The sequence below is a fragment of the Geobacillus sp. JS12 genome (genome assembly GCF_001592395.1).
Classification (GTDB): Bacteria; Bacillota; Bacilli; order Bacillales; family Anoxybacillaceae; genus Geobacillus; species Geobacillus zalihae.
On sequence record NZ_CP014749.1, the window covers coordinates 574,696 to 805,381 of the forward strand.

The window sequence follows — 230,686 nt, forward strand, 5'->3', positions numbered from 1 at the left end:
GGCTGCGGCGTCGGGGCGTGTTTCGCCTGCGTCTGCCATGTGCCAGGGAGCGAGACGGCGTATAAAAAAGTATGCAGCGACGGTCCGGTGTTTCGGGCCGGGGAGGTGGTGCTATGAACCGGCTTGCCGTTGAACTGCCGGGTCTTTCGCTCAAAAACCCGATCATGCCGGCGTCCGGCTGTTTCGGATTTGGCCGCGAGTACGCCCAATTTTACGATTTAAGCGTGTTAGGCGCCATTATGATCAAGGCGACGACAAAAGAGCCGCGCTTTGGCAACCCGACGCCAAGGGTGGCAGAAACGCCGGGCGGGATGTTAAACGCCATCGGCCTGCAAAACCCAGGCCTTGACAAAGTGCTGGCGGAAGAACTGCCGTGGCTTGAACAGTTTGACGTCCCGATCATCGCCAACATCGCCGGCTCGACGGTGGAAGAGTACGTCGAGGTGGCCGCGGCGATCTCACAGGCGCCGAACGTCCATGCGCTAGAGCTCAACATTTCCTGCCCGAACGTGAAAAAAGGCGGGATTGCGTTCGGCACCGTGCCGGACGTGGCCGCCGAGCTGACGCGGCTTGTCAAAGAAGTGTCCGCCGTGCCGGTGTACGTGAAGCTGTCGCCGAACGTCACCGACATCGTGGCGATGGCAAAAGCGATTGAACAGGCGGGCGCCGATGGCTTGACGATGATCAATACGCTCGTTGGCATGCGCATCGACGTGAAAACAGGCCGCCCCGTTTTGGCCAACGGCACCGGCGGCTTATCCGGCCCAGCGGTCAAGCCGATCGCCATCCGCATGATTTACGAAGTGAGCCAGGCGGTGTCGATTCCGATCATCGGCATGGGCGGCATTCAAACGGCGGAAGACGTGCTCGAATTTTTCTATGCCGGCGCGAGCGCGGTTGCCATCGGCACGGCCAACTTCGTCGACCCGTTCGTCTGCCCGACGATCATCGCCGACCTGCCGGCGCTGCTCGATGAACTCGGGATCGGCCACATTTCCGAATGCATAGGAAGGAGCTGGAAGACTGGTGCACACGCCGTTCATTGTCGCGCTTGATTTTCCATCAAAACAAGAGGTGGAGGGGTTTTTGCGCCCGTTTGCCGGAACGCCGCTGTTTGTCAAAGTCGGGATGGAGCTGTACTATCAGGAAGGGCCGTCCATCGTCGCGTTTCTCAAAGAACAAGGGCATGCCGTCTTTTTAGACTTAAAACTGCACGACATCCCGAATACGGTGAAACAGGCGATGAAAGGGCTCGCCCGTGTCGGCGCCGATTTGGTGAACGTCCACGCCGCCGGCGGCCGGCGCATGATGGAAGCGGCGATCGAGGGGCTTGACGCCGGCACGCCAAGCGGCATGAGGAGGCCGCGCTGCATCGCTGTCACCCAGCTGACAAGCACGGACGAGCGAATGCTTCACGAGGAGCTGTGGATTTCCCGCCCGCTTGCGGAAACAGTCGCCCATTACGCCGCCTTGGCGAAAGAGAGCGGGCTTGACGGCGTCGTCTGCTCGGCGAACGAAGCGGCGTTCATCAAAGAACGGTGTGGCGCCTCGTTTCTCGCCGTCACCCCGGGCATCCGCTTTGCCGATGAGGCGGCGCACGATCAAGTGCGCGTCGTCACGCCAAAGCGCGCCCGCGAGCTCGGCGCCGACTACATTGTCGTCGGCCGCAGCCTCACCCGCGCCGCCGATCCGCTTGAAGCGTACAATCGCTTGCAGCACGAATGGAACGGAGGAGAGAGAGAATGAAACACGACATCGCCGCCAAATTGCTTGAAATCGGGGCGGTCGCCCTGCAGCCGAACGAACCGTTCACCTGGTCCTCGGGTTTGAAATCGCCAATTTATTGCGACAACCGCCTGACGCTCGCTTACCCCGACGTGCGCCGCACGATCGCCGACGGCCTCGCGGAGCTGATCCGCACCCATTTCCCGGAAGCGGATCTCATCGCCGGCACTGCAACCGCCGGCATCCCGCACGCCGCCTGGGTAAGCGAACGGCTCGGGCTGCCGATGTGCTACGTCCGCAGCCAAGCAAAAGCGCACGGCAAAGGAAAACAAATCGAAGGCAAAGCCGAACCGGGCCAGCGCGTCGTCGTCATCGAAGACTTAATCTCGACGGGCGGCAGCTCGCTTGCGGCCGTCCGCGCCTTGAAAGAAGCGGGCTGCGAGGTGCTGGGCGTCGCCGCCATTTTCACATACGGGCTCGAAAAAGCGAAACAGGCGTTTGCGGCAGAGAATTTGCCTGCCTACACGCTTACGGACTACAACACCCTCATCGAAACGGCCGTCCGCCTTGGCGCCGTCAGCGAGCACGACTTGGCGACATTGCGAAAATGGCGGGAGAATCCGGAGGAGTGGGGGAAATAAAATCAACGCAAGCGAAAAGGGGCTGACGCAAAAGCCCCTTTTTGATGAAATTTCACCGAAGTACTAGAAGACCGGTGAAAAACCGCTGTTTTCCTTGATCGATGGGTGAACGTGTGAAAATAGGGGCTGATGCTACAAGGATTTTCTACTTGAGAAGCGATTCCGGGAAGCTGTTGCCCTAGTAAATCACCGGCCTTCTAGGATTCTTTCTCCATTTTGACGACAAATATTTTACTCACGCAAGCTTCTGCAAGAAAATGAAAAACCATGTCGAACTTTGTCTGTTCCGAATGGCCGTAAAATTCAGTGTATCTTTAATGAAGCAGCCAATCACAGGTTTCTTCCACCTACACCCCAGTTGTAAATAGCAGCTTTGAAGGAACCACAGCGAATTGGAGTGGAACAATGATTTATCGGATCGCTTCAAACAGCTGTTGTTAGCAAACGGCACTTCCGTCAACTATGAATATGACGCGAATGACAATATGACTTCGAAAGTCATTCGTACAAGCGATGGCCAGTCACAAGAGTTTACCTACTCTTATGATGCGACCGGCAAACTCATCAAAACCGTCGGTCCGCTCCATGATGTGACCACGAATGACTATGATGCCAACGGAAATAAAATCAAAACTTCACGACAGGAAACGGAGCCGGCGCTACTTTTACGTATGATGACCGCGGCCTCGTGGAAAGCGTTTCGGTCGGTACGGCGGCCGGAAACGGCCCCGACCAACCGGACAAGCGATTTTTCAATGGTTTTGGTATGTGAGAATCGTTCTGTTGGAACTGCCGGATGGGCAAATCCAACGCAGGCTAGGGAGACCACCCCTGATCAGCGAAGGATTCTGCAGGGATTGGGCATGGATGAGAGCATTGACGTGTAAGTCATACGGATATTTTTATTGAAAAAATAATCGCCTCGCCTCGAGAGAAAAATCGGTAAATAGAAAAGAGATGATGGTTTCATTTTCCCCAAACGCTTCTCTTTTTTTAAAAAATCCATCTTCTAACCCAAATACTTCAATCGTTTTATACAAAGGGTCAACAATCCAATATTCTTTTACACCAAATTGTTCGTATAGTTTAAATTTTTCATTTCGATCTTTTAATGCTGTAGACGGAGAAAGAACCTCGACAATGAGTGTTGGCGCGCCTAAACAGCCGTTTGGTGTTAAGTTGTTTCGATTGCAAATGACAGAAATATCGGGTTGAACGACATGTTTTGCATATGTGTAGTCATCGTTTTCGGAGAGACGAACATCAAACGGAGCAATGGCAACGTAGCAATCTTTATTTTGAAAGTACGAACGAAATGCGAACGATAGTTCCATAACGGTAAACTGATGCTCCCACGTTGGTGAAGGGCTCATGTTGTAAGCTTTTCCATCAATAAGCTCCCAACGCCCATCCCATTGAATATAATCGGCATACGTATACAGTTTGGATGGTTCTGGATTCATCGGATCTCCCTCGCTTTTTTCATTATTATACCATATCCAAAACGGCAACGATGATTGAAGATAACAAATTGCATTCGCGATGGCGGCTTGTGGTTGACTCGACAAGTTTGCCAAGCGGGCTGTCCGTAAGGCCAATGCAGCTGGTCTTACAGACAGCCCGCTGTCTTTGATGCGGCGCTGGACCGTTTCGGTTTGCGGGAGTTCGCGCGAATCGCCCGATGCCGTGTTGGGCGGCCATTGGAGCGCGTTTACGATGGTTTTGCCGCTTGTTGTTTTTGCCGTTGTTTCATGGCGCGGACGAGTTCTTCATCCGGCGTGACGTAGAGCGTTTGCTCGTGTTCGTAAATGACAAATCCCGGCTTGGCGCCGCTCGGTTTTTTTACATAGCGGATGCGCGTGTAGTCGACAGGCACCGATCCGGAGTGGCGGGCTTTGCTGAAGTAGGCGGCGAGATTCGCCGCTTCCAAGAGCGTCTCGTCAGACGGCTGCTTGTTCCGGATGACGACGTGCGAGCCGGGGATGTTTTTGACATGGAGCCAAATGTCGTCTTTGTGAGCGAGCTTTGTCGTCAAGTAGTCGTTTTGTTTGTTGTTTTTGCCAACGAGTATTTCCGTGCCGTCGCTTGCGACGTAGCGGTCGAGCTCAGGGACGGCGGTTTTCCGCTTTTTTGCTCCTTTCGCGGCGCGCGGGCGCAAATAGCCTTGTTCGATGAGCTCGTCGCGGATTTCCTCGACATCTTTCGGCGAGGCGGTTTCCAGCTGGCTTAAAATCGTGTCGCAATAGGCGATGTCTTCTTTCGTCCGCTCGATTTGTTGTTGCACGACGACGAGCGAGTTTTTCGCTTTTTGGTATTTTTGAAAGTACTGCTGCGCGTTCTCGGACGGCGATTTTTGCGGGTCGAGCGGAATGGTGACCGTGCCTCCGTTTTCGTCGTAGTAGTTTGCGACCTCGATTTCCGTCATGCCGCGCTTTATGGCGTACAAATGGGCGGTGAGCAGCTCGCCGTACAGTCGATACATGTCGGCTTGTTTCGCTTCCTCCAGCGTCTGTTCGAGCTTGAGGAGCTTTTTTTCGTTTTTCGCTTTTTCGTTTGCCATGAGCCGCTCGATGTCATGGGCTTGCTGCTTGACGCGGTCGCGCTCGGCCTTGCCGAAATAAAAGCGGTCGAGTAGCTCGCTTGCACTCGCAAACGGCTGGCCTTCGATTTGCAAGTGCCGAAGCGGCAACACGTAAAACCATTCTTTTTCCCCGTTCGTGTACATCATCGGGGCAAAGCGGCGGCCGCGCACGTCATCGATGAGCGAAAGAAAGCTTTTTGGCAGCGTCGCTCGGTTGGCGAGCCCGGCGCGGAAGACGGCTTCGTTGGCAAATAGCGGCGAAAGGCCGCTGAAGGCGGAGACAAGCTGTTGGGCGAGCTTGCCGGCGTGAAAGTCGAGTTTTTTCAGCACCGTTTCTTCCGTCGCTTCAAGCGGATTCAGCTTGCCGTGCGTCGGCGGAGCGACGTACGGATGCCCGGGAAGCACCGTCCGGTAGCGGTTGACCGATGGCGGCAAATGTTTCAAGCTGTCGATGATCGTGTTGGTCGATGCATCAACGAGGATAATGTTGCTATGGCGGCCCATCACTTCGATGATGAGCCGCTTCGTCTGCAGATCGCCGAGTTCATCGCGGCCTTTTGCATCGATGATGATGATGCGGTCGAAATCGGCTTGGCGGACCGACTCGATGATGCTTCCTTCCAACTGTTTGCGCAGCCGCATGCAAAACATCGGCGGCTCGGGCGGATTGTCGTACGTTTCGTTTGTCAAATGGACGCGGGCGTACGTCGGATGCGCCGACAGCATCACTTTATGATTCTGGCCGCGGGCGCGCACGAGCATGACGATCTCATACGCCGACGGCTGGTGGATTTTCGTGATCCGCCCCCTGTGAGCGCTTCTTCGAGTTCGTTGACAATAGCATAAGTAAACACTCCGTCGAACGACATAGAAAAACACCTTTCTGTTTCGGTTGTTTGCTATTTCGATCTTACCATACGACCCGCCGTTTTGAACATTTCTTTGAACATTGCTTGAGCACGGGCGATGATGGAGGGCGAAAAGGTTGCATCATTAATTGGTGCACAGCTTTTCGCTTATAAGGACAGGACCGTGGTCAGCCGATAACATCGGGCTGTTTATGCTGCCAGACATCATGGCGGAGAGTTGATCATTTTTTCGGACAGGGGTGAATAAGCATAAAAAAGCGGGAACAGTGCGCTGAAAAGATGGAAGGACGGAGGGAGACAGATGCAATGGCATACGCTCGCGGCAAGCGATGTCGCGCACGAGACGAAGACGAATGTCAAGACCGGACTTACGGCGGCGGAGGCGGAAAAACGGCTGCGGCAGTTCGGTTACAACGAGCTGGCGGAAGGGAAGAAGGAGTCGGCCATCGTCGCCTTTTTCCGCCAGTTTCAAGATTTTATGGTGTTGGTGCTGCTTGCGGCGACGGTGATTTCCGCGTTTTTAGGCGAGTATGTCGATGCGGCGGCGATTGTTGTCATCGTGATCATGAACGCCATTCTCGGGTTTATCCAAGAGCGGCGGGCGGAAAAGTCGCTTGCCGCCTTAAAACGGTTGTCCGCTCCGCAAGCGGTTGTGTTGCGCGGCGGGGAGTGGGTGAAAGTCCCCACGCGCGAGCTTGTTGTCGGCGATGTGGTGAGGCTTGCAAGCGGCGACCGGGTCGGGGCCGACGTCCGCTTGATTGAGGCGGCCGGCCTGGAAATCGAGGAGTCGGCGCTGACGGGCGAATCAGTGCCGGTGGCCAAATCCGCCGCCCCGCTTCATACGAAACAGGCGTCGCTTGGCGATTTGCACAATATGGCGTTTATGGGGACGCTCGTGACAAGAGGGAATGGGGTCGGGATTGTCATCGCCACTGGGATGAAAACAGCGATGGGACAAATCGCGACGATGCTCGAAGAGGCGGATGCGGGGGCAACCCCGCTCCAGCGCCGACTCGAGCAGCTTGGGAAAATTTTGCTTGTCGTCGCATTGGCGCTGACGGCAGCGGTCGTGGTCGTAGGTGTCATTCAAGGGCACGACCTGTATGAAATGTTTTTGGCTGGTGTGTCGCTCGCGGTCGCCGCCATTCCGGAGGGGTTGCCGGCCATTGTGACGGTCGTCTTGGCGCTTGGCGTGCAGCGGATGATCAAACGAAACGCCATCGTCCGCAAACTTCCAGCAGTGGAAACGCTCGGCTGCGCCTCGGTCATTTGTTCCGACAAAACGGGGACGATGACGGAAAACATGATGACCGTCACACAAGTATGGGCAGGCGGGCGGACATTTGCGGTAAGCGGCGTTGGTCTTGAAACGGATGGCGAGTTTTCTGAACGCGGCCGGACGGTTGATCCGAACCGCGTTCCCGAGCTCGCTCGCCTATTGACAATGGGGGTGCTTTGCAATAGTTCGGAGTTGAAAGAGGAAAACGGCCGGCGTTACGTCGACGGCGATCCGACGGAAGGAGCGCTGCTGGTCGCGGCAGCGAAGGCGGGGATTACAAAACGAAGTCTGCTAGGTGAGTATGCGATCGAGCGGGAGTTTCCGTTTGATTCCGAGCGGAAAATGATGACGGTCATCATTCGCGACCGAAACGGCCGTCGGTTTGTCGTGACGAAAGGGGCGCCCGATGTGCTGCTTGAGCGGGCGGACCGCCTGGAATGGAACGGCCGCGAGCAGATGCTGACCCCGGCGTGGAAAGAAACGATCGAGAAGGCGATTCGCCAGATGGCGTCTTCCGCCTTGCGCACGATCGCCATTGCGTATCGGCCGCTTGCGGAAACGGAACGGATCGAGTCGGAGAAGGATGCGGAGACAAAGCTTCGGTTTCTCGGCGTCGCCGGCATGATCGATCCGCCGCGCCCTGAGGTGAAGCAAGCAGTGGCGCGATGCAAAGAGGCAGGCATGAAAACGGTGATGATCACCGGCGACCATGTGTTGACAGCCACCGCCATCGCCAAACAGCTTGGCGTGCTCCCGCCCGGCGGAAAAGTGATGGATGGGGCGACGTTATCGCGCCTGTCGGTCGACGAGCTCGAACGCGAGGTCGATAATATTTACGTGTTTGCCCGCGTCTCCCCGGAGCATAAGCTGAAAATTGTCAACGCCTTTAAGCGCCGCGGTCATATTGTCGCCATGACCGGCGACGGGGTGAACGACGCGCCGGCGTTGAAAGCGGCGGATATCGGCGTCGCGATGGGCCGGTCGGGGACGGAAGTGGCGAAAGAGGCGGCGTCGCTCGTGCTGCTTGATGACAACTTTGCGACGATTGAGGCCGCGATCGAAGAGGGGCGCAACATTTACGAAAACATCCGCAAGTTTATCCGCTACTTGCTCGCCTCGAACGTCGGGGAAATTCTCGTCATGTTGTTTGCGATGCTGCTTGCCTTGCCGCTGCCGCTCGTGCCGATTCAAATTTTATGGGTGAATCTCGTGACCGATGGGTTGCCAGCCATGGCGCTTGGGCTCGACCGTCCGGAGGAAAATGTCATGAAGCGGCCGCCGCGCCGTCCGGATGAAGGGGTGTTCGCCCGCGGGCTCGGCTGGAAAATCGTAAGCCGCGGCTTTTTGATCGGCGTTGTTACGCTGGCTGCGTTTCTGACCGCCTATGAACGGAGCGGCGCGGATCTCGTTTACGCTCAGACGGCGGCGTTTGCGACGCTTGTGTTGGCCCAATTGATCCATGTGTTCGACTGCCGCTGCGATCGTTCGGTTTTTGACCGCAGTCCGTTCGGCAACATGTATCTCGTTGCAGCGGTGATCGTGTCGCTGCTGTTGCTGCTGGTCGTGATCTACTACCCGCCGCTGGCTGCCGTGTTCCATACGAAGCCGCTTGCGGCCGTCGATTGGCTGCTCATCATCGGTTTGTCCGCCTTGCCGACCTTTTTGTTTGCCGGCTCGCTTTTTACGAGAAAATAAAAGGATGGATATGTTATAATAAAAAAGGTGATAGAGGAGCGCTCTATGACCTTTTCTTTTTCATCAACGACGCAACGGATGTGATGGCATGGTTTACAGCATGACTGGTTTTGGCGCGAGCACGAAAAAAACGGACCGCTTGACGGTGGCGGTGGAAATGAAATCGGTCAACCACCGGTTTTGTGAAATTTCCATTCGCCTCCCTAGACAATGGCTCGTGTTTGAGGATAAAATAAAAAAAGCAATTTCACCGTACGTGCGACGCGGAAAAGTGGAAGTGTTCGTCACGATCGCCGGCGAAGGACTTGTAAAGCGGAACGTACATATTGATTGGGATTTGCTCGGCCAATATTGGGCCGGGTTGCAGGAGGCAGCAAAGCGATTTGCCATTGACGGCAGCGTGACGGCGGCCGAGCTGCTTCGGCTTGATGGGGCCGTCGAAGTGGTGGAAGAGGAAGGAGCGAACGAGCAGGTCGAGCCGCTGCTTTTGGCCGCTGTCGATGAAGCGGCAAAGGAACTTGTGGCCATGCGCCGGCGCGAAGGGGAGGCGCTGGCCGCGGATTTGCGCGCCCGCCTTCATGAAGTCGAAGCCGGGGTGGAAGTCATTGAGCAGCGGGCGCCGCTTGTAGTCGAGCAATACCGCCAGCGGCTTGCGCGCCGCCTGCGCGAATGGGCGCCTTCTCCGGTTGATGAAGCGCGGCTGCTCACAGAAGTGGCGGTGTTTGCGGAAAAGGCGGACATTCACGAGGAATTGAAACGCATCCGCAGCCATTTGGCGCAAATGACGGACGTCCTTGAGGCGGACGAACCGATCGGGAGGAAGCTGGACTTTTTGGTGCAAGAGCTGAACCGCGAAGTGAACACGATCGGCGCCAAGGCGAACGACAGCTTGATCGCCGCGCAAGTCGTTGAGATGAAAAGCGTGCTTGAGAAAATGCGCGAGCAGGTGCAAAACGTGGAATAAACCGTTTAAGGCGGCTTGCCGGCGGCAAAACTATGACATATGGCAGGTGGGCGCGTCATGATGAGATTTATTAACATTGGGTATGGAAATATGGTGTCGGCCACCCGCATCATTACGATTGTCAACCCTGATTCGGCGCCGATTAAACGGATCATCCAAGATGCGCGCGAAAGCGGCAAGCTCGTTGACGCGACGCACGGCCGAAGAACGCGCGCGGTCATCATCACCGACAGCGATCACGTCATTTTATCGTCCGTACAGCCGGAAACGGTGGCGAACCGCTTGTACGGAAGCGATGATTTCTCCGAGGAAGGGTAGGGTTTTCAACGTTGAAAAGCGAACGTGGATTGTTAATCGTCATGTCAGGGCCGTCCGGCGTTGGCAAAGGGACGGTGCGCAAAGCGCTGTTTTCGCGTCCTGACATCAAGCTTCATTATTCAGTGTCCGTCACAACACGCAAGCCGCGCGAAGGCGAAGTGGAAGGCGTCGACTATTTCTTTCGGACGCGCGAGCAGTTTGAACAAATGATTCGGGAAAACAAGCTGCTCGAATGGGCCGAGTATGTCGGCAACTATTATGGGACGCCGATTGATTATGTGGAAAAAACGCTCGCCGAAGGGAAAGACGTGTTTTTGGAAATCGAAGTGCAAGGAGCGATGAAAGTGCGGCGGGCGTTTCCAGAGGCGCTCTTCATTTTCTTGGCCCCACCAAGTCTCACGGAGCTTGAAAAGCGGATCATCGGACGCGGCACCGAGTCGAAAGAGCTGATTGAAAATCGGCTGCGGGCGGCGAAAGAGGAGCTTGAAATGATGGATGCGTACGACTATGTCGTGGAAAATGATGAAGTCGAGCTCGCCTGCGAGCGGATCAAGGCGATTGTCACGGCTGAGCATTGCCGGCGCGAACGCGTCGCCGAGCGATATAAACGGATGTTGGGGGTGGAATGACGATGCTGTATCCTTCCATCGATTTGCTGATGCAAAAAGTGGACTCCAAGTATAAGCTTGTCACGGTGGTGGCCAAACGGGCGCGCGAGCTGCAGGACGGTGCGGAGCTGATGGTGAAAAAGCCGGTGTCGAAAAAATTTGTCGGCCAGGCGCTCGAGGAAATTGCCGGTGACAAGGTCGAATTAGTGGAGGAGGAAAAATAACAACCTAGCTTTAGGTTGTTATTTTTTTCAATGTCGGGGGGTGGCCAACATGATCAAGGGAAAACATATTTTGCTTTGTGTGACTGGGGGGGTGGCGGCGTACAAGGCGGCGGCGCTCACCAGCCAGCTCGTCCAGCGCGGCGCTGAAGTAAAAGTGATCATGACAGAAGGGGCGTGCCAGTTCATTACACCGCTCACGTTTCAAGCATTGTCGCGCCAGGAAGTGTATGTCGATACGTTTGCCGAAAACAACCCGGCCGTCATCGCCCATATCGATTTGGCGGACTGGGCGGATCTCGTTTTGGTCGCACCGGCGACGGCCAATACGATGGCGAAGCTGGCCGCCGGCATCGCCGACAACATGGTGACGACGACGATTTTGGCGACGAAAGCGCCCGTCTGGATTGCTCCGGCGATGAACGTTCATATGTACGAGCATCCGGCCGTTCGGGCGAACATTGAGCGGCTCTGTAAGTTCGGCTACCGGTTCATCGAGCCGTCGGAAGGCTATTTGGCGTGCGGCTACATCGGCAAAGGGCGGCTCGAGGAGCCGGAGAACATCATCGCCCATATCGAGCGCTTTTTTGCCGGTGATCCGCCGCTGTTTCGCGGGAAGCGTGTGCTTGTCACCGCTGGGCCGACGCGGGAGAGGCTTGATCCAGTCCGCTATTTCTCCAACTATTCGAGCGGAAAAATGGGCTACGCCATCGCCGAAGCGGCGGCCCGCTTCGGCGCTTCGGTGACGCTTGTCTCCGGACCGACGGCGCTTTCTTCACCCGATGGCGTCGAGACGGTGGCGGTTGAATCGGCGGAAGAGATGTATGAAGCGGTTTTGTCTCGGTTTGCGGAAACGGACATCGTGATCAAGGCGGCGGCGGTCGCCGATTATCGGCCGAAATATGTCGCGGCTTCCAAAATTAAAAAGCAGCCGGGCGGTTATGTCGTCGAGATGGAGCGGACGGTGGACATCTTGAAAGCGCTTGGCGAGCGGAAAACGGGACAGATTTTGGTTGGATTTGCCGCTGAGACGGACAACCTCGAGCAGTATGCGTTAAAAAAACTTGAAGAAAAGCGGCTCGATATGGTCGTTGCCAACAATGTCACCGAAGAAGGGCAGGGTTTGCCGGCGATACGAACATCATCACCATCTTCCGCCGCGACGGCGTCGTTCGGCCGCTGCCGCTCATGACGAAACGCGAGGCGGCCGAGGAAATTTTAAAAGAAATTCACGCGTATATCGAGGCGATTCGATGAAAGTAGCATCCGTGATTGTCGATGTCCCGTCCCGGCAGACGGACCGCCCGTTCGATTATTGGATTCCGGAGCGCTGGCAAGGCGTCATCCAGCCGGGCATGCGGGTGACGGTGCCGTTTGGGGCGCGGCGCTTGCAAGGGTTTGTCGTTGATGTGAAAGACCATTCCGACATCAAGCAACTGAAACCGATTGAGCATGTGATTGATGTCGTGCCGGTGTTAAACGAAGAGTTGCTTGATCTTGGCCGCTATTTAACAGAAACGACGCTTTGTTTTGCCATTTCGGCGTACCAGGCGATGCTGCCGGCGGCGATGCGGGCGAAATATGAAAAAACGCTCCGCTTGACGGATGAACGAAATCGGGAAGCATTGCCGGACGACCTAAAGCCGCTGTTTGTCCATCAAATGGAAGTGGCTTGGAAAGACATTGAAGCCGCCAGCTTATGGCGGGCGGCGCAAAAAGCGGTGCAACAAGGTGTGCTTGAAGCCGTTTACGAAGTGAAAGAAAAAGCAGGCAAGAAAACGGTGAAGCATGCGCGTTTGGCCGTTCCGGACAAACAGGCAAACGACGCGCTGGCGGCGCTGCCTTCAAGGCAAAAGGACGTGCTTTCGTTTTTGCTTGAAAAAGGGGAAGCGGTACCGGTTGCCGAGCTGCAAGCGGTGCTTGGCGTTTCCTCAGCGCCGCTGAAAGCGCTCGTCGACAAAGGATTGGTGGTGCTGAACGATGTCGAGGTGTACCGCGACCCATACGAACATCGCACGTTTCAGCCGAGTGAGCCGCCGGCGCTCACCCGGGCGCAAGAGGCGGCGTTGGCGAAAATCACCGCTTCGGTGCGCGCCGGAGAGCACCGCACGTTTTTGCTGTATGGCGTCACCGGCAGCGGGAAGACGGAAGTGTATATGCAGGCGATTGATGAAGCGTTGCGCCAAGGAAAGGAAGCGATCGTTCTCGTGCCGGAAATTTCGCTGACGCCGCAAATGGTCGAGCGCTTCAAAAGCCGGTTCGGCTCGAAAGTAGCGGTGCTTCACAGCGGGCTGTCGGTCGGCGAAAAATATGACGAATGGCGGAAAATTCACCGGAAAGAAGTGCAGCTTGTCGTCGGGGCGCGATCGGCGGTGTTTGCCCCGTTTGAAAACTTGGGAATGATCATCATCGATGAGGAGCATGAGACGAGCTATAAGCAAGAAGAAATGCCGCGCTATCATGCGCGCGATGTCGCCATTTACCGCGCTCGCCGCCACAGCTGCCCGGTCGTGCTTGGCAGCGCCACCCCCTCGCTTGAGACGTTCGCCCGCGCCGCCAAAGGGGTGTACGAGCTGCTCGAGCTGCCGGAGCGCATCAGCGACCGCGGCCTGCCGGACGTTCATGTCGTCGATATGCGCGAGGAGCTGCGAAGCGGCAACCGTTCGATGTTTTCACGCCGATTGCTTGACGAATTGCGCCGCCGGCTTGAGCGCGGCGAGCAGGCAGTGTTGCTGTTGAATCGACGCGGTTATTCGACGTTTGTCATGTGCCGCAGCTGCGGCTATGTCATCCGCTGTCCGCACTGCGACATTTCGCTGACGTACCATCGTGCCGGGGAACGGATGAAATGCCACTATTGCGGGCATGAAGAGCCGCTTGCCCCTCGCTGTCCGTCATGCGGCAGCGAACATATCCGCTTTTTCGGGACCGGCACGCAAAAAGTGGAAGAAGAACTGACGAGGTTGCTGCCGAAAGCGCGCGTCATCCGCATGGATGTTGATACGACCGGCCGCAAAGGGGCGCATGAAGAGCTGCTTTCCCGTTTTGCCGCCAAGGAAGCCGATATTTTGCTCGGTACGCAAATGATCGCCAAAGGGCTTGATTTTCCGGATGTCACGCTTGTTGGTGTGCTCGCGGCCGACACGATGCTTCATTTGCCCGATTTTCGCGCCGCGGAAAAAACGTTCCAGCTGTTGACGCAAGTGAGCGGGCGCGCCGGACGGCACGAGCTGCCCGGCGAAGTGATCATTCAGACGTATACGCCTGAGCACTACAGCATTGAACTGGCCGCCCGCCACGACTACCGGGCCTTTTACCAGCGGGAGATGGTGCTGCGCAAAGCGCACGGCTATCCGCCGTACTACTACTTGACGCTCATCACGGTCGCCCACCAGGAAGCGCCGGCTGCGGCCAAAGCGGCGGAGAAAATCGCCGCCTATTTGCGCAAGCATTTGTCGCACGAAGCGGTCGTTCTCGGCCCCGTTGCCTCGCCAATCGCCCGTCTTCACGATAGATATCGTTACCAATGCATGATAAAATACAAACGGGAGCCGAATTTGACCGCGGCGCTCAAGGCGGTCATCGACCGCTACCAAGCCGATGCCGCCCATGGCGGAGTGATGGTCACCATTGATACAAACCCATACATGATGATGTGAACTTGGGGGAATGACGTTGTCTGTTTTGTCGATTGTCACGTATCCTGACCCGATTTTGGAACAGCCGTGCGCGCCGGTGACGGCGTTTGACCGTCGGCTCGGGCGGCTGCTTGACGATATGTATGAAACGATGCTTGCCGCTGACGGGGTGGGCCTAGCTGCCCCGCAAATCGGCGTCGCCAAGCAGATCGCCATCATCGATGTCGGTGATGAACACGGTCGGATCGAGCTCATCAACCCGGTCGTGATCGAGGCGCGCGGCGAACAAGTGGATGTGGAAGGCTGTTTGAGCTTTCCCGGCTTGTTTGGCGAAGTGCCGCGCGCGAAATTTGTGAAAGTGCGGGCGCAAAACCGGCGCGGCCGCCCGTTTACGCTTTCCGCGACCGGTTTTTTGGCGCGCGCCCTGCAGCATGAAATCGACCATTTGCACGGTGTGCTGTTTACGTCGAAAGTGATTCGGTATTGCGATCTTGAAGAATTGGAAGGATAGATGCCGATGACGAACATTGTCTTTATGGGAACGCCTGACTTTGCCGTGCCGATTTTGCGGAAGCTGCTTGACGACGGCTATCATGTTTCGGCCGTTGTCACCCAGCCGGATAAGCCAAAAGGGCGGAAGCGCGAGCCCGTTCCGCCCCCGGTGAAAGTGGAAGCGGAGCGCCGCGGCATCCCGGTGCTGCAGCCGACAAAAATTCGCGAGCCGGAGCAATACGAACAAGTGTTGGCGTTTGCGCCCGATTTGATTGTCACGGCGGCGTTTGGGCAAATTTTGCCGAAAGCGCTGCTTGATGCACCAAAATACGGCTGCATCAATGTCCATGCCTCGCTTCTGCCCGAGCTGCGCGGCGGGGCGCCGATCCATTACGCCATTTGGCAAGGGAAAACGAAAACGGGTGTCACGATCATGTATATGGTGGAGCGGTTGGATGCCGGCGACATGTTAGCGCAAGTCGAAGTGCCGATTGCCGAAACGGATACGGTCGGCACGCTCCATGATAAATTGAGCGCCGCCGGGGCTAAACTACTATCAGAAACGCTTCCACTTTTATTGGAAGGGAACATTACGCCCGTTCCGCAAGATGAGGAGAAAGCGACGTATGCGCCGAACATTCGCCGCGAGCAGGAGCGGATCGATTGGACGCAGCCCGGCGAAGCCATTTACAACCATATTCGCGCCTTCCATCCGTGGCCGGTCACGTATACAACGCAGGATGGGCACATTTGGAAGGTTTGGTGGGGTGAAAAAGTGCCGGCGCCCCGTTCGGCGCCGCCGGGCACGATTTTGGCGCTTGAGGAAAACGGCATTGTCGTGGCCACCGGCAATGAGACAGCCATTCGCATCACCGAATTGCAGCCGGCCGGAAAAAAACGGATGGCGGCGGGCGAATTTTTGCGCGGCGCCGGCAGCCGTCTTTCGGTCGGCATGAAGCTAGGAGAGGATCATGAACGTACGTGAACTTGCTTTAGATACGCTGTTAGCCATTGAACAAAAAGGAGCGTACAGTCATTTGCAATTAAACGAAGCCATTCAAAAAGGACGCCTTGACGGGCGCGATGCGGCGCTGTTGACCGAGATTGTCTACGGCACGGTGCAACGGCGCGACACGCTCGATTATTATTTGGCGCCGTTTTTGCGCAAGGCGCGCCGGCTTGAGCCGTGGGTGCGCGTGCTTCTTCGGTTGACGCTGTATCAAATGGTGTATTTGGATCGTGTTCCCGACCGCGCCGCCGTCTTTGAAGCGGTTGAAATCGCCAAACGGCGCGGCCATCGCGGCATTGCTTCACTTGTCAACGGCGTATTGCGGGCCATCGGCCGCGAGGGGCTGCCGTCGATCGAGGCGGTTGATGACGCGGGAAAGCGGCTCGCCCTTGCCACCAGCCATCCCGAGTGGCTCGTTCGGCGCTGGATCCAGCAATATGGTTATGAAGAAGCGGCGCGCATGTGCGAGACGAATTTGCGCCCGCCGCAATCAACGGCCCGCGTCAACCGGCTGCGTGCGACTGTCGAAGAAGCGCTTGAGCGGCTGCGCGCTGAAGGGATGCAGGCAATCCCTGGCCATGTCGCTCCGGAGGCCATCCGGGCGGAAAAAGGGAATTTGGCTCATACGGAGACGTTTCGCGCCGGTTGGCTGACGATTCAAGATGAAAGCTCCATGCTTGTCGCTCGAGCGCTTGACCCAGCCCCCGGCGAGCGGGTGCTTGACTGCTGCGCGGCGCCGGGCGGGAAAACGACCCATATCGCCGAGCGGATGGACGGGCGCGGCGAAGTTGTCGCCGTCGATGTTCATGAGCATAAAGTGAAGCTCATTGAGCAGCAGGCGCAAAGGCTCGGTCTTGGCTGCATCACCGCCCTCACCCTTGACAGCCGCCGGCTCGGCGAGCGGTTTGCCCCGGAATCGTTTGACCGCATTTTGGTCGATGCGCCGTGCACCGGATTCGGCGTCATCCGCCGCAAACCGGAGATCAAATATACGAAAGGGAAAGACGCCATCGCCGCGCTTGTCGAGATTCAGCAAGCCATTTTGCGGGCGGCCGCGCCGCTGTTGAAAAAAGGGGGCGTGCTTGTTTACAGCACGTGCACCATCGAGCGTGAAGAGAATGAAGACGCGATCGCCCGTTTTTTGGCCGACCACCCGGATTTTTCCCTCGACGACCGCCTTGCCGAGCGGATGCCGAAACCGGTGCGGCCGCATGTGAAAGGCGGCATGTTGCAGCTTTTGCCACATCATTTTGACTCTGACGGGTTTTTTATCGCCCGACTGCGAAAGAGGGTGTAAAAGCATGGAAATGGTTCGTCCGGCTGCCCGCCGCTCTGTCGGCGAAACGCAGCCTCCGTTGCCATCGATTTATTCGCTCACGCTAGACGAATTGAAGGAATGGCTTGTCGCTCAAGGCGAAAAGCCGTTTCGGGCCACACAAATTTACGAGTGGCTGTATCAAAACCGTGTCACCGATTTTGCCGACATGACGAATTTGCCGAAGCGGCTGCGCGAACAGCTAGCGTCATCGTTTTCGATCACGACGTTGAAAACCGTGGTCAAACAAACGTCTAAAGACGGAACGATCAAATTTTTGTTTGAGCTCCATGACGGCTATTCGATTGAGACGGTGCTCATGCGTCATAACTACGGCAATTCGGTGTGCGTCACGACGCAAGTCGGCTGCCGCATCGGCTGCACGTTTTGCGCTTCGACGCTCGGCGGACTGAAGCGTCATTTAGAGGCGGGCGAGATCGTCGCCCAAGTCGTGCAAGTGCAAAAGGCGCTCGATGACACGAATGAACGCGTCAGCAGCATCGTCGTCATGGGCATCGGCGAGCCGTTCGACAATTACGATGCGCTCATCAAGTTTTTACGCATCGTCAATCACCCAAAAGGGTTGAACATTGGCGCCCGCCATATCACCGTTTCCACCAGCGGCATCATCCCAAAAATTTACCAGTTTGCCGATGAAGGAATGCAAATCAACTTCGCCATTTCGTTGCATGCACCGACGAATGAGCTGCGGACGAAACTCATGCCGATCAATAAAGCGTACCCGCTGCCGAAGCTCATGGAGGCGGTTCGGTATTACATTGAAAAAACCGGCCGGCGCGTGACGTTCGAGTACGGATTGTTCGGCGGGGTGAACGACCAGCTTGAGCACGCCGAGCAGTTGGCCGAGCTGATTAAAGGGCTGAAATGCCATGTGAATTTGATTCCGGTTAACTACGTGCCGGAGCGCAACTATGTGCGCACGCCGCGCAGCCAAATTTTCGCCTTTGAACGGGCGTTGAAAAAACATGGGATCAATGTCACCATTCGCCGCGAACATGGACACGACATCGATGCCGCCTGCGGACAGCTTCGTGCGAAGGAGCGAAAAGAGGAGACGAGGTGAATCGGATGCGAGCCGTTTTCCGAACTGACATCGGCCAAATTCGCGAACATAACGAAGACAATGGCGGCGTATTTGTCAATCAAAGCGGCCAATATTTAGCGGTTGTCGCTGACGGGATGGGCGGTCATCGCGCCGGTGATGTAGCCAGTTCCATGGCGGTGGCGTATTTGCAGGAGCGATGGGAGAAAGAGAGTGGCCTTGCTTCACCGGCTGAGGCGGAGCAATGGCTCAAGACGCAAATTGCGTCGGCGAACGAACAACTGTTTCGCCATGCCCTTTCCCACCCGGAATGTCAAGGAATGGGGACGACGGTCGTCGCCGCCGTTTGCGCTAATTCGTTTGCGACGGTTGCCCATATCGGCGACAGCCGCTGCTACGTGCTCAACAAAAGCGGAATTCAGCAGCTGACCGACGACCATTCGTTGGTCAATGAGCTCGTCAAAAGCGGGCAGCTTTCGAAAGAAGCGGCTGAGCATCATCCGCGCAAAAACGTGCTGTTGCGGGCGCTCGGCACGGAACCGGCGGTGAAAATCGACGTGAAAACAGTGGCGCTCGACGAGGGCGACATGTTGTTGTTATGTTCGGACGGGTTGTCCAATAAAGTGCCGGAAGCGGACATGATACATATTTTGACGGGTGCCGGCACGCTGGAAGAGAAGGCGGAGGCGCTTATTGAGCTCGCCAACGGGCGGGGCGGAGAAGACAACATTTCGCTGGCGGTCATCGATGTTTCAGCGGAACGTGAAGGTGGGGGATCGGCGTGCTCATTGGAAAGCGATTGAATGACCGCTATAAAATCATCAGCCTTATCGGCGGCGGCGGCATGGCGAATGTCTATTTGGCCCGCGACATCATTTTGGAGCGCGATGTCGCCGTGAAAGTGCTCCGCCTTGATTTTGCCAATGATGATCAGTTCATCAAACGGTTCCGCCGCGAGGCGCAAGCGGCGACGAGCTTAAACCATGAACATATCGTCTCCATTTATGACGTCGGCGAAGAGGAAGGCGTCTATTACATCGTCATGGAATATGTGCGCGGCGCGACGCTGAAGCAATACATCCAGCAGCACGCTCCGCTTCCGGTCGAACGGGCGCTTGGCATTATGGACCAGCTGACATCAGCGATCGCCCATGCCCATGAGAACGGCATCATCCATCGCGACATTAAACCGCAAAACATTTTGCTTGATGAGCACGGCAATGTGAAAGTGACCGACTTCGGCATCGCTGTGGCGATGAGCGGCACGACGATCACGCAGACCAACTCGGTGCTCGGTTCGGTTCATTATTTGTCGCCGGAGCAGGCGCGCGGCGGCATTGCCACCGAAAAGTCGGACATTTATTCGCTTGGCATCGTCATGTTTGAACTTGTCACCGGTCGGCTGCCGTTTTCCGGCGAATCGGCCGTTTCGATCGTGCTGAAGCATTTGCAGGCGGAAACGCCGTCGCCCAAGGCGTGGAACCCCGACATTCCGCAAAGCGTCGAAAATATTATTTTAAAAGCGACGGCGAAAGACCCGTTTTACCGCTACCAATCCGCGCGCGAAATGAACGAGGACATTCGGACAGCGCTGGATCCAAGGCGGCGCAACGAGCCGAAATTTACCATACCCGATGACGATGAGGAAGCGACGAAAGCCATTCCGATGATCAAACATGCGGAAAGCGCGGCGTTGGAGCAAGAGACGCTTGTGTACGAGGAAAAAACGAGCGAACCGGTTCATACGACGGGCGAACCGAAACCAAAGCGGAAACGGGTATGGATTGCCTGGCTTGTGGCTGCCTTGCTGTTCATTGGAGCTGCCGGCGTCAGCGCGGTCACATGGATTCCGGACCTCATTTTTCCAAAAGAAGTGACGATGCCGAACGTGGTCAACAAAAACTATGATGACGCTGTTGAACAGCTGTCGTCGCTCGGTTTGGAAATCAAAGATACGATTGATGTGGAAGATGATCAAATCGAAGAAGGAAAAGTCGTGCGCACCGATCCGGAAGCCGGCATGACGGTGAAGAAAGGGGCCGGCGTCATCATTTATAAAAGCATTGGAAAAAAGAAAATCGAATTTCCAAGCTTCATTGGCGATGATATTGCTGCGGCGGAGGAGGAGCTGCGCGCTGAAGGATTCACTCGCATTACGCGCAATGGCCGCCACAGCGACAAGCCGGAAGGGACGATTTTGGATCAATACCCGTACGCCGGCGATCGAGTGGCGCCTGATGAAACGGAAGTTATCTTTACCGTCAGCCTCGGGCCGGAGAAGGTCACCGTTAAAGATTTGACTGGCTATACGGAAAAAAGCGTGCGCGACTACGGCGCGGATCAAGGGCTGCGCATTGACGTGAAGTACGAGTATTCGGACGAGGTGCCAGAAGGGCTTGTCATTTCGCAAACTCCAGCGGCGAACGAGCAGGTAAAAAAAGGGGAAACCATCACGGTCGTCATTTCCCGCGGGCCCGAGCCGAAGCCGTCCAAAACGGTAGTGAAAGAGATTATGATCCCGTATGAACCGGCGATGCCGGGGCAAATGGTTGAAGCCCAGCTTTACATCCAAGATGCCAACCACAATATGTCAACGCCATACAAAACATACCGGCTGACGGCGCCAGCGACCGAGATGGTCGAGTTTGAAATTCCATATGGGGAGACCGCTTATTACCGCGTCATTGTCAACAATGTCGTCAAAGAGGAAGGATCGATCCCGTACCCAGAACATAACGAAAAAAAGGGGTGAGGCTATGGCGGAAGGACAAATCATTAAAGCATTAAGCGGATTTTATTACGTCTTGTCCGAAGGCCGCGTGTTCCAATGCCGCGGGCGCGGTGTGTTCCGCAAGAAAAACGTGACGCCGCTCGTCGGCGACCGCGTCGTTTTTCAGGCGACGAGCGAAACGGAAGGCTATATTTTGGAGATTGGCGAGCGGCAAAATGAGCTTGTGCGGCCGCCGATTGCCAACGTCGAACAGGCGATTTTAGTCTTTTCGGCTGTAAGCCCGGACTTCAGCGCCAAGCTGCTCGACCGCTTTCTTGTCTTGGTTGAATCGAAACGCATCGCGCCGATCATTGTCATCAGCAAAATCGATTTGTTGGATGGCGAATCGAAAGAAGAGATCGCCCGCTACGTGCATGATTACCGGCGCATCGGCTACGACGTGATTGAAACGTCAGCCGTGACCAAGCGCGGCCTCGATGAACTGGCGTTGCGCCTTCGCGGCCGCGTCTCCGTCGTCGCCGGGCAGTCCGGCGTCGGCAAATCGTCCTTATTAAACGCGCTCCGTCCGGATTTGCGGTTGAAAACGGGCGACATTTCCACCCATTTAGGGCGCGGCAAGCATACGACCCGCCATGTCGAACTGCTTGAGGTCGCTGGTGGACTTGTCGCCGACACCCCAGGGTTTGGCGCGCTTGAGTTCGACCAGATCGAGCTTGATGAATTGCCGCATTATTTTCCGGAATTCCGGATGTACGGGGAAGGGTGCAAGTTCCGCGGCTGCCTTCATATCGCCGAGCCGAAATGCGCTGTGCGTGAGGCGGTCGAGGCCGGGAGATTCCATCGTACCGCTATGACCACTACGTTAGTTTTGTTGCCGAAATGAAAGAACGAAAGCCGAGGTATTGAACATGATTCGAATTGCGCCATCGATTTTATCAGCCGATTTCGCCCGCCTGGCTGAGGAAATTCGTTCGGTCGAGGAAGGCGGGGCGGATTGGATTCATGTCGATATCATGGACGGGCATTTCGTGCCGAATTTGACGTTCGGTCCGCCGGTCGTGGCCGCCATTCGACCGGTGACGAAGCTGCCGCTTGACGTCCATTTGATGATCGCCGACCCGGACCGATACATTCCGGCGTTTGCGAAAGCAGGCGCGGATGTGATTTCCGTCCATGTTGAGGCGTGCGTGCATTTGCATCGGACGATTCATTTTATCAAAGAACAAGGCGTCAAAGCCGGGGTGGTGCTCAATCCGCATACACCGGTCGAGATGATCCGCCATGTGATCGGTGATGTCGATCTCGTCTTGTTGATGACGGTCAATCCAGGGTTTGGCGGACAGGCGTTCATTCCGGCGGTCGTGCCAAAAATCCGTGAGGTCGCCCGGATGGCCAGTGAACAAAACAAAGAGGTCGATATTGAGGTCGACGGCGGCATCAATGCGGGAACGGCGCGGCTTTGCGTGGAAGCCGGAGCGAACGTGCTTGTCGCCGGCTCGGCCATCTACAATGAACGGGATCGAGCCGCCGCTATTCGCACGCTTCGCAAAGCGTGCGCCAACTAGCCAAAAGGCAGCGCCGCTTTTGCCATCTTATTGAGCCGCAGGGTGATGAGAGCAAAGAAAAGAACGGAAGAGGGCTGCCTCGGCCCTTGCCGAAAGGGGGAAACGCATGTGTTGATTCATATTGTCGGCGGCGGTCCGCCCCACCTTCTTCCCGATTTGCGCTCGTATGATGGGAGCGATGTGCAGTGGGTCGGCGTCGACCGCGGCACGAAAGCGCTCTTGGATTTCGGACTCCGCCCGGTGCGGGCGTTTGGCGATTTTGATTCCTTGTCGGCTGAGGAGGTCAAGCGGCTAAGGGAGATGCTGCCGGAGCTTGACATTTGGCCGGCGGAAAAAGACAAAACGGATATGGAGATCGCCCTTGACTGGGCGGTTAGGCAGACAGATGGGGCCATCCGTCTATTTGGGGCGACCGGCGGGCGGCTTGACCATTTGTTTGGCAACGTTGAGCTGCTGTTAAAGTACGCCGGGCGGCCCATTGAACTCATCGACCGGCAAAACGTGCTCACCGTCCATCTGCCCGGCGTGCATACGGTCGCGCGCGACGATCGATACCGCTATGTGTCATACATCCCGATTTCCGAAACGGTGGCGGAGCTTACGCTTATCGGATTTAAATATCCGCTAACAAACTGTCATATTTCCCGCGGTTCGACATTATGTATTAGTAATGAACTTATCCAATCTTCCGGTACTTTTTCGTTTTCAGAAGGCATATTAATGATGATAAGGAGCAGCGATTTTGCCGGCTGCCCGTAGTCGCGCTTGGCTTATGACGGAATATAATGGATAAGGAAATGGCGGGAAGCTCGTGATGATCGGTGTGAGGAGGGAATCGGGATGAAGTTTTATACGATCAAGCTGCCGAGATTTTTAGGCGGAATCGTGCGGGCGGTGTTGAACGCATTTAAAAAAGGATAAGAAAAAAGCACCATTTTTGGTGCTTTTTTGTTGCCGCCGAACAAAAGGAGGGTTGCAACCTTTTGGGGCGGCTTCTTTTCGTTAGGCCGTTAGACGCGTTTCACTTTTCCAGATTTCAGCGCGCGCGCCGAAACCCAGACGCGTTTCGGTTTGCCGTCAACTAAAATGCGCACTTTTTGCAAGTTGGCTTTCCATGTGCGGCGGCTGGCGTTCATGGCATGCGAACGCGAGTTGCCGAACGATTTCTTCTTGCCGGTAATGAAGCACTTCGCCATCGTTTTTCCCTCCTTGCTTTCACATCCCTCTAAAAACACTATTATAATTTACCATACAACCGTAGGGATTGCAATAGACGTGCGGTTTTCTTTCAAGAAACTGTCCTTGACATCTATTTCAGTTTTCGGCTAAATAATACTAGTGGGCGGACGGGAAGCGCTTTGAAAACAGAAAGCGTTATAGTACAATAGGGGTAGCTGTGCGAGATACGCAAAGGGGAACGAGCATGTCGATTGAATGGCAAACGAAATACGGGCGCATCGAAGTCGCCAATGAAGTCATTGCGATGATCGCGGGGGAGCAGCCGTCGATTGTTACGGCATTGTCGGAATGGCGTCGAAAAACCAAATTCGCGATGGGCTGTCGGAAATTTTGCGCCGGGAGAATTTTTCCAAAGGGGTTATTGTCCGCGAAGAAAACGGCGAGATACATATCGATATGTACATCATCGTCAGCTACGGAACGAAAATTTCCGAAGTCGCCCATAACGTGCAGTCGAAAGTGAAGTACACGCTCGATCAGACGCTCGGGCTGGCGGTTCAGTCGATCAATATTTACGTTCAAGGGGTTCGGGTGTCAAACCCGTAGTAAGGAGGAGTTAGCCGGTGACAATGAGGACGCTTGACGGAAGACGATTTGCCGATATGGTGCAGCAAGGGGCCGCACATTTGGCGAACAACGCCAAGACGGTCGATGCGCTGAACGTCTTTCCGGTTCCAGATGGCGATACAGGAACGAACATGAACTTGTCGATGACGTCCGGGGCGAAAGAAGTGAAGGCGAATGCCTCCGACCATATCGGCAACGTCGCCGCGGCGCTGGCGAAAGGGCTGTTGATGGGGGCGCGCGGCAATTCCGGCGTCATTTTGTCGCAGCTGTTCCGCGGATTTGCCAAGGCAGTCGAAGGCAAACAAGCGGTGAACAGCTTCGAATTCGCCGCCGCTTTGCAGGCGGGGGTGGACACAGCCTATAAGGCGGTGATGAAGCCGGTTGAGGGGACGATCCTCACCGTTGCCAAAGAAGCGGCGCGCAAGGCGGTGGAGGCGGCAAAAAAAGAACGCGACGTGATCGCCGTGATGGAAGCGGCGCTCGCCGAGGCGAAAGCGGCGCTTAAGCGCACACCCGAATTGCTCCCGATCTTAAAGGAAGTCGGTGTCGTCGACAGCGGCGGTCAAGGGCTCGTATACATCTATGAAGGGTTTCTTGCTGCTCTGAAAGGAGAAATCGTGAGCGCCGCACGCGCTGAGGCGCGGATGGACGATTTAGTGAAAATGGTGCACCATCAAAGCGCGCAAAGTCATATTCATACCGATGAGATCGAGTTTGGCTACTGCACGGAGTTCATGGTCCGTTTTGAGCCGGAAAAGCTGGCCGAGCACCCGTTTTCCGAAGAAACGTTCCGCCGCGAGTTAAGCCAGTTCGGCGACTCGTTGCTTGTTGTCGCGGATGACGAGCTTGTTAAGGTGCACATCCATTCGGAAACGCCGGGTGAGGTGCTGACATACGGTCAACGCTACGGCAGCTTGATCAATATTAAAATTGAAAACATGCGCGAACAACATGCCAACATCGTCGGCAAGGAGGCCAAAACGCTGACTGGTGTTGCCAAAGAGGAAGCAAAGCCGTACGGCATCGTCGCCGTCGCCATGGGCGCTGGCGTGGCTGAACTGTTTCGGAGCATCGGTGCCCACGCCATCATTGAAGGTGGGCAAACGATGAACCCGAGCACGGAAGAAATCGCTGACGCCATCCGCCTCGCCAATGCGGAAACGGTGTTTGTGCTGCCAAACAACAAAAACATTGTAATGGCGGCAAAACAAGCGGCGGAGCTTTCCGAACAGCGGGTTGTCGTCATCCCGTCGAAAACGGTTCCGCAAGGTCTGGCGGCGCTCTTGGCGTTCAATCCGGCGCAATCGGCCGAGCAAAATGAGCGGGCGATGACGGCGGCGCTGTCGCGAGTGAAAACGGGGCAAGTGACATTTTCCGTGCGCGATACGACGATTGACGGCATCGAGATTCAAAAGGGCGATTACATGGGGTTATGGGATGACCGCATTATTGCCGCTGACAAAGACAAACTCACCGTAACGAAGCGGCTGCTTGATGCGCTCATTGATGAAGAAAGCGAAATCGTGACCATTTTGTACGGCGAAGACGCAACGGAGATCGATGTGGAAACAGTCGTTGCCTATTTGGAAACGAAACATGACGGGGTCGAAGTGGAAGTGCATAACGGAAAGCAGCCGCTGTATCCATTTATCATTTCCGTCGAATAATATGTTAGAATAATAGAAGGGAGCATTCCCTTCTATTTTTCTTATTTTTCTGTTTTGTGGAGGAATAGCGGAGATGAAATACAAAAGCGTCTTTGATATCATTGGCCCGGTGATGGTAGGGCCGTCAAGTTCACATACGGCCGGGGCGGTGCGCATCGGTTTAGTCGCGCGCAAGTTGTTTGGCCGAAAGCCGACGTGGGCGCGCATTTCGTTTTACGGTTCATTTGCCGAAACGTATCGGGGCATGGCACCGATGTTGCCATTGTCGCCGGGTTGCTTGGGTTTGACACGTTCGATGAACGTCTTCCGAGTGCGCTTGAGATCGCCCAAGCGGAAGGTGTGGATGTGTCGTTTTCCGCTGAGGAGGCGGTTCCGCATCATCCGAATACGGCACGCCTGCGGATTGGCGATGATGAAGGCGAGCTTGAGCTCGTCGGCATTTCGATCGGCGGCGGCAAAATCGAAATCGTCGAATTGAATGGGTTTGCCTTGAAGCTATCCAGCGCTGCTCATTATGCATAACGACCGGTACGGGACAATTGGAGCGGTGGCTTCCGTGTTGGCGAAGTGGAAGATCAACATCGGCCACATGGAAGTGTCGCGCAAGGAGAAAGGGAAAGAGGCGCTCATGGCGATCGAAGTCGACCAGCCGTTGACCGATGATCTGATTCAAGAATTAGAGCAGCTGCCGAACATCATTCAAGTGGCGAAGCTTGTGGATTAAAAAGAAATCGGTTTCAGATGCACCATGATAGAGAGAGGATAGGTGGGAAATGATATGTTTCGCAATGTAGCTGAACTCGTGGAGATGGCAGAAAAGGACAACATCAAAATCGCTGAAGTGATGATTCGCCAAGAAGTGGAGGTAAGCGGAAGAAGTCGAGAAGAGGTGATCGCGCAAATGGATCACCATTTGTCGGTCATGGAGCGCGCCGTCGAGAGGGGACTCGAAGGGGTTGTGTCCCGCTCCGGGCTGACGGGCGGCGATGCGGTGCGGATGCAGTGTTATATTGAGGGCGGCCGTTTTTTGTCTGGGGAGACGATTTTGGACGCCGTCAGCAAAGCCATGGCGACGAACGAAGTGAACGCGGCGATGGGCGTTATTTGCGCCACCCCGACGGCAGGGGCGGCCGGCGTCGTTCCAGGGACGTTGTTTGCCGTGAAAGAGAAGCTGCGGCCGACAAGGATGGAAATGATCGAGTTTTTGTTTACAGCCGGGGCGTTTGGCTACGTCGTCGCGAACAACGCCTCGATTTCCGGCGCCGCCGGCGGCTGTCAGGCCGAGGTCGGGTCGGCGGCCGGCATGGCGGCCGCGGCGTTGGTGGAGCTGGCCGGTGGGACGCCGAGCCAAGCGGCCGAAGCGATGGCCATCGCCCTAAAAAATATGTTGGGATTAGTATGCGACCCGGTTGCTGGCCTGGTCGAAGTGCCGTGCGTCAAGCGGAACGCGATGGGGGCGGCGAACGCCATGATCGCTGCGGATATGGCGCTAGCCGGCATTAAAAGCCGCATCCCGTGCGATGAAGTGATTGAAGCGATGTATCGCATCGGTGCAGCCATGCCGGTGGCGCTCAAAGAAACGGCGCAAGGGGGGTGGCCGCGACGCCGACTGGCCGCGCCATTGCGGCTCGCATTTTCGGCGCTTCTGCGGCATCGAAGTGAACGAAGCGATGCAGCAGCCGGTGACGGCGGTCAAAGGCATCGGTGAAGAGACGGCGGCCGCGCTTGCCGACATCGGCATCGCGACGGTCGGTGAGCTGCTTGCGTACGCCCCGTACCGCTATGATGATTACGAACAAAAAGATTTGGCCGTCGTCCGCCATGAAGAAAAAGTGACAGTGGAAGGAAAAGTATACAGCGCCCCGCTGTTGACGTATTACGGAAAGAAAAAATCGCGCCTTTCCTTCCGCATGCTGGCCGATCGCTACTTGATCACCGTTGTTTGTTTCAACCGTCCCTATTTGAAGGAAAAAATCGCCCTGAACGAGACGGTGACGGTGATCGGCAAATGGGACCGGCATCGGCAAACGATCAACGCCTACGAACTTCGGTTCGGACCAGCTCCGGAGACCACCGGCATCGAGCCGGTTTACTCCGTTCGCAGCCCGCTGACGGTGAAAACGATGCGCCGGTTGATGAAAGCGGCGTTCGAACAGTTTGGCGAGCACATCCCCGACCCGCTGCCGCCCGCTTTGCGCCGTGCTTATCGCCTTGTCGACAAACAAGAAGCGCTCCGCGCCCTTCATTTTCCGCGCACGCGCGAAGAGTTGCATCAGGCGCGGCGCCGGCTCATCTATGAGGAGTTTTTGTTGTACCAGCTGAAAATGCAGGCGCTCCGTCGATTGATGCGCGATGAGCGGCGCGGCGTCGTTCATTCGTTTTCTGAAGAGCGGCTTTCGTCCTTTCTTTCCGGATTGCCGTTTGTCTTGACGAACGCCCAGCGCCGCGTCATCGGCGAAATTTTGGCGGACATGCGCTCGCCGCGGCAAATGAACCGGCTTTTGCAAGGCGACGTCGGTTCTGGCAAGACGGTCGTTGCCGCTGTCGCTCTTTACGCCGCCGCTTTGTCCGGATTTCAAGGAGCGCTGATGGTGCCGACCGAAATTCTGGCTGAACAGCACACCCGCTCGCTCGCCGAGCTGTTTGCCGATACGGATGTGACGATTGCGCTCTTGACAAGCTCAGTGAAGGGAAAGCAGCGCAAAGCGGTGCTTGCCGAACTGGAAGAAGGAACAATTGATATCGTCGTAGGCACGCACGCCTTGATTCAAGAAGGAGTGCAGTTTCACAGGCTCGGCCTCGTGATTACGGACGAGCAGCACCGGTTTGGCGTCGAACAGCGCCGCGTTTTGCGTGAGAAAGGGCATGCACCGGATGTATTGATGATGACGGCGACGCCGATTCCGCGCACACTCGCCATTACAGCGTTCGGCGACATGGACGTATCGGTGCTCGATGAAATGCCGGCCGGACGAAAAAAAGTCGAGACGTATTGGGTGAAGCATCATCAGTTCTCCCGCGTGCTCGATTTTATCGAAAAGGAATTGCGCCGTGGTCATCAGGCGTATGTCATCTGTCCGCTCATTGAGGAGTCGGACAAATTGGATGTGCAAAACGCCATCGATGTCCATAGCCAGCTTGTCCATTATTATCGCGGGAAATATGAGATCGGCTTGATGCACGGCCGGCTGTCGGCCGACGAAAAAGAACGCGTCATGCGGGCGTTCAGCGAAAACCGCATCCATGTGCTCGTCTCGACGACGGTCGTTGAAGTCGGCGTGAATGTACCGAATGCGACGGTGATGGTCATTTACGACGCCGAACGGTTTGGCCTCGCCCAGCTCCATCAGCTGCGCGGGCGGGTCGGGCGCGGCGACGCCCAGTCGTACTGCATTTTGATCGCCGACCCGAAATCGGAAGTCGGCAAAGAACGAATGCGCATCATGACGGAAACGGCCGATGGGTTTGTGTTGGCCGAAAAAGATTTGGAGCTGCGCGGTCCGGGCGATTTTTTCGGTACAAAACAAAGCGGGCTCCCGGAATTCCGCTACGGCGATCCAGTGCATGATTACCGCATTTTAGAAGTCGCCCGCCGCGATGCCGCCAAGCTCGTTTCCTCGGCCGCGTTTTGGCGCGATGAGGCGTACGCCGGGCTGCGCGCCGAGCTGGAAGCGTCCGGCCTACTCGACGGGGAAAAGCTAGATTAATAGACAGGGAGGAGGCGGCCGGCGCATTCGCGCCCCGCTGTTTTTTATGGTAATTGATTTTTTGGCCAGTGGAAGCCTATATTTTCATTGCTCGGACGGAGGAGGCAGGAGATGCCTGTCCCACTATTTCGTTTGTGGGCCTCGAGGATGGAGCAGAAAGCCGTTTGGCGAGGGGGCGTCGGATCCACAGCGGCCGACAGCCTGTGGCGCTGTTCATTTTTTGTGCTTGCATTTCGTTTTTTGATATTATATATTACTTTTAGTACCTAGTCATAAAATCGGACGGTGTCACGAATCGATGAGAAAAAGCAAACGCGAACGGCAACGGTTGTTGCAGGAGACGATCCGGGAAAACCCGTTTATCACCGATGAAGAGCTCGCCGAAAAATTTTCGGTCAGCGTGCAGACGATCCGCCTTGATCGGCTTGAGCTGTCGATTCCCGAACTGCGTGAGCGCATCAAGAATGTCGCCCGCCAGTCGTTCGCTGATAAAGTGCGGGCGTTGCCGCTTGAAGAAGTAATCGGCGACATTATTGACATCGAGCCGGATGCGAGCGCCATTTCGATTTTCGATGTGAAAGAGGAGCACGTCTTTCGGCGCACCCGCATCGCCCGCGGCCATCATTTGTTCGCTCAGGCCAACTCGCTTGCCGTCGCTGTCATCCATGATGAACTGGCGCTGACAGCGAAAGCGACCATTCGTTTTGTGCGTCAAGTGAAAGAAGGGGAGCGGGTCGTAGCCAAAGCGAAAGTGACCGGAAAAAACGGCGCACGGGCGCACAATCGTCGAGGTGAACAGCTACGTCGGTCAGGAGCTCGTCTTTTCTGGTACGTTTGAAATGTATCGTTCAAACATAGAGAAAAAGGATGGGACAGCAATGAATATCGCGGTTGATGCCATGGGCGGAGACCATGCCCCGGGCGAAATCGTGCGCGGGGCGCTTATGGCCGCCGCCCATTTTCCTGACATCGAGATTACGCTGATTGGCGATGAAGCGAAAATTCGTCCGCATGTGGCGGGTGAAGAGCGCATTTCGATCATCCACACCGACGAAGTGATCGAAGCAGATGATGAGCCGGTGCGGGCGGTGCGGCGCAAAAAGAACTCGTCGATGGTGCGCATGGCGGAAGAAGTGAAAGAAGGGCGCGCCGAGGCGTGCATTTCCGCCGGCAATACCGGGGCGCTCATGGCAGCCGGACTGTTTGTCGTCGGGCGGGCAGCCGGCATCGACCGCCCGGCGCTCGCCCCGACGCTGCCGACGTTGGATGGGCGCGGCTTTGTCTTTCTGGATGTCGGCGCCAACGTCGATGCAAAGCCGGAACATTTGCAGCAATACGCTTTGATGGGACATGCGTACGCAAAGAACGTGCGCGGCGTCGAAAAACCGCGCATCGGCTTGCTGAACGTCGGAACGGAAGACCAAAAAGGAAACGAAACAACGAAACGGGCGTTTGCCTTGCTCAAGGAAACGAACCTTCATTTCATCGGCAATGTCGAAGCGCGCGATCTGCTGCAAGGAGTGGCTGATGTTGTCGTCGCCGACGGCTTTGCCGGCAATGTTGCGTTAAAAACGATTGAAGGGACGGCGCTGGCGCTCTTTTCCTTGCTCAAGCAGACGCTGACAAGCGGCGTCGCGGCGAAGCTGGCCGCCGCCGTCCTCAAGCCAAAGCTCGCCGGGCTGAAAAAAATGATGGACTACTCGGAGTATGGCGGCGCGGCGCTGTTTGGCTTAAATGCTCCGGTCATTAAAGCGCACGGGTCGTCCGATGCGAACGCCATCTTCCACGCCATCCGCCAGGCACGAGAGATGGTGGTTCATGATGTCATCGGCACGATCAGAGCGGAGCTGGAACGGGCATAATCGGTAAAGGAGGAATCAAAAATGGGGAAAATCGCCTTTTTATTTCCTGGCCAAGGATCGCAGACGGTCGGCATGGCGAAAGACGCTGCCGAGCATGACGCCCGCGCCCGCGCCGTCATCGCGGAGGCTGACGAGCGGCTTGGATTCGCGCTTTCCAAGCTCATGTTCAACGGACCGCAAGAAGAGCTGACGTTGACATATAACGCCCAGCCGGCGCTCTTGACCGCCAGCATCGCCTTGCTCCAGCTTGTCGACGGCGCTGGGCTGAAAGCGGACTATGTCGCTGGCCATAGTTTGGGCGAATATACGGCGCTTGTCGCCGCCGGCGCCATGTCGTTTGCCGATGCCGTCTACGCGGTGCGCCGCCGCGGTGAGCTGATGGATGAAGCGGTGCCGGCCGGTGAAGGGACGATGGCGGCGGTGCTTGGGATGGACGCTGATGCGCTTGAAGCAGTGACAAATGAAATCGCCGCCCAAGGCGATCCGGTCGAGCCGGCCAACTTCAACTGCCCGGGGCAAATTGTCATCTCCGGCTCGAAAGCCGGAGTGGAAAAAGCGGCGCAGCTTTTGAAAGAACGCGGCGCCAAACGCGTCATTCCGCTTGAGGTGAGCGGTCCGTTCCACTCCGCTCTCATGAAGCCGGCGGCAGAAAAACTGAAAGCGGTTCTTGACAGTTTGGTGATTCGTGACGCCGTCATTCCGGTCGTCGCCAATGTGACGGCTGAGCCGGTGACGAAAAAAGAGGACATCGCCCGCCTTCTCATTGAACAACTGTACTCGCCGGTGCGTTGGGAGCAGTCGGTGCGCACGCTTCTTTCGCTTGGCGTCGACACGTTTGTCGAAATCGGTCCGGGAAAAGTGTTGTCCGGCCTTGTGAAAAAAATCGACCGCAACGCCCGCGTTTATGCGGTGAACGATCTTGCTTCCTTCGAAGCGACCGTTGCGGCGCTGAAAGGAGAATAACAAAACAATGCTTGAAGGAAAAATCGCCCTCGTTACCGGGGCGTCGCGCGGCATCGGCCGGGCGGTTGCCTTGGAGCTCGCCCGTCAAGGGGCGAACGTCGTTGTCAACTATGCCGGCAGCGAGGCAAAAGCGAATGAAGTCGTTGAGATGATCCGCTCGCTCGGCCGCGAAGCGATCGCCGTTCAGGCGGACGTCGCCCGGGCGGAGGAGGTGGAGCGCTTGGTGAAAACAGCGCTCGACCAGTTCGGCCGCCTCGACATTTTGGTGAACAACGCCGGCATTACGCGCGACAATTTGCTCATGCGGATGAAAGAAGAAGAATGGGATGCGGTGATTAATACGAACTTAAAAGGGGTATTTCTTTGTACGAAGGCTGTGACACGGCCGATGATGAAGCAGCGCGGCGGCCGGATCATCAACATCGCCTCCGTCGTCGGGGTCATCGGCAACCCTGGGCAGGCGAACTACGTGGCGGCCAAAGCCGGCGTCATCGGATTGACGAAGACGGCCGCGCGCGAACTCGCCAGCCGGAACATCACCGTCAACGCCGTCGCACCGGGATTCATTACAACCGATATGACCGAAGCGCTCAGCGAGGAATTGAAGGGGAAATGTTAAAACAAATTCCGCTCGCCCGTTTCGGCGAGCCGGATGACGTCGCCCGCGTTGTGGCGTTTCTCGCGTCCGACGCCGCCGGCTACATGACCGGCCAGACGCTTCACGTTGATGGCGGCATGGTCATGCCGTAACAAAAGGCGGCTAGTATTTTCCCTGAGAATCGACTATAATCATGAAGGGAGGTGAACGCAATGGCCGATGTATTGGAACGTGTAACGAAAATCATCGTTGACCGGCTGGGGGTTGACGAATCGCAAGTGACGCTCGAGGCGTCGTTTAAGGACGACCTGGGCGCTGACTCGCTCGACATCGTCGAACTCGTCATGGAACTTGAAGACGAATTCAACATGGAAATTTCCGATGAAGAGGCGGAAAAAATCGTCACAGTCGGAGACGCTGTGAACTACATAAAAAGTCGCCTGTAATGCCGCTTTTTTGCAAAGTCCCGTTGCTTCGAACGGGGCTTTCTCTGCTTTTTCAGGGATGCTCGGCGGGTCTTGCGGAAAAAAGCGCACGATTCCCGCTCGCGTAGCGGACCGGAGAACGGATATAATAGAAGAAGACACGGCCATTTTGTTCTGGAACGAAGTCGGAGGGCATTTTTATGTCAAAACAAAAAGATAAAGAGCGCATCCATGAAAAGAGGCGGGCGAAGTTTCAAGAGTTGCAAAAAAAAATCGGCATCACCTTTCGAAACGAAAAGCTGTTGATTCAAGCGTTCACCCATTCATCGTATGTGAATGAGCATCGGCGGCGGCTTCACGAAGACAATGAACGGCTTGAGTTTTTAGGCGATGCCGTGCTGGAGCTGACCGTTTCTCAATATTTATTTCAAAAGTTCCCGCATATGAGCGAGGGGCAATTGACGAAGCTGAGGGCGGCCATCGTCTGCGAGCCGTCGCTTGTGAAATTTGCCAACGCCCTGTCGTTCGGCGAGCTCGTCTTGCTCGGCAAAGGCGAGGAGCTGACCGGCGGGCGGACGCGTCCGGCGCTTTTGGCTGACGTGTTTGAAGCGTTTATCGGCGCCCTTTATTTGGATCAAGGAATGGAGGCGGTCCTCCATTTTTTAGGGCAAACGATCTTTCCCAAAATAGATGAAGGTGCTTTTTCTCATGTGATGGATTTTAAAAGCCAGCTGCAGGAACTCGTGCAGCGCGACGGCAGCGGGACGCTTGAATACACCATTTTGGAAGAAAAAGGACCGGCCCACAACAAAGAGTTCGTCGCCCGCGTGGCGTTAAACGGCCAAGAGCTCGGCATCGGTGTCGGCCGCTCCAAAAAGGAAGCCGAGCAGCATGCGGCACAAATGGCGCTTGAGACGCTGCGGGCTGCCGAGCGGCCATAGAAGGCTGGCGCTTTTACGTCAGTCTTTTTGTATGAACATTTTTTCTCGACGCACTGTGGTGGTATATTGAAAACAGCAGCCTGTCCCGGTCCGCTCCGGCGGGCCGAGATCAAAGCGGAAAGATGGTGAAGCATCGTATCATGTTCCTGAAACGGTTAGATGTGATCGGCTTCAAATCATTCGCCGACCGCGTATCGATTGATTTTGTCCCCGGTGTCACGGCGGTTGTCGGCCCGAACGGAAGCGGCAAAAGCAACATTACCGACGCGATCCGCTGGGTGCTCGGCGAGCAGTCGGCGAAATCGCTGCGCGGGGCAAAAATGGAAGACGTCATTTTCGCCGGCAGCGACTCGCGCAAGCCGCTGAATGTCGCCGAAGTGACGATCACGCTCGACAACGAAGATGGCTTTTTGCCGCTTGAGTATCAAGAGGTGAGCATCACCCGGCGCGTTTACCGCTCCGGGGAAAGCGAGTTTTTCATCAACCGCCAGCCGTGCCGCTTAAAAGATATTGTCGATTTGTTTCTGGACTCCGGGCTTGGCAAGGAGGCGTTTTCGATCATCGGCCAAGGCCGGGTCGAAGAAATTTTAAGCAGCAAGCCGGAAGAGCGGCGTACGATTTTTGAAGAAGCGGCCGGTGTCTTGAAATACAAGCTGCGCAAAAAAAAGGCGGAAACAAAACTTGCGGAAACACAAGACAACTTGCATCGCGTCAACGACATTTTGCATGAGCTCGAACAGCAGCTTGAACCGCTTCGGATGCAGGCGTCAATCGCCAAAGAGTATTTGGAAAAACGCGAGGAGCTCGAGCGGTTTGAAGTGGCGCTTATGGTGCACGACATCGAGGAGCTGCACCGGCAATGGAGCGGACTGAAGGAAGCGCTTGATCGGCACCAGCAAGAGGAAGGAGCGCTGGCGGCGGCGTTGCACAAAATGGAAGCCCATATCGAACAGCTGCGCGACCAAATGGCGGCCATTGACGAGTCGATCGACGGCCTGCAGCAAGTGCTGCTGTTGGCAAGCGAGGAGCTTGAAAAACTCGAAGGCCGGAAGGAAGTGTTAAAAGAGAGGAAAAAAAATGCAGAAAAGCGGAAAGAGCAGCTTGAGGAGACTGCCGCCGCTTTAACGGCGAAACAGCGCCGCCTGGCCGAACGGCTCCGTGCAGAGCGGGCTGAGCTCGCCCGGCTTGAGGGCGCTGCCGCGGCGCTGGAGAAAGAGCTGAAAGAGAAACAAATGTCGCTTTCCGAGTATGAGGTTGATCTTGAGGAGGAGATCGAGCGGCGAAAGGGCGATTATATCGACCTTGTCCACGAACAAGCGGCGTTGAAAAACGAGCGCACGCATGTGGAGCAGGCGATCGGCAAGCTGCAGGCCAAGCGGGCGGCGCTCGACGAAGCGAACCGCCACCATCTTGCTGAACGCGAGCAGATAGAACGAAAACTGGCGGCTTCGCGCGCTGAGCAGTCCCGCCTTGAACAAGCCATCGCTGAGACGAGCGGGAAGCTGGCTCATATGACGGCCGCACTTGCGGCACAAAAGGCGGAGCTCGAACGGAATGAGTCGCTTTTGCAGCAGGCGCGTCAATACCGGCAGCAAACAAAAGCGCGCAAGCAATGGCTGGAAGAGATGCAACACGATTATGCCGGCTTTTTCCAAGGGGTGAAGGAAGTATTAAAAGCGCGCGACCGGCTTCCCGGCATTCATGGCGCAATCGTCGAGCTGATCCGCGTGCCGGACCGCTACGAAACGGCGCTCGAAACGGCGCTCGGCGGCGCGATGCAGCACATCGTCGTCGACAGCGAAGCGGCGGCGCGGCAAGCCATCCACTATTTGAAAACGAACGGCCATGGGCGGGCGACGTTTTTGCCGCTTGACGTCATTCAAACGCGTGCCCTGTCGGAGCGGGAGCGGGCGATGATCAGCGGCCATCCGGCGTTTGTCGGCATCGCAAGCGAGCTGGTCGAGTACGATCGCGCCCACCAGGCGGCGATCGCCCATTTGCTTGGCCACGTCATCGTCACGGCGGACTTAAAAGGAGCCAATGAACTCGCCAAACTCCTTCAGTACCGCTATCGGCTCGTCACCCTTGACGGCGATGTCGTCAGTCCGGGCGGCGCGATGACCGGCGGCGGGGCGGCGAAAAAGACGGCTTCGCTGTTGGGCCGAGCCCGCGAGCTCGAGGCGATGGCTGCCAAATTGCGTGAAATGGATGAAACGATCGCCCGGCTCGAGCGCGATATCGCAGGGAAAGAGCGAGAGCGGGCGGAGCGGGAACGGGAGGCGGCTGCGCTGCAAGAGAAGATGGCGGCGCTGCAGCAGTCGTTGCAGGCGCAAAAAGACGAACAACGCGAACTCGACTGGCAAAAAAAGCGGATCGACGAGCGGCTCGCGCTGTACGATGAAGAAAAAGCGAACGATGAGCGTGAAGCGGCGGAACTCAACCGCCGTCTCGTCGCCGTTGACAGACAGCTTGAGCAGCTTGCCGGAAAGCTGCAAGCGATTGACGACGACATCAGCCGGCTGCAGGCGCAAAAACAGACGGAGCAAACGACAAAAGAAGCGCTGCAAGCCGCGATCACAGAACAAAAAGTCGCTTTGGCCGAGACGAAAGAACGGGTGAAACACGCGCGGCGGACAGTGGAGGAGCTTGAAACGGAATTGGCTGAAACGGCCCGCGAGCTCGAAGCAGCCGAACGGGAGCGCGCCGCCCTTGCCGCCGAAATGAACGCGCCGTCCTGGAACGAGGACGAACTGGAGCAACAGCGGCAGCAAAAGCTAGAAGACAAGCAAAAAACGATTGAACTCATCGCCAGCCGCCGCGAACAGCGGCTTGACTGCCAAGGGCGGCTTGAGCATTTGGAGCGGGAATGGAAAGAAGCGAAGCGCCAGCATAAACAGCTTGTCGATGTGGTCAAAGACGAAGAAGTGAAGTTGAACCGGCTGGACGTTGAGCTTGATAACTTGCTCACCCGGCTTGGCGAAGAGTATGGAATGTCGTTTGAGGCGGCCCGTTTGGCCTATCCGCTTGAAATCGGGGCCGAAGAGGCGCGCAAGCGAGTGAAGCTGATCAAGCGCGCCATCGATGAGCTCGGCACCGTCAATTTAGGAGCGATCGATGAATATGAGCGCGTTTCCGAACGGCACCGTTTTTTGAGCGAGCAAAAAGCCGATTTGGAAGAGGCGAAAGCGACGCTCCATCAAGTGATCGACGAAATGGACGAGGAAATGAAAAAACGGTTTTTTTCAACGTTCGAACAAATCCGCGCTCATTTTGGCGAGGTGTTCCGCGAGCTGTTCGGCGGCGGGCGCGCCGATTTGCGGCTGACCGACCCGAACGACTTGCTTGAGACTGGGATCGACATCGTCGCTCAGCCTCCGGGGAAAAAGCTGCAACATTTAAGCTTGCTTTCCGGCGGCGAACGGGCGCTGACGGCGATCGCCCTCTTGTTTTCGATTTTAAAGGTGCGTCCGGTGCCGTTTTGCGTCCTTGATGAAGTCGAAGCGGCGCTTGATGAAGCGAACGTGCAGCGGTATGCCCAATATTTAAAACGGTTCAGCCGCGATACGCAATTTATCGTCATCACCCACCGGAAAGGGACGATGGAAGAGGCGGACGTGCTGTATGGCGTCACGATGCAAGAATCGGGCGTCTCGAAGCTCGTTTCCGTCCGTTTGGAAGACTCCAAGCAACTCGTGTCGTCATAGAAAGGAGGAGCCTCGATGGGCTTTTTTCAAAAGTTGAAAGAAAAGTGGACAAAACAGGCGGATGCCGTCACGGAAAAGTTTAAGGAAGGGCTGTCGAAAACGCGCGATTCACTCGCCGGGAAAGTGAACGACTTGATCGCCCGCTACCGGAAAGTCGATGAGGAATTTTTCGAAGAGCTGGAGGAAATTTTAATCGCCGCTGACGTCGGCGTCACGACCGTCATGGAACTTGTCGATGAGCTGAAAATGGAAGTGAAGCGCCGCAACATTCAAGACCCGGCGCAAATGCGCGACGTCATCGCCGAAAAGCTCGTTGACATTTACCGCGCCGGCGCCGATGACACAGAACTTTCCGCTTTGAATATACAAGAAGGCGGGCTGACGGTCATTTTGTTCGTCGGTGTCAACGGCGTCGGCAAAACGACAACGATCGGCAAGCTCGCCCATAAGCTGAAATCGGAAGGGAAATCCGTCTTGTTGGCAGCTGGCGACACGTTCCGCGCCGGGGCGATCGAGCAGCTCGAAGCGTGGGGCGAGCGCGTTGGGGTCGACGTCATTAAGCAGGCGGCCGGCTCCGATCCAGCGGCGGTCATGTATGATGCGATTCAAGCGGCGAAAGCGCGCGGCGTTGACGTATTGTTATGCGACACGGCCGGGCGGCTGCAAAATAAAGTGAATTTAATGAAAGAGCTCGAAAAAGTGAAACGCGTCATCAGCCGCGAAATTCCGGGCGCTCCGCATGAAGTATTGCTTGTGTTGGATGCGACGACCGGGCAAAACGCGATGAGCCAAGCCAAGCTGTTTAAAGAAGCGACCGATGTGACCGGCATCGTGTTGACGAAGCTTGACGGCACGGCGAAAGGCGGCATCGTGCTTGCCATTCGCAACGAGATGGCCATCCCGGTGAAACTCGTCGGCCTCGGCGAGAAGATGGACGATTTGCAAGTGTTCGATCCAGAACAGTACGTCTACGGATTGTTTGCTGATTTGCTGGAATCATAAAAAAGTCAACAGAGGGTGCTCCAAAACCAATGGAGCGCCCTTTGTTGTTACGTCCACGGGGTGTAACCGATAAGCCCTTTGTCCGTTCCATCCCTTGACACCTTGCCGAAAAGACGGTACACTACATTTTTGTAAAGGTATTTTACTTAACAATGAGGGGGAGAGTCCGGTGCTGGAAAAAACGATGCGCATGAACTATTTATACGATTTTTACCAAGCGCTGTTGACGCCGAAACAGCGCAACTATATGGCGCTTTACTACTTGGACGACTACTCCCTCGGGGAAATTGCCGAACAATATGAGGTGAGCCGCCAGGCGGTGTACGATAACATCCGGCGTACAGAAGCGATGCTGGAGCAGTATGAAGAGAAGCTCGGGCTGCTGCGAAAATATGAACGGCGGCGGCAGATCATCGAGCGGCTGAAAGACTACATCAGCCGGCGCTACGGCGCTGACGCCGAATTGGCGGCGCTAGTCCGCGAGCTTGACGAACTTGATTAAAAAAGGGGTGGCCGCCATGGCGTTTGAAGGACTGTCTGAACGTTTGCAGCAGGTGATGAACCGCATTCGCGGCAAAGGGAAAGTCACCGAAGCGGATGTCAAAGAGATGATGCGCGAAGTGCGCCTTGCGCTTTTGGAAGCTGACGTCAACTTTAAAGTCGTCAAAGATTTCATCAGACAGGTGAGCGAGCGGGCTGTCGGGCAGGAAGTGATGAAAAGCTTAACGCCGGGCCAGCAAGTGATCAAAATCGTCAAGGAAGAGCTGACGGCGTTAATGGGCGGTGAGCAAAGCCAAATCGCTGTCGCGAAGAAACCGCCGACCGTTGTGATGATGGTCGGGTTGCAAGGGGCCGGGAAAACGACGACCACCGGGAAGCTGGCCAACTTGCTGCGCAAACGGCATAACCGGAAGCCGCTTCTGGTGGCTGCCGACGTTTACCGCCCGGCGGCGATCAAACAGCTTGAGACGCTTGGCAAGCAGCTCGACATGCCTGTCTTTTCGTTAGGCGAGCACGCCAATCCGGTTGAAATTGCGAAACAGGCGCTCGAGCGGGCGAAAGAAGAGCATTATGATTACGTGCTCATCGACACAGCCGGCCGCCTCCACATTGATGAAGCGCTCATGGATGAACTGAAGCAAATGAAAGAAGCGGTCAAGCCGGACGAAATTTTCCTCGTCGTTGACGCCATGACCGGGCAAGATGCCGTCAATGTCGCACAAAGCTTCCATGAGCAGCTCGGCATCACCGGGGTGATTTTGACGAAGCTGGACGGCGACACGCGCGGCGGGGCGGCGCTGTCGATTCGCGCCGTCACCGGAGCGCCGATCAAGTTTGCTGGGATGGGCGAAAAACTTGACGCTTTGGAGCCGTTTCATCCGGAGCGGATGGCGTCCCGCATTTTAGGGATGGGCGATGTCTTGACGCTCATTGAAAAAGCGCAGGCCGCCGTTGATGAGGAGAAGGCGAAAGAGCTCGAACAAAAAATGCGCACGGCCACCTTCACGCTTGACGACTTTTTGGAGCAGCTCGGCCAAGTGCGCAAGCTCGGACCGCTTGACGAACTGATTAAAATGCTGCCGGGCGCCAACAAAATCAAAGGGCTCGCCAACATCCAAGTCGATGAAAAGCAAATCGCCCGCGTTGAGGCGATCATCCGCTCGATGACGAAAGAAGAGAAAACGCATCCGGAAATCATCAACGCTAGCCGCAAAAAGCGGATCGCCAAAGGAAGCGGCACGACGGTGCAGGAAGTGAACCGGCTTTTGAAGCAATTTGACGAGATGAAAAAAATGATGAAAATGATGACGAATATGCCAAAAGGGAAAAAGAAAGGATTCCGTTTTCCATTTATGTAAATGAAGATCTGTTAAGCGAAAAACCTTTACAAACGGAAAAAGAATTGTTAATATACTATCTTGTGTGAACTCTATACGGAGGTGCGTACTGACTATGGCAGTAAAAATTCGTTTAAAACGCATGGGGACAAAGAAAAAACCATTCTATCGCATCGTGGTTGCTGATTCGCGCTCACCGCGCGACGGTCGTTTTATCGAAACGATCGGCACGTACGATCCGGTCGCTGAGCCGGCGCAAGTGAAAATCGATGAGGAATTGGCGCTCAAATGGCTGCAAAACGGCGCCAAACCGTCGGATACGGTGCGCAGCTTGCTGTCGAAGCAAGGCATTTTAGAGAAGTTCCATAACTTGAAATACGGCAAATAAGCGGAATGGCACATGAAGCCGCTCATTGAAACGATCGTCAAGGCGCTTGTCGATCATCCGGAGGCGGTGGCGGTTGAGCGCCGCGAAGAAGAGACGGCCGTCATCTATGAGCTGTCCGTGCATGAAGACGACACTGGCAAAGTGATCGGCAAACAAGGGCGGACGATCCAGGCGATTCGCACGGTCGTTGCCGCCGCCGCGGCCGGATCGCCAAAGCGGGTTGTTGTGCAAGTGAAAGACAAAGGGTGAGGATGTTCCTCTCCCTTTTTTGATATGAGGCCAAAGGGCGCAAAAATGACCCGGGTGCCGTTCATTCCGTGTCAAAAGGGGGAAGAGGATGAAGCTCATTCAAACGGTTGAGGTGCGGCAAATCGTCACCGAACGGAGCAAACAAGAGCTTGCCGCCGCGTTTTTGGCGCGCAAGCAGCAGCTCGAGCGCGAGTGCGACCAGCTTCGTTTTGAACAGAAACGAATGGAGAAAAGCGGAAACTATCCGCCCGCTTTAGTGAAACAATATTTTGCCAAAGAGATCGACGAGCGGATGGAGAAAATGAAACTGCTTGAGTTTCAGCTCGAACAATTACATATGCTACCGTTAGGGAGCGAATTGAAAGAGCGGGAAGTCGAGGCGCTCGTTGAGGTGAACGTCGGCGACCGTTGGGAAGAGGTGACAAAAACGCGCGCCATCATCATTGAAGACGGCGTCGTCAAAGAGATTCGCTAAGAAGGGATGAACGCGATGGAACGATGGTTTAATGTCGGAAAAATTGTCAATACGCACGGCATTCGCGGCGAAGTGCGCGTCATTTCGCGCACCGACTTTCCTGAAGAACGGTATAAAAAAGGAAACAAGCTGTACATTTTCCGCGAACGGGACACGGAACCGATTGAAGTCACGGTGAAAAGCCACCGCGTCCATAAATCGTTTGACTTGTTGTCGTTTGAAGGCTATGACAGCATCAACGATGTGGAACGGTTTAAGGGAGCGATGCTGAAGGTGCCGGAAAGCCAGCTCGGCGAACTCGCGGAAGGGGAATATTATTTCCATGAGATCATCGGCTGCACTGTCGTGACAGAAGGCGGGGAGACCATCGGCGCGGTAAAGGAAATTTTGACTCCAGGGGCGAACGACGTCTGGGTCGTCCGGCGCGAAGACGGATCGGAAGCGCTCATTCCGTACATTGACGAGGTCGTTTTGCACGTCGATCCGGAGCGGAAAACGATCATCATCCGGCCGATGGAAGGGCTGCTCGAGTGATGCGGATCGATATTTTAACGTTGTTTCCCGGCATGTTTTCCGGGGTGTTGAGCGAGTCGATTTTAAAGAAGGCGCAAGAAAAAGGGGCCGTCGACATCCGCCTTATTGATTTTCGCGAGTTTGCCGACAACAAGCATAAAACGGTCGACGATTATCCGTATGGCGGCGGCGCCGGCATGGTGCTCAAGCCGCAGCCGATTTTTGACGCGGTGGAACACGTGACGGCTGGATCGCCTGGCGCCCGCATCATTTTGCTTTGCCCGCAGGGCGAGCGCTACACGCAAAAAAAGGCGGAAGAGCTGGCGAAAGAAACGCATTTGGTGCTCATTTGCGGCCATTACGAAGGGTATGACGAACGCATCCGCCAATATTTAGCAACCGATGAAATTTCGATCGGCGACTATATTTTAACAGGCGGGGAACTCGGCGCCATGGTCATTGTCGACAGCGTCGTCCGTCTTCTCCCCGGGGTGCTCGGCAATGAGGCGTCGCCGGTCGATGACTCGTTCAGCTCCGGGCTGCTTGAGTATCCGCAATACACAAGACCGGCCGATTTCCGCGGCATGAAAGTGCCGGATATTCTGCTTTCTGGCAACCATCAGCTCATCGCCGAGTGGCGCGAGAAGGAATCGCTCCGGCGCACGTTTTTGCGCCGTCCGGACTTGCTCGATGAATATCCGCTTACAGACAAGCAAAAGCAATGGCTGAAAGAGTGGGAAAAGGAGCGCGAATAGCTATTGCCTGAGTCAACCGTTTATGCTATCATGTCTTTTGTGTGACCTTAAGCGATTGGCTTGAGGACGGAAAACGATGTTCCGCTGCAATGAAGAGATCATTGGCATGAACATCTGTGGAAGGGGTGGATCATGATGCATCATTTAATCCAAGAGATTACGAAAGAACAACTGCGGACGGATTTGCCGGATTTCCGCCCGGGCGACACGGTGCGCGTTCATGTGAAAGTCGTCGAAGGCAACCGCGAACGCATCCAAGTGTTTGAAGGGGTCGTCATTAAACGGCGCGGAGCGGGCATCAGCGAAACGTTCACGGTCCGCAAAGTGTCCTATGGCGTCGGCGTTGAGCGCACATTCCCGGTGCATACGCCGAAAATCGCCAAGCTGGAAGTCATCCGCCGCGGGAAAGTCCGCCGCGCGAAATTGTACTACTTGCGTGAACTTCGCGGCAAAGCGGCGCGCATCAAGGAAAATACGAACGCAGCGCAATAATGGACAACGGTGGATCACAGCGGAAAAGGAGCTTGCTTTCAAGCTCCTTTTTTCACTACCGCCAATGATGATTACGGTCGTGATCCACGACTGCAAACTTTGATTTAGGTGGGTGGACAATGGAACAGAAAAAAAGCGAATGGCGCGAATGGATGAAAGCGATCGTCGTTGCCGTCTTGCTCGCCGGGGGCATCCGCTACTTTATTTTCGCTCCGATCATCGTCGACGGTTATTCGATGATGCCGACATTACATAACCATGAGCGGATGATCGTCAATAAACTGGCGTATAAAATCGGCATGCCGCACCGTTTCGATATCATTGTTTTTCACGCTGAAGAAGGGAGAGACTATATTAAGCGAGTCATCGGCCTGCCGGGCGACCGAATTGAATACAAAAATGATACGCTCTATATCAATGGCAAGCCGTATGAAGAGCCGTATTTGGACGAGTATAAAAAGCAGTTGTCCGACGGCGGTCCACTGACGGAATCGTTCACTTTGGAGGAACTGACCGGGCGAAGCACGGTGCCGCCGGGGCATTTGTTTGTCATGGGCGACAATCGCCGTTTCAGCAAAGACAGCCGCCATATCGGCTTCATTCCGATGTCAAAAGTCGTTGGCAAGGCGAATCTTGTGTATTGGCCGCTTTCTGACGCCCGGATTGTGAAATAAACGAGGCAGGTGATGCCAATGACAGTGATTCAATGGTTCCCCGGCCATATGGCGAAGGCCAAGCGGGAAGTGCAAGAAAAATTAAAGTTGATCGACGTAGCGTTTGAGCTGCTTGACGCCCGTGTGCCGATGTCCTCGCGCAACCCGATGATCGACGAGATTCTCGGACAAAAGCCGCGCCTCATTTTGCTCAATAAGGCTGATATGGCCGATGAGGCGGTGACCGAACAGTGGATCCGCTATTTCCACGATCAAGGGCGGCTGGCTTTGCCCATCGATGCTCAAAGCGGAATAGGAGTCCGGCAAATCGCGGCGGCAGCGAAAGAGATGGTGAAAGACAAATTCGAGAAAATGCGGGCGAAAGGGATTAAAAACCCGCGCCCGGTTCGGGCGCTCATCGTCGGCATCCCGAACGTCGGCAAGTCGACGCTGATCAACCGGCTCGCCGGCCGCCATATCGCGAAAACCGGCGACAAGCCGGGGGTGACGAAAGCCCAGCAATGGATTAAAGTCGGCAAAGAAATGGAGCTGCTTGATACCCCAGGCATCCTATGGCCGAAATTTGAGGATGAGGACGTGGGCTACAAGTTGGCGGTAACCGGGGCCATTAAGGACGAAATTTTAAACTTGCAGGATGTCGCCATCTATGCGCTCCGCTTTTTGTCGACCCACTATCCCAACCGGCTTGCGGAGCGCTACGGCCTTGATGACATTCCGGATGACATTGTCGCCTTGTTTGACGCCATCGGAAGGCGGCGCGGCTGCTTGACGTCAGGCGGCGCTGTTGACTACGATAAAGTGGCTGACATCGTTTTGTATGACATCCGCACGGAAAAATTAGGCCGCTTAAGCTTTGAAACGCCCGCTTCACGGACGTAGCGCGTCCGGCGGGCGTTTTTTGCCGGCGGCGCTTTACGGTCGGCCAAACAGAGCCGATAGTATAAGTAGAAGAGGGAGAGGAGCATGAAGCGGTATACGGTGAAAGACATTGAAGCGCTGCTTCCGAAGCTTGGCGCGGACGACCCGCGCTGGGAGATGCTGCGGCAGGATGAGCGAAAAAGCGTGCAGGCGCTTCTTGCCCGTTTTGAAAGGCAGAAAGCGCGCCGGCACGCCATCGAGCAGCGGTGGGAAGAACTGATGCGTTATGAGCGGGAACTATACGCCGCTGGCGTTAGACGGATCGCCGGCATTGATGAGGCCGGGCGCGGCCCGCTGGCCGGCCCGGTCGTCGCCGCCGCGGTCATCTTGCCGAAAGACGCCTATTTGCCGGGGCTTGACGACTCGAAGCGGCTGACGCCGGAAAAGCGCGAGGCATTGTTTGCGCAAATTGAAGCGTGCGCCGTCGCCATCGGCATCGGCATCGTCAGCGCGGCGGAGATCGATGAAAGGAATATTTACGAAGCGACAAGGCAAGCGATGGCGAAAGCGGTGAACGCCCTTTTCCCGCCGCCTGAACATTTGCTTGTTGATGCGATGGCGGTGCCGTGCCCACTGCCGCAACAGCGCCTCATAAAAGGAGACGCCAACAGCGCTTCGATCGCTGCTGCGTCGGTCATCGCCAAAGTGACGCGCGACCGGTGGATGAAAGAACTGGATCGCCGCTATCCACAATACGGGTTCGCCCGCCATATGGGCTACGGGACGCCGGAGCATCTCGAGGCGATCCGCCGTTACGGCGTTACGCCTGAGCACCGTCGTTCGTTCGCACCGGTGAGGGAGGTGCTCGAGGCGAGCGAGCAGCTCTAGAAGAAGGGATGGGACGAAATGGTCGAGCGCATGGAGCGGACGATGCCAACGACCGCTGTCCGCGACGCGACATCCAGCCGGCGGTTTCAGCCGGGGCAGGCCGTCGTCGGCCGAGTGGAGCGGGTCGAGGAGATGGAAACCGAGGAGCGGGCGGCGCTCGTCCGCGCTGGCGGACAGCTTGTGCGCGCCCGTTTGGAGGCGCCGCTTGCCGTCGGACGTTTGTATTTGTTTGAAATTCACGAACGACAAGGAACAATTTATTGGAAAGCCATTCCCCTTTCCGAACCGGCGTCTGCTCCGTCAGGTGAAGAGGCGGTGCGCCGGTGGCAAAAAGCGTGGAAACTGCCGGATGCGGCGCTGCCGGTGCTCCGCCAAGCGCTGAAAGCTGGCGCGGCTGCAACGAAAGAGGAAATTGCCGCACTGACTGAAGCGGTGAAAGAGACCGGCCAGCCGGACGCGGCCGAAGACGTGCTCGCCCATTTGTTTCGCCGCCGGCTGCCGTTCTCTTCAGCCGTGTTTCGCGCGCTATGGGCAGCCAAAACCGGGGTGTCGCTCGCTGAGGGTTTGGGGAAACTGAAAGCGGCCATTGCCGCCCTTTCCGCCCATCCGGCGGCGCTTGAGCTCATCCGGGCGATGGAGAAGTTTCTTTCACCGCCGCTGTCCGCTTACGAGGCGGCCGTGCGTTTGTTGCTGTCAGGGGAGGAAGAGGCCGAAACGGCCCGCGCGCTTCTTGCCCGCCTTGGGCTCGCCCCGTTGCCGGAGAACCGCCGCTTGGCGCTTCGGGAGGCGATGCAATGCCGCCGGTTTGCCGATATCATTCGGCAGCTCGGCTTGACGGACGAGGAGGCGTTTTTGGAACGGTGGGCCGCTCTCGATGCTGCCTATCAAAGCGGAGCGCTGCCCGCCGCGGAAGCGAAGTTGTGGGCGGCCGCTCGAGCGACGAGAGATCCGGCGCTGTCGCTGTTTTGCTGGCTGAGGCGAGCGGCCGTGCGGCTTGGGCTTGAGGATGAGGCGGAGCTCGTCCGTGTCGGGAAAATCGAGGATTTGCCTTCCGCCCCGTCGTTGAAACGGCTGCTTCTTCGCTTTCTTCATGAATCGGGGAGCGAAGGGGCCAAGAGGGCGGCCGAAGCGATTCTCGACCAGCTCGATGGCATGGCCATCGCTGCTGGCGGCGATGGGCTCATTGAGCACGTATGGATTTCGTTTCCATTGCCGCTTGGCGGCCGTAGCAGCGATTTTGCTGTGTGCTGGCAAGGAAGGAGGAAACAAGGCGGGACGCTTGATGCCGATTACAGCCGCATTGTTTGTTGCCTGACGCTTGAAGAGCTGGGAGAGGTGATCGTTGATATGCGCGTGCAACGACGGATCGTCCACATCTCCATTTTTCACGATGATCCGCGGTTGGCGGTTGCTGCCGCGCGGCTGGCTCCGCTTGTCAAAGAGCGGTTTCAGGCGCACGGCTATGCGCTTTCAGGCATTGATGTAAAGGCAACGCGTTCCGCCCCTCCTCCACCTTCCGTTTTTCTGTTTGCCGACAGTTGCAGCGAGGTGGATTGCCAAGCATGAACGAGGAGCGGAAAAAAGCAGTCGCCTTGTCTTACGATGCGGCACTTGACGCAGCTCCGATCGTCAAGGCGAAAGGGGTTGGCAAGGTCGCCGAAGCGATCATCGCCGCCGCCCGCGAGCACGGCGTGCCGATTCGCCAAGATCCGACGCTTGTTGAGCTGCTGGGGAAAGTGGAGATCAACGAAACGATCCCGGAGGAGCTGTACGCCTTAGTGGCTGAATTGTTCGCGTTTTTGTATCAGCTTGATCAGGAAGCGAAAGGAGAAAGAGCGGGGAAGGAGTGATGTTTCCGTTTCCCGCTTTCGTAATTTTGCGGCGAAACGGTGGACAAGCGCAAAATGTTAGGTATAAAATGAAAGCGCTAAGACTTTTTTGATTTTATACATAGGAGGTTGGCGCATGAACATTCATGAATACCAAGCAAAAGAAATTTTGCGAAGCTACGGTGTGAGCGTGCCGAACGGCCGCGTCGCGTTCACGGTGGATGAAGCGGTCGAAGCGGCGAAAGAGCTCGGCGCGCCGGTGTGTGTCGTCAAAGCGCAAATCCATGCCGGCGGGCGCGGCAAAGCGGGCGGGGTGAAAGTGGCAAAAAGCCTCGAGGAAGTCCGTACGTACGCCAGCGAATTGCTCGGCAAAGTGCTCGTCACCCATCAAACCGGCCCGGAAGGAAAAGAAGTGAAACGGCTGTTGATTGAAGAAGGGTGCGACATCCAAAAAGAATACTACATCGGCCTTGTCGTCGACCGCGCCACCTCGCGCGTCGTGTTAATGGGGTCGGAAGAAGGCGGAACGGAAATCGAAGAAGTGGCGGCGAAAACGCCGGAGAAAATTTTTAAAGAATACATCGATCCAGCCGTCGGGCTTCAAGCGTTCCAAGCGCGCCGATTGGCTTTCAACATCAACATTCCGAAGCATCTCGTCAACCAAGCGGTCAAATTTATGATGGGCTTGTACCAAGTGTTTGTCGATAAAGACTGCTCGATCGCCGAAATCAACCCGCTTGTCGTCACCGGCGACGGCAAAGTGATGGCGCTTGATGCGAAGCTGAATTTCGATTCAAACGCCTTATACCGCCATCCGGACATCCTTGAATACCGCGACTTGGATGAAGAAGACCCGAAAGAAGTCGAAGCGTCGAAATACGACTTGAACTACATCGCTCTTGACGGCAACATCGGCTGCATGGTCAACGGCGCCGGCTTGGCGATGGCGACAATGGACATCATCAAATATTACGGAGGCGAGCCGGCCAACTTCCTCGATGTCGGCGGCGGCGCCAGCGAGGAAAAAGTAAGGGAAGCGTTCAAAATCATTTTGTCCGACCCGAACGTCAAAGGCATTTTCGTCAACATTTTCGGCGGCATTATGAAATGCGATGTCATCGCGAGCGGCATCGTCGCGGCGACGAAGCAAGTCGGTTTGACGCTTCCGCTTGTCGTCCGACTTGAAGGAACGAACGTTGAGCTTGGGAAAAAGATTTTGCAAGAGTCGGGCTTAAACATTATTGCGGCCGAATCGATGGCGGACGGAGCACAAAAAATCGTCGAGCTAGTACGTTAAGAAAGCGAGGGAGACACGTGAGCGTTTTTGTCAATAAAGATACGAAAGTGATCGTACAAGGGATTACCGGTTCGCAAGGGCTGTTCCATACAAAGCAGATGATCGAGTACGGGACGAACATCGTCGGCGGCGTCACGCCGGGCAAAGGCGGCACGGAAGTCGAAGGCGTGCCGGTGTTTGACACCGTTTCCGAAGCGGTCGAAAAAACAGGCGCGAACGCCTCGGTCATTTACGTTCCGCCGGCCTTCGCTGCGGATGCCATCATGGAAGCGGTCGACGCGGGACTCGACCTTGTTGTTTGCATCACCGAAGGCATTCCGGTGCTTGATATGGTGAAAGTGAAACGGTACATGGAGGGCAAAAAGACGCGCCTCATCGGCCCGAACTGCCCGGGCGTCATTACGCCGGAAGAGTGCAAAATCGGCATTATGCCGGGCTACATCCATAAAAAAGGACATGTCGGCATTGTTTCCCGTTCCGGCACGCTGACGTACGAAGCCGTTCACCAACTGACGCAAGCCGGCATCGGCCAGTCGACGGCGGTCGGCATCGGCGGCGACCCGGTCAACGGCACAAACTTCATCGATGTGTTGAAGGCGTTTAATGAAGACGAAGAAACGTACGCGGTCATTATGATCGGCGAAATCGGCGGCACGGCGGAAGAAGAAGCGGCCGAATGGGTGAAAGCGAACATGACGAAACCGGTCGTCGGCTTTATCGGCGGGCAAACGGCGCCTCCGGGCAAACGGATGGGCCATGCGGGCGCGATCATTTCCGGCGGCAAAGGCACGGCCGCAGAGAAAATCAAAAAAATGACCGAATGCGGCATTAAAGTGGCGGAAACGCCGGCCGTGATCGGCGAAACGCTCATTTCTGTGCTGAAAGAACGCGGCTTGTACGAAAAATGCAAAACGCACTAATGGTTTGGCCCCGCACGTTGCCGTGCGGGGTGTTGCATATCATGTCTATAGATGCAATTTGAAGCTTTCCCATTTGCCGCTTTTACAGAGCAATTGGATCGGCTGTCGGGCGACCGAACAACGCCGCTTAAAGACCCATGTATGGGTCTGTGAAGCGGGTGGCTGTTCGGTCTTCCGTCACGCCAAGGCGTGACGGGGAAGCCTGCGGCTTGCCTCCGACAGTCGAAAAAATAGACAGGCGACTTTTCCGTCAAGGATATGTTAAACGTTTTCGTTGCACCGATCGATCCATGCTGAAGGTGAAAAAAGAAAGGGGATCAGTATGTACGATACGGTCCGCGACCGACTTATCCATCTCCATCATTGCCGCGGGGCAGGATGGAAGACGATTTATTCCTTGCTGAAGGTTGATCCGACGCTCACCGCTCCATTTTCTCTGCCTCCTCATGATCTCCGCCCGCTCGTTCCGCTTTCCGACGCTCAATGGACCGCTTTTTTCCATGATTTGCATTCCATCGATGTGCAACGTGTGATAAAAACATATATGGACCGGTGCATTCATGTGGTCACCGTGTTTGATCATGACTATCCGCCGTTGCTTCGGCATATTTATGCCCCGCCGTGGGTGCTGTATGCAAAGGGGGCCCCCGCTTTGCTTCAGGAGCGGAAACTGATCAGCATCGTCGGCACGAGGCGGCCGACGAAAGAAGGAATCGAAGCGTTGAACAAATTGGTGCCGCCGCTTGTTGCCGCCGGCTTTACGATCGTCAGCGGGCTCGCGTTTGGGATTGACGTGTGCGCCCACCAACTCGCCGTCCAGCATGGCGGGTCGACGATCGCCGTCATCGCTGGGGGACTTGACCACATTTATCCGAAAGAACATCGACCGTTCGCCGCCCTGCTGATGAACGAACAGTTGGTCATCGCTGAGCATCCGCCGGCAACGCGCCCACAGGCATGGCAGTTTCCCGCGCGCAATCGCATCATCAGCGGGCTGTCGCTCGGCACGCTTGTCGTGCAGGCGAAGCGAAAAAGCGGTTCGCTCATTACCGCCGCGTATGCGCTTGAGCAAGGGCGGGAAGTGTTCGCCGTCCCCGGCCCGATCGGTTTGGCGGAATCCGCTGGGCCGAATACGCTCATTCAGCACGGGGCAAAACTAGTGCAAGAAGCGGCGGACATTTTGGATGAATTCCCGTACGTGTAATGCACATGTTTGACAAATGCGGCAATAATCATTAATAATAATGAAGATTTCAATTTACCTCCTAGGGGTGGAAGATGGATGTCAGACTACTTAGTTATCGTCGAATCGCCAACGAAAGCGAAGACGATCGAACGATACTTGGGAAAAAAATATACAGTCAAAGCGTCGATGGGCCACGTCCGCGATTTGCCAAAAAGCCAAATGGGCGTTGATATAGACCACGGCTACGAGCCGAAATACATTACGATCCGCGGCAAAGGCCAGGTGATCAAAGAGTTGAAAACGGCGGCGAAAAAAGCGAAAAAAGTGTTTCTTGCCGCCGACCCCGATCGCGAAGGAGAGGCGATTGCCTGGCATTTGGCCCACATGCTCGATCTGGACATTCACTCTGATTGCCGCGTTGTCTTTCATGAGATCACGAAGGATGCGATTCAGCAATCGTTTCAAAAGCCGCGCGCGATCAATATGAATCTTGTTGACGCCCAGCAGGCGCGGCGCGTGCTCGACCGCCTCGTCGGCTATAACATCAGCCCGCTCTTATGGAAAAAGGTGAAAAAAGGATTAAGCGCCGGCCGCGTCCAATCGGTGGCGCTGCGCCTCATCATCGATCGGGAACGAGAAATTCGCGAATTTCAGCCGGAAGAATATTGGACGATTCAAGCGAAGTTTCAAAAAGAAGGAGAGACGTTTGCCGCCTCGTTTTACAGTATTGACGGACAAAAGCGCGATTTAAAGACGGAGGCGGATGTGAAAGCCGTGCTGGATCGCTTAAACGGAACGGCATTTGCGGTGAAAACGGTGACAAAACGAGAGCGCAAGCGCAGCCCCGTGCCGCCGTTTACGACGTCGTCGCTTCAGCAGGAAGCGGCGCGCAAACTGAATTTCCGGACGAAAAAGACGATGATGATCGCCCAGCAGCTGTACGAAGGAATCGATCTTGGCAGCGAAGGGACGGTCGGTTTGATCACGTATATGCGCACCGATTCAACGCGCGTCGCCGAGACGGCGCAGCAAGAGGCGGCGGCATATATCGAGGCGACGTTCGGCGCTATGTATGTCAACCAGGAAAAGCGGAAAGAGAAGAAAAGCACGAACGCCCAAGACGCCCATGAAGCGATCCGCCCGACATCGGCATTTCGCGATCCGGACAAAGTGAAACCGTATTTGACGCGCGACCAGTTTCGGTTGTATAAACTCATTTGGGAACGGTTTATCGCCAGCCAGATGGCGGCCGCCGTGCTTGACACCATGAGCGTCGAGTTGGAAAACAACGGTGTCGTGTTCCGCGCCAGCGGCTCGAAGGTGAAATTTCCAGGGTTTATGAAAGTGTATATTGAAGGAACGGACGATCAAACGGAAGAGCAGGACCGTATCCTCCCGGATTTGGAAGAAGAGGAAACAGTTGAGAGCGAAACGATCGAATCGAAGCAGCACTTTACGCAGCCGCCGCCGCGCTACACGGAAGCCCGCCTCGTCAAAACGTTGGAGGAACTCGGCATCGGCCGCCCGTCGACGTATGCCCCGACGCTTGATACGATCCAAAAACGCAACTATGTCGTCCTTGAGAACAAGCGGTTTGTCCCGACCGAGCTCGGCGAAATCGTTGTCGAGCTGATGCTCGAATTTTTCCCGGAAATTATCGATGTCGAGTTTACGGCGAAAATGGAAAAAGAATTGGACGAAATTGAAGAAGGGAAAGTGGAATGGATCAAAGTCGTCGACGAGTTTTACCGCGAATTTGAAAAACGGTTGAAAGTGGCGGAAAAAGAAATGCGCGCAGTTGAGATTAAGGATGAGCCGGCCGGCATTGACTGCGAGGTGTGCGGCAGTCCGATGGTGTACAAAATGGGCCGTTTCGGCAAGTTTATCGCCTGCTCGAATTTTCCGGAATGCCGCCATACGAAGCCGATTGTCAAAGAAATCGGCGTCAAGTGCCCGAAATGCCGCGAGGGCAACATCGTCGAGCGCAGCACGAAAAGAAAGCGGGTGTTTTACGGCTGCGACCGTTTCCCGGATTGCGACTTCGTCTCGTGGGATAAACCGCTCGCCCGCCCGTGTCCGAAATGCGCGGGGCTGCTTGTGGAGAAAGAGCTGAAAAAAGGTGTGCAAGTGCAATGCACGGCGTGCGACTATGAAGAGCGGCTAGAAGCTTGAAAAGGCATCGGATACAATTCAGAATTTTATAAAAAAACAGTTGCGTTCATGCGGATGAATATGGTACGATGTAGTAGCCGTTGCGGGGTGAGGCGATGGAGAATTCGAAACTTGCGTTACAATTATTCATGGAATATTTACAAATCGAGAAAAATTATTCACAATATACTATTGTGTGTTACCGGCGTGACATTGAGCAGTTTTTCCGGTTTATGGATGAGGAAGGAATCGGCGCGCTCAATGAAGTGTCCTACAGCGACGTTCGTTTATATTTGACGAAACTATACGAGCAACAGTTGGCCAGCCGTTCGGTCGCCCGCAAAATTTCGAGTCTGCGCAGCTTTTACAAGTTTTTGTTGCGCGAAGGGCGGGCGGCCGAAAATCCGTTTGCGCTCGCGACACTGCCGAAAAAAGAGCAAAAAATTCCTAATTTTTTATACCCAAAAGAATTAGAAGCATTGTTTCTTGTCAATGATGAAAATACGGCCCTAGGCCAGCGCAATGCGGCGCTGCTTGAGTTGTTGTACGCGACTGGCGCTCGGGTTAGTGAATGTTGTCACATACAGCTGTCTGATGTCGATTTTGTTGCGGAAACCGTGCTCATTCACGGCAAAGGAAACAAGCAGCGCTACGTTCCGTTCGGCCGTCCGGCCCGCGAAGCGCTTGAACGGTATATCCATAGGGGCCGACGCGAACTGACAAGAAAGCTGCCGGCGGACCACCGCTATTTATTTGTCAACGCCCGAGGCAATCCGCTCACGCCTCGGGGAGTGCGCCATATTTTGGATCGGATTGTCGAAGCCGCTGCGCTGACGCAAAACATCAGCCCGCACGTGCTTCGGCATACGTTTGCGACTCATTTGCTCAACGAAGGGGCCGATCTCCGTTCGATGCAGGAACTGCTCGGTCATGCGCATTTGTCATCGACGCAAGTGTATACACATGTAACGAAAGACCGGCTGCGGCATATTTATTTGCAGGCGCATCCGCGGGCGTAACCCGCAGGCAAGGAGGGGAAATGATGGGAGCCTTTCATGCGACGACAATTTTTGCCATCCGCCATAACGGCGCAGCGGCGATGGCTGGCGACGGCCAAGTGACGTTCGGCAACGCCGTCGTGATGAAGCATACGGCGAAAAAAGTGCGGCGCCTGTTTCAAGGCAAAGTGCTCGCCGGCTTTGCCGGCTCCGTCGCTGACGCGTTTACGCTGTTTGAAATGTTTGAAGGCAAGCTCGAACAATGGAATGGCAACTTGCCGCGCGCGGCGGTTGAGCTGGCGAAAGAGTGGCGGAGCGATAAAGTGTTGCGCCGCCTCGAGGCGATGCTCATTGTTATGGACAAACAGCATTTGTTGCTTGTCTCCGGCACGGGCGAAGTGATTGAGCCGGATGATGGCATGCTTGCCATCGGCTCGGGCGGTCAGTATGCGTTGGCTGCTGGGCGTGCGTTGAAGAAGTACGCCGGCGGCTCGATGACCGCGAAAGAGATTGCCAAGGCGGCGCTCGAGATCGCCGCTGACATTTGCGTTTATACGAACGGCCATATTATTGTTGAAGAGCTGTAAAAAGGAGGAGGCCGATGATGGCGGAAACGTTGACTCCACGGCAGATTGTCGAAAAGCTCGATCAGTTCATCGTCGGGCAAAAAGAGGCAAAAAAGGCGGTGGCGATCGCGCTTCGCAACCGGTACCGCCGCAGTTTGCTCGATGAAAAATTGCGCGATGAAGTGATGCCGAAAAACATTTTAATGATCGGCCCGACCGGGGTCGGGAAGACGGAGATCGCCCGCCGGCTCGCCAAACTCGTCGGCGCCCCGTTCATCAAAGTCGAAGCGACGAAATTCACCGAAGTCGGTTATGTCGGGCGCGACGTCGAATCGATGGTGCGCGATTTGGTGGAAACGTCAGTTCGGATTGTGAAAGAACGAAAAATGAACGAAGTGAAAGACAGGGCTGAACAGCAGGCGAACAAGCGGCTTGTTGAACTGCTCGTTCCGGGCAAGCCAAAGCAGACAATCAAAAATCCGCTTGAGCTGCTGTTTGGCGGCCAAGGAGCCCAAGCGGACAACAGCTACAGCCATGAGGATGAACAGGTGGAACAAAAGCGGCGCCAAGTTGCTTGGCAGCTGGCAAACGGGCAGTTGGAAAACGAGATGGTGACGATTGAAATCGAGGAACAGACGCCGTTATGGTTTGACTTTTTGCAAGGGGCAGGCATTGAGCAGATGGGGATGAACATGCAGGACGCCTTGAGCAGCCTCATGCCGAAGCGGCGCAAAAAGCGGCGTCTCAAAGTGAGTGAAGCGCGCAAAGTGCTCATCAACGAGGAAGCGCAAAAGCTGATCGACATGGATGAAGTGACGCAAGAGGCCGTCCGCCTGGCTGAGCAGTCCGGCATCATTTTTATCGATGAAATCGACAAAATCGCCCGCAGCGGAGCGGTGTCCGGCTCGGCCGACGTCTCGCGCGAAGGGGTGCAGCGCGACATTTTGCCAATTGTCGAAGGGTCGACCGTCATGACGAAGTACGGACCGGTGAAAACAGACCATATTTTATTCATCGCCGCCGGCGCGTTCCATATGGCGAAGCCGTCGGATTTGATCCCTGAGCTGCAAGGCCGTTTCCCGATCCGCGTCGAGCTTGCGAAACTTTCGGTCGACGATTTCGTAAGAATATTAGTCGAGCCGAATAACGCGCTCATTAAACAATATCAAGCTCTTTTGGCGACAGAAGGTATAAGTCTTGAATTTTCTGACGATGCTATTCGTAAGATTGCCGAGGTGGCGTTTGAAGTAAACCAGACGACCGACAACATCGGTGCGCGCCGGTTGCACACGATTTTGGAAAAACTGCTGGAAGACTTGCTGTTTGAGGCGCCGGACATCGGAATCGACAAGGTCGTCATCACACCGCAATATGTCGAGCAAAAACTCGGCAGCATCGTCAAAAACAAAGATTTAAGCGAGTTTATTTTATGAGGAGGAGATGAAATCCATGAACTTGCTAGAGAAAACGCGGAAAATCAACGCCATGTTGCAAAAGGCGGCCGGGCGGCCGGTCAATTTTAAAGAAATGGCAGAAACGCTTTGCGAAGTGATTGAAGCCAATGTGTTTGTCGTCAGCCGCCGCGGCAAACTGCTTGGATTCGCCATTAAACAATCGATTGAAAACGAACGGATGAAGCGGATGCTGGAGGAGCGCCAGTTTCCGGAAGAATACACGAAAAACTTGTTCAACATTACGGAAACGTCTCCTAATATTGATATTAATAGCGAATATACGGCGTTTCCAGTGGAAAATCGTGACTTGTTCAAAACCGGTTTGACGACGATCGTTCCGATCAACGGCGGAGGCGAGCGGCTCGGCACGCTCATTTTATCGCGCCTTGACCGCGAGTTTGACAATGACGATCTCATTTTGGCTGAATACGGTGCGACGGTCGTCGGCATGGAAATTCTGCGTGAAAAGGCGGAAGAAATTGAAGAGGAAGCGCGCAGCAAGGCGGTCGTGCAAATGGCGATCAGCTCGCTTTCTTACAGCGAACTTGAGGCGATTGAACATATTTTTGAAGAGCTTGACGGAACGGAAGGGCTGCTTGTCGCCAGCAAAATCGCCGACCGCGTCGGCATCACCCGCTCGGTCATTGTCAATGCTCTGCGCAAACTAGAAAGCGCCGGCGTGATCGAATCGCGCTCGCTCGGCATGAAAGGAACGTACATTAAAGTATTGAATGACAAGTTTTTAAGCGAACTGGAAAAATTGAAATCGAGCTGAACGGCGTAGCCGCCTAAGCCCGCTGGGTATTTTGGCCTGGCGGGTTTTTTGTTGTTGGCAAACATCTTTGGCATCGTTTTTCTGTCATGGCATCTTCGAAAAATAGTACCAAGTTCCGTCTATACATTAGGTTTTCTTTCCCGTAAAATGAAAATTAGCAGAAATTGTCGAAAAATAGGAGAAAAGAGGGGATTCCATTGGCGCTCTTTTCAGCGACGATCGGTTGGCTTGAACAAGGGCTTCGCTACGCTGCGCTTCGCCAACAGGCGATCGCCGACAACATCGCCAACGCCGATACGCCGGGCTATAAGGCGAAAGATGTGCGCTTTCAGGCTGAATTGGAACGGGCGTTTCGGCTTGAGGCCAAACGGACGAATCCGAAGCATTTTTCGTTTCCAAACGAACAAAATGGAAAAATCATCGTGACGACGGACACAACGGTGAGTTACAATCATAATGGAAACAGTGTCGATATCGATCAAGAAATGTCAAAACTAGCAGAAAACCAAATTTATTACAATGCCTTAATCGAGCGGCTCAACGGCAAATTTACCACGTTGAAAACCGTGATTAAAGGAGGGAAATAACGGGTGTCTTTGTTTCAAAGTCTAAACATTTCGGCTTCGGCGTTGACCGCCCAACGGTTGCGCATGGACGTGATTGCCTCCAACATCGCTAACGTCGATACGACGCGCGCCCGCCTTGTCAACGGCGAATGGGAGCCGTACCGCCGCAAAATGGTCATCATCGAACCGCAGAGCGGGTCGTTTTCGGGCTATTTGCAGGCTGCGCTCGGCCGTGCCGACGCGGTGGACGGCGGAGTGCGGGTGCGCGAAATTGTCGATGATCCGGCGCCGTTTAAACTCGTCTATGACCCGAATCACCCGGATGCGGGCGCCGACGGCTATGTGCGTCTGCCAAACGTCGACCCGCTGAAAGAAATGGTGGACTTGATCGGGGCGACGCGTTCGTATGAGGCGAACGTTACGGTGTTGAATGCTTCGAAAGGAATGCTCATGAAGGCGCTCGAGATCGGGAAATAGCATGCGAGGGGATAAACGATGATTGATGGAGCAACCCGCATTGGGCTGACGATGTCTTCCGCCGTTTCGCTCCCAGCGAAGCCGGCTGAGGCGCAAAAGCAATTCGCCACATTTTTCAAAGAGGCGCTCAACCGCGTGAACGAAGCGCAAATTCAAGCCGATGCGCTGACGGAAAAGCTCGTTCGCGGGGAGAACGTTCAGTTGCATGATGTGATGATCGCCGCGCAAAAAGCGAGCATCACGTTGCAGCTGACGCTGGAGATCCGCAACAAAGCGATCGAAGCGTATCAGGAAATGATGCGCATGCCATTGTAGCAGCAATGAATCGCAATACATACGGAAGCCGCCGCCATTGTTGCGCTATGGCGGCAGGTATTGGATCATCGGGGGAATTGTATGAGAAGGAAATGGAAAGAGTGGTGGAGCCGCGCTCGCGCGTTTTGGCAGGAACGGACAAAAAAACAGAAATGGCTCGTGCTCACTGCGGCAGCGGCCGTGCTTTTGGCCGTTGGCGTCGGCGTCTTTTTCGCCACAAGGACGGAAATGGTGCCCCTCTACAGCAATTTGTCGCCGCAAGAAGCGGGGCAAATTAAAGCAACGCTTGACCAGCGCGGCGTTCCGGCCGAAGTGGCGGACGGCGGGACGACGATTAAAGTGCCGAAAGAGCAAGTGGACGCGCTGAAAGTCGAGCTCGCTGCTGAAGGCATCCCGAACAGTGGAGTCATTGACTATTCATTTTTCGGCCAAAACGCGAGCTTCGGCATGACGGACAATGAGTTCAATATGGTGAAGCTGAAGGCGATGCAAACGGAACTCGCCAACTTGATCAAGACGATCGACGGCGTCGAGGACGCCAAAGTCATGATCAACCTTCCGCAGCCAAGCGTATTTGTTTCCGATGGAAAAGGTGAAGCCTCGGCTTCGATCGTGCTGAAGACGAAGCCGGGCTATCAATTCAGCGACGAGCAAATTCGGGCCTTGTATCATCTCGTCGCCAAAAGTGTTCCGAATCTCTCTACAGATAATATCGTCATTATGAATCAGTTTTTTGAGTATTATGACCTAAAAAATGATGGGGAAAATTCGACAGGGGCGACATTCGCCTCGCAGCAGCAAATCAAAAAGCAGATCGAGCGCGACATTCAACGCCAAGTGCAGCAACTGCTCGGCACGATGATGGGGCAGGATAAAGTCGTCGTTTCCGTGACGGCGGATGTCGACTTTACGCAGGAGAAACGAGAAGAAAATTTGGTTTCTCCAGTGGACGAGAAAACGAAGCAAGGTATTGCCGTCAGCGTTCAGCGCATTAAAGAGACGTACTCCGGGAGCGGTGCGCCGCCCGGAGGCGCCGCTGGAACGGGCGCGAACGAAGTGCCGGGCTACCAAAACGCAAACGGCGCAACAAACGGCAACTATGAACGAACCGAAGAGACGATCAACAACGAGGTAAACAAAATCAAAAAGCAAATCGTCGAAAGTCCATATAAAATCCGCGACCTAGGCATCCAAGTGATGGTCGAGCCGCCTGACCCTAATGATCCGAACTCGCTGCCGCCCGAGACGGTCAATGATATTCAAAAACTGCTAGGCACAATCGTTCGGACGTCAATTGACAAGAGCGAGGCGCAAACGCTCACGGATCAAGACATCAACAACCGCATCGTCGTTTCGGTGCAAAAATTCAACGGCAAGCCGACATTCACCGAATCAACGCCGGACCGGCCGGTGTGGTGGTGGTATGCGGCCGGTGCAGGAGCGCTGTTGCTCGTCGCCTTGCTGTTGTTCCTCTGGCTGCGACGCCGCCGTGAATATGAAGAAGAAGAGGAGGAGCTCGCATTCGCCCCGCCGCTTCCGGTCGAGCCGGATTTGCCGGAGCCGCCGGAGACGGAGGCAGCGTTGCGCCGTCGACAGCTTGAGCGTCTGGCGAAAGAAAAGCCGGATGAGTTTGCCAAACTATTAAAAACGTGGCTATCGGAAGAGTAGGGGGAACGGCGTATGGCAAAGCGCGAACGAAAAGGCGGGCTGTCGGGCAGGCAAAAAGCAGCCATCCTGCTTATTTCCCTCGGCCCGGATGTGTCGGCCTCTGTCTATAAACATTTATCCGAGGAAGAGATCGAGAAGCTGACGCTGGAAATTTCCAACGTCCGTCAAGTGACGACGGAACAAAAAGAGGAAGTGCTTGAAGAGTTTCGACAGCTCGCCCTGGCGCAAGATTACATCGCCCAAGGCGGCATCGCCTATGCGAAAGAAGTGCTTGAAAAAGCGCTCGGCCCGGATAAGGCAATGCAGATCATCAACCGCCTGACATCAGCGCTGATGGTGCGGCCGTTTGATTTCGCCCGCAAAGCCGACCCGATGCAGCTGTTAAACTTCATCCAAAATGAACATCCACAAACGATCGCTCTGATTCTTTCGTATTTGGAGCCGGCGCAGGCAGGGCAAATTTTATCGGCGCTGCCGCAGGAAATGCAGGCGGATGTCGCCCGGCGCATCGCGCTGATGGACAGCACATCGCCGGAGATTATCAACGAAGTCGAGCAAATTTTGGAGCGGCGGCTGTCTGCGACCGTCGTGCAAGATTACACGCAAGCCGGCGGCATTGAGGCGGTCGTGGAAGTGCTGAACCAAGTCGATCGGAGCACGGAGCGGACGATTTTGGATGCCTTGGAAATCCAAGATCCGGAACTGGCCGAGGAAATCAAAAAACGGATGTTTGTCTTTGAAGATATCGTGACGCTCGATCACCGCGCCATTCAGCGCGTCATCCGCGAAGTGGATAACAATGACTTGATGCTGGCGCTTAAGGTGGCGAGCGATGAAGTGAAAGACATCGTCTTCCGCAACATGTCGACAAGAATGGCGGAGACGTTCAAAGAAGAAATGGAATATATGGGGCCAGTCCGGCTGCGTGATGTCGAGGAGGCGCAATCGCGCATCGTCGCCGTGATCCGACGTCTCGAAGAGGCTGGAGAAATCGTCATCGCGCGCGGGGGAGGAGATGATATTATTGTCTAACGTCATTAAAGCGCCGAAATTGGCGGTGCGCGCTGGGAAAAAGACGATCGTCGTGCAGCGCCATGTTTCCGATCTTCCATCGTCCGGCGACGATCGGCAACGGGAGATGGAAGCGGTCGCCGCCGCCAAGGAAGAAGCAGCCGAGCTTCGCCGCCAGGCAGAGCAATATTACGAATCGGTGCGCGAGCAGTTGGCCCGCGACAAAGAGGAATGGCAGCGTGAGAAAGAGCGCCTCATCGAGGAAGCGCGCGCCCGCGGGTATGAAGACGGCTATGCGGCTGGGCGCGAGGAGGCTTTGAGCGAGCACCGCGCGTTGATTGAGCAAGCCCGCCGCTTGGCGGAGCGAGCGAACACCGAATTTTACGCTCGCATCGAATCGACGGCTGAGGCGATGCTGGAGGTGGCGTTAAAAGCGGCCGAACGCATTCTCGGCGCCGCGCTTGAGGGCGATCGAAACGCTTTTTTGCCGCTCGTGCACCAAGCGTTGCAGGAAGTGCGCCAGCAAACGGAAGTGGCCGTTTATGTGCATCCGCACGGCTACGAAATCGTGGCAGAACAAAAAGAGCTGCTGAAATCTCTGTTTCCGCATCGCGTTGATCTATTCATCTACCCGGACGATGCGCTTCCTGAATATGGATGTGTCGTGGAGACGCCGTTTGGACGCATCGAGGCGGGCGTCGATGTACAGCTTGAGCGGCTGCGCGAGGCGCTCTACCGGCGATTGAAGGAGGGAGCGTTTTCTGAACTGGCAGGCGCTTCTTGATGAAATCAACGCTGTCGACTTGTATAAACGGTTTGGCAAAGTGTCGCGCGTCATCGGCTTGATGATGGAATCGAAAGGACCGAAAAGCTCGATTGGGGATCTTTGTTACATCCATGAACAGAGCGGATGCCGGAAAATTCCCGCCGAAGTCGTCGGCTTTCATGAACAGCACGTCTTGCTTATGCCGTTTTCCGCCACGACCCATATCGCTCCCGGCTGTTTTGTCGAAGCGACCGGCCGGCCGCTTGAAGTGCACGTCGGCGATGCGCTCATTGGCATGGTTCTGGATCCGCTCGGCCAACCGCTTGACGGGAGCCCGTTGCCGCCCGGGCTGAAGCCGGTTTCGGTCGAACGCGATCCGCCCAATCCGCTCGTTCGGCCGCCGATTGTCGAACCGCTTGAAGTCGGCATCCGCGTCATCGACAGCCTGCTTGCCGTCGGCAAGGGGCAGCGCGTCGGCATTTTTGCCGGCTCGGGCGTCGGCAAAAGCACGCTCATGGGAATGATTGCCCGCCATACGTCGGCTGATGTGAACGTCATCGCCTTAATCGGCGAGCGTGGCCGCGAAGTGCGCGAGTTTTTAGAGCGCGACCTTGGCCCAGACGGCTTGGCCCGCTCGGTCGTCGTCGTCGCCACGTCCGACCAGCCGGCGCTGATGCGCGTCAAAGGCGCCTATACGGCAACGGCGATCGCCGAATATTTTCGCGACCAAGGGGCGGATGTCATGCTCATGATGGACTCGGTCACCCGCGTCGCGATGGCGCAGCGGGAGATTGGCCTTGCCGTCGGTGAGCCGCCGACGACGAAAGGCTATACGCCATCGGTCTTCGCCCTCCTGCCAAAGCTGCTTGAACGGGCTGGAACGAACGCTTCCGGCACGATCACCGCGTTTTATACGGTGCTTGTTGACGGCGATGACATGAATGAGCCGATCGCTGATGCGGTGCGCGGCATTTTGGATGGCCATTTTGTGTTGGAACGCCAGCTGGCGAACAAAGGGCATTACCCGGCGATCAACGTGCTCAAAAGCGTCAGCCGCGTCATGCCCCATATTATCAGCGCAGAGCACCGCGAAGCGGCAAACCGGTTCCGCCGCCTTCTGTCCACTTATATCGATTCGGAGGATTTGATTCAAATCGGGGCGTACAAACGGGGGTCGTCCCAAGAAATTGATGAGGCGATCGAATTTTATCCGCAAATGATGGCGTTTTGCCGCCAAAACATCGATGAAAAAACGACGCGCGCCGAAAGCATTGATAGGTTGTTGCGCTTGCTGTCGGTTCGGTGAGAAATCGCGCGCCATGTTCAGACGATGAAAGGGTGAACAAATGTGACGCCGACGTTTCGGCTGCAAAAAGTGCTGGCGATGAAAGAAAAAGAAAAAGAAAAGGCGCTTGGCGAATACGAGGAGGCGGTCCGCCGGTTTGAGCAGGCAGCCGAAACGCTTTACCGCCTGCTCAAGGAAAAAGAAGAATGCGCGGCGGCTCGGGATGAACAGCTTCAAGCCGGCCTGTCCGTTGGAGACATTCGCCTTAGGCTGCAATATATGGCGAATTTAGAGCGGATGATCGACCATTATCAGCTCGTCGTCATGCAGGCGCGCGAGCAGATGCAGCGCCGGCAGCAGCGTTTGATGGAATTGAATATCGAAGTGAAAAAATACGAAAAAATGCGCGAGCGCATGAAGCGGTGGGCCGAGCAGCTTGAGAGGGAAGCGGAACGCCGCCTGCTCGATGAAATGGCGGTTCAACGTTTTGCAAGGCAAGGAGAGGTATAGATGGCGGAGAGCAAAGTTGAACAGGAAATGCAGGCGAGTTGGTGGCAATGGCTGTTGTTTGTCATTGTCATTCCGAGTGCGTTTGCCGCCTCCTTTCTGTTGTTGATTTTAAACATTGCCGGCGTTGATGTGGCCAAGGCGGCAAAGCAGTGGACCATAAAGGCGCCGTTTGTCTCCGAGTGGATCAACTGGAGCAAAAAGGAGAAAGCTTTGCAAAAAACGATTGAAGCTCAGCAGCAGACGATCAACCAGCAAAAACGAACGATCGCCGACCAACAAAAGCAAATCAAGCAGTTGAAAAACGAATTGGCGGCAAAGGAAAAGGAAATCGCCCAGCTGTCTGCGCCAAGCGGGAAAACGGACGCTCAGGCTGAGCCTGTTGACGAGCCGGCCTTGACGGAAGAAGATGTCGTCGGCATGTATGACGCCATGTCGGAAAAACAGGCGGCGGCGATTTTAGCGGAACTGCCTGAGAGCGAAGCGCTCCGTGTACTGAGCCAGATTGACGGCGACAAAGCGGCAGCCATTTTGGAACAAATGCCGGCTGGGCAGGCGGCGAAACTGTTGGCATCGTTAAGTAAAAGGGCGATGGGGAAGGAGGCGGCCGAATGAAAGTAACGATCACAGCAAACGCGCCGCTATCGGCAGGCGCTATGGCGGTGAAAAAAGAGGCGGAAAACGCAAACATGTTTGCGGCGTTGCTTGCTGATAAGCAACAAGAGTTATTGCCCGCTGGGGCAGAGACTAGCTTGCTTCAAGAGGAGTCGAGCAAAAACAAAGAGCCAGATTGGCAAAATGGTGGAATGGAAACGGGCGCAGCCGGACAACCATCTTCAGCGGAAAAGAAGCCGGCGCCAATCGAATCATTGTGGCTTGCCTCTTCCCTCGTGGCTGCTTGGGCTGTCGCTCCAATTTCGGCAGCTGCAGGCGCGCCGCTTTTAGCGGCGGATCAGCAGGCGGAAGGGAAAACGAGTGATCATGGGACATTTCCGTTTGTCGGTGCGATGAATGGTGAAGAAACGATTGCCGCTCAGCCGGCGGCCGATGAAGCGGGATTGGAACGTGCGTTCATAACCGACGGACAAAAACGTGGTCATATCGATGCTGAATCGGGTTCGCCTTCCAGCGGAAAAACCGGGATGTTTCCACTGCTCCTGAGCGACGGCGACCAGCGCCCGTTCCGTGAGCAGGGAGGCAACAGGGCGGTTGTCGCGCTGCCGAACGGAGTTTCTTCTGTGCGATCGGCTGGCGAAAAAGACGTTTCGCTGCCAAAAAGGGGGACAAGGGGCAGGGCGGCGAGGCTGCTCCTTCGTTCACCACTCCTCCTGCGCTTTTATCACCCTCCTTTTCATCTGTCGGGTTGGTCGGCGAGATGCCGGCGTCAGCTGGCGGAAGCGTCGCTGATCAAGTCGCCCACGCGCTAAGGTCGGCGCGGTGGATGAAGCTTCCAAACGGTGTCATGCAGCTTGTCATCCGTCTGCATCCGGAACATCTCGGGACGGTGACGGTGAAAATGACAGAGGAAGGTGGAAAGCTCGCCGCCAAGCTGCTCGTGGCCAACGACGCGGTGAAAGAGTTGCTCTACGCTCATTTGCCGCAGCTTGCTCAGCAGCTTGATGCGAGTTCCATCACGGTCGAAAAATGGACCGTTTGGTCGGATTATGACAGCCCCGCGATGCCGCCATATTCCGGGAACCGCCAAGGAGGGCAGCAGCAGGGCGAATCGCGGCAAAAACAAAAGCGGGAGCCATCATCTTCCTTCCCGTTTGCGCTAGACGGGATCGAAGCTGACGCATAAGGGGGAAAAGAACGAGGATGACAACGAATCCGATTGATGGAAGCTTATGGCTGACAAACGCGGTTCAGCCGGAACGGAAAACGGGCAATCAAATTTTAGGAAAAGACGACTTTCTCAAAATTTTGCTCGCTCAGCTCGAAAACCAAGACCCACTCAATCCGATGGAAGATAAAGACTTTATCGCGCAAATGGCGAGCTTCTCTTCGCTTGAGCAAATGATGAACATCGCCAATTTGATGCAGCAATGGATGCAAGCGTCAAGCCGCGATGCGCTTTTGCGCTACAGCGAATGGATCGGCAAAACGGTGCACTGGCAAGACGGCGAGACGACGATGAGCGCCGTCGTTCAATCGGTCATGCAAAAAGACGGCCAAGTGACTCTTGGGCTTGATAACGGGACAACGATTGCCGCGGATGCGGTTGTGAAAGTCGAACAAAAAGGATAAAAAGGGGAGAGGAAACCGATGCTTCGTTCCATGTATTCCGGAATCGGCGCCATGCGCAACTTTCAAACGAAGTTGGATGTCATCGGCAACAACATTGCCAATGTCAATACGTACGGGTTTAAAAAAGGACGAACGATTTTCAAAGATTTGATGAGCCAGACGATTTCCGGCGCCAGCGCTCCTGGCACTGCCGGCCGCGGCGGGACGAATCCAAAGCAGGTCGGGCTCGGTTCGCAGCTCGCGGCGATCGACACCGTCCATACGCAAGGCAGCTTGCAAACGACCGGCCGCGTGCTCGATTTGGCCATTTCCGGCGACGGGTTTTTCGTCGTCGGCGATGCGTCCGGCAACAATCGCATGTATACGAGAGCCGGGAATTTTTATCTCGATTCGCAAGGCTATATTGTCAATGCCGATGGCCAATATTTGCTCGGTGTTGGAAATAGCCGCCTTCAAGTTCCGACCGATGCGAAAAGCTTGAGCATCGGAGCGGACGGCCAAGTGACCATTGTGAACGCATCCGGCAACTTGCCAATCGGCACGATTCAGCTCGCGAAATTTGCCAACAATGACGGATTAGAAAAAGCCGGCAACAACTTGTTCCGCGAAACGACCAACTCTGGAGCGCCATCGATAGGGGCTCCGGGAGCGAACGGAACCGGAACGATCGTCTCCGGCGCGCTTGAGATGTCCAACGTCGACCTTGCTGAGGAATTCACGGAGATGATCGTCGCCCAGCGCGGCTTCCAGGCGAATACGCGCATCATTACGACATCGGATGAAATTTTGCAAGAGCTTGTCAACTTGAAAAAATAGAATAGGAGGTAGGGCGTGAGCGGCGTCTTGCGCCTGCTGCCCGATGATTTCGTTAACGAAGCTCAACGGCAAACGGTTTGTGCTCAATGCGTTGTACATCGAACAAATTGAAGCGTTTCCTGATACGACCGTGACGCTGACGAACGGAAAAAAATTCGTCGTTCGCGAAACGGTCGAGCAAGTGGCGGCGCGAGCGAGCGAATTTTACCAGCAGCTTGGTGTGTTTCGCTTACCGAAAGCAGGAGGATTGGACCGTGAAAGGGAATAAAGCAATCAAAACGATGATCATTGTGCTGGCGGTCATCGCTTTGGCTGGAACGGCGGCGCTTGTCGCGGTGATGAAGATGGGGCATGCGGAAAAACAAGGGGCGCCAAGCGCCGATGAACTGGCGGAACGATCGATCGACATTCCGGAAATGACCACCAATTTAGCGGACGGGCGTTATATTAAAATCTCATTTAAAATTGAAACAGACAGCGATCAAGGAAAAGAAGAGGCGGAGAAACGCGATTTTCAGATGAAAGACGTGATCATCGAGCAACTTTCGCAGATGAAAGCGGCCGACTTTAAAGGAAAAGAAGGACTGACGGCGCTGAAAGAGCGGCTGAAGCGCGAGATCAACGGATTGATGCAAGAAGGGAGAGTGGAGAACGTCTACATTACCTCTTTTATCCTCCAGTAGCCCTGTCATTGGAAGGGGGAAGATGAAATGACGGCCGGGGAAGTATTGTCGCAAAGCGAAATTGACGCGTTGCTCGCTGCGCTTTCTGCAGGGGAGATGAGCGCGGAGGAGCTGAAAAAAGAGGAGGAAGGCCGACGCGTCAAAACGTATGATTTTCGGCGGGCGCTCCGGTTTTCCAAAGATCAAATCCGCAGCCTGACGCGCATTCATGAAAATTTCGCCCGTCTGCTGACAACGTTTTTTTCCGCCCAGTTGCGCACATATGTGCAAATTTCGGTCGCATCGGCCGACCAAATTCCATACGAAGAATTTGTCCGCTCTATCCCAAAAATGACGATCATCAATGTCTTTGAGGTGCCGCCGCTCGGCGGGCATGTCCTTTTGGAAGTCAACCCGAACATCGCTTACGCCATGCTTGACCGGGTGATGGGCGGGCGCGGCGTCGGGATGGATAAAGTGGAGCATTTGACGGAGATTGAAACACGCATCATGTCCAATTTGTTTGACAAGGCGTTTGTCCATTGGCGCGACGCTTGGGAATCGGTGGCGGAAGTCGACCCGCTCTTTGTCGATTTTGAAGTCAATCCGCAGTTTTTGCGCATGATTGCGCCGAACGACACCGTTGTCGTCATTTCGCTCAACACGCAAATCGGCGAAGCGCGCGGCATGATGAATGTGTGCATTCCGCATGTCGTCTTGGAACCGATTATGCCGCGGCTGTCGGTGCATTACTGGATGCAGGCGCAAAAAAAGGAGCGTTCCCCCGAGGAAGCGAAACGGATCGAACAGCGCATCCGCGCGGCAAAATTGCCGATTATCGCTGAACTGGGAACGGCGGTCATCACGGTCAATGAATTTCTTCAACTCGAGGCCGGCGATGTCATTCAGCTCGAGCAGTCGATTCATGAGCCGCTCGTGGTCAAAATCGGCCATATTCCAAAGTTTATCGGCCAGCCGGGGAAGCGGAACAAAAAGCTGGCGGTGCAAATTTTAGCGATGATCGAGGGGACGAAGACGACCATGATGAATGATGGAATGTTGTCGCAGGATGAAATTGATGCTTTGTTGCGCGGAATGGACAGCGACGGACCTATTCCGGCGCTTCATGATCTTCTCTCTCCGCTTGAGCAGGACGCCCTTGGGGAAATCGGCAATATTTCTTTCGGCAGTTCGGCCACTGCCCTGTCGATGTTATTGAACCAAAAGGTGGAAATTACGACGCCAAGCGTGTCCATTATCGAGCGCACAAGCGTCGCGGATGAATTTCCGCAGCCATATGTCGCCATCCAAGTCAACTATACGGAAGGGCTGCTCGGGACAAACTTGTTGGTCATTAAACAGCAAGACGCGGCGATTATCGCTGATTTAATGCTTGGCGGCGACGGAACGGCGGCCGATGGTCCGCTCGGAGAGATTCAGCTGAGCGCTGTTCAAGAAGCGATGAACCAAATGATGGGTTCAGCGGCGACGTCGATGTCGACTGTCTTTGGCAAGCGGGTTGATATTTCCCCGCCGACGCTCCACCTGCTTGATTTGGCGGAAGGAAAAGGGATGGAATATTTGCCGGACGAAGACTTTTTCATTAAAGTGTCATTTCGGCTGAAAATCGGCGAGTTGATCGACTCAAGCATTATGCAGTTGTTGCCGATCGATTTCGCGAAAGAATTGGTTGCCCAATTGCTCGGCTCGCCGCTTGAGGAGCCGGGGGCAGCGGAAGTGAGCCTTAAGTCGTCGGCGGACGACCGGCCGTTTCACGAGCCGCAGCCTGTTCCAATTGACGTTCAGGCAAACGGCGGTGCGGCCGCTTCAGAAGCGGCGAGCCGCTCGACGGATGGACCGCCGGCTGGGCGGGCGGACAAGGAGAGGGATGGTGCAGCCGCTCGGCATATTCAAACCGCCGATTTCGTCGAGTTCGATGCCCCGCCGCTTGCGGCAACGGAGGCGCGCAATTTGGAGCTGCTGTTTGATGTGCCGCTGCAGGTGACGGTTGAACTCGGGCGGACGAAGCGGTCGGTGCAGGAAATTTTGCAGCTGTCGACTGGATCGATCATTGAGCTCGATAAACTGGCCGGCGAACCGGTCGATGTGTTTGTCAACAACAAGCTGATCGCGAAAGGCGAGGTTGTCGTCATCGATGAAAATTTCGGCGTCCGCATCACGGACATCATCAGCCAAAGCGATCGGCTGACAAAGTTAAAATAAACAGGCGTTTGGGAGGTTAGGGGACATGGCAAGAGTGCTTGTCGTTGATGATGCGGCATTTATGCGCATGATGATTAAAGACATTTTGACGAAAAACGGACATGAAGTCGTCGCCGAAGCGGCCGATGGACGGCAGGCGATCGAGAAATACAAGGAAACGCGGCCCGATGTCGTGACAATGGATATTACGATGCCGGAGATGGATGGGATTGCGGCGCTCAAGGAAATTAAAAAAATCGACAGCAATGCCAAAGTCATTATGTGCTCCGCGATGGGCAGCAGGCAATGGTGATTGATGCCATTCAAGCCGGAGCGAAAGATTTTGTGGTCAAGCCGTTCCAAGCGGACCGCGTCATCGAAGCGATCAACAAAACGATCGGGTGAGCGATCAGAGGTGGAAACGATGGCAATTTGGCGCTGGGCGGCCGTTTTGCTGGCAGCAGCCATCGCTTTGGGGCCGACGCCGGCATTGGCCGCCCAAAGCCCCACGGTCGCCGACTGTCTGCAGCATCCCGATTCATGCGGGCCGTCAGCTCCTTCTGGGCAACAGACAAACCAAACAGCGAATCAAGCCGCTGATGCGGTTTCCGCTTCCGATGTGCTTCGGCTCATCGGCGCGACCGCCTTTGTCCTCATTCTCCTTTATGCGGTGTTAAGGTGGATGTCCCGCCGTCAGTCGTTTGTTTCAAGCCAAAAGGGCGTCATCGAGCATCTCGGTGGGACGAGCGTCGGGACGAACCGCTCTGTACAGCTCATTAAAGTCGGCCGTCGGCTGCTCGTCATCGGTGTCGGTGATTCGATTCAGCTTCTGAAAGAAATTGAAGACGAACAAGAAATGAATGAACTGTTGGAGCAACATCGCGCACGGTTGGAGCGAATGGCGGAGTTCGGCCGGCTTGGCTCCTTCCTTCGAGGCGAGTGGACGGGGAAATCAAAGCGGAAAAGCGATTCGCTGTCATCGTTTTCGGCGCTGTTGGCGGAGGAGATGAAGCAAATGACTGAAAAACGGAACGAGTGGCTGAAGCGGCTGAAAGGGAAAGGAACGGCGGGCGATGAGTGAATTTGTCCATATGTTTGATTCGATGGCTCCCGAGCACGTGTCGACAGCGGTGAAGCTTCTTCTGTTGCTCACCGTGTTGTCGATCGCACCCGGCATTCTCATTATGATGACATGTTTTACGCGCATCGTCATCGTTTTGTCGTTTGTGCGCACGGCGCTCGGCACGCAGCAGATGCCGCCGAACCAAGTGCTCGTCGGGCTCGCCTTGTTTTTAACATTTTTCATTATGGCGCCGACTTGGAAAGACATCAACGATCAGGCATTGCAGCCGCTGTTTGCCGACAAAATTGACTTGGAGGAGGCGTATGAACGGGCGGCTGTTCCGCTGAAGCAGTTTATGAGCCAATACACCAGGCAGGAAGATTTGGCGCTGTTTTTATCATACAGCGGCGCCAAACAGCCGAAAACGGTCAACGACATCCCAATGACCGCGCTCGTGCCGGCATTTGCCATCAGTGAGTTGAAAACGGCGTTTCAAATGGGCTTTATGATTTTTATTCCGTTTCTAGTCATCGACATGATCGTCGCCAGCGTCTTAATGTCGATGGGGATGATGATGCTGCCGCCCGTGATGATTTCGCTGCCGTTTAAAATTTTATTGTTTGTCCTTGTTGATGGCTGGCATTTGGTCGTCAAATCATTGTTGCAAAGTTTTCAATAAAGATAGGTGGCGTTTATGAGTGCCGATTTCATCATCCGCCTTGCTGAACAAGGCGTATATATCGTGCTTGTCGTCTGCGGGCCGCTCTTGTTGTTGTCCCTTGCCGTCGGGCTTGTCGTCAGCATTTTCCAGGCGGCGACGCAAATTCAAGAGCAGACGCTCGCGTTTGTGCCGAAAATCGTCGCCGTCTTGCTTGGACTTGTGTTTTTTGGGCCGTGGATGCTCTCGAAAATGGTGTCGTACGCGCACGATATTTTCAACAATCTTGCTTCGTTTATAGGCTGATCGGCGATGGAACAAGCATGGACTTATTTTCCGGCGTTTTTGCTCTTCTTTGTCCGCGCCGCTTCGTTTTTCGCGGCGATGCCGTTGTTTTCCTATCGGACCGTGCCGGCTTCGTATAAAGCCGGATTGGCGTTTTTGTTCAGCTGGCTGTTGTTTTTGGCGATGCCCAAACCGGTGTTGGCGCTTGACGGTGTGTATGTATTGCTTGTCGTAAAAGAAGCGCTCGTCGGATTGGCGCTCGGGCTGCTGGCAGCGATCCTCATGGCGGCGATGCAAATCGCCGGCGGCTTGATCGATTTTCAAATCGGGTTTGCCATCGCCAACGTCATCGACCCGCAAACTGGAGCGCAAAGCCCGCTGCTTGGCGAATATCTTCATTTGCTCGCCCTGCTGCTTTTGCTCGCTCTCGATGGCCACCATTTGCTGCTTGACGGCATGTTTTACAGCTATCATTGGTTGCCGCTTGACCGCCTGCCGCACGTTGCTGACGGTCGGGCGGTGGAATACGCGGTGCGGGCGTTTGCTGCGATGTTCGCCGCCGCTTTCCAAATGGCGGCCCCGCTTGTCGGATCGCTCTTTTTAGTCGACGTGGCGCTTGGCATCATCGCCCGCGCGGTGCCGCAAATGAACATTTTTGCGGTCGGCTTTTCCGCCAAAACGGCAGCGGCGTTTTTGCTCCTGTTGGCGGGGATTGGGACGATATTGCTTGCGGCGCGCAGTGTATTTCACTTCATGTTTGCCTCGTTGCGCGAGTTGATGCGGCTGTTGGGGGGCGGATAAGATGGGCGAGTGGCGGCTCGATTTGCAATTTTTCGCTGGGGAAAAAACGGAAAAGGCGACGCCTCGCAAACGGCAAGAAGTGCGGGAAAAAGGACAGGTGGCCAAAAGCGGTGATGTCGTCTCCGCTTCCGTGTTGCTTGCTTCATTTCTTGCTTTGTCCTTGGTGGGGGCGTACGAGCGGGACGATCTGCTGCGGTTGTTCGCCCGCGCCTTGTCCGATTCTGCCTCCCCTTCGTTGACGGTTGACTCGCTTCACCGGCTGTTTCTTGACTGGCTTTCCCATGCATCCTTGCTTTTGGCGCCGCTGTTCGCCGCCGCAGTGCTGGCGGCTGGGTTGGCCAACTTTTTGCAAATCGGCGCTTTGTTCACCGTTGAACCGTTAAAAATGGATGGGAACCGCCTCAATCCCGTGCAAGGAATGAAACGGCTGTTTTCGTTGCGCGCCTTGGTCGAGCTGTTGAAATCCGTGTTAAAAGCTGGAATCATCGGTGCGGTCGTGTTTGCGGCGCTGTTGGCCGAACGAAGCGAGCTTGCGGCGCTCGTTTCCAAGACGCCGGGTGAGGTTTTGACTGTCGTCGGCGGCTTGACGGTGAAAATGGGGCTGTACGCCGCAGGGGCGCTCTTGTTTTTAGCGCTGTTTGATTACTTGTATCAGCGGTTTGAATTTGAAAAAAGCATCCGCATGTCCAAACAGGACATTAAAGATGAATACAAAAAGACGGAAGGCGATCCACTCATCAAATCGCGCATCAAGCAAAAACAGCGTGAGATGGCGATGAGGCGGATGATGCAGGAAGTGCCGAACGCGGATGTCGTCATTACCAACCCGACGCATTACGCCGTTGCCCTCAAGTATGAAGACGGCAAGATGGAAGCGCCAGTCGTCGTCGCGAAAGGGGCGGATTATATGGCGTTGAAAATCAAGGAAGTGGCGAAAACCCATGGCGTCGTGACGGTCGAAAATCGCCCGCTTGCGCAGGCGCTCTACCGCCAGACGGAAGTCGGCGACATGATTCCAGAGGCGTTTTTTAAGGCAGTGGCGGAAATTTTGGCGTACGTCTATCGGCTCAAAGGAAACGTGTAGCAACAAGGAGAGAAAACCATGCAAGCGCAAATTAAAGATTTATCCGTATTGTTTCTTGTCGTGCTCATCGTCGCCATGCTCGTCATCCCGCTGCAGACATGGCTGTTGAGCGTCTTGATCATCATCAATATTTCCCTTGCCTTGCTTGTATTGCTGACGGCGATGAACACGAAAGAGCCGCTTGAGTTTTCCATTTTTCCGTCATTGCTTTTAGTGCTGACGCTGTTTCGGCTCGGGCTGAATGTGTCAACCACCCGCTCGATTTTAAGCAAAGGGGAGGCGGGCGGCGTCGTTGAAACGTTCGGAACGTTCGTCGTTGGCGGCGATGTTGTCGTTGGGTTTGTCGTGTTTTTGATTTTGGTCATCATCCAGTTTGTTGTCATCACCAAAGGGGCGGAGCGCGTCTCGGAAGTGGCGGCCCGCTTTACGCTCGATGCGATGCCCGGCAAACAGATGAGCATTGACGCCGATTTGAACGCCGGCATGATTTCGGAGCAAGAAGCCCGAAGGCGGCGGGAAAAAGTGGCGCAAGAAGCCGACTTTTACGGAGCGATGGACGGGGCAAGCAAATTTGTGAAAGGCGACGCCATCGCCGGCATCATTATCGTCGTCATCAACATGTTGTTTGGCATGGTGATCGGCGTTGTGGAGAAAGGAATGGATATAGGGGAGGCGGCAAAGCGCTACACGCTTTTGACGGTCGGCGACGGCATCGTCAGCCAAATTCCGGCGCTGTTGATTTCCACGGCGACCGGCATCATCGTCACCCGGGCGGCGTCGGACAGCAACTTGAGCGGCGATATTATGCGCCAGCTGTTCGCGTTTCCGAAAATGTTGTACGTCACGGCAGGAACGATTTTCCTGCTCGGCTTGTTTACGCCGATCAACGACTTGTTGACGATGCCGATTGCCGGGCTGCTGGCGCTTGGCGGCTACCGATTTATCGAGCGGCAAAAGCAAGAAGAAGCGGCATTGGCCGCTCCGGAAGAGGAGGCGGCGGCCGCCGACGAATTGAAAAGCCCGGAAAGCGTCATCCAACTGCTGCATATTGATCCGATTGAATTTGAGTTCGGCTATGCGCTCATTCCGCTCGCTGATGCCAATCAAGGCGGGGATTTGCTTGACCGGATCGTCATGATTCGCCGTCAGCTCGCGCTCGAGCTTGGCATTGTCATCCCGGTTGTGCGCATTCGCGACAACATCCAGTTGCAGCCGAATGAATACCGGATCAAAGTGAAAGGAGAGGAAGTGGCGCGCGGCGAGCTGCTGCTTGACCATTATTTGGCGATGAGCCCCGGAGTTGACGATGATTCGATTGATGGCATTGACACCATCGAGCCGGCGTTTGGTCTGCCGGCGAAATGGATTTCCGAGACCGTCAAAGACCGGGCGGAAATGCTTGGCTATACAGTCGTCGACCCGCCATCGGTCGTCTCGACACACTTAACGGAGGTGCTGAAAGCCCATGCCCACGAACTGCTGGGGCGTCAGGAAACAAAACAGCTGATCGATCATTTAAAAGAATCGTATCCGGTGCTTGTCGACGATGTGACGCCGAATCCGTTGTCTGTCGGCGACGTGCAAAAAGTGCTCGCCAAGCTGCTGAAAGAGAAAGTGTCGATCCGCAACTTGCCGCTCATTTTTGAGGCGCTTGCCGATTTTGCCCGCCTGACCAGCGACACCGATTTGTTGACGGAATACGTCCGCCAAGCGTTGGCGCGGCAAATCACCTCGCAGTACGCCGTGCCGGGCGAGCCGCTGCGCGTCATTACGCTGTCGGGCAGGGCGGAAAAAACGATCGCCGACGCCGTGCAGCAAACCGAACACGGCCGCTATTTGGCGCTCGAGCCGGCGCGGGCGCAGGCATTTGTGGAAGCGGTCGCCGCGGCGCTTGAACGCTATCCGTTCGCCGGCCAGACGCCGATTTTGCTCTGCTCCCCGGCGGTGCGCATGTACGTCCGACAGCTGACCGAGCGCCATTTTCCGACTGTTCCGGTGCTGTCGTACAACGAGCTTGAAGCGGATGTCGAAGTTCAAAGCGTGGGGATGGTGGAAATCGAATGAAAGTGAAAAAATTTGTCGCCCCGTCCATGAACGAAGCGATGAAAATGGTTCGCGCCGAACTTGGCCGCGACGCCGTCATTTTGCACTCGAAAGTCGTGCAGACCGGCGGATTTTTCGGTCTGTTTGCGAAAAAAAAGATCGAAGTGTTGGCCGGCGTTGATCCGGATCCACTGCCGCTGCGTCAGCCGGATGCCGCCGCGTCTTTGACGCGTCAGCCGGATGCCGCCGCGTCTTTGACGCGTCAGCTGAGTGCTGCTGCGTCCTTTGCCCCTTTGCCGGCGGCCGAGCGGGAGGAAGACGGCTCGCTTGCCCGTGAGATCGAGGAAGTCAAGGCGCTCATCCGTCAGTTCAACGCCCGCTCGTCTTCGCTTTTGTATCCTCCACCGCTTGCGGAAGCGGAACGGCGCCTCGTTCGGCAAGGGATGGCGGATGTGTACGTCCGCCAAGTGATGGATCGCCTGCTTGAACGGTGGTATGCCGACAAAGACGGCCGGTCGCCCGCTGCGGTCTCCGCCTGGACGAAAGAAGCGGTGCGCGATCTATTGTCGACGCTTCCGTTTGTCAAAACGGCGGAGCAAAAAAAGTATATGATTTTGCTTGGTCCGACCGGGGTTGGAAAAACGACGACGCTCGCCAAAATGGCAGGGCGCGCCGTCCTCGAGCAAGGGAAAAAAGTCGGGTTCATCACGGCCGACACGTACCGGATCGCCGCCATCGACCAACTGAAGACGTATGCCGACATTTTGCACGCTCCGTTGGAAGTATGCTACAATGCCGACGATTTTCGGACGGCGAAGCGGAAATTGGCCGGCTGCGATCTCGTGTTCGTCGATACGGCTGGCCGCAACTTCCGCAATCCGCAATACGTGGATGAACTGCAGCAAACGCTCGAGTTTGACAGCGAAACGGAAACGTTTCTTGTATTCGCCGCCACGGGAAAGTATGACGATATGAAAACGATTTACAACCACTTTTCCCGCCTGCCGATCGATCGGCTGATCGTGACGAAGCTCGATGAGACGGACTCGTTTGGAACGATCGTCAATGTGTTGCTTGACAGCCGGCTTGCCGCCGCCTATTTCACGAACGGGCAAAATGTGCCGGACGACATGGTGGAAGCGTCCGCAGACCGGCTCGTTCATCTGCTGTTTGGGGCGGAGCGATGGTGAGCGATCAAGCAGAACGGCTGCGCTATGAGCTGGGCCGCCGGCTGACGCCGGCGGCGGGGCCGCGGACCATCGCGGTGACGAGCGGGAAAGGCGGAGTCGGCAAGTCAAACCTTTCGCTCAATTTTTCGCTGTCGCTCTCGAAGCTCGGGTTTCGCGTCTTGCTGCTTGATATGGACATCGGCATGGGCAACATCGACATTTTGCTCGGCCAGTCGTCGCCATTGACGCTTTCGGATTGGTTTTCCGCGCGGTTGCCGCTTTCCGAGCTGGTAAAAAGCGGACCGGAGCATCTATCGTATATTGCTGGGGGACGGGCGCCGCGCAATGGTTGAGTGTCGATCGATCCGCTATCGACTATTTGTTGGCCGAGCTGCAGACGGTGGCGTCGCGATATGATTATCTCATTTTCGATATGGGGGCGGGTGCCTCAGAAGAACGATTGTATTTTTTAAAGTCCGTCGACGATGTGTTTATTGTCACGACGCCGGAGCCGACCGCGATGACGGATGCGTACGCCATGATGAAATATATGCACACCGCCGGCAGCGAGGCTCCGTTTTCCGTCATCGTCAACCGCGCCGGCAGCGAGCGGGAAGGATACGGCGTCTTTTCGCGCCTGCAGCATGCCGCCAGTCGGTTTTTCCATAAAGACATCGCCTTGCTTGGCGTCGTTCCTGAAGACCGGACTGTGGCGCGCTGTGTCGTCCGGCAAACGCCGTTTGTTCTCTTTGATCCGGCGGCGAAGGCGAGCCGGGCAGTGCGTCAAATGGCGTGCCGCTATGCGGCGGGAGGAGAAAAAGAGCCGGAGCGGGCTCCCCGCTTTTTTGCGAAGCTGCGTCAACTTTTGCTAGAAAGGTAGAGACGGAACATGAAGACGATCAAGGTGCTTGTCGTCGATGACTCGGCGTTTATGCGCAAATGGATCAGTGATTTTTTGTCCGAGCATCCGCGCCTCGAAGTCATCGGAACAGCTCGCAACGGCCGGGAGGCGCTCGAGAAAATCGCTGCCCTAAGGCCGGATGTCGTGACGCTTGATGTGGAAATGCCGATCATGAACGGGCTCGAAACGTTGCAGCGCATCATGCGGGATCATCCCGTGCCGGTCGTCATGGTGTCAAGCACGACGACCGAAGGGGCGGAAAACACGATCGCCGCCATGCAGTACGGAGCGGTCGACTTTGTCGCCAAGCCGTCCGGACCGATTTCGCTCGATTTGTACAAAGTGAAAGACGAGCTGATTGGCAAAGTGCTGCACGCGAGCGAAGCGAACGTGGCTGCCTTGACTGCTCCGCGCCGCCAACGTCCGTCTTGGCGCCCATCGTTCAAAGCGGCGGCGCGCCCGCAACAGGCCATCGTTGCGATCGGCACTTCCACCGGCGGCCCGCGCGCGCTCGAGACGGTGCTGACGCAGCTTCCGCCCGATCTAGCCGCTCCGATCGTCGCTGTCCAGCATATGCCCAAAGGGTTTACGGCGTCGCTCGCCAATCGGCTTGATGCGCTTGCCGCGATCACGGTCAAGGAGGCGGAAGACGGGGAAGTGCTGCAAAATGGCACCGCCTATATCGCGCCAGGCGGCGTCCATCTCATCGTTCGCGAAGAAGGCGGCGCGCTTAAAGCCCGTTTCGACGAATCGCCGCCGCGCGCCGGCCATCGTCCGGCTGTTGACGTATTATTTGAGTCGCTTGCTGCCATTCGCCGCTGTCGGAAAATCGCGGTGATTATGACCGGCATGGGAAGCGACGGAACAGTAGGGTTGAAAATCCTGAAGGAAAGCGGGAACACAAAAGCGATCGCGGAAGCACGCGAGACAGCCGTTGTCTTTGGGATGCCAAGAGCGGCGATCGAGGCTGGCGTCGTTGATGTCATCGCACCGCTTGACAGCATCGCCGCTGCCATCGTCCAATCGATCGGGGAGTGAGGGGGAAACGGCATGGACATGAGCCAATATTTGGATTTATTTATTGATGAAAGCAAAGAGCATTTGCAGGCGATCAACGAGCGGCTGTTGGAACTTGAAAAAACGCCGGAGGACATGTCTGTGGTGAATGATATTTTCCGTTCGGCCCATACGTTGAAAGGCATGTCCGCCACAATGGGTTTTGAAGATTTGGCCAATTTGACGCACCAAATGGAAAACGTGCTCGATGGCATCCGCAATCGGCGGCTTTCCGTTACCCCGGAATTGCTTGACGTCATTTTTGAGGCCGTCGACCATTTGGAGGCGATGATCAGTTCCATCGCTGCAGGCGGCGACGGAACGCGCGATGTAAGGAGAACAGTCGAACAGCTGAAACGAATCGAGCAAGGGGAGATGCCCAACAAGCAGGCAGCAAGGGAAGAACCGCCCCTTGAACATGCGTATGGGGAATTTGAATACCATGTGCTCGAGCAGGCGAAGGAGCAGGGATTTTCCGTCTACGAAATCCGCGTTCGGCTTCGCGATGACTGCTTGTTGAAAGCAGCGCGCGTCTATATGGTGTTTGAACAGCTGAATGAAGTCGGAGAAATCGTGAAAGCAACGCCGCCGGTCGAGATGCTGGAGGAAGAACAGTTTGACCGGGAGTTTCTCGTTACGGTCGTATCCAAAGCGCCAGCCGATGAGTTGCAAAAGCGGCTGATGGGCATTTCGGAAATTGATGACGTCAAGGTGTCTAGGCTATCGAGCGATGAACCGTCGGCAGAAAGTGAGAAAGCGGCTGCGCCCCAACAACCGGCCGCTATGGAGCAGGCCGCGGCCGTTCAAGCCGAAGCAGAGGCGCCGGAAAAACAAACAGTAAAACAGGCGACGAAAACGATCCGCGTCAACATTGAACGGCTCGATCGGTTGATGAACTTATTTGAAGAATTGGTTGTTGACCGCGGTCGGCTTGAGCAAATTTCCCGCGAGCTGAACCATGCCGAATTGACGGAAACGGTCGAGCGGATGTCTCGCATCTCGAGCGATTTGCAGACGATCATTTTAAATATGCGCATGGTGCCGGTCGAAACGGTGTTCAACCGCTTTCCGCGCATGGTGCGCCAACTCGCCCGCGAGCTCGGCAAAAAGGTGCGTCTTGACATCATCGGCGCGGATACCGAGCTTGACCGGACGGTGATCGATGAAATCGGCGACCCGCTTGTCCATTTGATCCGCAATGCGCTCGACCACGGCATCGAAGCGCCGGACGTCCGGGCGGCGCGCGGAAAGCCAGATGAAGGGATCATTCAATTGCGAGCGTACCATAGCGGCAACCATGTCTTTATTGAAATCGAAGATGACGGCGCCGGCATTTCCCGGGAGAAGGTGCTGCAAAAGGCGAAAAGCCGCGGCATTGTCTCGCCGCAGGCGGCGGAGCATTTGAACGATCAGCAAATTTACGAGCTTATTTTCGCTCCCGGCTTTTCGACCGCTGAAAAAGTTTCGGACATTTCCGGCCGCGGCGTCGGTTTGGATGTCGTCAAAAGCACGATTGAATCGCTCGGCGGCACCGTTTCGGTCGATTCGCAGCCTGGAAAAGGGTCGCTCTTTTCCATTCAGCTGCCGCTCACATTGTCGATCATTTCGGTGTTGCTCGTTCAAATCGCTGAGGAAACGTACGCGATTCCGCTGTCATCGATCATTGAGACGGCGCTGGTGAAAAAAGAAGAGATTTTTTCCGCCCACAACCAGCCGGTCATCGATTTTCGCGGCAAAATTGTGCCGCTCGTCCGCCTGAAAGACGTCTTTGCTGTTCCCGGAGCGGCCGATGACGGAGATGCGGTGGCGGTCGTGATCGTCCGGAAAGGAGAAAAACTGGCGGCGCTGGCGGTTGACTCGTTTATCGGGCAGCAAGAAGTCGTGTTGAAATCGCTTGGAAACTATTTATCTTCCGTTTTTGCCATCTCGGGGGCGACGATTTTAGGAGACGGCCGAGTGGCGCTGATTATCGACTGCAACGCGCTCGTGAAGTAGGGACGGCCGTGTCGGTGCGAGGGAGACTATAGTGTTGATCTGCCGTTTTCAGTGGCATGTCGAAAAAAAGGGGAGGATTGGATGACGGCCAGTGTGCAAGCAGACTGGAAAGTGATTGCGTTTCGCCTGAAAGATGAAGAATATGCTCTGCCGGTGCAGCATGTCCGTTCCATCGAGAAAATGCAGCCGATCACGCGCGTGCCGGGGACAGCCCATTATGTAAAAGGGGTCATCAACTTGCGCGGTGTTGTGACGCCGATCATCGATTTGTGCGAGCGGTTTGGATTTGCCCCCAAACCATATGGGGAGCAGACGCGGATCATTATCGCCGCTCTTGAAGATATGGAAGTCGGGCTTATCGTCGATGCTGCGAATGATGTCCTTGATCTGCCGACGGAAAGCATCGAACCGCCGCCAGAGGCCATTGGCTCCGTTGAGGCAAGTTACATCGACGGCGTGGCGAAAGTGGAGAATCGGCTCCTCATTTTGCTCGATTTGGCGAAAGTGCTCGACCGATAACCTGTAGAGAGGAGCATTGACCTTGGACGATATTCGCAACTTGACGGGGATGCATATTGACATTTTGCGCGAAATCGGCAACATTGGCGCCGGCAACGCGGCGACGGCTTTGTCGACGTTGCTGAACAAGAAAATTGAAATGGCGGTGCCGCGCGTTCAAATTGCGACGTTTGCCGAAATGATGGAATCAATCGGTGGACCGGAACAAGTAGTGGCGTGCGTCTATTTGCGCATCGAAGGAGAAGCGCCGGGAAACATGTTTTTCGTGCTGCCGCCGGAACAGGCTGAGCGGTTTGTCCGCCGGATGATTGGCGATGACTCATTTTCGTTTCAAGGAGAAGCCCATGAGCTTGGCTGCTCGGCGCTTCAGGAGCTCGGCAATATTTTAGCCGGCTCGTATTTGTCGGCATTGGCTGACTTTACGCGGCTCAACTTGCACCCGTCTGTGCCGGCATTGGCCATTGACATGATCGGAGCTGTGCTGTCGTTTGGGTTGCTTGAGCTGTCGCGCGTTGGCGATTACGCCATTTTGATTGACACAGCCATTTACGATGAACGGCGCCCGGACGAAAGCATCAACGGCCATTTCTTTCTTCTGCCTGACCCCGAGTCGTTTTCCACTATCTTTCGAGCACTAGGTGTGGATGGTCTATGAGCACAGCGCAGGCTGTCAAAATCGGCATTGCGGAAATGGAGGTCGTCATAGCGCCGAATGTCATCCGCACATGCGGGCTTGGGTCGTGCGTCGGCGTCGTCATTTACGATGCAGGCAAGGCGGTTGCTGGCATGGCGCATGTCATGCTTCCGCATTCCTCGATGGCGCGCGGCGGAGTCATCAATGCGGCTAAATACGCTGATACGGCGGTCGAGGCGCTCGTTCAGCTTGTCATTGCCGCTGGCGGGCGGAAAGGGATGCTGAAAGCGAAGCTGGCCGGCGGGGCGCAAATGTTTTCGTTTTCGACAGTTGGCGGCGATATGATGCGCATTGGCGCGCGCAATGTGGAGGAAGTGAAAAAGCAGCTCGAGCGGCTTCACATTCCGGTCGTCGCCGAAGATGTCGGGGGCCATAGCGGCCGCACGATCGAATTTAATCCGCAGACGGGCGTGCTCTCCATCCGCACCGCCGCTCAAGAAATCAAGGAAATATGACCGGGATGCGCCGTTTCCGCAAGGCAAGGGGGAGAATAATGGGAAGCGCGCTAAAAGGAGAAGAACGGAAATATTGGGATGAATGGATCCATGGCCGCGACCGTCGCGCGGCCGAGGAGCTGGTGCAGCGCTATATGCCGCTTGTTTTCTACCACGTGCAGCGGCTTTCGGCGACGCTGCCGAGCTCCGTGCCGAAGGATGAGCTCGTCAGCCTTGGACTCGTCGGCTTATACGATGCGTTGGAGAAATTTGATCCATCGCGTGATTTGAAGTTCGACACGTACGCCTCGTTCCGCATCCGCGGCGCCATCTTAGACGGTTTGCGCAAAGAAGACTGGCTGCCGCGCAGCATGCGCGATAAGGCCAAAAAAATTGAGGAAGCGATCGAGCGGCTTGAACAGCGGCACATGCGATCGGTGACGGCGAAAGAGATCGCCGCTGAGCTCGGGATGACGGAAGAGGAAGTGCAGGCGGCGGCGAGTGAAACGTTTTTTTCCCATTGGCTGCCGCTCGGGCAGACGACCGTCGACGAAGATGAAGGACTGCTTTCGGTTCGCGACGACCGCGCTCCGCTTCCCGAGGAGCAAATCGTTAAGCAGGAAATGATCGAAAAGCTGGCTGAAGCCATCGGACAGCTGAATGAAAAAGAGCAGCTCGTCATCAGTTTGTTTTACAAAGAGGAGCTGACGTTTACAGAAATCGGGAGCCTTTTGCATTTGTCGACATCAAGAATTTCGCAAATTCATGCGAAAGCGCTTTGGAAACTGCGCCGCTTCTTTGAAAAAGAGCCATGAGGGGAGAGAAAACGCGATGGACATCCAGCTTCCAGCGTTGCAAAGCGTCATGCCGAAAGCGCCCGACGCGGAAAGGCTTCAAACCTCAACGCAACAACATTCCTATGCCGTGCAGGCGCAAATGGCAGCTGCCGGCCAAAAGCGGGCGGAGCGTGCGCGCCGTCGGGTGACGGATAAACGAACGAGCGCCCGTCTTGAGCAGGAGGCGTCCCGTTTTGGAGGACACCCTTATAAAGGAAAAACGATCGACATTCAAGGATAGTGAACATCATGATGGCATTTTGGCTAACGATCAGTTTGCTGTTGCACGCCTTGTCGTTTTGGTTGATCATTGTGCTTTTCCTTCGCCTGTCGCGGCTTGGCGAGGCGGAGAGGCGGGCCGAGGAGCTCGAGGAAGCCATGACCGCTTATCTCGCTGCCTGGAAGGAAGAAAACGAGCGCTTTTTGGCTGAACTTGACTCGTTGCTTAATAGCGGCGCGGCTCCATTCGTTTCTGCACCGGAAACGAACGATGCGCCCAGTGGGCAACGGGGCGCGAACGGGAAAGAGACGGCGTCCATGCCGGGGGCAGGAGGCGGTGAAATCGGAGCGGGGTTCGAAAAGCGAACAGCGGAAGCAAAAAAGGGGGAAAACGAGCCGGCGGAGCGGGGAGAAACCGAAAAACGCGCCAAAACAAGCCGTCCAAGCGCCGCTCCGGGCTATTTCCCAGACATCGAAGCGGTCAAGGATGTGCTCGAACTTTCACACGCCCGACCGGCCGACGCGAGTGAGCTTGCTCGCCGCCTATATGCGGAAGGAGAGACAGTCGAGGAAATTGCCAAACAGCTCGGCAAAGGGAAAACGGAAGTCGAGCTATGGCTCAAATTTGCGCAAAAAACGAATCAATAGGCGAATAACAGCTTGATTTGCCGCTTGCAGTTGTGATATATTTTTTCATGGTGTGAATACACACGCCTGGTGATTTCAGCAACGGTGCTGGCAACGCCAGTCTTGCTGAAAGATGAGGCAGGCGGAGGACCAAAAACCACTAAGGAAACAGGAGGAGCATACATGTCGGTTATTTCGATGAAACAACTGCTTGAAGCTGGCGTCCACTTTGGACATCAGACGCGCCGTTGGAACCCGAAAATGAAAAAATACATTTTCACGGAGCGCAACGGCATCTATATCATCGACTTGCAAAAAACGGTGAAAAAAGTCGAGGAAGCCTACAACTTCGTTCGCGAATTGGCGGCGAACGGCGGCAAAATTTTGTTCGTCGGCACGAAAAAACAAGCGCAAGAGTCGGTGAAGGAAGAAGCGGAACGCTGCGGCATGTTTTATGTCAACCAACGCTGGCTCGGCGGCACGCTGACGAACTTCGCTACGATCCAAAAGCGGATCAAACGGCTGCGTGAAATTGAAAAAATGGAAGAAGATGGCGTATTTGACGTTCTGCCGAAAAAAGAAGTCATTCGCTTGAAAAAAGAAAAAGAGCGTCTTGAGAAGTTTTTGGGCGGCATCAAAGACATGAAAGAGCTGCCGGATGCGTTGTTTGTCATTGACCCGCGCAAAGAGCGGATCGCGGTGGCGGAAGCGCGCAAGCTGAACATCCCGATCATCGGCATCGTCGACACGAACTGCGATCCGGATGAAATTGACTATGTCATTCCGGCCAACGACGACGCCATCCGCGCTGTTAAGCTGTTGACTTCGAAAATCGCCGACGCCGTGCTTGAGGCGAAACAAGGCGAAGAAGTGGCCGTCGCAGCAGAGTAACGATGCACAAGAAAGGTGATAAGAGGGGAAAGCCTTTTATCACCTTTTTTTGAGACAGAAATGAGCAACTTTTGGCTATACTAACGAATAAGGGCAAAACGGGAAGCCGCTGCCGGCACCGATACATATACGGGACAATGAGAAGGAGGATTTTTTTATGGCGATTACAGCACAAATGGTGAAAGAACTGCGCGAAAAAACAGGCGCAGGCATGATGGACTGCAAAAAGGCGCTCACCGAAACAAACGGTGACATGGAGAAAGCGATCGACTGGCTGCGCGAAAAAGGAATTGCCAAAGCGGCGAAAAAAGCGGACCGCATCGCGGCCGAAGGGATGGCGTACATTGCGGTGGAAGGCAATACCGCCGTCATTTTGGAAGTGAACTCGGAAACGGACTTCGTTGCGAAAAACGAAGCATTCCAAACGCTTGTCAAAGAGCTGGCCGCCCACTTGCTGAAACAAAAGCCGGCTTCGCTTGATGAAGCGCTCGGTCAAACGATGGACAACGGCTCGACCGTCCAAGACTACATCAACGAAGCGATCGCCAAAATTGGTGAAAAAATTACGCTTCGCCGCTTTGCCGTCGTCAATAAAGCGGACGGCGAAACGTTCGGTGCGTACTTGCACATGGGCGGGCGCATCGGCGTATTAACGTTATTAGCCGGCAATGCGAGCGAAGACGTCGCCAAAGATGTCGCCATGCACATTGCCGCACTTCATCCGAAATACGTCTCGCGCGACGACGTGCCGCAGGAAGAGATTGCGCATGAGCGTGAAGTGTTGAAGCAGCAAGCCTTAAACGAAGGCAAGCCGGAGAAAATCGTTGAAAAAATGGTCGAAGGCCGGCTGAACAAGTTTTACGAAGACGTCTGCCTGCTCGAGCAAGCGTTCGTGAAAAACCCGGATGTGACGGTGCGCCAATACGTCGAATCGAACGGAGCAACAGTCAAGCAGTTCATCCGTTACGAAGTCGGCGAAGGGCTCGAAAAACGCCAAGACAATTTTGCAGAAGAAGTCATGAGCCAAGTCAGAAAACAATGACGGACCGCAACAGGGAACACGCGCGTGTTCCCTGTTTTTCAAAGTGATTCGCATCATGGAGGTTGGACATGGAACAGCCAAAATACAAACGCGTCGTGTTAAAGTTGAGCGGGGAAGCGCTCGCTGGAAAGCAAGGGTTTGGCATTCAACCGGCGGTCATTCAGTCGATCGCCAAACAAGTGAAAGAAGTTGTTGAACTGGGCGTCGAGGTCGCCATCGTCGTCGGCGGCGGCAACATTTGGCGTGGAAAAACGGGAAGCGAAATGGGCATGGACCGGGCGACGGCTGATTACATGGGCATGTTGGCGACGGTGATGAACGCCCTCGCTTTGCAGGACAGCCTTGAGCAGCTCGGTGTGGAAACGCGGGTGCAAACATCGATTGAAATGCGGCAAGTGGCCGAACCGTACATTCGCCGCCGGGCGATTCGCCATCTTGAGAAAAAACGAGTTGTCATTTTCGCCGCCGGCACAGGCAACCCGTACTTTTCGACCGATACGACCGCGGCCTTAAGGGCGGCGGAAATCGAGGCGGACGTCATTTTAATGGCGAAAAACAACGTCGATGGCGTCTACAGCGCCGACCCGAACGTCGACGCCAATGCGGTCAAATACGATGAGCTGTCGTACTTGGACGTCATTAAGCAAGGGCTCGGCGTCATGGATTCGACTGCTTCCTCGCTTTGCATGGACAACAACATTCCGCTCATCGTCTTCTCGATTATGGAAGAAGGCAATATTAAACGCGCTGTGTTAGGTGAAAACATCGGAACGATCGTAAGGGGAAATAATGATGGCAAAGCAAGTGATCCAACAGGCGAAAGAAAAGATGGATAAAGCGGTGCAAGCGTTCACCCGCGAGCTGGCAAGCATTCGCGCCGGACGGGCGAACGCAGGGCTGCTTGAGAAAGTAACCGTTGACTATTACGGTGTGCCGACGCCAATCAACCAACTGGCCTCCATCAGCGTGCCGGAAGCGCGGCTGCTTGTCATTCAGCCGTACGACAAATCGGCCATTAAAGAAATGGAAAAAGCGATTTTAGCATCGGATTTAGGGCTGACGCCATCGAATGATGGATCCGTCATTCGTCTTGTCATTCCGCCGCTCACCGAGGAACGGCGCCGCGAGCTCGCGAAGCTTGTCAAAAAGTATTCAGAAGACGCGAAAGTCGCGGTGCGCAACATCCGCCGCGATGCGAACGATGAATTGAAAAAGCTCGAGAAAAACGGCGAGATTACGGAAGATGAGCTCCGCAGCTACACGGACGAAGTGCAAAAGCTGACCGATGACCATATCGCCAAAATTGACGCCATCACAAAAGAAAAAGAAAAAGAAGTGATGGAAGTATAGGCAAAACGATGCAAACCCTCTATGTTGATGGAGGGTTTTTTTGCTATAATGGAAAGGCAAAACACGATCCCGGAGGACTCGTATGTTCAATAAAATGCGAAAAACAAAAGAGAAAGACGTCCCGGTGACGAAAGAAGAGGTGCTCAGGCATCCGATGCCGAACCACGTCGCCATCATTATGGACGGAAACGGGAGATGGGCGAAAAAGCGGGCGCTGCCGAGGGCGGCCGGCCATTACGAAGGCATGCAAGTTGTGCGCAAAATCACTCGTTTTGCGAATGAGCTGGGGATTCAGATTTTGTCGCTTTACGCGTTTTCGACAGAAAACTGGAAACGTCCGAAAAGTGAAGTCGATTATTTGATGAAGCTGCCGGAACAGTTTTTGACGACGTTTCTTCCCGAGCTCGTCGCCGAAAATGTCAAAGTCCAAGTGATCGGTCATACGGAGGCGCTGCCCGATCATACGCGCCGGGCGGTCGAGAAAGCCGTGAAGGAAACAAGCGGCAACACCGGCCTTGTGTTAAACTTTGCCCTTAATTATGGAAGCCGGGCGGAAATCGCTGCCGCCGTAAAGCAGATCGCCAAAGACGTCGAACGCGGGATGCTCGCGCCGGAAGACATCACCGAGCCGCTCATTTCCTCGTACTTGATGACGAGCGGGCTCGCTGACCCTGATTTGCTCATCCGTACGAGCGGGGAGATTCGCTTGAGCAATTTCATGCTTTGGCAGTTGGCGTATACGGAACTTTGGTTTACGGATGTCTTATGGCCGGATTTTACGGAGCAACATTTCTTAGAGGCGATTGCCGCTTACCAGCGGCGCGACCGCCGATTTGGAGGAGTGTCAGCGCGATGAAGCAGCGAATCATCACCGGAGTCATAGCGGCGGCGCTCTTTTTGCCGATTGTTATTTTTGGCGGATTTCCGTTTATAATAGTAACATATATATTGGCCACGATTGGGCTGTTTGAATTGTTGCGGATGAAAGGGATGCACCCGTTGTCGTTTGTCGGGGCGGCTGGATTGATCGCCCTTTGGCTGTTGCTCGTTCCCGCCTGTTACGGCGGCGAGTGGTTGGCGTCTGGGACCGCCAAATTTGGCGTGCTCGCCGCTTTGGCTTTTTTGTTGCTTGTCGGTACGGTCGTGACGAAAAATGCGCTCTCGTTCGATGAGGCGGCGTTTGTCGTTTTGGCGGTCGTCTATGTCGGCGTAGGGTTTTTCTGTTTCGGCGCTGTTCGTTTGGTTGGGTTCGTGTACTTCGTTTATGCCTTGTTTGTCATTTGGGCGACTGACATTGGGGCGTATTTCTTTGGCCGCGCGTTTGGCCGGCGCAAGCTATGGCCGGAGATCAGCCCAAAAAAAACGGTGGAAGGCGCCATCGGCGGCATCGCTTCCGCGGCTGTTGTCGCCGCGATTTACGAGTGGGCGGCGGCGCCGTTTGGCAGTTTGGCGGCCGCGCTTGGCGTCGCGCTGCTGCTGTCGGTGTTCGGTCAGCTCGGCGATTTGATCGAATCGGCATTTAAGCGCCATTACGGCGTCAAAGATTCCGGGGCGATTTTGCCGGGACATGGCGGCATTTTAGACCGGTTTGACAGCTTGCTGTTCGTGCTGCCGATATTGTACATATTGCTTGAAATCGCACGATAAGCGGGTGAGGAGTGAAACGATTGAAATATATTAGTATATTAGGGGCGAGCGGATCGATCGGCACACAGACGCTCGATGTCATCCGCGCCCATCCGGACGAATTCCGCTTGGCCGCCGCATCGGTCGGGAAAAATATCGAGGCGGCGAGGCGGCTGATCGCTGAATTTTCCCCAAGTCTTGTCGCCGTCGCTGACCGTGATGCGTATAAAGTTCTTTATCGCGAGTACCGCGGGCGGACGACGATCGTGTACGGAGAGGAAGGATTGATTGAAGCAGCCGTTTGCCCACAAGCCGATGTTGTCGTCACCGCTGTCGTCGGCAGCGTCGGCCTTGTGCCGACGCTGAAGGCGATTGAAGCGGGAAAAGCGATCGCCCTCGCCAACAAAGAGACGCTCGTTGTCGCCGGACATCTCGTCATGGCTGCAGCCAAGCGGCGCGGTGTGCCGCTGTTGCCAGTTGACAGTGAACATTCCGCCATTTTTCAATGTCTGCAAGGGGAAAGGATGGAACACGTTGACAAACTCATTCTGACCGCATCCGGCGGCAGCTTCCGCGACAAGACGCGCCGAGAGCTCGCTCATGTGACGGTTGAGGAGGCGCTTTGCCATCCGAACTGGTCGATGGGGGCAAAAATTACGATTGATTCGGCGACCATGATGAATAAAGGATTTGAGGTCATTGAGGCTCATTGGCTGTTCGGGCTGCCGTATGAGCGGATTGAGGTTGTTTTGCATCGAGAAAGCATCATCCATTCGCTCGTTCAGTTCCGTGACACAAGTGTATTGGCGCAGCTTGGAACGCCGGATATGCGCGTTCCGATCCAATATGCGCTTGCGTATCCAAAGCGGTTGCCGCTCCCATCCGCCAAGCCGCTTGATTTCATCTCGCTTGGGGCGCTCCATTTCGCCCCGGTTGATTTCGACCGCTATCGCTGTTTGCGTCTCGCCTATGAGGCTGGCAAGCGCGGCGGCTCGCTGCCGACGGTGTTGAATGCGGCCAATGAGGAGGCGGTGGCGGCGTTTTTAGCCGGGCGCATACCGTTTTTGGCCATCGAGGAGTGGATTGAACGCGCGCTCGAGCGCCATCGGCCAGTGAGCAATCCGCAGCTTGAGGACATTCGTGAAATCGATGCGGACGCGCGCGCCTACGTCCGCTCACTACTATCATAAAGGTGGTTGAAACGTTGGAATCGATCATTTCATTTATCGTCGTCTTTGGTGCCCTCGTCTTTTTTCACGAGCTCGGCCACTTGCTGCTAGCAAAACGGGCCGGCATTTTGTGCCGCGAATTTGCCATCGGCTTCGGGCCGAAAGTGTTTTCGTTCAAGAAAAACGAAACGGTGTACACGATCCGCCTGCTCCCGCTTGGCGGCTTCGTCCGCATGGCCGGTGAAGACCCGGAGACGATTGAATTGAAGCGTGGGCAAGTCGTCGGTCTTTTGCTTGATGAGAGCGGCCAAGTGGAAAAAATCGTCCTCAACCATAAGGACGATTATCCGAATATCCGCGTAGTGGAAGTGGAAGAGGCCGATTTAGAGCATGGCATGTATGTGACCGGCTATACGGACGGCGAGCGGTTCGAGCGGTTTACGGTCAAGGAGCCGGCGTTTTTCGTCGTCGACCGCCAAGAGATTCAAATTGCTCCGTACCATCGCCAATTTGCGGCAAAAACGCTCGGGCAGCGAACGATGACGATTTTGGCCGGACCGCTCGCCAACTTTCTCTTGTCGCTCGTTGTCTTTATCATCATCGGTCTTTTGCAAGGCTATCCGGTCGACAAGCCGGTGATCGGCGAGCTGACGCCGGAAGGAGCGGCGCGCGCCGCCGGCTTGAAGCAAGGGGATAAAGTGATCGCCATTAACGGTGAACGGATGGAAACATGGACGGAAATCGTCAACACGATTCGCGCCCATCCGGGAGAACCGCTTCAGTTTCAAATTGAGCGGAATGGGAAAGAACGGAGTGTGACGGTCACTCCGGAGGCGAAAACGGTGCAAGGGGAGACGATCGGCTTGATCGGCGTCTATCAGCCGATGGAAAAATCGGTGTTGGGCTCGATCAAGCAGGGGCTGGTTGAGACGTATTACTGGACGCGGGAAATTGTAACGGGGCTCGGCCAATTGATCACCGGCCAGTTTCAGCTTGACATGCTGTCCGGACCGGTCGGCATCGCCGTATCGACCGGCAAAGTGGCGGAGTCTGGGATCTACTACTTGATGAAATGGGGCGCGATTTTAAGCATCAACCTGGGGATTGTCAACTTGTTGCCATTGCCGGCGCTAGACGGCGGGCGGCTCCTCTTTTTCGCCATTGAAGCGGTGCGCGGCAAGCCGGTCGACCGGCAAAAAGAAGGAATGGTTCATTTTATCGGCTTTGCCTTGCTGATGTTGCTGATGCTTGTGGTGACATGGAATGACATTCAAAAATTTTTCCTATAGAGAGAAAACGAGGTGGCTAATGGATGAGACAAAGTCAAGCATTTATTCCGACGTTGCGTGAAGTGCCGGCGGATGCGGAAGTGAAAAGTCATCAGCTCCTGCTGCGGGCCGGCTTCATTCGTCAAAGCGCAAGCGGCGTCTATACGTTTTTGCCGCTTGGGCATCGTGTTTTGCAAAAAGTGGAAGCCATCATTCGCGAGGAAATGAACCGAATTGGAGCGATGGAGCTCTTCATGCCGGCCTTGCAGCCAGCTGAGCTTTGGCAGCAGTCCGGCCGTTGGTACTCGTACGGGCCGGAACTGATGCGCTTAAAAGACCGGCACGAGCGCGATTTCGCCCTCGGGCCGACGCATGAGGAAATGATCACGGCGATCGTCCGCGACGAAGTGAAAACGTACAAGCGGCTGCCGCTTGTGTTGTACCAAATCCAAACGAAATTCCGCGATGAAAAGCGCCCGCGCTTCGGACTGCTGCGCGGCCGTGAATTCATGATGAAAGACGCCTATTCGTTCCATACGTCAAAAGAAAGTTTGGATGAAACGTACAACGACATGTATAACGCCTATTCGAACATTTTCCGCCGCTGCGGATTGAACTTCCGCGCCGTCATTGCCGACTCGGGGGCGATTGGCGGCAAAGATACGCATGAGTTTATGGTGTTATCTGACATCGGAGAAGATACGATCGCCTACTCCGATGCGTCTGACTATGCCGCCAACATCGAGATGGCGCCGGTCGTGGCGACGTACGAAAAAAGCGATGAGCCGCCAGCCGAATTGAAAAAAGTGGCGACGCCGGGGCAAAAAACGATCAATGAAGTCACGTCCTATTTGCAAGTCTCGCCGGAGCGTTGCATTAAATCGCTCTTGTTCAATGTGGACGGCCGCTATGTGCTCGTTCTCGTCCGCGGCGATCATGAAGCGAACGAGGTGAAGGTGAAAAACGCACTCGACGCGACGGTCGTCGAATTGGCGACGCCGGAAGAAACGGAGCGGGTGATGAACGCTCCAATCGGTTCGCTCGGCCCGATCGGCGTCAGCGAAGACGTCACGGTGATCGCGGACCATGCTGTCGCCGCCATCACGAACGGCGTCTGCGGCGCGAACGAGGAAGGATACCATTACATCGGAGTCAACCCGGGCCGCGATTTTGCCGTCAGTCAATACGCCGATTTGCGCTTCGTAAAAGAAGGCGACCCGTCGCCGGATGGCAAAGGGACGATCCGCTTTGCCCGCGGCATTGAAGTCGGGCATGTGTTTAAGCTGGGGACAAAATACAGCGAAGCGATGAACGCCGTCTATTTGGATGAAAACGGCCAAACGCAGACGATGATCATGGGTTGCTACGGCATCGGCGTATCAAGATTGGTGGCCGCAATCGCGGAACAGTTTGCTGACGAACACGGGCTTGTGTGGCCGGCTTCGGTCGCACCGTTTCACATCCATTTGCTTACAGCGAACGCAAAAAGCGATGAACAGCGCGCGTTGGCGGAAGAGTGGTATGAAAAGCTCGGACAGGCTGGGTTTGAAGTGTTGTATGACGACCGCCCCGAACGGGCCGGAGTGAAGTTTGCCGACAGCGATTTGATCGGCATTCCGCTCCGCGTCACCGTCGGCAAGCGAGCGGGCGAAGGCGTTGTGGAAGTAAAAGTGCGGAAAACGGGCGAGACGTTCGATGTGCCGGTCAGCGAGCTTGTCGACACTGCGCGCCGTCTCCTTCAATCATGAGTGCCGGCGCTGGCGAAAAAGAATTCTGTCTTTTTCGCCGGCGCTTTTGTTATGGTATGATATAGAAAGAGAATGATGTTGAGAGGGGAACAAACGGACGTCATGGTGACAAAAGAGCAAAAAGAGCGGTTTCTCATCCTGCTTGAGCAGCTGAAGATGACGTCGGACGAATGGATGCCGCATTTTCGTGAGGCAGCCATTCGCAAAGTCGTGATCGATAAAGAGGAGAAAAGCTGGCATTTTTATTTTCAGTTCGACAACGTGCTGCCGGTTCATGTATACAAAACGTTTGCCGATCGGCTGCAGACGGCGTTCCGCCATATCGCCGCCGTCCGCCATACGATGGAGGTCGAAGCGCCGCGCGTAACTGAGGCGGATGTGCAGGCGTATTGGCCGCTTTGCCTTGCCGAGCTGCAAGAAGGCATGTCGCCGCTTGTCGATTGGCTCAGCCGGCAGACGCCTGAGCTGAAAGGAAACAAGCTGCTTGTCGTTGCCCGCCATGAAGCGGAAGCGCTGGCGATCAAACGGCGGTTCGCCAAAAAAATCGCTGATGTGTACGCTTCGTTTGGGTTTCCCCCCCTTCAGCTTGACGTCAGCGTCGAGCCGTCCAAGCAAGAAATGGAACAGTTTTTGGCGCAAAAACAGCAAGAGGACGAAGAGCGAGCGCTTGCTGTACTGACCGATTTAGCGAGGGAAGAAGAAAAGGCCGCGTCTGCGCCGCCGTCCGGTCCGCTTGTCATCGGCTATCCGATCCGCGACGAGGAGCCGGTGCGGCGGCTTGAAACGATCGTCGAAGAAGAGCGGCGCGTCGTGGTGCAAGGCTATGTATTTGACGCCGAAGTGAGCGAATTAAAAAGCGGCCGCACGCTGTTGACCATGAAAATCACCGATTACACGAACTCGATTTTAGTCAAAATGTTTTCGCGCGACAAAGAGGACGCCGAGCTCATGAGCGGCGTCAAAAAAGGCATGTGGGTGAAAGTGCGCGGCAGCGTGCAAAACGATACGTTCGTCCGTGATTTGGTCATCATCGCCAACGATTTGAACGAAATCGCCGCAAACGAACGGCAAGATACGGCGCCGGAAGGGGAAAAAAGGGTCGAGCTCCATTTGCATACCCCGATGAGCCAAATGGACGCGGTCACCTCGGTGACAAAACTCATTGAGCAAGCGAAAAAATGGGGGCATCCGGCGATCGCCGTCACCGACCATGCCGTTGTTCAGTCGTTTCCGGAGGCCTACAGCGCGGCGAAAAAACACGGCATGAAGGTCATTTACGGCCTTGAAGCGAACATCGTCGACGATGGCGTGCCGATCGCCTACAATGAAACGCACCGCCGTCTTTCGGGGGAAACGTACGTCGTCTTTGACGTCGAAACGACGGGCCTGTCGGCTGTGTACAATACGATCATTGAGCTGGCGGCGGTGAAAGTGAAAGACGGCGAGATCATCGACCGGTTCATGTCGTTTGCCAACCCTGGACATCCGTTGTCGGTGACAACGATGGAGCTGACTGGGATCACCGATGAGATGGTGAAAGACGCCCCGAAGCCGGACGAGGTGCTAGCCCGTTTTGTTGACTGGGCCGGCGATGCGACGCTTGTTGCCCACAACGCCAGCTTTGACATCGGTTTTTTAAACGCGGGCCTCGCTCGCATGGGGCGCGGCAAAATCGCGAATCCAGTCATCGATACGCTCGAGCTGGCCCGTTTTTTATACCCGGATTTGAAAAACCATCGGCTCAATACATTGTGCAAAAAATTTGACATTGAATTGACGCAGCATCACCGCGCCATCTACGACGCGGAGGCGACCGGGCATTTGCTGATGCGGCTGTTGAAGGAAGCGGAAGAGCGCGGCATACTGTTTCATGACGAATTAAACAGCCGCACGCACAGCGAAGCGTCCTATCGGCTTGCGCGCCCGTTCCATGTGACGCTGTTGGCGCAAAACGAGACTGGATTGAAAAATTTGTTCAAGCTTGTGTCATTGTCGCACATTCAATATTTTCACCGTGTGCCGCGCATCCCGCGCTCCGTGCTCGTCAAGCACCGCGACGGCCTGCTTGTCGGCTCGGGCTGCGACAAAGGAGAGCTGTTTGACAACCTGATCCAAAAGGCGCCGGAAGAAGTCGAAGACATCGCCCGTTTTTACGATTTTCTTGAAGTGCATCCGCCGGACGTGTACAAGCCGCTCATCGAGATGGATTATGTGAAAGACGAAGAGATGATCAAAAACATCATCCGTAGCATCGTCGCCCTTGGCGAAAAGCTCAACATTCCGGTCGTCGCCACTGGCAACGTCCATTACTTGAACCCAGAAGATAAAATTTACCGGAAAATCTTAATCCATTCGCAAGGCGGGGCGAATCCGCTCAACCGCCATGAACTGCCGGATGTATATTTCCGTACGACGAATGAAATGCTTGACTGCTTCTCGTTTTTAGGGCCGGAAAAAGCGAAGGAAATCGTCGTTGACAACACGCAAAAAATCGCTTCGTTAATCGGCGATGTCAAGCCGATCAAAGATGAGCTGTATACGCCGCGCATTGAAGGGGCGGACGAGGAAATCAGGGAAATGAGCTACCGGCGGGCGAAGGAAATTTACGGCGACCCGTTGCCGAAACTTGTTGAAGAGCGGCTTGAGAAGGAGCTAAAAAGCATCATCGGCCATGGCTTTGCGGTCATTTATCTGATCTCGCACAAGCTTGTGAAAAAATCGCTCGATGACGGCTACCTTGTCGGGTCGCGCGGATCGGTCGGCTCGTCGTTTGTCGCGACGATGACGGAAATCACCGAGGTCAATCCGCTGCCGCCGCATTACGTCTGCCCGAACTGCAAACATTCCGAGTTTTTTAATGACGGTTCGGTCGGGTCGGGCTTTGACTTGCCGGATAAAAACTGCCCGCGATGTGGGACGAAATACAAGAAAGACGGGCACGACATCCCGTTTGAGACGTTTCTCGGCTTTAAAGGCGACAAAGTGCCGGATATCGACTTGAACTTTTCCGGCGAATACCAACCGCGCGCCCACAACTATACGAAAGTGCTGTTTGGCGAAGACAACGTCTACCGCGCCGGGACGATTGGCACGGTCGCTGACAAAACGGCGTACGGATTTGTCAAAGCGTATGCGAGCGACCATAACTTAGAGCTGCGCGGCGCGGAAATCGACCGGCTCGCGGCTGGCTGCACCGGGGTGAAGCGGACGACCGGGCAGCATCCGGGCGGCATCATCGTCGTCCCGGATTATATGGAAATTTACGATTTTACGCCGATTCAATATCCGGCCGATGACACGTCCTCTGAATGGCGGACGACTCATTTCGACTTCCATTCGATCCACGACAATTTGTTGAAGCTCGATATTCTCGGGCACGACGATCCGACGGTCATTCGCATGCTGCAAGATTTAAGCGGCATCGATCCGAAAACGATCCCGACCGACGACCCGGATGTGATGGGCATTTTCAGCAGCACCGAGCCGCTTGGCGTTACGCCGGAGCAAATCATGTGCAATGTCGGCACGATCGGCATTCCGGAGTTTGGCACGCGCTTCGTTCGGCAAATGTTGGAAGAGACAAGGCCAAAAACGTTTTCCGAACTCGTGCAAATTTCCGGCTTGTCGCACGGCACCGATGTGTGGCTCGGCAACGCGCAAGAGCTCATTCAAAACGGCACGTGTACGTTATCGGAAGTCATCGGCTGCCGCGACGACATTATGGTCTATTTGATTTACCGCGGGCTCGAGCCGTCGCTCGCTTTTAAAATCATGGAATCCGTGCGCAAAGGAAAAGGCTTAACGCCGGAGTTTGAAGCAGAAATGCGCAAACATGACGTGCCGGAGTGGTACATCGATTCATGCAAAAAAATCAAGTACATGTTCCCGAAAGCGCACGCCGCCGCCTACGTGTTAATGGCGGTGCGCATCGCCTACTTTAAGGTGCACCATCCGCTTTTGTATTACGCGTCGTACTTTACGGTGCGGGCGGAGGACTTTGACCTTGACGCCATGATCAAAGGATCAGCCGCCATTCGCAAGCGGATTGAGGAAATCAACGCCAAAGGCATTCAGGCGACGGCGAAAGAAAAAAGCTTGCTCACGGTTCTTGAGGTGGCCTTAGAGATGTGCGAGCGCGGCTTTTCCTTTAAAAATATCGATTTGTACCGCTCGCAGGCGACGGAATTCGTCATTGACGGCAATTCTCTCATTCCGCCGTTCAACGCCATTCCGGGGCTTGGGACGAACGTGGCGCAGGCGATCGTGCGCGCCCGCGAGGAAGGCGAGTTTTTGTCGAAGGAGGATTTGCAACAGCGCGGCAAATTGTCGAAAACGCTGCTCGAGTATCTAGAAAGCCGCGGCTGCCTTGACTCGCTTCCAGACCATAACCAGCTGTCGCTGTTTTAGTGGAAACGCCGCCGCTGAAGGAAGCGGACAGCGCTCTTTCGCCCGAGCGGCAGTTTCCCGTTGCAATATATTTCCCAATGTGTTATAGTTTTAGTGGAATTGGCAAAGATAATGGCAAGCAGAGAGTGGGGAAACCCACTCTTTCGTCTTGAATGGGCACCCATCTCTCGTTCATTCCCCGCCTTGTGCAGGGGATTTTCTCATTATGCCACGCATGCACGTTTGCTCGGTAAGGAGGAACACAATGAGCAAAAAGGTGACAGAAACGGTCGAACAACTCGTCACACCGATCTTAGACGAAATGGGGCTTGAACTCGTCGATATTGAATATGTGAAGGAAGGGAAAAATTGGTTTTTGCGCGTCTTCATTGACTCTGACGATGGCGTCGATATTGAACAATGCGGTGCTGTCAGCGAAAAATTGAGCGAAAAGCTGGATGAAGTCGATCCGATTCCGCATAACTATTTTTTGGAAGTATCATCGCCCGGAGCGGAGCGGCCGCTGAAAAAGGCAAAAGATTTTGCCAAGGCCATTGGGAAACATGTATATATCAAAACGTATGAGCCCATTGAAGGAGAAAAGCAGTTTGAAGGCGAACTAACCGCTTTTGACGGAACGACCGTGACGCTGTTGGTCAAAGACCGCGGACGGCAAAAAACGGTCGCCATTCCGTATGAAAAAGTGGCAAGCGCCCGATTAGCCGTCATTTTCTTCTAATCGCAAAAGGGGGATTTTTGTTGCATGAACACGCAATTGCTTGAGGCGTTAGCCGATCTGATGCGGGAAAAAGGCATCAGCAAAGAAGTCGTGATGGAAGCGATCGAAGCGGCGATCGTTTCGGCGTATAAACGCAATTTCGGGCAGGCGCAAAACGTGCGCGTCGATCTCAATATGGACACCGGCACGATCCGCGTGTTCGCGCGCAAAGATGTCGTCGAAGAGGTGGCCGATCCGCGCCTTGAAATTTCGCTTGAGGAGGCGCAGCGGATCAATCCGAATTATCAAATCGGCGACGTCGTCGAGCTCGAAGTGACGCCGCGCGATTTCGGGCGCATCGCCGCACAGACGGCGAAGCAAGTCGTCACCCAGCGCGTGCGCGAGGCAGAGCGGAGCATCATCTACGCCGAATTTGTCGACCGTGAAGAGGACATTATGACCGGCATCGTTCAGCGCGTCGACCCGCGCTTTGTTTACGTCAGCCTCGGCAAGGCGGAGGCGCTCCTGCCGGCAAACGAACAAATGCCGAATGAAACATATAAGCCGCACGACCGGTTGAAAGTATACATTACGAAAGTGGAAAAAACGACAAAAGGGCCGCAAATTTTCGTCTCCCGCACCCACCCGGGACTGTTGAAACGGCTGTTTGAGCTCGAAGTGCCGGAAATTTACGACGGAACGGTCGAGATTAAATCGATCGCCCGCGAAGCCGGCGACCGTTCGAAAATTTCCGTCCACTCCGACAACCCGGAAGTCGATCCGGTCGGCGCATGCGTCGGACCGAGAGGGCAACGCGTGCAGGCCATTGTTGATGAGCTGAACGGAGAAAAAATCGATATCGTCCGCTGGTCGGCCGATCCGGTGGAGTTTGTCGCCAACGCGTTAAGCCCGGCGAAAGTGTTGCGCGTCATTGTCAACGAGGAGCAAAAGGCGACGACGGTCATCGTTCCGGACTATCAGCTGTCGCTCGCCATCGGCAAACGCGGGCAAAACGCGCGGCTGGCGGCGAAATTGACCGGCTGGAAAATTGATATTAAAAGCGAATCGGAAGCGCGGGAGATGGGCATTGATCCGCATGCGCCATCCACTTCGCTTGATTTCAGCGATGCGGCGGCCGATAATGAAAATAGCGAAGAAAACGGCCCATCGTTTGATCAATCAGCGGAAATCGAGTGAGGGGGAATGAAAAATGGCAGCGCAAAAGAAAATTCCGTTGCGCAAATGCGTCGTCACTGGAGAGATGAAGCCGAAACGGGAGATGGTGCGCATCGTCCGCTCGAAAGAGGGGGAAGTGTCGATCGACCCAACCGGTAAAAAGGCGGGGCGCGGCGCGTATATTACCCTTGATCCGGAATGCATTTTGCAGGCGAAAAAGAAAAACATTTTGGCCCGCCATTTAAAAGCAGACATCGATGATGCGATTTATGACGAATTGCTCGCCTTGGCGGAAAAGGAGAAACAGGCCGGACATGAAGCATAACCGTTGGGCATCGCTGCTTGGATTGGCGCAGCGGGCGGGCAAAGTCGTCTCCGGCGAGGAGCTTGTCGTCAAAGAAGTGCAGCGGGGTCGGGCGCGGCTCGTCTTGCTTTCGCAAGACGCATCGGTCAACACCGAAAAAAAAGTGACGGACAAATGCACGTTTTATGGCGTCCCGCTTTGCAAAGTGCCGGACCGGTATGTGCTTGGCGGCGCGATCGGCAAGGACGCCCGCGTCGTTGTCGCTGTCATCGACGAAGGGTTTGCGCGCCAATTGCAAACGATGCTCGACCGATCTTAATGGGGGTGACTGTATGTCGAAAATGCGTGTGTATGAATACGCGAAAAAACAGAACGTTCCAAGCAAGGACGTCATTCATAAATTGAAAGAAATGAACATTGAAGTGAACAACCATATGGCGATGCTGGAGGCTGATGTCGTCGAAAAACTCGACCATCAATATCGCCCGAACACCGGGAAAAAAGAAGAGAAAAAAGCGGAAAAGAAAACGGAGAAGCCGAAACGGCCGACGCCGGCGAAAGCGGCCGATTTTGCTGATGAGGAAATTTTTGACGACAGCAAAGAAGCGGCGAAAATGAAACCGGCGAAGAAAAAGGGAGCGCCAAAAGGGAAGGAAACGAAAAAAACCGAGGCGCAACAGCAAGAAAAGAAACTGCTCCAAGCGGCGAAAAAGAAAGGAAAAGGGCCGGCGAAAGGGAAAAAGCAGGCAGCACCAGCCGCCAAACAAGCGCCGCAGCCGGCGAAAAAAGAAAAAGAGCTGCCGAAAAAAATTACGTTTGAAGGCTCGCTTACCGTGGCCGAACTGGCGAAAAAGCTTGGCCGCGAACCGTCGGAAATTATTAAGAAGCTGTTTATGCTCGGCGTGATGGCGACAATCAACCAAGATTTAGACAAAGACGCCATCGAGCTCATCTGCTCGGATTACGGCGTTGAAGTCGAAGAAAAAGTGACGATCGATGAGACGAACTTTGAAGCGATCGAAATTGTCGATGCGCCGGAAGATTTGGTTGAACGGCCGCCGGTCGTGACGATCATGGGGCACGTCGACCACGGGAAAACGACGTTGCTTGATGCGATCCGCCATTCCAAAGTGACGGAGCAAGAAGCCGGCGGTATTACGCAACACATCGGTGCGTATCAAGTGACGGTCAATGACAAAAAAATTACGTTCCTCGATACACCGGGGCATGAAGCGTTTACAACGATGCGGGCGCGCGGCGCGCAAGTGACCGATATCGTCATTCTTGTCGTTGCCGCGGATGACGGGGTGATGCCGCAGACGGTGGAAGCGATCAACCACGCCAAGGCGGCAAACGTGCCGATTATTGTCGCCATCAACAAAATCGATAAGCCGGAAGCGAACCCGGACCGCGTCATGCAAGAATTGATGGAATACAACCTCGTTCCGGAAGAATGGGGCGGCGATACGATTTTCTGCAAGTTGTCGGCGAAAACGAAAGAGGGCCTTGATCATCTTTTGGAAATGATTTTGCTTGTCAGTGAGATGGAAGAATTAAAAGCCAACCCGAACCGGCGTGCGGTCGGTACGGTGATCGAAGCGAAGCTTGATAAAGGGCGTGGCCCGGTGGCAACGCTTTTGATTCAAGCGGGAACGTTGCGTGTCGGCGATCCGATCGTCGTCGGTACAACATACGGGCGCGTGCGCGCGATGGTGAACGACAGCGGCCGGCGCGTCAAAGAGGCGACTCCGTCGATGCCAGTCGAAATTACGGGGCTGCATGAAGTGCCGCAAGCCGGCGACCGCTTCATGGTGTTTGAGGATGAGAAAAAGGCGCGGCAAATCGCGGAGGCGCGGGCGCAGCGGCAGCTGCAGGAGCAGCGAAGCGCCAAAACGCGCGTCAGCTTGGATGATTTGTTTGAACAAATTAAGCAAGGCGAAATGAAAGAGCTGAATTTGATCGTCAAAGCCGATGTTCAAGGATCGGTTGAGGCGCTTGTCGCCGCCTTGCAAAAAATCGATGTGGAAGGCGTGCGGGTGAAAATCATCCACGCGGCTGTCGGCGCCATCACCGAATCGGATATTTCGCTGGCGACGGCATCGAACGCCATCGTCATTGGATTTAACGTCCGTCCGGATGCAAACGCAAAGCGCGCCGCTGAATCGGAAAAAGTCGACATCCGCCTCCATCGCATCATTTACAATGTCATCGAGGAAATTGAAGCGGCGATGAAAGGGATGCTCGATCCGGAGTACGAAGAGAAAGTGATCGGTCAGGCGGAAGTGCGGCAAACGTTCAAAGTATCGAAAGTCGGCACGATCGCCGGTTGCTATGTCACGGACGGCAAAATTACCCGCGACAGCAAGGTGCGCCTCATTCGCCAAGGCATCGTCGTCTACGAAGGGGAAATCGATTCGCTCAAGCGGTATAAAGACGATGTGCGCGAAGTGGCGCAAGGGTATGAATGCGGGTTGACGATCAAAAACTTCAATGATATCAAAGAAGGAGATGTCATCGAAGCATACATCATGCAGGAAGTGGCCCGGGCATGATCGGCTTCGCCGCGTGCGAATGCATCATCTACAACGCCCGCTCGCTCAAGGATAAACGGGCCGTCCTGCAGCGGGTCATGACAAGAATCCGGCAAAAATATAACGTCTCTGTGGCCGAAATTGATCATCAAGACGCATGGCAGCGGGCCAAAATCGGCCTTGTTGCCATTACGTCCAGCCGCCGGGCGACCGAACGGGAGCTCGAGCGGGCGCTTGCTTTGATCGACTCGTTCCCTGAGCTGGAGCGGGCGGCCACATCATTCGAGTGGTTGTAACCGAGGTGATGGGTGATGAATATACGGGCAACTCGCGTTGGCGAGCAAATGAAAAAAGAGTTGAGCGACATCATCAGCCGCAGGCTGAAAGACCCGCGCATCGGCTTTGTCACGGTGACCGATGTGCGGGTCACCGGTGATTTGCAGCAGGCGAAAGTGTACATCAGCATCCTTGGCGATGACAAGCAGCGGGAAGAGACGTTGAAGGCGCTCGAGAAAGCGAAAGGGTTTATCCGTTCGGAAATCGGGCAGCGCATCCGCCTTCGCAAGACGCCGGAAATTTTCTTTGAAATCGATGAAACGATGGAATACGGCAGCCGCATCGAACAGCTGATCCGGCAAATTTCAAGCGATGACCACCCGGCGAAAGAGGCGAATGGGGAGCCGAACAATGGATAGACGAACCGTCTATCCATTTCCATTCATCCTATTTCGCGCAGGAGACTCCCACTTCAACGACCAAAGGGAGTAAGTGGGAGAGGAATGCGCGTTCCCCTTTCTTTTGTGTATGATCGAATAAAGGCGTGGAGAAAACCGTTCAATAAAGGCACTCCCATAACGGCTGCTCGATGGATGGAGTTGGTTGCAGGAAACGCTGCAACCGTCAAACATCGAGCGTAGGTCCGTCTGTTGTGTGTGGAAGCCAAGTACTGCCAACAGACACACCGAGAGAATCGGCAACGATGCAGGCATGACCTGCGTCGTTGGGCAGTCGTCAACCTGCCCCCTGATGCAACCCCAAGTCAAGGAAGGAGGACGACGTCCGTTTGCACTTCTGGGGAGTTGCAAGCCCCCACTTCAAGCGTTCGCGAAGTGGGGGTAGTTGACGATCATGGAAACGGAAAGGGTGCGTCGATGGACGGGGTATTGCTGCTGAATAAACCGAAAGGGATGACGTCTCACGACTGCGTAGCCAAAGTGCGCCGTCTGCTTGGCGTAAAAAAAGCGGGACACACCGGCACGCTTGACCCAAACGTGTCCGGTGTGCTGCCCATTTGCCTTGGCAAGGCGACGCGCATCGCCGAGTTTTTGACCGGGACGACGAAAACGTATGAAGGAAAAGTGACGCTTGGCGCCGCGACGACAACCGAAGATGCGGACGGCGACATCATCGCCGCCCGTCCGGTTGACCGGCCGATTGCGCGCGCGGAAATCGAAGCGGTGTTTGACAGCTTGACCGGAGAAATTGAGCAAACGCCGCCGATGTACTCCGCGGTGAAAGTGGGCGGCAAAAAACTGTATGAATACGCGCGCGCCGGCATCGAAGTCGAACGTCCGACGCGACGCGTGACCATTTATGAGCTCGAACTGCTTGATGAACGTGAACAATTCTTTGGGGAAACGGTGTCATTTCGCTTTCGCGTCACGTGCAGCAAAGGCACGTACGTGCGTACGCTGGCGGTGATGATCGGCGAGCGGCTCGGCTATCCGGCGCATATGTCCGACCTCATCCGTACGGCGTCCGGGCCGTTTCGGCTTGAAGATTGCGTAACGTTTGAAGACGTTGAGCGCCGGGCGGCCGACGGGACGGCTGATGCCTTGCTCATCCCGATCGAGCGGGCGCTTTTTCATTTGCCGAAATATGAAATCAATGATAAAGTAGCAGAGAAGGTAAAAAACGGGGTGCTGCTCCGGCTTCCCGCTTTTTTAGAGAAGCTTGACGGGCCGGTCGTGCTTGTTTCGCCCGAGCGGGAAGCGCTGGCCCTGTACGTGAAGCATCCGGCGCGCCCCGGCTTGATGAAACCGCTCAAAGTGTTTCATTAACGCCGCGGGTGCAGCGTGGAAATAAAGAAGGTAGGTCATGGACATGGAAACGCTGTTTCTTTCGCATCCGCACCGTCTCGAACGCCAGGCGCTCCCTCCGACGGTGATGGCGCTGGGCTATTTCGACGGCATCCACCTCGGCCATCAAAAAGTGATCCGCACCGCGGTCGAGATCGCCAACGAGCGTGGGTACGAAAGCGCGGTGATGACGTTTCATCCTCATCCGTCCGTTGTGCTTGGCAAACAGTCCGAGCTCTACTCGATCACGCCGCTTGGCAAAAAGGAGCAGCTGATTGCATCACTTGGCGTCAACCGGCTGTACATCGTTGAATTTACGCCGACGTTTGCTGCGCTGTCGCCAGAAGCGTTCGTTGACCAATATTTGGACGGGTTGCATGTGAAACATGTCGTCGCCGGTTTCGATTTCACGTATGGGCGGTTCGGAAAAGGAACGATGGAGACGATGCCGATTCATGCGCGCGGCCGCTTTGGACAGACGGTCATTCCGAAGCTCGCGATCGACGGGGAAAAAGTGAGCTCGTCCCGGGTGCGGAAACTGCTCGAAGACGGGGCGGTCGAACAGCTTCCCCGCCTGCTCGGCCGCTTTTATGAGCTTGAAGGAACGGTCGTTGCCGGGGAACGGCGCGGGCGGATGATCGGCTTTCCAACGGCGAACATCGCTTTAAACAGCGATTATGTCTTGCCGGCAGTCGGCGTCTATGCAGTCAAGGCGGTGATCGGCGGGCAAGTATATGAAGGAGTGGCGAACGTCGGCTACAAACCGACGTTCCATAAAACGCGCGAAGGATTGCCGAATATTGAGGTGCACTTATTCGAGTTTTCCGGCGATCTTTATGGACAAACGATGACCATTGAGTGGCACCGCCGTCTGCGGAGCGAGCAGAAGTTCGCCAGCGTCGACGAACTGACGGCGCAAATCGCCCGCGACAAGAAAGAGGCGGAGCAGTATTTCCGCTGTTTCAGCGAAAAGACTTGCATTTTGCCGGAAAAAGAGGTATTCTAATCAATGTATGCGAACCATTGCTTGGCTAGGCGAGTCACCGACGCCCGCTCGGCAATCGGGGATCTAGGACTAGGGAGGTGAACAAGGATGGCATTGACGCAGGAGCGCAAACGCGAAATCATCGAGCAATTTAAAATCCATGAGAACGACACCGGTTCTCCGGAAGTGCAAGTTGCGATCCTGACGGAGCAAATCAACAACTTGAACGAGCATTTGCGCATTCATAAAAAAGACCATCATTCACGGCGCGGCTTGCTGAAAATGGTCGGGAAGCGCCGCAACTTATTGGCCTACTTGCGCAAGAAAGATGTGGCGCGCTACCGTGAATTGATTGAGAAACTTGGATTACGTCGATAAAAAAGCGGGAGCATTCCCGCTTTTTTGCTAGTTTATAGGCGTGATTGACACGGCGATGATAACAATGGTGCCAATTCGTCTATACTAATCATCAGCGGATCTATAATTTCATCTGTACATAGAGAGGAGTACTCGTCTGTATGGAACAAGAGAAACGCGTGTTTTCCATCGATGTGGCCGGGCGGCCGCTCATCATTGAGACCGGCGAGCTGGCGAAACAGGCGAATGGCGCGGCGCTCGTCCGCTACGGCGATACGGTCGTGTTGAGCACAGCCACCGCGTCGCGAGAGGCGAAAAACGTTGACTTTTTCCCGCTCACCGTCAACTACGAGGAACGGTTGTATGCGGTTGGAAAAATTCCTGGCGGGTTTATTAAGCGCGAAGGTCGCCCGAGCGAGAAAGCCATTTTGGTGAGCCGTCTCATCGACCGACCGATTCGCCCGCTGTTTGCCGAAGGATTCCGCAACGAAGTGCAAGTCGTCTCGATGGTCATGAGCGTTGATCAAGACTGCGCGCCGGAAGTAGCGGCCTTAATCGGTTCGTCGGTGGCGCTGACGATTTCCGACATTCCGTTTGAAGGGCCGATCGCCGGTGTCATCGTCGGTCGCGTCGACGGCCAGTTTGTCATCAATCCGACGGTCGAGCAAATGGAAAAAAGCGATCTGCATCTTGTCGTCGCCGGCACAAAAGATGCGATCAACATGGTGGAAGCCGGGGCAGATGAGGTGCCGGAAGAAGTGATTTTGGAAGCGATCATGTTCGGCCATGAGGAAGTGAAGCGGCTCATCGCCTTCCAAGAGGAAATCGCCGCCCAAGTCGGCAAAGAAAAAATGGAAGTCGTCCTTTACGAGCCGGATCCAGCGCTGGAGGCGGAAATCCGCCAGCTTGCCGAAGCGGACATTAAGCGAGCGGTGCAAGTGCCGGAGAAACTGGCGCGCGATGCTGCCATTGAAGATGTGAAAGCTGGCGTCATCGCCAAATATGAGGCGGAAGAAGCGGATGAGGAGAAGCTCAAGCAAGTACAGGAAATTTTGCATAAACTCGTAAAAGAGGAAGTGCGCCGTTTGATCACGGTCGAGAAAATCCGTCCGGACGGGCGCAAAGTCGATGAAATCCGTCCGCTTTCATCGGCGGTCGGCGTCCTGCCGCGCACGCACGGCTCCGGTTTGTTTACGCGCGGGCAGACGCAAGTGTTGAGCGTTTGTACGCTTGGGGCGCTTGGCGACGTGCAAATTTTGGACGGGCTTGACCTTGAAGAATCGAAGCGGTTTATGCACCATTACAACTTCCCGCCGTTTTCCGTCGGGGAAACCGGGCCGATGCGCGGGCCGGGGCGTCGTGAAATCGGACACGGGGCGCTTGGCGAACGGGCGCTCGAGCCGGTCGTGCCGTCGGAGCGCGAATTCCCGTATACGATCCGCCTCGTTTCAGAAGTGCTTGAGTCAAACGGCTCGACATCGCAGGCCAGCATTTGCGCCAGCACGCTGGCGATGATGGATGCTGGGGTGCCGATTAAAGCACCGGTCGCCGGCATTGCCATGGGGCTTGTGAAAAACGACGACCATTACACGATTTTGACGGACATTCAAGGCATCGAAGACCATCTTGGCGATATGGACTTTAAAGTCGCCGGCACGAGAAAAGGCGTGACGGCATTGCAAATGGACATTAAAATCAAAGGATTGACGCGCGAGATTTTGGAAGAGGCGCTCATGCAAGCGCGCAAAGGGCGGCTCGAGATTTTGGATCATATGATGCAAACGCTCAGCGAACCGCGCAAAGAGCTGTCCAAATATGCACCGAAAATTTTGATCATGCACATCAACCCGGACAAAATCCGGGAGGTGATCGGACCAAGCGGCAAGCAGATCAACAAAATCATCGACGAAACCGGCGTCAAAATCGACATCGAACAAGACGGCACGATTTTCATCTCGTCTGTGGATGAAGCGGCCAACCAAAAAGCGAAGCAAATCATCGAAGACATCGTCCGCGAAGTCGAAGTCGGCCAAGTGTACTTAGGCAAAGTGAAACGGATTGAAAAATTCGGCGCCTTCGTTGAGTTGTTCAACGGCAAAGACGGGCTTGTCCATATTTCCGAGCTCGCTGAAGGGCGGGTCGGCAAAGTCGAAGACGTCGTTTCGATTGGCGATGAAATTTTAGTGAAAGTAACGGAAATCGATAAGCAAGGGCGCGTCAACCTGTCGCGCAAAGCGGTGTTGCGCGATGCCCGCAACATTGGAGGGGAACTGCCGCGGGAATCTAGGGAAAAACGAGGAAGACGGCCGGAGCGCCATCGCATGAAGCCTTAGGAATTTGTTTCTTAAGGCTCTTTTGTTATGTTCTATCCTGTCCCCTAAGACATATGTTGTAGTAGTAAAAAAGGAGGGGGACAAGGGTGAACAACGGAATTGCCCGCTATATGGCGCTAGCGGTCATGTTTCTTGCCGCCTGGGCGGCGGTTCATTGGCCTCCGATTGGCGATTACATCGCGAGCTGGCGTCCGATGGAAACAACCGCGATGAAAGAGCGCGACAAGCTGTACGACACGATCGTCAAACAAGCGAAGCAATATGAAATTCCCGCCCAAGATGCGGTCATCGATAAAGTATGGAAGGCGACGCCCGGCTACAACGGGCTCGCCGTCGACATTGACGCCTCCTATCAAAACATGAAGAAAACGGGGATGTTTGATGAGCGAAAACTCGTGTTCCGTCAAGTGCCCCCGCGCGTCCATTTGGACGATTTGCCGCCGGCGCCGATTTACCGCGGCCATCCTGACAAGCCGATGGTGGCGTTTGCGGTCAATGTCGCTTGGGGGAAGAATACCTCCCCGACATGCTTGAGACGATGAAAAAATACAATGTCAAGGCGACGTTCTTCTTGGAAGGACGATGGGTAAAAAAACACCCGGAGATGGCAAAAATGATAGCAGACGCCGGCCATGAAATCGGCAACCATTCCTACAGCCATCCCGATATGAAAACGCTCGCTGTCGATGACATCCGCCGCGAGCTCGAGAAAACAAACGAAGTGATTAAGGCGGCGACATCGGTGAAATGCAAATGGTTTGCCCCGCCAAGCGGCAGCTACCGCGACGAGGTCGTCGAGGTCGCCGCGGAACTCGGCATGAAAACGATTCTATGGAGCGTCGATACAATTGATTGGCAAAAACCGTCGCCATCTGTTATAGTGAAACGGGTGACATCGAAAGTTCATCCTGGCGCCATCATTTTGATGCACCCAACGATGCCGACGGCGGCTGCACTTGACGAGCTGATCACCTCGATTAAGCAAAAAGGCTACGCCCTAGGCAGCTTGACGGCCTTATTCGATGAGAAAAGACTGGCAAACAAACAGGAGGAACATGGAGTTGATTAACAAATATACGTGCAAAAACGGTGTGCGAATCGTGCTCGAGCAAATTCCGACTGTAAGGTCGGTGGCCATCGGCATATGGATCGGGACCGGCTCGCGCAATGAAACGGAGCAAACCAATGGCATTTCCCATTTTTTAGAGCATATGTTTTTCAAGGGGACCACGACGCGCACGGCCCGGGACATTGCGGAAGCATTCGACAGCATCGGCGGGCAAGTAAACGCCTTTACATCGAAGGAGTATACGTGTTACTACGCCAAAGTATTGGATGAACACGCGCCGTTGGCGCTTGAAATGCTCGCCGATATGTTTTTCCACTCGACATTTGTGGAGGATGAGCTGCAAAAGGAGCGCAACGTCGTGCTCGAGGAAATCAAAATGTATGAAGATACACCGGATGACATCGTCCACGATTTGCTCGGCAAAGCGTGCTATGCGGGTCATCCGCTCGGCTATCCGATTTTGGGCACGGAAGAGACGCTGCGCACGTTTACTGGCGACACGCTGCGCCAATATATGGCGGACTACTATACACCGGATCGCGTCGTCATTTCGGTCGCCGGCAACGTCGACGAACGGTTTATTGATGAGGTCGAGCGCTATTTCGGCTCGTTCGCCGCAGAGAGCAAGCCGCCTTCTTCAGGGACGCCGGCGTTTGTGCCGCAAAAGATCGCGCGCAAAAAGGACACAGAGCAGGCGCACGTATGCATCGGATTCAACGGGTTGCCGATCGGCCATCCGGACGCGTACCCGCTCCTCATCTTGAACAATATTTTAGGCGGCAGCATGAGCAGCCGGCTGTTTCAGGAAGTGCGCGAACAGCGCGGATTGGCGTATTCGGTGTTCTCGTACCATTCCGCCTACCAAGACAGCGGCCTGCTCGCCATTTACGCCGGCACAGGAAGCAGCCAGCTTGATGTGCTGTTCGAAACGATCCAGCAGACCATTCGCCAGCTGAAGGAGGACGGAGTGACCGAAAAAGAGTTGCATAACAGCAAAGAGCAGATGAAAGGAAGCCTGATGCTTGGGCTCGAGAGCACGAACAGCCGGATGAGCCGCAACGGCAAAAATGAACTCCTTCTCGGCCGCCACCGCTCGCTTGATGAGATCATTGAAGAGATTGAAAGTGTCACGGTGGAAAAAGTAAACGAACTGGCGCGCACGGTTTTCACGGACGATTACGCGCTCGCCTTAATCAGCCCGGACGGCGTGCTGCCGCGCCCGCTCCCATAGACCGAGCTCAAAAAAGCTAACGACCTGTCGCTAGGTTGTTAGCTTTTTCGTTTCCGCCTCTTTCACCCTTCCTCGGGGACGTCGATCATCACCATATCGGCGCCGATTTTGCGAATATATTTCCACGGCACGCGAATTTCCTGTCCGTCTTTGCGAAACCCGAACCATTTTCCCGTTGGGATGAGCAGCGCCTCGATCTGCCCCGTTTGCTCGTTGATTTCCAAATCGGTCTGCCCGAGCACCCCGAGCCGCTCGGCTCGGCTTACATCGACAATTTCTTTTCCGCTTAATTCGCTCAGCCTCATGCTGGTTTCCTCCTTTTTCGCTTCTTTACTTTATATGTAAGGAACAAAAACAGAAAAAATGACTGCCTCTTGTCAGCTTTGGGCGCATATCGCCCATTTTTTCCTGCAAGGATATTCACCTATATTTTCCCTCCAACATAAGATGGGAAAGGAAACGGAGCAGTTTGCCATATAGATGCAATTTGAAGATTTACCATTTGCAACTCTTACTGAGTATTTGATCGACTGTCGGGCGACCGAACAACGCCGCTTCCAGACCCATTATATGGGTCTGTGAAGCAGGCGGTTGTTCGGTCCTCCGTCACGCCTTGGCGTGACGGAGAAGCCTGTGGCTTTCCTCCGACAGTCGAAAAGGGGAAAACCGCTTTTCCGTTAAGGATATGTTAAACTTCTTCGTTGCATCTATACAGAAAAGAAGGTGAGCGTACAACATGATGCTGACAGGAATGCATATCGCCATCATCGGCGGCGATGCTAGGCAGCTTGAAGTCATCCGCAAACTCGTTGAACTCGACGCGAAGTTGTCGCTTGTCGGCTTCGACCAGCTCGCCCATCATTTCACCGGGGCGATGAAGCTGCCGATTGGCGAAGTCGATTTTGCCGATTTGGATGCGATCATTTTGCCGGTTCACGGCACGACGCTGGACGGAAACGTCAACAGCGTGTTTGCCCACGAACCGATTCCGTTTACAGAAGAGATGGTGCAAAAAACGGCGCGGCAATGCACGATTTATTCCGGCATCAGCAACGCGTATTTGGACGAATTGGTGAAAAAAACAGGGCGCAAGCACGTGCAGTTGTTTGAGCGCGACGATGTCGCCATTTACAACTCCATTCCGACCGCGGAAGGCACGGTGATGATGGTCATTCAGCATACGGATTTTACGATCCACGGCTCATGCGTTGCCGTCTTGGGGCTTGGACGCGTTGGCATGACCGTCGCCCGGACGTTCGCCGCGTTGGGGCGAAAGTGAAAGTCGGGGCGCGCCGGTCGGAGCATCTCGCCCGCATTACAGAAATGGGGCTCGTGCCGTTTCACTTAAACGATTTGGAAAAAGAAGTGCGTGACATTGACGTCTGCATCAACACCGTGCCTCATCTCATCGTGACGGCGAGCGTCATCGCCAAAATGCCTCCCCATACGCTGATTATCGATTTGGCGTCAAAACCGGGCGGCACTGACTTCCGCTATGCCGAAAAACGCGGAGTGAAAGCCATTTTGGCGCCCGGGCTGCCGGGGATCGTCGCGCCGAAGACAGCTGGGCAAATCATCGCCAACGTCTTGGCGCAGCTGTTATATGCAGATTTACAAAAACGGGAGGAGAATCATGCATGAGCGGAAACAGCTTGAAAGGAAAACGGATCGGCTTTGGCCTCACCGGGTCGCATTGCACATATGATGCGGTGTTCCCGGAGATCGAGAAGCTTGTCAACGAAGGAGCGGAGGTGCTGCCGATCGTCACCTATACGGTGAAAACGACGAACACCCGCTTCGGGGAAGGGGAAGAATGGGTGAAAAAACTGGAGCAACTGACCGGAAACGAGGTGATCGATACGATCGTCAAAGCAGAACCTCTCGGACCGAAAATCCCGCTCGACTGCATGGTGATCGCCCCGCTCACCGGCAACTCGATGAGCAAGCTGGCCAATGCCATGACGGATTCCCCCGTGCTGATGGCAGCGAAAGCGACGATGCGCAACCACCGCCCGGTCGTGCTTGGCATCTCCACGAACGATGCGCTCGGCTTAAACGGCGTCAATCTAATGCGGCTTATGGCAGCAAAAAACATTTATTTCATCCCGTTCGGCCAAGACGCCCCGCAGGCGAAGCCGAACTCCATGGTCGCCTACATGCCGCTTTTGCGCGATACGATTCTCGCCGCGCTTGAAGGGAAGCAGCTGCAGCCGGTCATGATCGAGCGGTTCCGCTACAACTGAATCAAAAATCAATGTTCCGCATAAAAATGTTCTCTCGTCCACAGCGGAATGTGATAAAATAAAGACTATGAATTCACTTCTTAGAGTGACGATGTGGAAGGAGAATGGTTGATGGCTCAAAAACAATATCATGTCGCTGTCGTCGGAGCAACGGGGGCAGTTGGGCAGCAAATGGTGCGGACGCTTGAAGACCGGAACTTCCCGGTTGGAAAATTGACTTTGTTGTCATCGGAGCGGTCAGCCGGCAAAAAAATGCGCTTTCGCAGCGAGGAGATCGAAGTGCAGGCGGCATCGCCCGAGCGCTTTAACGGAGTCGACATCGCCTTGTTCAGCGCCGGCGGCGCCGTATCGAAAGCGCTGGCGCCGGAAGCGGTGCGGCGCGGGGCGATCGTGATCGACAATACGAGCGCGTTTCGGATGGAGGAAAACGTGCCGCTTGTCGTTCCGGAAGTGAACGAAAGCGATTTGACGTGGCATAACGGCATTATCGCCAATCCGAACTGCTCGACGATTCAAATGGTCGTGGCGTTGGAGCCGATTCGAAAAGCGTTTGGCTTAGAGCGCGTCATCGTCTCGACATACCAGGCCGTCTCCGGGGCGGGAGCGCAGGCCATTGAAGAGCTCAACGAGCAGACGAAAGCCGTGCTCGAAGGCAAGCCGGTTGAGGCGAACATTTTGCCAGTGAAATCGGACCGGAAGCATTACCCAATTGCGTTCAACGCCATTCCGCAAATCGATAAGTTTCAAGACAATGGATTCACGTTTGAAGAGATGAAAATGATCAATGAAACAAAAAAAATCATGCATATGCCTGAGCTGAAAGTGGCGGCGACGTGCGTGCGCATTCCGGTGGCGAGCGGCCATTCGGAATCGGTGTACATCGAAATTGAACAAGACGGCGTCACCGCCTCTGACTTGCAGGCGGTGCTCCGCGAAGCGCCGGGCGTCGTGCTTCAAGATGATCCGAGCGAACAGTTGTATCCGATGCCGGCCCATTGCGTCGGTAAGTACGACGTGTTTGTCGGCCGCATCCGCCGCGATTTGGACAACCGCCGCGGCTTCCATCTATGGGTTGTCGCTGACAACTTGCTAAAAGGTGCAGCCTCGAACTCGGTGCAAATCGCGGAAAGTTTGTTGAGGCTCGGGCTCATTTGAAAAAGCATCGAGGTGTTAGCATGAAACTCATTGTTCAAAAGTTCGGCGGCACGTCCGTCCGCGACGAGCGCGGGCGGAACTTGGCGCGCCGCCATATTGAACGGGCGTTGGAAGATGGCTATAAAGTCGTGGCCGTCGTATCGGCTATGGGACGTTCCGGCGATCCATATGCGACCGATACGCTGCTTAGTTTGATCGGCGGCGTTCATCACCATGTCACAAAACGAGAGCAAGATATGCTTATGGCGTGCGGAGAAATCATCTCAAGCGTTGTGTTCAGCAACTTGTTGAACGAACACGGCATCAAAGCGACGGCGTTCACCGGCGCCCAGGCAGGATTTTGCACGAACAGCGATCATACGAACGCGAAAATTCTCGAAATGCGCTGCGACCGCCTCCTTGAGGCGCTCGAGCAGTACGACGTTGTCGTGGTCGCCGGCTTTCAAGGCATGGCGGAAAACGGCGACATAACAACGCTCGGCCGCGGCGGGAGCGACACGTCGGCGGCAGCGCTCGGCGCGGCGTTAAACGCGGAGTGGGTCGATATTTTCACCGATGTCGACGGCGTCATGACCGCCGACCCGCGCATCGTGGAGAGCGCCCGGCCGCTTGACGTCGTGACGTATACGGAAATTTGCAACATGGCGTACCAAGGGGCGAAAGTGATCCATCCGCGCGCGGTGGAGATCGCCATGCAGGCGAAAGTGCCGCTGCGCATTCGCTCGACGTACTCCGATGCCCCCGGGACGCTCGTCACTTCATCGGTGCGCGGCCGAAAAGGAAGCGATGTGAAAGAGCGGCTTGTCACCGGCATTACGTACGTCGCCGACGTTACACAAATCAAAGTGCTGGCGAAAGAAGGCCACTATGAGCTGCAGTCTGACGTGTTTCAAGCGATGGCCCATGAAGGGATCAGCGTGGACTTTATCAACATTTCCCCGTACGGTGTTGTGTACACCGTGAGCGGCGACATGACGGAAAAAGCGGTGGCCGCCCTGCGCCGCATCGGCTACGAACCGGCCGTGACGCCCCGATGCGCCAAAGTGTCGGTCGTCGGCGCCGGCATTGCCGGCGTACCAGGGGTGACGGCGAAAATCGTCACTGCCTTGTCGGAGCAAGGCATTCAAATTTTGCAGTCCGCCGACAGCCATACGACGATTTGGGTGTTAGTGAAGCAAGACGATATGGAAAAGGCGGTCAACGCTCTGCATGACGCCTTCTGTTTATCCGAGGCGGATGCGGGCGAAGATGAAGCGATTGGGAGCGAGGAGTGAAAACCGTGGTTCAGTTCGGGAACATCATAACGGCGATGGTTACGCCATTTGACCGAAAAGGGAATCTCGACTTGGCAAAAACAACGGAGCTTGTCAACTATTTGCTTGACAATGGCACAGATGCGCTCGTTGTCGCCGGCACGACCGGCGAGTCGCCGACGTTGACGACCGAGGAAAAAATCGCGCTTTTTCGCCATGTCGTCTCCGTCGTCAACGGCCGAGCGCCGGTCATTGCTGGAACGGGCACGAACGATACGCGCGCGTCGATCGAGCTGACGAAAAAGGCGGAAGAGGCGGGCGTCGATGCGGTCATGCTTGTGGCGCCGTATTACAACAAGCCGAACCAAGAAGGGCTGTATCAACATTTCAAAGCGATTGCCGAAAGCACATCGCTGCCGGTGATGCTGTATAACGTTCCAGGGCGCACGTCGGTGAGTCTTGCTCCGGAGACGGTCATCCGGCTGTCCGAAGTTCCGAACATTGTCGCTGTCAAGGAAGCGGGCGGCAATTTGGACGCCATGGCGGAAATCATTGAGCGTACGCCGGACGACTTTTTGCTCTACAGCGGCGACGACAGCTTGACGCTTCCAGTGCTAGCGATCGGCGGCAATGGCGTCGTCTCGGTCGCTTCGCACATCATTGGCAATGAAATGCAGGAAATGATTCGTTCCTTTTTAGCGGGCGATCATCAGAAGGCGGCGGCGCTGCATCGAAAATGGCTGCCGCTCATGAAAGGCTTGTTTGCCGCCCCAAGCCCGGTGCCGGTGAAAACGGCGCTGCAGCTGCGCGGGCTGGACGTTGGTTCGGTGCGCCTTCCGCTTGTGCCGCTTGCCGAACAAGAGCGGAAGGAGCTAAGCCGCCTGCTCGATGCGCTGTCGTAACGAAACGATTCCCCAACGCTTTGCTTGCGCGTTGGGGCCTTTTTTTGCCTTGGCTGTGAAATCCATTGGCTGGTGAATGAACCATCTTGTGTTTTTCAGCATCGATTCGTTATAATAAAAGCAAGTGACTTTGAGCGGGTTAGCATCACAATTGGGAGGACGCAGCCTTGAAATCGAAAATAAAGCCGGTAGAGAAAATACGCATTTTTGCCCTTGGGGGAGTCGGAGAAATCGGAAAAAACATGTATGTTGTCGAATTGGACGAGGACATTTTTGTCATCGACGCCGGGGTGATGTTTCCGGAAGACGAAATGCTCGGCATCGACAAAGTGATCCCGGACATCACCTATTTGATTGAACGGCAGCATCGCATTCAGGCCATTTTTCTCACCCACGGGCACGAGGAGCATATGGGGGCGATCGCCTACGTGCTCAAGCAGCTGTCTGTGCCGGTATACGGAACGAAGCTGACGCTCGGGTTGGCGGAGGCGCTGTTAAAAGAACAAGGGGTGTCGGGCGCAAAGCTCAATGAAGTTCATCCGGATGCGGAGCTCGTGTTTGACAAGGCGAAAGTGACGTTTTTCCGCACGATCCACAGCATCCCCGATTCGATCGGCATCAGTCTGCATACATCGCAAGGTGCGATCGTGTACACGAGCGATTTTAAATTTGACCAAACCCCGTACGGCAACAACCGCACCGACTTAGGGAAAATGGCGCAAATCGGCGAAGAAGGGGTGCTGTGTCTTTTGTCGGACAGCACAAACGCCGAACGCCCCGGCTACAGCGGCTCCGATACGGTAGTCGCCTATGAGATCGCTGACGTGATCGGCCATGCGAAAGGACGCGTGTTTGTTGCCTGCTACGCTTCCAACATCACCCGCATCCAGCAAGTGCTGTACGCCGCCCGCCAATCCGGGCGTAAAGTGGCAGTCATCGGCAAAACGCTGCATAAAGTAATGGACATCGCCGTGCGCCTTGGCTATTTGCACGTTCCAGACAAGGTGACGATTTCTGCGCACGATATCGATCGCTACCATGACCGCGAGCTCGTCATTTTGACAACCGGCGGGCATGGCGAGCCGATGAGCGCGCTTTGGCGCATGGCGCGTCAAGCGAACAAACAAGTGAACATCAAAGAAGGGGATACCGTCATCGTCGCCGCATCCGTCATGCCGGGCTATGAGCTTGGGTTCGCGAAAACGATCGACGCCTTGTATCGGGCCGGCGCCAACGTGATTTACCGCGACCGGCAAGTGCACGTATCTGGGCACGGTTGCCAAGAAGAATTAAAGTTGATGCTCAATTTAATGAAGCCAAAATACTTTATTCCGGTGCATGGGGAATATCGGATGCAAAAAGCGCACGCCCGGTTGGCGAAGGCGGTCGGCATCTCGGAGGAGCGGACGTTTTTAATCGACAAAGGCGAAGTGATCGAGTTCCGCGGCGGTGCCGCCCGCCCCGGCGGCAAAGTGCCGTACGGCAACATTTTAATTGATGGCCTCGGCATTGGCGATGTCGGCAACATTGTGTTGCGTGACCGCCGCTTATTGTCCCAGGACGGCATTTTGATCGCCGTCGTCACGCTGAATAAAGAAGCGAAAACGATCGCGGCCGGCCCGGAAATCATTTCGCGGGGGTTCGTCTACATGCGCGAGTCTGAGACACTGCTTGAGGAAGCAGAGAAAATGGTGGCGGCAATCATCGAGCGCTGCCTTGAATCGTACATGCTTGAATGGTCGTCGTTGAAAGCGAACATCCGTGAAGCGTTAAGCCAGTTTTTATTTGAAAAAACGAAGCGCAGACCCATGATTTTGCCTATTATTATGGAAGTATAATGCAATCATGCTCAAAGTCAACTGAAAAATGCCGGAAACGGTCAGCCGTTGCCGGCATTTTTCTTTTTTCTTTCGGCCATACTAAGCGTATGATCGACAAGAAAGGAGACGAAATGGATGGAGAAGGAACGTTATTTTCAAGCGGAAACCGAGGGCGAACAGCCGGAAACAAAGGCCGAGGAAGCGACTGCGGCCATCACCCAGCTTGGGCAGACGAACGTCCCGCAAATGGATCCCGATACGAACATTCATTGTTTGACGATCGTCGGACAGATTGAAGGGCATATTCAGCTGCCTCCGCAAAATAAGGCGACGAAATACGAGCACGTCATTCCACAGATTGTGGCCATCGAGCAAAACCCGAAAATTGAAGGGCTGCTCGTCATTTTAAATACGGTCGGCGGCGATGTGGAAGCAGGGCTCGCCATTGCCGAAATGCTCGCCTCGCTCTCGAAACCGACTGTTTCCGTTGTGCTTGGCGGCGGCCATTCGATCGGCGTGCCGATCGCTGTGTCGTGCAACTATTCGTTCATCACCGAGACGGCGACGATGACGATTCATCCGGTCCGTTTGACGGGGCTTGTCATCGGCGTGCCGCAGACGTTTGAGTACTTGGATAAAATGCAGGAGCGCGTCGTCCGCTTCGTGACGAAACATTCGAAGATCAGCGAGGAAAAGTTTAAAGAGCTCATGTTTTCCAAAGGCAATTTGACGCGCGACATCGGCACGAACGTCGTTGGGCCTGACGCCGTTCGGTACGGGCTCATCGATGAAGTCGGGGGCGTGTCCCAAGCGATGGCGAAGCTGCGCGAGCTGATCGCGATGAGGAAAAACGGGGAAGGGAAGATGATCCAATGATTTTGTATACGATCATGCCCGAACATTTGATTTTTCCGGTCGATGCCGCTGTTTATGAGAAGCGGAAAATGGTGTATTACGATGGCATTCCGTTTCTCGTCCAATCTGTCGAAACGGGAGAATATGAAATCGTGCAAAACTTAAGCACGAATCCGTTCCATTTTTTAAACGCCAAATATGCGCCTGGGGCGCGATTTCCGGCTTCTCTGGCAACATCGTAATGAATTGTTCAGCCGTTCATGATATAATAGTAAACAAACGGAAAAAAGCAGCCATTGTTGGCTGCTTTTTTCCGGCTTGCCAATTCATTCATGCTGGAGTGAACGATCATGGCGAAACGAAAGCGAAGAAGAAAAGGGAAACCGTCAAAAACACAGCCATGGACGGAAACCATCCGCTTTGAATTGATCGGACTTGGCTTGCTCGCGGTCGCTGTCGTTGCGATGGCCCGCCTCGGGCTTGTCGGGGAGACGCTCGTGCTTGTGGGCCGCTTTTTTTTCGGCGAATGGTACATGCTATTAGTAGGCGGACTTTTCCTATTATCGCTCATCGTCATGTGGCGGCGGGAGTGGCCGTCATGGACGGGCCGCCCGTTTGTCGGCGCTTCGTCCATCGCCGCGGCGCTTCTGCTTTTGAGCCATGACAAGCTGTTTGAACTCATGTCGCGGCGCGGCGAGCTTGATCCGAGCATCATTCGGACGACGTGGGGGCTGTTTTGGAACGAAGCAAGCGGCAAGGCGGCCGATGTGGATTTAGGGGGCGGAATGGTCGGCGCCCTGTTATTTGCCGCCAGCTACCAGCTGTTCGATTCGCCCGGGACGAAATGGATTTGTTTCCTTCTGTTCATCGTCGGCTTTGTCGTGCTGACCGGGAAATCGCTGCGCGAGACGGCCGGCAAATGGGTTGCTTTTGCCGCAGCGTTTGTGCGAAAAGAATGGTTGGCGTTTGTCGAAGATATCAAGCAATGGCGGGCGGGGAGGAAGCGCAAGGAAAGCGGCGGCCGAAGCCGACGCTCGCGGCGGGCGGCCGCAAAGCGGGAAGACGAGCCGGCTGAAGCAAGCAGCGTCGAGCCGGATGAGGAATTGCTTTCCCCGCCGCCGATCATTTCCGATTTTGCCGCAGTCCGGTCGGCCGCTGAGCCGGAAGAAGAGAAGAATCCACTGGTGGAAGGCGACAGTGGGGGGGAGGAGGACAAACCGGCGCCGCCGCTTGCGTTTTCCGAGCATGAAAACACCAATTACGACCTGCCGCCGCTTGATTTGCTTCGCCTGCCGAAGCCGGCCGGGCAATCGGCCGATCATGCGAACATTTACGCCAACGCGCGAAAACTGGAGAAAACGTTCCAAAGCTTCGGCGTCAAGGCGAAAGTGACGCAAGTGCACCTCGGTCCGGCGGTGACGAAATATGAAGTGTATCCGGACGTCGGGGTGAAAGTGAGCAAAATTGTCAGCTTAAGCGACGATTTGGCGCTCGCTTTGGCGGCGAAAGACATCCGCATTGAAGCACCGATCCCCGGCAAGTCCGCGATCGGCATCGAAGTGCCAAATGAAGAGATCGCCACTGTTTCGCTGCGCGAAGTGCTGGAAGCCATTGAGCATACACGGGACAAGGCGAAGCTTTTGATTCCGCTTGGGCGCGACATCTCCGGTGAAGTCGTCGCTGCAGAACTAAACAAAATGCCGCATTTGTTGATCGCCGGCGCGACCGGCAGCGGCAAAAGCGTCTGCATCAACGGCATTATCGTCAGCCTGCTCATGCGCACGAAGCCGCATGAGGTGAAGCTGATGATGATCGATCCGAAAATGGTGGAGTTAAGTGTGTACAACGGTGTTCCTCATTTGTTGACACCGGTCGTCACCGACGCGAAAAAAGCGGCCCAGGCGCTGAAAAAAGTCGTCCAAGAAATGGAGCGGCGCTACGAGCTGTTCTCGCATACCGGCACGCGCAACATTGAAGGATATAACGAGCATATCCGCCACCATAACGAAACGGCGTCGGAACAGCAGCCGCTTTTGCCATACATCGTCGTGATCATCGACGAATTGGCCGACTTGATGATGGTGGCTTCCTCGGATGTGGAAGAGGCGATCACCCGTTTGGCGCAAATGGCGCGCGCCGCTGGCATCCATTTGATCATCGCCACCCAGCGCCCGTCGGTGGACGTCATCACCGGCGTCATCAAAGCGAACATTCCGTCGCGCATCGCCTTCAGTGTATCATCGCAAATCGACTCGCGCACCATTTTGGATATGGGCGGGGCGGAAAAACTGCTCGGCCGCGGCGATATGCTGTTTTTGCCGATGGGGGCCTCAAAACCAGTGCGCGTCCAAGGGGCGTTTGTCTCCGACCAAGAGGTGGAAGACGTCGTTCGGTTTGTCATCGGACAGCAGCAGGCGCAATATTATGAGGAGATGTTCGTCGAAGACAGCGAACTCTCTTCCTCAGCCCTTGAAGACGAGTTGTACGATGAGGCGGTCCGCCTTGTCGTTGAAATGCAAAGCGCCTCCGTCTCGATGCTGCAACGCCGCTTCCGCATCGGTTACAATCGCGCCGCTCGGCTCATTGATGCCATGGAGGAGCGCGGCGTCGTCGGCCCGTATGAAGGAAGCAAGCCGCGCGCTGTTCTTTGGTCGAAGGAAGATTTAAAAAAGACATCATAAATGAAAAAAAGGGCGGGCGAAAAAAGCCTGCCCGCTCAATCATACATCTTATTGGAAGCGTTACCAATCCTATTTCTTTTTCTTCGACAAAATTTGATATCACCTATTTATTTGCCCAGTAAAAAATGATATAGTAATCTCAAAAAGGTTATATGTCTAATGTCAGAGGTCTGATCTTAACGCAAATGCGTAACACGGAGGACGTTGTCATGTCAATCAAATCAGACAGCCGCCACCTTTACTTGCAAGTGATTGATCGCATCAAGCGCGATATTGAAACGGGAGTGTACAAAGAAAAGCAAAAACTGCCGTCCGAGTTTGAACTCGCCAAACAGCTTGGCGTCAGCCGGGCGACATTGAGGGAAGCGCTCAGGGTGCTTGAAGAAGAAAACATTATCATCCGCCGCCACGGCGTCGGAACGTTTGTCAACGCCCGTCCGCTGTTTACGTCCGGCATCGAGCAGCTCTCAAGCGTCACGGATATGATTCGTCAAGCGGGGCGCAAGCCAGGAACGATTTTTTTGTCTTCCTCCATCCAACAGCCGACGGAAGACGATATGCGCCGTTTCCAATGCCGGCCGGACGAGAATTTGCTGCTCATCGAGCGGGTGCGCACCGCTGATGGAGAGCCGGTCGTTTATTGCTTGGATAAAATTTTATGCAAATATTTGCCCAAAGGGATCTCTTATGAGCAAGAGTCGTTGTTTGAAAACTTGCACAACCAAACGCATCGCGACATCGCCTATGCGGTCGCGCGCATCGTGCCGCTCGGCTATCATGAAAAAGTGTCGCCGATTTTGCAATGCGACCCGGAAACGGCGCTGCTTGTGCTCAAGCAAATGCATTTCGATAAAAACGATGAGCCGATTTTTTATTCCGTCAACTACTTCCGCTCCGACAAGTTCAGCTTCCATGTCATGCGGAAGCGGTTCAGCTTTTAAGGGGGTGAAAAGGGTACATAGAAAGAAGCCGGAAGTTTCATACTAAATAAAGGAACCAATTTTCAAAGCAGGGGGTAGTGATGGATGAAAAAGCGAATGGGATTGCTTTTGTCCACTTTGTTCGCCGCCAGCACGCTGCTTGCCGCTTGTGGCGGTCAAGGGGGAAATAATGCCGGGGGCGGAAAAGACACGTTCAGCGTCGCCATGGTCACCGACGTTGGCGGCATTGACGACAAATCGTTCAACCAGTCGGCTTGGGAAGGGCTGCAAAAGTTCGGCAAAGACAACGGGCTTGAAAAAGGCCGCGGCGGCTACGACTACTTGCAGTCATCGAGCGACGCTGACTATGCCACGAACTTAAACAAGCTTGTGCGCAGCGACTTTGACTTGATTTTCGGCATCGGGTATTTGATGGGCGACGCGGTGAAAGAAGTCGCGAAGCAAAACCCGAAAAAACATTTCGCCATCGTCGACACGGTTGTTGACGAGCCAAATGTCGCCAGCATCACGTTCAAGGAGCATGAAGGCTCGTTCCTTGTCGGTGTTGTCGCCGGGCTAATGACGAAAACGAATAAAATCGGCTTTGTCGGTGGGATGGAGATTCCGTTGATCGAAAAATTCGAAAGCGGATTCCGCGCCGGCGTGAAAGCGGTCAATCCGAAGGCGACTGTGGAAGTGCAATACGCCGGGGCGTTCGACCAAGCGGATAAAGGGAAAGCGATCGCCTCGAGCATGTACGCGTCTGGCATCGACATCATCTACCATGCAGCTGGAGCGACTGGGAACGGCGTCTTCTCGGAAGCGAAAGATTTGAAGAAGAAAGATCCGAACCGCGAAATTTGGGTCATCGGTGTTGACAAAGACCAAGCGCCGGAGGGAGAAGTGAAAGTCGGCGGCAAAACGTACAACGTAACGCTCACTTCGATGGTGAAGCGCGTCGACGTCGCTGTCTATGACACGGCGAAACGGGCGAAAGAGGGCGACTTCCCGGGCGGCAAAACGATTGAGTACGGGTTGCCGGAAAATGGGGTTGGCATTGCCCCGACGCAAGACAACATTCCGGAGAACGTGTTAAAAACCGTTGACGAATGGAAGCAAAAAATCATCAAAGGCGAAGTGAAAGTTCCGACAAACCGGAAAGAGTACGAGCAATTCGCTGCGACGATCAAGTGACGAACAACGGCGAAGAAGGCTAGCGCGAGCCGCTAGCCTTCTTCAAAATCGTCAACTACCCCCACTTCGCTAACGCTTGAAGTGGGGGCTTGCAACTCCCCAGAAGTGCAAACGGACTTCGTCCTCCTTCCTTGACTTGGGGTTGCATCAGGGGGCAGGTTGACGACTACCCAACGACGCAGGTCATGCCTGCATCGTTGCCGATTCTCTCGGTGTGTCTGTTGGCAGTACTTGGCTTCCACACACAACAGACGGACCTACGCTCGATGTTTGACGGTTGCAGCGTTTCCTGCCAACCAACTCCATACATCGAGCAGCCGTTATGGGAGTGCCTTTATTTAACAGTTTTCTCCACGCCTTTATTCGATCATACACAAAAGAAAGGGGGAACGAGCATTCCTCTCCCGCTTACTCCCTTTGGTCGTTGAAGTGGGAGTCTCCTGCGCGAAATAGGAGAAGGGCGGCTGTTTCGCTGTCGCCTTTCATTTTGTGATTTTGACCTTGCTTGAGTAAGGAGTGAATGGCTTGGAATACGTGATTGAAATGCTCAATATCCGCAAGGTGTTTGGCACGTTTGTCGCCAATGACAACATTACGCTGCAAGTGAAAAAGGGGGAGATACACGCTCTGCTTGGCGAAAACGGGGCCGGCAAATCGACGCTCATGAACGTGCTGTTCGGTTTATACCAGCCGGACGGCGGCGAAATCCGCGTGAAAGGAAAGCCGGTGCGCATCACCGACCCGAACGTCGCCAATGATCTTGGCATCGGCATGGTGCATCAGCACTTTATGCTCGTCGATACGTTCACCGTGACGGAAAACATCATCTTAGGCAGCGAACCGACGCGGGCCGGAACGATCGATATGAAGCGGGCGGAGCGGGAAGTGCGCGAATTGTCGGAACGATATGGACTCGCGGTCGATCCGACAGCGAAGATCGCCGACATTTCCGTCGGCATGCAGCAGCGCGTGGAAATTTTAAAGACGCTTTACCGCGGCGCCGATATTTTGATTTTTGACGAACCGACAGCGGTGTTGACGCCGCAGGAAATTCGCGAGCTCATGCAAATTATGCGCACGCTCGTCCGCGAAGGAAAATCCATCATTTTAATTACACACAAACTTAAAGAAATTATGGAAGTGTGCGACCGCGTCACCGTCATCCGCCGCGGCAAAGGAATTGCGACGCTCAATGTGGCGGAGACGAATCCGAACGAACTGGCGGCGCTCATGGTCGGCCGCGAGGTGCAGTTTACGACCGCTAAGAAACCGGCTGAGCCGGGAAAACCGGTGTTGGAAATTAAAGACTTAGTCGTCAAGGACGCGCGCGGGATCAAAGCGGTCAACGGTTTGAACTTGACGGTGCACGCCGGCGAGATCGTCGGCATTGCTGGAGTCGACGGCAACGGCCAGACCGAGCTCATTGAAGCCATAACCGGGTTGATCAAAGCTGAATCAGGGACAATCCGCCTCAACGGCCGAGACATTACGAATTTGCCGCCGCGCAAAATCATCGAAGCCGGCGTCGGCCATATTCCGCAAGATCGGCATAAGCACGGGCTTGTCCTTGACTTTCCGATCGGCGAAAACATGGTGCTGCAAACGTACTATCAGCCGCCGTACTCGAAACGGGGTCTGTTGAATTTTCAAGCCATTTACGAAAAAGCGCGCCAGCTCATCCGCGAATTTGACGTGCGCACGCCGGATGAATATACGAAGGCGCGGGCGCTGTCGGGCGGAAACCAGCAAAAAGCGATCATCGGCCGTGAAGTCGACCGCGACCCGGACTTGTTGATCGCCGCCCAGCCGACGAGGGGGCTTGATGTTGGAGCGATCGAATTTATTCATAAGCGGCTCATTGAACAGCGAGACCGCGGGAAAGCGGTGCTGCTCGTCTCGTTTGAGCTTGACGAAGTGATGAACGTCAGCGACCGGATCGCTGTCATTTATGAAGGAAACATCGTCGCCATCGTTGATCCGAAAGAAACAACCGAACAGGAGCTCGGGCTGTTGATGGCTGGAAGCAAACGGAAGGAAGCAGGTGTGTCGTGATGAAGTCGAATCGTCTCCAGCAATTTTTGATACCATTGTTGGCCGTTCTTCTTGGCATGATCGCCGGTTCGATCGTGATGCTTGCAAGTGGCTACAACCCGATCGCCGGGTTTTACGCTCTCGTGTACGGGGCGTTTGGCGATACGTACTATATCGGCGAAACGATCCGCCAGACGACGCCATACATTTTAACGGGCTTGGCGGTGGCGTTTGCCTTTCGCACCGGCTTGTTTAACATCGGGGTTGAAGGGCAGCTGATCGTCGGCTGGCTCGCTGCCGTCTGGGTCGGGGTGTCCTTTGATTTGCCCAAAATCATCCATTTGCCGCTTGCCTTGTTGGCCGCCGCGTTGGCCGGGGCGCTATGGGGCTTGATTCCGGGTGTGCTGAAGGCGTATTTAAAAGTGCACGAAGTCATTATTACGATCATGATGAACTATATTGCTTTGCATGTAACGAACGCCATCATCCGTTCCGTTTTGTCTGATGAGGGATTTAAATCAAAGCCGGTGAAAGAAAGCGCATCGCTTCACTCCGACTTTTTTGATGCCATTACGCATCATTCCACCATGCATTACGGCATTTTCATCGCTGTCGCCGCCGCATTTGTCATGTGGTTTTTGCTTGAGCGGACGACGAAAGGGTTTGAGCTGCGGGCGGTCGGTTTCAATCAGCATGCGTCACAGTACGCGGGCATGAATGTGCGCGCCAACATCATTTTAGCGATGGTCATCTCCGGCGCTTTTGCCGGCGTCGCCGGGGCGATGGAGGGGCTTGGCACATTTGGAAACATCTCGACGAAAGCCGGCTTTACCGGCCTTGGATTTGATGGCATCGCGGTTGCCTTGATCGGAGGAAACAACGCGTTTGGCATTTTGCTCTCCGCCTTGTTGTTTGGCGCCTTAAAAGTCGGGGCGTTGGAAATGCCGTCAAGCGCCGGCGTGCCGACCGAACTCGTCGATATTATTATCGCGCTCATCATTTTCTTTGTTGCATCCAGCTACATGATCCGCTGGCTGTTATCTCGTTGGCAAAAGGGGGCGGAGTAAGTGAGCGTGTATGACGTCTTGCAAACGATTGTCCCGACAACGATTTTCTTTGCGGCTCCTCTCATTTTCACCGCCCTTGGCGGCGTGTTTAGCGAACGGTCCGGCGTCGTCAACATCGGGCTTGAAGGATTGATGACCATCGGCGCGTTTGTCGGCATCGTCTTTAATTTGACGTTTGCCGATCGGTTTGGCGAATGGACGCCGTGGCTTGCCTTATTGGCTGCCATGGTGGTCGGCGCTGTATTTTCCCTGCTGCATGCTGTCGCGTCGGTCACATTTCGCGCCGACCAAGTCGTAAGCGGGGTGGCGATCAACTTTTTGGCGCTTGGTCTGTCGCTGTTTTTAGTGAAGAAAATGTACGGCAAGGGGCAGACGGACCAAATTCAAGTTGGGTTTGACAAAATTGACGTGCCAGTGTTAAGCGACATTCCCGTCATCGGGCCGCTGTTGTTTTCCAACGCGTACGCGCCGTCGTATATCGCCATTGCGCTGGCGTTTGTATCATGGTATGTCATTTACAAAACGCCGTTTGGCCTGCGGCTGCGTGCGGTCGGCGAACATCCGATGGCGGCGGATACGATGGGGATTCATGTCGCCAAAATGCGCTACATCGCTGTCATGATCAGCGGCGCGCTCGGCGGCTTGGGCGGTGCGGTATACGCGACGATCATTTCCCGCGATTTCAGCCATGCGACGATTTCCGGGCACGGATTTATGGCGCTTGCGGCGATGATTTTCGGCAAGTGGCATCCGATCGGCGCGATGGGGGCGGCGCTCTTTTTCGGGTTGGCGCAAAGCTTAAGCATCGTCGGGCAAACGATTCCGTTCTTGAAAAACGTCCCGACCGTTTACTTGCTCATCGCCCCGTATGCACTCACGATTTTGGCGCTGGCGGGCTTCATCGGCCGCGCTGAGGCGCCGAAAGCGGCTGGCACGCCATACATCAAAGGAAAACGGTGATGAAAGCGGCTGTCCGAAAAACGGACGGCCGTTTTTTGCTGAATGGAATGATTTGCATTTTTCCATTGGCAAAAGGTATATTGTTGATAAGACGCTTTACAATAAATGAAAGATAGTGCATATCTGCAAAGAGAAAAAGTAAGGAGGAGTTGGATTGGTCGACGAAAAAGTCACAGCGGTCGGACCGGTTCGCGTCCATACGATTTCGACCGATAAGTACAAAACGAACACGATCGTTTGGAAAATGAAGGCCCCTCTTGCTAAAGAGACGGTCACGCTGCGCGCGCTTTTGCCATACGTCTTGCAAAGCGGCACGGCCGACTATCCGAGCGTTAAGGCGCTGCGCACCTATTTGGATGAACTGTATGGGGCGACGCTGAACGTCGATTTAACGAAAAAAGGCGAACATCATATCATGACGATTCGCATCGATGTCGCCAATGAACGATTTTTGCCGGAGCAAACGCCGCTTCTTGCGAAAGCGTTTCAGTTCTTGGCCGATCTTCTGTTCCGCCCGGCGCTTGATGGCGGCCGGTTTGTCACTGACATTGTTGAGCAGGAAAAGCGGGCGCTCCGTCAACGCATTCAGGCGGTGTATGATGACAAAATGCGCTATGCGAACATGCGCCTTGTAGAAGAAATGTGCAAAGGCGAACCGTACGCCCTCTCTCCAAACGGCGAGCTTGAAGACGTGGACGGCATCACGGCGGAAGGGCTGTATCGCTATTATGAACGAGCGCTGGCCGAGGATGAGCTGGATCTATATGTCATTGGCGACGTGGCTGAAGAGGCGGTGCTCAATGCGGTGAAGCAGCGTTTTTCTCTGCCGGATCGTCCAAAGCGGGAGCGCGCATCGTCGGTTTCTGTCAAGCCGCAAGGGGAAGTTCGCGAAGTCATCGAGCGGCAAGACGTGAAGCAAGGAAAGCTCAACATCGGCTATCGGACAAATGTGACGTATGAAGATGACGATTATTACGCCTTGCAAATGTTTAACGGCATTTTTGGCGGTTTTTCCCATTCGAAGCTGTTCATCAACGTCCGCGAGAAGGCAAGCCTTGCCTATTATGCCGCCTCAAGGCTTGAGAGCCATAAAGGGCTTTTGATGGTCATGTCCGGCATTGAACCGGCCAACTATGAGAAGGCGCGCCGCATCATCGATGAGCAAATGCAGGCGATGAAAAACGGCGATTTCACAGATGAAGAAATGGCGCAGACGAAAGCGGTCATCCGCAACCAGCTGCTTGAGACGCTCGATACGCCGCGCGGGCTTGTGGAGGTGTTGTACCATAACGTCGTCTCAACGCGAAAGCGCCCGATCGATGAATGGATGGCCGGCACCGATCAAGTGACGCGCGAGGATGTGGTGCGCGTCGCTGACAAGGTGAAGCTTGATACGGTGTACTTTTTGACCGGAATGGAGGCGACGGAAGATGGAAAAACGGGTGTATGAGACGCTGCACGAAGAGCTGTTTTATGAAAAAATGGACAACGGCCTTGACGTGTACATTTTGCCGAAAAAAGGATTCAACAAAACGTATGCGACATTCACCACGAACTACGGTTCGGTCGACAATCAGTTCGTCCCGCTCGGTAAAACGGAGATGAAGCGCGTTCCGGACGGCATCGCCCATTTTTTGGAGCATAAGCTGTTTGAAAAAGAAGACGGCGACGTGTTTCAGCAGTTCAGCAAACAAGGCGCCTCGGCGAACGCCTTTACGACGTTCACCCGCACCGCCTATTTGTTCTCAAGCACCGACAACGTCGAGAAAAACTTGGAAACGTTGATCGATTTTGTGCAAAGCCCGTACTTTTCCGACAAGACAGTGGAAAAAGAAAAAGGGATCATCGGCCAAGAAATCCGGATGTACGACGACAACCCAGACTGGCGCGTCTATTTCGGCGCCATCGAAAGCATGTATCACAACCATCCGGTCAAAATCGACATCGCCGGCACAGTTGAATCGATCGCCCAAATTACGAAAGAGTTGCTGTATGAGTGCTACGAAACGTTTTACCACCCGAGCAACATGCTTTTGTTTGTCGTCGGCCCGGTCGATGAACAAAAAATCATGCAGCAAATCCGCGACAACCAGGCGAAAAAGTCGTTCCCGCAAGCTCCGGAAGTGAAGCGGTTTGCGTATGAAGAACCGAGCGCAGTAGCGGAAAAGAAAAAAGTGATTCCGATGCATGTGCAGACGAACAAGTGCTTTGTCGGCATCAAAGCGCCGTCCGTTCCTGAAGCCGGCGAACAAAAACTTCGTCATGAGCTTGCCTTCCACGTCGCATTGGACTATTTGTTTGGAAAAAGCTCGCCGCATTATGAACGGCTGTACCGCGAAGGATTGATCGATGATACATTTATGTACGATTATACAGAAGAGCGCGGGTTCGGCTTCGCGTTGATCGGCGGCGATACAAGGGACGCTGAACGGCTCGCTTCGGAAATTCAAACGGTGCTGCTGTCGTTTTCGTCGGAAGCAGTCAAAAAGGAAGAGTTTGAACGGGTGAAAAAGAAAAAAATCGGCGCCTTTTTGCGCGCGCTCAACTCGCCGGAATACATCGCCAACCAGTTTACGCGCTACGCGTTTTACGGATCCAACTTGTTTGACATTTTGCCGGCGCTTTCATCCCTTGCCATGGACGATATCTCGGCGGTTGCCTCTTCTTGCTTCCGCGATTCGCAAATCGCGGTTTGCGAAGTCGTTCCAAAAGGGCAATAAGGCATCCTTCCTGAGAAGGATGCTTTTTTGCGGCAAAAAGGAGAGGATGGTTTCATGCGCTACGCCTTGATTACAGGAGCCTCTGGAGGCATCGGACAAAGCATCGCCCGTGTGCTCGCTCGGGAGGGGTACGGACTTTTTCTCCATTACTATCGGCGACGGGCGCCTGTTGAAGCGCTGAAAGAAGAGCTTAACGATGTGCATATTGTGCCGATTGAGGCCGATTTGTCGGCACGGGATGGGGTGGAAAAGCTCGTTTCGCAAATCGATCGCCCGGTTGATGCCATCGTTTACAACAGCGGTGCAAGCTATTACGGATTGTTGACCGACATGAACGATGAATTAATCGAGCGGATGGTGCGGCTTCACATGACAAGCCCGGCGTTGCTCATCAAAAGGCTGATCCCATCAATGGTGGCGAGAAAGCGCGGTCATATTGTGTTCATTTCCTCGATTTGGGGATTGTGCGGCGCTTCATGCGAGGCGGTGTACTCGATGACAAAGGGAGGGCAGAACACGTTTGCCAAGGCGCTGGCCAAGGAGCTTGCCCCAAGCGGCATTCGCGTCAACGCTGTTGCACCGGGGGCGATTGATACCGATATGCTGCGGGTGTTTCGTCCTGAGGAGCTGGAAGGGCTCACTGACGAAATTCCAGCCGGCCGGCTCGGCACCCCGGATGAGGTGGCGGAAACGGTGGCGTTTTTGCTGTCTGATGCCGCTTCGTATATCACCGGCCAAGTCATTTCCGTCAACGGCGGCTGGTATTGTTGAACGTATATTTTCCGGTTCGGCAGGCAAACTATCCTTGAAACATTCAACAAGGAGGGATTGACATGTCGGTACTGGATAACTTTGAACAATGGAAAGACTTTTTGGCGGAACGTTTAGAACAAGCGCAACAGCAAGGATTGACCCAGCAAGTGATCACAGATGTCGCTTACCAAATCGGGGATTATTTGGCGAAACACGTCGACCCGAAAAACCCGGAAGAACGGGTGCTCGCTGATCTTTGGAGCGTTGCGGATGAAAAAGAGCAGCACGCCCTTGCCAACATGATGGTCAAGCTGGTCCAACAAAAATAATCACCCGGTAAAAGAGAGGGGCCTCCCTCTCTTTTTTCTTCCTCCTTTTCGGTTGCTTTTCCATTTATAATTATAGTAGTATGAACTTAGCATAAGGCGTTCGTGCGGACACCGGCAAGGGAGGAGACGGGATGGGCAAGCAGGAATGGTATTTGGAATATGAAATTCATGTCAACCGCCCGGGGTTGCTCGGCGACGTTGCTTCGCTGCTCGGTATGTTGTCCATTAACATCGTGACGATCAACGGTGTCCGGGATTCGCGCCGCGGCATGTTGCTTTTGTGCGACAATAACGAGCAAATTGAACGGTTGGCGACGATCTTGCGGACGATGGACAACATTACGGTGACGAAGTTGCGCCAGCCGAAGCTGCTCGACCGCCTCGCCGTCCGCCACGGCCGTTATATCCAGCGCGATGCCGATGACAAAAAAACGTTCCGCTTCGTCCGTGATGAACTTGGACTGCTTGTCGATTTTATGGCGGAACTTTTTAAAGAAAAAGGGCATAAGCTCATCGGCATCCGCGGGATGCCGCGCGTCGGCAAGACAGAATCGATCGTCGCCGCCAGCGTGTGCGCCAACAAACGATGGCTGTTTGTTTCATCGACGCTGATTAAACAGACGGTTCGCACGCAGTTGATGGAAGATGAGTATAGCGAGGACAACATTTTCATTATCGACGGCATCGTCTCAACGCGCCGCGGGAACGAGCAGCACTGGCAGCTCATCCGCGAGCTCATGCGCCTTGAGGCGACGAAAGTCGTCGAGCATCCGGACATGTTTGTTCGCCATACGGAATACACGCTCGATGATTTTGATTATATGATTGAGCTGCGCCATGAGCCGGACGAAGATATTTCCTACGAAGCGATTGACCGCCCGTCATTGTTGGGCGATGACGGGTTTTCCGAATTTGGGTTTTAATTTAAAAAAAGTGGAAGGTGTTGGCCGTTGACGGAACTAGGAAAACGTTTGCGGGAAGCACGGGAAGAAAAAAAGATGAGTTTGGACGAGCTGCAGGAGATGACGAAAATTCAAAAGCGGTATTTGATCGGCATCGAAGAAGGCAACTATGCCATCATGCCTGGAAATTTTTATGTGCGTGCCTTCATCCGGCAATATGCTGAAGCGGTCGGGCTTGATCCGGATGAGCTGTTTGAACAGTATAAACAGGACATTCCCCAGTCTTATCAAGATGACATTCCGCAGACGCTGTCGCGCGTGAAGACGCACCAGCAACTGTCTGCCGAGGGGGCGAAATGGCTCGATTGGCTGCCGAAAGTGGTTGTCGCGGCGGTCGTCATCGGGGCGGCAGTCCTCGTTTGGGTGCTGCTCCAGCACGGCGCCGCAAATGAGCCGCCGACAAAGACAAGCCCAAAAACAGCGGAGGTCGAAAAGCCGAAACATTCGCCGCTTGAGCAAGCGAAACAAAAGCAGCCGGCGAAGGAAACGGACGAGAAGGCAACGAATGAAAACGGACAGCAAAATGAACAGCCAGCGCCGACTGGCGAAGAAGAACAGCCGGCTGCGGCGATGAATGTGACGGAAAAGCGCGGCAACACGGCGACGATTGAAGTCGAAAGCTCCGGCGCGTTTTCCATCGAGCTTTCATCCAAAGGAACGTCATGGGTCGAAGTATACAATACGAAAGGCCATACGTTTTACCGCGGAAACTTGACAAGCGGGCAGACGAAAACGTTCGATCTGTCGGCCGAAAGCGAAGTATGGGTGAAAATCGGGCGTACGCTGGACGTCGACATGAAGGTAAACGGCCAGCCGTTTGCCTATCCGTTTGCCCCGAAAGAGGAAGTATACCAAAAGCTGCATTTCGTGTTGAAGAAATGATGGAACAGGGCGCTTTTCCGCAGGAAGGCGCCTGCTTTTCGCACGGACTGAACGATGTTGAATGAGCGGAGGTATTTGTGGTGAACTTGCCGAATAAAATTACGGTAGCGCGCATAATGCTCATCCCGTTTTTCTTGATTGTGATGCTCGTCCCGTTCGGGTGGGGAAGCATCCAAATCGGCGGGGCCGAGCTTCCGGTGGCCCATCTTGCCGGCGCGCTCATTTTCATCATCGCCTCAGCGACGGACTGGATCGATGGCTACTATGCCCGCAAATACGGGTTGGTGACGAATTTAGGAAAATTTTTAGATCCGCTTGCCGATAAATTGCTTGTGTCGGCGGCGCTGATCGTGCTTGTCGAGCTCGGGGCCGTTCCGGCGTGGATGGTGATTGTCATCATCAGCCGCGAGTTTGCCGTCACCGGCTTGCGGCTCGTGCTTGCCGGCGAGGGGGAAGTCGTCGCTGCCAACATGCTTGGCAAAATCAAGACATGGACGCAAATTGTCGCCATTTCCGCTTTATTGTTACATAACTTCCCTTTCTCGCTCATTTCGTTTCCGTTCGCTGAATTGGCGCTGTGGGTGGCGGTCATTTTCACGATTTGGTCTGGCTGGGATTATTTTGCGAAAAACAGACATGCGTTTTCCCATTCGAAATAGCCGGCCGCAAAGGGGGAGAAAGTCTGTTGAACGCGGAGATCATTGCCGTTGGCTCCGAGCTGTTGCTTGGGCAAATCGCCAATACGAACGCCCAGTTTTTGTCGCAGCAGCTGGCGATGCTTGGCATTAACGTCTATTTCCATACCGTCGTCGGCGACAACGCCGGCCGCCTCGAACAGGCGGTGAAAACCGCGCAAACGAGAGCGAACCTCATCATTTTCACCGGCGGCCTCGGCCCGACGAAAGACGATTTAACGAAGGAGACGATCGCCCGTTTGCTTGGCCGCCGACTCGTGATCGACGAGGAAGCGCTCCGAGCGATTGAGGCGTATTTTGCCCGCACAAACCGGCCGATGACAGAAAACAATAAAAAGCAGGCGCTCGTCTTGGAAGGATCGACGGTGCTGAAAAACGAGCACGGCATGGCGCCAGGGATGGCGCTTGTGGCAGACGGCATTACGTACATGTTGCTGCCCGGGCCGCCGAAAGAAATGCGGCCGATGTTCAAAAAATACGGAAACGCCTTTTTGCGCCGTACGTTTTCGCTTTCCGAGCGCATCGAGTCGCGCGTGCTCCGCTTTTTTGGCATCGGTGAATCAGCGCTCGAGACGGCGATTGCGGATTTGATCGACGCCCAGTCGAATCCGACGATCGCGCCGCTGGCCGGCGACGGTGAAGTGACGCTTCGTCTGACAGCGAAGCATCAGGATGAGGCGGAGGCGAAGCGGCTTCTTGACGAAGTGGAAGCGGCCATTTTGGCGCGCGTCGGCCGCCACTGCTACGGATATAACGATGAAACGTTGTTTACAAAGACGCTCGAGCGGTTAAAAGAAAGAGGATGGACGATCGCGTCGGCCGAAAGTTTGACCGGCGGCCTTTTCCTCGAACAGCTCACCGCCGTCCCCGGCGCGTCTCAAGTCGTGCAGGGCGGTGTCGTCTGCTACACAAACGGCGTCAAAGAACAGGTGCTTGGCATACCGCGCCCGCTGCTTGAGGCAGAAGGGGCGGTGAGCGAGCCGTGCGCCCGTTTGCTTGCTGAAAACGTCCGCGCGATGTGCGATGCGGATATCGGCATCAGCTTCACCGGCGTCGCCGGACCCGATCCGCTTGAGGGCCACCCGCCCGGCACCGTGTATATCGGCATCGCCGTCCGCGGGCGCGATGCGACTGTCCACCGTCTGACGCTGTCCGGCACGCGTGATGCCATTCGCATCCGCACCGCCAAATACGGCTGTTTTTTTCTGCTTGAGATGCTCGCGGCCGACTGCTGATCGGCCGCCCCCTTCCTTCTCCATTCTCCACCGCACATCGTTTTTTCCACCGCATGAGTATGGCGATTGTTGCTAGTTTCTCCACTGAAAAAACGAATGGACGTTCGTTTTTTGCTTGGCAATGGCCGCAAAACGCGGTATAGTATAAGTAGTCCTAGAATAAGGAGGAGTAGGTTAGTGAACCAAGATCGTCAAGCTGCATTGGAGCAGGCATTAAAACAAATTGAACGACAGTTTGGCAAGGGGCCATCATGAAGCTCGGCGAGCAAGTCGACCGCAAAGTGTCGGTCGTGCCGAGCGGTTCGCTGGCGCTCGACATCGCGTTAGGCGTCGGCGGCTATCCGCGCGGGCGGATTGTGGAAATTTACGGCCCGGAATCGTCCGGGAAAACGACCGTTGCCCTTCACGCGATCGCGGAAGTGCAAAAGCGGGGCGGGCAAGCAGCTTTCATCGACGCAGAGCATGGTGCGACCTGTTGCTGACTGAAGTATGGCGGAAACGCCGTGCGAAAAGTCAGCGGGACTGAGCATGAGTAGGTCCTAACTGCATCACCGAGAGCTCGGTGAAAATCCGAGACGGGAATGAAGGTTGGCATTCCCGCCCTAATACCCCGACGTGCGGTCATGGTGCGCAACATGGCTGTACGAAGCTCGGAGAGGACGGCGAAAAGCAGACCTGAGAAGCGGTTAGCGAAGTAGCCGGGGGTCCATAAAGCTCCTATGGCTAGAGAACGCATAGCGTTGGAACGAACCACCGGAAGTACGGCTCGTAAGGCGTGGGGCGCCGAAAAAAGAAGGCGCTCACCTCCTAAGTGAGGTTCAGCCCTGGATGAGGTATTCGTGTTTGCCGAGTCTGGATTGATCCCGTAGAGGATCTTTGCCTTGAGCCCTCCAACCATGGGCAGAAAGGCGGCTGACGGGTCAGAGGTGGAGCCTAAGGGAGCATGCAAGGATAGGTGATGCGGTACAGGTGAACCACCCCAGCGGATGCCAAGGGATGCGCATCCCGATGCCGCTAAGCAGGAGGAAATGACTGCTGAAGGGGTGGGGCAGCAGCCCGTAGTAGTGATGAAGCAGGGTAACTCCTGCGGAGCGAAGGGGCATAGTCGAGTACCCTAGGTTACTAACCCAGACAATGATTAGGAAGCCGTGAGGAAATCCGTAAGGGTTTCGGTGAGCAAAACTGACTAAAAACGTGTATGGTACAAATCCGCTAGAAAGGATTTGATACTATCAACCAAACGTTTCAAGAACTAATCATTCCTAGGTCGGAGCAGGAATTCCGCGACCTACAAGACAAGATGTACGCCATTACAAAGGAATGTCTGGAAAAAGGTGATGTTCCAAGATTTAAGGGATTGGTCGAAATAGCAAGCAGCGATGTCGTGATCGTATCCGCCATTCACAAAATCAAATCAAACCAAGGAAATAGTACAGCGGGTACAGATGGGAAAACCATCAGCGACATACTAACGCTGAACTATGACGAAGCGATAAACTTCGTTAAAAGATGCTTTAAGAAATATACACCTAACCCGATCAGAAGGGTCCATATCCCAAAACCCGGGAAAAAGGAAAAGAGACCTTTAGGCATTCTGACGATCGCAGACCGAATAATCCAAGAATGTGTGAGGATGGTCATTGAACCAATTCTTGAAGCACAATTTTTTCAACACTCATATGGGTTCAGACCCTACCGAGACGCAAAACAAGCCATCGAAAGATGTGTATTTATATGTAACCGAATAGGGTACAATTGGGTGATAGAGGGAGATATAAAAGGTTTCTTCGATAACGTGAACCACACTATCCTGATCAAGCAGCTTTGGCACATGGGTATACGTGATAGACGAATGCTCATGATTATCAAAGCCATGCTGAAAGCAGGAGTTATAAAAGAAACCAAGATAAATGAAATGGGCACGCCACAAGGTGGAATTATCTCCCCACTATTAGCCAATGTGTATCTTCATAAACTCGACCAATGGATAACAAGAGAATGGGAAGAGAAGAAAATGCGAAATGGTACAACCATTCGCACGGCAAAATACAAGTCCCTCCGAGATCACTCAACAATAACCAAACCAGAGTTCTACGTAAGATACGCAGACGACTGGGTACTGTTCACCAATAGCAGGGGGAATGCCGAAAAATGGAAATATCGAATCAAGAAATATCTAAAAGAAAACCTTAAACTTGAACTATCCGATGACAAAACACTCATAACCAACATTAAGAAGAAACCAATGAAATTCCTAGGTTTCAAAATTAAAATGATACCACACGGTAAAGGTGGAAAATACATCGGATACGCGAGTGCAGACACGGAAAAAATTAAAGGGAAAGTTGAACAGATCAGGAAAGATCTGCGTAAACTAAAATTCGCCACGAATCAAGAATGGCTTATAACGGACATCAACCGAATTAACAGTAAAATTAGAGGTATCATTAATTATTACTCAAGTGCTCCTAGCGTCAACAGAGATGTAAGGCCATTTAAGGAAAAACTTAAATATGCGTCCTACAAAGCACTAAAGAGATATGGAGCGAAATGGATACCTGCTAATCAATGCTACAACTTAGCACCCCTGTACCCAGATAGAACAGAACAAGTGCCTGCAATCAAAATAAATGGAAGATGGCTTGGTATAATGAGTATTGGGTTCGCAACTTGGATTAAAACAAACCAGAAAAATCAGAAGGAAACACCATACACAGCGGAAGGAAGAAGAATTAGGCTTCAAAACACGGGTAAGAAGCCGCTGACCGTAAGAGCACAATGGTTATTAGACAGTGGTTACCTAAACCTAATTCAAGGAGTTAAGTCTAGTAAAATTTACAACTTCGAATTCTTCATGAATCGGTGTTATGCGTTTAACAGAGATAAAGGAAAATGTAAAATATGTGGTGACATTCTGCAGCCATTTAACACTAGAACCCACCATATCAATACGAAACTTCCGCTGAACGAAATTAATAAGGTAAGCAATCTCGTAACGGTCTGCGACAAATGTCATACATTGATCCATTTAAAGGATCTAAGTGATGTCAACCTCAGTCGCTTAAAAACAAACGCAATAAGGAAACTCGAGGAATACAGAAAGTGCGTACACTAGTAAAGTCTAGAGCGGATTAGTAACCGGGGTACTCGATGGAACGCCGTGTGCGGGGAAACTCGCACGCACGGTGTGAAGCGGGGGAAAATAGCCCCTCCGGGTAATGCCGAGGGTGACTATTACCTATCGCTATCGCTCGACCCCATCTATGCACAAAAATTAGGGGTCAATATCGATGAATTGCTGCTTTCCCAGCCTGACACGGGCGAGCAGGCGCTCGAAATCGCGGAAGCGCTCGTGCGAAGCGGCGCGGTCGATATTATCGTCATCGACTCGGTGGCGGCGCTTGTGCCGAAAGCGGAAATTGAAGGGGAGATGGGCGACGCCCATGTCGGCTTGCAAGCGCGGCTTATGTCCCAGGCGCTTCGCAAGCTGTCTGGCGCCATTAACAAATCGAAAACGATCGCCATCTTCATCAACCAAATTCGCGAAAAAGTCGGCGTCATGTTCGGCAATCCCGAGACAACGCCGGGCGGGCGGGCGCTCAAGTTTTACGCTTCTGTCCGCCTAGAGGTGCGCCGCGCCGAGCAAATTAAGCAAGGCAATGATATGGTCGGCAACAAGACGAAAATCAAAGTCGTCAAAAACAAAGTGGCGCCGCCATTTAAAACGGCTGACGTCGACATTATGTACGGCGAAGGCATTTCCCGCGAAGGGGAAATTCTCGACATGGCGTCCGAATTGGACATCGTGCAAAAAAGCGGTTCGTGGTATTCGTACAAAGACGAACGGCTTGGCCAAGGGCGGGAAAACGCGAAGCAATTTTTGAAGGAAAACCCGCACATCGCCGATGAGATCGCCCGCGCCATCCGCCAGCATTACGGCATCGACGTTGAAGAGGGAACGAGCGAACCGCAGCAAGACGGGTTCGGATTGCTTGAAGAATAACGGCATAAGGCGTCCTGGCAAGCGGCTGGGGCGCCTTTTTCCATCCGTTCGGCCTGCAAGGAGAGCGGTAAGCCTAAAAAGGACGGCGTGCGGAACGGTCTTGTTCCGTTGTCATCCTCTAGACGCGTCCGCCCGCCCGCCGTCAAAGCCGAGGGCTGGAGCGCGTCGGTGTAATATCTTGACAATTCCTATTGCCGCCTTTACAATGAACATGTATATTTGTCCATACGCCCGCCCGTTGCGGTGGACCGCCTTCGTGCGGAGGGCTGCGCGGGTCGATTGTGATGCCAAGCGATTGAGCTAATGGATTGGAAACGGGAATAATGTCCATCTGCGCCGGTCATGGCGGCGAGAAGAGAGAACGAAAGGAAACCGAACAGCAAGAGGAGGTGAAACGATGGGTTCGATCATCATCTCCGCTTTGCTTGCCTTAGTCATTGGTGCCGTTGTTGGCTTTTTTGTTCGCAAATCGATTGCCGAAGCGAAAATCGGCGGGGCGAAAGCCGCTGCCGAACAGCTGATTGAGGAGGCGAAACGCGAGGCGGACGCCTTGAAAAAAGAGGCGCTTCTCGAAGCGAAAGACGAGATTCATAAACTGCGTACGGAGGCGGAGCGTGATATCCGCGACCGGAGAAGCGAACTCCAAAAACAAGAAAACCGCCTGATGCAAAAGGAGGAAAATCTCGACCGCAAAGATGAAGCGCTCAACAAACGTGAGGCGTTGCTTGAGGCAAAGGAAGAAGCGTTGAACGAAAGACAACAGCATATTGAACAAATGGAAAGCAAAGTGGAAGCGCTCGTCAAACAACAACAAGCCGAACTTGAACGCATTTCCGGCCTGACGCGCGACGATGCCCGCCAGCTCATTTTAGAGCGCGTTGAGAAAGAGCTGTCGCATGAGATTGCGATGATGATCAAAGAGGCGGAAACGCGGGCGAAAGAGGAGGCAGACAAACGGGCAAAGGCGATTTTGTCGCTTGCCATCCAACGTTGCGCCGCCGACCATGTCGCCGAAACGACGGTTTCCGTCGTCAATTTGCCAAACGACGAAATGAAAGGGCGGATCATCGGGCGCGAAGGGCGGAACATCCGCACGCTCGAGACGTTGACCGGCATCGATTTGATCATCGACGATACGCCGGAAGCGGTCATTTTGTCCGGATTTGACCCGATTCGCCGCGAGACGGCGCGCATCGCGCTCGATAAGCTTGTGCAAGATGGCCGCATCCATCCAGCGCGCATTGAGGAAATGGTCGAAAAGGCGCGCCGCGAAGTGGATGAGCATATCCGCGAAGTCGGCGAACAGACGACGTTTGAAGTCGGTGTTCACGGCTTGCATCCGGATTTGATCAAAATTTTAGGGCGGCTCAAGTTCCGAACGAGCTACGGACAAAACGTGCTGAAACATTCGGTGGAAGTGGCGTTTTTAGCCGGACTGATGGCGGCCGAGCTTGGGGAGGACGAAATGCTGGCGCGCCGGGCCGGCTTGCTTCATGACATTGGCAAAGCGATCGACCACGAAGTGGAAGGAAGCCATGTGGAAATCGGCGTTGAGCTGGCGACGAAGTATAAAGAACATCCGGTCGTCATCAACAGCATCGCTTCCCACCATGGCGATACGGAACCGACGTCGGTCATCGCTGTGCTCGTCGCGGCGGCCGATGCGCTGTCGGCGGCGCGGCCGGGAGCGCGCAGCGAAACGCTGGAAAACTATATCCGTCGTCTAGAGAAGCTTGAAGAAATCGCCGAATCGTACGAAGGCGTGGAAAAATCGTACGCCATTCAAGCTGGACGTGAAGTGCGCATTATGGTCAAACCAGATATGATCGACGATTTGGAAGCGCACCGGCTGGCGCGTGACATCCGCAAACGAATCGAAGAAGAGCTCGATTACCCGGGCCATATTAAAGTGACGGTCATCCGCGAAACGCGGGCGGTCGAATACGCGAAATAAAGTGGCTATTGCCACTTTCTTTTTTTGTGCGTAAAATAGGAGGGTATAGCGATGCGGAGATAGATGCAAGGCGATATGTTTCGTTTAGAAAGGGATCAAGGATGAGAATTTTATTTATCGGCGACGTCGTCGGTTTGCCGGGGCAAAAAATGGTGGAGCACTATTTGCCAAGGCTGAAGGAAAAACATCGGCCGGACGTTGTTGTGATCAACGGCGAAAACGCCGCCGGCGGGAAAGGAATCACCGAACCGATTTACCGGGCGCTTCTCGCTTGGGGGCTCATGTGATCACGTTGGGCAATCACGCATGGGACAAACGCGATATTTTTGAGTTTATCGATCAGGCGAAGGCGCTGATCCGCCCGGCGAATTACCCGCCCGGCACGCCGGGAAAAGGCATCGTCTTTGTGCCGACCGAGCATGGCGAAGCGGCGGTCATCAATTTGCAAGGGCGGGCGTTTTTGCCGGCGATTGACTGCCCATTTCAAAAGGCGGACGAGCTGATCGCCGCCGCCTCCGCGCGCACGCCGGTCATCATCGTCGATTTCCATGCCGAGGCGACGAGTGAAAAACAGGCGATGGGCTGGTACTTAGACGGCCGCGTATCCGCGGTCATCGGCACGCATACACACGTCCAGACGGCCGATAACCGCATTTTGCCAAGAGGGACGGCGTACATTACCGACGTTGGCATGACCGGTCCATACGACGGCATTTTAGGCGTCGATCGAGAGGCGGTGCTGCGCAAATTTTTAACCGGGCTGCCAGTTCGTTTCGACGTCAAGGAAGGACGAAGCCAATTGAATGCCGTCTTTGTTGATGTCGACGAAAAAAGCGGACGGGCGTTTCGCATTGAACGGTTGATCATTAACGATGACCACCCTTATTTTGAATAGTCCATCTTTTAAAAATTTTTTAAAATGTCCTCCTCCCATGCAGGAATAGTTGTCGAAACAGTGAATATAGTTACAATGAAGACCTTTTACCGAAATCATTTTCCAAGGAAACGAGGGAGGAGCTAGGAATGGAAATATTAAAAGTTTCAGCAAAATCGAATCCGAACTCTGTAGCTGGTGCACTTGCCGGGGTGCTGCGCGAGCGCGGCGCAGCGGAAATTCAAGCGATCGGCGCAGGTGCATTGAACCAAGCCGTTAAAGCAGTAGCGATCGCACGAGGGTTCGTGGCACCGAGCGGCATGGACTTGATTTGCATTCCGGCGTTTACGGATATTATCATCGACGGAGAAGAGCGGACAGCGATCAAATTGATTGTCGAACCTCGTTAACTGGATGATCCGACAATGGCGGCTATAACCTGTTGGCGCCTTCGGCTGCGAAGGCAGGCAGGTTATTTTTGCTTTTTTCAAGGGGGAACGGAGTGATCTTCGATGCCCATTGCGACGTGTTGATGAAGTTATGGCAAGATCGGTCTCTGTCGTTTTACGACGGAGCTTCGCTTCACGTCACTCTTTCCGGGATGGCGGAAGCAGGGGTGAAAGTGCAATGCTTTGCCATCTACATACCGGAAACGGTGCCGGAGGAATCCCGGTTCACGGTGGCGCTGGAGATGGTGGACATCTTCTTTGCCCGTATTATCGATGCGTTTCCGTCTGTGAAGTTCGTGCGGACGAGACGGGATATCGCCGCCCTTAAAAAAGAGGAAGTCGGCGCCATGTTGACGCTGGAAGGGTGCGACGCCATCGGCGCCAACCTTGTCAAGCTAAAGACGCTCCTCCGCCTCGGCGTCGCTTCCGTAGGGTTGACATGGAACTTCCCGAACGCTGTCGCTGACGGAGCGTGGGAGAAGCGCGGCGCCGGGCTGACGGCGTTTGGCCGGCAAGTCGTTGCACTTCTTAATGAAGCAAAACGATGGGTCGATGTGTCCCACTTATCGGAGAAAGCGTTTTGGGATGTCATCGAGATGGCTCGGTTCCCCATCGCTTCCCATTCCAACGTGCATCGTCTATGCCCGCATCCACGCAACTTAACCGACGAGCAGATTAAAGCGTTGATCGAAAAAGACGGCATGATCGGCATTAATTTCGTTCCGTATTTTTTGACGGCGAAGAAAAACGAGGCGATGATCGCTGATGTGCTTCGCCATCTCGACCATATATGCGCGCTCGGGGGGAAAACAACGTCGGGTTTGGTTCCGACTTCGATGGCATCACGGAGACGGTCGCCGGCCTTGGAACGGTAAGGGAATATGCGCGGCTTGTCAACGAGTTGTACAAGCATTACTCCACCGAGCAAGTATCCCGCTTTTTATTCGGCAACTTCTACGCCCATTTGCCGGAGTGACGAATATCACTGAGTATCGGCTCTGCGTATCCTAGAATAGAAGACAGGGCATCGGCGGCGCCGGCTGAAAAAGGCGTCCAAAATGGTAGTTTCCTTGTCAGAAAAGTGGTACAATAGTAGCGAAAGGCTGGAGTGAATATAAAGGGGTGTAATGCATGATCGAACAGCTGTCATGGAAGGTGGGCGGCCAGCAAGGGGAAGGAATTGAAAGTACAGGGGAAATTTTCTCCACAGCGCTGAACCGCCTCGGATATTACTTATATGGATACCGCCATTTTTCTTCACGCATCAAAGGGGTCATACGAACAACAAAATTCGCGTCAGCACAAAACCGGTACGGTCGCTTCGCGTCAGCACAAAACCGGTGCGGGCGGTCGCTGATGATTTGGACATCTTGGTGGCGTTCGACCAAGAGACGATCGACTTCAACTTCCACGAGCTGCGTGACGGCGGCATCGTCATGGCGGACGCCAAATTCAATCCGGTGATTCCGGAAGGAAAAGGAGTGGCGCTTTACGCCGTTCCGTTCACCGATATCGCCACACAGCTTGGCAATCCGCTGATGAAAAACATGGTTGCCATCGGCGCGACAAGTGCGGTGCTCGATTTGGACGCCGCCGTGTTCGAAAGTGTTGTCGTTGATACATTTGGGCGCAAAGGGGCGCAAGTCGTTGAGAAAAACATGGAAGCGATTCGCGCTGGAGCGCAATATATGAAAGAGCAGCTCGATGGTTCGACGAAAACGATGAAACTAGCCAAAGCCGACGGCAAACGGCGAATGTTCATGATTGGCAACGATGCCATCGCCTTGGGCGCCATTGCCGGCGGGGCGCGCTTTATGGCCGCCTATCCGATCACCCCAGCTTCGGAGATTATGGAGTATTTGATTAAAAAGCTGCCGGATTTTGGGGCGCGGTCATCCAGACAGAAGATGAAATCGCCGCCTGTACGATGGCGATCGGCGCCAACTATGCGGGCGTGCGGGCGTTCACCGCTTCGGCCGGACCCGGGTTGTCGCTTATGGCCGAAGCGATTGGGCTGGCCGGGATGACGGAAACACCGCTTGTTGTCGTCGATACGCAGCGGGGCGGTCCAAGCACCGGCTTGCCGACAAAGCAAGAGCAGTCGGATTTGCTCGCGATGATCTATGGCACGCACGGGGAAATTCCCAAAATTGTCATGGCGCCAAGCACGGTCGAAGAAGCGTTTTACGATATGGCGGAAGCGTTCAACTTAGCCGAGGAATACCAATGCCCGGTCATTTTCCTGTCGGATTTGCAGCTGTCGCTCGGCAAGCAGACGGTTGAGCCGCTTGATTACGATCGGATCGAGATCCGCCGCGGCAAGCTGATGAATGGTGAACTGCCGCCGCTTCCGGACAAAGACAACTTCAAACGGTATGAAATCACGCCGGACGGTGTTTCGCCGCGGGTGCTGCCGGGAACAAAATACGGCATCCACCATGTCACCGGGGTCGAACACGCCGAAACAGGCCGCCCGTCAGAGACGGCGGCAAACCGCCGGGCGCAAATGGAAAAACGGATGCGCAAACTTGAGCACATCCACTTCCCGACGCCGGTGCACAAACAACTCCGCCACGAAGAACCGGATTTGCTCCTTGTTGGCTTTTTATCGACGCGCGGAGCCATTGAAGAAGCGATGGAGCGGCTCGAGCAAGATGGCGTCAAAGTCAACCATGCGCACATCCGTCTGCTTCATCCGTTCCCGGTTGACGACGTGCGGCCGCTTGTCGAGAAAGCGAAACGAGTCGTCGTCGTCGAGCAAAACGCCACCGGGCAGCTGGCGAATTTGTTGAAAATGAACGTCGGGCACGCTGATAAAATCGCCAGCGTCTTAAAATTCGACGGCAATCCGTTCTTGCCGGGCGACGTCTATACTAAATGCAAGGAGTTGTTAGCGCAATGGCCACCTTTAAAGATTTCCGCAATGATGTGAAACCGAACTGGTGTCCGGGGTGCGGCGACTTTTCCGTGCAGGCCGCCATCCAGCGCGCGGCCGCCAATCTCGGGTTGGAGCCGCACGAACTCGCGGTCATTTCCGGGATCGGCTGCTCGGGCCGCATTTCCGGCTACATTCACTCTTACGGCTTTCACGGCACGCACGGCCGCGTTTTGCCGCTGGCGCAAGGAGTGAAAATGGCGAACCGCGATTTGACGGTCATCGCCGCCGGCGGGGATGGCGACGGATTCGCGATCGGCATGGGGCACACGGTTCATGCCATTCGCCGCAACATCGACATCACATACATCGTCATGGACAACCAAATTTACGGGTTGACGAAAGGACAAACATCGCCGCGCAGCGCTGCCGGCTTCCAAACAAAAAGCACGCCGCACGGGTCGATCGAGCCGGCTTTGTCGCCGCTCGAGATCGCGTTAAGCGCCGGAGCGACGTTTGTCGCGCAAGGTTTCTCAAGCGATTTAAAAGAATTGACGAGCTTGATTGAGGAAGGCGTCAAGCATAAAGGCTTTGCGCTCATCAACGTCTTCAGCCCGTGCGTGACGTACAACAAAGTGAATACGTACGAGTGGTTCAAAGAGCGGCTCATCAAGGTGAGCGACATCGAAGGATACGACCCGTCCGACCGGGAGATGGCGATGCAGACGGTCATGAAATACGATGGTCTCGTCACCGGGATCATTTATCAAAACAAAGAACAAAAGTCGTACCAAGAGCTTGTGCCAGGCTACAGCGAGGCGCCGCTTGCCGAGGCGGAGCTGAAAATGAGCAAAGAAAAGTTCGCCGAACTCGTAGCAGAGTTTATGTAAAAATGGAAACCATTTGCACCCGATGGAGGCTTGCCTCATTGGGTGTTTTTTGTTATCATGACATGTTCCGATCCTCCGGAACAAACCCCATTGTGTTTCCTTGCCGCTCGCGATATACTATGGTAGTGTGTGGTTGGAAGAAATTTGCCGAGGCGAGGCTGGCTGCATAGGAAAAGGCGGCCGCTCGTCCCGGATGATCGAATGATTTTGTGAAGAAAGGAGATTGCTATGAACGAAAAACAACGTTTGGAGCAAACGGGACAAATCAAAACCGAAAGCCATCCAGCGGACAGAAAATCCGCCTTGGACCGGCTGAAAGAAAAAACGACGAAAGACTATGAGAAATATTTCACGAGCGTGTTTCTCCCGCCGAATTTAAAAGAGGCGAAGAAACGCGGCAAAGAGGAAGTCAAGTACGTCAAAGACTTTGCGATTCCTGAAGAGTTTCGCGGCATGGGGCGCGGACGGAAGTTTTACATCCGCACGTATGGCTGTCAAATGAACGAGCACGATACGGAAGTGATGGCCGGCATTTTCATGGCGCTCGGCTATGAGCCGACCGACCGTCCGGAAGAGGCAAACGTCATTTTGCTCAACACGTGCGCGATCCGTGAAAACGCGGAAAACAAAGTGTTTGGCGAGCTCGGCTACTTAAAGCCGCTCAAAACGACGAACCCGGACTTATTGCTCGGCGTGTGTGGCTGTATGTCGCAAGAAGAATCGGTTGTCAAGAAAATTTTAAAACAATACCAATACGTCGACCTCATTTTCGGCACGCACAACATCCATCGCCTGCCGTACATTTTGCATGAGGCGTACATGTCGAAAGAAATGGTCGTCGAAGTATGGTCGAAAGAGGGCGACGTTGTTGAAAACTTGCCGAAAGTGCGCAAAGGGAAGATTAAAGCATGGGTCAACATTATGTACGGCTGTGACAAGTTTTGCACGTACTGCATCGTCCCGTACACGCGCGGCAAAGAGCGAAGCCGCCGTCCGGAAGACATCATCCAAGAAGTGCGCCAGCTCGCCGCCCAAGGCTATAAAGAAATTACGCTCCTTGGGCAAAACGTCAACGCTTACGGAAAAGATTTCACCGACATCCAGTACGGCCTTGGCGATTTAATGGATGAGCTGCGCAAAATTGACATTGCGCGCATCCGCTTCACAACGAGCCATCCGCGCGACTTTGACGACCGGCTCATCGAAGTGCTCGCCAAACGCGGCAACTTGGTTGAGCATATCCATTTGCCGGTGCAATCGGGCAGCACGGAAATTTTAAAAATGATGGGCCGCAAATATACGCGCGAGGAGTACTTGGAGCTCGTTCGCAAAATCAAAGCCGCCATTCCGGATGTCGCGTTGACGACGGATATTATCGTCGGCTTCCCGAACGAGACGGACGAGCAGTTTGAAGAAACGCTGTCGCTTTACCGTGAAGTCGAATTTGACTCGGCCTACACGTTCATCTATTCACCGCGCGAAGGCACGCCGGCGGCGAACATGAAGGACAACGTGCCGATGGAAGTGAAAAAAGAGCGGCTCAAGCGTCTCAACGACCTTGTTCAAGAAATCGCGGCCAAGAAAATGAAGCAATACGAAGGGCAAGTCGTCGAAGTGCTTGTGGAAGGTGAAAGCAAAACGAATCCGGATGTATTGGCGGGTTATACGCGCAAAAACAAGCTCGTCCACTTCGTCGGCCCCAAATCGCTCATTGGCCAATTGGTCAACGTGCGCATTACGCAGGCAAAGACGTGGACGCTGACGGGCGAGCTAGTCAATGAAGCGATCGAGGTGAACGAACATGGCAAAATATACGCGGGATGATATCTTGGCCCAGGCGAAGCAGCTGGCGAAAATGATCGCTGAAACGGAAGAAGTCGACTTTTTCAAACGAGCGGAAGAAAAAATCCACCAAAACGAAAAAGTGCGCACGTTGATCAACGAGCTGAAATCGCTGCAAAAGCAAGCGGTCAACCTTCAGCATTACGGAAAACATGAAGCGCTGAAACAGGTTGAGGCCAAAATTGACGCCATTTACGAAGAGTTGTCGCAAATCCCGATCGTCAGCGAATTCCAGCAGTCCCAATCCGATGTGAACGACCTGCTTCAGCTCGTCGCCTCGACGATTTCGAATACGGTGACCGATGAAATTCTCGCTTCGACGGGCGGCGACGTGCTGCGCGGCGAAACCGGCGCCGCGCTTCGCTACAACAAACACGGCGGCTGCCATTAATGGCATGCGGCTCAAAAGCGTCCTTTGGGGCGCTTTTTTTCTTATGGGCGCGCTCTCCCTTTCCCCGAACCGCGGGCGGCTATCTGGCGGCAAAAAAGAAGGCACATCGAACGGAGCAGGCGCATACAATGAACTATACGGAATAATGATTCATTTGCTGTGCACATTAGCGGAGATGGCGCATAGGATGAAATGAAGATTCATTTGAGGAGGGTTCCGTTCGATGTCTGAATACAGAGAAATTATTACGAAAGCCGTTGTCGGCAAAGGCCGCAAGTTTACCCAATCGACCCATACGGTGACGGCGCCGAACCGCCCGTCAAGCATTCTCGGCTGCTGGATCATCAACCACCGTTATGAAGCGAAAAAATGCGATAAAACGGTCGAAATTCACGGCCATTATGACATCAACGTCTGGTATTCGTACAACCACAATACAAAAACCGAAGTCGTCACCGAAACGGTGTCGTATACGGACGTCGTCAAATTAAAATATCGCGACAAAGATCATTTAATCAGCGATGACACCGATGTCATCGTCCGCGTCATCCAGCAGCCGAACTGCCTCGAGTGCACGATTTCGCCAAACGGCAATAAAATCGTCGTCGATGTTGAGCGGGAGTTTGTCGCCGAAGTGATCGGCGAAACGAAGGTGTGCGTTGCCATCAATCCGGAAGGCTGCGGCAAGGACGACGATTTTTGCGACGAGGATGACCTTGATGAAGAATTAGAAGATTTAAGCCCAGATTTGCTGCTTGGCGAAGAAGAATAAAACTAGGAAATTTCTTTCCTAGTTTTTTCTTTTGCCGCTTGTTATAATAGTAGCGCAATCAACGAGCCTTCGGGCCGAAAAGGTTGGGGAGAAGCGATGCCATCGTACACACCGATGATTCAGCAATATTTGCACATTAAAGCGCAATACCCAGATGCGTTTTTATTTTTCCGGCTTGGCGATTTTTACGAACTGTTTTTTGACGACGCCATCAAGGCGGCGCAAGAGCTGGAAATTACGCTCACAAGCCGCGATGGCGGCGGCGATGAACGGGTGCCGATGTGCGGGGTGCCGTACCATTCGGCGCAAGGATATATTGAACAGTTAATCGAAAAGGGATATAAAGTCGCCATTTGCGAACAAGTCGAAGACCCGAAAACGGCCAAAGGCGTCGTTCGCCGCGAAGTGGTGCAGCTCATCACCCCAGGGACGCTCATGGAAGGCAAAGGGCTCACCGAGAAGGAAAACCACTACTTGGCGGCGCTCACGCCGTTTGCTGATGGTACATACGGATTGGCTTACGCCGATTTGTCGACCGGCGAGGTCCGATTGACGCTTCTTTCTTCGTGGGAGGAAGCAGCAAACGAATTGCACGCCGTTGGAGCGCGGGAGATCATCGTTGCCACAGACAGCGGCGAAGAGTGGGTGCGCGAGCTGAAAGAGCGGTACGGGGCGGCGGTCTCTTATGAGGACGACACATCTCTATGCGACGAATGGAACGGCGTCATCGGCCATGTGGCGCAAGAAAAGCTGCGGCAGGCCGCAGCCCGCTTGCTTCATTACCTCGTCCGCACGCAAAAGCGGCGGCTCGATCATTTGCAGCCGGCTGAGTTGTATCAAGTTGACCACTATATGAAAATGGACCGACATTCCAAGCTGCATTTGGAATTGGTCGAAACGGTGCGGTCAAAAGGAAGGAAAGGCTCGTTGTTATGGCTTTTGGATGAAACGGTGACCGCGATGGGCGGGCGGCTCTTAAAACAATGGCTGGACCGGCCGCTCATTGATCGGCGCGAAATCGAACGGCGCCTCGATTTTGTGGAAACGTTGAAAACGAGCTATTTTGAACGGCAGGAGCTGCGCGACAGGCTGCGCGGCGTTTACGACATTGAGCGCCTTGTCGGCCGTGTCTCCTACGGCAACGCCAATGCCCGCGATCTCGTGCAGCTGAAAAAGTCGCTTCTTCAAGTGCCGGCGCTCCGCCAGACGGTCGGCGCGCTGCCGCTCGCTGAAGCGGACAAGCTGTGCGAGCGCCTTGACCCGTGCGAAGAGCTCGTCGATTTGCTCGAGCGCTCGATTCAAGAACAGCCGCCGCTTTCCGTCAAAGAAGGGAACCTCATCAAAGACGGGTATGACAAGCAGCTCGACCGCTACCGCGATGCGAGCCGCAACGGCAAAGCGTGGATCGCTGAACTTGAGGCGAAGGAGCGGGAAGCGACCGGCATCAAATCGCTCAAAGTCGGCTACAACCGAGTGTTTGGCTACTATATTGAAGTGACAAAGCCCAATCTCCCCCTTGTTCCGGAAGGACGTTACGAACGGAAGCAGACGCTCGCCAACGCCGAGCGCTTTATCACCCCGGAGTTGAAGGAAAAAGAGGCGCTCATTTTGGAGGCGGAAGAAAAAAGCATCGAACTCGAATATGAACTGTTTGTCGCCATTCGCGAGCAGGTGAAGCAATACATCCCGCGCCTGCAGACGTTGGCGAAAGCCATTGCCGAGCTTGATGTGCTTCAATCATTCGCAACGATCAGCGACGAGTATCGCTACGTGCGTCCGCAGTTTTCCACGGAGCGCGTCTTGGTGATTCAAGGCGGCCGCCACCCGGTTGTCGAAAAAGTGCTCGGCGCGCAAATGTACGTGCCGAATGACTGCTACATGAACCGCGAGCGGGAAATGCTGCTCATCACTGGACCGAACATGGCTGGAAAAAGCACGTACATGCGGCAAGTGGCGCTCACCGCCGTCATGGCGCAAATCGGCTGTTTCGTTCCCGCCGAGCGGGCGGTGCTGCCCATTTTTGACCAAGTGTTCACCCGCATCGGCGCTGCTGACGACCTGTCGGCAGGACAAAGCACGTTTATGGTCGAAATGTTGGAGGCGCGCCACGCCATCGCTCATGCGACGCAAAACAGCCTCATTTTGTTTGATGAAATCGGGCGCGGCACATCGACGTACGACGGCATGGCGCTCGCCCAGGCGATCATTGAGTACATTCACGACCATATCGGCGCGAAAACACTATTTAGCACCCACTACCATGAACTCACCGCCTTGGAGCGTTCGCTCCCGCGGCTTTCGAACGTCCATGCCCGCGCCATCGAGGAAAACGGCAAAGTCGTCTTTTTGCATCAAATCGCCGACGGGCCGGCCGATAAGAGCTACGGCATTCACGTCGCCGAGCTGGCCGGGCTGCCGGCTTCGCTCATTGAACGCGCGCGGGCCATTTTAGCGGAACTGGAGAAAGCGGCGGGAAAACAGGAAGCCGCCGCAGGCAGGATGGACGATGGCGCTTTGGCGGAAGCGGGTTTGGCTGTTCAGGGGAACGAAGCGTTAGACGTCGGCAGCAAGGTTGAGCGCGAGAAGGCCTCCCGTCCGTCAGCCGGCGCGGCGCGGGAGGGTGTTTTGACGGAAGCGGCGTTTGAGCAGCTGAGCATGTTTCCTGACCTTGCTCCGGCGCCTGTGGAGCCGCCTCTTTCAAGCAAAGAGAAAAAGGCGCTCGCGGCGCTGAAAGAGATCAATTTGCTCGAGATGACGCCGCTTGAGGCGTTAAACAAACTGTACGAGCTGCAAAAGCTCCTCAAGTAAAGGAGGGAGGCCCGATGGGACGCATCCGCAAGCTCGATGACCTGCTGGCAAACAAAATCGCCGCCGGCGAGGTCGTCGAGCGGCCGGCTTCGGTCGTCAAGGAGTTGGTGGAAAACGCCATTGATGCCCATAGTACGGTCATCAACATCGAGCTTGAAGAGGCGGGAATGGCGAAAATCCGCGTCATTGACAACGGCGACGGCATGGAGGAAGACGACTGCTTGCTCGCTTTTGAACGCCATGCGACAAGCAAAATTCACAACGAGCACGATTTGTTCCGCATCCGCACGCTCGGGTTCCGCGGTGAGGCGCTGCCGAGCATCGCTTCTGTATCCGAAGTGGAGCTGACGACCGGCACGGGCAGCGGACCGGGAACGAAGCTTGTGCTTCAAGGCGGCGCACTCGTCTCCCGCGAGCGGGCGGCGGGGCGCAAAGGAACGGATATTACCGTATCGAACTTGTTTTTCAACACCCCAGCGCGCTTGAAATATATGAAAACGATCCACACCGAGCTCGGCCATGCGGCCGACGTCGTCAACCGGCTAGCGCTCGCCCATCCGGACGTATCATTTCGCCTCCGCCACCAGGGCAAAACATTGCTTGCCACCAATGGCAGCGGCGATGTCCGGCACGTGCTCGCCGCTATTTACGGCGCCGAGACGGCGAGACAAATGATCCCCATCGAAGCGGAATCGCTCGATTTTACCGTTCGCGGCTACATTTCGCCGCCGGACGTGACGCGCGCCTCGCGCAACTACATCTCGCTTGTTGTCAATGGCCGCTATGTGCGCAGCGTGCCGCTCATGAAAGCGATTGAAGCCGGCTACCATACGCTCTTGCCGATTGGCCGCTATCCGATTGTGTTTTTATCCATTGAAATGGATCCGGTGCTTGTCGACGTCAACGTCCATCCGGCAAAGCTCGAAGTCCGCTTTAGCAAGGAAGCAGAGCTGAATGAGCTCGTCACAGACGCCATCCGCCAGGCATTTCGCGAGCGGACGCTCATTCCGTCCGTATCTGCCGACAGCAAGATGGCAAAACCAAAGGCGGAGCAGGCGGCTTGGACGTTCACTCATCGCGTCCGCGAGCCGTCTGTCTTATCGAGCGACATCGGCGGCGGGGAAGATGCGACCGCCCCTTTTGCGCCGCTAACCGGTGACGCACCGGCTGAGCGGCCATCCGCGGCTGTGCAGACGGATGAATGGGGAATACCGGACGAACATGGGCCCGCTTTCGAGCGAAAGCAGGAGGAAGAGGTGGGAGAAGAGCGGCGCGCCCTCCGCTTGCCGACAGATGGGCAAGCGGAGGATAAAGCGGCGGCCGATCGCCTGCCGCCGCTTTATCCGATCGGACAATTGCATGGGACGTACATTTTGGCGGAGAACGAACATGGGCTGTATATGATCGATCAGCATGCGGCGCAAGAGCGGATCAACTATGAATATTTCCGGGAAAAACTTGGCGAAGCCACGAAGGAAGTGCAGGAGCTGCTCGTTCCGTTGATGTTTGAATATCCAGCCGACGAGTACGAGCGGATCGCCGCCTGCCGCAATGAGTTGGCGCGCTGCGGCGTGTTTCTTGAGCCGTTTGGGCCGCGGGCGTTTCTCGTTCGCTCCCATCCGACGTGGTTTCCGAAAGGGAGAGAAAAGGAAATCATCGAGGAAATAATCGAACAAGTGTTGGCGGCCAAAACGGTCGACATCAAGCAATTGCGCGAACAAGCGGCGATCTTAATGAGCTGCAAGCGCGCCATTAAAGCAAACCAACATTTGCGCCAGGATGAACTGTTCGCTTTGCTTGAGGCGCTGCGGCAGACGACGGACCCATTTACTTGTCCGCACGGCCGGCCGATCATCGTTCATTTTTCGACATATGAAATTGAAAAACTATTTAAACGGGTGATGTAGCCTGCGCCCCCTTTGCGCGACAAAGGGGGCGCTTTTTGTAATCGTTTTGTAATCTACTTTTATTCTTTCTGTTACAGACGGATTGCTTTGATTTTACTATAATGGCACATGTGCAGGAATACTGTGGTGAATTTTGTAGAGTGATAGCGAATTTTGTATAAACATGGATACATAAAGATGGATACATCGACGTCATAGGGGGATGCAGCATGAAAAAAACGGTTGTATTGACAAGCACGTTGATCGGCTCGTTGTTGGCCGGCCACGCGGCATCGGCGGCGAGCTATACGGTGCAAAAAGGCGATACGCTTTGGAAGATTGCCCGGCAATCCGGCACGACGGTCGCAGCGTTAAAGCAAGAAAACGATTTGTCTTCGGATTTGATTTTTCCCGGACAAGTATTGCGCGTCAATGAGCCAAATGAATCGAACGAATCTTCTTCGAATACATATACGGTCGAGCCTGGTGATACGTTAAGCGGAATCGCCCGCAAGTTTGGCACGACTGTGGATGCGCTGCTCAAGCTCAATCCAAGCATTGCGAACCCAGACTTCATTCGCGCCGGGCAGAAGTTGCAAGTAGCAGGGGACAGGAACGTTCCAATACATACAATGTGCAGCCGGCAGCCGTGCCGACAAGCGGCCGGTATATCGTGCAGGCGGGGGATACGCTGCTTGAGATTGCGAACAAGTTTCAAACGACGGTCGACCGTCTATTGGCACTGAATCCGCAAATTACAAACCCGAACACCATCCGCATTGGCCAAGCCATTAAAGTGGCGGGCGGAACGGCTGATGTCCGGGAGGCCAAGCAGCAAGTATCGGCCGCCAACTCGGCTGTTGCTGAGTCGTCCGCATCGCTTGCCGACCGAATCATCGATATAGCGGAAAAATATTTAGGGGCGCGTTATTTGTACGGAGCAAGCCCGTCGCGCACCGATGTGTTTGACTGCTCATCGTTTACGATGCGCGTCTTTGGCGAAGCCGGCATTTCGTTGCCGCGCACATCCACCGCTCAGGCGCAAGCGGGAAGAACGGTGTCGTTTGGCCAGTTGCAAAAAGGCGATCTCGTCTTTTTTGACACCGATTCAAACGGCTCGATCAACCATGTCGGCATTTACGCTGGCAACGGGCAAATGATCAACGCGACCGTTTCGTTGGGTGTTGCGTATTCGTCGCTGACGTCATCCTATTGGAAAACGCGGTATGTAAAAGCGGTTCGGGTCATCAACTAAATGAAAGACGATTAACGCAGCTGTTCGTGCGAAGCCTTAGGCGCTTCGGTGAACAGCTTTTTTGTTGCTCGTGCGAGTGAAAGCCGAATCCAAAAAAGATGCAGGATGATGCCGCGGAAAACGGGTTAGCGGTTTTGAGGCTTTCTGCTTTTAAGGCAACAAAAAACAGCAACAAGTACAAATAGTCCGGCTTTCTGGCGCGTATCATTTGGTGCCATGATGATTCATCATGTAAAATAAGATATTCATAGGTGATTAAAAAGGAGGGCATTGGTATGGACAGCCGTCTGTCCGTGATGGTGAGCATTGTGCTGGCGATGCTCGTCGCCTCGATGGATACGACGATCATGAACACGACGATGCCGATCATCGCCAAAGAACTTGGAGGGTTTTCTTTGTACGCCTGGGCGTTTGCGTCATACATGATTACAACGACCGTCCTGTCGCCGATTGCCGGCCGTCTGTCCGACCTGTTTGGCCGCAAAAACGTATTCAGCTTTGGCATCATTTTATTTTTGGTTGGCTCGCTTCTTTGCGGTTTGTCGCAAAATATGGTGCAACTCGTCCTGTTCCGCGCCGTACAAGGGTCGGCGCCGGATTTATGATGCCGTTTCCGGCCATTATCGCCGGTGATTTGTTTCCGGTGGAAAAGCGCGGAAAGATCCAGGCGTTTTTTACCGCCATGTGGGGCATTTCCGCCGTGTTGGCGCCGCTTTTAGGCTCGCTGTTTGTCGAATATGCGACATGGCGCTGGATTTTTTATGTCAACATTCCCATCTGCTTGCTCTCGCTTGTGACGCTGCTTCCATATAAAGAGGTATATGAACCGAAGCGGGCGGCGGTTGATTATATGGGGCTTTGTTGTTTGCGGCGGCGGTCAGTTTGCTTTTGCTCGTCACGGTCGTTGAACAAGGGCAATGGTGGTACGGGGCGGCCGGCGCGGTCTTACTTGTTGCGTTTTACTTTTTCGAAAAACGGCAGCTGTCTCCGCTCGTGCCGTTGTCGCTTGTCCAGCACCAGACGCTCAAATGGATGAACATTAACGGCTTTGTCAGTTGCGTTGCGTTGTTTGGAACGTCAAGCTACATCCCGCTCTTTTTGCAAAACGTCGCCCATTTGTCCGTATTTATAAGCGGCGTTGCCTTGCTTGGCTCGTCCATTGGCTGGATGATCGCCGCCGTGCCGGCCGGGAAATGGATTTTGCGTTATGGCTACCGACCGCTTCTTATCATCGGCAACGTGCTGCTCGTTGCGTCCGGCTTGCTTCTGGCGCTGCTGAACGAAAGTCACGGATTTTGGTATGTGTTTTTCGTCATGTTTGTCCAAGGGCTGTCATTCGGGTTGACGTCGACCGTTGGGGTCATTGGCTCGCAGCAGCTTGCCGACGCTCATGAAAAAGGAATCGCGACGTCCTTTTTTATGTTTTGCCGCAATATCGGCACGGCGATCGGCGTGACCGTCATGGGAGCGTTTTTGACGAAGGCGCCGACGTTTATGACCGGCATCCATCATTTGTTTTTATTCGGCCTCATTGGCAGTATTGCGGCGCTTGTCACCTCGCTTTTCATTCATGATGAAGCCGAAGCCGGCCGAAACACGTGGCAGCCGGAAGGAACGGCGTAAGGCTGGAAAGCGGTATGGGTGCGGCCTGTTTGCTCTTTGCGAGTTTACGGTGAAAGAGGAGGCACATTGAGAAAAATCCAATTGATTTTTTCAATGAAGCAGACCTTTTCATCAAGATGGCGAAAGAGAAAAAAAAAATACTAAACATTGTCTGTGGTCATCCGATAATGTAGATGGAACAACATACTGAGTCACAGACGGAGGATTTGCCAATGAACATGAAAATGACCGTGCGCAAAAAACTGCTGGCTGGGTTTGGCCTTGTCTACGTATTGATTGTATGGCTAGTCGGCTTTTCTTATTACGAAATTTCCAAACTGAACGGTACATACACCGATGTCATTGACAAACGGGTGCCGAAGCTCGTCAACGTCAAGGAGCTGGAGGTGCTCATCCGCCGCCAAGTCGGCAGCATGCGCGGCTATTTGTTGACTGGCGATGAGACGTCAAGGAAAAACTTTGAAAAAGCGCATGAGGAGTACAAGAAAATAAGCGAAAAACTTGCGGCGGAGTTGACGCAAGCCCAAACAAAACAATGGCTGGCTCAGCTTGATTTATTGGAGCAGCAGTTTTACGAACTGGGGCAAAAAACGTTTGATTTAAAGGATCAAAACAAAACGGCGGAATACAATGCACTCATTGTGACGACGGGTCGAGACATTACAAATCAGTTCGATGACGTCGTTTCCCGGCTCATTTCCAGCCAGCAGTCGGAGATGAACAAAGCAAGCAAAAAAGCGGACGATGAAGCTTCGGATGTGCAGAAGTTCATTATCGTTGTGGGCATATTGACCGTGGTGGTCGGCGCGATGGCCAACTATTGGATCAGCCGCTCGCTTTCCCGCCCGTTGCTTGCGCTGTCGGAAGCGGCTGGTCGGATCGCCGCCGGCGATTTGACCAAGACGAAAACTGGCGTCCGCAACCGCGACGAAATCGGCGAGCTGGCTGCTTCGTTTGAACAAATGGCGCAAAACTTGCGCGAAGTGCTTCAGGAAGTGGCGCAAAGCGCCGAGCAAGTCGCCGCTTCGTCAGAGGAGCTGGCCGCGAGCGCTGAGCAGACGAGCAAGGCGACCGAGCAAATCGCCATGACGATTCAGAGCGTTGCTTCCAGCATGGACAAGCAAATGCAAAGCGTGGAAGAAGCGTCTGCCGCCGTCAATGCGGCGTCTGAACAGATCGAGCAAATTTCCGGACGGGCGCAAAGCGTGTCCGCCATCGCTAGTGAGGCGTCAAGACAAGCGGCTGAGGGCGGGCAAACGATCGAGGCGGGCGTCGCGCAAATGAACAAAGTGAACGATACGGTCGAGAGGCTGGCTGACCTCATCAAAGGGCTTGGCCACCGTTCCGAGCAAATCGGTTCGATCATCGAAGCGATCCGCAGCATCGCGGCGCAGACGAACTTGCTCGCCCTAAACGCCGCCATTGAGGCGGCGCGCGCTGGCGAGCATGGACGCGGCTTTGCCGTCGTCGCCGATGAGGTGCGGAAGCTCGCTGAGCAATCGGCGCAATCGGCCCAGCAAATCGCGGAATTGATCGCCGCCATTCAAGAAGAAACGGTTCATGCTGTCCAATCGATGGAATCGGTTGTCAACGAAGTGATGGCCGGAACGAACGTCATTCGCGCCTCGGGAGAAACGTTCGCCCGCATTCGCGCCGCTGTGGACGAAGTGGCGGCGCAAATCCGCGACGTGTCGGCTGCTGTTAGCGAGATGGCCTCTTCTTCGGAACAAATTGTGCGCACTGTCCGGCTTGTCGCCGATGTGGCTGAGTCGACATCAGCTGGTGCGCAGGAGGTGTCGGCGGCGACCGAGGAACAGCTGGCCTCGATGGAGGAAATTTCAGCTTCAGCCGCGTCGCTCTCGAAAATGGCAGACGATTTGCAGGCGATTGTCAACAAGTTTTCATTATGATGAGCGCCTTTTATGGCGTTCATTTTTTTCCATATGGTTATGGCGAAAGGGAAGAAAGGCGATTTTTCACGTTGCCATGTATAAAACGATTGGTGGATGGCGAAAACGTATGAAAGAAATGGTTCCATGCACAGCTGTTTTTATGTATAATGATGGTTGACACAAGTCCCACAACAGAAAGCAGTGACGTGCTATGGCTGAAAAAGTCGCCGTCATCGTCGGGCCGACGGCGGTCGGCAAAACGAAGCTCGGCATTGCGTTGGCGAAAAAGCTGGGCGGGGAGGTCATCAGCGGCGATTCGATGCAAATTTATAAAGGGATGGACATTGGCACGGCGAAAGTGAAGCCTGATGAGATGGAAGGAATCCCGCATCATTTGCTGGACATCAAAGAGCCGTGCGAACCGTTTTCCGTCGCCGAATTTCAGCGGCTTTGCCGTGCGCTCATCACCGAGATTTCGGCGCGCGGCCGGCTGCCGATCATCGTCGGCGGCACCGGGCTGTACATTCAGGCAGCCCTTTACGATTACCAATTTTCCGCCGCCCCTTCCGATGAAGCGTACCGCCGGGCGCTCAAACAGCTGGCGGCCGAGCAAGGAGCCGAAGCGCTTCACCGCCGGCTTGAGGCCGTTGACCCAACCAGTGCAGCCCGCATTCATCCGCACAACATTCGCCGCGTCATCCGCGCCTTAGAGGTGTACCATTGCACCGGAAAGCCGTTCAGCGAGTGGCAGCAAACAGAAAAGAGGCTTTTGTATGAGGCGGCCATCGTTGGCTTGACGGCGGAGCGGAAGGTACTTTATCGCCGCATCAACGAGCGGGTCGATGAGATGATCGCCGCAGGGTTGATTGAAGAGGCGAGGGCGCTTTATGACCGCGGCTTGCGCGACTGCCAGGCGGTGCAAGCCATCGGCTACAAGGAGCTGTACGACTATTTTGACGGCCGCGTTTCCCTTGATGAAGCGATCGAGCAGCTGAAACAACATTCGCGCCGCTATGCGAAACGGCAGCTCACTTGGTTTCGCAACCAAATGCAGGTGAAATGGTTTGACATGACCGACGCCGGGCAGTTCGCCGCCAAGGTGGAGGAAATTTCTCACTATGTGGCAGGAAAGCTTCAACTTGAAGCGAATATATAAGTATATCCTTAGAGAGAAAAGAGGAGGACGTTTGATGAAAAATACGATCAATATTCAAGACCAGTTTTTAAACCAGCTGCGCAAAGAGGGCATTCAAGTGACCGTCTTCTTATTGAACGGCTTCCAACTGCGCGGGTACATTAAAGGGTTTGACAACTTCACCGTACTTTTGGAAGTGCAAGGAAAACAACAGCTCATTTACAAGCACGCCATTTCGACGTTTGCGCCGGAGCGGAACATCCATTTTGAAACCGAACAGTAAGACCGACGGTACATATGCCGCCGAAAAAAGGCGCCTTCCTTCGCGGAGGGCGCTTTTTGCCATTTTCCGTTTTCCTTCCGCGCCCGCTATTTGATCGACAAGCTCCTGCGTCACCCGAAGGGAAGTGAGGGACGAGGTGAATTCAGGCGTAAACCGCCGCTTTTGTGAATAAACATATACAAACTTTTTCCGCTATAGCCGACCCGCTGTTCGTTTGGGCGATTGTCACGGATCGGCGGTGGCGTACGTATACTAGTAACGAAAAGGCAAGGCGTCAAAAGCCAAGTCGGAACGGGTGCGGATGGCAGAAAACGGGAAGCGAGGTGACGCCCCTTGTCAGAATTGACGATGAACAAGGCGAAAGGGCAAATCAACATCGTGTTGAACTCCAAAACGGTAAACCATTTAGTGAAAGAAGAGAGAAACGACTGGCTCGATGGCGAAGAGCATCAGGCGCTCCGCAATATTCAAAAGGAGCTTGATCAACTGATCGGCCTTGATCATGTCAAAAAAATCATCAAGGAAATTTACGCCTGGCTGTACATCAACCGGCTGCGCAAGGAGAACGGCTTAAAGGCCAACCGCCAGGCGCTCCATATGATTTTCAAAGGCAATCCCGGCACCGGCAAAACGACGGTGGCGCGCTTGCTCGGCAAGCTGTTTTTTGAGATGAACGTGCTGTCCAAAGGGCATTTCATCGAGGCGGAGCGGGCCGATTTGGTCGGAGAGTACATCGGGCATACGGCGAGCAAAACGCGCGATTTGATCAAAAAAGCGCGCGGCGGAATTTTGTTCATCGATGAAGCGTATTCGCTCGCCCGCGGGGCGAAAAAGATTTCGGCAAAGAAGCGATTGACACGCTTGTCAAAGGGATGGAAGACTATTGCGACGACTTGGTTGTGATTTTGGCCGGCTATCCGAAAGAAATGGACTACTTTTTGTCGCTAAATCCCGGCTTGCCGTCGCGCTTTCCTCTCACGATCGAGTTTCCCGATTATACGGTCGAGGAGCTTGTGCAAATCGCCAAGCAAATGCTGCGCGAACGCGAGTATGAAATGACGCCGGAAGCGGAGCGGAAACTGTACATTCATCTCGAAGGGACGCTGGAAGCGACCGGCCGCCTCAAGTTCAGCAATGGCCGCTATGTGCGCAACTTAATCGAAAAAGCGATCCGCAAGCAGGCGGTCCGCCTTCTTCATGAAGGGCGCTACGACAAAAAAGAGCTGATGACGATCCGTGACCGCGATTTAGTGATTCATGCTTGAACGCTCTCCCACCTACGCTCACACGTGGAAGTGGGGGTCTTCTCGGCGCGAGATGAAAAAAGCAAAGGAGGCTCCTCTTTCTTTTTCTTGTCGAAAGAAAGAGGTCTTCCTTTCTTTTTTGTGCCGCAAAAAAGAGGAATGCGATCAAAAAGAGCGAATACATAAACAGCGGGGGCATCATACAGATATTTATCTGAATTATCTGTCTAGTAGATCTGCACGCCCTGCGTCCATTCGGAGAAAAGGGGAAAGGCGCTTGTACATGACGATTGGGGAGATGTTTTCCCAGACAGTGCGAAAGTTTCCAAACCGGGAGGCGGTCGTCGACGCGGCGACCGGACGCCGCTATACGTACGCCGAATGGGAGAGGGAAGTGAATCGGTGGGCGAACGCGTTTTTGGAAGCGGGCGTCCGCAAAGGAGACCGTGTTTCGACGGTGCTGTACAATACGCTTGAGCTCGCGACCGCTTTGTTTGCCTGCGCCAAAATCGGCGCGGTGTTCAATCCGATCAACTTTCGGCTGAGGGCGGAAGAAATCGCCTATATTTTGATGGACGCCGAGCCGAAAATTGTGCTGTTTGAACGGGCGGTGGAACCGGAACTTGCCGCGATTCACAGTCGTTTCCCGCACGTGTCATTTTGGTCGATCGACCGCGATCCGCCGCCGTTTGCCAAAAACGCTCACGAGCAGGCCGCGCGGGCTGGAGAGGAAGCGCCGCCTGTTCATGTGGATGAGAGCGATCTTTATGCCATTATGTATACAAGCGGCACAACTGGGCGTCCAAAAGGAGTGATGCACCGTCACCGCGACATGATCGAGCAAAGCGTCATTTGCCATGGCGTCATGCGCATCCGCGAGACGGATCGCGGGCTGGCGGCAGCGCCGCTGTTCCATTGCGCCGAGCTGCATTGCTGCTTGCTGCCGCGCGTGCATGCCGGAGCGGCGAGCGTCATTTTGCACCATTTTGACGCCAAGCTCGTGCTTGAAACGATCGAACGGGAGCGGATTACGATCCTATTCGGAGCCCCGACGATGTGGAACATGATCTTGCAGGAGAATGTAAGCGGTTACGATTTATCTTCGCTTCGCCTCGGCCTATACGGCGCCGCTCCGATGGCTCCAGCGCTTGTCAGGCAATGCCAAGAGCGGCTCGGCATCGAGCTGATTCAAGCGTACGGCATGACGGAAATGGGGCCGGCGGTGACGTTTTTGTTGGAAGACGAGCAGCTGAAAAAAGTCGGTTCCGCTGGACGCGCCTGCCTGAACCATGAGATCCGCGTCGTCCGCGCGCGTGAAGACGGGCCGTCCGACCCAGACGATGTGCTGCCGCCATATGAAGTCGGTGAAATTGTGATGCGCGGGCCGTGCATGATGGCTGGCTACTACAAGCGCGAGGAAGCGACGGAAAAAGCGTTGTACAAAGGTTGGTATCATTCCGGCGACCTTGGCTACCTTGATGAAGACGGCTACTTGTATGTCGCCGACCGGGTCGATGACATGGTGATCAGCGGCGGGGAAAACGTCTATCCGCGCGAAGTCGAGGACGTGTTGTACGAGCATCCGAAAGTGCTTGATGTCGCTGTGCTCGGCGAGCCGGATGAGCTGTGGGGCGAAAAAGTCGTCGCCTTCGTCGTCAAAAAAGATGACCTCCTGACCGCCGATGAGCTCGAGCAGTTTTGCAAAACGAGCGACCGCCTTGCTCCGTACAAACGTCCGCGCGCCTACTATTTCATCGATGCTCTGCCCCGCAACGCGAGCGGGAAAATCCAAAAGTTTTTGCTGCGCGAACAGCTGAAAAAACAGGCGGCGGGCGGAACAGAGAAAAAGTGACCGAACAGAAGAGAGGGATGAACGGGTGACGGCTCGCTATTTGCGTGAGGAGCACCATATGTTCCGCGCGGCGTTTCGCAAGTTTTTGGAAAAAGAAGCGTACCCGCATTATAACGATTGGGAGAAGCGCGGCATCATTCCGCGTTCGTTTTGGGCGAAGATGGGCGAGAACGGCTTTCTTTGCCCCTGGGTCGATGAGAAGTATGGGGGTCTCAACGCCGATTTTGCCTATTCGGTTGTCATTAACGAAGAACTAGAAAAAGTTGGATCGAGCCTCGTCGGCATCGGCTTGCACAACGACATTGTCACGCCGTATATCGCATCGTACGGAACGGAGGAGCAAAAACAAAAATGGCTGCCAAAATGCGTCACCGGCGAGCTCATCACGGCGATCGCCATGACCGAGCCAGGCGCCGGTTCGGATTTGGCGAACATTTCAACGACGGCCATCAAAGACGGCGATTATTACATCGTCAACGGACAAAAAACGTTTATCACGAACGGCATTCATGCCGACTTGATCGTCGTCGCCTGCAAAACCGATCCGCAGGCAAAGCCGCCGCACCGCGGCATCAGCCTGCTTGTCGTGGAGCGGGATACGCCGGGGTTTACGCGCGGCCGGAAGCTTGAAAAAGTCGGGCTGCACGCCCAAGATACCGCTGAGCTGTTTTTCCAAGATGCGAAAGTGCCGGCGCATAACTTGCTCGGCGAAGAAGGAAAAGGTTTTTACTATTTGATGGAAAAGCTCCAGCAGGAGCGGCTCGTTGTCGCCATTGCCGCCCAAACGGCGGCGGAAGTGATGTTTTCCTTGACGAAGCAATATGTCAAACAGCGCACGGCGTTCGGCAAACGGGTGAGCGAGTTTCAGACCGTCCAGTTCCGCCTTGCCGAGATGGCGACGGAAATCACCCTTGGCCGCGCGTTTGTCGACCGTGTCATCGAGGAGCATATGGCAGGAAAACAGATCGTCACCGAAGTGTCGATGGCGAAATGGTGGATCACCGAGATGGCCAAACGCGTCGCCGCCGAGGCGATGCAGCTGCACGGCGGCTACGGCTATATGGAAGAATACGAGATTGCCCGGCGCTATCGCGACATTCCCGTAAGCGCCATCTACGCCGGGACGAACGAGATGATGAAAACGATCATCGCCCGGCAGCTAGATTTGTAGAGAGAGGGAAAGACATGCTTCATGGCATTGTAGTCGTTGATTTTTCCCATTACTTGCCCGGCCCGTTTGCCAGCTGGCGCCTCGCGCAGCTCGGAGCGGACGTCATCAAAATCGAGCCGCCGTCCGGCGACCGGCTGCGCCCGTTCGCCGAGGGCCGGTTGTTTGCCGCCTATAACGCCGGTAAACAAAGCGTCGCTCTTGATTTAAAGACGGAGGCGGGGCGCGAGCAAGCCCGGCGGCTCGCCGCCCGCGCCGATGTGGTGATCGAAAGCTTCCGCCCCGGGGTGATGGCGCGGCTTGGGCTCGGTTATGACGATATGTGCCGCATGAACGAACAAATCATCTATTGCTCGATCAGCGGCTTCGGTCAACAGAGCGGCCGCTCATTGCTTGGCAGCCATGATTTAAACTATATGGCGCTCTCCGGCTTATTGGCGCAGCTGGCCGATGAACGCGGCCGACCGGTTCATCCGAAGATCACGCTTGCCGATTTTATCGGCGGCATGGCGGCGGCCGAGCGCATTTTGGCTGCCCTCTTTGCACGCGAGCGAACCGGCAAAGGCGCCCATCTTGATGTTTCGCTTGTCGATGGCTTGGCAGCGATGATGGCTGGCCATTTTGCCATTGAACACGGCGGTGGGCCGAAGACCGGTCTTTCCGAGTTGTCTGGGGAGGTGGTGTGCTATCAGCTGTACGAGACAAAAGACGGCCGTTATATGAGTTTAGCGGCGCTCGAGCCGCACTTTTGGCGGCGGTTTTGCGAGGCGGTCGGCCATCCGGAATGGACGGAGGCGCAATGGGCGCCGGCGCGATCGGGGGAAGCCGTATATGATGAGCTCGCCGCCTTGTTCCGTGAAAAGACATTGGATGAGTGGAGCGCGTTCGCCGAAGCGGTCGACGTCTGCCTTGCCCCGGTGCTGGAGACGGGTGAGGCGAAGGCGCTGTTTGCTGACGGCCGGCTCCGCCATCTCGTTCGGCTGCAGCCGGGCGGCGTGTGGACGGCCGCACATGGGCCGGACGGCCAATGGGGCGGCGGGGAGCCGCCTAAAGTCAATGAACATGCGCATTTGGTAAAGGGGGAGGAATGACCGATGATGAAAACACCGTTAAACATTTCCATGATGCTCGAGCGGGCGGAGTTGTTTTTCCCGAAAAAACAAGTCGTTTCGCGCATGAAAGGAGGCGTCGTCCGCCATACATACAAGGAGATCGGCGAGCGGACGCGCAGGCTGTCAAGCGTGTTGAAGCGGCTCGGGGTGGAAGTCGGCGACCGCGTCGGCACGTTCGCTTGGAATCATCACCGCCATTTGGAAGCGTATTTTGCCATTCCCGGCATCGGGGCGGTGCTCCATACGATCAACATCCGCCTTTCGCCGCAGCATATCTCTTACATCATCAACCATGCCGATGACCGTGTGCTGCTGATCGATGATGATTTGCTGCCGGCAATTGAAGCGATCAAGGACGAGATCCCGAATGTACGCGCTTTCATCGTCATGACCGATGCCGACGAGCTGCCGGAAACGAAGCTCTCGCCGGTGTACCATTACGAGAAACTGCTTGCCGAGGGCGATCCAACATTTCCGTTCTTAAAAGACCTCGATGAATACCAACCGGCTGGTATGTGTTATACGTCGGCGACAACGGGAAATCCGAAAGGGGTTGTGTATACGCACCGCAGCACCGTCTTGCACGCGATGGCGTTAGGGCTGGCTGATACGCAAGGGTTATGCGAGCGCGATGTCGTCATGCCGGTCGTACCGATGTTCCATGTCAACGCGTGGGGGCTGCCGTTTGCCGCTACTTGGTTCGGTTCGACGATCGTCATGCCGGGTCCGGCGTTTACGCCGAAAGTGCTTGCCGAGCTGATTGACGCCGAACGAGTGACGATCACCGCTGGCGTGCCGACGATTTGGCTCGGGCTGTTGCAAGAATTGGAGAAAGGGAACTACGATGTCAGCAGCCTAACGCGCGTCATTTGCGGCGGTTCAGCCGCGCCGAAAGGGATCATCCGTGCGTTTGAAGAAAAATACGGCATTCCGTTCATTCACGCGTACGGCATGACCGAAACGAGCCCGCTTGTGCTTGTCTCACGCCCGAAAAGCTATCAAGACGGGCTGTCGTACGAGGAGAAACTGGACATTCGCGCCAAGCAAGGGCTGCTTGCGCCGGGGCTTGAGATGAAAGTGATCGGCCAAAACGGGCCGGTTCGTTGGGACGGGCAGGAAATGGGCGAGCTTTGCTTGCGCGGTCCGTGGATTGCCGCCGAGTATTACAACGATGAGAGAACGAACGAAGCATTTCGCGATGGCTGGCTCCATACGGGCGATGTCGTCACCGTGGACGAAGAAGGGTTTGTGAAAATTGTCGACCGGACGAAGGATGTCATTAAAAGCGGCGGCGAATGGATTTCATCGGTTGATTTGGAGAATGCGCTTATGGCCCATGAGGCGGTGTTCGAAGCGGCGGTCGTCGCTGTGCCGCATCCGAAATGGCAAGAGCGCCCGATTGCCTGCGTCGTGCTGAAAGAAGGCAAAAGCGTGACAAAAGAAGAGCTGTACGACTTTTTGCGCCCGCAATTTACAAAATGGTGGCTGCCGGATGACATTGTGTTTCTCGATGAAATTCCGAAAACGAGCGTCGGCAAGTTTTTGAAGCGGAAACTGCGCGATGAGATGGCAGCGCGCTATGCCGATGCGGCGAAGGAGTAAAGGAGGCGGACACCGTGGCAGACACAATTGCGGTCATCGGCGCCGGGGTGATGGGAAGCGGCATCGCGCAAACGGCGGCGATGGCGGGAAAAACAACAAGGGGGAGAAAATGGTGCGTGAAGCGGTGATTGTGGAAGCCGTCAGGACGCCGGTCGGCAAGCGAAACGGCGTCTTCCGGGATGTTCATCCGGTGCATCTTGCCGCGGTGGTGCTCGATGAAGTCGTGCGCCGGGCGGGCATTGAGAAACGGATGGTCGAAGACATCGTCATGGGCTGCGTGACGCCGATCGCCGAACAAGGGTACAACATCGGCCGGCTGGCGGCGCTCGAGGCCGGATTCCCGATCGAAGTGCCGGCCGTGCAAATCAACCGAATGTGCGGCTCGGGGCAGCAGGCGATTCATTTTGCCGCCCAGGAAATCCGCTCTGGCGATATGGATGTCACGATCGCCGCCGGAGTCGAAAGCATGACGAAAGTGCCGATTTTAAGCGATGGCAACGAGCAGACGATTCCGCCGTCGCTTCATGAAAAATACGAATTCATCCACCAGGGCGTCTCGGCTGAGCGGATCGCCAAAAAATACGGCCTGACGCGCGCGGAGCTGGATGCCTATGCCTACGAAAGCCATCGGCGCGCCTTGGCCGCCTTGCGCGAGGGGAAGTTTCGCGCCGAAATTGTCCCAGTCAAAGGGCTTGACCGCGACGGCCGCGAAATCTTTGTCACCGATGATGAAGGGCCGCGGGCCGATACATCACCGGAAGCGCTCGCCGCGCTCAAGCCGGTGTTTCAAGAAGACGGCGTCATCACCGCCGGCAATGCGAGCCAAATGAGCGACGGGGCGGCCGCTGTTTTGCTGATGGAGCGGGAGGCGGCGAGGCGGCTTGGGCTCACGCCGAAAGCGCGCATCGTCGCGCAAACGGTCGTCGGCTCCGACCCGACGTATATGCTCGATGGCGTCATCCCGGCGACGAGGCAAGTGCTGAAAAAAGCCGGCCTCTCGATCGATGACATCGACCTCATTGAAATCAACGAAGCGTTCGCCCCGGTCGTGCTCGCCTGGCAAAAAGAAATCGGCGCTCCGCTTGAGAAGGTGAATGTCAACGGCGGCGCCATTGCGCTTGGCCATCCGCTCGGCGCCACCGGTGTGAAGCTCATGACATCGCTCGTTCACGAACTGGAACGGTGCGGCGGCCGCTATGGGCTATTGACGATTTGCATCGGCCACGGGATGGCGACGGCGACGATCATCGAGCGGGAGTAAGAGCAACGCGTGGAAAAAACATTTGTTTGACACACACTCAACAGCGGTGGCGGCCGCTGTTTTCTCTTTGAAAATAAAAATATGCCATGGAGCTGGAACATTGTGATAAGATGAAAGAAAAGCAAGTGAAAGGAGGAGCGCAAGCACAGTGCAGAAGGAGAAGCCGTTTTACACGTATGGCGACATTCAACATTGGGAAGGGAATTGGGAACTGATCGATGGCGTTCCCTATTTATTGGCGTCTCCGTCGTTTGAGCACCAGTATGTGGTCGGACAACTGCACCTTGCATTGGCTTCGCATTTTCAGGCGCGTGGCTGTCATGTCATTCTGGCCCCGTTTGATGTTCAGCTTGATCCTGAGGAGCCGGAACGGATGGCGAAAACGGTTGTTCAGCCGGATTTATCAGTCGTTTGTCGGGTGGAGCGAATCGGGAATCGGCGAATGAAGGGGGCTCCCGATCTCGTTGTGGAAGTGCTGTCACCAAGCACCGCTCTGCGCGATCGAAACCAGAAATACTATTTATACGAAAAATATGGTGTGCATGAATATTGGATGGTAGACCCCAGCAATCGAACGATCGAAGTGCTCAGCTGGCAAGATGGACGATTCGAGCAGCGAGCGGTTTTTGGGCCAAGCGATGAGCTGGTTTCGTTTTGGCAACCGGATTTGACGGTTTCGCTCGCCCCCGTGTTTCCTCCGGAAGAAAGCGATGTGTAGCTGATGGAGAACAGCCTTGTTTGACTGCCATCTCTGGAAATAACGGCTTCGCCTTTGATGTCAGCAGCAGAAAGAAGAACGCATAGGGGGATCGATGCCATGAAACAACCTGTTCTCGCTTCCTTGTGTTTATCGCTTGCTGCCAGCATTTGGGGCGGGATGTACGTCGTGAGCAAATACGTGTTGGACTACATTCCGCCGTTTACGCTCGTCTGGCTGCGCTACGCCGTTGCCTTGATTGTGCTCGGTGCCATCGCCGCGATGAAAGGTGAGCGCCCCCCAAAGAATGGGCGTGACTGGGGAATGATTATCACGGTCGGAATCATCGGCTACGTCGTTTCCATTTCGTTGCAGTTTGTCGGCACGAAATGGTCGAACGCCCATACCGCTTCGCTCATCACCGCCTCGACGCCGGCGTTTGTCGTCTTGTTTGCCCGCTGGCTGCTTGGTGAGGTGCTCACATGGCGGAAAATGGCTGCGCTGCTACTGGCGACAGCGGGTGTCATCGTCATCGTCGGACTTGGAGGCGGCGGGGAATCGACGCTTGCCGGAAATATGGCTTTAGTTGGTGCAGCGATCACTTGGGCGCTGTTGTCGGTGCTTGTGAAAATCGCTTCGGGCCGCCTGCCCGTGCTTTCGATCACCACGTACGCTATTTTCACTGCGTTTATCGGCATGACCCCGATGATGCTCACCGAAGGGCCGGGGCTTGCCGCGAGCCATTGGAGCGTTCCCGTCGCCCTTGGGGTGTTGTATCTTGGCGTTGTATCGACAGCGGGGGCATTTTTTCTTTGGAACAAAGGGATGGAAATGATCGACGCCGGCGTCGGCTCGCTCTTTTTCTTTTTCCAGCCGCTCGTCGGCTCGCTCTTTGGCTGGCTGCTGTTGCATGAGGAGCTCGCCGCCTCGTTTTGGCTCGGCGGGGCGCTCATTGTTGCCGGCGTGGTCGTGGCGGTGCGAAGCGAGCAAAGCGCGTAAAGGAAAGCGTCAGCAAACTATATAGATGCAACGAAGAAGTTTAACATATCCTTGACGGAAAAGCGGTTTTCCCCTTTTCGACTGTCGGAGGAAAGCCACAGGCTTCTCCGTCACGCCTTGGCGTGACGGAGGACCGAACAACCGCCTGCTTCACAGACCCATATATGGGTCTTTAAGCGGCGTTGTTCGTTCACTCGACAGTCGGATGAAATGACCGGTAAAAAAGAAAAATGGCAAAGCTTTAAATTGCATCTATATAAAAGCGAGGAGCCGTCTATCTTTTCGTACGAATCAATGAGTAGATGTTGTTTTTGCCGTTTGATCATTGCTCGCCCGCTTTTTCTCCAACCGCCCGCCGCGGCAGCTTCCAACCGTATGTGTACGACAAAATGCGGAGGGCGGCGACGACAATCAACAGCACATACAGCTCCATGGGCGATTCGGCCCATTTCAGCCCAACGGCGAGACCGGCGAGAATGGCCCAGGCGGCATAAATTTCTGCGCGCAACACGAGCGGCTTTCTTCCCGCCAACACGTCACGGATCATGCCGCCGCCGCTTCCGGTCAACACCGCGGCGACGATGACCGCGCTTAACGGATGCCCCATGTTGACGGCATGCAGCGCTCCTTGAATGGCGAACGCCGACAGTCCGAGGGCGTCAAAAAAGTTGCCCCACCGCTTCCACGGCGGCAGCATTTGTTTCGGAAATAAATAGACGATCGTCATCGAGACTAAGGCGACAAGAAAGAGCGGCCCTTGCTCCCATAGCGCCGACACGGGGACCCCGATCAACAAATTGCGCACCGCTCCGCCGCCAAAGGCGGTGACGATTCCCAAAATGTACACCCCAAGCAAATCGTACTCCTCTTCCATCGCGACGATCGCCCCGCTAATGGCAAAGGCGATCGTGCCGATGATGCTCAATACTTCCCACGTCATTCTTGCTGTTCCTTTCCGTGCGTTGTTCTTGTATCATTGTAGAGGCAAAAGCGGCGGAAAATCAATCGTTTTTTTGGAACGAACTAGCAGACCGATGATGGGATTTGGTATCATGAACGTAGAGAACATGTTCGCTGCGAGGGAAAGGAAGGGGGATGCCATGAGCCGTGAACAAGCGATCCTTGTCGGCTGCCAGCTCGCTGGTGTCGATGATGAACGGTTTCGCTATTCGATGGAGGAGCTCGCTTCGCTCGTTGCGACGGCGAACGGCGAGGTTGTGGCAGAGGTGACGCAAAAACGTGAAGCGCCGCACCCGGCGACGTATATCGGAAAAGGGAAAACGGAAGAGCTCGCCGCCATAGTCAAGCAGCTGGAACCGGACGTGGTTATTTTCAACAGCGAGCTCTCTCCAAGCCAAGCGCGCAATTTGACGAACCTGCTTGGCGAGGTGAAAGTCCTTGACCGGACGCAGCTCATTTTAGACATTTTTGCTCAGCGCGCCCGATCGAAAGAAGGAAAGCTGCAAGTCGAGCTCGCCCAGCTGGAGTATATGTTGCCGCGCCTTAGCGGCCAAGGGGAGGCGCTGTCTCGCTTGGGCGGCGGCATCGGCACGCGCGGTCCGGGGGAGACGAAGCTGGAGACCGACCGCCGTCACATTCGCCGCCGCATTGACGATATTAAAGGCGAACTTCGCCGGGTGGCTGAGCATCGCGAACGCTACCGCGAGCGCCGGCAAAAAAACCGCGCCTTTCAAGTGGCGCTTGTCGGCTATACGAACGCCGGCAAGTCGACGATTTTCAACCGGCTGACCGCCGCCGATTCGTTCGAGGAAAACTTGCTGTTTGCCACGCTCGACCCGTTGACGCGCAAATGCGTCTTGCCATGCGGCTATACGGTGCTTCTCACCGATACGGTCGGGTTCATCCAAGACTTGCCGACGACGCTTGTCGCTGCGTTTCGCTCGACGCTTGAAGAAGTGAAGGAAGCGGATTTATTGCTTCACGTCGTCGATTCGTCGCATCCGGACTACGCCGAGCATGAGCGGACGGTATCGCGGCTCTTGGAGGAACTAGGGGCTTCTTCCATTCCGGCCGTCACCGTTTACAATAAAAGCGACCGGCAAACGCTGGAATTTCTCCCGACGACAACCGATGCGATCGTGATGAGCGCGCTCTCGGCTGCCGATGTCGACCGGCTCCGCCGCTTTATTGAAGAAGCGGTGAAACGGCAAATGGTTCATTATGACGTATCGATCCCGAGCGGGGAAGGAAAACTGCTCGCCCAGCTAAAATCGGACACCATTTTGCACGAATGGCATTATAATGAACAAAGGGGCACGTACGACTGCCAAGGGTACGTGCTGCCAGCGCATCCCTTGTATGGGGAATTGCAATCATTCCAACGGTAGAAAGGGTTCATCGATGTTTTGGACACAATGGAAACATGGAGAAACGATCGCTGCACTTGTTGAGGAAGTTGAACAGCAAATTGCGCCGATCCACCGGCGCATCGACCGGATGGTCGATGCGAACCAATATCGCGTGCTCGACAGTTTCCGCCGCCATCAAGTGAGCGACGGGCATTTCATCCCATCGACCGGGTATGGCTATGACGATATCGGCCGCGATACGCTTGACCGCATTTACGCCGATGTATTCGGGGCGGAAGCAGGGCTTGTGCGCCCGCAAATCATTTCCGGCACGCACGCGATTGCCATCGCGCTGTTTGGCGTGTTGCGCCCGGGCGATGAACTGCTTTACATCACCGGCGCTCCGTACGATACGCTTGAGGAAATCGTCGGCGTCCGCGGCCGCGGCGTCGGCTCGCTGAAAGAGTTTGGCATTCGTTATCGCAGCGTGCCGCTCACAGCAGAAGGGATGGTCGATTTTTCGGCCGTTCGTGAAGCGATCCATGAGCGGACGAAAATGATCGGCATTCAACGTTCGCGCGGCTATGCGACACGCCCGTCGTTTACGGTCGACGAAATCGCGGAGATGATCGCTTTTGTCAAAGCGATTAAGCCCGACGTCGTCGTGTTTGTCGACAACTGCTACGGCGAGTTTGTGGAGGAGAAAGAGCCGTGTCATGTCGGCGCCGATTTGATGGCCGGCTCCCTCATTAAAAACCCGGGCGGGGGCTTGGCGAAAACAGGCGGCTATATCGTTGGGAGGCAAAAATACGTCGAAGCGTGCGCTTACCGGATGACCTCTCCGGGCATTGGAGCGGAAGTCGGTCCGTCGCTTTACAACTTGCCGGATATGTATCAAGGCTTTTTCCTTGCGCCGCACACCGTGGGCCAGGCGCTCAAGGGGGCGGTGTTTACGGCGGCGATGCTCGAGCGCATCGGGCTTTCGACATCGCCGTCGTGGAAGGAGAAGCGCACAGACCTCGTGCAATCGGTCCGCTTTGACGATCCAGAACAAATGGTCGCTTTTTGCCAAGCCATCCAAGCCGCTTCTCCCGTCAACGCCCATTTCACCCCGTATCCAAGCGAGATGCCCGGCTATGAGGACAAAGTCATCATGGCGGCAGGCACGTTCGTGCAGGGCGCGAGCATCGAGCTAACGGCAGACGGGCCGCTGCGGCCGCCATATGTCGCCTACGTGCAAGGCGGGCTGACGTATTCACACGTCAAAATCGCCATTTGTTCAGCCGTCCACCGTTTGCTTGAACAGCAGTTGATTTGTTTGTGAGAAAATGTAACGCTTCATTGACTCGTTTCTTGACATTATGGTAAAATGAAGGTATCAAAAGCGAGGAGGAATTGGCATGAGCAGCCATATTCGTCGTTCCATGCCATTGTTTCCGATTGGGATCGTGATGCAGCTGACGGATCTATCGGCCCGCCAAATCCGCTATTACGAAGAGCACGGCCTCGTCACGCCAGCGCGCACGGAAGGCAACCGGCGGCTGTTTTCGCTCAATGACATTGACCGCTTGCTGGAAATTAAAGATTTGATCGACCAAGGCGTCAACTTGGCGGGCATTAAGCAAATTTTTGCCGCGCGGGAGGAAGGACGCCACCAGCAGGCGGAGAAAGTCGAAAAAGTAGGAAAACCGAAGCTGTCGGACGAAGAACTGCGCGAAATTTTGCGGAATGAATTGCTGCAGGCCGGGCGGTTCCAGCGCGCATCGCTTCGCCAAGGAGATCTCGCTCGCTTCTTTCATTAATGACGGAACATGATTTCCGAGCCGGGGAGGAGTTTGGACATGGCAAAATATACGCGTGACGACATTCTACACATCGTCAAAGAGGAAAATGTCAAGTACATCCGCCTGCAATTCACCGATATTTTGGGCACGATCAAAAACGTCGAAATTCCGATCAGCCAGCTGGAGAAAGCGCTTAACAACAAAATTATGTTTGACGGGTCGTCGATCGAAGGATTTGTCCGCATTGAAGAGTCGGATATGTATTTGTATCCGGACTTGGATACGTTCGTCATTTTCCCGTGGACCGCAGAAAAAGGGAAAGTCGCCCGCTTTATCTGCGACATTTACAACCCGGACGGCACGCCGTTTGAAGGCTGTCCGCGCTATAACTTGAAGCGGATGCTGAAAGAGATGGAGGCGCTTGGCTTCAACGCCTTTAACTTAGGAGCTGAGCCTGAATTCTTCCTTTTCAAGCTTGACGAAAAAGGACACCCGACGATGGAGCTGAACGATCGCGGCGGCTATTTCGATTTGGCGCCGACGGATCTCGGGGAAAACTGCCGGCGCGACATTGTGCTCGAGCTTGAGGAAATGGGGTTTGAAATCGAAGCGTCCCATCATGAAGTCGCCCCGGGCCAGCATGAGATCGATTTTAAATACGCCCATGCGATTAAAGCGTGCGACGACATTCAAACGTTTAAGCTCGTCGTCAAAACGATCGCCCGCAAACATGGATTGCATGCGACCTTTATGCCGAAGCCGATTTTTGGGATTAACGGTTCAGGAATGCATTGCAACCTGTCGCTGTTCCGCAACGGTGAAAACGCCTTTTTCGATCCGAACGGCGACTTGCAGTTGAGCGATACGGCGCGGCAGTTTATCGCCGGTGTGCTGAAGCATGCGCCGAACTTTACGGCGGTGACGAACCCGACCGTCAACTCGTACAAGCGGCTTGTTCCAGGCTATGAAGCGCCGTGCTACGTCGCTTGGTCGGCGCGCAACCGCAGCCCGCTCATCCGCATTCCCGCTTCGCGCGGCATGAGCACGCGCATTGAGGTGCGCAGCGTTGACCCGTCGGCCAACCCATACTTGGCCATGGCGGTGCTTTTAGCCGCTGGGCTTGACGGCATTCGGAACAAGCTCACTCCTCCGGCGCCAGTGGATCGAAACATTTACGTCATGACGAAAGAAGAACGGCTCGAAGAAGGCATTGTCGATTTGCCGGCAACGCTCTATGAAGCGTTGGAAAACTTGAAGTCCGATGAAGTGATGATTCACGCGCTCGGCAAACATTTATTCGAACATTTCGTCGAGGCGAAAGAAATTGAGTGGGATATGTATCGGACAACGGTTCATCAATGGGAATTGGACCAATATATGGAACTCTACTGATTCATAAAAAAGCTGCCCCGTTTTTTTCAGGGCAGCTTTTTTATGGGCGCAGGCCGGCACGAGTCAGTCGAACAGGCGATAGACGCCGATCACTTTGCCGAGAATCGTGCAGTCGCGGACGATGATCGGCTCAAGATGGGCGTTTTCCGGCTGCAGGCGGATGTGGTCTTTTTCCTTGAAAAACCGCTTCACCGTCGCCTCGTTGTCTTCCGTCATGGCGACGACGATGTCGCCGTTGTTGGCCGATGACTGCTGGCGGACGATGACGTAGTCGCCGTCGAGAATGCCGGCTTCGATCATGCTGTCGCCCATCACTTCAAGCATAAACAGCTGCTCCTCGCCGGCGGCGAGCCGCTTCGGCAGCGGAAAGTAGCCTTCGATGTTTTCCACCGCTGTAATCGGTTGGCCGGCCGTCACCTTGCCGATGATCGGCACCGAGATGATCTCCTCTTTTTCTCTCTCCTTCGCCATATCGTTGTCCAAAATTTCAATGGCGCGCGGCTTTGTCGGGTCGCGGCGGATGTACCCTTTGCTTTCTAGGCGCGCGAGATGCCCGTGGACCGTCGAACTTGACGCCAATCCAACCGCTTCCCCAATTTCCCGCACCGACGGAGGATAGCCTTTTGTTTTTACTTCCTGTTTAATAAACTCTAAAATTTGCTGTTGTCGTTTTGACAGTTTCGTCATGGTTTCACACCTCTCGCCACATCATTTGCCTTCATTATACCATGCGGAAGACGAAAAAACAAACATAAGTTCGAGTTTTTTATTGACACAAACAAATGTTCTTGACTATAATGAAGGAAAGCGAACAAACATTCTAGAAAGGGTGGGGAGAATGGGGAAAACGTTGCTGCACTATGTTTTGTTTTCATTTTTGTTTGCGCTCGTGTTGGCAGGGTTCGTTTACGCCAGCAGCCCGGTCGATAAAAAAGAATACGTGACGATCACGGTCGCTCCCGGCGATACGCTTTGGGGGCTGGCAAAACAGTACGAACAGGAACACCATATGCCGCCTGATGAGTTCATCCGCTGGGTCGTCGATGTCAACCATTTGCCGAGCCCGCGTCTTGCCGCCGGTGAACAAATTGTCATTCCTGTGTTAAAATCAAAGCAGGGCGGCTCGGTGGCCGTCAATCAGTGATGGAAAGAAGGGATTGGCCATGAGGGCGGTCATTTACTGCCGAGTCAGCACGGACAAAGCTGAACAGGAAACGTCGCTCGCGAGGCAACGAGATGAGCTCGAGCGACTGGCGGCCGAGTGTGGATTTGAAGTCGTTAAAGTGATCGCCGAGCAGGCGAGCGGTTATGAAGCCGACCGCGACGGCGTGTTGGAGCTGCTTTCGCTGTGCGAGGAAGGCGAGGTCGATGTGCTGCTCATTCAAGATGAAACGCGGCTTGGGCGCGGCCATGCGCGCATGGCGGTGCTGCATTGCTTGAAAAAGCAAGGGGTGAAAATATACAGCGCCAGCCACCGCGGGGAGATGCCGCTGTCGGAGGCCGATGAGATGGTGTTATCCATCATCGCGATTGTCGAGGAGTACCAAAGAAAAATACATAACGCCAAAATTAAGCGTGGCATGCAGCGAGCCATCGCCAGCGGCTACCGACCGGAGCGGAACCTAAGGCGCCGGGGCGAAAACGCCGGGCGCGATCGAATTGATCTGCCGGTTGAGGAGATCGTCCGCTTGCGCGAGCGCGGACTGACGTTTGCCGATATCGCCGCGACGATGCGAAGCTTCGGTTACGAGGCGTCCAAGGCGACCGTCCATCGGCGTTACCAGGAATATATGGACGAGCAACAAAGGCGGCGTTGATCGTGTACTGCGCCTGACCCTAAAGCGGCGAGCGGGCAAAGGAAGCCAAGCTGCCATCGTTGCCATCTTCCCGGTTGATCAGATAAGATAAAACAGGGTGAGAATATGGCAGATAGGAGAAGATAATCAATGCTTGCCAAACATAAATTAGCCCGCATCAATGAACTGGCGAAAAAAGCGAAAACGGCCGGCTTGTCGGCCGAAGAGGCCTTCGAGCAAGCGAAGCTGCGCCGTGAGTACATTCAAGCGTTCCGCAAGGCGATGACCGATATGCTCCATACAGTGACCGTCATTGACCCGAACGGCAACGACGTGACGCCGAAAAAATTAAAGGAAAGCCAGTGGCGGCGCTTCCATTAAACGGTCGAAAGAGGGGTGGCTCGGAAAATAACGTTGTACAAGCCGATCGATTTTCTATATGATAGTAAATGACACCATGTTGATGAAAGGGAGGAAGACGATGGCGCATTCAATCGAGGAGTTGGCGATTACGACGATTCGAACGCTGTCGATTGACGCGATCGAAAAAGCGAAATCCGGGCACCCGGGCATGCCGATGGGCGCGGCGCCGATGGCGTACACGCTTTGGACGAAATTTATGAATCATAACCCGGCGAATCCAAACTGGTTCAACCGCGACCGGTTTGTCTTGTCAGCCGGGCACGGGTCGATGTTATTGTACAGCTTGCTTCATTTAAGCGGCTACGACGTATCGATGGATGATTTGAAACAATTCCGTCAATGGGGAAGCAAAACGCCGGGCCATCCGGAATACGGCCATACGCCGGGCGTGGAAGCGACGACGGGACCGCTTGGCCAAGGGATCGCGATGGCGGTCGGCATGGCGATGGCGGAGCGGCATTTGGCCGCTACATACAACCGCGACGGGTTTGAGATTATCAATCATTATACGTACGCCATTTGCGGCGATGGCGATTTGATGGAAGGAGTGGCGAGCGAAGCGGCGTCACTCGCCGGCCACTTGAAGCTCGGCCGTCTGATCGTCCTGTATGACTCGAACGACATTTCGCTGGACGGGGAGCTCAACCTGTCGTTCTCGGAAAACGTCGCCCAACGTTTCCAAGCGTACGGTTGGCAATATTTGCGCGTTGAGGACGGCAACAATATTGAAGAAATCGCCAAAGCGCTCGAGGAGGCGCGGGCAGACCTCAGCCGGCCGACGCTCATTGAAGTCAAAACGACGATTGGCTACGGCGCGCCAAATAAAGCGGGCACGTCCGGCGTCCACGGCGCTCCGCTCGGCGCCCAAGAGGCGAAGCTGACGAAAGAGGCGTATCGTTGGACATTTGCGGAAGATTTTTACGTGCCAGAAGAAGTGTACGCCCACTTCCGTGCGACGGTGCAAGAGCCGGGAGCGAAAAAAGAGGCGGAATGGAATGAGCAGCTCGCCGCCTATGAACAGGCCCATCCGGAACTGGCCGCCCAATTGAAGCGAGCGATCGAAGGCAAACTGCCAGATGGATGGGAAGCTTCTTTGCCGGTATACGAAGCAGGCAAAAGCTTGGCGACCCGCTCATCGTCCGGGGACGTGATCAACGCCATCGCCAAAGCGGTGCCGCAATTGTTTGGCGGTTCGGCGGACTTGGCAAGCTCGAATAAAACGCTCATCAAAGGCGGCGGCAACTTCTTGCCGGACAGCTACGAAGGGCGCAACATTTGGTTTGGAGTGCGCGAGTTTGCCATGGGGGCGGCGCTCAATGGCATGGCGCTCCATGGCGGGTTGAAAGTGTTCGGCGGCACGTTCTTCGTGTTCTCTGACTATTTGCGTCCAGCGATCCGCTTGGCGGCGCTGATGGGCTTGCCGGTCATCTACGTCTTGACGCACGACAGCATCGCCGTCGGCGAAGACGGGCCGACGCACGAGCCGATCGAACATCTCGCTTCGCTTCGGGCGATGCCGAACTTGTCGGTCATCCGACCGGCTGACGCAAACGAAACGGCGGCCGCATGGCGGTTGGCGCTCGAATCGACGGACAAGCCGACTGCGCTCGTCTTGACGCGTCAAGATGTGCCGACGTTGGCGGCAACAGCTGAGTTGGCGTATGAAGGCGTGAAAAAAGGTGCGTACGTCGTTTCACCGGCGAAAAACGGCGCTCCGGAGGCGCTGTTGTTGGCGACTGGTTCGGAGGTGAGCTTGGCGGTGAAAGCGCAGGAAGCGCTCGCCGCCGATGGCATCGACGTCGCTGTCGTCAGCATGCCATCGTGGGACCGCTTCGAAGCGCAGCCAAAATCGTACCGCGATGAAGTGCTTCCGCCGGCCGTGACGAAGCGGCTCGCCATTGAAATGGGCGCGTCGCTCGGTTGGGAGCGCTACGTCGGCGCCGAGGGCGACATTTTGGCCATCGACCGATTCGGTGCTTCCGCTCCGGGAGAGAAAATCATGGCCGAGTATGGCTTTACGGTTGACAACGTCGTCCGCCGCACAAAAGCGCTGCTCGGCAAGTAACCGGAAAAGCTGCCCTTGCGTTGTTGCAGGGGCAGCTTGTTTTTGCGAAAGATGGCTGCGCTTTGGTCAAGTATTTTCGGGGTTGAATCGAGGGCAAAGGCTTGTTTGTTGGCCTGTTTGCGGCCGCATGGCCATCGCAAACAAAAATCGACAATGTTAGTGAAAAAACTTGCCGTTAATAGACATATTTTTCCCCTTTCATTTTCTATAATAGAAAATAGATTGAACAGAAATGGGGGATGGGGCATGGTCCGCTATTGGATTTATTTGTTGAATGACGATGTGGCGTCGCATTACCGCCATCGGGCAGAAAAAATTGTCGAACTGCTTCGTGAGCATCAATACGCGAAAGCGCCGCTGAAGGCGATTTGCCGCAAGCAAGTCGAATTTATCACCGAACGGCTGTCATTTTCGCGCCTGGAACTTGGCTTAAAGCAATATTTTGCCGGCCGCGTCGGCAAAAATTTGGAGCGCAATATGTTTGTTTTGCAAAACGATTCCGGCGAGGAAGCGTTGCTTGTCGTGCAAAAGCGCCGCTTGCTTCTTGTCGCTGACAGCGCGCCGCTTGCCGCGGACATCGGACGGGCGCTCGCTCGGATTTCGCCGACGTTTTTGGCGGTCGACGCCGATTTTGTCGATTACTACTGGCTGTCTGCGCCTCGACAAGGAAGAAAATTTGCGTAATGAAAAGATTTTTGCCGCGAAATATTGTCTAATGACGCATCGTTTAGTACACTGTTAGGGAGACAACAAGAAGGAGGAAAATCGCTGTTATGTGGGGTACGATTCTCGTTGGCGTGCTGGCGCTCATCGCCGGGGTGGCGATCGGATTTTTCGTCGCCCGCAAAACGATGATCAATTATTTGAAGAAAAACCCGCCGATCAATGAACAAATGATTCGCATGATGATGATGCAAATGGGAATGACGCCATCCCAGAAGAAAATCAATCAGATGATGAAAATGATGAACAATCAACTGAAATAAGCGAAACGGACACTCGATCGAGAGTGTCTTTTTATTTTGCCAAAATGTTCTTTCAAAATTTTTCTAGTTTTGTTACAATAATATGGCGATTGTTCGTCAGCCAAATGAAAGGAGGGCGGGCCTTATGCGCGTGTTTCGCGATTTGTTTTGGTTTTTCCGTCAAGAAAAGAAGGCATATATCACCGGCATTTTCGTGCTTGTCATCGTGGCGTTTTTGGAGACCGTCCCGCCGAAAGTGCTCGGCCTGTTGGTCGATCATATGAAAAACGGCACGATGACAAAAGAAGTGCTCATCCGCTGGATCGCCGTCCTCGCCGCCGTTGCGGCGGCGCTTTACGGGCTCCGCTACGCTTGGCGCATTTTCATTTTCGGTTCGGCGGTCAAGCTTGCCCGCCAGCTGCGCAACGAGCTGTATCAGCATTTTACGAACATGTCGCCGTCGTTTTACCAGCGGAAGCGGATCGGCGATTTAATGGCCCATGCGACCAACGATTTGCAGGCGATTCAGCAGACGGCCGGAAGCGGCATTTTGACGCTTGTTGACTCAGTGACGCTTGGCGGGTTCGTGTTGGCGACGATGGCGTTTTCGATCAGCTGGAAGCTGACGCTCATCAGCCTATTGCCGATGCCCGTGATGGCGGCGGCGACGAGCCGCTATGGGACGATGCTCCATCGTCGGTTTTTAACGGCGCAAGCGGCGTTTTCGTCGCTGAACGACAAGGTGCAGGAAAGCGTCAGCGGCATCCGCGTCATCAAGGCGTTCGGCTATGAGGAACACGATGTCGAGGCGTTTCGCCGTCAATCGGAAGACGTCGTGGCGAAAAACGTTGCCGTCGCCAAAATTGACGCCTTGTTTGATCCGACGATCGGGCTGCTTGTTGGGCTGTCGTTTTTTCTCGCTGTGGCGTTTGGCAGCCAAATGGTTTTGGCGGGCGAATTGACGATCGGCGAGCTTGTGTCGTTTACGACCTACCTTGGCCTGCTCATTTGGCCGATGTTGGCGTTCGGCTGGCTGTTTAACATTGTTGAGCGAGGGCGCGCTTCGTACGACCGGGTGCGGGCGCTGTTGGCTGAACAAGATGAAATCATCGAGCACCCCGATGCCGTAGATGTCCCGCCGAAAGGGGACATTGAATACCGTGTTCGCCGGTTCGTCTATCCGGGAGAGACAAAGCCGGCGCTCGCGGACATTCGTTTTTCGCTGGAGCGCGGGGCGACGCTTGGCGTCGTCGGCAAAACCGGGGCGGGCAAAACGACGCTGCTTCGCCTGCTGCTGCGCGAGTTTGACGGCTATGACGGCGAGATTCGCTTCGGCGGCCGCGACATCCGCGATTATACGCTTTTCGCGCTCCGTTCGGCGATCGGCTACGTGCCGCAAGACCATTTCTTGTTTTCTGCCTCTGTCCGCGACAACATTGCCTTTGCCAAGCCGGAAGCCAGAGAGGACGAGGTCGTCCGGGCGGCGCGGCTGGCCGACATTCATGATGACATTTTGCAGTTTCCTGACGGGTATGAGACGGTCATCGGCGAGCGCGGCGTTTCCCTATCCGGTGGGCAAAAACAGCGGCTGTCCATCGCCCGGGCGCTTCTCATTGACCCGGAAGTGCTCATTTTGGATGATGCGTTGTCGGCCGTGGATGCGAAGACCGAGGCGCGGATTTTAGCGGCGCTCAAACAGGAGCGGCGCGGAAAAACGACGATCATCGCCGCTCATCGTTTAAGCGCGGTTGAGCATGCCGATTGGATTCTCGTCCTTGACGGGGGGCGAATTGTGCAGGCCGGAACGCACGAGCAGCTGATGGCAGAAGACGGCTGGTATCGTGACATGCATCGACGCCAGCAGCTTGAGGCGCTTGCGGAGCAACAACAGACCTGAACGTTCGAGCTCCCGCCAAAAACGAGCGGATCGAAAAACATGAAAACACAAGTTGTTTGTGGAGATAGGGGGAAGTGGATGAACGACCGATGGTTGACAACAAAAGAGCAGCGGCGCGTTTTATGGCGGCTGCTCGCTTATATGGGAAGATACAAAAAAGAAACGGCGCTTGCGTTTACGCTTCTTCTGTTGGCAACGGCCGGGGAGCTTTCCGGCCCGTATTTGGTGAAAGTGTTCATTGACGACTATTTGGTGCCGGGCCGCCTTGCTTTTGGACCGGTGGCGGCGCTGGCCGCCGCCTATCTCGGCGTGCTCGTCTTGAAAACGATCATTTCCTACTTCCAGCTTGTCGAGTTTCAGCGGCTCGCTTTGCACGTCATTCAAGCGCTGCGGATGGATGTGTTTGCGAAAGTGCACCGGCTCGGGATGAGCTATTTTGACCGGACGCCGGGCGGAAGCATCGTTTCGCGGGTGACGAACGATACAGAAGCGATCAAGGACATGTTCATCAGCGTCCTAGCGGCCTTTGTGCAAAACGGCTTGTTTGTCATCGGCGTGTTTGTCGCCATGTTTTCGCTTGATGCTAAGCTTGCGTTGTTTTGCCTGTTCATCCTCCCGGCGATCGCGTTCATCATGCACACATACCGACGCTACAGCTCGGTGTTTTATCAAGAGATGCGCGAACGGCTGAGCGAACTGAACGCCAAATTGAACGAATCGCTGCAAGGAATGGCCGTCATTCAAGCGTTCCGCCAGCAGCGCCGTTTATATCAAGAGTTTGCCGCCGTCAATGAAGCGCATTACAAGGCGGGGATGAAAAACATCCACCTCGATGGACTGCTGCTTCGACCGGCGATCGATGTGGTGTATATGTTGTCGATCATGGTCGTGCTCAGCTTTTTTGGCATCACGGCGCTTGATGGCCCAGTTGAGATCGGCGTGCTGTATGCGTTTGTCAACTATTTGGAGCGCTTTTTCGAACCGGTGACGCAAATGATGATGCGCCTGTCTCTTTACCAGCAGGCGATCGTTTCCGCCTCTCGCGTGTTTGCCCTTCTTGATCATCAAGAAGAGGCGCCGGCCAATCCAAACTGGTCGCCGCATGCAATCGAGCGCGGGGAAATCGAATTTCGGGATGTCAGCTTTTCCTACGACGGCAAACGGGATGTGCTGAAACGGCTGTCGTTTGTCATCCGTCCAGGTCAGACGGTCGCGTTTGTCGGCCATACCGGCAGCGGCAAAAGTTCGATCATCAACTTGCTCATGCGCTTTTATGAGTTTGACCGCGGCGATATTTTGCTTGACGGCCGGTCGATCCGCGATTACTCGCGCGCTGAGCTGCGCCGCCGCCTCGGCCTTGTCTTGCAAGATCCGTTTTTGTTTTACGGGACGGTCAAAGAGAACATTCGCATGTATAATCAGGAACTGGACGACGAAGCCATTCAGGAGGCCGCTCGGCTCGTGCAGGCCGATGCGTTTATTGAGCAATTGCCCGATCGTTACGACCATGTGCTCGCCGAGCGCGGGGCGACGTTATCAAGCGGTCAGCGCCAGCTTCTTTCCTTTGCTCGCACGATCGCTGCTGATCCGAAAATTTTGGTGCTCGATGAGGCGACCGCCCATATTGACACCGAAACAGAGGAAGCGATTCAAGATGCGCTCATGCGCATGCGGAAAGGGCGGACGACGATCGTCATCGCCCACCGTCTATCAACGATTCAAGACGCCGATCAAATTTTCGTCCTCCACCGCGGCGAAATCATCGAGCGCGGTACGCATCAGCAACTGCTGGCGCAAAAAGGGCTTTACTACCAAATGTACTTGCTGCAAAACGGCCTTGTCGACGTCCATGCGTAAATGGCGGCGTTTTGCCCCTGCTTGGAATAAAAAGAAGAAAGCGCCACATCCCGCCTAGCGGGAGGCGCTTTGCTTTCGCCGCTTGGTTTGTTCGCGTTGATAGGCATTGAGCAACGTGTCAAGTTCTTTGCTGATTTTCATGGCCGCCGCGGAGTTTAACCCCGTTTTGGCCACCGTGTCGACAAGCTCCATCCGCTTTTGTTCAATCAAGGTCAACAATTTGCATTTCGGCACGAATCGACCGTCCTTTGCTTGAAGTATTGTGTATGGTGCTTTATACTATTTTATCAGTGAACGCAAAAATGGAAAATAGAAAAATTGACCAGGAACAATGAGAAACACGTTACGGGAAGAAGGAATTCTGCTAAAATAAAAAGTAAAAAAGCAGGGGCTGGTTCACCAATGAATGATCTCAATCTATTTTTAGCGTTCGGCGCCGGGTTTTTGTCGTTTATTTCCCCGTGCTGCTTGCCGCTTTATCCGGCGTTTTTATCGTATATCACCGGCGTGTCGGTCAGCGAGTTGAAAGAGGAAAACGCGATGCTGAACCGCCGCAGCTTATGGCATACGCTTTGCTTTTTGCTCGGCTTCTCGCTCATTTTTATCTCGCTTGGCTTTGGCACCTCGCTGCTTGGAAGGCTGTTTGTTGATTATCAAGATGCGATCCGGCAAATCGGCGCGGTCGTGATCGTCGCTCTCGGCCTCGTCGTTGCCGGGCTGTGGAAGCCGGCGTTTTTGCTGAAAGACCGGCGCATTTCGTTTCGTGAACGGCCATCGGGATATGTCGGCTCCGTGCTGATCGGCATGGCGTTTGCCGCCGGTTGGACGCCGTGCATGGGGCCGATTTTGGTGGCGGTTGTCGCTCTAGCCGCCACCAATCCGGGCTCAGGAATGGTGTATATGCTTGCTTATACGCTCGGATTTGCCGTTCCGTTTTTCATGTTGTCCTTTTTTATCGGCAAGCTGCAATGGATCCGCCGCCATAGCGCATCCATCATGAAGGCGGGCGGCTATGTCATGGTGGCGATGGGCATCCTTTTGTATTTTGACTGGATGACAAAGCTGATTGCTTATACGACAAGCTTGTTTGGCGGTTTCACCGGTTTTTAGCGGCTGTTGTTGGAGGAATATCGTTGAGGAGAGGGCGATGGAAAGATGGCTGCCATTTTAATTGCTGACGATGCGAAGTTTATGCGGGTAACGCTGGCGCGCATACTGGAAAAAACGGATCACACCGTAGCCGGTGAGGCGGAAAACGGCAAAGAGGCGGTCGAGCTGTATCGCCGGCTGCGCCCCGATCTTGTCATCATGGATATTACGATGCCGGTCATGAATGGGATTGAAGCGGTGCGGGCGATTAAGGAGATCGATCCCGGGGCGAAAATCATCATCTGCTCGGCGCTCGGGCAGCAGCGTATGGTCGTTGAGGCCATTGAAGCCGGAGCGGCCGACTTCATCGTCAAGCCGTTTGAAGAAACCCGCGTGCTCGAGGCGATTGCCCGTCTTTTGTAAGCGGACTTCGGCTCCGTACGACATAGGAAGGCGCCGCTTATGACCGAAGACAGCTGGGGGCGCTTCTCATGGCAAGGAAGAGGAGGGGCGCTGGCGCGATGTTGGCCGGAGGCGGCTTTAGAGCACGATAGGCAAGCAAAGTGTTTTTTGCTATAATGGCGTTGTTCGTGAATTTTGTCGGAAGAAGGTGATGGCTTTGGCGCTTGTTACATCGCTCATCGCCGTTGTGATGGCGTTTTTCATCTTTTTTGTGCGCATGAAGGCGTCGGAAAAGCCGACGAATGCCAAAAAAATTATTTTGCCGCCGCTGTTTATGAGCACCGGAGCGCTGATGTTCATCGATCCGGTCTTTCGCGTTACGCGCGGGGAACTGATCGAGGCGGTCATTCTCGGCCTGTTTTTCTCGCTGTTTCTCATTAAAACGTCGAAATTTGAAATCCGCGGCAATGAGATTTATTTGAAACGCTCAAAATCCTTTATTTGGATTTTGCTCGGGTTGATTGTCATTCGCCTTGGCTTGAAAACGTATTTAGGACGAACGATCGACTACCGCCAGTTAAGCGGCATGTTTTATTTGCTCGCGTTTTCGATGATCGTCCCATGGCGGATTGCGATGTACGTTTCGTATAGAAAGCTGGCGGCGCAGCTGAAACCGCCAGTGCTGACATAAAGAGCTGTCCCGCTGATGGACAGCTCCCTTTTTTGTTGCGCCAAGCCACTTCACTTCGCTTCCCTGGAATTTTCCCGCAGACGGAGCTGAAGTCGTCGGTTCCGGCCGAAAAAGCTGCTTGTTTGGGCCGCTTTTTTCATGCTGAAACAGACGAAAGCCGCCGGTCAGCCTTAGACGAAAGGCGGAACGTCAGCGGCTTTCCAATAAATGTTTATAAGGGGCGAGATCGATGTTCTTCGCCTGCAATGTCCGGATCAAAAACTTATGGTCGCGCTTGGGGGTTGCGATGATGTAGCCGCGGATCAGCAAGTCGCGTGTGATGCGCGGCGCCTGCTCCTTGAGCGCAAGCTCGCCGATTTTGCCGGCGATCTTTTGCCGCGCCACGTCGCGGAACAATTCCGGCACAGGGCGAACCAATTCCTCAAGCAGCGCTTTTTCTTCTTCCCCCCATAAATGGCGCGTCTGTTCAATGTAATATTCCTGCCAGTCGAGCTCCGATTTTCCATCTTCTTTCGGCAGCCGCTTCAAAAACTTGCGGAACATGAAAAAGCCGCCGATCGACATCATGACAAGCAAAAAGACGACCCAAAGCAAAATAAACCAAAGAAACCATCCGGTCAGCACGATCCCCACCCCAACATGATGATCAACTGTTTTGCCATAGGCAAGATTCGTCTACTATTATGTCGAAAAGCTTGCTGTTTGGCAAGTTTCAAACGGCGGCTTGTTACGAAGTGTAACGCAACTGTAATGCAACTGTAAAAAAGCTTGTCCCGCCTTACAGCGCCAATGGATGGAAAGCCGCCGGCCGTTTTGTATGGAAAAGATATACAGTGACGTTCCCTTCTTTGCCTGCTAATCTAGTAAACAGAAAAAAGCCAAAAGGCAACGATGAGGGGGATGCGCAGAGTGAAAAAGACGATTGCAGCGCTCGCGATCACTTGCTGTATGGCGTTAAGCTCTCATGGGCTGTCGGCGGAAGCGGCTGGCTCGTATACATACTATCAAGTGAAAAAAGGCGATACGTTGTCGAAGATCGCCAAACAATATCATACTACGGTTGCTTCGTTAAAGTTGTTAAATCACTTAAAAAGCGGTGCCATTTATGCCGGAGAAAGGCTGAAAGTGCCGGCTGCGGCGAAGCGATCGGCTTCGGCGCCGGCAAAGAAGAAATCGATCTCATTAAGCGCCGCTGACCGGAAGCTTCTCGCCCAGCTTGTGCAAGCGGAGGCCGGTTCGAGCGAGCCGTTTGCCGGCAAGGTGGAAGTGGCGCTTGTGGTTTTAAACCGCACAAAGCATCCGGAGTTTCCAAAGACGGTGCGCGGCGTCATTTATCAAAAAACGAAATCCGGCTATGCGTTTGTACCAGCCAAAACGGGGAAATTGACCCGCATTCAGCCGACCAAGCAGGATTACGAGGCGGTCGACAAGGCGCTGGCCTTATTCCCAAACGATCGCCGCGGCTCGCTTTATTTCTACAATCCGAAAATCACAAAAGACAAATGGATGTTGTCGCGTCCGGTGACGATTCGCATCGGGCACCATGTCTTCACGAGATGAACGGGGTCGAATAAGGCCTCGTTCTTTTGTTTTGTGCATAGCGGCAGCCGGTGGTGACGCTTCTTGTGGTGCATGCCCAAGATCATTTCATGACGGCGATCACGGTCAAGGACTTAGCCGCTGAATTCGTGGAGCTGTATGAAGCGCTCAAGCGGCAAACAGCCGAATCATAATCGCCGTCGGCCGGCTTGTTGACCGGGTGAGGATGATTCGCTTCAACGGGAATGAACCCAAGGCGGGCGGCAACGGGCTGTTCTAGCGGCCGCCCGCTTTGTTGATTTTACAATAATTTTATTATGTAAACATAATGACGACAGCCGTTCAGCCCGCCCGGCTGCCGCCGGGCGCGGCTAAACGGAGATAAGGAAACTCCGCTTGTTTTCGTCACATATCGTGGCTTGTGTTGTGCTTTTGCCGCGTGTGATTGCGGTTCTTCACTTTTTTCGAACCGTCAAGCGGCTCCGGCTGCCCAGGATTGTCGCCTTTTGGGGCGTTTTTGCGCATATCTTTGCCGTCGTTTTTGTTCGTCATTTGTTGTCCCTCCTTTGTCCGTTAGCATGCGGCGTTGTGCTTTTGCTTATTCGGCGCATAATTTGCGCCCGGTTTGAAACGATAAGTAGTGAACGACCGCGATGACTGCGAAGGAGGAACGAGCCATGGTTTATCATAAAACGAAGCAAGACGCGTTTCAGGCGGCGCAAAAGGCGACGATGGAGGCAAAAGAGTGGCATGACCATCTCGTCCGCGATCAAGCCGATTACGGCCATCAGTTAGCCCATTTGCGGCAGGAAGTGAACGAAGCGTTTGCACAAATTGAAAACGCGCTTGAAGTCGCCTCGGAAACACAGCGCATGCAGCTTGAGAAATTCCGCAGCGATTTGCAGGCGATCGTTGACGAAGTCAATGAGAACGAGTAAGGGAATGCCGGCGGCGGTCATTCCCTTTTTGCATGCTATGGCAGTCCGGGATGGCGAAATGGCCGCCATGCTATTGGTTCTTTTTTCGTTTTTTGTTGTTTTGGCGCTGGGCTTCTGTCAGTGGTTCATTGGAAAACTCTTCATTGTAGCCGGCTCCCATTCCTTGCGCTTTGGCGGCGTTCATGCCAGGGATCACGTGGTTTGCTTTTCGCTTTGCCATTCGTTTCACCTCCGCTTCTAGTTTGCAACGAAACGGGCGCCTTATTCCTCTTTTGCCGCGGTAAGGAAGTAATATGGCGAGACATTGGAAATCATTATTTACAACTTGTGCTGTTCTATAATAAGATAAAGTCGTGCCAAACTTTATGGGGATTGGGAGAATTCATGCTATTTTTTCGACTTTTGTGCGAAAAAATAGTATAGTATTATTGTGAAGTGAAGGGGTTATACATATGGCGAAACAAGATGTGTTCAACGCCCGCTCTTCGTTTGTTGTAAACGGCAAAACGTACAACTACTACCGTTTGCAAGCGCTTGAAGAAGCGGGCATCGGCCAGGTGAGCCGCCTGCCGTACTCGATCAAAGTGTTGCTTGAATCGGTGCTTCGCCAAGTCGATGGCCGCGTCATCACGAAAGAGCACGTCGAAAACTTGGCGAAATGGGGAACGCCGGAAATGAAAGACATCGACGTGCCGTTTAAGCCGTCGCGCGTCATTTTGCAAGACTTCACCGGCGTGCCGGCCGTCGTCGATTTGGCTTCGATGCGCAAAGCGATGGCGGATCTAGGCGGCGACCCGTACGAAATCAACCCGGAAATTCCGGTCGATCTCGTTATCGACCACTCGGTGCAAGTCGACCGCTACGGGTCAGACGATGCGCTGGAGTACAACATGGATTTGGAATTCAAACGGAACGCCGAACGGTACAAGTTTTTGAAATGGGCGCAAAAAGCGTTTAACAACTATCGTGCCGTTCCGCCGGCAACGGGGATCGTCCACCAAGTGAACTTGGAATATTTGGCCAGCGTCGTTCACGCGGTCGAAGGGGAAAATGGCGAGTACGAAGCGTTCCCGGATACGCTTGTCGGCACGGACTCGCATACGACGATGATCAACGGCCTCGGCGTCCTCGGTTGGGGGTCGGCGGCATTGAAGCGGAAGCCGGCATGCTCGGCCAACCGTCGTACTTCCCGGTGCCGGAAGTCATCGGCGTCCGCCTGACAGGCAAGCTGCCGGACGGAGCGACGGCCACGGACTTGGCGCTTAAGGTGACGCAAGTGCTGCGGAAAAAAGGCGTCGTCGGCAAATTCGTTGAATTTTTCGGACCAGGAGTAGCGACTTTGCCGCTTGCCGACCGGGCGACGATTGCCAACATGGCGCCGGAATACGGGGCAACGTGCGGCTTCTTCCCGGTCGACGCTGAAGCGCTTGACTATTTGCGCTTGACCGGCCGCGACGAACATCACGTTCAAGTCGTCGAAGCGTATTGCAAAGCGAACGGTTTGTTCTACACGCCGGATGCACCGGAGCCGGTGTTTACGGATGTGGTGGAAATCAACTTGTCGGAAATTGAAACGAACTTGTCTGGCCCGAAACGGCCGCAAGACTTGATCCCGCTCTCGAAAATGAAACAGTCGTTCCGCGACGCGGTGAAAGCGCCGCAAGGCAACCAAGGCTTTGGCTTGACGGAAGCGGACTTGGAGCGGGAAATTACGGTCGAGCTGAACGGCGAACAAGTGAAATTGAAAACGGGCGCTGTCGTCATCGCGGCCATCACAAGCTGTACGAACACGTCGAACCCGTACGTGCTTGTCGCCGCTGGTTTAGTGGCGAAAAAAGCGGTCGAAAAAGGCTTGCAAGTGCCGAAATACGTGAAAACGTCGCTCGCGCCGGGCTCGAAAGTCGTCACCGGCTACTTGCGTGACTCGGGGCTGCTTCCGTATCTCCAGCAGCTCGGTTTCAACATTGTCGGCTACGGCTGCACGACATGCATCGGCAACTCAGGTCCGCTTGCGCCGGAGCTCGAAAAAGCGCTCGCGGAAAGCGATCTGCTCGTGACAAGCGTCCTGTCCGGCAACCGGAACTTTGAAGGCCGCATCCACCCGCTTGTCAAAGGCAACTATTTGGCATCGCCGCCGCTTGTTGTCGCCTATGCGCTCGCCGGCACGGTCGACATTGACTTGCTTAACGAGCCGATTGGCAAAGACAAAGACGGCAACGACGTCTATTTCCGCGACATTTGGCCGTCGATGGAAGAAGTGAAGAATGTCGTCAAGCAAGCGGTCGATCCAGAACTGTTCCGCAAAGAATATGAGCGCGTGTTCGACGGCAATCCGCGCTGGAACGCCATCGAAACGACGGATGAGCCGCTGTACCAATGGGATGAAAACTCGACGTACATTCAAAATCCGCCGTTCTTTGAAGGCTTGTCGCCGGAAGTGCGCAAAGTCGAACCTCTCACCGGCTTGCGCGTCGTCGGCAAGTTCGGCGATTCGGTCACGACTGACCATATTTCGCCAGCTGGGTCGATCGGCAAAAACACGCCGGCAGGCCAATACTTGATCTCGAAAGGCGTCGAGCCGAAAGATTTCAACTCGTACGGTTCGCGGCGCGGCAACCATGAAGTGATGATGCGCGGCACGTTCGCCAACATCCGCATCCGCAACCAAATCGCGCCGGGCACGGAAGGCGGCTATACGACGTACTGGCCGACCGGCGAAGTGATGTCGATGTACGATGCGTGCATGAGATACAAACAAGACGGCACTGGGCTTGTCGTCATCGCCGGCAAAGACTACGGCATGGGCAGCTCGCGCGACTGGGCGGCGAAAGGGACGTTCTTGCTCGGCATTAAAACGGTCATCGCCGAAAGCTTTGAGCGCATCCACCGCTCGAACCTCGTTTTGATGGGCGTCCTGCCGCTGCAATTCAAAGAAGGCGAAAATGCGGAGACGCTCGGCTTGACGGGTAAAGAAGTGTTCGACATTCACATCGATGAAAACGTCAAACCGCGCGATCTCGTCAAAGTGACGGCGACGAACCCGGATACGGGTGAGAAGAAAGAATTTGAGGTCATCGTCCGCTTTGACAGTGAAGTCGAAATCGACTACTATCGCCACGGCGGCATTTTGCAAATGGTGTTGCGCGAAAAATTGGCGAAAGTGAAACAATAACGACAAAAAGCAGGCTCCCATATCGGGAAGCCTGCTTTTATTTTGTGCTGAGCTTTTTCGCTGCGTTCTCAAGCTTGCTTTTTGGATCCGGGGTGAACGTTCCGTCTTGGCCAAAGCCTTGCGGGTTGACGCCCGGCGCCTTCGTGCCGCGGTTTCGGCCGCCGTTTTTGGTCATTGCTCTCACCTCCGCTCTTTACGGATAGTATGGCCGCCCTTGGTCAAAATATAAGCAAAGGAGGAAAGCTTCACTGTTTTTCGCTAAGAGCAATCGTTGCGGCTACGATGGGATGTTCCGCTTTTCCCGCCACCGTCTGCCCCAGAGGCGCATGCTTGGCAGTTCGGCGAAAATCATGCCGGCCAAAATCGCAGCGCCGCCAAGCCAGGCCGATGGCGACAGCCGCTCTCCAGCCCAAAGGTAGGCGGTCAAAGCGGCGAACACGGGCTCCATGGCGAAAATCAGCGCGACATGGGCGGGAGTCGTATATTTTTGCACCGCCGTTTGGATGAGAAACGCCGCGGTCGTCGCCAACAACGATGTCACAGCGAGCGCCCCCCATACTTCCGGACGGCGGAGCACCGCCATATTCCACATTTGCGCGGCGTCTTCAAACCAAAAGGCAAAGAAGAAACAGAGGATGCCGACGGTAAAAATTTGCACCATGGTCAACAGCATCGTCGAATGCTGAGAGGAATAGCGGCCGGTGACGATAATGTGCATGGCAAAGGAAACAGCACAAAGAAAGACAAAGAAATCGCCCTGATTGAACGACAGCTCCGCTCCCCCTGTCAGCCAATACAGGCCGAACGCGGCAAGTGCCGCTCCAACGACCGCATTCACAGACGGTTTTTGCTTTAAAATCAAAAAGGAAAACAATGGAACGAGCACAACGCTCAGTCCGGTAATAAAGCCGGCTTTCGAGGAAGTGGTATACAACAGTCCGATCGTTTGGAATGCGTAGCCACAAAACAGCCATAGCCCCATCCACGCTCCAGCGCCGATGACTCGCCATGACAACTGGCCGAAGAGTGGGCGGGAAGCGGCAGCGATCCAGGTGAGAAGCAACAAGCCGGCCAAACTGAAGCGAACGGCGTTAAACGACAACGGCTCCAAAAACGAAATGGCATTTTGGACGACGACGAACGTCGCCCCCCAGACGAACGTCACCATGAGCAGACTCAGATCGGCTATGGTTTGACGCTTCAATTCGAATCCTCCCTCTTCATATGCTTGCGCCCCATCTCATTTTGGGTGCTAGCCGCTAGTGTACCACAAGTAGGCCGAAAAAGATAGATATTTTGGAAAAAAGATGGGCGCCTGCGGCAAAATGGTTGATACAAGAAGAATTTGCGCATAATATTAGGTAATGAACAAGGGCGCAAGTGTGGTAAAATAAAAACCAGCTCCGATCATCGCCACGCGGAAGGGTGACAATGCGTTGGACGTACAAATCCACTGGACGTATATCACGCCGAAAAAACAAGAGGCGTTTCTTGTCTCCGATTGGGTCGATGCCAAAAAGGCGCTCGCTTTGGCGGATGATTTTGAAAAAACCGGGCGGACGAAAACAGTGGAGTTCATCGATCGAAACGGCACGGTGTGGTCAAAAAAAGAGCTGCAAAAGCTGCTTGAGGAGATCGCCGGCGAGCCGCATGAGATCGTTGTGTATTTCGACGGCGGCTTTGACCATGAGACGTCCCAAGGCGGCGCCGGCGCGGTCGTATACTATAAGCAAAACGATCATCGCTACCGGTTGCGCGCCAACCGCCGGCTCGGCGAAATCAAATCCAATAACGAGGCAGAGTATGCGGCGTTTTGGTTTGTCATGCAGCTGCTCGAGGAACTTGGTGTTCATCATTTGCCGGTGACGTTCCGCGGCGACTCCCACGTCGTGTTAAAGCAGCTGTCCGGCGATTGGCCGTGTTTTGAGGACGATTTCAACATCTGGCTTGACCGCATTGAAGCGAAAATGCGCGAGCTTCACATCGAACCGGCGTACGAGCCGATTTCGCGCAAACAAAATAAAGAGGCGGATTCGCTCGCCCGCCAGGCGCTTGAAGGGCAGATCATCACAAGCCGAACGGAATTGACAGGGAAAGGGTAAGGTCGTATGGGAAAGAAGCGGAACCGACGCAAAGAAATATTGGACCAAATCGCTTGGCTGGAGGAAACGTACTGCGATGGCTGCTTTTTAAAAAGCACGTTCCGGAAAGAGTACGGCAAAACGTACGCCCAATCGTTTTGCATCCAGCAATGCACGGTCGGGGAACAAATGCGGCAGTACGGGGAGATGCTTCTATCAGCGCCGCCGCGTCCGCGTCGGTAATGAAGGAATTTTTTTCAAGAGGCGGTTGGTGCGGGCGATAGGAGCCCCAATCTGCGCTTTCGCGAGCCTGGGGCGGTGCCGGCTGCGACCAGGCAAGCTTTGGCGTTTGAACGGAGGAAGCGGATGCGCTGCGAAGGCCGGTGATTGACAGAACATACGTTTTAACATGGAGAAACCTCAAAAGCTGTTCTTCTTTTCGCTCCAAAAGGAAATCGCTGTTTGTCCTCCGCCTTAATAGATGCAATTTAAAATTTTCACATTTGTAGCTTTTACTGAGCATTGGATCGACTGTCGGGCGACCGAACAACGCCGCTTCCAGACCCATTATATGGGTCTGTGAAGCAGGCGGTTGTTCGGTCCTCCGTCACGCCAAGGCGTGACGGAGAAGCCTGTGGCTTTCCTCCGACAGTCGAAAAGGGGAAAACCGCTTTTCCGTTAAGGATATGTTAAACTTCTTCGTTGCATCTATATATATCGTTTTGCTGTTATTGCTGCGCCTCGCGAAGCTGATGTTCGGCGCGGGCCAATGTTTGTTCGCAACGGGCGAGAAAATCACCGTCGACGCCCGTTGCTTCTTGGCGGGCGCGCGCAAGTTGGTCGCGGGCGTTTTTCACCGCTTGTTCGGCGTGGCGAAACATCTCGGGGTCGAGCTGCATCGTCGCCTGGCCGACCATTTTCTCCGCCGTCTCGACGAACATTTCCACTTGCTTTAAGTCATTGTATCCCGTATGTATGTCGGCATCGCGTCTGGCCATATGAACACCTCCCTTTCTTTATTGTTTGCCGTTTGATGGAATCTATGCAAATCGCAATGAAAAAGGCACCCTGCTTAAACAGAGTGCCTCTCGTTCCGCTCCCGTTCTCTCGTCTATGTCAACGAAGTCTTATAATTTGACAACGTTCGCTGCTTGCGGTCCGCGGTTTCCTTGGACGATTTCAAACGAAACTTCTTGGCCTTCTTCTAACGTTTTGAACCCTTCACCTTGGATCGCCGTGAAGTGGACGAATACGTCGGAACCGCCTTCCACTTCGATGAAACCGTAACCTTTTTCGTTGTTAAACCATTTTACTTTACCACGTTGCATAATACTGAATTCCTCCTAATACCTTTAGCCTGTTCGGCTAACCTCAAGATTTTTATCAAATAACAAAATATACTTCACAGCCATCCAAGATGCGTCTTCATGTTGAATGCCTGAAATATATTCTGTTATGTGATGACTTCACTATACACTATTCGGAGCTGCCGCGTCAAGCAAAAGAAAGGAAATTTCCGAAAAAAAGTGTCCCCCGCTGAAAAAATGCTGTTCAGCAAAGGAAAACAGGCCGTCCGGGGAGAAAAAAGTCATGAGCGGGCAACAACGGCCATACATTGGAATAGGAACGACGAAAAGGGGAGAAGCGGATGTACCGCGGAAAAATCGCGGGAAAAGAAGTGATCGTTCGATTGGGAAACCGGGTCAGCCGCCGCTATTTCAGCGACAATAAAATTTACCACATGGTTCTTTCGTACGGAGAGTCGGCGTTTCGCAAAGGGCAGGATATGTTTTGCATCTATAATGACCGCGTCGGCTTGATTGTTGCGGAAGTCGAGCAACAGGACGTCCCGGTCATTCGGATCGATTACATTATCGAAAACGAAAATGTGTACGAATAACCAATTGACAGCGGAAGGCGAATGCGGTAATCTCAAATGTAAGCGGTAACAAAATAAGCCGCATTCGTCCCTGTTTCTCCCAGGGGCAGACGTGCCGCAAGAGCATCGTCTGTTTCTTTTTTGGCTCGCGTTGAAACAGGCGGCTTCGTTTTTTCGTATGATGATATGACAAGAGAGACAAAGAGGTGACTGCGGTGTTATTGCGCAAAATGATGTCCAGAGTCGGAGTCGGGTCGGCGCACGTCGACTTGATCTTAAATAAATCGTTATGGCGCCAGGGGGAAATGATTCAAGGGATCGTCCACATTTACGGCGGAACGGTGGAACAAATGATCGAGCGGCTCGATGTGGAGCTCGTGCAAAAAACGATCGAAAACGGCAAGGAACTGGATGACATTGTCGCCGTCATTCCGGCGGCCGGAACGTTTTCGATCAAGCCGGGCGAGAAAAAAGAGATCCCGTTTTCCTACACGATTCCGGAAACATTGCCGCCATCGCGCCCCGGCCGGTCGTACCGGTTCATCACCCGCCTTCATATCGAAGACGCGGTCGATACGCTCGACTTCGATTACGTGCAAATTTTGCCGAAAAAATAGGTTGACAGCGTTTTCAACAGGTGATATGCTAAAAGCAAGTTAATAACGTTGTGGTGGAGAAGCGGAGACCCACACATATTCCTCGTTGATGAGCGGGGAAGTGTGTGGGTTTTTGCTTTTTCACCCAACGGTTCACCCTCCGGAGGGGCTGGACAAACAGGAAATGGAAGAAGAAATCACGAAATAAGAAAAGGGGAAGAGAACAAATGTCGCCATTTTTAGGGGAGCTCATCGGCACAGCCTTGCTCATCATTTTCGGCGCGGGTGTGTGCGCCGGGGTCAACTTGAAAAAATCATACGCGGCCAACTCCGGCTGGATTGTCATTACGATGGGGTGGGGGTTGGCGGTGGCCGTGGCCGTATACGCTGTCGGCCGGTATAGTGGCGCCCATCTCAATCCAGCGCTGACAGTGGCATTGGCCATAAGCGGCGATTTTCCATGGAAAGATGTCCCTGGCTATGTGTTGGCACAAGTACTTGGCGCTATGGTTGGGGCTGCCGTCGTCTATCTCCACTATTGGCCGCATTGGAAGGAAACAGACGACCCGGGTGTCAAGCTTGGCGTGTTTGCGACGGGTCCGGCCGTGCCGAATACGGCTGCCAACTTGCTTAGCGAGATCATCGGAACGTTTGTGTTGGTTTTGGCCATCTTGGCCATTGGCGCCAACAAATTCGCTGATGGGCTCAATCCATTTATCGTTGGTTTTTTGATCGTGGCGATTGGACTGTCGCTTGGCGGTACGACGGGATACGCCATTAATCCCGCTCGAGACTTTGGGCCTCGGTTAGCTCACTTTTTGCTGCCCATCCCAGGGAAAGGATCATCAAACTGGTCGTACGCATGGGTGCCGATCGTCGGACCGCTGCTTGGCGGCGCGCTAGGAAGTTTGGTGTATAAAGCTGTTTTCTTGGGAAAACCGTCAGGCGCATTATGGGGAGTGCTGGCGGCAACGGCAGCCGTTTTGGCGGCGGCGAAGATGACAAACGGAAAGACAGTGAGCGCCGCAAGCCGCCGTTCTCTCTAGTTGGCGTACGGGGTTGCAAACAAATCAAGGAGAAGGGAGAAGAATGTCATGAATCAATACATGTTAGCCATCGACCAAGGCACAACGAGTTCGCGCGCGATTTTGTTCAATCAAAAGGGCGAAATCGTTCATATGGCGCAAAAAGAGTTTACGCAATATTTTCCGCAGCCCGGCTGGGTCGAGCATAACGCGAACGAAATTTGGGGCTCGGTGCTCGCCGTCATCGCGAGCGTTTTGTGTACGCCCGGCATGGGTGCGACGCTATAGGGTGAAAGTCCCGAACGGGGGCTGGCGAGCGCCTACCGTTAGCTGAAAGCAAGGGTGTCCACCGCGAGGTGGAATCTGAAGGAAGCTGGAAGCAAACACTCGACCTGAGGTACACGAACCCAATGGGAGGCCGTCACAGTCGGACGAGTCTGCACAACAAGACGAAGTCCTAAGCCGCCAAGGGCTGTGGAGGTAGATTGGGCAGGTACATGAGTGGAAAGTGTCCATCCTTATCCGGGGAGGCCTGTACGGAACGCCTTCTGACGATGGCAACCAGAGTCGAAAGGCTCTGCTGAACGTACAGGAGTCAGCAGAGGCCATAGTACTGGAGTAAGGGACGCCTGAAACAGGAAGGGCCGAACGTCAACTCAGGGATGAATCAGACTCTTTCGAGATGTTGCGTGTCGAAGCAGAATTCCTTTCGGAACTCATCTGAGGAAGCAAGGGTGAAGCCCAGAGGGCCTCAGGTCGAGGGCTGAGCGCAACCCGGCAAGACCTGAATCTCATCCCGCGGAAGGAGAAGATCACGATGGCTTTGTTGGAACGCATCTTAGCGAGAGACAACCTCATCACGGCGCTCAAACGGGTCGAAGCGAACCAAGGAGCACCGGGAATCGACGGAGTATCAACCGATCAACTCCGTGATTACATCCGCGCTCACTGGAGCACAATCCGCGCCCAACTCTTGGCGGGAACTTACCGGCCGGCGCCTGTCCGCAGGGTCGAAATCCCGAAACCGGGCGGCGGCACACGGCAGCTAGGCATTCCCACCGTGGTGGACCGGCTGATCCAACAAGCCATTCTTCAAGAACTCACACCCATTTTCGATCCAGACTTCTCCCCTTCCAGCTTCGGATTCCGTCCGGGCCGCAACGCCCACGATGCCGTGCGGCAAGCGCAAGGCTACATCCAGGAAGGGTATCGGTACGTGGTTGACATAGATCTAGAGAAGTTCTTTGACCGTGTCAATCATGACATCCTGATGAGCCGGGTAGCCCGAAAAGTCAAGGATAAACGTGTGCTGAAACTGATCCGTGCCTACCTGCAAGCCGGCGTTATGATCGAAGGGGTGAAGGTGCAGACCGAGGAGGGACGCCGCAAGGCGGCCCCCTCAGCCCCCTGCTGGCGAACATCCTTCTCGACGATTTAGACAAGGAATTGGAGAAGCGAGGATTGAAATTCTGCCGTTACGCAGATGACTGCAACATCTATGTGAAAAGTCTGAGGGCGGGACAACGGGTGAAACAAAGCATCCAATGGTTCTTGGAGAAAACGCTCAAACTCAAAGTAAACGAGGAGAAAAGTGCGGTGGACCGCCCGTGGAAACGGGCCTTTCTGGGGTTTAGCTTCACACCGGAACGAAAAGCGCGAATCCGGCTCGCCCCAAGGTCGATTCAACGTCTGAAACAGCGGATCCGACAGCTGACCAACCCAAACTGGAGCATATCGATGCCAGAACGAATTCATCGCGTCAATCAATACGTCATGGGGTGGATCGGGTATTTTCGGCTCGTCGAAACCCCGTCTGTCCTTCAGACCATCGAAGGATGGATTCGGAGGAGGCTTCGACTCTGTCAATGGCTTCAATGGAAACGGGTCAGAACCAGAATCCGTGAGTTAAGGGCGCTGGGGTTGAAGGAAACAGCGGTGATGGAGATCGCCAATACCCGAAAAGGAGCTTGGAGAACAACGAAAACGCCGCAACTCCACCAGGCCCTGGGCAAGACCTACTGGACCACTCAGGGGCTCAAGAGTTTGACGCAACGATATTTCGAACTCCGTCAAGGTTGACGAACCGCCTAGTGCGGACCCGCATGCTAGGTGGTGTGAGGGGACGGGGGTTAGCCGCCCCCTCCTACTCGATCCGAGGCGCAAGTGAAGCCGGAACAAGTGGCAGGGATCGGGATTACAAACCAGCGGGAAACGACGGTGGTGTGGGAGAAAGACACCGGCAACCCGATTTACAACGCCATCGTCTGGCAGTCGCGGCAGACGGCCGATATTTGCGATGAACTGAAGGCGAAAGGGTATGATCCGCTATTCCGCGAAAAAACCGGCTTGCTTATTGACGCCTATTTTTCCGGGACAAAAGTGAAATGGATTTTGGATCATGTCGACGGAGCGCGCGAACGGGCGGAGCGCGGCGAATTGCTTTTCGGCACGATCGATACGTGGCTCATTTGGAAGCTGTCCGGCGGCCGCGCCCATGTGACCGACTACTCGAACGCGTCGCGCACATTAATGTTCAACATTCATACGCTCGAGTGGGATGACGAGCTGCTTGATATCCTAGGCGTACCGAAGGCGATGCTTCCTGAGGTTCGGCCGTCGTCGGAAGTGTACGCGAAAACCGTCCCCTACCATTTCTTCGGCGTGGAGGTGCCGATCGCGGGAGCCGCGGGCGACCAGCAGGCAGCTTTGTTCGGCCAGGCGTGCTTTACGGAAGGGATGGCGAAAAATACGTACGGCACTGGCTGCTTTATGCTGATGAATACGGGGGAAAAAGCGGTGCAATCGAAACACGGGCTGCTCACAACGATCGCCTGGGGAATTGACGGAAAGGTCGAATACGCCCTTGAAGGCAGCATCTTCGTCGCCGGCTCTGCCATTCAATGGCTGCGCGACGGCTTGCGGATGATCAAAACGGCGGCGGACAGCGAAGCGTACGCCGAAAAAGTCGAGTCGACCGACGGGGTGTATGTCGTCCCAGCGTTCGTCGGCCTCGGCACCCCGTATTGGGACAGCGAGGTGCGAGGCGCGGTGTTTGGCCTCACGCGCGGCACGACGAAAGAGCATTTCATCCGGGCGACGTTGGAATCGCTCGCCTACCAGACAAAAGATGTGCTCGCCGCCATGGAAGCCGATTCCGGCATCTCGCTGACGACGCTGCGCGTTGACGGCGGGGCGGTGAAAAACAACTTCCTCATGCAGTTCCAGAGCGATTTGCTGGCCGTTCCGGTCGAACGGCCGGTCGTGAATGAAACGACGGCCTTGGGCGCGGCGTATTTGGCCGGATTGGCCGTCGGCTATTGGAACAGCCGGGACGACATCGCCACCCAATGGCAGCTGGATCGCCGCTTTGAACCGAAGATGGACGACGCCAAGCGGACCGCGCTCTATGAAGGATGGAAAAAAGCGGTGCAAGCGGCGCGGTCGTTTAAATGATGGAAAAACGCAGATGTCTCGTCATGGGCATCTGCGTTTTTGTATTTTGGTTTGCACGTTACGGGGCGGAGAAAAAGGAAACAGCATCGCCCTCCTCTGTTTGTCGAGTAAAGTCGATTTTTTTCGCCGCGCATTCAATAAAACAAAAAAAGCTGAGCGTTTGAAACACCAATATAGTCAAACAAATTTATGTTCTAAATAATCATATATGATAAGGATCAAATTACAAAAAATGTTGAAGCAAGTTGAATCATCTCATGCTTCCGGCTTTATCGGGCGCGCTCATCAACACGGTCGTCACCATTCAATATTTGCGAAGCGAAATCATTGATACGAAAGTGAAAGATTTCGTGAAAACAGCGCGCGCCAAGGGCGTTCCAGAACGCCAGATTTACTGGCGGCACATTTTGCGCAATTCGTTTTTGCCGATCGCAGCGTTTTTAGGCTATGAAATTACGGGTCTCATCGGCGGTTCCGTTTTTTTAGAGTCCATTTACAGTTATCCAGGGCTTGGACAACTGTTTTTGCAGTCGATTATGCAGCGCGACTACAGCGTCGTGACGGCGCTCGTGATGATTTCCGGGGTGGCGACGCTTGTGGGGACCTTGCTTTCTGACATTATTTTAAGTGCGGTCGACCCGCGCATTCGCATTGAGTAAGGGAGGGGCGTGGAGTATGAAAATCGAGGTGAACCGTCCTGTTCCAGCTGAAATAGCCGCTGAGAAAAGCCCTTCCGCTCTTTCGATTATGTGGCGGGAGCTCGTCCGCGATCGGCTTGCCCTTGTTTCGCTCATTATATTGTCCGTCATTTTGCTGATTGTTTACGGCGCTTCCATTTTTTTAGACCAAGAGGAAATTGTAAAGGTAGACTTTTTGGCCATTTATTCACCGCCATCGGCGGAACATTGGCTTGGCACCGATTATGGCGGCCGCGATGTGTTCGGCCAGCTCATCATTGGAGCGCGCAACTCCTTTACGATCGGCCTGGCGATTACGCTGATCACAGGCGCAATCGGTCTTGCGGTGGGGCTTGTGGCCGGCTATTTCGGCGGCTGGATCGACAACGTCATCATGCGCATCATCGATTTTATTCTCGTCTTGCCGTTTTTAATGCTGGTGATCGTCTTTGTAGCCATCGTCCCGAAATACAATGTGGCGACGTTCATTTTGATTATGAGCGCGTTTTTATGGACGGGCAAAGCCCGGCTCATTCGCGCCAAGACGCTTGCCGAGCGGGAATTGGACTATGTCAGCGCATCCAAGACGCTCGGGACGCCGGACTGGAAAATCATCTTGTTTCAAATTTTGCCGAACTTAAGCTCCATTATTATCGTCAATTTGACGTTGAACTTAGCCGGCAACATCGGCATTGAGTCAGGTCTTACATACTTGGGGTTCGGGCTGCCGGAAAGCACGCCAAGCCTTGGGACGCTGGTCAGTTATGCGACCAATCCCGATGTGCTGCAAAACAAATGGTGGGTATGGCTGCCTGCATCATTGCTCATTTTGGTGATGATGCTGTGCATAAATTTCATCGGCCAAGCGTTGAAACGCGCGGCTGATGCAAGACAACGATTAGGATAAAGGGGGAGAAAAACAGTGAAGCGAAAGTGGATGGCGGCGCTCGCCGCGCTCCTGCTCGTGCTGGCTGGGTGCACGGGCAAGTCGGAAACGACCGGCGGAAACAGCAATAAGGAAAAACCAGCGGCGCAAAAAGAAGACATCAGCAAATTCCCGATGACGGTGAAAAACGACGGGAAAATCATCGACGGCGGTGTGTTAAAATACGGCCTTGTGTCCGACACGCCGTTTGAAGGGACGCTCAGCTACGCATTCTACACAGGAGCGCCAGACGCCGAAATTTTGCAGTTTTTTGATGAGTCACTGTTCCGTACGAACGGCGACTACGAAATTACAAACGATGGCGCCGCAACGTATGAACTGTCCGACGACAAAAAGACGATGACGATTCGCATCAAGGACAACGTCAACTGGCATGACGGCCAGCCAGTGACGGCCGAAGACTTGGAGTACGCATACTTGGTTATCGGGAATAAGGATTACACAGGCGTCCGCTACGGTGATGCGCTCATCCAAGACATCGTAGGGATGGATGAGTACCATAGCGGCAAAGCCGATAAGATTGCTGGCATTAAAGTGATCGACAAAAAGACGTTGACGATCACATGGAAGCATGCAAATCCGTCTGTGTTAACCGGCATTTGGGCGTACCCGCTGCCGAAGCATTATTTGAAAGACGTGCCGATCAAACAGTTGGCGCAGTCGGATAAAATTCGGAAAAATCCAATCGGGTTCGGGCCGTTTAAAGTGAAGAAAATCGTTCCGGGCGAATCGGTCGAATTCGTCCGCAACGACGATTATTGGGCGGGCAAACCGAACTTGGACGGCGTCATTTTGAAAGTCGTCAGCCCGCAAGTGGTGTTGCAAGCGTTGAAAAAAGGGGACATCGATGTCGCCGAATTTCCAACCGACCAATACGTGAATGCAAAAGGAACGAAAAACCTGCAATTCATCGGCAGGATCGACTTGGCCTACAACTATATCGGCTTTAAACTCGGCCATTGGGATGCGAAAAAGCAAGAAAATGTGATGGACAATCCGAAATTCCAGAACAAAAAGCTGCGCCAAGCCATGGCGTACGCCATCAACAACCAAGAAGTGGCCGATCGCTTGTACCACGGCTTGCGCTTCCCGGCGACCACGCTGATCCCGCCGTCGTTCCCGGGATACCATGACAGCTCGATCAAAGGGTACACGTATAATCCGGAAAAAGCAAAACAGCTGCTTGATGAGGCCGGCTATAAAGATGTGGACGGCGACGGCTTGCGCGAAGATCCGAACGGCAAAAAGTTTACGATCAACTTTTTGGCGATGAGCGGCGGCGATATTGCCGAGCCGTTGGCGAAGTTTTACATGCAATGCTGGAAAGACGTTGGCTTGGATGTCCAATTGGTGGACGGCCGTCTGGCGGAGTTCAACTCGTTCTATGACATGGTTGAAAAAGATGACCCGAAAGTGGACGTTTACGCTGCCGCTTGGGCAACGGGAACGGACGTCGACCCGTATGGTCTGTACGGCCGCAACGTCATGTTCAACTACTCGCGTTGGGTGAACGAGAAAAATGATGAGCTGCTGGAAAAAGGCCATTCCGAGCAGGCGTTTGACAAGGAGTATCGCCGGAAAATTTACAGTGAGTGGCAAAAGCTGATGAACGAAGAAGTGCCGGTCATCCCGACATTGTATCGTTCGGCCATCTACGCAGTCAACAACCGCGTCGCCAACTTTACGGTTGACCCGAGCTCGAAGCTGACGTGGAAAGATGTCGGCGTCACGGCCGAGCAGCCGGAAGTGGCGGAATAAACAAAAAGCGATTGCCGCTATGGATTTGATATGGTAACATAAAAGACAAATGATCATACGTCTTATCAAGAGTGGGCGAGAGAACGGGCTTGATGACCCCACAGCAACCTGCCGCCGGCAAGGTGCTAACACCCGCAAAGCGGTCTCGCTTTGGATGATAAGAACGGCTGCCCCCTTTCGCATCATTCCGAGGCGAAAGGGGTTTTTGTCGATAGGGGTGAAGGGGAAATAGTGAAGAGGGACATGTCGATCCGAGCTTGCATGGCCGCTCATCTTCCTGTTGCAGCGTTCGCCGTTCATGTCATGCGCTGCGTGCAGGCGGAGCTGATTCGGTTTGACCCTGAAGCGGCGGTTTATGTCGACCGCGGGGGCGGATATACCCACTTGTATGGGAAAGCGCAAGGGACAACCTTTTCAGTGTTGTTGACCGACAGCGAGGCGGACGAATGGAAGGCGGACGGACCGTACGCCCTTGATCGCTACATATGGACAGAGCTTGGAAAAAAAGGGTTTTTCCAATGCGGATGACGCCGTATTTACAAGCTGTATGGTTAATGGAGTCATAGAAAGGAAGAGGACGAATGGCAGTCAAAAAATTTGAGCATGTCGGCATTCAAGTGAAAGACATCGAGACATCGAAAGCGTTTTATCAAAACGTCGTCGGCCTGGAGCTGCTCGACGAAATGATTCATACGAACGGAACGATGAAATTGGCGTTTTTAGGGATTGACGGCTCGATCGTCGTCGAGCTGATCGAAGGATACAACCCGGATTTGCCGACGGAAGGAAAAGTGCACCACGTGGCGTTTACGATCGAAGGCATCGAGCAGGAAAAAGAACGGCTTCAGTCGCTCGGCGTCCCGCTAGTGTGGGATGAAATTACAACGCTCCCAAACGGGGCGAAATACTTATTTTTCCTTGGTCCGGACGGCGAATGGATCGAGTTTTACGAGCCGGCGCAATGAACGAAGGGGAAGGTGGCCATACCGATGGCCGCCTTTTGCCGTGCAAGAAGGAAAATAGGGAGTGCACCGCGTATAGGTAAAGGGGAGAGGAGGAGAACAGATGGAGCCGCAAGTCATTCGCGCCATTCAAGACGACTACCCGGATGAATTCGCCTGGTGCTACGGCTGCGGACGGTTGAATGAGCAAGGCCATCATTTCCGCACCGGCTGGGACGGAGACAAAACGGTGACCGTCTATACGCCGCGCCCGGAACATACGGCGATCCCCGGGTTTGTGTACGGCGGGCTGATCGCCTCGCTCATCGACTGCCATGGCACCGGGTCGGCGGCGCTCGCCTTGCATCGGAAAAACGGCCATGAGCCGGGAAGCGGGGAAACGCCGCCGCGCTTTGTCACCGCGTCGCTTCATGTCGACTTTGTCAAGCCGACGCCGCATGGCGTGCCGCTTGTCGCCGTCGGAACGGTGACGGAGATTCACCCGAAAAAATGGCAAGTGGACACCGAGGTGTTCGCCAACGGCGAACTGTGCGCCCGCGGTCAAGTCGTCGCGGTCGTCATGCCGAAAACGTTTGTCCAGGGATGACAAGCAAACGAAAAGCGCCGGAGGGCGGCTGTTTTTGACAGCGCTTTCTCCGGCGCTTCGCTCGTTGTGCTCGATCCCGCTTGGGAAAAAGCGGACATCTTCACAAGTGACATGTTCATCCTTGGATGGCGGGGCGAAACAGGTTGCCGATCGAACGCTTCTAGGCATGGCTGCTGCCAACAGCCCGATTCAGTTGGACCGGTTTGGCGTCTGCCTCGGCGCCAGCGTTGCACTTCCCTTCCATAAACGAAAGCGCTTTTTTAAGGTTTATCCATAATCAGCACCGAGGAGGTCGCGCTCGCCACTTCTTTGCCGTTTTGCCGGACGACGGCGGTTACATAGGCGACGGTTTTTCCGAACCTTTCCACCCGCGCTTCCACTTCAGCTTCCCCTGCCGCCGCGGGGCGGTGAAACGTCGTCTGCAAGTTGATGGACGCGTGCAGCTGGTCATCGCGAAGCAAGGTGGTCACCGCATACGCCATGAGAATATCCGCCGCCGCTCCGACGAACCCGCCCATGATCACCCCGTTGCCGTTGAGGAGCGATTCATGGATCGTCCATACCCCTTTCGCATAGCCGTCCCGGGCTTCCGCCAGGCGGACGCCGAGCGTCTCATCGCACGGCGGCGGCGCGCTTTTTCCGGCAATGACGTCATGCAAGTTGGTGATTGGCTTCATCTCGAACATCCTTTCTGTCATCCATTGCGTTTCCATGAAAATGGGGTCATTTTCATGCCCGGATGGAGGGCAAAACGCCGCCCGCGGATCGTTTCGGTGAACATCATGGATCCTAAAGCAGCGATTTTCATCGGGTGGTGAGCGAAATGAGCTCATGGATGTGTTATTCGCCAAACGGCGGCGATTTCCTCTTTTTCGTGCGCAAGGGAGGAGTACGGCAAAGCGGCGGCGAAAGAAACAAGCAGCGGATGATGGAAAGGAGATGGTCTCATGTATCAACCGCCAGACGCCGGCCGTTGGACGGGACGGATTGACAGCGTGAAGGACGAGCGGGCGTTTCGCCTCCATCAGCGCATTCGCTTGCTCGATTTGTCCAAGCCATTGGAGACGGCGGAACGAGCGGCGGCATTCATCGGGTTTGCGTGCGACGAAGGCGTGCGCCGCAACCAAGGCCGCCAAGGGGCGAAAGAGGCGCCGGCCGCCGTCAAAGCGGCGCTGGCCCGGCTGCCTTGGCATCTTCCGGAAGGGGTCGTTGTCTATGACGCAGGCGATGTCGTTTGCGTCGATGAACGGCTCGAACAAAGCCAGACGGAACTTGGGAAGGCGGTCGCCCGCCTGCTGCAACACAACATGGCGTCTATCGTGATCGGCGGCGGCCATGAGACGGCGTACGGCCATTACTTGGGCGTTCGCGAAGCGCTCGGGACGGATGCCCGCCTTGGCATCCTCAACATTGATGCCCATTTCGACTTGCGCCCGTACGATGACGGCTCGACGTCCGGGACGATGTTTCGGCAAATATTGGATCAAGACGAGCGGGCAAGCTACTTCTGCCTTGGCATTCAGCGGCTCGGCAACACGGCGGCGCTGTTTGCGGACGCCGAGACGTACGGCTGCCGGTACATGCTGGAAGACGAGCTGACCGCAGGGCCGATCGAGGCTGCCTATGAACAAATCGAGAAGTTTGCCGCCGATCACGATGCCGTGATGCTCACCATTTGCATGGACGCCATCAGCGCGGCTGCCGCGCCGGGGGTGAGCGCGCCGTCGCCGTTTGGGCTCGCCCCGTCTCTGGCGCGCGCTCTCATCCGCCGAATCGTTTCTCATCCGAAAACGATCAGCGTCGATCTTTGCGAAGTCAATCCACTCTGGGATGAAGGCGGAAAAACGGTGGCGTTGGCCGCCGCCTTTTGCATGGAAGCGCTCCTTCATTTTCAACGCTTGCAGCCAAGGCGGTGAGAACGTGAAATTGGTCATTGCCGAACGGGACGACAAAGAACGGGAAGCGATCCGCTGGCTCGTGTCCGCGTATTCCTTGCCGATCGAACAGGTGTATACAGCAGCAAGCGTGGAGGAGATGATGGCCGTTTTGGAGCGGGAGGCGCCGGAGCTGTTGTACGTCGAACTCGATATGATTCCGTATGAACGATGGCTGCAGGCGACCGCCCACGTCCGCTTGTTTTGCCAGCGGGTGATTGCCGCAACGGCCGAAGCGACGTTCGCGCGGGCGAAACAAGCCATCGACTGGCAATGCGTCGATTTGCTTGTGAAGCCGCTTGAGCCCGCCAAGCTGAAGCAGGCGCTGCGGACGTCGGCGTCGCGTTCCCCGGGGCGTCCAGGCTTGCCGACGGGGTTGGACGCCCATCACGACGATTACCGCTCCTTATTTTGCGATTTTCCTTCCGCGGCCTCCGCGCATGTATGGCTCGTGCAGGCGGAACAGCCCGCTTTGTCTCAAGAAGTGATCCGCTTTTTGATGAATTACCCGTTTCGCGGACGGGCGCGCGTCTTGCCGCTCACCCGTATGGCGGTTTGCCTGCTTCCCGATTTGCCGGGCGACGGGAAAGAAGAGGCGTGGAAGCTGTTGCGCGATTGGGAGGAAGATCATCATGAGCCGCTCGCGGTTGTCGTGATGCCGCCTGATGGCTGGAGGACGGTGCGCGCGCAATACCAAGCAGCGCGCCGGCTGCTCGAGACGACGTTTTTCATTGGCTATCGCCAAGTGATCGCTCCCGCTTCGGAATACGAACAGTGGCGTGAGCTCGATCCGTTTTTGACGCCCGAGGAGCAGCGGCAATGGATCGAGATGCTCGAGCAGTTCGACCACGAAGCGGTGAAACGGTGGCTGCAGCGCGAGTTTTGGCACTGGTCGCCGCCGTTTCCGAGTCCGGAGATGGTGCGGACGCGGCTGACAAGCATCTTGGCGCAAATCCGCCGCTTTATGAAAACGTACCGCCTGGACCGCGGCGGAACCGAGCGGGAATATATGCGCATCTTTCAAGACATTTTGTACAATCCCGTCTTGTATCGCATCGTTCAAGAATTGATTTTATTTTTATATCGGTTGTTCCATGAGGCCAAGCAGGCCGAGGAAGATGCGCGCGTCGACGCCGTGGAGCGCGGCCTCCGCTATATGGAGGCGCATTTTCGCGATCCGTCGCTCACGCTTGAGCGGGTCGCGGCCGCTGCCGGGCGCAGTCCCGCGTATTTCAGCCATTTGTTGTCGAAAAAGCGGGGCGTGACGTTTCGCCAGTGGCTGACGAATCGGCGGCTTGAGGAAGCGAAGCGGCTGCTTCGGCAGACGGACTTGTCGATCAAAGAAATCGCCGAACAAACCGGGTTTCGCACCGCCCATTATTTGACGCGCGTCTTCAAAGCCGAACTGAATGAGACGCCGACCGCCTACCGCGACGAACAACGGCCGAAACCGCCATCGCCGCGGTAGGCGGTTTTGTCTGTGGCAAAGCGCAGCCTTGCCGGATCGCGGGCGAGAGGGGGCGGCGTCTATTTCAAAAGAAATGGATCGATATCGAAAAAAATGAACAAATAAAACGGAGAGGAAATAGAAAATTCAAAAAAATGTGATCACTTTTAAAAGACGTGCGCCTATCTTCTCCTTCTTCGCTCCCTTACAATGAAAAGCAAAGAGGAGAAAGGAGAGGATGACGATGGCAGAAAAACGGACCGTCAGCCCGCCCGCGGGAACTGAGCGGCGGGCGAAAGGATGGATTCAAGAAGCGGCGCTGCGGATGCTGAACAACAATTTGCATCCCGATGTCGCCGAGCGGCCGGATGAGTTGATCGTCTACGGCGGCATCGGCAAGGCGGCGCGCAACTGGGAATGTTACGAGGCGATTGTGGACACCCTTCTTCGTTTAGAAAACGATGAAACGTTGCTCATTCAATCCGGCAAGCCGGTGGCGGTATTTCGCACGCATCCGGACGCCCCGCGCGTGCTGATCGCCAACTCCAACCTCGTGCCCGCATGGGCGACGTGGGATCATTTCCATGAGCTCGACAAAAAAGGGTTGATCATGTATGGACAAATGACGGCTGGCAGCTGGATTTACATCGGCAGCCAAGGAATCGTTCAAGGGACGTATGAAACGTTTGCTGAAGTGGCACGCCAGCACTTTGGCGGCACGCTCGCCGGGACGATCACGCTAACGGCCGGCCTTGGCGGCATGGGCGGGGCGCAGCCGCTCGCGGTGACGATGAACGGCGGCGTCTGCCTCGCTGTCGAAATCGATCCGGCCCGCATTCAGCGCCGCCTTGATACGAAATACCTCGACACGATGACCGACAGCTTGGAGGCGGCGCTTGCGATGGCGAAACGAGCGAAGGAAGAGAAAAAAGCGCTGTCAATCGGCCTTGTCGGCAATGCGGCTGAAGTGTTGCCGCGTCTCGCCGAAATGGGCTTTGTTCCGGACGTCTTGACCGATCAAACGTCCGCCCATGATCCGTTAAACGGCTACATCCCGGCTGGCCTTACGCTTGATGAGGCCGCCGAACTCAGGGCGCGCGATCCGAAGCAGTACATCGCCCGTGCAAAACAGTCGATCGCCGCGCATGTGCGGGCGATGCTGGCGATGCAAAAGCAAGGGCGGTGACGTTTGATTACGGCAACAACATCCGCCAAGTGGCAAAAGACGAAGGGGTGGACGACGCCTTTTCCTTCCCGGGCTTTGTGCCGGCCTACATCCGCCCGCTCTTTTGCGAAGGAAAAGGGCCGTTCCGCTGGGTGGCGCTCTCGGGCGACCCTGAGGATATTTACAAAACCGATGAAGTCATTTTGCGTGAATTTCGCGACAATGAGCGGCTTTGCCATTGGATTCGCATGGCGCAAAAACGCATTCAATTCCAAGGGCTGCCGGCGCGCATTTGTTGGCTCGGCTACGGCGAGCGGGCGAAATTTGGCAAAATCATCAACGACATGGTGGCCAAAGGCGAGCTGAAAGCGCCGATCGTCATCGGCCGCGATCATTTGGATTCGGGCTCCGTCGCTTCGCCGAACCGGGAGACGGAAGGAATGAAAGACGGAAGCGACGCCATCGCCGACTGGCCGATTTTAAATGCGCTGTTGAATGCGGTTGGGGGCGCGAGCTGGGTGTCGGTTCATCACGGCGGCGGCGTCGGCATGGGCTACTCGATTCACGCCGGCATGGTCATCGTCGCCGACGGCACAAAAGAGGCAGAAAAGCGGCTGGAGCGGGTGTTGACGACCGACCCGGGGCTTGGTGTCGTCCGCCACGCCGATGCCGGCTATGAGCTCGCCATCCGGACGGCGAAAGAAAAAGGCATCGATATGCCGATGCTCAAGTAGAAAGGGGGATCCATATGCGCCCGCTTTTTGTCCGCCGCGCCCGCCAGCTCGTGACGCTGGCGGGAAGCTGCGCGGCTCCGCTCGTCAAGGAGAAGATGAGCGATCTAGGCATCATCGAAAACGGCAGCGTCTGGATCGAAAACGGAGTGATCATGGCGGTTGGGACGGACGATGAACTGGCCCGCCAATTTGCCGATCGGCTCGCCGAAGCTGACGTCATCGACGCCAAGGACAAAACGGTGACGCCTGGGCTCATCGACCCGCACACCCATCTCGTTTACGCCGGCAGCCGCGAACACGAATGGACGATGCGGCTCGGCGGGGCGACGTACATGGAAATCATGAACGCCGGCGGCGGCATTCATGCCACGACAAAAGCGACGCGCGAGGCGTCGGAAGAGATGTTGTATGATGAAAGCAAGCGGCGGCTCGATCAGTTTTTGCTTCATGGGGTCACGACCGTCGAGGCGAAAAGCGGCTATGGGTTAAGCCTTGAGCACGAAATCAAGCAGCTTAACGTCGCCAAGCGTCTTGATGACACCCACCCGGTCGATGTCGTCTCCACGTTTCTTGGCGCCCACGCCGTTCCGCCGGAGTGGAAGCACGATCCGGATGAATACGTCCGCCTGATCATCGACGAGATGATTCCCGAAGTGAGCCGGCGGGGGCTCGCCGAGTTCAACGACGTCTTTTGCGAGCGCGGCGTGTTTACGCCCGAACAAGCCCGCCTCATTTTGGAAGCAGGGAAAGCGCACGGCTTGACGCCGAAAATTCACGCTGATGAAATCGAACCGTACGGCGGGGCGGAACTGGCCGCCGAAGTCGGCGCCATCTCCGCCGACCACCTGCTTCGCGCGTCAGACGAAGGAATCCGCCGCATGGCCGATCGCGGCGTCATCGGCGTTCTTTTGCCCGGCACCGCCTTTTTCTTAATGACAAAAGCCGCCGATGCCCGCCGTTTGATCGACGCCGGCGTTCCCGTCGCTTTGGCGACCGACTGCAACCCTGGTTCGTCGCCGACCGTCTCGCTCCCGCTTGTCATGAGCCTGGCCTGCCTGCATATGGGCATGACTCCCGCTGAAGCGATGGCCGCCGCCACGATCAACGCCGCCCACGCCATCGGCCGCGCGCATCTTGTCGGCAGCCTCGAGCCGGGGAAGAAGGCGGATTTGGTCATGTTCAACGTTCCGAATTATGTGCAGATCATGTACCACTACGGAATCAACCATGTCGAGACGGTGATCAAAGGCGGGGAGGTGGTGGTGAAAGAAGGCAAGGTGTGCATCTAAAAGGGAAACGTTCTTCCGTCGAAGCGTTTGGCGACCGGAAGCGGCTATGCTTCCGGCCGCGCAAGTTGGGGTAAAAAGAACAATGGGGGTGGAGGAGAATGAAAACGGATACAAATATAGCGCCATCCGTGCCGACGCCAACGCCGGCCAGCGGGGCATGGAAGTTTTTCGTCTTTAGCGCCATCGGCATTTTCGTATTTTTCGTCCCGGTGTCCATCGGCGGCACATCATCGATTTTGCTCGATCATATTGTGACATGGATTCGCGCGCATTTTCCAGGACTCGTTCCGTATTATGCACTTATGGTTATTGCCCTTGGAGCGGTTTATCCATTCTATAATAAGACGTGGAACAAAGACATTGTCACCGCTGTTTTTTCCATTCTCAAAGTACTTGGATTGATCGTGGCGGTCATGTTGGTGTTTCACATCGGTCCGTCGTGGCTGTTCCAACCGAATATGGGGCCGTTTTTGTACGACAAGCTCGTCATTTCCGTCGGACTTCTTGTGCCGATTGGCTCCGTCTTTCTCGCCCTGCTTGTCGGCTACGGGCTTTTAGAATTTGTCGGCGTATGGATGCAGCCGATCATGTGTCCGATTTGGAAAACGCCGGGCCGTTCGGCGATCGACGCCGTCGCCTCCTTTGTCGGCAGCTACTCGATCGGTCTATTGATCACCAATAAAGTGTTCAAAGAAGGCAAATACACCGTGAAAGAAGCGGCGATCATCGCTACCGGCTTTTCCACCGTATCGGTGACATTTATGGTCGTTGTCGCGAAAACATTGGGGCTCATGCCAATCTGGAACACGTATTTTTGGGTGACCTTTCTCGTGACGTTTGCCGTTACAGCGCTTACCGCCCGGCTTTGGCCGCTGAGCCGCATGAGCGACGAGTATTACGATGGCAAAGGAGATCCTGAACAAAAAGTGACGGGAAGCTATATGAAGCAAGCTTGGTCCGAGGCGATGAAAGCGGTAGGACAGTCAAAAGGGATTGGGACAAACATATGGGAGAACTTGCGCGATGGCTTCATCATGACGATGGGCATTTTGCCGTCCATTATGTCAGTCGGACTGATCGGGCTGTTGCTCGCTGAATATACGCCGGTGTTTGACTGGTTGGGCTACCTGTTCTATCCATTCACCCTTCTGTTGCAAATCCCTGAACCGTTGTTGGCCGCGAAAGCTTCGGCCATCGAAATCGCGGAAATGTTTTTGCCCGCTTTGCTTGTCACCGAGGCTCCGCTTGTCACGAAATTCATCATTGCGGTCGTATCCGTATCGGCGATCCTATTCTTTTCTGCTGTCATTCCATGCATTTTATCTACAGAAATCCCGCTCAGCTTGCCGAGGCTGCTGGTCATCTGGTTCGAACGCACCGTCTTGACGCTCATCCTCACCGCGCCGCTTGCATATTGGCTGCTTTGACGGAAACAGAAAGGCGCCCTAGCCAAAACGGGCGCCATTTGGGTTATCGTCGTTCTCGGAGCGGTGGTGTCGTTTCGCCAACAAGGGGAACCTCCCTAAATGTCAGTCACAAATATTTTACTTACATCGTTTTACATTTGAACATTCAGCATATATAATATAACATGTATAATATAGTATGCAGAGTTCATATGCATAAAACGAAACCGAAGGTGTTGCCGCACCTTCGGCCCTGCAATAGACGGTTCCCATAAAGGGGATCGGCGTGAGCAGAGGGAAATAATCCACCCAGCCGCCTCGTTAACTTAAGGGTGGATTATTTCTTTTGGTTGTGCGACAGCATTGAAACAATGAGACTTGCGAATGCGATCGCAAACATTAATGCTTCAAATACTGTCATCGGCATCACCCCCTTCCAAATCAGGGTAGCCGATCCACCCTTAAGTTACCGTACTATTGCCTTCCTCATTATACCACATATTCGTATAATAAGAGATTGCTTTTTATTACTATGTCTAAAAGCCTGTCCACCTCCGAGACAGGCTTTCACAGCGTTTCCCGCTGCTGCTTTAACAAATCACGAATCTCTGTCAATAGCTCCTCCTCTTTCGTTAGCGTCGGCGCGGTTTCCTTCACCTCTTCCTGCTTTTTCACCCGTTCATACAGCGTGTTGATCAATTTCACAAACAGGAAAATCGAAAACGCGATGATCAAAAAGTCGACGACCGTTTGGATAAACGCCCCATATTTCACTTCCGCTTTGCCGACTTTCCACGACAGGCCGCTGAAATTGATGCCTCCCAACAATAAGCCGACGAGCGGCATGATGATGTCATTGACGAGCGAAGACACGATTTTGCCAAATGCCCCGCCGATAATGACCCCGACGGCCAAGTCGATGACATTGCCGCGGACGGCGAATTTTTTAAACTCGTTCCACATGGTCATCTCCTTCCGAAGAAAATGTTCGTCTGCTATTATACCCGACCGGCCGCAACATTGAAACTTTTTAGTTTAAATCGTAGCAAATCAATTGGTTTTATAGTATTATAGAATACGTTCATCAACCAAACCAAAAGGGGGGAACACATCGTGGAAATGACCGCACAACAACGAGACGTTCGCGCGAAACAAGCAGCGAACGCCCCGAAACATCCGACTACGTGGATGATTGCGGCCTCCATCCTCATATTGATCGGTGGAACGTTGTTCTTATATAGCCGCGTTTCTTGGCAACAGGCGCTTTTGTATGTGCTCGGGGCGTTTGGTGGATTTGTATTGTACCAGGCGCATTTTGGCTTTACATCCGCCTGGCGAAAGTTTATTCTATACCGCCAAGGGGAAGGCATTCGGGCACAGATGATCATGATGGCGGCAGCCAGCGCGTTGTTTTTGCCGCTGCTCGTGAAAGGCTCAGCGCTCGGGCACCCGGTGTCAGGGTATGTATTTGGCGTGGGAGTATCGGTCATCGTCGGCGCCTTTCTGTTTGGCATCGGCATGCAGCTTGGCGACGGCTGCGCGTCCGGGACGTTGTACCATATCGGCGGGGCGATGCGAACGGCATCGTGACGCTCATCGGGTTCATCGCTGGCTCCGTCATTGCGACGACCCACTTTGACGTGTGGGCGAAGATGCCGCAATGGAAGCCGTTCTCGTTCATTGGCGAGTTCGGCCCCTTGGGAGGGTTTTTGCTTCAGTTGGTTTTGCTTGCGGTCGTCTACTATGCGGTGACGGTGATGGAAAAACGACGCCACGGCCAACGCGTTGCTGCATTGCTTGAGAACCGTCATGGCTGGAAAGCGATTTACAAAGGGCCATGGTCGCTTCTGGTCGGGGCGTTGCTCCTGGCTGTAACGAACGCGCTTGTGCTGATGATTAGCGGCAAGCCGTGGGTATTACATCCGCCTTCGCCCTTTGGGGAGCGAAGTTCGTGCAGCTGTTTGGCGTCGATCCGACCGCTTGGGCGTACTGGCAAGATGAAGCGAAACGGCAGGCGCTCGCAAATCCCCTCTACTACGATACAACGACCGTAATGGACATCAGCTTGATGGTCGGCGCCTTGTTGGCGGCAGCGCTCGCGGGCCGCTATACGAAGCCTGTGCAATGGAAGCGTCCGACGCGCATGACGATCGGCGCGCTGATCGGCGGGCTGATGATGGGATACGGCGCCCGGCTGGCGTTCGGCTGCAATATCGGCGCGTATTTCGGCGGCATTGCGTCATTCAGCGCCCACGGCTGGGCGTGGTTTGTCTTTGCTTTCCTCGGCAGCCTGATCGGCGTCAAACTGCGTCCGTATTGTGCGTACAAAAACTAAACGTTCGAACTTCGGCATCCCGTCATGTTGGCGGGATGCTTTCGTTATGCCGGACGGAATATGATACAATGGCCGTAGGGCTTTGACATGCCTCGTGTCCGCTTTTTCGAAACCGTTTTCTTTTTGAGGGCAGGGGAAAGGACGCAGCGGCGCTTATTGGAAGGAGGAAAAAGGCATGCGTCAAGCGGCCTCGATCGTCTGCATTGGCGGGGCGAACGTCGACCGAAAGGCGCGGTTGCTCACTTCGTTTCGGCTCGGCACGTCTCATCCCGTCACCACGACGCAAACCGCGGGCGGGGTGGCGAGAAACATCGCCGAAAACTTAGGGCGGCTTGCTCAATCTGTTTCGCTCGTCAGCACCGTTGGCGATGATCGCGATGGACAGTGGCTCGTTGACGTGACGAGCCGATATGTCAATACGAGCTTCATCGTGCGAACGCCAAAAGCGAACACCGGGACGTATACAGCGGTGCTCGATGAACGCGGCGAGATGGTTCTCGCCTTGGCGGATATGGCCATTTATGATACAGTGGGGGAAGAATGGCTAAAGCAACAATGGACTCGGCTCGGTCCGATTTCTGCAGTTGTGCTTGATACAAATTTCCCGGAGGATGTCATTCGTGCGGCGCTCGCACAATGCCGCCAAGAGGGCATCCCGCTTTGTGCCGTGACGGTGTCGGTTCCGAAAGTGAAGCGATTGCCCAGTGATTTGTCTGGTGTGACGTGGCTTATCACGAATGAAGCGGAGGCGAAGGCATTTGTGGGAAGCGACGGGCATACGGGCGACATCATGGAAGCGATCCTTCACGCCGGCGCTAAGAACGTTGTCATCACGCGCGGCGCAAACGGCGTTGCGTACGCCGCCAAGCAAGGGGAAACAGGGACGCTCGCGGCGCCAAAGGTGGATGTCGTTGACGCCACCGGAGCGGGCGACGCCTTTGCGGCTGGATTTTTGCACGGCGTCCTCGGGGGCCGTTCGATCGAAGACGCCTGCCGCTTCGGGATGAGCAATGCGGCGCTTACGCTGCAAACGGCCGAAACGGTGCATCCCGCTTTGAATGAACACCTGTTGCAAGCCGCCTATGCGCGGTATTTTCGCGAAGGGGAACGAAGTGATGAATGATTTTCTCGTCTTTTCCGAAGAAGTCGCTCAAGCTAAAGCAGAACAAAAGCCGATTGTCGCCTTAGAATCAACGATCATCTCGCATGGCATGCCGTATCCGGAAAACGTGCAGACGGCGAAAGACGTCGAGCGGATCATCCGCGACCGCGGCGCCGTGCCGGCGACGATCGCCATTTTAAACGGAAAAATCAAAATCGGGTTGACCGAAGACGAACTTGAACAGCTCGGGACAAGCCGCGATGTAGAAAAAGTGAGCCGCCGCGACTTGCCGTATGTCGTCGCCATGAAGAAACACGGGGCGACGACCGTGGCGGGGACGATGATTTGCGCCCAGATGGCGGGCATCCGCGTATTTGCGACCGGCGGCATCGGCGGCGTGCACCGCGGCGCCGAACAGACGATGGACATCTCGGCTGATTTGCAGGAACTCTCGCGCACCAACGTCGCGGTCGTCTGCGCCGGGGCGAAATCGATTTTGGATTTAGGCTTGACGCTTGAATACCTCGAGACGCACGGCGTTCCGGTCATCGGCTATCAGACGGACGTCCTGCCGGCGTTCTATTCGCGGACGAGCCCGTTTCGCGTCGACTATCGCCTCGACAGCGTGGAAGAAATCGCCCAGTTCCTCGAAACGAAATGGAAGCTTGGGTTAGACGGCGGTGTTGTGATCGCCAATCCTGTCCCAAAAGAAGATGAGCTCGAGGAGTCGTATATCAACGCGATCATCGAACAAGCGCTCAAGGAAGCAGAAAAACAGCACATCACCGGAAAATCGGTCACCCCGTTTTTGCTTGACCGTGTGAAAACGTTAACCGAAGGGAAAAGCTTAAAAGCAAACATCGCCTTAGTGAAAAACAACGCCGCCTTGGCGGCCGACCTTGCCCGAGAGCTTTCTTGATGCGAACGCCCCCGCCTTGATGGGAGGGCGGGGGCGTGATGGCAGTGGAGGATTTATCGAGCGTGAAGCAAATGGCGGATTTTTCGATCATGCTGGGCGATTTTGACGGAGTGGAAGTCGACCGTTTCTTGTGTTTCAACTAGTTCGACGCGGATGTGGCCGAGTTTCGCTTCGAGCCGTTCGAACCGTTCGTTCACGGTGCGCTCCAACTGGGCGATCTGCCGCTCAAACCGTCCATCCATCTCCTCGATGCGTCCGTCCATTCCTTCCACACGTCCATTCATTCCTTCCATGCGCTTGTCCATGTCTTCGATGCGCTTGTCCATGTCTTCGATGCGTTTGTTCATCGTGTTCGTTTGTTCGCTCAACGCTTGGACTTGGCGTTGAAGCGAGTCGAATTTCTCATGGAGCGCTTCGAACTGCTTGCGCATATCGGACGCGTACAAGTCAAGCACTTGCAAAATTTGCGCCAATATCGTTTTTTCTTCCACCCTCTTCACCTCCTTCCACTTCTAGTATATCAAACAAGCGAGTTTGCGAGAAGGAAAAACGGTTTCAAATCAAGCGGATTTTGTCTATGATGATAGAGGAGGAGATGCTGTGATGTTTGAAATGACCAAGAGCTCCATTGGCTGCCCATTTCCATCGCATCGGCCGCTGCTTGTGTTCCATGTATGAAGGAAGAACCCGCAAACCCGTCGCAAGGAGGTTGAATGTCGATATTCTGTCAGCGACGGGGTGAAATTTCAGAAAAAAAGAAGGTGTGATCATGTCCTTTATTCAAACAATCGAGCCGCATTTGTTTAGCGACCATCCTGTCCTCCGCCAGTTTGCGTTTGACGCAATCGAAGAGTATCCGGATCTTCCAGCCGCGCTTGTGGAGCGTTTGGTGGATGAGGCTGTAACGGCGGACAACGAAGAAACACGGAGGATGATTTTGTACGGCATCTCCAAACAGCCGTTGACGGACCGAGCGCTTGAGCAGTTGTTGACCATGAAAGACGCAACGAAGTACATCCGTTGGTTTTTCCCGTTTCCAGCCGCCCAGCTCGAAAAATACGGAGAACAGCTGCTCCCTCACTTCCCGCGGTCTTGGCAGCGAGCCGTCCGCCTTGCTTTAGAAGGAACAGAAGATGACGTATGGGAACACTATTTTTCAGTGCTTTCGCATTTGCACGAGGAAGAGTTCCACAATCACGATTGGTTTTTAGTAGCCAAACAAGCCGTGCGCATTCTCGTTGAACGCGGATGGATGACGAAGGAAGATATCGGTCTGACATGGATGAAAAACGAGCAACAGCCTTGGTTTTCGTATGACGGCATTTTGGCGGTGTATGCGATCTCGCTCATCGGCGCCGCTGAATATATTCCCCGCCTCGCCCGACTGTTGGAACAACAAGACGGAGATGTGCTTGTTGATCAAGCCGTTTCCACCTTATCGATGTTCCAACGTGAAGAAACGATCGAAGCGGTGCGCCCATATGCGTTTCAGGAAGACACGGCGCTGTCCGCTATTCATGTGCTCGCCAACATCAAATCTAAACAGGCCGTGCGTGTATTGCGAGAAGTCTTTTCCAAGCAGCGCGATGATGACCTCCAAGCATTTTGCTTTGAGGCACTTTGCCATCAGCTGGATAAAGAGGCGCTCCCAGAAGTAGAGCAGTATGTAAAAAGAGCGGAAAAACGAGGGCGTTCTTGGATGATTGATGTCGAACAGAACGCGTACGCCTATTATACGATTCTAGAGATCGATCACCCGAAGCTGGAAACGTGGAAAGCCATTGCCGAGCAGCGGTATCGCCATTTTCAAGCCGTGCTGCAAACACCTCCGCGGCCGACCAACATCCCATACCGCCGAAGAGAGCGAAAAATCGGCCGCAACGACCCATGTCCGTGCGGCAGCGGGAAAAAGTATAAAAAGTGCTGCGGGAAGTAAGCACACGCACTTTGGCTAAAAAAACAGCCTGCCTTCGCGCATGGAAGCGAGAGGCGGGCTTGTTGCTTAACAAAGACTTAAACCTATTTGAAAACGTTTACCAATAATGTACAATGCTTATTCCCAAAATGAATGGTAAAGTTGATTGATGCCAACCCGATATGGTATGTTAAAAGAAAGGTTAATAAAAATTAACGTTCATATCGAATTGTGGATCTATTTTGGTTAAGAATAATTAACATAAAGGGGGTGCGATGATGGAGATTAAACAAACGATCGCGAAAAATTTAAATCGGGTCAAAAACGAGTTGGGGTTGAAGAATCAAGATTTAGCTGAAATGATGGGCGTGACGAGACAAACGATTGCCAAATATTTAAAAGGGGAACAAATTCCTGACAGTGCAAAATTATTTCTTCTGTCGCGACGCTTGAATATCCCGATGAAGGATTTGATCGTTTCTTCCGACGATCAGCGTGAACCAATGTCTTCTTTCATGTTTCGTGCGGATAACCCTAAAGAAAACTTCCGTCTGATTGATCAAAATCAAGTCAATCGGATCATGGATGATTATTATGAGCTGCTTGCCTCTTTTGGAGAGGCTAGTGTTGCTTATTTGCCCCCGACGTATAAAGTAAAGCTCGTTGATCATGAGTTAACGGTGGAACATAAGGCCATCATTCGACAAGCAGCGGAACAAACGAGGAAAATGTTTGGCCTTGATCATGTGACCCCAAGTGATATTTATGCGGTTTTAGAGCACCATGGCATACATGTCATCGCGTTGAAAACGATTGATAAAAAAATTGATGGTTTATCGGCTTACTCCGAGGAAAAAGGAGCTTTTATTTTCCTTAATGATCACGACGAAATACCTGAGGAACGAAAACGGTTCAGCGTCATTCACGAACTTGGCCATCTTATTTTCCATCGCGAGGAGTACCGAAGTGATCTTAGCTCTCTTACTTACAGCAGCGCAAGAAAGGAAATCAACGAAAAAGTCGCCACGTTGTTTGCAAGCTACTTTCTTATTCCTCGCGAACAGTTGCGGGAATATGCCTATTATTTTAAACGATATGTTACCCTTGAAACGATTATGGAGCTTAAGCGCCAATTTTTTGTCAGTGCTGAAGCCTTCATGAGGGCCTTATTGGATGAACAATACATTTCCGGAAGGACGTACGGCCATTTGCGAAAAACGTTGTGGGAGCAAGGATATAAAGAGCAAGAACCTGCTCCAATCGAGTATATTCCCAAAAACCGCAAACTGACCTATTTTGTGAAACAGGCGTATTTCGAGGGGAGCATTACGATTAACAAAGTATGCGAAATCCTTGGATGCGATTTGCGGACTGCTAGAGAAATGATCAAGGGATGGTATAAGGAGCATGGATGTTCGGAAAATACGGGGGCTTTATAAAAAGAGAGCGGTGGTGGACAACAATGTGTTAAACGATTTTTATGAGTTGGGTAGGATGGATTTACTGACGAGAGTGTTTGGCCGAGTGTGTGTTCCCGAAAGTATTTTGTGGAATGAGACTCCTGACGATATCCGGACGGCTTTGCAACAAATCAATTACGAGACGGCCTCTTTATATACAGAAGAGGGATACGGGCTCATGTATCAGCTGTTGACAGAATGGACAGGATTGAGCGAATATGATGCAGAACTGATTGCCATTGCCGGTCAAGATATGATTGTATGCACATCGAATGAAAAAAGGATCATCAATGCATGTGAAAGTTATGGCATCGAATATACGGGAACTTTAGGAATTTTATGTTGTGCGTATGAGCATCAGTTGATCGGACGGGAAGAATTCAAGGGATTGATTGACCGGTTGTTTTCCGATGAGTGCAGCTGCCACTTGCATCCGAGGTTGAAGAACCAAATTTACAAACAGTATCATTTGCAAGATGTATAGTCGTGTTGAACAAGGCTAGCGCCTTTTGCATTGAAATAGGGAACGGTCCTGTCTGGATGCGATTCAAGGACGGCCTTTCTTTGAGAACATTCCACGTCTTCCACCAAAAACTGGCCGCAAAGACCCATGTGGCAACGGGCAAACGTATAAAACGTGCTCCGGGCAGTAGCAACGCTGTTTTCGATCAAAGAAACAACCCGCCCCATGCGTTGAAGCAGGGAGCGGGTTTTCCGTGTAAACTACCCACCACCTATGCTTCGCTTAGAAGTGGGAGACTTCTTTCGGAAGAAAGATGTTAAAACGCCACCGCCATCAAGCTTAAGCTCCCATACTGGTACTCGCGAAACAACACGCGCGGCGCCCCGCCGCGATCGCCTGCCCCGTAGGCGATCCAATACGGCGCGAGATGCTCGGGCGTCGGCACGGCCTGCTTGGCGTAGGGCGCTTTGTTCTCATACTCGAACACCTCTTCACTGTGGGCGGCTGATCGGCTGAGAAGCCAATCATCAAATGCGACGGCCCATTCGTCCGCCTCGGCATGCCCTTCCCAACGGAGCGCCATCAAATTGTGCACCGTCCCGCCGCTTCCGATGATCATCACGCCCTCATCCCGCAGCGGGCGCAGCGCTTCTCCGAGCTGAAACAATTGCTTCGGCGTCCACCACGGCACGACCGACGCTTGCACAACTGGAATATCCGCTTTCGGAAATAAGCGGCGAAGCAGCACCCACGAGCCGTGATCCAGCCCGCGCGTTTGATCGATGGCTACGTCCGTCACACTAGAGAGGCGCTCCCGCACGCGCTCCGCCCACTCGACCGACCCGCGCGCCGGATACACCACTTCATACAGCTCGCGCGGAAACCCGGAAAAATCATAAATCATGTCATACGTTCCCTCAACCGCCGAAACCGTCGGTTGGCGCGTCATCCAATGGGCGGTAAAGATGACGACCGCCTGCGGGCGAATTCCTTCCCCGAGTTTGCCCAAAAACGCCGTGTACGCATTGTCTTCGATCGCCAGCATCGGCGAACCGTGAGCGAGAAACAGGGCGGGGGATCTCATCGTTCCATTCCTCCCTTGAACCATATTGACAAATCCGCTTGCGGCCTAATGCCGCCTCCAAACGATTCGCCGAAAAACGGCGCCGGAATTTCTCATCCCTAGTGTAGCATAAACATCTTTCGCTCTTCTATGCACACGCCTAGCGTTCAACGTTCACGCCATCCCCAGTTTTTCAGCACGGTGCGGTCATTTTTCAATGCGCTTCTCCCACGCGAATGCTCGAAAAAGCGGCTCTCTTACTGGTTAAGAGAGCTGATTTTTTAGTAGAATAGAAGAAAAATAGAAACGAAGAAAACATTTCGGCACGAAGGAGCTATTCTTATGTCATTGCACGATCTGTTCCGTGAAGTGATGGCCATCTACGAGCAAGACAAGCAGGAAAAACTGTCGAAAGAGCGGCGGACGTTTCAGTTAGTGACGCGGGCGATTCCAGAGGCGTTGAAGGCGCTCTCGTTTTTGCCGTCCAACAAGTATATCGTCAAAGGTTCGGTCGGCCAAGGAAACTGGACCGACGTGCCGTGGGTGGCGGTGATGGATCAAGAAGTGACGGATTCGACGCAGCGCGGCTATTATATCGTCTACTTGTTCAGCGAAGATATGCGCCGCCTCTATTTGACGCTCGCCCAAGGGGTGACGGAGACGCCGAAAGACGAAATGGAGCGGGTGAAGCGCGGCATCCGCCAACTCATTCCCGCCGGAGAGCGCGTGCGGACCGATGATGACATCCGTCTTGGCGAAAGCAAACGGGCGAAAGAGTACGAACGGTCGGTGGCGGCGTATATCGCCTATTCGTTTGACGATCTGCCGTCCGATGAACAACTCGCGCGCGACCTTGAAACGATGATCGATTATTACCGACAGTATGCGGAGCGAACAGAACCGATGGCACCGCCCGAGCAGGCCCTTTCCTATCGGGAGGCGGTTGAGCATATTCATTCATACATATCCGCCAAAGGGTTTTACTATACGAAAGAGGAAGTGGCCAACCTCTTTCTTTCATTAAAAACGAAACCGTTCGTCATCCTATCCGGCATTTCCGGAACGGGGAAAACGAAAATCGTTCAATGGCTCGCTGAGAGCGTCGGCGCGACGGAAGACAATAGGCGGTTCACCTTGATCCCCGTCCGCCCGGACTGGAACGACGGCTCTGATTTGCTTGGCTATGTCGACATTAAAGGCGAGTTCAAGCCCGGGCCCCTTACGAACGTCATCATCGAAGCAGAGAAGCATCCGGACAAGCCGTATTTCGTCGTGTTGGACGAGATGAACCTCGCCCGCGTCGAGCATTACTTCAGCGATGTGCTGAGCGTGATGGAAAGCCGCCGCTGGGAAAATGGGCGCATTGTATCGTCGCGGTTGCTGCCGAGAGAAACAGCAGGGTGTGATCTTTTTCTCCCACCGAACGTCTACATCATCGGCACGGTCAACATGGACGAGACAACCCACCCCTTCAGCAAAAAAGTGCTCGACCGCGCGAACACGATCGAGTTTAACCGCGTCCAGCTCGACCATCTCGACTTTTTGCGCGATGTGCCGACCGTTGCACCCCAACCTGTCGGGCAGGAGCTGTTCGCGGCGCGGTATTTGCATTTGAAAGATGTATATGCCGACTATCCAAAGCTGGTAGAAGACGCGACGAAACAGCTCGTGGACATCAACCGCATCCTTGAGCCGCTCGGGGCGCACATCGGCTACCGCGTCCGCGACGAAATTTGCTTCTACCTGGCCTACAATGAAGAAGGAAAGCTAATGGAATGGGACAAGGCGTTCGACTATTGCCTCATGCAAAAAATGTTGCCGCGCCTTTCAGGAAGCGACGTGCGGCTCGAAACAGCGCTCAAGCAGCTGTTTGTCCTGTGCGCCGGCTTTGAACCGGACGGTGAATACGGCGGCGTGCTTGATGTTTCGTATGCTCGTTATCCAAAAAGCGCGGAGAAAATTTGGCGCATGCTGCGGAGGTTAGAGGACGATGGCTTCACTTCGTTCTGGCTCGGGGCGTGACGACTATGAGCTCGTCCATATCGAAACGGAACAGCTCACGCTCGTAATCAAAGGAAAGCCGTACCACGAACAATACGAAGGGCTTAAGCAGTACCGCCGCCTCGATTTCCATGAGACGATGGAGTTTTTCGTCAGCGGCGAAGACATCTTGGACGTCAAACTGTTTGACGTGGACGCGGGTGAGCTTGTCGACTGGTCGGGCGGCCACCGCCCGATTTTCTTTGAAAACGGCGTCTATCAGCTGCTTGTCGTTCCGAAAACCGACCGGGTGCTCTCCTTTTACCATGAGTCGCCAGCGCTGAGAAACGCCATCAGCCTGGTGGACATCGGCGGCCAAGCGGTGTTGATGGGCAATCTCCATTTCCCGAATGAAGTTGGGCTGTCGACATTCGAAATCCGCGACGGCCACCGCTCCGTTTTGGACGTGACGATCGAAATTTTCCCGACGAAATTGACATACAAACAAGACTACCAGCGGCTGCTTGATGAAGTGAGCGAAGAAATTTACAACTTGGCGTTTCACTTCATCAAGCGCACGTACCAGCGGGCGAAGGCGAAACGCAGCGGCGCGCCGTCCCGAAGCGAGTTTTTCCGGCTTATGGAGAGGCATATCGGCGATTTTTTGCATGCCATTCGCCATATCGAGCGGCAGCCGCACCATCAACTGTCGACCGTCCATGTGAGGGTGCGCGGCGACCAGCTCGGCCGTTTGGATGCGGCAGGACGGAATGATTTGCGCAAGCGGCCGCATGTGTTCCGCGACGTCAAACGCGGCATCGACATCGGAAGTCGAACCGTCATGCCGCAATCCGGGCTCAAAGCGAAAAAAGAACTGACGTACGACACGCTCGAAAACCGGTTCGTCAAATGGATGATGACGCGCCTTGCCGAGAAGCTGCGCGATTTGTTCGAACACGTGCAAGGGAAACAAAAACGGTACGAAACGGAACCGGATCCGGATTTGCTTGAGCGCATCCAATCGATGATCCGCGCGCTCGAAACTCGTCTCCGCCACTCCTTTTGGCGGCCGATCGGGCGGCTTGACCGCTCTGTTGCGAGCCTCGTCCTGCAAATGGCGCCCGGATACCGCGACGCCTATCAGCTGTTTCTCATCATCACCCGCGGCCTCGCCTTGCAGGGAACGCTGTACCGAATGTCCGTCAAAGACGTCGCCACGTTGTACGAGTATTGGACGTTTTTGAAGCTCGGGCAGCTCCTCGGGAAAAAATACAAACTCATCAGCCAAAACGTCATCCAAGTGAACCGCTTGGGATTGTTCGTCCATCTCGACAAAACCCGCTCCGCCAAGCAAGTGTACGAACATCCGCACACGGGCGAGCGAATCACGCTCACGTACCAACCGTACGAAGGGAGGCTGCCGACCGTCCCGCAAATGCCCGACACGGTTTTGGCGATTGAAAAGAAGGGAAAAGGATATACGTTCAACTACATTTTCGACGCCAAATACCGTCTGGACTTCGCTGTTTCGGGCAGCGCGTATGAAAAACGGTACGGAATGCCGGGCCCGATGGAAGACGACATCAACACGATGCACCGCTACCGCGATTCCCTTGTCGCCCGCCGCGGCGGCCCATACGAGCGCACCGCCTTTGGCGCCTACGTGCTGTTCCCGTGGCATGACGAAGACAGCTACCAAGCGCACCCGCTGTACAAAAGCATCAACGACGTCAACATCGGCGGTCTGCCGTTTTTGCCGAACGCCACCCGCCTCGTCGAGCAGTTCATCGAGCGGCTGATTGAAAAGAATCCCGAAGAACTGCAACAAGAAGGCATCCTGCCGCAAGGGATCATCGAGGAATGGCGGTCGACTTTCGATGAGCATGTGCTTGTCGGCATGGTGCCAAGCGCGCGGCATTACGAAGCCTACTTGAAGCACCGCTTCTACCACATCCCAGTCAAGCAGCTGAAAAAAGGCTGGCAAAACGCGCGCTACATCGCCCTTTACCCGAAACAAGGAGCCGCCCCGCAAAACGGGGTCACGTGCTTTGGCAAAATCACCGCTGTGAACATCGTCAAACGATCGGCCATCGCCGAGCTGCCGAAACGAAGTGATGACGAATACGTTCGCTTCGAAGTCGAAAGCTGGAACTTTCTCCAACACGTCATCCGCCCCGTCGGCTACGGCATCGCCGTCTATACGATGACGACGCTCAACACGCTCAAGCAGGCGAAAGAACTGCCGGAACTGTTCATGAAATCAAGCGAGGAAATCGCCCTTTGGCGCATCCTGCGGCGGCTGTCCGACCGCATCCGCTTCGACCTTGACGCCCGCTACTTGGACCAGGCGTCCAAAATCACCGCGTACCGCGTCAAAAACGTGTCCATCCGCCTGGAAAGCGGCCGACTCATCATCACAAACGGCGCAAAGCACAAAACAATCCCCGCCGAACTGCTCCGCAGGCAGCCGTCGGCCGTGTTTCGCGAAGTGGTGGGGATGATGGGGGAGGGGCGCGACTAGAAAATGAACCTTGAAAAGTCAACTTTGCGATGACATTGCACACCCCAAGTATTGTAGCATTTCCTCTGGGTGTTTATGAATATTGCTTTTACGGAAGCAAACGTTTTGATCCCAGTGACGATTGCGACAATGAAGATCCATTTGAATCAACGACAGTTGGGCAGACACAAAACAGAAAATGGCGGCATATTGTTTTGGTAGTCTGGTGGGATCTGTAGTAAAATGAAAGTGCTCTTGCATGGGGGATTCCTCCTTTCGAATGATGGGTCACACTTTCATTCTACAGGAGATCCGCCAGCAAGGGCTATTTTTATACTTGTCTGAGTTTTATCTAGCACCACGGGTTCAACTTGTTTGTCGAGTAATGTTGAATTTTTAGTAGCGATTCTTCTTGACTTTTTTTTTTGGAAAATATAATTTTCAAAAAGCATTAGAGGAGGTGTATTTTCATGAGTGGAAAATTATAGTTCGACAAAGGGGATAGCTGTAATAATGGTTTGGCTTGTTTAATAAGTTGGGACCATTGAACAAGGGATGTTCATTGTTCATTTACGGGAAGTTGATTTGGAATTCGAACAAGCGATGATCCCTCAACCAATGTGAAAGATGCTGCGACGTTTACCTGTCCTCATATACATGCAACACCAAGAGTGAACTTTCCATTCATTACAAACTCTAAACATTCCAACAATTCCTCCAGACGCTCATGGATATGCTCTAGGAACCGCTCAGTCGCTTGGATGATATCCCGAAATGAGATTGGAGTGGGATTTCTTTTATGAAGAAAACGGTTTCGTTAGCAACCATTATTATTTTATTATTATCTCTTGGCACTGTTACTAACGGTTTCTCGGATTATATTGAGGTGTATTCAATTGAAAAACACAAGGATAGCTTGCGTTTAACCTGGAAACAAATTTCTAATGCTAAGAAATATGGGCTCTTCACCACAACATGTACTTGACAAGCAATACGGTTTCCTGCACAAAGATGTGCAAAAATCACTGATTTGTTGATTTTCCCTCACAAGCGTAAATAGGGTATGTTCAGAAAAAATCAAGTACAACTTTTGGTGAAGAGCCGAAATATGTTTTATATGATAAAAATGGAGCAGTTTTGTATGAGGGAAATGAAAGGGAGTTTATTCACAAAAACCTAGTAATGGGTGAAATGTATGAGTATGTTTTAGCTGCATTTGATAAAGACGATCGTTTATTGACTAAAATGAATATTATTACAAACACATTACATCCTCTATCGAATGATAGTGTGAAGGTAGATATGTTTCTGAACGAAAGAATGATAAAAATTGATTGGTCAGATATACCACATATTCAAAATTATACAGTTTACCGTGATGGTGAGTCAATAATGATTGTTTCACAGAGTGAGTTTAAAGACTTTAATGTGTCTTTTGGTCGAGAATATATGTATACCATTGAAGGAATCGAGAAAGTAAAAAAATTTGACGAAGCAAAAGGCAAAGTAGTTGAAGATGAAAAAAATCATGTTATCCTAATCCCTTTGAAGCAAGTAATTGATAAGCGTAATACGCATTTTCAGGAATTCTCTAAGTCATTCTCAACATTTGCAGTTGACCCCGTAACTTCTTATCGCAATACCACATTCATTAAGCCAGCTAAAATATCTGCGCCAGACGGTTACTGCTATGGAGGAGATAATCGTAATTTTTCCGCGTCTGCTAGCACATATCGTAATCGAATTGATCTTTCGATTTATTGGCGGGATGGGTCCTATGGATTTTCAAAATATACAAGAGATTCTATCCGTTATAATAAAAACGATAATGGCACATGCGGTTCAAATGGATTGGCAAGGCAAAATGCTGGTACATCAGGTATAACGGCTGTAAAGGAATGGATTACACCGGGCGAAGCACAGTTTCAAATTTCTCATTCTGTTGGATTACCTTTTTACATGGGGGCTCCACCAAATATTGATTACAGTTATAGTTTAAATATTCAAAAGAGTGGAGTTACTTATATTAGTGGTAGCCATGATCAGTATCCTTGGCATGAAATTTATAGATCAGATAACGGGGGAACGTGGAAAACTCTGTATCAATTTGATCCTGATGTTGCAGGTACAAATGTCAATTATTTATTTCCTTGGTACCCCAATAAAAAAATCGCAGTGGGCAAGTAATTTTGCATTTAAATAAAGAATTTTCGATATTGATGTCCCGTTTTTATCACCTGACAAGCGGGTACGTTGACAAGAAGGGCAAACAATGCCATGTAAAGCAAGATTGCAACTTTATATT

At 54.5% G+C, this 230,686-nt stretch carries 199 protein-coding genes, 33 pseudogenes and 1 riboswitch (1 of these 233 cut by a window edge); of the genes and pseudogenes, 212 read left to right on the forward strand and 20 right to left on the reverse strand.

Annotated elements, in window-relative coordinates; translation table 11 throughout:
* From A0V43_RS02925 to A0V43_RS18560, 6 genes and pseudogenes are all read left to right on the forward strand, one after another.
* On the forward strand, positions 1-117 hold the 3' portion of the coding sequence (locus A0V43_RS02925) for a dihydroorotate dehydrogenase electron transfer subunit (protein ID WP_063192346.1). The gene continues 657 nt to the left of window position 1, outside the view; 117 of the gene's 774 nt are visible here — the last part of the coding sequence; its start codon lies off the left edge, out of view; the stop codon is at positions 115-117.
* Complete coding sequence (locus A0V43_RS02930) at positions 114-1,055, forward strand: dihydroorotate dehydrogenase (protein WP_063192347.1); 942 nt, start codon at positions 114-116, stop codon at positions 1,053-1,055. Before A0V43_RS02925 ends, A0V43_RS02930 begins: the two co-directional genes overlap by 4 nt.
* Entirely contained in the window at positions 1,027-1,746 is a 720-nt protein-coding gene (gene pyrF / locus A0V43_RS02935; protein ID WP_063192348.1) for an orotidine-5'-phosphate decarboxylase, read from the forward strand. Before A0V43_RS02930 ends, pyrF begins: the two co-directional genes overlap by 29 nt.
* A complete protein-coding gene (gene pyrE / locus A0V43_RS02940) occupies positions 1,743-2,366 on the forward strand; it encodes an orotate phosphoribosyltransferase (protein ID WP_063192349.1) in 624 nt (207 codons plus the stop codon). Before pyrF ends, pyrE begins: the two co-directional genes overlap by 4 nt.
* Positions 2,367-2,761: 395 nt before the next feature.
* Positions 2,762-3,001: pseudogene (locus tag A0V43_RS20970) on the forward strand (Wall-associated protein precursor); the annotation flags it as partial.
* A gap of 76 nt (positions 3,002-3,077) precedes the next feature.
* Positions 3,078-3,253: pseudogene (locus tag A0V43_RS18560) on the forward strand (IS1634 family transposase); the annotation flags it as partial.
* A gap of 15 nt (positions 3,254-3,268) precedes the next feature.
* On the opposite strand, the gene A0V43_RS02950 reads toward A0V43_RS18560, so the two are convergent.
* Complete coding sequence (locus A0V43_RS02950) at positions 3,269-3,829, reverse strand: Uma2 family endonuclease (RefSeq protein WP_015374381.1); 561 nt, start codon at positions 3,827-3,829, stop codon at positions 3,269-3,271.
* 248 nt (positions 3,830-4,077) lie between these two features.
* A pseudogene (locus A0V43_RS02955) lies at positions 4,078-5,816 on the reverse strand (Rqc2 family fibronectin-binding protein).
* Between the two features lie 301 nt (positions 5,817-6,117).
* Here A0V43_RS02955 and A0V43_RS02960 point away from each other — a divergent pair.
* The 17 genes and pseudogenes from A0V43_RS02960 to spoVM all read left to right on the forward strand — a co-directional run bounded on the left by A0V43_RS02960 (position 6,118) and on the right by spoVM (position 23,635).
* The gene (locus A0V43_RS02960) at positions 6,118-8,790 is read left to right on the forward strand and encodes a calcium-translocating P-type ATPase, SERCA-type (protein ID WP_063192351.1); all 2,673 of its coding nucleotides are present in this window, start codon (positions 6,118-6,120) and stop codon (positions 8,788-8,790) included.
* 88 nt (positions 8,791-8,878) lie between these two features.
* Entirely contained in the window at positions 8,879-9,754 is an 876-nt protein-coding gene (locus A0V43_RS02965; RefSeq protein WP_063192352.1) for a YicC/YloC family endoribonuclease, read from the forward strand.
* 39 nt (positions 9,755-9,793) lie between these two features.
* A complete protein-coding gene (gene remA / locus A0V43_RS02970; RefSeq protein WP_033011206.1) occupies positions 9,794-10,072 on the forward strand; it encodes an extracellular matrix/biofilm regulator RemA in 279 nt (92 codons plus the stop codon).
* Positions 10,073-10,083: 11 nt separating this feature from the next.
* The gene (gene gmk / locus A0V43_RS02975) at positions 10,084-10,701 is read left to right on the forward strand and encodes a guanylate kinase (protein WP_080706534.1); all 618 of its coding nucleotides are present in this window, start codon (positions 10,084-10,086) and stop codon (positions 10,699-10,701) included.
* Positions 10,702-10,703: 2 nt separating this feature from the next.
* The gene (gene rpoZ, locus A0V43_RS02980) at positions 10,704-10,904 is read left to right on the forward strand and encodes a DNA-directed RNA polymerase subunit omega (RefSeq protein WP_011230668.1); all 201 of its coding nucleotides are present in this window, start codon (positions 10,704-10,706) and stop codon (positions 10,902-10,904) included.
* Between the two features lie 49 nt (positions 10,905-10,953).
* Positions 10,954-12,158: pseudogene (gene coaBC, locus A0V43_RS02985) on the forward strand (bifunctional phosphopantothenoylcysteine decarboxylase/phosphopantothenate--cysteine ligase CoaBC).
* Entirely contained in the window at positions 12,155-14,560 is a 2,406-nt protein-coding gene (priA, locus tag A0V43_RS02990) for a primosomal protein N' (RefSeq protein WP_063192353.1), read from the forward strand. Before coaBC ends, priA begins: the two are co-directional and overlap by 4 nt.
* Before the next feature lie 16 nt (positions 14,561-14,576).
* Positions 14,577-15,050, forward strand: a complete 474-nt coding sequence (gene def, locus A0V43_RS02995) for a peptide deformylase (protein WP_063193791.1) — start codon at positions 14,577-14,579, stop codon at positions 15,048-15,050.
* A gap of 6 nt (positions 15,051-15,056) precedes the next feature.
* Positions 15,057-16,016 carry a methionyl-tRNA formyltransferase gene (gene fmt, locus A0V43_RS03000; protein WP_063193792.1) on the forward strand — a complete coding sequence of 320 codons (960 nt, stop codon included), beginning with the start codon at positions 15,057-15,059 and terminating at the stop codon, positions 16,014-16,016.
* Entirely contained in the window at positions 16,003-17,337 is a 1,335-nt protein-coding gene (gene rsmB / locus A0V43_RS03005) for a 16S rRNA (cytosine(967)-C(5))-methyltransferase RsmB (protein ID WP_063192354.1), read from the forward strand. Before fmt ends, rsmB begins: the two co-directional genes overlap by 14 nt.
* 4 nt (positions 17,338-17,341) lie before the next feature.
* Positions 17,342-18,439, forward strand: coding sequence for a dual-specificity RNA methyltransferase RlmN (rlmN, locus tag A0V43_RS03010; protein WP_011230674.1), 1,098 nt, complete (start codon positions 17,342-17,344; stop codon positions 18,437-18,439).
* A 5-nt stretch (positions 18,440-18,444) separates the two neighbouring features.
* Entirely contained in the window at positions 18,445-19,221 is a 777-nt protein-coding gene (locus A0V43_RS03015) for a Stp1/IreP family PP2C-type Ser/Thr phosphatase (protein ID WP_063193793.1), read from the forward strand.
* Complete coding sequence (pknB, locus tag A0V43_RS03020) at positions 19,200-21,170, forward strand: Stk1 family PASTA domain-containing Ser/Thr kinase (RefSeq protein WP_015374390.1); 1,971 nt, start codon at positions 19,200-19,202, stop codon at positions 21,168-21,170. The genes A0V43_RS03015 and pknB overlap by 22 nt, the downstream gene beginning before the upstream one ends.
* 4 nt (positions 21,171-21,174) lie before the next feature.
* Positions 21,175-22,055 (forward strand): annotated as a pseudogene (gene rsgA, locus A0V43_RS03025) (ribosome small subunit-dependent GTPase A).
* 2 nt (positions 22,056-22,057) lie between these two features.
* Positions 22,058-22,714 carry a ribulose-phosphate 3-epimerase gene (gene rpe, locus A0V43_RS03030; RefSeq protein ID WP_063192355.1) on the forward strand — a complete coding sequence of 219 codons (657 nt, stop codon included), beginning with the start codon at positions 22,058-22,060 and terminating at the stop codon, positions 22,712-22,714.
* A 108-nt stretch (positions 22,715-22,822) separates the two neighbouring features.
* Complete coding sequence (locus tag A0V43_RS03035; protein ID WP_063192356.1) at positions 22,823-23,473, forward strand: thiamine diphosphokinase; 651 nt, start codon at positions 22,823-22,825, stop codon at positions 23,471-23,473.
* A gap of 81 nt (positions 23,474-23,554) precedes the next feature.
* A complete protein-coding gene (spoVM, locus tag A0V43_RS03040) occupies positions 23,555-23,635 on the forward strand; it encodes a stage V sporulation protein SpoVM (RefSeq protein ID WP_011230680.1) in 81 nt (26 codons plus the stop codon).
* Between the two features lie 89 nt (positions 23,636-23,724).
* Here the strand turns inward: spoVM and rpmB are convergent, their stop codons facing one another.
* Positions 23,725-23,910 carry a 50S ribosomal protein L28 gene (rpmB, locus tag A0V43_RS03045; protein WP_011230681.1) on the reverse strand — a complete coding sequence of 62 codons (186 nt, stop codon included), beginning with the start codon at positions 23,908-23,910 and terminating at the stop codon, positions 23,725-23,727.
* A 227-nt stretch (positions 23,911-24,137) separates the two neighbouring features.
* Here rpmB and A0V43_RS03050 point away from each other — a divergent pair.
* From A0V43_RS03050 to A0V43_RS03495, 91 genes and pseudogenes are all read left to right on the forward strand, one after another.
* A pseudogene (locus A0V43_RS03050) lies at positions 24,138-24,499 on the forward strand (Asp23/Gls24 family envelope stress response protein).
* Positions 24,500-24,516: 17 nt separating this feature from the next.
* Positions 24,517-26,187: a DAK2 domain-containing protein gene (locus A0V43_RS03055; RefSeq protein ID WP_015374393.1), complete on the forward strand. Its 1,671-nt coding sequence runs from the start codon at positions 24,517-24,519 to the stop codon at positions 26,185-26,187.
* 73 nt (positions 26,188-26,260) lie between these two features.
* A pseudogene (gene sdaAB / locus A0V43_RS03060) lies at positions 26,261-26,911 on the forward strand (L-serine ammonia-lyase, iron-sulfur-dependent subunit beta).
* Between the two features lie 54 nt (positions 26,912-26,965).
* A pseudogene (gene sdaAA, locus A0V43_RS03065) lies at positions 26,966-27,849 on the forward strand (L-serine ammonia-lyase, iron-sulfur-dependent, subunit alpha).
* Positions 27,846-29,894, forward strand: coding sequence for an ATP-dependent DNA helicase RecG (recG, locus tag A0V43_RS03070; protein WP_063192357.1), 2,049 nt, complete (start codon positions 27,846-27,848; stop codon positions 29,892-29,894). Before sdaAA ends, recG begins: the two are co-directional and overlap by 4 nt.
* A 298-nt stretch (positions 29,895-30,192) precedes the next feature.
* Positions 30,193-30,789 (forward strand): annotated as a pseudogene (gene fapR / locus A0V43_RS03075) (transcription factor FapR).
* The gene (gene plsX, locus A0V43_RS03080; RefSeq protein WP_015374397.1) at positions 30,773-31,756 is read left to right on the forward strand and encodes a phosphate acyltransferase PlsX; all 984 of its coding nucleotides are present in this window, start codon (positions 30,773-30,775) and stop codon (positions 31,754-31,756) included. Before fapR ends, plsX begins: the two are co-directional and overlap by 17 nt.
* Positions 31,757-31,777: 21 nt before the next feature.
* Positions 31,778-32,719, forward strand: a complete 942-nt coding sequence (fabD, locus tag A0V43_RS03085) for an ACP S-malonyltransferase (protein WP_013523379.1) — start codon at positions 31,778-31,780, stop codon at positions 32,717-32,719.
* Positions 32,720-32,726: 7 nt separating this feature from the next.
* Positions 32,727-33,469, forward strand: a pseudogene (gene fabG, locus A0V43_RS03090) (3-oxoacyl-[acyl-carrier-protein] reductase).
* Between the two features lie 60 nt (positions 33,470-33,529).
* Entirely contained in the window at positions 33,530-33,763 is a 234-nt protein-coding gene (locus A0V43_RS03095; protein ID WP_011230691.1) for an acyl carrier protein, read from the forward strand.
* Positions 33,764-33,942: 179 nt separating this feature from the next.
* Positions 33,943-34,683 carry a ribonuclease III gene (gene rnc / locus A0V43_RS03100; protein ID WP_063192358.1) on the forward strand — a complete coding sequence of 247 codons (741 nt, stop codon included), beginning with the start codon at positions 33,943-33,945 and terminating at the stop codon, positions 34,681-34,683.
* A 140-nt stretch (positions 34,684-34,823) separates the two neighbouring features.
* Complete coding sequence (gene smc, locus A0V43_RS03105; protein WP_063193794.1) at positions 34,824-38,387, forward strand: chromosome segregation protein SMC; 3,564 nt, start codon at positions 34,824-34,826, stop codon at positions 38,385-38,387.
* 15 nt (positions 38,388-38,402) lie between these two features.
* Entirely contained in the window at positions 38,403-39,389 is a 987-nt protein-coding gene (gene ftsY, locus A0V43_RS03110) for a signal recognition particle-docking protein FtsY (protein ID WP_063192359.1), read from the forward strand.
* A 169-nt stretch (positions 39,390-39,558) separates the two neighbouring features.
* Positions 39,559-39,891, forward strand: a complete 333-nt coding sequence (locus A0V43_RS03115) for a putative DNA-binding protein (RefSeq protein WP_011230695.1) — start codon at positions 39,559-39,561, stop codon at positions 39,889-39,891.
* Between the two features lie 16 nt (positions 39,892-39,907).
* Positions 39,908-41,248, forward strand: a complete 1,341-nt coding sequence (gene ffh, locus A0V43_RS03120; RefSeq protein WP_011230696.1) for a signal recognition particle protein — start codon at positions 39,908-39,910, stop codon at positions 41,246-41,248.
* A gap of 94 nt (positions 41,249-41,342) precedes the next feature.
* Positions 41,343-41,615, forward strand: coding sequence for a 30S ribosomal protein S16 (rpsP, locus tag A0V43_RS03125; RefSeq protein WP_011230697.1), 273 nt, complete (start codon positions 41,343-41,345; stop codon positions 41,613-41,615).
* A 12-nt stretch (positions 41,616-41,627) separates the two neighbouring features.
* Positions 41,628-41,864 (forward strand): KH domain-containing protein, encoded by a 237-nt coding sequence (locus A0V43_RS03130; protein WP_011230698.1) that lies wholly within the window; start codon positions 41,628-41,630, stop codon positions 41,862-41,864.
* An 88-nt stretch (positions 41,865-41,952) separates the two neighbouring features.
* On the forward strand, positions 41,953-42,339 hold the full coding sequence (locus A0V43_RS03135) for a YlqD family protein (protein WP_011230699.1): 387 nt from the start codon (positions 41,953-41,955) through the stop codon (positions 42,337-42,339).
* A 15-nt stretch (positions 42,340-42,354) separates the two neighbouring features.
* Positions 42,355-42,873, forward strand: a complete 519-nt coding sequence (rimM, locus tag A0V43_RS03140) for a ribosome maturation factor RimM (RefSeq protein WP_013145773.1) — start codon at positions 42,355-42,357, stop codon at positions 42,871-42,873.
* Positions 42,873-43,607, forward strand: a complete 735-nt coding sequence (trmD, locus tag A0V43_RS03145; RefSeq protein ID WP_011230701.1) for a tRNA (guanosine(37)-N1)-methyltransferase TrmD — start codon at positions 42,873-42,875, stop codon at positions 43,605-43,607. Before rimM ends, trmD begins: the two co-directional genes overlap by 1 nt.
* Positions 43,608-43,742: 135 nt before the next feature.
* Entirely contained in the window at positions 43,743-44,099 is a 357-nt protein-coding gene (gene rplS / locus A0V43_RS03150) for a 50S ribosomal protein L19 (RefSeq protein ID WP_013145772.1), read from the forward strand.
* Between the two features lie 119 nt (positions 44,100-44,218).
* Positions 44,219-44,773 carry a signal peptidase I gene (gene lepB, locus A0V43_RS03155; protein ID WP_013145771.1) on the forward strand — a complete coding sequence of 185 codons (555 nt, stop codon included), beginning with the start codon at positions 44,219-44,221 and terminating at the stop codon, positions 44,771-44,773.
* A gap of 12 nt (positions 44,774-44,785) precedes the next feature.
* Entirely contained in the window at positions 44,786-45,652 is an 867-nt protein-coding gene (gene ylqF / locus A0V43_RS03160; protein ID WP_063192360.1) for a ribosome biogenesis GTPase YlqF, read from the forward strand.
* 84 nt (positions 45,653-45,736) lie between these two features.
* Positions 45,737-46,519: a ribonuclease HII gene (locus A0V43_RS03165; protein WP_063192361.1), complete on the forward strand. Its 783-nt coding sequence runs from the start codon at positions 45,737-45,739 to the stop codon at positions 46,517-46,519.
* A gap of 18 nt (positions 46,520-46,537) precedes the next feature.
* On the forward strand, positions 46,538-48,085 hold the full coding sequence (locus tag A0V43_RS03170; protein ID WP_063192362.1) for a hypothetical protein: 1,548 nt from the start codon (positions 46,538-46,540) through the stop codon (positions 48,083-48,085).
* On the forward strand, positions 48,082-48,369 hold the full coding sequence (locus A0V43_RS03175) for an EscU/YscU/HrcU family type III secretion system export apparatus switch protein (protein ID WP_033025074.1): 288 nt from the start codon (positions 48,082-48,084) through the stop codon (positions 48,367-48,369). Before A0V43_RS03170 ends, A0V43_RS03175 begins: the two co-directional genes overlap by 4 nt.
* Before the next feature lie 115 nt (positions 48,370-48,484).
* A complete protein-coding gene (gene sucC / locus A0V43_RS03180) occupies positions 48,485-49,645 on the forward strand; it encodes an ADP-forming succinate--CoA ligase subunit beta (RefSeq protein ID WP_011230708.1) in 1,161 nt (386 codons plus the stop codon).
* A gap of 17 nt (positions 49,646-49,662) precedes the next feature.
* Positions 49,663-50,565, forward strand: coding sequence for a succinate--CoA ligase subunit alpha (gene sucD / locus A0V43_RS03185; protein WP_015374401.1), 903 nt, complete (start codon positions 49,663-49,665; stop codon positions 50,563-50,565).
* 322 nt (positions 50,566-50,887) lie between these two features.
* A complete protein-coding gene (gene dprA, locus A0V43_RS03190; protein WP_063192363.1) occupies positions 50,888-51,769 on the forward strand; it encodes a DNA-processing protein DprA in 882 nt (293 codons plus the stop codon).
* 78 nt (positions 51,770-51,847) lie between these two features.
* Positions 51,848-53,923 carry a type I DNA topoisomerase gene (gene topA / locus A0V43_RS03195; RefSeq protein WP_063192364.1) on the forward strand — a complete coding sequence of 692 codons (2,076 nt, stop codon included), beginning with the start codon at positions 51,848-51,850 and terminating at the stop codon, positions 53,921-53,923.
* Between the two features lie 95 nt (positions 53,924-54,018).
* A complete protein-coding gene (gene xerC, locus A0V43_RS03200; protein WP_063192365.1) occupies positions 54,019-54,921 on the forward strand; it encodes a tyrosine recombinase XerC in 903 nt (300 codons plus the stop codon).
* 23 nt (positions 54,922-54,944) lie between these two features.
* Positions 54,945-55,487, forward strand: coding sequence for an ATP-dependent protease subunit HslV (gene hslV, locus A0V43_RS03205; RefSeq protein ID WP_063192366.1), 543 nt, complete (start codon positions 54,945-54,947; stop codon positions 55,485-55,487).
* A gap of 17 nt (positions 55,488-55,504) precedes the next feature.
* Positions 55,505-56,899 carry an ATP-dependent protease ATPase subunit HslU gene (gene hslU / locus A0V43_RS03210; RefSeq protein WP_015374405.1) on the forward strand — a complete coding sequence of 465 codons (1,395 nt, stop codon included), beginning with the start codon at positions 55,505-55,507 and terminating at the stop codon, positions 56,897-56,899.
* 16 nt (positions 56,900-56,915) lie between these two features.
* Entirely contained in the window at positions 56,916-57,695 is a 780-nt protein-coding gene (gene codY / locus A0V43_RS03215) for a GTP-sensing pleiotropic transcriptional regulator CodY (RefSeq protein ID WP_011230715.1), read from the forward strand.
* Between the two features lie 197 nt (positions 57,696-57,892).
* Positions 57,893-58,282: a flagellar basal body rod protein FlgB gene (gene flgB, locus A0V43_RS03220; protein WP_011230716.1), complete on the forward strand. Its 390-nt coding sequence runs from the start codon at positions 57,893-57,895 to the stop codon at positions 58,280-58,282.
* A gap of 3 nt (positions 58,283-58,285) precedes the next feature.
* Complete coding sequence (gene flgC, locus A0V43_RS03225) at positions 58,286-58,738, forward strand: flagellar basal body rod protein FlgC (RefSeq protein ID WP_013145762.1); 453 nt, start codon at positions 58,286-58,288, stop codon at positions 58,736-58,738.
* Positions 58,739-58,756: 18 nt separating this feature from the next.
* Entirely contained in the window at positions 58,757-59,053 is a 297-nt protein-coding gene (gene fliE / locus A0V43_RS03230) for a flagellar hook-basal body complex protein FliE (protein WP_063192367.1), read from the forward strand.
* An 81-nt stretch (positions 59,054-59,134) separates the two neighbouring features.
* The gene (gene fliF, locus A0V43_RS03235; protein ID WP_063192368.1) at positions 59,135-60,721 is read left to right on the forward strand and encodes a flagellar basal-body MS-ring/collar protein FliF; all 1,587 of its coding nucleotides are present in this window, start codon (positions 59,135-59,137) and stop codon (positions 60,719-60,721) included.
* 12 nt (positions 60,722-60,733) lie between these two features.
* A complete protein-coding gene (gene fliG, locus A0V43_RS03240) occupies positions 60,734-61,753 on the forward strand; it encodes a flagellar motor switch protein FliG (RefSeq protein ID WP_015374407.1) in 1,020 nt (339 codons plus the stop codon).
* Positions 61,737-62,516 carry a flagellar assembly protein FliH gene (fliH, locus tag A0V43_RS03245; protein ID WP_063192369.1) on the forward strand — a complete coding sequence of 260 codons (780 nt, stop codon included), beginning with the start codon at positions 61,737-61,739 and terminating at the stop codon, positions 62,514-62,516. The genes fliG and fliH overlap by 17 nt, the downstream gene beginning before the upstream one ends.
* A gap of 19 nt (positions 62,517-62,535) precedes the next feature.
* Entirely contained in the window at positions 62,536-63,804 is a 1,269-nt protein-coding gene (fliI, locus tag A0V43_RS03250) for a flagellar protein export ATPase FliI (RefSeq protein WP_063192370.1), read from the forward strand.
* A 42-nt stretch (positions 63,805-63,846) separates the two neighbouring features.
* Positions 63,847-64,293, forward strand: coding sequence for a flagellar export protein FliJ (gene fliJ / locus A0V43_RS03255; protein ID WP_014195451.1), 447 nt, complete (start codon positions 63,847-63,849; stop codon positions 64,291-64,293).
* A complete protein-coding gene (locus tag A0V43_RS03260; RefSeq protein ID WP_063192371.1) occupies positions 64,294-64,905 on the forward strand; it encodes a MotE family protein in 612 nt (203 codons plus the stop codon). It begins immediately after the preceding gene.
* The gene (locus A0V43_RS03265; protein ID WP_236930904.1) at positions 64,902-65,717 is read left to right on the forward strand and encodes a hypothetical protein; all 816 of its coding nucleotides are present in this window, start codon (positions 64,902-64,904) and stop codon (positions 65,715-65,717) included. The genes A0V43_RS03260 and A0V43_RS03265 overlap by 4 nt, the downstream gene beginning before the upstream one ends.
* Before the next feature lie 14 nt (positions 65,718-65,731).
* Positions 65,732-66,091 (forward strand): flagellar hook-length control protein FliK, encoded by a 360-nt coding sequence (locus A0V43_RS20145; RefSeq protein ID WP_236930905.1) that lies wholly within the window; start codon positions 65,732-65,734, stop codon positions 66,089-66,091.
* Between the two features lie 17 nt (positions 66,092-66,108).
* The gene (gene flgD / locus A0V43_RS03270) at positions 66,109-66,537 is read left to right on the forward strand and encodes a flagellar hook assembly protein FlgD (protein WP_063192372.1); all 429 of its coding nucleotides are present in this window, start codon (positions 66,109-66,111) and stop codon (positions 66,535-66,537) included.
* Positions 66,538-66,555: 18 nt separating this feature from the next.
* On the forward strand, positions 66,556-67,353 hold the full coding sequence (gene flgG, locus A0V43_RS03275) for a flagellar basal body rod protein FlgG (protein WP_063192373.1): 798 nt from the start codon (positions 66,556-66,558) through the stop codon (positions 67,351-67,353).
* Between the two features lie 43 nt (positions 67,354-67,396).
* The gene (locus tag A0V43_RS03280; protein WP_014195456.1) at positions 67,397-67,621 is read left to right on the forward strand and encodes a flagellar FlbD family protein; all 225 of its coding nucleotides are present in this window, start codon (positions 67,397-67,399) and stop codon (positions 67,619-67,621) included.
* Positions 67,608-68,036: a flagellar basal body-associated protein FliL gene (fliL, locus tag A0V43_RS03285; protein ID WP_011230729.1), complete on the forward strand. Its 429-nt coding sequence runs from the start codon at positions 67,608-67,610 to the stop codon at positions 68,034-68,036. Before A0V43_RS03280 ends, fliL begins: the two co-directional genes overlap by 14 nt.
* A gap of 27 nt (positions 68,037-68,063) precedes the next feature.
* Positions 68,064-69,067: pseudogene (gene fliM, locus A0V43_RS19960) on the forward strand (flagellar motor switch protein FliM).
* Complete coding sequence (gene fliY, locus A0V43_RS19965; RefSeq protein WP_063193795.1) at positions 69,057-70,238, forward strand: flagellar motor switch phosphatase FliY; 1,182 nt, start codon at positions 69,057-69,059, stop codon at positions 70,236-70,238. Before fliM ends, fliY begins: the two are co-directional and overlap by 11 nt.
* A gap of 25 nt (positions 70,239-70,263) precedes the next feature.
* Positions 70,264-70,622, forward strand: a pseudogene (locus A0V43_RS03300) (response regulator).
* 19 nt (positions 70,623-70,641) lie between these two features.
* A complete protein-coding gene (fliZ, locus tag A0V43_RS03305; RefSeq protein WP_063192374.1) occupies positions 70,642-71,298 on the forward strand; it encodes a flagella biosynthesis regulatory protein FliZ in 657 nt (218 codons plus the stop codon).
* Positions 71,291-71,959, forward strand: a complete 669-nt coding sequence (gene fliP, locus A0V43_RS03310) for a flagellar type III secretion system pore protein FliP (protein WP_020754637.1) — start codon at positions 71,291-71,293, stop codon at positions 71,957-71,959. Before fliZ ends, fliP begins: the two co-directional genes overlap by 8 nt.
* Positions 71,960-71,974: 15 nt before the next feature.
* Entirely contained in the window at positions 71,975-72,244 is a 270-nt protein-coding gene (fliQ, locus tag A0V43_RS03315; protein ID WP_011230735.1) for a flagellar biosynthesis protein FliQ, read from the forward strand.
* 6 nt (positions 72,245-72,250) lie between these two features.
* Positions 72,251-73,024 carry a flagellar biosynthetic protein FliR gene (gene fliR / locus A0V43_RS03320; protein WP_063192375.1) on the forward strand — a complete coding sequence of 258 codons (774 nt, stop codon included), beginning with the start codon at positions 72,251-72,253 and terminating at the stop codon, positions 73,022-73,024.
* A gap of 1 nt (position 73,025) precedes the next feature.
* A complete protein-coding gene (flhB, locus tag A0V43_RS03325) occupies positions 73,026-74,108 on the forward strand; it encodes a flagellar biosynthesis protein FlhB (RefSeq protein WP_063192376.1) in 1,083 nt (360 codons plus the stop codon).
* 18 nt (positions 74,109-74,126) lie between these two features.
* The gene (flhA, locus tag A0V43_RS03330) at positions 74,127-76,172 is read left to right on the forward strand and encodes a flagellar biosynthesis protein FlhA (RefSeq protein WP_063192377.1); all 2,046 of its coding nucleotides are present in this window, start codon (positions 74,127-74,129) and stop codon (positions 76,170-76,172) included.
* The gene (flhF, locus tag A0V43_RS03335) at positions 76,169-77,341 is read left to right on the forward strand and encodes a flagellar biosynthesis GTPase FlhF (RefSeq protein ID WP_063192378.1); all 1,173 of its coding nucleotides are present in this window, start codon (positions 76,169-76,171) and stop codon (positions 77,339-77,341) included. The genes flhA and flhF overlap by 4 nt, the downstream gene beginning before the upstream one ends.
* Positions 77,335-78,200: pseudogene (locus A0V43_RS03340) on the forward strand (MinD/ParA family protein). The gene flhF and the pseudogene A0V43_RS03340 overlap by 7 nt, the downstream one beginning before the upstream one ends.
* Before the next feature lie 9 nt (positions 78,201-78,209).
* Positions 78,210-79,259 (forward strand): protein-glutamate methylesterase/protein-glutamine glutaminase, encoded by a 1,050-nt coding sequence (locus A0V43_RS03345; RefSeq protein ID WP_063192379.1) that lies wholly within the window; start codon positions 78,210-78,212, stop codon positions 79,257-79,259.
* A gap of 12 nt (positions 79,260-79,271) precedes the next feature.
* Positions 79,272-81,272 (forward strand): chemotaxis protein CheA, encoded by a 2,001-nt coding sequence (locus A0V43_RS03350; protein WP_063192380.1) that lies wholly within the window; start codon positions 79,272-79,274, stop codon positions 81,270-81,272.
* An 81-nt stretch (positions 81,273-81,353) separates the two neighbouring features.
* Positions 81,354-81,791: a chemotaxis protein CheW gene (locus A0V43_RS03355; RefSeq protein WP_063192381.1), complete on the forward strand. Its 438-nt coding sequence runs from the start codon at positions 81,354-81,356 to the stop codon at positions 81,789-81,791.
* 22 nt (positions 81,792-81,813) lie between these two features.
* Entirely contained in the window at positions 81,814-82,446 is a 633-nt protein-coding gene (locus tag A0V43_RS03360; RefSeq protein ID WP_011230744.1) for a chemotaxis protein CheC, read from the forward strand.
* The gene (locus A0V43_RS03365; protein WP_011230745.1) at positions 82,443-82,940 is read left to right on the forward strand and encodes a chemotaxis protein CheD; all 498 of its coding nucleotides are present in this window, start codon (positions 82,443-82,445) and stop codon (positions 82,938-82,940) included. The genes A0V43_RS03360 and A0V43_RS03365 overlap by 4 nt, the downstream gene beginning before the upstream one ends.
* 38 nt (positions 82,941-82,978) lie before the next feature.
* Positions 82,979-83,734: a FliA/WhiG family RNA polymerase sigma factor gene (locus A0V43_RS03370; RefSeq protein WP_015374421.1), complete on the forward strand. Its 756-nt coding sequence runs from the start codon at positions 82,979-82,981 to the stop codon at positions 83,732-83,734.
* Between the two features lie 16 nt (positions 83,735-83,750).
* On the forward strand, positions 83,751-83,996 hold the full coding sequence (locus A0V43_RS03375; RefSeq protein WP_015374422.1) for a hypothetical protein: 246 nt from the start codon (positions 83,751-83,753) through the stop codon (positions 83,994-83,996).
* An 8-nt stretch (positions 83,997-84,004) separates the two neighbouring features.
* On the forward strand, positions 84,005-84,622 hold the full coding sequence (locus A0V43_RS03380) for a hypothetical protein (RefSeq protein ID WP_015374423.1): 618 nt from the start codon (positions 84,005-84,007) through the stop codon (positions 84,620-84,622).
* Between the two features lie 162 nt (positions 84,623-84,784).
* Positions 84,785-85,492, forward strand: coding sequence for a 30S ribosomal protein S2 (rpsB, locus tag A0V43_RS03385; protein ID WP_063192382.1), 708 nt, complete (start codon positions 84,785-84,787; stop codon positions 85,490-85,492).
* Between the two features lie 157 nt (positions 85,493-85,649).
* On the forward strand, positions 85,650-86,534 hold the full coding sequence (gene tsf, locus A0V43_RS03390; protein WP_011230750.1) for a translation elongation factor Ts: 885 nt from the start codon (positions 85,650-85,652) through the stop codon (positions 86,532-86,534).
* A 68-nt stretch (positions 86,535-86,602) separates the two neighbouring features.
* Entirely contained in the window at positions 86,603-87,370 is a 768-nt protein-coding gene (gene pyrH, locus A0V43_RS03395) for a UMP kinase (protein WP_063192383.1), read from the forward strand.
* Positions 87,327-87,884 carry a ribosome recycling factor gene (gene frr, locus A0V43_RS03400; protein WP_011230752.1) on the forward strand — a complete coding sequence of 186 codons (558 nt, stop codon included), beginning with the start codon at positions 87,327-87,329 and terminating at the stop codon, positions 87,882-87,884. Before pyrH ends, frr begins: the two co-directional genes overlap by 44 nt.
* A gap of 82 nt (positions 87,885-87,966) precedes the next feature.
* Positions 87,967-88,740: an undecaprenyl pyrophosphate synthase gene (locus tag A0V43_RS03405; RefSeq protein ID WP_011230753.1), complete on the forward strand. Its 774-nt coding sequence runs from the start codon at positions 87,967-87,969 to the stop codon at positions 88,738-88,740.
* Entirely contained in the window at positions 88,737-89,531 is a 795-nt protein-coding gene (locus A0V43_RS03410) for a phosphatidate cytidylyltransferase (RefSeq protein WP_063192384.1), read from the forward strand. The genes A0V43_RS03405 and A0V43_RS03410 overlap by 4 nt, the downstream gene beginning before the upstream one ends.
* Positions 89,532-89,551: 20 nt before the next feature.
* Entirely contained in the window at positions 89,552-90,700 is a 1,149-nt protein-coding gene (dxr, locus tag A0V43_RS03415) for a 1-deoxy-D-xylulose-5-phosphate reductoisomerase (RefSeq protein WP_011230755.1), read from the forward strand.
* Positions 90,701-90,702: 2 nt separating this feature from the next.
* Positions 90,703-91,968, forward strand: coding sequence for an RIP metalloprotease RseP (gene rseP / locus A0V43_RS03420; protein ID WP_011230756.1), 1,266 nt, complete (start codon positions 90,703-90,705; stop codon positions 91,966-91,968).
* A 23-nt stretch (positions 91,969-91,991) separates the two neighbouring features.
* Positions 91,992-93,695 (forward strand): proline--tRNA ligase, encoded by a 1,704-nt coding sequence (locus A0V43_RS03425; protein WP_063192385.1) that lies wholly within the window; start codon positions 91,992-91,994, stop codon positions 93,693-93,695.
* A gap of 102 nt (positions 93,696-93,797) precedes the next feature.
* Positions 93,798-98,102, forward strand: a complete 4,305-nt coding sequence (locus A0V43_RS03430; protein WP_063193796.1) for a PolC-type DNA polymerase III — start codon at positions 93,798-93,800, stop codon at positions 98,100-98,102.
* Between the two features lie 244 nt (positions 98,103-98,346).
* Positions 98,347-98,820, forward strand: coding sequence for a ribosome maturation factor RimP (gene rimP, locus A0V43_RS03435; RefSeq protein ID WP_015374427.1), 474 nt, complete (start codon positions 98,347-98,349; stop codon positions 98,818-98,820).
* A 24-nt stretch (positions 98,821-98,844) separates the two neighbouring features.
* Positions 98,845-99,996 carry a transcription termination factor NusA gene (nusA, locus tag A0V43_RS03440; protein ID WP_015374428.1) on the forward strand — a complete coding sequence of 384 codons (1,152 nt, stop codon included), beginning with the start codon at positions 98,845-98,847 and terminating at the stop codon, positions 99,994-99,996.
* Positions 99,997-100,009: 13 nt separating this feature from the next.
* Complete coding sequence (gene rnpM, locus A0V43_RS03445; RefSeq protein WP_011230761.1) at positions 100,010-100,300, forward strand: RNase P modulator RnpM; 291 nt, start codon at positions 100,010-100,012, stop codon at positions 100,298-100,300.
* Complete coding sequence (locus A0V43_RS03450) at positions 100,290-100,598, forward strand: YlxQ family RNA-binding protein (protein ID WP_011230762.1); 309 nt, start codon at positions 100,290-100,292, stop codon at positions 100,596-100,598. Before rnpM ends, A0V43_RS03450 begins: the two co-directional genes overlap by 11 nt.
* Positions 100,599-100,611: 13 nt before the next feature.
* Positions 100,612-102,831 (forward strand): translation initiation factor IF-2, encoded by a 2,220-nt coding sequence (infB, locus tag A0V43_RS03455; RefSeq protein WP_063192386.1) that lies wholly within the window; start codon positions 100,612-100,614, stop codon positions 102,829-102,831.
* Positions 102,828-103,106, forward strand: a complete 279-nt coding sequence (locus tag A0V43_RS03460; RefSeq protein WP_015374431.1) for a DUF503 domain-containing protein — start codon at positions 102,828-102,830, stop codon at positions 103,104-103,106. The genes infB and A0V43_RS03460 overlap by 4 nt, the downstream gene beginning before the upstream one ends.
* Before the next feature lie 15 nt (positions 103,107-103,121).
* A complete protein-coding gene (gene rbfA, locus A0V43_RS03465; RefSeq protein ID WP_063192387.1) occupies positions 103,122-103,505 on the forward strand; it encodes a 30S ribosome-binding factor RbfA in 384 nt (127 codons plus the stop codon).
* A 456-nt stretch (positions 103,506-103,961) separates the two neighbouring features.
* Positions 103,962-104,870 (forward strand): tRNA pseudouridine(55) synthase TruB, encoded by a 909-nt coding sequence (gene truB / locus A0V43_RS03470; protein WP_063192388.1) that lies wholly within the window; start codon positions 103,962-103,964, stop codon positions 104,868-104,870.
* A gap of 43 nt (positions 104,871-104,913) precedes the next feature.
* Positions 104,914-105,894, forward strand: coding sequence for a bifunctional riboflavin kinase/FAD synthetase (gene ribF, locus A0V43_RS03475; protein ID WP_063193797.1), 981 nt, complete (start codon positions 104,914-104,916; stop codon positions 105,892-105,894).
* Positions 105,895-105,981: 87 nt separating this feature from the next.
* A complete protein-coding gene (gene rpsO, locus A0V43_RS03480; RefSeq protein WP_011230768.1) occupies positions 105,982-106,251 on the forward strand; it encodes a 30S ribosomal protein S15 in 270 nt (89 codons plus the stop codon).
* 140 nt (positions 106,252-106,391) lie between these two features.
* Positions 106,392-108,563, forward strand: a complete 2,172-nt coding sequence (gene pnp, locus A0V43_RS03485; protein WP_011230769.1) for a polyribonucleotide nucleotidyltransferase — start codon at positions 106,392-106,394, stop codon at positions 108,561-108,563.
* Between the two features lie 86 nt (positions 108,564-108,649).
* Positions 108,650-109,632 (forward strand): annotated as a pseudogene (locus A0V43_RS03490) (polysaccharide deacetylase family protein).
* Positions 109,619-110,863, forward strand: a complete 1,245-nt coding sequence (locus A0V43_RS03495) for a M16 family metallopeptidase (RefSeq protein WP_063192389.1) — start codon at positions 109,619-109,621, stop codon at positions 110,861-110,863. The pseudogene A0V43_RS03490 and the gene A0V43_RS03495 overlap by 14 nt, the downstream one beginning before the upstream one ends.
* Before the next feature lie 62 nt (positions 110,864-110,925).
* On the opposite strand, the gene A0V43_RS03500 is transcribed toward A0V43_RS03495, so the two are convergent.
* Positions 110,926-111,168 (reverse strand): YlmC/YmxH family sporulation protein, encoded by a 243-nt coding sequence (locus A0V43_RS03500; RefSeq protein WP_011230772.1) that lies wholly within the window; start codon positions 111,166-111,168, stop codon positions 110,926-110,928.
* Positions 111,169-111,599: 431 nt separating this feature from the next.
* On the opposite strand from A0V43_RS03500, the pseudogene dpaA reads away from it, so the two are divergent.
* The 50 genes and pseudogenes from dpaA (at position 111,600) to A0V43_RS03745 (ending at position 170,387) form a co-directional block, all read left to right on the forward strand.
* Positions 111,600-112,504 (forward strand): annotated as a pseudogene (gene dpaA / locus A0V43_RS03505) (dipicolinic acid synthetase subunit A).
* Complete coding sequence (locus tag A0V43_RS03510; protein WP_063192390.1) at positions 112,501-113,106, forward strand: dipicolinate synthase subunit B; 606 nt, start codon at positions 112,501-112,503, stop codon at positions 113,104-113,106. Before dpaA ends, A0V43_RS03510 begins: the two are co-directional and overlap by 4 nt.
* A gap of 111 nt (positions 113,107-113,217) precedes the next feature.
* Positions 113,218-114,261: an aspartate-semialdehyde dehydrogenase gene (gene asd, locus A0V43_RS03515; RefSeq protein WP_063192391.1), complete on the forward strand. Its 1,044-nt coding sequence runs from the start codon at positions 113,218-113,220 to the stop codon at positions 114,259-114,261.
* 20 nt (positions 114,262-114,281) lie between these two features.
* Positions 114,282-115,535, forward strand: coding sequence for an aspartate kinase (gene dapG, locus A0V43_RS03520; protein WP_063192392.1), 1,254 nt, complete (start codon positions 114,282-114,284; stop codon positions 115,533-115,535).
* Between the two features lie 5 nt (positions 115,536-115,540).
* Complete coding sequence (dapA, locus tag A0V43_RS03525) at positions 115,541-116,416, forward strand: 4-hydroxy-tetrahydrodipicolinate synthase (protein WP_015374437.1); 876 nt, start codon at positions 115,541-115,543, stop codon at positions 116,414-116,416.
* Positions 116,417-116,583: 167 nt separating this feature from the next.
* Positions 116,584-118,254 carry a ribonuclease J gene (locus tag A0V43_RS03530; protein ID WP_063192393.1) on the forward strand — a complete coding sequence of 557 codons (1,671 nt, stop codon included), beginning with the start codon at positions 116,584-116,586 and terminating at the stop codon, positions 118,252-118,254.
* 117 nt (positions 118,255-118,371) lie between these two features.
* A complete protein-coding gene (locus tag A0V43_RS03535; RefSeq protein ID WP_063192394.1) occupies positions 118,372-119,112 on the forward strand; it encodes a ClpP family protease in 741 nt (246 codons plus the stop codon).
* Positions 119,109-119,333, forward strand: a complete 225-nt coding sequence (locus A0V43_RS03540) for a YlzJ-like family protein (RefSeq protein WP_013145716.1) — start codon at positions 119,109-119,111, stop codon at positions 119,331-119,333. Before A0V43_RS03535 ends, A0V43_RS03540 begins: the two co-directional genes overlap by 4 nt.
* Before the next feature lie 108 nt (positions 119,334-119,441).
* A complete protein-coding gene (locus A0V43_RS03545) occupies positions 119,442-121,772 on the forward strand; it encodes an FtsK/SpoIIIE family DNA translocase (protein ID WP_063192395.1) in 2,331 nt (776 codons plus the stop codon).
* Positions 121,773-121,981: 209 nt separating this feature from the next.
* Positions 121,982-122,713 (forward strand): GntR family transcriptional regulator, encoded by a 732-nt coding sequence (locus A0V43_RS03550; protein ID WP_011230782.1) that lies wholly within the window; start codon positions 121,982-121,984, stop codon positions 122,711-122,713.
* Positions 122,714-122,797: 84 nt separating this feature from the next.
* On the forward strand, positions 122,798-123,886 hold the full coding sequence (locus A0V43_RS03555) for a BMP family lipoprotein (protein WP_013145713.1): 1,089 nt from the start codon (positions 122,798-122,800) through the stop codon (positions 123,884-123,886).
* 525 nt (positions 123,887-124,411) lie between these two features.
* The gene (locus A0V43_RS03560; protein ID WP_011230784.1) at positions 124,412-125,938 is read left to right on the forward strand and encodes an ABC transporter ATP-binding protein; all 1,527 of its coding nucleotides are present in this window, start codon (positions 124,412-124,414) and stop codon (positions 125,936-125,938) included.
* Positions 125,938-126,984, forward strand: coding sequence for an ABC transporter permease (locus A0V43_RS03565; RefSeq protein WP_025951132.1), 1,047 nt, complete (start codon positions 125,938-125,940; stop codon positions 126,982-126,984). The genes A0V43_RS03560 and A0V43_RS03565 overlap by 1 nt, the downstream gene beginning before the upstream one ends.
* Positions 126,985-127,944: an ABC transporter permease gene (locus tag A0V43_RS03570; RefSeq protein WP_011230786.1), complete on the forward strand. Its 960-nt coding sequence runs from the start codon at positions 126,985-126,987 to the stop codon at positions 127,942-127,944.
* A 154-nt stretch (positions 127,945-128,098) separates the two neighbouring features.
* On the forward strand, positions 128,099-129,394 hold the full coding sequence (gene yfmF / locus A0V43_RS03575) for an EF-P 5-aminopentanol modification-associated protein YfmF (RefSeq protein ID WP_015374444.1): 1,296 nt from the start codon (positions 128,099-128,101) through the stop codon (positions 129,392-129,394).
* On the forward strand, positions 129,375-130,664 hold the full coding sequence (yfmH, locus tag A0V43_RS03580; RefSeq protein ID WP_015374445.1) for an EF-P 5-aminopentanol modification-associated protein YfmH: 1,290 nt from the start codon (positions 129,375-129,377) through the stop codon (positions 130,662-130,664). The genes yfmF and yfmH overlap by 20 nt, the downstream gene beginning before the upstream one ends.
* A gap of 54 nt (positions 130,665-130,718) precedes the next feature.
* Entirely contained in the window at positions 130,719-131,435 is a 717-nt protein-coding gene (gene ymfI / locus A0V43_RS03585) for an elongation factor P 5-aminopentanone reductase (protein ID WP_063192396.1), read from the forward strand.
* Positions 131,436-131,497: 62 nt separating this feature from the next.
* Positions 131,498-131,746, forward strand: a complete 249-nt coding sequence (locus tag A0V43_RS03590) for a DUF3243 domain-containing protein (protein ID WP_011230790.1) — start codon at positions 131,498-131,500, stop codon at positions 131,744-131,746.
* 131 nt (positions 131,747-131,877) lie between these two features.
* A complete protein-coding gene (locus A0V43_RS03595; protein ID WP_015374447.1) occupies positions 131,878-132,669 on the forward strand; it encodes a DUF3388 domain-containing protein in 792 nt (263 codons plus the stop codon).
* Between the two features lie 27 nt (positions 132,670-132,696).
* Entirely contained in the window at positions 132,697-133,590 is an 894-nt protein-coding gene (locus A0V43_RS03600) for a helix-turn-helix domain-containing protein (protein WP_060788131.1), read from the forward strand.
* Between the two features lie 80 nt (positions 133,591-133,670).
* Positions 133,671-134,249 (forward strand): CDP-diacylglycerol--glycerol-3-phosphate 3-phosphatidyltransferase, encoded by a 579-nt coding sequence (pgsA, locus tag A0V43_RS03605; protein WP_025951137.1) that lies wholly within the window; start codon positions 133,671-133,673, stop codon positions 134,247-134,249.
* Between the two features lie 26 nt (positions 134,250-134,275).
* The gene (locus tag A0V43_RS03610) at positions 134,276-135,520 is read left to right on the forward strand and encodes a competence/damage-inducible protein A (protein WP_063192397.1); all 1,245 of its coding nucleotides are present in this window, start codon (positions 134,276-134,278) and stop codon (positions 135,518-135,520) included.
* A 177-nt stretch (positions 135,521-135,697) separates the two neighbouring features.
* Positions 135,698-135,984 (forward strand): annotated as a pseudogene (locus tag A0V43_RS03615) (recombinase RecA); the annotation flags it as partial.
* A gap of 836 nt (positions 135,985-136,820) precedes the next feature.
* Positions 136,821-138,635 (forward strand): group II intron reverse transcriptase/maturase, encoded by a 1,815-nt coding sequence (ltrA, locus tag A0V43_RS03620; protein WP_020278219.1) that lies wholly within the window; start codon positions 136,821-136,823, stop codon positions 138,633-138,635.
* A gap of 72 nt (positions 138,636-138,707) precedes the next feature.
* A complete protein-coding gene (gene recA / locus A0V43_RS03625) occupies positions 138,708-139,523 on the forward strand; it encodes a recombinase RecA (RefSeq protein ID WP_021322290.1) in 816 nt (271 codons plus the stop codon).
* A gap of 397 nt (positions 139,524-139,920) precedes the next feature.
* A complete protein-coding gene (gene rny / locus A0V43_RS03630) occupies positions 139,921-141,477 on the forward strand; it encodes a ribonuclease Y (RefSeq protein ID WP_011230797.1) in 1,557 nt (518 codons plus the stop codon).
* A 101-nt stretch (positions 141,478-141,578) separates the two neighbouring features.
* A pseudogene (locus A0V43_RS03635) lies at positions 141,579-142,372 on the forward strand (TIGR00282 family metallophosphoesterase).
* 128 nt (positions 142,373-142,500) lie between these two features.
* Positions 142,501-142,761 (forward strand): stage V sporulation protein SpoVS, encoded by a 261-nt coding sequence (gene spoVS / locus A0V43_RS03640; RefSeq protein ID WP_003251598.1) that lies wholly within the window; start codon positions 142,501-142,503, stop codon positions 142,759-142,761.
* A gap of 92 nt (positions 142,762-142,853) precedes the next feature.
* Positions 142,854-143,776: pseudogene (locus A0V43_RS03645) on the forward strand (dipeptidase).
* Positions 143,777-143,931: 155 nt separating this feature from the next.
* A pseudogene (locus tag A0V43_RS03650) lies at positions 143,932-145,732 on the forward strand (2-oxoacid:acceptor oxidoreductase subunit alpha).
* Positions 145,699-146,565: a 2-oxoacid:ferredoxin oxidoreductase subunit beta gene (locus A0V43_RS03655; RefSeq protein ID WP_011230801.1), complete on the forward strand. Its 867-nt coding sequence runs from the start codon at positions 145,699-145,701 to the stop codon at positions 146,563-146,565. Before A0V43_RS03650 ends, A0V43_RS03655 begins: the two are co-directional and overlap by 34 nt.
* A gap of 228 nt (positions 146,566-146,793) precedes the next feature.
* Positions 146,794-148,389, forward strand: a complete 1,596-nt coding sequence (miaB, locus tag A0V43_RS03660; protein WP_013145701.1) for a tRNA (N6-isopentenyl adenosine(37)-C2)-methylthiotransferase MiaB — start codon at positions 146,794-146,796, stop codon at positions 148,387-148,389.
* Positions 148,367-148,798: a YlbF/YmcA family competence regulator gene (locus A0V43_RS03665; RefSeq protein WP_011230803.1), complete on the forward strand. Its 432-nt coding sequence runs from the start codon at positions 148,367-148,369 to the stop codon at positions 148,796-148,798. The genes miaB and A0V43_RS03665 overlap by 23 nt, the downstream gene beginning before the upstream one ends.
* A gap of 223 nt (positions 148,799-149,021) precedes the next feature.
* Positions 149,022-149,570 (forward strand): outer spore coat protein CotE, encoded by a 549-nt coding sequence (locus tag A0V43_RS03670; RefSeq protein ID WP_015374452.1) that lies wholly within the window; start codon positions 149,022-149,024, stop codon positions 149,568-149,570.
* A gap of 96 nt (positions 149,571-149,666) precedes the next feature.
* Complete coding sequence (mutS, locus tag A0V43_RS03675) at positions 149,667-152,378, forward strand: DNA mismatch repair protein MutS (RefSeq protein ID WP_063192399.1); 2,712 nt, start codon at positions 149,667-149,669, stop codon at positions 152,376-152,378.
* Between the two features lie 14 nt (positions 152,379-152,392).
* Positions 152,393-154,285 carry a DNA mismatch repair endonuclease MutL gene (mutL, locus tag A0V43_RS03680; RefSeq protein WP_063192400.1) on the forward strand — a complete coding sequence of 631 codons (1,893 nt, stop codon included), beginning with the start codon at positions 152,393-152,395 and terminating at the stop codon, positions 154,283-154,285.
* Between the two features lie 209 nt (positions 154,286-154,494).
* Positions 154,495-155,519 (forward strand): annotated as a pseudogene (locus tag A0V43_RS20860) (LysM peptidoglycan-binding domain-containing protein).
* A 275-nt stretch (positions 155,520-155,794) separates the two neighbouring features.
* Positions 155,795-157,142, forward strand: a pseudogene (locus tag A0V43_RS03690) (MDR family MFS transporter).
* A 212-nt stretch (positions 157,143-157,354) separates the two neighbouring features.
* On the forward strand, positions 157,355-159,052 hold the full coding sequence (locus A0V43_RS03695; RefSeq protein ID WP_063192401.1) for a methyl-accepting chemotaxis protein: 1,698 nt from the start codon (positions 157,355-157,357) through the stop codon (positions 159,050-159,052).
* Between the two features lie 193 nt (positions 159,053-159,245).
* Positions 159,246-160,190, forward strand: a complete 945-nt coding sequence (gene miaA / locus A0V43_RS03700) for a tRNA (adenosine(37)-N6)-dimethylallyltransferase MiaA (RefSeq protein ID WP_063192402.1) — start codon at positions 159,246-159,248, stop codon at positions 160,188-160,190.
* Positions 160,191-160,224: 34 nt separating this feature from the next.
* Positions 160,225-160,452 (forward strand): RNA chaperone Hfq, encoded by a 228-nt coding sequence (gene hfq, locus A0V43_RS03705; RefSeq protein ID WP_011230812.1) that lies wholly within the window; start codon positions 160,225-160,227, stop codon positions 160,450-160,452.
* Positions 160,453-160,785: 333 nt separating this feature from the next.
* Positions 160,786-161,717: pseudogene (spoVK, locus tag A0V43_RS03710) on the forward strand (stage V sporulation protein K).
* A gap of 256 nt (positions 161,718-161,973) precedes the next feature.
* Positions 161,974-163,548: a fatty acid--CoA ligase gene (locus tag A0V43_RS03715; RefSeq protein ID WP_063192403.1), complete on the forward strand. Its 1,575-nt coding sequence runs from the start codon at positions 161,974-161,976 to the stop codon at positions 163,546-163,548.
* A gap of 25 nt (positions 163,549-163,573) precedes the next feature.
* Positions 163,574-164,719 (forward strand): acyl-CoA dehydrogenase family protein, encoded by a 1,146-nt coding sequence (locus A0V43_RS03720; protein ID WP_060788117.1) that lies wholly within the window; start codon positions 163,574-163,576, stop codon positions 164,717-164,719.
* Between the two features lie 14 nt (positions 164,720-164,733).
* Positions 164,734-165,807, forward strand: coding sequence for a CaiB/BaiF CoA transferase family protein (locus A0V43_RS03725; RefSeq protein ID WP_063192404.1), 1,074 nt, complete (start codon positions 164,734-164,736; stop codon positions 165,805-165,807).
* A 3-nt stretch (positions 165,808-165,810) separates the two neighbouring features.
* Positions 165,811-167,430 carry a long-chain fatty acid--CoA ligase gene (locus A0V43_RS03730; protein WP_063192405.1) on the forward strand — a complete coding sequence of 540 codons (1,620 nt, stop codon included), beginning with the start codon at positions 165,811-165,813 and terminating at the stop codon, positions 167,428-167,430.
* A 14-nt stretch (positions 167,431-167,444) separates the two neighbouring features.
* Positions 167,445-167,525, forward strand: a pseudogene (locus tag A0V43_RS18595) (3-hydroxyacyl-CoA dehydrogenase NAD-binding domain-containing protein); the annotation flags it as partial.
* 14 nt (positions 167,526-167,539) lie between these two features.
* Complete coding sequence (locus tag A0V43_RS03735; RefSeq protein WP_206501581.1) at positions 167,540-168,691, forward strand: thiolase family protein; 1,152 nt, start codon at positions 167,540-167,542, stop codon at positions 168,689-168,691.
* A gap of 148 nt (positions 168,692-168,839) precedes the next feature.
* Positions 168,840-169,409, forward strand: a complete 570-nt coding sequence (locus A0V43_RS03740; protein WP_013145689.1) for a Uma2 family endonuclease — start codon at positions 168,840-168,842, stop codon at positions 169,407-169,409.
* Positions 169,410-169,508: 99 nt separating this feature from the next.
* Complete coding sequence (locus A0V43_RS03745) at positions 169,509-170,387, forward strand: DMT family transporter (protein ID WP_063192406.1); 879 nt, start codon at positions 169,509-169,511, stop codon at positions 170,385-170,387.
* A gap of 322 nt (positions 170,388-170,709) precedes the next feature.
* Here the strand turns inward: A0V43_RS03745 and A0V43_RS03750 are convergent, their stop codons facing one another.
* The gene (locus tag A0V43_RS03750; protein WP_063192407.1) at positions 170,710-171,327 is read right to left on the reverse strand and encodes a trimeric intracellular cation channel family protein; all 618 of its coding nucleotides are present in this window, start codon (positions 171,325-171,327) and stop codon (positions 170,710-170,712) included.
* Between the two features lie 160 nt (positions 171,328-171,487).
* Between A0V43_RS03750 and hflX the strand changes: the two genes are divergently transcribed.
* The 4 genes from hflX (at position 171,488) to glnA (ending at position 175,872) form a co-directional block, all read left to right on the forward strand.
* Positions 171,488-172,735: a GTPase HflX gene (gene hflX / locus A0V43_RS03755; RefSeq protein ID WP_063192408.1), complete on the forward strand. Its 1,248-nt coding sequence runs from the start codon at positions 171,488-171,490 to the stop codon at positions 172,733-172,735.
* A gap of 13 nt (positions 172,736-172,748) precedes the next feature.
* Positions 172,749-174,020: a methionine gamma-lyase family protein gene (locus A0V43_RS03760; protein WP_063192409.1), complete on the forward strand. Its 1,272-nt coding sequence runs from the start codon at positions 172,749-172,751 to the stop codon at positions 174,018-174,020.
* Between the two features lie 76 nt (positions 174,021-174,096).
* Positions 174,097-174,498, forward strand: a complete 402-nt coding sequence (locus A0V43_RS03765) for a MerR family transcriptional regulator (RefSeq protein WP_020756060.1) — start codon at positions 174,097-174,099, stop codon at positions 174,496-174,498.
* 39 nt (positions 174,499-174,537) lie between these two features.
* On the forward strand, positions 174,538-175,872 hold the full coding sequence (gene glnA / locus A0V43_RS03770; RefSeq protein ID WP_033006260.1) for a type I glutamate--ammonia ligase: 1,335 nt from the start codon (positions 174,538-174,540) through the stop codon (positions 175,870-175,872).
* 63 nt (positions 175,873-175,935) lie between these two features.
* On the opposite strand, the gene lexA is transcribed toward glnA, so the two are convergent.
* The gene (lexA, locus tag A0V43_RS03775; RefSeq protein WP_011230827.1) at positions 175,936-176,559 is read right to left on the reverse strand and encodes a transcriptional repressor LexA; all 624 of its coding nucleotides are present in this window, start codon (positions 176,557-176,559) and stop codon (positions 175,936-175,938) included.
* Between the two features lie 151 nt (positions 176,560-176,710).
* Between lexA and yneA the strand changes: the two genes are divergently transcribed.
* The 8 genes from yneA to A0V43_RS03815 all read left to right on the forward strand — a co-directional run bounded on the left by yneA (position 176,711) and on the right by A0V43_RS03815 (position 184,875).
* The gene (gene yneA, locus A0V43_RS03780; protein ID WP_015374470.1) at positions 176,711-177,016 is read left to right on the forward strand and encodes a cell division suppressor protein YneA; all 306 of its coding nucleotides are present in this window, start codon (positions 176,711-176,713) and stop codon (positions 177,014-177,016) included.
* Between the two features lie 19 nt (positions 177,017-177,035).
* Positions 177,036-177,689, forward strand: coding sequence for a YneB family resolvase-like protein (locus A0V43_RS03785; protein WP_015374471.1), 654 nt, complete (start codon positions 177,036-177,038; stop codon positions 177,687-177,689).
* Positions 177,690-177,818: 129 nt separating this feature from the next.
* Positions 177,819-178,049 carry a DUF896 domain-containing protein gene (locus A0V43_RS03790; protein WP_063192410.1) on the forward strand — a complete coding sequence of 77 codons (231 nt, stop codon included), beginning with the start codon at positions 177,819-177,821 and terminating at the stop codon, positions 178,047-178,049.
* A gap of 100 nt (positions 178,050-178,149) precedes the next feature.
* Positions 178,150-180,156 (forward strand): transketolase, encoded by a 2,007-nt coding sequence (gene tkt, locus A0V43_RS03795; RefSeq protein WP_063192411.1) that lies wholly within the window; start codon positions 178,150-178,152, stop codon positions 180,154-180,156.
* Between the two features lie 246 nt (positions 180,157-180,402).
* Positions 180,403-180,840, forward strand: coding sequence for a sporulation inhibitor of replication protein SirA (gene sirA / locus A0V43_RS03800; RefSeq protein WP_015374473.1), 438 nt, complete (start codon positions 180,403-180,405; stop codon positions 180,838-180,840).
* An 89-nt stretch (positions 180,841-180,929) separates the two neighbouring features.
* Positions 180,930-181,142, forward strand: coding sequence for a YneF family protein (locus tag A0V43_RS03805; RefSeq protein WP_011230833.1), 213 nt, complete (start codon positions 180,930-180,932; stop codon positions 181,140-181,142).
* Between the two features lie 124 nt (positions 181,143-181,266).
* Positions 181,267-183,018, forward strand: coding sequence for an ABC transporter transmembrane domain-containing protein (locus A0V43_RS03810; protein ID WP_063192412.1), 1,752 nt, complete (start codon positions 181,267-181,269; stop codon positions 183,016-183,018).
* Positions 183,019-183,096: 78 nt separating this feature from the next.
* Positions 183,097-184,875, forward strand: a complete 1,779-nt coding sequence (locus A0V43_RS03815; protein ID WP_063192413.1) for an ABC transporter ATP-binding protein — start codon at positions 183,097-183,099, stop codon at positions 184,873-184,875.
* A gap of 54 nt (positions 184,876-184,929) precedes the next feature.
* Here the strand turns inward: A0V43_RS03815 and A0V43_RS03820 are convergent, their stop codons facing one another.
* Positions 184,930-185,109, reverse strand: coding sequence for an aspartyl-phosphate phosphatase Spo0E family protein (locus A0V43_RS03820; protein ID WP_011230836.1), 180 nt, complete (start codon positions 185,107-185,109; stop codon positions 184,930-184,932).
* Positions 185,110-185,277: 168 nt separating this feature from the next.
* Between A0V43_RS03820 and A0V43_RS03825 the strand changes: the two genes are divergently transcribed.
* The 3 genes from A0V43_RS03825 to A0V43_RS03835 all read left to right on the forward strand — a co-directional run bounded on the left by A0V43_RS03825 (position 185,278) and on the right by A0V43_RS03835 (position 187,057).
* Positions 185,278-185,985, forward strand: coding sequence for a cytochrome c biogenesis protein CcdA (locus A0V43_RS03825; protein WP_025951176.1), 708 nt, complete (start codon positions 185,278-185,280; stop codon positions 185,983-185,985).
* 45 nt (positions 185,986-186,030) lie between these two features.
* Complete coding sequence (locus A0V43_RS03830) at positions 186,031-186,387, forward strand: response regulator (RefSeq protein ID WP_011230839.1); 357 nt, start codon at positions 186,031-186,033, stop codon at positions 186,385-186,387.
* Between the two features lie 190 nt (positions 186,388-186,577).
* Positions 186,578-187,057 (forward strand): CcdC family protein, encoded by a 480-nt coding sequence (locus A0V43_RS03835; RefSeq protein ID WP_371198483.1) that lies wholly within the window; start codon positions 186,578-186,580, stop codon positions 187,055-187,057.
* A 189-nt stretch (positions 187,058-187,246) separates the two neighbouring features.
* Here the strand turns inward: A0V43_RS03835 and A0V43_RS03840 are convergent, their stop codons facing one another.
* Entirely contained in the window at positions 187,247-187,681 is a 435-nt protein-coding gene (locus tag A0V43_RS03840) for a DUF2621 domain-containing protein (protein WP_011230841.1), read from the reverse strand.
* A 267-nt stretch (positions 187,682-187,948) separates the two neighbouring features.
* On the opposite strand from A0V43_RS03840, the gene A0V43_RS03845 reads away from it, so the two are divergent.
* A complete protein-coding gene (locus tag A0V43_RS03845; protein WP_206501582.1) occupies positions 187,949-188,617 on the forward strand; it encodes a cell wall hydrolase in 669 nt (222 codons plus the stop codon).
* A gap of 53 nt (positions 188,618-188,670) precedes the next feature.
* Positions 188,671-188,790 (forward strand): annotated as a pseudogene (locus tag A0V43_RS03850) (PTS lactose/cellobiose transporter subunit IIA); the annotation flags it as partial.
* Positions 188,791-189,001: 211 nt separating this feature from the next.
* Here the strand turns inward: A0V43_RS03850 and A0V43_RS03855 are convergent.
* Positions 189,002-189,148 carry a small acid-soluble spore protein P gene (locus A0V43_RS03855; protein ID WP_011230843.1) on the reverse strand — a complete coding sequence of 49 codons (147 nt, stop codon included), beginning with the start codon at positions 189,146-189,148 and terminating at the stop codon, positions 189,002-189,004.
* 125 nt (positions 189,149-189,273) lie between these two features.
* Here A0V43_RS03855 and A0V43_RS03860 point away from each other — a divergent pair, with 125 nt between their 5' ends.
* Positions 189,274-189,534 carry a hypothetical protein gene (locus A0V43_RS03860; protein WP_015374479.1) on the forward strand — a complete coding sequence of 87 codons (261 nt, stop codon included), beginning with the start codon at positions 189,274-189,276 and terminating at the stop codon, positions 189,532-189,534.
* Between the two features lie 70 nt (positions 189,535-189,604).
* On the opposite strand, the gene sspO is transcribed toward A0V43_RS03860, so the two are convergent.
* Positions 189,605-189,754, reverse strand: coding sequence for a small acid-soluble spore protein SspO (gene sspO / locus A0V43_RS03865; protein ID WP_008879509.1), 150 nt, complete (start codon positions 189,752-189,754; stop codon positions 189,605-189,607).
* Between the two features lie 232 nt (positions 189,755-189,986).
* Between sspO and acnA the strand changes: the two are divergent.
* Positions 189,987-192,706, forward strand: a pseudogene (acnA, locus tag A0V43_RS03870) (aconitate hydratase AcnA).
* A gap of 37 nt (positions 192,707-192,743) precedes the next feature.
* On the opposite strand, the gene sspL reads toward acnA, so the two are convergent.
* Both sspL and A0V43_RS03880 read right to left on the reverse strand, forming a co-directional pair.
* The gene (gene sspL / locus A0V43_RS03875; RefSeq protein ID WP_063192415.1) at positions 192,744-192,881 is read right to left on the reverse strand and encodes a small, acid-soluble spore protein L; all 138 of its coding nucleotides are present in this window, start codon (positions 192,879-192,881) and stop codon (positions 192,744-192,746) included.
* Between the two features lie 102 nt (positions 192,882-192,983).
* Entirely contained in the window at positions 192,984-193,910 is a 927-nt protein-coding gene (locus A0V43_RS03880; protein ID WP_015374481.1) for a DMT family transporter, read from the reverse strand.
* Between the two features lie 232 nt (positions 193,911-194,142).
* Between A0V43_RS03880 and A0V43_RS03885 the strand changes: the two genes are divergently transcribed.
* Both A0V43_RS03885 and A0V43_RS03890 read left to right on the forward strand, forming a co-directional pair.
* Positions 194,143-194,808 carry a ribonuclease H family protein gene (locus A0V43_RS03885; RefSeq protein WP_015374482.1) on the forward strand — a complete coding sequence of 222 codons (666 nt, stop codon included), beginning with the start codon at positions 194,143-194,145 and terminating at the stop codon, positions 194,806-194,808.
* Between the two features lie 6 nt (positions 194,809-194,814).
* A complete protein-coding gene (locus tag A0V43_RS03890) occupies positions 194,815-195,030 on the forward strand; it encodes a zinc-finger domain-containing protein (protein WP_013145666.1) in 216 nt (71 codons plus the stop codon).
* A 485-nt stretch (positions 195,031-195,515) separates the two neighbouring features.
* Here the strand turns inward: A0V43_RS03890 and A0V43_RS03895 are convergent, their stop codons facing one another.
* Together A0V43_RS03895 and cspD are read right to left on the reverse strand one after the other, a co-directional pair.
* Complete coding sequence (locus A0V43_RS03895) at positions 195,516-195,785, reverse strand: DUF2564 family protein (RefSeq protein ID WP_063192416.1); 270 nt, start codon at positions 195,783-195,785, stop codon at positions 195,516-195,518.
* A 129-nt stretch (positions 195,786-195,914) separates the two neighbouring features.
* On the reverse strand, positions 195,915-196,115 hold the full coding sequence (gene cspD, locus A0V43_RS03900; protein ID WP_003251474.1) for a cold-shock protein CspD: 201 nt from the start codon (positions 196,113-196,115) through the stop codon (positions 195,915-195,917).
* Between the two features lie 320 nt (positions 196,116-196,435).
* On the opposite strand from cspD, the gene A0V43_RS03905 reads away from it, so the two are divergent.
* The 13 genes and pseudogenes from A0V43_RS03905 (at position 196,436) to A0V43_RS03965 (ending at position 206,946) form a co-directional block, all read left to right on the forward strand.
* Positions 196,436-196,687, forward strand: coding sequence for a hypothetical protein (locus tag A0V43_RS03905; RefSeq protein ID WP_013145664.1), 252 nt, complete (start codon positions 196,436-196,438; stop codon positions 196,685-196,687).
* A gap of 194 nt (positions 196,688-196,881) precedes the next feature.
* Positions 196,882-197,283 (forward strand): sporulation protein, encoded by a 402-nt coding sequence (locus A0V43_RS03910; RefSeq protein WP_063192417.1) that lies wholly within the window; start codon positions 196,882-196,884, stop codon positions 197,281-197,283.
* A gap of 206 nt (positions 197,284-197,489) precedes the next feature.
* The gene (locus tag A0V43_RS03915; protein WP_063192418.1) at positions 197,490-198,308 is read left to right on the forward strand and encodes an MIP/aquaporin family protein; all 819 of its coding nucleotides are present in this window, start codon (positions 197,490-197,492) and stop codon (positions 198,306-198,308) included.
* A 48-nt stretch (positions 198,309-198,356) separates the two neighbouring features.
* Positions 198,357-198,569 (forward strand): annotated as a pseudogene (locus A0V43_RS03920) (FGGY family carbohydrate kinase); the annotation flags it as partial.
* 535 nt (positions 198,570-199,104) lie between these two features.
* Positions 199,105-200,366 (forward strand): annotated as a pseudogene (ltrA, locus tag A0V43_RS03925) (group II intron reverse transcriptase/maturase).
* A 72-nt stretch (positions 200,367-200,438) separates the two neighbouring features.
* A pseudogene (gene glpK / locus A0V43_RS03930) lies at positions 200,439-201,740 on the forward strand (glycerol kinase GlpK); the annotation flags it as partial.
* 239 nt (positions 201,741-201,979) lie between these two features.
* Positions 201,980-202,399 (forward strand): annotated as a pseudogene (locus tag A0V43_RS03935) (ABC transporter permease); the annotation flags it as partial.
* A gap of 16 nt (positions 202,400-202,415) precedes the next feature.
* Positions 202,416-203,324 carry an ABC transporter permease gene (locus A0V43_RS03940; protein WP_063192420.1) on the forward strand — a complete coding sequence of 303 codons (909 nt, stop codon included), beginning with the start codon at positions 202,416-202,418 and terminating at the stop codon, positions 203,322-203,324.
* A 15-nt stretch (positions 203,325-203,339) separates the two neighbouring features.
* The gene (gene opp4A / locus A0V43_RS03945; RefSeq protein WP_063192421.1) at positions 203,340-205,121 is read left to right on the forward strand and encodes an oligopeptide ABC transporter substrate-binding protein; all 1,782 of its coding nucleotides are present in this window, start codon (positions 203,340-203,342) and stop codon (positions 205,119-205,121) included.
* Between the two features lie 59 nt (positions 205,122-205,180).
* Positions 205,181-205,285: riboswitch (SAM riboswitch) on the forward strand.
* A 79-nt stretch (positions 205,286-205,364) separates the two neighbouring features.
* Positions 205,365-205,687, forward strand: a pseudogene (locus A0V43_RS03950) (hypothetical protein).
* Positions 205,688-205,702: 15 nt separating this feature from the next.
* Positions 205,703-206,086: a VOC family protein gene (locus A0V43_RS03955; RefSeq protein WP_063192422.1), complete on the forward strand. Its 384-nt coding sequence runs from the start codon at positions 205,703-205,705 to the stop codon at positions 206,084-206,086.
* Positions 206,087-206,186: 100 nt separating this feature from the next.
* Complete coding sequence (locus A0V43_RS03960; protein WP_015374490.1) at positions 206,187-206,669, forward strand: PaaI family thioesterase; 483 nt, start codon at positions 206,187-206,189, stop codon at positions 206,667-206,669.
* 34 nt (positions 206,670-206,703) lie between these two features.
* Entirely contained in the window at positions 206,704-206,946 is a 243-nt protein-coding gene (locus A0V43_RS03965; protein WP_128577966.1) for a hypothetical protein, read from the forward strand.
* On the opposite strand, the gene A0V43_RS03970 is transcribed toward A0V43_RS03965, so the two are convergent.
* Positions 206,930-207,346, reverse strand: coding sequence for a PaaI family thioesterase (locus tag A0V43_RS03970; RefSeq protein ID WP_063193799.1), 417 nt, complete (start codon positions 207,344-207,346; stop codon positions 206,930-206,932). The genes A0V43_RS03965 and A0V43_RS03970 overlap by 17 nt on opposite strands.
* Positions 207,347-207,616: 270 nt before the next feature.
* Between A0V43_RS03970 and hutG the strand changes: the two genes are divergently transcribed.
* The 5 genes and pseudogenes from hutG (at position 207,617) to A0V43_RS03995 (ending at position 214,665) form a co-directional block, all read left to right on the forward strand.
* Positions 207,617-208,585 carry a formimidoylglutamase gene (gene hutG / locus A0V43_RS03975; protein WP_063192424.1) on the forward strand — a complete coding sequence of 323 codons (969 nt, stop codon included), beginning with the start codon at positions 207,617-207,619 and terminating at the stop codon, positions 208,583-208,585.
* A gap of 4 nt (positions 208,586-208,589) precedes the next feature.
* Positions 208,590-210,071, forward strand: coding sequence for a helix-turn-helix domain-containing protein (locus A0V43_RS03980; protein ID WP_063192425.1), 1,482 nt, complete (start codon positions 208,590-208,592; stop codon positions 210,069-210,071).
* A 223-nt stretch (positions 210,072-210,294) separates the two neighbouring features.
* A pseudogene (gene hutU, locus A0V43_RS03985) lies at positions 210,295-211,949 on the forward strand (urocanate hydratase).
* A gap of 14 nt (positions 211,950-211,963) precedes the next feature.
* Positions 211,964-213,238, forward strand: coding sequence for an imidazolonepropionase (gene hutI / locus A0V43_RS03990; protein ID WP_063192426.1), 1,275 nt, complete (start codon positions 211,964-211,966; stop codon positions 213,236-213,238).
* Between the two features lie 98 nt (positions 213,239-213,336).
* Complete coding sequence (locus A0V43_RS03995; RefSeq protein ID WP_063192427.1) at positions 213,337-214,665, forward strand: YjiH family protein; 1,329 nt, start codon at positions 213,337-213,339, stop codon at positions 214,663-214,665.
* Positions 214,666-214,981: 316 nt separating this feature from the next.
* Here the strand turns inward: A0V43_RS03995 and A0V43_RS20975 are convergent, their stop codons facing one another.
* Complete coding sequence (locus A0V43_RS20975) at positions 214,982-215,071, reverse strand: putative holin-like toxin (RefSeq protein WP_370643316.1); 90 nt, start codon at positions 215,069-215,071, stop codon at positions 214,982-214,984.
* Positions 215,072-215,211: 140 nt separating this feature from the next.
* The gene (gene mscL, locus A0V43_RS04000) at positions 215,212-215,607 is read right to left on the reverse strand and encodes a large conductance mechanosensitive channel protein MscL (RefSeq protein WP_015374498.1); all 396 of its coding nucleotides are present in this window, start codon (positions 215,605-215,607) and stop codon (positions 215,212-215,214) included.
* A gap of 150 nt (positions 215,608-215,757) precedes the next feature.
* On the opposite strand from mscL, the pseudogene A0V43_RS04005 reads away from it, so the two are divergent.
* The 3 genes and pseudogenes from A0V43_RS04005 to A0V43_RS04015 all read left to right on the forward strand — a co-directional run bounded on the left by A0V43_RS04005 (position 215,758) and on the right by A0V43_RS04015 (position 219,000).
* Positions 215,758-216,979: pseudogene (locus A0V43_RS04005) on the forward strand (YeeE/YedE family protein).
* Positions 216,980-217,154: 175 nt separating this feature from the next.
* A complete protein-coding gene (locus A0V43_RS04010; RefSeq protein ID WP_063192428.1) occupies positions 217,155-218,102 on the forward strand; it encodes a carbohydrate kinase family protein in 948 nt (315 codons plus the stop codon).
* Positions 218,095-219,000, forward strand: coding sequence for a pseudouridine-5'-phosphate glycosidase (locus A0V43_RS04015; protein WP_063192429.1), 906 nt, complete (start codon positions 218,095-218,097; stop codon positions 218,998-219,000). The genes A0V43_RS04010 and A0V43_RS04015 overlap by 8 nt, the downstream gene beginning before the upstream one ends.
* A gap of 53 nt (positions 219,001-219,053) precedes the next feature.
* Here A0V43_RS04015 and A0V43_RS04020 read toward each other — a convergent pair whose 3' ends face one another.
* Positions 219,054-219,491 (reverse strand): hypothetical protein, encoded by a 438-nt coding sequence (locus tag A0V43_RS04020; RefSeq protein ID WP_021321283.1) that lies wholly within the window; start codon positions 219,489-219,491, stop codon positions 219,054-219,056.
* Between the two features lie 278 nt (positions 219,492-219,769).
* Between A0V43_RS04020 and A0V43_RS04025 the strand changes: the two genes are divergently transcribed.
* The 3 genes from A0V43_RS04025 to A0V43_RS04035 all read left to right on the forward strand — a co-directional run bounded on the left by A0V43_RS04025 (position 219,770) and on the right by A0V43_RS04035 (position 222,859).
* Positions 219,770-220,936, forward strand: coding sequence for a HEAT repeat domain-containing protein (locus A0V43_RS04025; protein ID WP_063192430.1), 1,167 nt, complete (start codon positions 219,770-219,772; stop codon positions 220,934-220,936).
* Between the two features lie 254 nt (positions 220,937-221,190).
* On the forward strand, positions 221,191-222,354 hold the full coding sequence (locus tag A0V43_RS04030; protein ID WP_236930911.1) for a helix-turn-helix domain-containing protein: 1,164 nt from the start codon (positions 221,191-221,193) through the stop codon (positions 222,352-222,354).
* Between the two features lie 13 nt (positions 222,355-222,367).
* A complete protein-coding gene (locus A0V43_RS04035) occupies positions 222,368-222,859 on the forward strand; it encodes a PIN domain-containing protein (RefSeq protein ID WP_236930912.1) in 492 nt (163 codons plus the stop codon).
* Between the two features lie 295 nt (positions 222,860-223,154).
* Here A0V43_RS04035 and A0V43_RS04040 read toward each other — a convergent pair whose 3' ends face one another.
* Entirely contained in the window at positions 223,155-223,922 is a 768-nt protein-coding gene (locus A0V43_RS04040; RefSeq protein WP_063192433.1) for a DODA-type extradiol aromatic ring-opening family dioxygenase, read from the reverse strand.
* A gap of 321 nt (positions 223,923-224,243) precedes the next feature.
* Between A0V43_RS04040 and A0V43_RS04045 the strand changes: the two genes are divergently transcribed.
* Positions 224,244-225,923 (forward strand): MrcB family domain-containing protein, encoded by a 1,680-nt coding sequence (locus tag A0V43_RS04045; RefSeq protein ID WP_063192434.1) that lies wholly within the window; start codon positions 224,244-224,246, stop codon positions 225,921-225,923.
* Entirely contained in the window at positions 225,892-228,402 is a 2,511-nt protein-coding gene (locus A0V43_RS04050; RefSeq protein ID WP_063192435.1) for a restriction endonuclease-like protein, read from the forward strand. The genes A0V43_RS04045 and A0V43_RS04050 overlap by 32 nt, the downstream gene beginning before the upstream one ends.
* A 114-nt stretch (positions 228,403-228,516) precedes the next feature.
* On the opposite strand, the pseudogene A0V43_RS18605 reads toward A0V43_RS04050, so the two are convergent.
* Positions 228,517-228,642: pseudogene (locus A0V43_RS18605) on the reverse strand (IS982 family transposase); the annotation flags it as partial.
* 930 nt (positions 228,643-229,572) lie between these two features.
* Between A0V43_RS18605 and A0V43_RS04055 the strand changes: the two are divergent.
* Positions 229,573-230,568 (forward strand): DUF3238 domain-containing protein, encoded by a 996-nt coding sequence (locus A0V43_RS04055; RefSeq protein WP_236930913.1) that lies wholly within the window; start codon positions 229,573-229,575, stop codon positions 230,566-230,568.
* The last annotated feature ends 118 nt before the right edge of the window (positions 230,569-230,686 follow it).

Coding starts and splice junctions, on each gene's coding strand:
- dprA (WP_063192363.1), top strand. CDS start 50,888: ATGTACGATACGGTCCGCGACCGACTTATCCATCTCCATCATTGCCGC.
- rimM (WP_013145773.1), top strand. CDS start 42,355: ATGGAACGATGGTTTAATGTCGGAAAAATTGTCAATACGCACGGCATT.
- yneA (WP_015374470.1), top strand. CDS start 176,711: ATGGGGAAAACGTTGCTGCACTATGTTTTGTTTTCATTTTTGTTTGCG.
- fliP (WP_020754637.1), top strand. CDS start 71,291: ATGAGTGAATTTGTCCATATGTTTGATTCGATGGCTCCCGAGCACGTG.
- A0V43_RS03135 (WP_011230699.1), top strand. CDS start 41,953: ATGAAGCTCATTCAAACGGTTGAGGTGCGGCAAATCGTCACCGAACGG.
- A0V43_RS03425 (WP_063192385.1), top strand. CDS start 91,992: ATGAGACAAAGTCAAGCATTTATTCCGACGTTGCGTGAAGTGCCGGCG.
- nusA (WP_015374428.1), top strand. CDS start 98,845: ATGAACACGCAATTGCTTGAGGCGTTAGCCGATCTGATGCGGGAAAAA.
- A0V43_RS03170 (WP_063192362.1), top strand. CDS start 46,538: ATGGTCGAGCGCATGGAGCGGACGATGCCAACGACCGCTGTCCGCGAC.
- A0V43_RS04055 (WP_236930913.1), top strand. CDS start 229,573: ATGTATGAGTATGTTTTAGCTGCATTTGATAAAGACGATCGTTTATTG.
- rnc (WP_063192358.1), top strand. CDS start 33,943: ATGTCAAAACAAAAAGATAAAGAGCGCATCCATGAAAAGAGGCGGGCG.
- cspD (WP_003251474.1), bottom strand. CDS start 196,115: ATGCAACGTGGTAAAGTAAAATGGTTTAACAACGAAAAAGGTTACGGT.
- A0V43_RS03905 (WP_013145664.1), top strand. CDS start 196,436: ATGTACCGCGGAAAAATCGCGGGAAAAGAAGTGATCGTTCGATTGGGA.
- A0V43_RS03015 (WP_063193793.1), top strand. CDS start 18,445: ATGCGAGCCGTTTTCCGAACTGACATCGGCCAAATTCGCGAACATAAC.
- flhB (WP_063192376.1), top strand. CDS start 73,026: ATGGGCGAGTGGCGGCTCGATTTGCAATTTTTCGCTGGGGAAAAAACG.
- A0V43_RS03765 (WP_020756060.1), top strand. CDS start 174,097: ATGAGCAGCCATATTCGTCGTTCCATGCCATTGTTTCCGATTGGGATC.
- A0V43_RS03495 (WP_063192389.1), top strand. CDS start 109,619: ATGGAGTTGATTAACAAATATACGTGCAAAAACGGTGTGCGAATCGTG.
- plsX (WP_015374397.1), top strand. CDS start 30,773: ATGAATATCGCGGTTGATGCCATGGGCGGAGACCATGCCCCGGGCGAA.
- A0V43_RS02930 (WP_063192347.1), top strand. CDS start 114: ATGAACCGGCTTGCCGTTGAACTGCCGGGTCTTTCGCTCAAAAACCCG.
- infB (WP_063192386.1), top strand. CDS start 100,612: ATGTCGAAAATGCGTGTGTATGAATACGCGAAAAAACAGAACGTTCCA.
- rsmB (WP_063192354.1), top strand. CDS start 16,003: ATGAACGTACGTGAACTTGCTTTAGATACGCTGTTAGCCATTGAACAA.
- A0V43_RS03725 (WP_063192404.1), top strand. CDS start 164,734: ATGCTTCATGGCATTGTAGTCGTTGATTTTTCCCATTACTTGCCCGGC.
- A0V43_RS03670 (WP_015374452.1), top strand. CDS start 149,022: ATGTCTGAATACAGAGAAATTATTACGAAAGCCGTTGTCGGCAAAGGC.
- smc (WP_063193794.1), top strand. CDS start 34,824: ATGTTCCTGAAACGGTTAGATGTGATCGGCTTCAAATCATTCGCCGAC.
- A0V43_RS03970 (WP_063193799.1), bottom strand. CDS start 207,346: ATGAAGCCAATCACCAACTTGCATGACGTCATTGCCGGAAAAAGCGCG.
- A0V43_RS03815 (WP_063192413.1), top strand. CDS start 183,097: ATGAACGACCGATGGTTGACAACAAAAGAGCAGCGGCGCGTTTTATGG.
- A0V43_RS04010 (WP_063192428.1), top strand. CDS start 217,155: ATGCGTCAAGCGGCCTCGATCGTCTGCATTGGCGGGGCGAACGTCGAC.
- pyrE (WP_063192349.1), top strand. CDS start 1,743: ATGAAACACGACATCGCCGCCAAATTGCTTGAAATCGGGGCGGTCGCC.
- A0V43_RS03730 (WP_063192405.1), top strand. CDS start 165,811: ATGATGAAAACACCGTTAAACATTTCCATGATGCTCGAGCGGGCGGAG.
- rlmN (WP_011230674.1), top strand. CDS start 17,342: ATGGAAATGGTTCGTCCGGCTGCCCGCCGCTCTGTCGGCGAAACGCAG.
- miaA (WP_063192402.1), top strand. CDS start 159,246: ATGGCTGAAAAAGTCGCCGTCATCGTCGGGCCGACGGCGGTCGGCAAA.
- A0V43_RS03280 (WP_014195456.1), top strand. CDS start 67,397: ATGATTTCGTTAACGAAGCTCAACGGCAAACGGTTTGTGCTCAATGCG.
- hfq (WP_011230812.1), top strand. CDS start 160,225: ATGAAAAATACGATCAATATTCAAGACCAGTTTTTAAACCAGCTGCGC.
- A0V43_RS20145 (WP_236930905.1), top strand. CDS start 65,732: ATGAAGCTTCCAAACGGTGTCATGCAGCTTGTCATCCGTCTGCATCCG.
- A0V43_RS03510 (WP_063192390.1), top strand. CDS start 112,501: ATGAGCGGAAACAGCTTGAAAGGAAAACGGATCGGCTTTGGCCTCACC.
- fliZ (WP_063192374.1), top strand. CDS start 70,642: ATGGCAATTTGGCGCTGGGCGGCCGTTTTGCTGGCAGCAGCCATCGCT.
- asd (WP_063192391.1), top strand. CDS start 113,218: ATGGCTCAAAAACAATATCATGTCGCTGTCGTCGGAGCAACGGGGGCA.
- rpmB (WP_011230681.1), bottom strand. CDS start 23,910: ATGGCGAAGTGCTTCATTACCGGCAAGAAGAAATCGTTCGGCAACTCG.
- A0V43_RS03410 (WP_063192384.1), top strand. CDS start 88,737: ATGAAGCAGCGAATCATCACCGGAGTCATAGCGGCGGCGCTCTTTTTG.
- A0V43_RS03590 (WP_011230790.1), top strand. CDS start 131,498: ATGTCGGTACTGGATAACTTTGAACAATGGAAAGACTTTTTGGCGGAA.
- A0V43_RS03810 (WP_063192412.1), top strand. CDS start 181,267: ATGCGCGTGTTTCGCGATTTGTTTTGGTTTTTCCGTCAAGAAAAGAAG.
- A0V43_RS03995 (WP_063192427.1), top strand. CDS start 213,337: ATGAAAACGGATACAAATATAGCGCCATCCGTGCCGACGCCAACGCCG.
- ribF (WP_063193797.1), top strand. CDS start 104,914: ATGGAAACGCTGTTTCTTTCGCATCCGCACCGTCTCGAACGCCAGGCG.
- lepB (WP_013145771.1), top strand. CDS start 44,219: ATGGAACAGAAAAAAAGCGAATGGCGCGAATGGATGAAAGCGATCGTC.
- A0V43_RS03450 (WP_011230762.1), top strand. CDS start 100,290: ATGAAGCATAACCGTTGGGCATCGCTGCTTGGATTGGCGCAGCGGGCG.
- fliF (WP_063192368.1), top strand. CDS start 59,135: ATGAGAAGGAAATGGAAAGAGTGGTGGAGCCGCGCTCGCGCGTTTTGG.
- A0V43_RS03380 (WP_015374423.1), top strand. CDS start 84,005: ATGATGGCATTTTGGCTAACGATCAGTTTGCTGTTGCACGCCTTGTCG.
- mutL (WP_063192400.1), top strand. CDS start 152,393: ATGGGACGCATCCGCAAGCTCGATGACCTGCTGGCAAACAAAATCGCC.
- A0V43_RS03745 (WP_063192406.1), top strand. CDS start 169,509: ATGAAACAACCTGTTCTCGCTTCCTTGTGTTTATCGCTTGCTGCCAGC.
- A0V43_RS03735 (WP_206501581.1), top strand. CDS start 167,540: ATGGTGCGTGAAGCGGTGATTGTGGAAGCCGTCAGGACGCCGGTCGGC.
- spoVS (WP_003251598.1), top strand. CDS start 142,501: ATGGAAATATTAAAAGTTTCAGCAAAATCGAATCCGAACTCTGTAGCT.
- trmD (WP_011230701.1), top strand. CDS start 42,873: ATGCGGATCGATATTTTAACGTTGTTTCCCGGCATGTTTTCCGGGGTG.
- fliH (WP_063192369.1), top strand. CDS start 61,737: ATGATATTATTGTCTAACGTCATTAAAGCGCCGAAATTGGCGGTGCGC.
- A0V43_RS03555 (WP_013145713.1), top strand. CDS start 122,798: ATGAAAAAGCGAATGGGATTGCTTTTGTCCACTTTGTTCGCCGCCAGC.
- A0V43_RS03165 (WP_063192361.1), top strand. CDS start 45,737: ATGAAGCGGTATACGGTGAAAGACATTGAAGCGCTGCTTCCGAAGCTT.
- miaB (WP_013145701.1), top strand. CDS start 146,794: ATGAACGAAAAACAACGTTTGGAGCAAACGGGACAAATCAAAACCGAA.
- flhA (WP_063192377.1), top strand. CDS start 74,127: ATGCAAGCGCAAATTAAAGATTTATCCGTATTGTTTCTTGTCGTGCTC.
- A0V43_RS03655 (WP_011230801.1), top strand. CDS start 145,699: ATGGCCACCTTTAAAGATTTCCGCAATGATGTGAAACCGAACTGGTGT.
- A0V43_RS02965 (WP_063192352.1), top strand. CDS start 8,879: ATGGTTTACAGCATGACTGGTTTTGGCGCGAGCACGAAAAAAACGGAC.
- A0V43_RS03750 (WP_063192407.1), bottom strand. CDS start 171,327: ATGACGTGGGAAGTATTGAGCATCATCGGCACGATCGCCTTTGCCATT.
- A0V43_RS03825 (WP_025951176.1), top strand. CDS start 185,278: ATGAATGATCTCAATCTATTTTTAGCGTTCGGCGCCGGGTTTTTGTCG.
- sucC (WP_011230708.1), top strand. CDS start 48,485: ATGAACATTCATGAATACCAAGCAAAAGAAATTTTGCGAAGCTACGGT.
- A0V43_RS03175 (WP_033025074.1), top strand. CDS start 48,082: ATGAACGAGGAGCGGAAAAAAGCAGTCGCCTTGTCTTACGATGCGGCA.
- spoVM (WP_011230680.1), top strand. CDS start 23,555: ATGAAGTTTTATACGATCAAGCTGCCGAGATTTTTAGGCGGAATCGTG.
- A0V43_RS03370 (WP_015374421.1), top strand. CDS start 82,979: ATGGGAAGCGCGCTAAAAGGAGAAGAACGGAAATATTGGGATGAATGG.
- A0V43_RS03265 (WP_236930904.1), top strand. CDS start 64,902: ATGAAAGTAACGATCACAGCAAACGCGCCGCTATCGGCAGGCGCTATG.
- frr (WP_011230752.1), top strand. CDS start 87,327: ATGGCAAAGCAAGTGATCCAACAGGCGAAAGAAAAGATGGATAAAGCG.
- A0V43_RS03695 (WP_063192401.1), top strand. CDS start 157,355: ATGAACATGAAAATGACCGTGCGCAAAAAACTGCTGGCTGGGTTTGGC.
- pnp (WP_011230769.1), top strand. CDS start 106,392: ATGGAACAAGAGAAACGCGTGTTTTCCATCGATGTGGCCGGGCGGCCG.
- A0V43_RS20975 (WP_370643316.1), bottom strand. CDS start 215,071: ATGCCGATGACAGTATTTGAAGCATTAATGTTTGCGATCGCATTCGCA.
- A0V43_RS03565 (WP_025951132.1), top strand. CDS start 125,938: ATGAAGTCGAATCGTCTCCAGCAATTTTTGATACCATTGTTGGCCGTT.
- rplS (WP_013145772.1), top strand. CDS start 43,743: ATGCATCATTTAATCCAAGAGATTACGAAAGAACAACTGCGGACGGAT.
- A0V43_RS03855 (WP_011230843.1), bottom strand. CDS start 189,148: ATGACGAACAAAAACGACGGCAAAGATATGCGCAAAAACGCCCCAAAA.
- A0V43_RS03355 (WP_063192381.1), top strand. CDS start 81,354: ATGACGGCCAGTGTGCAAGCAGACTGGAAAGTGATTGCGTTTCGCCTG.
- A0V43_RS03895 (WP_063192416.1), bottom strand. CDS start 195,785: ATGGCCAGACGCGATGCCGACATACATACGGGATACAATGACTTAAAG.
- xerC (WP_063192365.1), top strand. CDS start 54,019: ATGGAGAATTCGAAACTTGCGTTACAATTATTCATGGAATATTTACAA.
- A0V43_RS03805 (WP_011230833.1), top strand. CDS start 180,930: ATGTGGGGTACGATTCTCGTTGGCGTGCTGGCGCTCATCGCCGGGGTG.
- rpsP (WP_011230697.1), top strand. CDS start 41,343: ATGGCAGTAAAAATTCGTTTAAAACGCATGGGGACAAAGAAAAAACCA.
- A0V43_RS03760 (WP_063192409.1), top strand. CDS start 172,749: ATGTTTTGGACACAATGGAAACATGGAGAAACGATCGCTGCACTTGTT.
- A0V43_RS03430 (WP_063193796.1), top strand. CDS start 93,798: ATGGTGACAAAAGAGCAAAAAGAGCGGTTTCTCATCCTGCTTGAGCAG.
- rbfA (WP_063192387.1), top strand. CDS start 103,122: ATGAATATACGGGCAACTCGCGTTGGCGAGCAAATGAAAAAAGAGTTG.
- A0V43_RS02950 (WP_015374381.1), bottom strand. CDS start 3,829: ATGAATCCAGAACCATCCAAACTGTATACGTATGCCGATTATATTCAA.
- A0V43_RS04050 (WP_063192435.1), top strand. CDS start 225,892: ATGGCTTCACTTCGTTCTGGCTCGGGGCGTGACGACTATGAGCTCGTC.
- A0V43_RS03960 (WP_015374490.1), top strand. CDS start 206,187: ATGGAGCCGCAAGTCATTCGCGCCATTCAAGACGACTACCCGGATGAA.
- A0V43_RS03260 (WP_063192371.1), top strand. CDS start 64,294: ATGGCGGAGAGCAAAGTTGAACAGGAAATGCAGGCGAGTTGGTGGCAA.
- A0V43_RS03500 (WP_011230772.1), bottom strand. CDS start 111,168: ATGAGGCTGAGCGAATTAAGCGGAAAAGAAATTGTCGATGTAAGCCGA.
- fmt (WP_063193792.1), top strand. CDS start 15,057: ATGACGAACATTGTCTTTATGGGAACGCCTGACTTTGCCGTGCCGATT.
- A0V43_RS03915 (WP_063192418.1), top strand. CDS start 197,490: ATGTCGCCATTTTTAGGGGAGCTCATCGGCACAGCCTTGCTCATCATT.
- A0V43_RS03790 (WP_063192410.1), top strand. CDS start 177,819: ATGCTTGCCAAACATAAATTAGCCCGCATCAATGAACTGGCGAAAAAA.
- fliY (WP_063193795.1), top strand. CDS start 69,057: ATGATGAATGATGGAATGTTGTCGCAGGATGAAATTGATGCTTTGTTG.
- A0V43_RS03665 (WP_011230803.1), top strand. CDS start 148,367: ATGGCAAAATATACGCGGGATGATATCTTGGCCCAGGCGAAGCAGCTG.
- A0V43_RS03595 (WP_015374447.1), top strand. CDS start 131,878: ATGGGCAAGCAGGAATGGTATTTGGAATATGAAATTCATGTCAACCGC.
- A0V43_RS03550 (WP_011230782.1), top strand. CDS start 121,982: ATGTCAATCAAATCAGACAGCCGCCACCTTTACTTGCAAGTGATTGAT.
- A0V43_RS03890 (WP_013145666.1), top strand. CDS start 194,815: ATGGGAAAGAAGCGGAACCGACGCAAAGAAATATTGGACCAAATCGCT.
- dapG (WP_063192392.1), top strand. CDS start 114,282: ATGAAACTCATTGTTCAAAAGTTCGGCGGCACGTCCGTCCGCGACGAG.
- A0V43_RS03405 (WP_011230753.1), top strand. CDS start 87,967: ATGTTCAATAAAATGCGAAAAACAAAAGAGAAAGACGTCCCGGTGACG.
- rpe (WP_063192355.1), top strand. CDS start 22,058: ATGATTCGAATTGCGCCATCGATTTTATCAGCCGATTTCGCCCGCCTG.
- ftsY (WP_063192359.1), top strand. CDS start 38,403: ATGGGCTTTTTTCAAAAGTTGAAAGAAAAGTGGACAAAACAGGCGGAT.
- flgG (WP_063192373.1), top strand. CDS start 66,556: ATGCTTCGTTCCATGTATTCCGGAATCGGCGCCATGCGCAACTTTCAA.
- ltrA (WP_020278219.1), top strand. CDS start 136,821: ATGTACGCCATTACAAAGGAATGTCTGGAAAAAGGTGATGTTCCAAGA.
- fliE (WP_063192367.1), top strand. CDS start 58,757: ATGATTGATGGAGCAACCCGCATTGGGCTGACGATGTCTTCCGCCGTT.
- fabD (WP_013523379.1), top strand. CDS start 31,778: ATGGGGAAAATCGCCTTTTTATTTCCTGGCCAAGGATCGCAGACGGTC.
- A0V43_RS03345 (WP_063192379.1), top strand. CDS start 78,210: ATGAAGACGATCAAGGTGCTTGTCGTCGATGACTCGGCGTTTATGCGC.
- tkt (WP_063192411.1), top strand. CDS start 178,150: ATGGCGCATTCAATCGAGGAGTTGGCGATTACGACGATTCGAACGCTG.
- hutI (WP_063192426.1), top strand. CDS start 211,964: ATGCGCCCGCTTTTTGTCCGCCGCGCCCGCCAGCTCGTGACGCTGGCG.
- codY (WP_011230715.1), top strand. CDS start 56,916: ATGAACTTGCTAGAGAAAACGCGGAAAATCAACGCCATGTTGCAAAAG.
- hslU (WP_015374405.1), top strand. CDS start 55,505: ATGGCGGAAACGTTGACTCCACGGCAGATTGTCGAAAAGCTCGATCAG.
- ffh (WP_011230696.1), top strand. CDS start 39,908: ATGGCGTTTGAAGGACTGTCTGAACGTTTGCAGCAGGTGATGAACCGC.
- priA (WP_063192353.1), top strand. CDS start 12,155: ATGAAAGTAGCATCCGTGATTGTCGATGTCCCGTCCCGGCAGACGGAC.
- pyrH (WP_063192383.1), top strand. CDS start 86,603: ATGGAACAGCCAAAATACAAACGCGTCGTGTTAAAGTTGAGCGGGGAA.
- flhF (WP_063192378.1), top strand. CDS start 76,169: ATGAAAGTGAAAAAATTTGTCGCCCCGTCCATGAACGAAGCGATGAAA.
- A0V43_RS04030 (WP_236930911.1), top strand. CDS start 221,191: ATGATGGAGATTAAACAAACGATCGCGAAAAATTTAAATCGGGTCAAA.
- rnpM (WP_011230761.1), top strand. CDS start 100,010: ATGGCAGCGCAAAAGAAAATTCCGTTGCGCAAATGCGTCGTCACTGGA.
- rimP (WP_015374427.1), top strand. CDS start 98,347: ATGAGCAAAAAGGTGACAGAAACGGTCGAACAACTCGTCACACCGATC.
- A0V43_RS02960 (WP_063192351.1), top strand. CDS start 6,118: ATGCAATGGCATACGCTCGCGGCAAGCGATGTCGCGCACGAGACGAAG.
- A0V43_RS03955 (WP_063192422.1), top strand. CDS start 205,703: ATGGCAGTCAAAAAATTTGAGCATGTCGGCATTCAAGTGAAAGACATC.
- A0V43_RS04040 (WP_063192433.1), bottom strand. CDS start 223,922: ATGAGATCCCCCGCCCTGTTTCTCGCTCACGGTTCGCCGATGCTGGCG.
- A0V43_RS03365 (WP_011230745.1), top strand. CDS start 82,443: ATGAGCACAGCGCAGGCTGTCAAAATCGGCATTGCGGAAATGGAGGTC.
- sirA (WP_015374473.1), top strand. CDS start 180,403: ATGGTCCGCTATTGGATTTATTTGTTGAATGACGATGTGGCGTCGCAT.
- yfmH (WP_015374445.1), top strand. CDS start 129,375: ATGGAAAAACGGGTGTATGAGACGCTGCACGAAGAGCTGTTTTATGAA.
- A0V43_RS04025 (WP_063192430.1), top strand. CDS start 219,770: ATGTCCTTTATTCAAACAATCGAGCCGCATTTGTTTAGCGACCATCCT.
- fliR (WP_063192375.1), top strand. CDS start 72,251: ATGGAACAAGCATGGACTTATTTTCCGGCGTTTTTGCTCTTCTTTGTC.
- ylqF (WP_063192360.1), top strand. CDS start 44,786: ATGCCAATGACAGTGATTCAATGGTTCCCCGGCCATATGGCGAAGGCC.
- A0V43_RS04015 (WP_063192429.1), top strand. CDS start 218,095: ATGAATGATTTTCTCGTCTTTTCCGAAGAAGTCGCTCAAGCTAAAGCA.
- A0V43_RS03460 (WP_015374431.1), top strand. CDS start 102,828: ATGATCGGCTTCGCCGCGTGCGAATGCATCATCTACAACGCCCGCTCG.
- rpsB (WP_063192382.1), top strand. CDS start 84,785: ATGTCGGTTATTTCGATGAAACAACTGCTTGAAGCTGGCGTCCACTTT.
- mutS (WP_063192399.1), top strand. CDS start 149,667: ATGCCATCGTACACACCGATGATTCAGCAATATTTGCACATTAAAGCG.
- flgD (WP_063192372.1), top strand. CDS start 66,109: ATGACAACGAATCCGATTGATGGAAGCTTATGGCTGACAAACGCGGTT.
- glnA (WP_033006260.1), top strand. CDS start 174,538: ATGGCAAAATATACGCGTGACGACATTCTACACATCGTCAAAGAGGAA.
- A0V43_RS03350 (WP_063192380.1), top strand. CDS start 79,272: ATGGACATGAGCCAATATTTGGATTTATTTATTGATGAAAGCAAAGAG.
- A0V43_RS03785 (WP_015374471.1), top strand. CDS start 177,036: ATGAGGGCGGTCATTTACTGCCGAGTCAGCACGGACAAAGCTGAACAG.
- ymfI (WP_063192396.1), top strand. CDS start 130,719: ATGCGCTACGCCTTGATTACAGGAGCCTCTGGAGGCATCGGACAAAGC.
- A0V43_RS03835 (WP_371198483.1), top strand. CDS start 186,578: ATGGCTTTGGCGCTTGTTACATCGCTCATCGCCGTTGTGATGGCGTTT.
- mscL (WP_015374498.1), bottom strand. CDS start 215,607: ATGTGGAACGAGTTTAAAAAATTCGCCGTCCGCGGCAATGTCATCGAC.
- A0V43_RS03130 (WP_011230698.1), top strand. CDS start 41,628: ATGAAGCCGCTCATTGAAACGATCGTCAAGGCGCTTGTCGATCATCCG.
- A0V43_RS03540 (WP_013145716.1), top strand. CDS start 119,109: ATGATTTTGTATACGATCATGCCCGAACATTTGATTTTTCCGGTCGAT.
- A0V43_RS03845 (WP_206501582.1), top strand. CDS start 187,949: ATGAGGGGGATGCGCAGAGTGAAAAAGACGATTGCAGCGCTCGCGATC.
- hslV (WP_063192366.1), top strand. CDS start 54,945: ATGGGAGCCTTTCATGCGACGACAATTTTTGCCATCCGCCATAACGGC.
- tsf (WP_011230750.1), top strand. CDS start 85,650: ATGGCGATTACAGCACAAATGGTGAAAGAACTGCGCGAAAAAACAGGC.
- A0V43_RS03545 (WP_063192395.1), top strand. CDS start 119,442: ATGGCGAAACGAAAGCGAAGAAGAAAAGGGAAACCGTCAAAAACACAG.
- A0V43_RS03095 (WP_011230691.1), top strand. CDS start 33,530: ATGGCCGATGTATTGGAACGTGTAACGAAAATCATCGTTGACCGGCTG.
- rny (WP_011230797.1), top strand. CDS start 139,921: ATGGGTTCGATCATCATCTCCGCTTTGCTTGCCTTAGTCATTGGTGCC.
- A0V43_RS03535 (WP_063192394.1), top strand. CDS start 118,372: ATGGAGAAGGAACGTTATTTTCAAGCGGAAACCGAGGGCGAACAGCCG.
- remA (WP_033011206.1), top strand. CDS start 9,794: ATGGCAGGTGGGCGCGTCATGATGAGATTTATTAACATTGGGTATGGA.
- A0V43_RS04045 (WP_063192434.1), top strand. CDS start 224,244: ATGTCATTGCACGATCTGTTCCGTGAAGTGATGGCCATCTACGAGCAA.
- fliG (WP_015374407.1), top strand. CDS start 60,734: ATGGCAAAGCGCGAACGAAAAGGCGGGCTGTCGGGCAGGCAAAAAGCA.
- truB (WP_063192388.1), top strand. CDS start 103,962: ATGGACGGGGTATTGCTGCTGAATAAACCGAAAGGGATGACGTCTCAC.
- A0V43_RS03940 (WP_063192420.1), top strand. CDS start 202,416: ATGAAAATCGAGGTGAACCGTCCTGTTCCAGCTGAAATAGCCGCTGAG.
- rpsO (WP_011230768.1), top strand. CDS start 105,982: ATGGCATTGACGCAGGAGCGCAAACGCGAAATCATCGAGCAATTTAAA.
- hflX (WP_063192408.1), top strand. CDS start 171,488: ATGAGCCGTGAACAAGCGATCCTTGTCGGCTGCCAGCTCGCTGGTGTC.
- sspL (WP_063192415.1), bottom strand. CDS start 192,881: ATGACCAAAAACGGCGGCCGAAACCGCGGCACGAAGGCGCCGGGCGTC.
- A0V43_RS03375 (WP_015374422.1), top strand. CDS start 83,751: ATGGACATCCAGCTTCCAGCGTTGCAAAGCGTCATGCCGAAAGCGCCC.
- A0V43_RS03860 (WP_015374479.1), top strand. CDS start 189,274: ATGGTTTATCATAAAACGAAGCAAGACGCGTTTCAGGCGGCGCAAAAG.
- A0V43_RS03830 (WP_011230839.1), top strand. CDS start 186,031: ATGGCTGCCATTTTAATTGCTGACGATGCGAAGTTTATGCGGGTAACG.
- lexA (WP_011230827.1), bottom strand. CDS start 176,559: ATGACGAAACTGTCAAAACGACAACAGCAAATTTTAGAGTTTATTAAA.
- fliQ (WP_011230735.1), top strand. CDS start 71,975: ATGAGTGCCGATTTCATCATCCGCCTTGCTGAACAAGGCGTATATATC.
- sspO (WP_008879509.1), bottom strand. CDS start 189,754: ATGGCAAAGCGAAAAGCAAACCACGTGATCCCTGGCATGAACGCCGCC.
- rpoZ (WP_011230668.1), top strand. CDS start 10,704: ATGCTGTATCCTTCCATCGATTTGCTGATGCAAAAAGTGGACTCCAAG.
- hutG (WP_063192424.1), top strand. CDS start 207,617: ATGTATCAACCGCCAGACGCCGGCCGTTGGACGGGACGGATTGACAGC.
- topA (WP_063192364.1), top strand. CDS start 51,848: ATGTCAGACTACTTAGTTATCGTCGAATCGCCAACGAAAGCGAAGACG.